We start from the raw sequence: 230686 nt of genomic DNA on the forward strand, positions 1-230686 counted from the left end.
ATACTGTGAGGCTTTATTCATTGAGGGTTTTGTTCTTCACTATAACTACCAAGTCCCTTCCTAAATTAAAGTTTGAATAAAACGTTTGAACGCTGATATCCCTTCTTCATCCCGTTTAAAAACACCAGCATCTTCAAGCGCCTGAATAAATTTCCGTCCCAATTCTTCTCTCATAATCTCCTGTATATTTTGTTCATTCATCCTATTTTCATATTTGGTTTTTAATTGTTCTGCCCATTGTATATGAGGTGCTGGAATATTATTTGGAATATTAAGTAAGAATTTCCCCACTTCCTGAAGTTCTGTTTTTAAACGAGCAGGAAGTACAGCTAGCCCCATTACTTCAATCAGACCGATATTTTCCTTTTTAATATGTTGTATTTCCGCATGAGGGTGGAAAATACCCAATGGATGTTCCTCACTTGTATAATTGTTCCGTAAAACTAGATCTAATTCGTACATATTATTCCGGTAACGAGCAATAGGAGTAATCGTATTATGCGGAACATCATTCGTAAATGCAAATAAATTAACAGAAGGATCATTATATCCCTTCCAACTCTCTAATATGTACTCCCCTGCATTTACTATTTGTTCTATGTCGTTACTTCTTAAGCGAATAACTGACATAGGCCATTTAATAATCGAACATTGCATTTTTGGAAAGTTAGTTAGTTCAAAAATTATGTCGTTCGATGCATTTGCCATAGCAAATTCATAGTTTCCACCTTGATAGTGATCATGTGTTAGAATAGATCCTCCTACAATTGGCAAATCTGCATTGGAACCGAGGAAATAATGCGGGAATTTTTCTACAAATTTTAATAAACGTAAAAATGTTTGACGATCAATCTTCATTTCCCGGTGGTCTGAGGACAATACAATACAGTGTTCATTGAAGTAAATATACGGAGAATACTGTAGAAACCAGCTTTCATCTGTAATGTTCATTCGAATCATACGATGATTCGAGCGTGCAGGATGTCCAATTCTGCCCCTATATCCTTCATTCTCTATACAGAGTAAACATTTTGGATAATTTGTATTTTCCAATACTCTTTCTTTAGCAATTTGTTTAGGGTCTTTTTCTGGTTTTGATAAATTAATCGTTATATCAATGGCACCATATTCCGTATTTACTTTATAATTTATATTTTTGGCAATTTGCTTCATTTGGATATAGTTGCTGTTTTTACTTAATTCATAGAAGTAATCTGTCGCAGCCTTCGGATTTTGTTCGTATTTTTCATAAAATAGAGTATTGATAACGGACGGTTTGGACATAAAAACATCCATAATTGCACTTGCTAAAATCTCCTTCTCATCCAGTACTTCCTCAATGACTTTATGCATACAAGCATATTCTATTAACTCTTCCAACAACTCCGAAATTGCTTTCTTTGCAGGCCCAGGAGCTGGTGCTTCCACTACAAAGTCATCTAAACGAAGTAAGGAAAGGATTTTATTCCTTGTATATATTGCATCTTCTTGTTCAATCAATTGAATTTTGATAGCACGATCAATTAACTGCTGGATAGCTTGATATATCATCATCATTTACCTCCTCTAGTCTCATAGCGTTTTAGGTTGTTACGATGCAAGTTCTATGTACCTTTTATCATTTTATGAACGGACGTATGGGATAACCACCATTCGAATATACGTTTTGCTTTCTCCGAAGAAGCTATTAGCATACTAGAATCGCCCGTTTAGCAAGCTATTTTGTTACATTATACGTACGTAAAAGCACTTCTACAATCAACATCTTGTCGTATTTTTTAGACATGTTGCTTTTCACTTTTACTATCTCACTAAAAACATACAAAAGAACATTTTTCAAAAGCAGTTTCCGATGATTTAATGAATACAATGAGACCTATCTCCTTCGAGATAGGCCTCTAATTTACGATATTACACTAGCTATAAAAATACCTTTTCCTTAAAATTCAGATTCTTTATCTCTGTGACGCTCCACCTGAAGTCACTTTTTCAATACGTAAATTATCTAAAATAAACGTACCCGCTCCGGTATCTCCGTTTAAATTCGTTCCATCACTGAAAATTCCAACGTAAGTTTGAGCATTCTCAGAACCTGTCACAGTAAACTCTGCTCTTTTTGTGTCAGTAGATGCAGTAAGAGTGTTATTCACACTTAGTCCCTTTGCACTTGCTATGTCTCGAACATCAATTTCTTGATCCCCTGAAATAAAGCGGAATGCATTTGCTGTTGTTTGGTAGTCAAATGATACTTTATAAGTTACGCCTGGTTCGAAACGATAATTTTGAGGAATAGTACGGTACAGCAAACCTTTATTTCCGGTGTTCACTTTAACGGACCAATTCCCACCTAATACATCATCGACTAATTTTTTACCTGCCCATCCTTTTTGCGTATATGGAGCATGCAATTCAGACAAATGAATTCTGTTGTCTTCTACACCTTCTGTATTACCAATAACAAATGGGTAAATACCTTGTACTACCGATTCAAAATCTTGTTTAAATTCCGTCGGTGAGACATTATTTTTTAAAGACTTTTGAACGATTCGAATGTCATCAAATTTTGTGTTTCCTTTCCCAGAATCACGGCTTAGAGTTAATTTAGCCCTATTAGATACAGCTGTAAAGCTCACTTGCATGATTTGCATTTTGCTATTATATCCATCATTTGTGGCATGTGAATCTGCCTTAACATAGTTCTTTTGCAGGCTGCGAAGTGTGTAATTGCTAGCATCTTCTTTCCCACCTGTTACTGTAATTCCGGCCTTTACATCACTATTGTTTTCAACATATACCTCTGCTACGTAATCTTTACCTGATTCCAAACCAGTAAGGACACGGGAAACAGTTGTATCTTTTGATGGACTATCAATGTTTAAGTAGTAATCTCCACTACTTACATTACGGTTGTTTCCAGTTTGATTCGTTCTGATGACGCTTACTGCTTTATTATCACCCTCAATAGTTGTATATGCGCTTACTTTTCCTGTATTGAATCCCCCATCATATATATGAGCATCCTTGCCCCAATTGTAGTCAAAGATTTCCAAACCCTTATCTCTTTTTGGTACGACAACATAAGGAGTTGCGGCACTTGCTGTCAAAGTTATCTTATTATTTACGACCTTTACTTCTTTCACATCTGTTCTACCTTGATCTGTCAATTTGTATACATAAACAGTAGTGGCATTTTTATATTCATCTGGAAGTGTCCAAGTCGTTGTACCACCTTCCAAATTCCAGTGATATAATTTTTCTGAATCAGCAGTTGGATTTTTAAAGTCTTGTTTCACCCAAGGAATTAAATACGCATGGCCATCAAGTATAACATTTCCATTTAGCTTAATAACACGTTCTCTAGCATTGTCTTTTCTAGTTACATCGACAACATCCCCATTGCTTGGGTCCTTCAATTTTATTTCCTTTTCTAAGTTCGTCTTGCTCTTATCCCCTTCTACATTTGTCCAGTTCGTTATATAATATTTTTGTAGGAATTTAGTAGGTAAATTCGTATCAAATGTCATACGAATAAAGTTATCGAAATTCTTATCAGATTGCCATCCTTCGAAACCAGCTAATTCAAATCCACCAAGTAATGGATGGTCAGCAGTTCCACCTACTTCAGGCCAATTCAACACCCAAGAATCTCTTTGGTGATTACTAATAAAACGCAGTACTTCTGAGTTAATCCCTTTACTTTCCGGTCCACCGTAGTTTTTATCAGTAGCCCAATGTTGCCACGTTGAGTAATTGGCCATAGAACCACCAAATTCCGTTGTTAATCTCCAACCTCTATCTTTAAATTGATCTGCTATTCTATTTGATTCCCATTGATTTTGATACCATACATCTAAATAAATAAAGTCAAGATCAGGAACAGTCGTTTTCAATTCATCTAGTCTCTTCGCACGCGATCCAGAATACAAATCTTTTAATTTATTAATTGTATAAGATTGATCTAACCATCCCCATCCTAATGAACTTGGACGATCAATAAAATCATTATTGAAAGCTTTCGCTTCTGGATAAGTTTCTTGAGCATTTATATGGACACCGAATTGGGTATTATACTTATGTCCCTCTTTAATAAGCGTATTTAAATCTTTAACGCCTCCCATACGTTCGCCCACATCACCATAATCTGGATGACCACTATCATGCCCTTCGTTTGCATATCCTTTTAATATGACCGCTTGCCCCAATTCATCTGTAGCAAGAGCAACCTTTTTCACATTATCGGATGTTTTTAAGAATGGTTGTTGCGCTTGTGAGCCGAAATTCATTGCAATACGCATTCCAACATTATTGTTTACATCTTGGTATCCTTTAATGTCTTGCATAATATCACGGTATGCAATCGCCGCATCTTGCCAGTCTGCCTTATTATCATTATTCAAATCTTTAGCAATAGCTATTTTAATAGTTGGTTTATCTTTTTGTGGTTCTGGCATAAAATCTCTTTGATAATAAAGTGCACTAGAACCGATTCCCATTGCTTTAGCACCATTTTTATTTACATATCGATTTGCAACTAAATTTTTATAGCCGTCCACTTCTGAACTAGACCATACACCTGCGCTCAATTCGTCAGCTGACAAGAATGCTGTATAATTTTTAGTAGATGTACCTATTTCTCCCATAGAAGAATCTACGCTTACATCTACATCACCTGTTTTCCTAACATCTGTACTAATATTCGTTAATTTAGCTTTTGCGCCTTTTTGTTCCGAATTTACCGATATAAAGTTCATATCAGCAAACTCAACCGTCTCGATTTTGGCACTACCATTATTCTTAATTTCATCGAAGCTATAAACAACCTTATTATCATTCACCTTTACAGATACCTTAAATACCGCATCAAGGTTTTTCATTTCATCTACAACTTTTAATGTATATAGTGCTTCACTATCGTTTAACTTTTCAAAGTTTACTTTAGGATAGTATAGTCCACCATTTACTTTCAATCCGTAAACAGGAGCTTCCTGTCCGCTCATTACTTTATCGCCCACTTTGTATTTCACAATCCGCGGGAATACTTGGTCAATTGTGACGTCCATATACTTTGACTTTATTATATTTTCTACTGGTTGAGTATCTGGAGGCTTTGGTGCACTATATTCCTTTATTTTGACATTTGAAATCGTAATATCGGCAGCACCTCGGCTTTTTTCAAATCCTAGTAAGCCAGCTTGATCTACACCACCTGTTAAAGTCCAAGAATCTACCTTTTTACCATCAATGTATAACGTCGCAACATCGTCCATGAATACTAAACGTAAATGGTATGTTTGTTTTGCTTTTAACGGCACGTTTGAAGTCATCGACGTCCAATTGTTTATAGGGCCAAAAGTTTCTCCAAAATACTGATCGTTCGTATCCCCTGTTCCTACATATGTGTATGTAGATGAATTTTGAACACGATAGATAAATCCAAAACGATTCATCTTATCAGTATTAGTAGTAACATCCGCTTCAAAAACACCATTTTTAATCGCCTTCATTTGGTTGTAGACAATTCGATTCTTTTGGGTAGATGTAACACCGAAAGTGGCTGAACCATCTTCATTATAGGTAACTTTTCCGTCACCTGAGATAATTTTCAAATCACCTTCTTCCAATTTATTATCCGTAATGTCGACAAGTTTTTCATTTCCTGGATCTGTGCCTCCATCCCCAGGCGCCTTTCCTAATTCAATGAGTACTTGACTATTTTTATCTCCATAAGCCCCAAGTTTAATCGCTTCCTTACCTGTAAGAAGGTTATTTACATCATTAGATAAGGTAACCGGTCCAAATAAATCTTTTCCATCTAACGTAATATTCAAAGTGGTTTTATTATAATCAATTTTAATAGAGTGCGAAGTTCCAGCCTCTGGAAGTGGAACATTAGGTCTAGTTTTTAGCCATTCACCTTTCCCTTGATATTTGTATTCGTAGAACCATCCAAGTGAGTCGTAGCCTACAAAAACGAAATTATTATTGTCAATATAATGAGGATAGAAACCGAATCTAGTATCTTGTCCCTTTGTTTCTGGAATAAAACTATATTCCATCGTTCCTGATTCTTTAGCGACTTTATTCTGCTCTTGAAAAACTGCAGCTTTAGCCCCATTATCGTTGCCAGCACCTGCTCCAAGCCTTGCATATGACTTACCATTTTGTTCTATTAATGCATTGATTTCGTTTCCAACAGATGAAATTGTAACCCATGGATTAGACGTATTTGCCCCTACATGCCGCGGCACAATCATGTTTACTAAAAGTGTTGGCACAATCAACATACATGCAAGAAGGGTATTAAAAACTCTCTTAAAATGCTTATTTTAAATTCTTCTCCTCCTTTGAATTTAAAATTTTGGTTAAAGACGATACCTGCACATTAATTTTTAAATAAACAAAAACCTGAAAGGCACCGCTTTCACTTATGTTTAGAATAGTTTTTTTAAAGTGCCTACACAATAAAGATATTGTTTCTTTTTTTAGGTATATTGTCTTTTTAAAAACGCTTACAATACAAAGATATTGTTAGCTTTTTCAAGTGTATTTTTTGGCGAAACCCCACTAAAATTCAATTAGTTTGATTGTACATGGCTATTAGTACTTACCATTTTCTTTATATATAAAGGGTCCCCATATACCTTTACCTGAAGCTATAGTTACTACTGCCCTTGCTGTTCTCGATTTTCATTCTAGGGTTTTCACCATGTTGGACACACTAAAAAAAGAGCAGACGAATGTCTGCTCTTAATTTGTCATTCCGTTTAAAAATTGATTCTGATGCAATTATCACTTAAAGCTAGAAAGAAATAAAGGACATATAGAAGGAAAGATATCGTACTAACTTTGAAGATCCGCTGTTTGTTTTACTTTAGCAAACCATGAGTTGGCTGTCTCTTTCAACACGAGATTTAGTTCTTCAGCGTTCCTTTTACCAGTATCTTTTAACCAATCACGACCTGCTTGTTCGCCGCTTATAGCAAAAGGTGCCACACCGTCCTTCCAGGTTGCCCGACCACATAACACTCCGTTAAAGGTAGAACCGGATTCTTTAGCAAATTTCAATGTTTCTTGGAATAATTTAGCACTTACACCTGCACTTAAGAAGATAAACGGCAGCTCAGTTACTTCACTTTGTTCTTTGAAAAAAGAAGCAGCTTCTTCTTTTCTGTAAACGAATTCACCTGTCGTATACCCTTCCACAAAATTCATATCCACCGGAACCTCTACTTTTAAAACATCTACTTGGTATTGAGATTTCGAGAACTCCTTCATAGCCTCAATCACTTTATGTGGTTTTATTTTTGCGTACTCTTTACTTTTCGCATCATCATTTTCAGCATCATAAGTAACAATCTCCAAGAAAAATGGAATATCTTCAGCAGCACACTCAGATCCGATACGTTCCATATAGACATGTTTATAGTTATTAATTTTTTCATCTTCATCGAAATCATAGTAGAGTAAGAATTTAATAGCATCGGCACCTGCTGCCTTTAATCGTTTCACTGACCATTCCGATAATAAATCTGGTAACCGTCCTACTTCTGACGCATCGTATCCGGTTTTTTCATACGCTACTATTAAGCCTGATTCTTTATGTCGGACCTTTGCCGCTGGCAGTCCGTATTCCGGGTCCAAAAGAATTGCTGTTGCAAATGGTGTTAATTCCTCAGAAACCAATTCTTTGAAACGGATAATGCCCTCATCTCCAACATGACTTGCACCGCCAGACGCAATCATTTTTTTCAATGAACCGCGTTGATCAATAGCCAATGCTCCAATTATGCCATTTTCAGCAGATAAACGTTTTAGAGCTTCCAATTTATTCTTGGTTAGTTCTAACATCAACATTCTCCTCTACTAATCTATTTTTTCAATTTTAATGAGATCAAAGTATTGTTTAAACTTATTTATATTAATATAACCAGTACCAACTTCCATCGTATTTAATATTCCTGTAGTCATCGCCGTTTTAAGAACAGTCTCAACTGTTTGATTTTGATATAATGCCACAGCTAGCCCTGCAACTGTCGCATCACCAGATCCAACCGGATTGACCACTTCTATTTTTGGAACCGTAACTTGGTAATAGTCCTCACCATTCCTGACAAAGGCACCTTCACTACCCAATGACACGATAATCCACTCAATTCCAGTAAATAGTTCATGGTTTAATGCTTGCTTCAAATCTATGATTCCCATTTCCATGTTAATACCCAACAACTGAGATAATTCTGCTTTATTTGGTTTGATGGCAAATGGTTTTTCTTTATGCATCAAGGCGTTTTTCAAAGATTTCCCTGATGAATCTATAATCACTGGAATTCCATTGTTATTACAGATTTCTAACATTTGATAATAAAAGTTAGTCGGTAACCCTTTCGGCAAACTACCTGAAATTGTCACAAGTGAAGCTGTTGTAAGTAAACATTCAAATTTTTCTAAAAAAGTTACCCCTTCTTCATTGGATAATGTCGGCCCTGATTCTAAAATCTCTGTTTGCATCCCTTCATGAAGAATGGCAATACAATTTCTTGATTCTTTTTTAATTTTTAAAAAGTCATTTGGAATATTGTTTTTATTTAATTCTTGAATAATGTATTCGCCAATCGTACCACCAATCACACCTGTCGCTAGAACAGCTTCTTCCATTTGAGCGATCACTCGCGCCACATTCAATCCTTTTCCACCAGCAGTTTTATGAACTGTTTCCACACGGTTAACAACATCTAACTTTAATTCATGAGTCGAATAGGAAATATCGACAGATGGATTCATGGTGACAGATAAAATCATTTAAAATCCCTCTTTCAGAAAAATATTTAAGCTTGAAAATGGCACACACCATCAAGATAGGTAGCTGCTAAATCCATCGCTGGCGTCAGTACTATAAAGTCAGCAGCATATCCTTCAGCGATTTTCCCACATTCGCCATCTAGTTGAATACTTTTAGCTGGTGCAGTACTCGCCATGTAAATTGCTTGCTCGGGCGCGGCAATTCCCCAATCGACGACATTTTTGACAGCATCTTTTAATTGCAAAATGCTACCTGCTAAACTTCCGCTTTCCAAACGAGCCATCCCACCTTTTACTTTCACAGGAAATTCTCCTAATTGATACGTTCCTTCAGGCATACCTCCGGCCATCATACAATCGGATACCATTACAACATCTTCTCTGCCACGGACATTCATTAAAATATTTAAAGCAACAGGATGAACATGATGTCCATCACATATGATTTCGGTAAAAACATCTTTTAAATTCATGGCTGCTCCAACCATCCCTGGCTCACGATGGTGCAGCGGACTCATACCATTGAAAGTATGAACAAAAACGGATGCGCCTTTTTCACTAGCTTGCTTGGCTTCTTCATAAGTTGCATCACTATGGGCCAATGCTACTATAATCTCTTCTCCTACAGCATATTCAATGAATTCCGCTGCTCCTTTTCTTTCAGGTGCAATCGCAATTTTTTTAATAGAATCATTTGATAATTTCTGCCAACCTTTCAACATATCAACTGATGGGTCACAAAAATATTTCGTGTTTTGTGCTCCTTTATGCTTTTCAGTAAAAAACGGCCCTTCTAAAAAGATACCTTTAATTTTTGCGCCCTGTACTTTTTTGTAATTGGCACCAATCATTTCAACGACATTATTCAACGATTCTATTGAGGATGTTAAAGTTGTCGGTAAAAAGGATGTAACGCCGCAAGAAAGGAGTCCTACCGATATTTGATTTAGTCCTTCAAAATTATTGTCCATAACGTCGTGATTTCTAAAACCATGAATATGTGTATCCACTAGACCAGGAGCAATCCAATATCCTGCATAATCGATGATTTCTTCCGCTTCTTCTGGCCTGTTCTCTAAAAAGATACCGAATTTTCCATCTTTTATCTCCAAAAAACCAGGACCTACGACCTTCCCCTCAAGAAAAAACTTATCTGCAAAGATAAAAATAGACATGTATGTTTCCCCTAACCTAGTTACTCATATTCGTAGATAGTAACACCTTTAACGACACGGTTCACCGTTCCTGTCGGTGAAGGTGTATCTGGTGTATTACCTACTTTCACGGAGGCTAACAGTGATATTGTTTGCCCAATCATAACAAAAGGTAATGCTAAGTAAGCATCTGGTACAGACTGTGCCTCGCTACCAAATACAAACCTATTCCCAGCGTAATTCGTTTCTCCATTAACCTCGATGGCACATATATAGCTGGCAATGTTGTCTTGTTGCATTTCGTTTAACATATCTAAATCATATTGACGTGTATATGGATTGTTAGAAACAAACACAAAAACTAATGATTTTTCGTTTACAAATGATTTTGGACCGTGCCGGAATCCTAGTGGTGAATCAAAAGCGGTGACAATTTTTCCAGCTGTCAGTTCTAATATTTTTAATTGTGATTCTTTCGCTAAACCTTCTAAACTACCAGAACCTAAGTAAATAATTCGGTCAAAATGCAAATCTACTATCTTTTGGATAGCGTCTTCTCTTTGAATGACACTTTCACCCATTTGATAAATTTCTTTCACTATCTTTGATTTTTCTTCAGTCGATATAGAATCAAAAACAAGTAATGCCGTTAACGCCATGCAAGTATAACTTCCTGTCATTGCAAAACCATGATCATTTGATTTTTCAGGCATCAATAGCAATAGGTTTTTGTCATTATTCACGGCCTGTTTAGCTAATTTTCCATCTTTCGCACAAGTAATCGTGATTTGATACAAATCGCTTACTATTTGCTCAGCTAATTGTACGGCAGCGACACTTTCTGGGCTGTTCCCGCTTCTAGCAAATGAAACGAGTAAGGTTGGAAAATCCTTTTTGAAAAATTGGTAAGGGTTTGAAACTAACGTAGTTGTCGGGATACTTAGTACTTCCCACTGTTGTTCATCTACTTTTTCTATTACATAAGGGGTGACTGTATCACCGACATAAGCAGACGTTCCAGCGCCTGTAAAAATAACTCGAACCCGATTATGTTTCGTTACTATTTTTTGCAAAAACTCATCAATTCTCTCGCTCTTCTCCATATACAAAGCAAAGGTTTCAATCCATAAATCAGGCTGCCGTCTTATTTCCGCCGTTGTTATCGATGCGCCTAACGAAACTAATTTTTCTTGACTTAATGTAAACATATTCGTTCACTCCTCTACCTATTTGCCATCATTCTCTCCATAAAAGAAAAGAAGACCAGCACCGCATCATTACATACCTTCAAATACTCGTAATCCCGCACCAACAACTCCATTATTTTGTGCCAATGTACTGATGCTCATCTGCTCCAAAAGATGTTGTTGCTCAGGAAGCTGAAAATTCTTTAGCTTCACTTTGATCAACTCCAGTAGAAATGGATTTTTCACAATGACACTGCCACCAAAAACCATTCTATGTGGATCTAATAAACAGGAAATCTTATAAAGACCTTGAGCTAAATAATCAGTTACCTCATTGATAATGGACTGATATTCTGGTACCCCATTTATATAACTAGCAAAAACATCTTTTGTTGAAATCGTACCTACCTGTAAGTCTCTTTCGGCTATTCTCTGGATCCCTGGCCCAGCAGCGATTTTTTCTAATCGTTCATTGATCCCCTTCGATAGAACAGGGATCAAACCTAGTTCTCCAGCAAATCCTGCTCCCCTAAAAAATGAGCCTTTATGAATGATAGAACAAGATATTCCCGTACTTATAGTCACGTAGACAAAGGTTTCATTTCCTTTTACATGTGCTGCTTTCCATTCGGCAAAGGCCGCCATATAGACATCATTGTCAATCGTAATCCGCTGGATTCCAAATTGCTCCTGCAAACGGACTGAAATAGGAAACTGGCTCCACGGTAAATTGTTTTGAAAAACGGCAATTCCATTCTCACAATCCACTTTTCCCGGTACTCCAACGCCAATACCCTCAATATCAGAGATGGAAACTGATAATTTTCTGAGAACTTGTTCCACAGCTTCTACAACTCTACCAAACATTTTTTCCCGGTCTAAAGGATCACTTTTTACTTCCGTACGTTCGAGCAGTTCGCCTGTATCTGAAACAACTCCCGCTGCAATCTTCGTTCCTCCAATATCAATACCGACTGCCTTTTTCATTTGTCTGCACCCCTAAGTTTGTATTTGATGCACTGAGTAGTTTTCTATGTTCATTATCGTTGAACATAGACCTGCGATTTCGTAATCAATCCACTTGCCCTAATTGATTTATACGTATTTCCGATTGTAATTATAAAGCAGCCCTAAGAGACCAGCTAATCCAATTAACATCATACCCAGTTCAAATTTACCAGCTGTCTTTTGGTAGACGATAATGAAAGATAGGCATACGAGAAACACAACAATTTTAATAACGAATACGATATTAGCCTTCATTTGAAAAATCCTCCCACCTGATTTCACTAGGTGCCAACGTCACTTCTATTCTGTTTCCTTGTCCATCGTAGACAAACGTCATTTGTTCGACCATCGAATTGTTAACAATCGCCATTTTTCGGATGGATGGATATGCATGAACTTCACAATAAATGTTGCTCGCATGATACTTTTGAAATTCTTCTTCTTTATGGGCAGCATAGTATAACGCACGCATCAGCAGACGTGTATTTTCTTCGCTGTATGGAAGCCCTGCTATATAGACAGCTCTGCCTTCTCCAAACGGATGAGCAGAAAGATGAACTTCTCCATTTGAATATTCTATTATTTCGGTTTCTTCTGATAACGCATAAATATTTTTCATTCCTTCACCAAAATTAAATTGGGTGCTGTCAGCAGAAATAAAATGATTTTCAACAGGATTAATAAAATATTTATCTGTTGATAAGCTGAATCCGAGTTCCTTGTCAACGCCTAAGACATTTGCCAATTGAAAATAATGTCCTTCATGCTGATAAGCTGTAGGTTCCCCAATACCTATGAATCCTCCGCCATTATACATCCAAGCTCTGATTGTAGTGACTAACTTTTCATTAATCCAATTAGCCCCCCCTGAAAAAGCTGTGCCCACATCTCCGGCATTAATGATTACATCAATATCCTCTGGTATCCCATCATTCATGACATCATCAAAACTAATGAACGAAACCTCCACGGCAGCCCCACTCAAGGACTCTAAAACGCCTAAATAAGAATAAATTTGTTTATACCATAGTGCATGAGCAACCATATGTGTTTGCCAAGTTCTCAACTTGCCCCAAGAATTCAAAATCGCAACTTTAAGACCGCTATATGGTTTCACACCTTTGATTGTGTCATGAATTTCACGAAATTCCTCAGTAACTTTTTCAATATAGGAGATGAATTCTGGAAATTGATACGCTAGACTTAAATACCCCCCATATCCGATACGATCAACAGGATTACGCAGTATAGCTCTACGCGCCGTTAGCCAATTTTCATTCGCTTCAATCGTCGGGTTGTTACCTTCGTAAAAAGTATCTGGAAAGAAATAAGGTAAGAACCGCCCTTCCGTATATCGAACATGTGGTATATCTGCAATCATACGCAATGTGGCTCCACCGCCCACACTGCCTACAACTGCATCCAATCCGATATTTTCAAAGTATTTTCCATATGGTTCTGTACCAATCCAGTTATCACCAAGGAACATCATTGCTTCTTTTCCACTTTCATGGACAATATCCACAAGTTTCTTTGCTTCTTCAGCAACGAACTTATGAACAAAATCTATATAATCTAAAAAAGCTGGGGTTGGAATTCGAAACGAAGTATTATAATAACCTTGATCAACAATGTCCTCTGGTCTTAAGCGATAGCCTTTTTCTTTTTGAAAAGCATCCAAAGCAGCAACTGAAACACTAGCACCATATCCGAACCAATCGACAAACTTCTCTTTGCCAAGATTATTGAATACAAGGGTAAAATGATAGAAAAACGTTGTAAACCTGACCACATCTGTATCCGGATTTTCTGTCAGCCATTGTTTTAAATAGGTTTTCATAAATTCATTAGAATGTGGCTGCCTGACATCAAAAGGAATATCATGTGGCTTATCTCCCCAATTATTAGTAATATGATTGTACATTTGGGTTGGATCCCAAATCGCATAGACTAGGAATGAAACCGTATATTCATGCCAAGGAATCGCCTTCGTAATCAAAACACGATTTTGATCTTCGTTTACTTCCCAATCATTAACGTCAACAACTTCTCCTGTTGTCCGATCAATAACCTCCCAGTATTTTTTTGGACTGTGAACGTAATCCGGTTTTAATTGTTCCTCAAAGTAGCCTTTCATAAAATCAATTTCGAGGGTGTCAGTAATCGCAGTATTGAACAAGCTCATTAAATAAAGTTGCTGGCATTCATCCATATGCTTCTCTGCGAACTCATTGTGAGCTCGAGCAACAAAATAGGTCGTATAAATTTTCGCATCCAATTGTTTAATATCATTATCTAGTTTTGTTCCATCACTATCGCGAATCGCATCTGCACCCCATCGTTCCATTAATTCTTTCGTTTCCTTAAGAAAATTTTCTTCACTCGGTAAAGTAACTCGGCCTGTTTTCCTTTTCATGTAAATCCTCCTCTAATCCTTTAAACCACCAAGGGTCATTCCTTGTGTTAATTTTTTTTGAACAATGATATATAAAATCAAAGTTGGCAGCATGACAAGAACCATTCCTGCATACATTTGACCATAGTTTGCAGCAGATTTTTGAGCTGCCATCAAGTTCATTAACCCAACAGGTAACGTCTTATTCGGCCCTGGAATTAATGTTAAAGCTATAATGTATTCGTTCCAAAAGGCAAGAAAATTAAATAAAATGACGGCAATAATACTTGGACGAGCTATCGGAATCATAACTGAAATCATTGTTTTGAAATATCCGGCACCATCGACCAACGCCGCTTCCTCATACGTAGATGGAAGCGATTGAAAAAAACTAGACAGCAAGTAAATCGTGAATGGTAACGCCGTCGCCGCATATACCACAGCTAAAATAAATAAATTGTCTAATAGCAATCCATCACCTAGTTGGCCTCGTAAAAAGTTATCTCCGTCCAATAACATCAAGAAAATTGGCACAACAATGTAGTTCACATTGATGAATAATCCAGCTTTAAAAAAAGTATTTATTAATTTACTTCCTCTAAAGGTATATCTTGCCAACACATAAGCTGCTGGTAAAGCCACAATCAATAAAATAAGAAGGGCCAACGCAGTTACCATGACTGAATTCAACATATAGGTACCCATGTTTGCCTTTTGGAAAGCATCGATAAAGTTTTGAAAATAGAAACTTTTCGGCATGGCCCAAGGGCTTCCATAAAACTCCGAATTTTGCTTCACTGAGGCTAAGAAAACCCATGCAACAGGAATAACAATTGAAATTGCTAACGTAATAAGTGCTACGTAGATAAAGCAGCGATACATTGCTTCTGTAGTCATTCCTTTTTGTGTTTTCATTGTTTTCGGGGCTGGATAAGCTGATTCTACAGTCACTTCTTTTTGTGTTTCTATCGTTTTTGGATCTCGATAAGCTGTTTCTGTAGTCATTCTTTTTTGTGTTTCCATCGTTTTTGGACCTCCTTAATACTCCAACACTTCCCTTTTAGTAACACCACTGATAATTGCAGATAATGCGAATGAGAATAAGAAAATGACCACCCCAATAGCCATACCGTAACCGTAAGAAGAATTCGTGTAAGCCTGCTTATACATGTAGCTTAAAAACACTTCCGTCGATCCATCAGGTCCGCCGCCAGTCATTGCTTGAACGAGAAGAAAACTTAAATTAATCGTACTAATAACGAAGAAAGTTAACGTCGTCCGAATGTTGTTCCAAATTAACGGTAAAGTAATACTAAAAAATTGTCTGAACCGTCCAGCACCTTCCAAAGCAGATGCTTCATAAAAACTTTCCGGGATACTTGCCATTGCCGCCATATACATGACCATATAGTAGCCAATCGCTTGCCAAATGAGCGCCCCGCCAATGCTGTAAATGGCAATTTTCTGATTTCCGAGCCACATCTTTTGTAGGTGTTCCAGGTTAAATAAAGCAAGTAAATTATTTAACAACCCTGTAGTTGGGTCATAAACTGCAGAGAATATTCCCGCGATAACTACAACCGATAAAATATTAGGGATATAAAAAATAATTCGAAAGAAGCTTTTTCCTTTTATTTTTTCTCTTGTTAACAAAGTGGCAAACAAGATCGCCATCACCATCGTGATGAGTGTGACGATAACAATCAAAACTATACTGTTTTGGAGAGACCGAAAGAAGTTCATATCATTCCATAAAATCTTGAAGTTTTCGAGCCCAACAAATACCTTATTATTAGAAAATCCTCCCCACTTATATAAGGACATCCTGAATACCTCAATTGTAGGAACAATCATAAAAATGGCTAACAGGATTAGTGCTGGTGCAGTACAAACAAAAATAAAAATTCTTTTTTCTGTCGTCTTATTCATGCCATCACCTCAATTAATAAGTACAACGGTGAGACTAGGTGACTCACCATTGTACATAGTGAAAACGAATTTATTTTAATGCAGACCGTAATTGGTCACTCACTTTTTCAACAGAGCTTTGCCAATCTTTCACCTTTTTATCACCAGAAACAACACTGTCAATCGTTCTAAATAATGTATCTGGCATACTTACACCTTCAACAGCTTTCGTTGCAGCAAATCCACCTATTCCCACTTTCACTCCATTATCATAGATACTATAGAATGATTTATTTTCACCTGTCAGTTTATTAGAAAGGCCTTTAATAGGCTGGATCGCACTCGACTCAGCAAAAATTTCAGCTGCCTTATCCGAATAAACAAACGTCATGAAGTCTTTAGCAAGTTGTTTATTTTTAGCTGCCGATGGAATCCACATTTGTTCAAAGAAAGTAAATACATAACGGTCGCTATTAACATCAAGTGTTGGTAAAGCCATCATGCCCCATTCAAACCCTTTAGATCGAGGAGCTTCTTTCATTTCACCAACTACCCACGTACCATTTGGCATAAACAAAGCTTTGTTATCGAGAATCAACTGTTGATTTTTCTTGTAGTCTTTATCATTTGCATTCGCAACAGTAGTTGGCTCTGTATACTTTCCTAATTTTCCGATAATTTCAAAAGATTTTGTTGCTTCAGAAGTTTCCCAAACACCATCTGTATATTTCATAGCTTTATTAAATAACTCAGGCCCGCCCACCCCTAGTAGTAAAGAATAGAAGAATGTATCAAAGTAGCCTGTAGTAGGATAAGTAAATAATGAAATCCCTTCTGCTTTCGCTTTATCTCCTAAAGCCCACATTTCGTCCCAAGTCTTCGGCACTTCCCAACCTTTTTCTTTTAATAAACTAGCATTATAAAATAATCCAGTTGGACTATAGAACATCGGTGCCATATAAATTTTACCGTCATTATAAGGATTAGTTGCAGGTGTACCAGTAAGCCCTGGCACTAACTTATCTTTGACTTTAACATCTTCACCATAAACATTTTTATCAAAAACATCAGTAATGTCTTCTAATGCTTTATCTTTAATCAAAGTTTCTGTTAGCGCCTGTTTTCTCCCAGTTGCCAACAACACAACATCCGGATACTTTCCTGCTTTCATATTTGAGCCTATGACATCCTCAAGATTTTTGTCCACTGTCAATTTAACATCAACTTTAGGATTAGCAGCTTCATATGCGTCAATCACTTTGTTCCACATCTCTTTACCATAAGCCGATTCAAGTGTTGCCACATGAAGGGTTTGTTTTTCACTGGAGCCTTTACCATCCTTAGCGTTATCAACTTTTGTAGTATTACTTTGGCAAGCTATTAAACTAAAAGATAACAAAGCTGTCATTCCAGACAACAATAACTTTTTTTTCATCTTTATCTTACCCCCATCTCCTAATCTTCCTTTCATAATTAAAGAATACAAAATAGATAACGCTTTCACAATAAACATCTTGTTCTGTTTTTTAGATATCTTGCTTTTTACTGAATATCCCACTAAAATCTTTATAAAATAGATAAAAATTCTAAGAAGGAGGGATTCATTTGTCCAATGAAGTATATGAGATTCCACAATTTCAACGAAACCATCTTCCAGTAAAACTTCTTTATATAACAAAATCAAAATACGATAAAGATTGGCATAGTACCATTCATGCTCATCACTTTACAGAGCTATTGTATATTACTAAGGGCAAAGGCACTTTTATCTTTTACAAAGAAGAAATCCCTGTTCAAGAACACAATTTGATTATCGTCAATCCAAATATCGAGCACACGGAAAAGTCTGATACAAATCATCCACTCGAATATATTGCACTTGGTATTCAAGGCCTGTCCTTTTCATCCATAGAAAATCCTAGTCCTGTCACTATTCATAACTATAAACAGGATCAAAAAAACTTCCTCTTCTACCTTCAGCAATTGGTCGAAGAAGTGGAAAACCATCAAGAAGATTATGATTTGATTATACAAAATATTCTGGAAATTTTATTACTTAAGATGATGCGAAAAAAATCTTTTAATGTAGAGAAAACATCTACTCAAAAAATTAATAAAGATATTGAATTTATTAAAAACTATATTAAGCAGCATTTTCACGAAAATATCAGCCTAGATACATTAGCAAGCATTAGTCATATTAATAAATATTATCTATCCCATTCCTTTAGAAAATTCGTCGGTGTGTCGCCTATTGAATATTTAATTCAAACTCGTATTAGAGAAAGTAAAATTTTGTTAGAAACTACTAACTATTCGATTTCTAATATTTCAACCATTACCGGTTTTTCTTCACAATCATTCTTTGCACAATCATTTAAACGAGAAACGAATCTATCTCCTTCACAATACAGAAACGCTATAAATTCTAGCAAAAACAAACTAGATTCTAGTGCGAAAATTTAAAGATAAATGCAATGAATCTATACTTCTTTAATATATTGTTACTACTATTTTGGAAAGAGAGTGTTCCTATGATTCAACAATTAAAAACATATTATGGTGAGGATATAAAAATCAATGAAGCTGTGTTGTCAGAAGATTATAGCTGGTTTTTAGTTGAAGGAAATAAAGTCGGGATTCGAAAAATTCGATTACATCAAAAGGAACATCAATTGCTTTCATCCATCTTAACACCCATTCATGCTGATACATTTTATAAAACGGAAAAAGAAAAATCATGGTACGAAGCATTATACAGAAATAACAATATCCCTATACAATCAGTTCGTTTTTTACACTTCTTCACAACACAATCTATTGTAGAAAGAGAAGAATTTCAAGATGCTTTACAGTCTATGTTTTCTTTTACTACTACAATGTTATGGGAAACTTCGCAAGCCGGTGTCCTCATCTTAGAAGAAAACATAACGGAATCTGTATTGCAAACAGCCTTAGATACACTAGAAACAGATTTTTTTATATCCCTATCCTTCTTTGTTGGAAGACGTTATTCGCAAACAACTGAATTTACTTACCTGTATCAATGGGAACGAACATTATTTTTTGTTCTTTCTCCCTATTTATCAAAAAAAATTACATACATTGAACAACTTCTCCCTTATCAATTAATGATTTCATTACCAAAAGAAGAAAGAAAAAAATACACGAATCAATTATTAGAAAATATTTCAAACGATAAAGAACTAATAGATAGCGTTAAAGTATTCTTCCAGTGTAACTTAAATGTCTCTCTTGCAGCTAAACAATTATATTTACATCGTAATACTTTGCAGTATCGAATTGATAAATTCATTGAAAAAACAGGGATTAATATAAAAACCTTTGAAGGTGCAGTAGCAGTTTATATGGCGTTTCTTTCTTTAGATATCTCGTGAAAGACGATACAATATTCATTTCTCTTATATCATCATCGTTTTATAGTCTCTTGTGTGACTGGGAAACTCTATAAACTTATTTTTCTACGAGAAAAGAATACTTTCTTCCCATATCTATAGATGAACTTAAGTTCTACAGGAGCTTTCTCGTATCTTAAATCTGTAAACTTGCTTAAAAGCTCCTCATTCTTTTGTGCACAATGCCAATTTACTTACGCCTTTAATAATCTTATAATTCTATCAATTACCAAAAAAGGAGTGGATATTTATGGCCGAACTTGTATTAGATCATATTTTTAAAGTTTATGATAATAAAATCACTGCCGTTTCTGACTTTAATTTACATATTAAAGATAAAGAGTTTATTGTATTTGTCGGTCCTTCTGGGTGCGGAAAATCAACAACTCTACGTATGATTGCAGGGCTAGAAGACATTTCTGATGGTTCGTTTTATATTGATGGGGATCGTATGAATGATGTCGCTCCAAAAGATCGCAACATTGCGATGGTATTTCAAAATTACGCACTCTATCCGCACATGACTGTGTATGATAATATGGCGTTTGGCTTAAAGTTACGCAAACTTCCAAAAGATGAAATTAATCGCCGGGTAACGGAGGCAGCAAAAATCTTAGGGCTAGAAGATTACTTACAACGAAAACCAAAGGCATTATCAGGTGGACAACGCCAACGGGTTGCACTAGGAAGAGCTATAGTCCGGGATGCAAAAGTATTTTTAATGGACGAGCCTCTATCGAATTTAGACGCAAAATTACGCGTAAGTATGCGTTCAGAAATTTCTAAACTTCACCGCCGTTTAAATACGACCACTATATATGTGACACATGATCAAACAGAGGCAATGACAATGGCATCACGCCTTGTTGTTATGAAGGATGGGCTCATCCAGCAAGTTGGAACTCCAAAAGAAGTATATGATACTCCTGAGAACATATTTGTTGGCGGATTCATTGGTTCTCCAGCTATGAATTTCTTTACTGGGACATTACAAGATAGCTATTTTCACATGGAAAATATACGCTTCAAAGTACCAGATGGTCAACTAAAGACATTAAAGCAAAAAGGGTATAATGGAAAAAAAATCATACTCGGTATTCGTCCTGAAGACATTCATGATGAACCTATCGTTCTTCAATCTTCTCCTGAATCCACAGTCGAAATTACAGTAGAAGTTGCTGAATTATTAGGTGCTGAAACGATGATTCATGGAAAACTTTCAAACCAAAACTTTATTGCGCGAATTAACGCTCGTTCCGAGATTAAAACTAATGATACACTTCCATTAGCTTTTAGTTTAGCGAAAGCACACTTTTTTGATATCACTACCGAGCAAAGAATACGAAATAATTAACGAATGTCTAAAAAAATCCCGATAGAATTGTCCCGTAAGTAACTCAATCTTTCCATTTTATTGTATGCATAACTTCTACTTGGAAAAAATAGATGTAGCTACGACAAACATTTCTTGAAAAAGAATTCAAGACTAGATTCCACTATATATGCGACAGAACCATACTAAAAAACATCTCATATGAATATGAAATGTTTTTTAGTATTTTCTATTCTTTTAATAAATCTAATAAACCATTCCCTTCAGATGTACGTTCATATCCTAAAGGTACAGTTCTTTTAATAAGTTGTGCATATATTTCTGGTTCTGATAACTTTCTACCATATTCCCTTTCACACTGCTTTATGAGCAATGCCAGTGCTCCAGCGACATGCGGTGTGGCCATAGAAGTACCACTTAATACCGCATATTTCCCTTCAGGATACGTAGATAATATTTCATCGCCTGGCGCAACTAAATCAATTTCTTGATTTGAATTACTAAAACATGCGATTTTCCGCTCTAAATTGACGGCACCCACTTCAATTACTTCTGAGTATGCACCTGGGAAATCTAGTTCCTCCGTATTATCATTACAATCTCCATTATTCCCAGCAGCACATACGACGAGAACATCTTGCTTTACCGCATTTTGAATTGCTTCATGTAATTCTGGAACATCTTGCGGGCCACCAAGTGACATGGAAATGACTCTAACTCTTTCTTTATTAGGCCCTCTCCAATTTACAGCATAATGTATCGCCTCAATAATTTGCTCATAACTTCCAGAACCATCTCCTGCTAAAACCTTTAACACTAACATTTTAGCAAGTGGTGCCACTCCTAAAACACCAACTCCATTTTCAGTCGCTGCAATTGTCCCAGTTACATGAGTACCATGTCCGTTATTATCAAGATAAATATTTGGATCTCCTTCGTAATCTTTCGTGAAATTTCTTCCGCCGATAATACGATCCTTTAAATCTATATGATTCATATCACACCCTGTATCTAATACGGCAACAACAATATCTTTACCTTTTGCACTCTTCTCCCATACTTGTGGAGCATGAATGAGTTGTACACCTGGTGGAATTTCATTTACTTGTTCAACTACCTTATCTACTGTAAAAGGAATCAATTGTATACCTTTTTGTTTATTCGCTGTACTACTGTTCATCGTAATCCCTCCTGAAAATATATTATTTTCATTTCAGACCACTTTTGAAAATGCTTACATGTAACATTCGTTTTATGTGTTTCGTTTTCCTTCCTTAAAAATATTTCTCAATAAGGCTTACGAAATTTATACTACTCTTTTATTTATCTCGTAATTTGTAGACATCAAAAATCCGATTGGTACAACCAATAACAAAAATAAAAGGACCACTAAATTGGTCCTTTTATTGTCTTTCAAGAATGATATGAAATTTTTAAAATAATATAAATTAAGACTAAGCCTCACTCTTGTTTAAAAACTTCTCTATTTCTTTTATTAAATATTTCGCTCCATCTATACTAACAGTAATGTTTCCATTTGCTAATGATATGTTTTGATTTGAAACATCACCTGTTATTTGACAAGCATTGTAAGGTTGATATTTTTGTAAAATGACTTTGTCTTCTTCTACGAAAATTTCAAGCGGTGATTTAATTTGTATTCCCAATACATCACGTAATTCTTTAGGAATTACAATTCGTCCTAATTCGTCTACTTTTCGAATAACTCCTGTTGCTTTCATATTACTTCCTCCCTTACTTTTTATTAATTTTTTCACCTCGCTTTTTCCATTTTATCACTTTTTGGTAATACCTGCCTCTTTTTAGAAAATTTTGTACTCAAGTTAAAAAAACACATTTAACGAATATATAATCTCTCTTTCAATTGTTTTAAATAACGAGATCGAATCAGTAAGAAATATACAACTTGAATTCCTACGAAAATACTTAATACAATCGTATTTTCTTTAAATAGTGGGTACTCAAACATCTGCCCGAGTGCAGTTAACGCTACTGCCCCGTGTAATGTTGCAACACCTATTGGAACAAAGAATAAAAGCGCCAATCGAATTGTAACTACTTTCGATAATTCTCTACTCGTTAAACCTACTTTTCGAATCATTTCAAACAAACGAGTATCATCCTCCAAATCAGAAAACAAACGGAAATAAAGGAAGCTTCCTGCACATACGAAAAATACAATACCGATAAAGAAACCTACAAATAGAATTGGTCCTGCAATTTGTAAACTTTGGTTTTGTGCGTACTCTTCTGCACTAAACGTTGCATGTTCTTCATAAGGTTTCATCTGATGCGTTAGTTCTTTCCCAACCTCAATTTCATCTTTCGTTCCCTCTGTTTTGTATACATAATTTTTTTCCTCTTTAAATCCATCTTGTAATGCATCATACTGCTTGTTAGAGATTACATAAACGTTACCTCTTATTATTTTACTTAATGAAGACGTATTAATTTTTTTCACTTTTAAAGGTTCATTCAAATGTGGCAACGTAATTTCTTTTCTTTCTTTCATCGGTGGTCCTGGTATATCAACTGCCAAAAATAAAACTTCTTTTTTGGATCCCTCATGAAAGGGTTCTCCTGTTAACTTCGCATATTCCTTATAGTCTGATTCCTTTATAAACGTGGCGCTTCTTAACGACTGCTCCTCCGTTTTCTTCGTTGAAATATTAGTTTTTGAAGCTGCTATACTATGTTTCTTTAACCCTTCGTCAATCATCTTCAAATGCTGTGATTCATTACTATTTCCTTGCTTAGAATGATAGTGAAACGCAATTGGTCTCTCCATAATCGCCTTTGTCATTGATGTAAAGCCAACTAATGTACCTATTGCTGAAAATGCTACAGTTGAAATTATCGTTACAATAAAGAACATTCTTGCGTTATCTCTCATACGGTAAGCTAAATCTGACAACGTAATAATATTTGTCTGTGTCCAATAAAAACGTTTACTTTTTTTACATAGTCTAATAATAAAAACACTCAACTGCTTGTACAGCAAATACGTACCAATAATGACTACCGTTGTAACAGGAATCATCATGATAAATACCATTGCACCGTGTGACATAAGCGCTCCTGCATATCCGGCACTAAGCAATATAACTGCTAATATAGAAGAAATAATGGATGCTTTCGGTTCCGGCTTCGCTTCTGCCGATCCTCTAAACAATTTCATAATTTTATTTTTTCGAATCATTCCTGCACTAAACAATGAAATGATCATAAATAATACGAAAAACATAATACTCGTTACAACAATGGCTTTCATTGGAATGTAATAAGGTAAGGAAATATCTAACTTTAATATCATTGGAGCTATAAATATTAATATTCCGGAAAATAGCATTCCAGCAAGTATCCCAAAAATAATTGCCCCTATTCCAATCATAATATTTTCAAAAAAGATAAGACGCTTTAATTGATATTTCGTCATACCTAACATCATTAAAATTCCTAGTTCACGCTTTCTCGTTTTTAAAAACATTCCCATCGAATATAAAATAAAGAAAAATGTAAATAAGTAAATAATGGACTGTGCAAAAGACATACTTACGAACACATATCGTCCCAATTCTCCAGCACTTAATGCCGGATGAAACGCAAAAAACGAATAAACAAAAAAGGCCATAATAGCAAATGCACTACTTAAAAAATATGCTGAATATGTTCGTCTATTTCGCGTCACATTCCGATATGCGAGTTCTCTAATATTCATATTACTTCTCCGCCCTTCTACTAACTATGTTCTTATATTAGTAAAGTACGGAAATCCCTTCCATCGATTCAAATGACAAAAACCTTACATTATTGAAAGGTTTCAAAAAAATTGCTTAAACGATGCAGTTTCATTATAATGACTACATTCATATTCATACACACATCCTATTGTATATTCGTTAATTTTGCGAAATAATAAAGGATAGAAGTATGTACCAATATACATATAAACTTATTTACCGCTTTAATATGAATAGGAGGAAAACATAATGACATTGCAAGAACAGATTATGAAAGCATTACACGTTCAACCTGTAATTGATCCGAAAGCAGAAATCCGTAAACGTGTTGATTTCTTAAAAGATTATGTAAAAAAAACAGGTGCGAAAGGATTTGTACTTGGAATTAGTGGCGGACAAGACTCTACATTAGCTGGACGTTTAGCTCAGCTTGCAGTGGAGGAAATTCGTAATGAAGGTGGTAATGCAACGTTTATCGCCGTGCGCCTTCCTTATAAAGTGCAAAAAGATGAAGATGATGCGCAATTAGCATTACAATTTATTCAAGCTGATCAATCTGTTGCATTTGATATCGCTTCAACTGTTGATGCTTTCTCAAATCAATACGAAAACTTATTAGATGAATCGTTAACAGATTTCAATAAAGGTAACGTAAAAGCACGTATCCGCATGGTTACACAATATGCAATCGGTGGACAAAAAGGCCTCCTTGTTATCGGAACAGATCACGCTGCAGAAGCTGTAACAGGATTCTTTACAAAATTCGGAGATGGTGGTGCAGACCTATTACCATTAACGGGATTAACGAAACGCCAAGGACGCGCTCTATTACAAGAATTAGGTGCGGACGAGCGACTTTACTTAAAAATGCCAACAGCTGATTTATTAGATGAAAAGCCAGGTCAAGCTGATGAAACAGAGTTAGGTATTACGTATGATCAACTTGATGACTATTTAGAAGGTAAAACAGTTCCAGCTGACGTTGCAGAAAAGATTGAAAAACGTTACACAGTGAGTGAGCATAAAAGACAAGTACCAGCATCAATGTTTGATGATTGGTGGAAATAAATAAAACATAAAAAAGAAGCTAATCTCATTTAGCTTCTTTTTTATATGTTAACGATATACCCCTACCCTTTTCTCCAATAAATCTTGCAGGCAATCTTCATGCTGTTTACAAAATAACGGTGGCATGTCGTCTAACGGGAAAAACTTCAAATCCAACGTTTCATCACCATCTACTTTTTTGTCGCCTCCAACTATTGAGCATGAAAAACACATCACAATTGACTGCGCCTTGTCTCCATTTGGATATGATTGAAAATATTTTGTATACACTCCAATAAGTTCATTTATTTCTACATCATACCCGGTTTCTTCTTTTATTTCTCGAATTGCAGTTTCCGCAGCCGATTCTCCTATCTCCATTGCCCCCCCTGGAAAGCCCCAAGCGTTAAAGTCACCTCTTTTTTGCAGTAATACTTCTCCTTCTTTATTAAATACAAAACCACCGGCAAAGTTTAAGAAAACATAATCATGCCCTACTTTTTCGCGTAATTCTTTTATATAATTGGCCATTCTCTTTCCCCTTTTCATACTTCTTTTATCGCTATTCCTTATCTTTTTCAAGCAATTCAATAATTCGATCTAGCTTCTGATTCATATGCATCACTTGTTGTTTTTTTGCACAATACTCTTTTAATGAACAAAGTAAATGATAGGAAAAACAAAACGATAAGTCCGATTACTAAACAAGTATATATCAATGTAAAAATATCACTCTCGAACAAATTCATTTAGATTCCACATCCTTCCTCCTTTCATTTTATCATATAATTCTGATTTTTGTAGTAATACATAAGGAAAAGAGCATCCTTTACAGATGCTCTCTTTCACCGATTAATACGTAAATGTAATTGTCGCTAATGAATAATCTGCCATCGCACTATAAGGTGCTACTTGATAAGACACACGCTTTGCACCTTTTGGCCAATTTATTTCATTTAATACTTTCTTTATATCTTGCATCGTCCCATCCATAGACTGCTTATATCGTACTTCTACCTTTTCTGGCTTAGAAGCAAATTGTTGCTGTAATTTCTTCTTAAAATCACTATAATTCTCTGCTCCGTATTGTGTAGACATATATTTTAAATTTGTTTCTTTTAACATTTGTTCATACGCCGCAGTCTTTGAACTACCCGCTTTTATTTTGTTTGTTAATTCATTAAAGTAACTTGTAGTTGCTGCTGGATATTTGCTACGATCCCATTCGTGATCTTTACTTAACTGCTCGTCAGACATATTAAAATATGAATATGTTACACGTCCAGCTTTATCTGGCACTGGGTCATCGAATGTAGTATCAAGGTGGTACCATTTGTTTTCAATGTTCACTAAATTCCATGCGTGAGCTTGTCCATTCCCTGTACCTGTTACAATATGGTTTTGGATACCCGCTTCTTTTAGCAATTCATATGTTAATAACGTATATCCTTGGCAAACAGCAGAGCGATTCGCTAACGCTTCATATGCTGTATATGCTTGATACGACGTGTCATACGATACATGTTGTACAACGTAATCATGAATAGCTTTTACTTTCTCATGATCATCCATCCCTGGTTTTACAATCGAGCCAATAATCGCTTTTGCCTGAGATTTTACATATTGTGTTTGCTCTTTTGATTCACGGTACTTCACTTGCAGTGTAAACGTATAGTTTCCTGGTAACCCTTTAATGGAATATCTAGTAGACGCTACATTATATTTTACATACTCATCTGCATCTACAATCTTATTAAACTCGCCATACAATTCATCCATAATATTTCTAGCATTTCTATCTTTTGTTTTATATGTGATTGTAATATTTTCTTCTCGATTATCAATCTGTTTTTTTAATTCTTTTTTGAAATCATTTAACAACTTTGTATCTGATTGCGATGTCGCTACAGTTTGATTTGTAGCTGCATAAGATACAGATGACGCGTGTAAGCCCCCCATTACTATAGTTGAACAAAGTGCGGCAGCTGTCACATACTTACTTGTCTTTCCCATCTCGTCACTCCTTACATTCTATAACTATACGAAAAAGTATCGTATAGTTTCAGAGTATACAATACTTTTTCGTATAGGTCATATGAGATTATGCATATTTAACATTGTAAAAGGGTTGTTCTTTTTACAAGAACAACCCTTTTCATTAACAAGTTTGTAATACACAACATGTATTTTCAAAACGTCGATTTTTCAAGTCTTCATTTCCTATACAGAAATAAAGCATCCCTAAATCTCCCCACATCATATTACAATTTTTAGTATCTGAATCAATTTGGAATAAAAGCGTCATTTGCTGCGGGTCTATGTCCATATATTGTCCAGTTTCGTATAATACCTCATCTTGTACAGAAAATGGCTCACCAAATATTTGATGGTTATCATAGTTGTCTGGGATTAGCTCTTCAAGTAATTGCAAGAAACGGTCCGAATCAACCTCATCTTCAATGAAAAGCTCTGGCAATTTATACGTTAATTCAAAAGTAATTGCACACTGGTTATAATTCGTTTGCAATTCATCTCCTCTTCGTAATTGCTCTACAGGAACATCATAATAAAGTACACGCCCCGCTTCAGTTGGATTCACGTCTTCTTCAAAATAATTTTCAATAGTAAAGAAATATAACATCCCCGTCTTAGGAAGATCGTGATCCATACCAATACTTTGTAAATCCTTTAAATTAAATTGTGCAATAAACTGTAACGGATTTCCTTTATGCATTGGGTATTCAAATGCACATGGCAAATCAGGAATTCCTCCCATTTTCGAACTACCTATCGCAACAGTTTCCTCCTGCTTTGACACAACTTTCACACAAGGAAATACAGTGTTAATAAGTTCCTCTTTTAAATGCGTCAGCCCATATTTATCAATTAAAACTTCAATTTGTTTATTCATACATTCTCCTTATATTTACATACTTATTTGTATCATCGCACAAAAATTATACTCCATTCTTTGCAAAAACAACAAGCCTTCAAAAAAACGGGCTCATCCTCCATACGCGAACAAGTTAAAAAAAGCATAGTATACATTGTTCCTACAAACACGATAGTTCATTATTTCTTCCAGTACATTTTCCCCTCATTCATTTTTATTTTTAATTTAAGGAGGAATTCCACATGGGTTACGGATATAGTTGCGGCGGTTACGGTTACGGCGGTTACGGCGGTTACGGCGGTAGTTGTGGTGGATGTGGTTATGGAGGCTTCGCTTTATTAATCGTTTTATTTATCCTTCTAATCATCATCGGAGCTAGCTGTTGGGGCGGCTTTGTAGGCTGCTAGTAAATTTAAAAACTATTGTAAAAAAGCACGTACAATACGTGCTTTTTTGCCATTTTCAAATATTTCATGCGAAAGGAAGTATGATGGATGAAGATTGATGGTGTTTTTGAAGGAGGCGGTGTACGCGGAATTGCGCATGTAGGGGCAATTTGCGCGTTAGCTGAAAAAGGCTATGAATGGGAACGTGTAGCTGGAACATCAGCTGGTTCGATTATCGCTGCGCTCCTAGCAGCAGGATACTCTTGCTCAGAGCTAAAAACGATTATAACAAATATTGATTATAATAAATTTACGAAGAAAACCTTTATTGACAGAATCCCGTTTATTGGGAAAGGATTAAGCGCATGGACTACTCTTGGTATTTACTCTAATATTTTTATAGAAGAATGGATTGAAGAATTACTTCGAAAAAAAGGAGTTCATTTATTTACAGATTTACCTGATTTAAATAAGCTTAAAATCATCGCCTCTGATATAAGTAATGGTAAAATGGTTATCTTTCCTGATGACTTACCGAACTACGGATTTTTAAATTATCGCTTCTCTATTGCTAAAGCTGTACGAATGAGTAGTACAATCCCCTTCTTTTTTGAACCGGTAAAATGGAGAACCCCAAAATGGAAGCAGCCTTGTTATATGGTTGATGGAGGAATTTTAAGCAATTATCCAATTTGGATTTTCGACTCCCCTACCTCTCCCCGCTGGCCGACTTTTGGGTTTCATTTCGTAAAAGATGAGATTCAAGCTGACCCAGCCCACTACAACGAGCCTATCTCCATGTTCAAAGGACTTTTTAAAACAATGATGCAAGCCCATGATTTACGTCATTTAGACAAGGAATCAAAAGCAAGAACAATTACAATCCCAACAGGATCCATTACTAGTACAAACTTTGAGTTAACAATGGAAGAAAAAGAGTGGCTATATAATTCTGGTTATAACGCCGCAAATAAGTTTTTACAATCGTGGAATTTCAGACAATATATTGATAACTATAGAAACGGAAATCAGGATCGAAAATCAAATCGTTATTTCCGTCAACTTGACTCATAATATTATTATCTTTTATACGAGAACACGTAACGCTTTCAAAAAATAAGCCTAGTAATATAATATATTACTAGGCTTATTTACTTTCTGCATCATTATTATACGTTGTTTAAGGATAAGTTAACCCTTCTGCTTCCTCTGCAGTAATAACGGTGTATCGATTTCCCGTTCGTAATCCTAACAATTCTGCTTTTTCAATTGCTTCCTGCTTCGTCTCCGCATAAGCAGCTAAATATTTTTCTCCATTGATAATTTGGCAAATTACATATTGTTTCATTACTTTCTCCTCTTACTTTTTCATTAGTTGTGCAAGTTTTTTTATACCTATTTCAATTTCTTCTAACGTTGCTTATGAATATGGATACAAATTTTCATTTCTTCTATACAATATACACTATCATAATAAATTTAAATAGGAGGAAATATGATGAGTGAAGCAATTATTCATGGGATCATTCTTGCATTTGGTCTTATCATTCCATTAGGTGTTCAAAATGTTTTCGTCTTTAACCAAGGTGCGAGCCAACCAAATATTTGGAGGGCAGCCCCTGTCGTATTAACTGCCTCTATATGTGATACGTTACTCATATTGATAGCGGTACAAGGTGTCTCCCTTGTACTCCTTACTTTTTCCTGGCTAACTAACTCGTTATATATAATTGGATTTTTCTTTCTCCTATACATGGGCTTTGTTATTTGGAGAAGTAACCCTTCCAACGATGTAAAACAAGAAAAAAGTATGCCAGTAAAAAAACAAATACTTTTCGCTGCATCGGTTTCATTATTAAATCCACATGCAATTTTAGATACGATCGGTGTAATTGGAACAAATTCGATTCAATACATAGGAAGTGAAAAATGGGCTTTCACACTTGCAACTATTATCGTTTCTTGGATTTGGTTTATAAGCTTAGCTTTAGCGGGAAAATTTCTAAAAAGGCTAGACTCAACCGGAAAGACAATCGTATTATTAAATAAATTTTCTGGTCTCATCATATGGAGTGTCGCACTTTATATGTTAAAACAAGTTATTTATTCCTAATGAACGAAAGAGAATTGCATGTTACTGAAAACATCATGCAATTCTCTTACAAATTATGAAGTAGGTTCTGGTTTCTTTTTTACGTTCTTTGCATCTTTTGCTGGTTTAATCCAAATGATTGCTATAGCAGCACCAATCCCAGCGAGAATACTTGTTACATAAAACACTTCATGGTCAGCACCTTTCATGAAAAAAGAGTATAGAGGTGGTCCAGCTGCTACACCGATAAATCGCATAGAACTATAAAATGACGTAACCGTCCCCCTTTGCTCCTTTTCAATTCCTTGTGTAATGAGAGCATCTAAACATGGGAGTGCCATACCAATTCCTACCCCCATAATAACGAGACAAAGGATTAGTAAATAAATTCCTTTTATAAATAAAGGAATGATGACTGATGCAGCAGCCATTAAAAAACCAATGTAAATACACTTCTTCATCACATTTTGGTTATCTCCAATTTTTTTGCCAGCCATATATGAACTAAGTGACAGTACAAGTAACGGGATTGCAAGTACACACCCTTTCCAAATACCATGAATGTCATACTTTGATTCCAGTATAGTTGACAAATAAAAGAGAATTCCGAATAAAACAAGCATAATAATTGCACCTAATGCAAAAATGGCAATTAACCATCTTCCTTTTTCTCGAAACGTAGCAAGAATTGATTTTATAAACTCTTTAAGCGGTGGTACTTCTCCTTCTTGTTTCTTTGCCTTTACTAGAACAAGTAATAAAACAATTGATACTACGCATAAAACTGGAATCGCCCAAAACGGCAAGAACCATACAATGGCAGCCAGAGCAGACCCTAAAATAGGGCTCAACACTTTCCCAAATGTATTGGATGTTTCGATGATTCCTAAACCTGTACTAACTTGTTTTTCATCTTTGTATAAATCACCAACACACGGTATAACAACTGGCATTGCACCAGCAGCACCAATACCTTGAATCGCTCTACCGATCAATATCCAAGTGTAGGGATTATCAACTTTCCAAGATACCCAACCAGTTATCGCTCCTCCTATAGCCGCAATCAGCAAACTCGGAACCATTACCATCTTTCGTCCCCATCTATCTGATAAATAACCAGCAATCGGTATAAGTAGAATGGCTACGATAGAATAAATGGTAATAATCATGGATACTTGAAACGATGAAATATGTAATTTCTTTTCAATAGTCGGCAGAATTGGAATGAGCATTGAATTCCCTAATGTCATAACAAGTGGAACTGATGCGAGCGCAATCAAACAACAGTTTTCTTTTTTTAACATGTTGGCTTCGAAACCTTTCATCATATATTTCTTACCATATAATAGCCCTGCTGGAACGTAACTTTCATTCCACCAGGGCTATTACATTTTTACTACTTCCCATTCACAACAAAAGAAATTGGGGAAAATATAGTATTATTCCTATTCTTTGAATCCAGTTCACAATATATCCATACCAATTAATTGAAAAAAAAAGAAAGGAAGAATCCTTCCTTTCTCCTATAACCTTCTACAATTAGCGAGTATATCCGCCACCAAGTTGTTGTTCTGCCATCGCTACAAGGCGTTTTGTAATTTCACCGCCTACAGAACCGTTTGCACGTGAAGAAGTATCAGCGCCAAGTTGTACACCAAACTCTTGTGCAATTTCATATTTCATTTGATCTAAAGCCGCTTGTGCTCCATGTGATGCTAATTGATTAGAATTACGATTTCTAGCCATTACCAATCACCTCCTTATTTATATATAAATTGTGTTAAATTTCACTTTAAATACATGGTAATTTTTGGTTATTATTGTTTTTTAAAAAAGAGTCTCTACAATGAGAGACTCTTACATCATTTTATATTAAGAAGTTACTACTTCTAATTTTCTATTTGTTAATACTTTCATTTCTTCTTTTAATATATCTTTCGCATGATGCCCAAACCATTCGAGTGAAGCGAAATGGTCAGTATCTCTCACTTCCTGAATAATCTCTTCATAATTTACGATCCCTTCAAATAGTGGGACCATACCAATACGACTTCCCGCTGCTGCATATACATTATTAGGCTCAAACACATGTAAATAATCTGCTGACGATATATTCTTAAAATGGTAATGTTGTACCCAAGGCTTTAGTTGATGGAAACTGTCTATTGGATTTGCCCCTGACTCCCATATATGAAGAAAATCCAGGTTTATTTTCAAATTCGGATGATCTACTTCTCCTAATAATTCCAAAGTAGAAGGCAACGTATCCGTTAACGTATTTGGATGTGTTTCTAAAAGTACATACATATTATGCTGAGCAAATACTTCACAAATGATGCGAATACGGTTCACATACTCTTTTCTCTCCTGTTCCGAGAAATCTTCGCTACCTTTTTGTCCAGCAAACGTACGAATTTTGTTCGTTTTAAACCAATTAGCTAGTATTGCAAGTTGTTCACATTTCTCTATCGTTTTTTGAAAATCTGACGATAATGATATGTCTAAGTAATCACTTATCATCGTAACTTCCAAGTTTTTATTCTTTAAACAATTCAATTCTCGTTCTGTCGTTTCATACTCTTGCATATACAAATTTTGTGCATGTGTCCCCCACAATTCAATTCCTTCAAAACCGTTCTCATATGCAAATTGAACAATATCAGTAAATGAAATTAATTGATGACGAAAAGAAATAGTACATAATGAATATTTCATAGGTTCGAACTCCCTTATCTTAAATTCAGTTAGGTTTTTTTAGTGCTAGGACAGACTCGTTTGTTTTCATTTCTTTCCATAATAAAAACTGTTTCTCTAATTCAGCCTTTATTTGCAGTTCAATTGCATTCATTTCATCCAGCTTTTCAACAATTGATAATAACATACCTTTATTATTCGTCATTGCCATTTTAATTGCACGATACTGTACATTTGTAAATCCTTGTACAATATCTTCTACCCGATCACACCAATAATCAAATTCTTGCTCCGAATATTGCAACGTTTCACGGAAGTATGCAAAGGCATGTTCATAACTATATTTACGAATTGCAAGTACTGGTATTTGTTTTACTGCCGCTACAAGCCCAGAAAGCAAATACCCATCTTCTTCATTTGCCATTTTTATAATTAAATTTTTCAGCTCCATAGTCAGTTCATTGTCATTTCTTTTGAAAGTTTCTATGAAATAACTCTCTACCATTTCTGCTGTTGGCTCCTGAATTTCTTCTACATCAATGAAATACCCTCCGCCAAATGGGTTATCTTGAACAGAGTGAAGCACTTTTTCTCTTTCCATATTCCCTTCCCAGCGAAAATCAGGATCTAGCATGAACCATTCTTCTTCTTTCTCTGTCTCTGATATCATTAAATAATGCGGAAACGGTTTTTGATGGAATTTATTTTCCCTCTCAGGTAATAGAGACATATCAACCATTACAATGACATAACGATTTTCTGGCTTGTTTTCTACTAATTGTAAAAACGTTTCTACATTGCTATTTTTATCTTTTGCATGATCATACCATTCGTTCACTTTTATGCCATACAATTTTTCATACCATAATAAATAATTATCATGGTTAATATTTTCGGAGTGATACGAAATAATGCCACCTTCAGTTATATCAAAATCTCCGTCCCATAGTCCAAAATAAAAAGGACGAAAATCTATATCGCTACGCCTTTTTATAATTTCACAAAAACAACTCACTAAACAGTGAACTTTAATTGAAGTCATGTTCTCATCCACTTTCCTAAAGGTTAGTTATTTACATTCACTTCCTGTAACGGTTGTAATTCCTCCATAAAATCAAGCAAAGATCCTACAGTTAGAAATGCTTTTGGATCTACTTCATCCTCTGGAACACATAGCTTTACATCCATTTCTATGTAAACTATGAGCTGTAACATCATTACTGAATCTATATATAAATCTTGGTTTAAACGCATCGTTTCTTCTAAATGTGTTACGTTTTTTAATTCCATTTTTTCTTTCATAATTTTCAAAACTTCATTCTTTAATATTTCACGTCTCATGTTGTAACCTCTCCCATCTCTAGTAACTTTCTACTTACTTTTCCAGTTTTATTTTTCGGAATTTCAGTTACACTTTCAATCTCATGTGGAACTTTGTAGGCTGGTAAATGCTGTATACACCATTCTCTTATTCGAACTGGATCAATATGAGAGATTACTTTCGCTTTAACTATTTCACCCATCACAGGATGTTTCCCTCGATATACAATTGCCTCTTGAACGCCTTCTAGTCGAAGCATCGTTTCTTCTACTTCTATAGGAAAGACTTTTAATCCTGAAACGTTAATCACATCATCCATGCGCCCCATAAAATGAAGGCCTCGCTCAGACTTATACCCTAAATCTTTCGTGAAAATTTCTTTCCCGCTCATTTTCACTACAATTTCTTCAGGCATATTTTCATCGGAACCTATATCTATACTCGCATGAGGTAGTGGATTTCCTAAATCTAAATGGCTCTCCATATCATGACATATACTAATACAACCTGCTTCAGAACAACCGTATTGTTGCATCATATATGTTGTCGTTTCTTTTAGTTTATAAAACAATGCTTCTGGCAAAGGAGCACCTGATGTCATAATTTTATGAAACTGAAACGTTCCTTGCGGGAAACTTCCCATAATATGTAGCATAAGTGGTACTGCATATATAATATGTTTTTCTGTATTGCGAACTATATTTAAGGCGAATTTTGGGTTTTTATTCGTAATGATAATCGGTTTACTTCCCCTCGTAATTGCAGATAATGTTCCACATATTAATCCGTATGAATGTGAAACAGGAGCCATAACTATCGGGACTTCATCTACTTCACAGTTTAAAGCTACATTATATGCAGTAATTTCTGTATCCACTTCCGTCCATGCTCTACGAATCAATTTCGGTTCTCCAGTAGTTCCAGAACTATATTGCAATAAAGAAGGCTCTTCTGCTAAAAAATTCACTACTTCTAATTTCGTAAAATCGCTATTTTCTCCATATAAAATTCCGGTACAATTTGCACGCTTTGCCATTTCAATAGCCGTTTCTTTTGGCGTATCTTCATGTATAAGTAATACGGATGATTTCTTTTCTTTTAAGAAAAACACAAGCGTAATAATATCGAATGGATCTTTCAGACAAAGCGCAAATCTATTTCCTTCTGCTTCTTGAAATTGTTCCATTTCATCATAAGCTTGTAATCTCAAATCAAAATCACTTTTGCTATACTCTTCTTTATTAACGATTAGCATAATTTCCCCCTGTAACAACTGATTTTTGTTTGTTAAGTTGTCTTGCTCTATACAGTGGATTTGGAACTTCATGAACTAGCGATTCCACATCCATATATAATCGACGCTTCGTTAATTGCTCAGCATAAAATGTAGGAGTGTATAGCTGAATACTTTCAAATCTATCTTTCAAATGTGGATATTTGCTAAAATGGTTTTCAATTTCTTCAAACACTATCATCCAAAAACTTTCTTCTTTCCATTCATATTCATCCGCAAGTACGAAAGCTAATTCTCCTACATTAAATAAGAACAGTGCATCTAATACCATCTCTTGTAAACATTCGATACGATCCATTTCAAAGAAATCATTCATTTTTCCATTCATATACGCTTTATGCATTTTAGTAAATTCGGGACAATTATTGATTTCTTTTAAGAATGGACGATAAAACTCAAGTCCTTCATGGAAATCCTTTAATGCAATACGGACAGGTAGCCCTTCTTTATGAACTAAAATCATATTTTGTCCGTGTGATTCTAACGCGATCCCATGTTCTACAACAAGATGTATAACTGGAATAATTGCTTTTTGAATAAGTAATCGCAGCCAACTTTCTATCCCATATTTGTTTAACCATGTATCAATAACCGGTGTCCCATTCTTCTCTTTTGCATATAATCCGTTAAAAGGTACCGCATCTTCTTGCTCATCTAAATAATTATGAATACTTTCACGCCAAATGCACCCTAATGAACCATATGTGGCTTTCTTATTCGCATCATACGTTACACTCGAAAATTCCTTTAACAAAATTACACGCGATTCATCCCTTAAATAAGAATCCCGATTTACGATATCACTTAGCCAATTCGATATAGCTGGTGCACTCGCAACTGAATATGGTTTCAGTGTACGGAGTGTCGAAGTATTAAGTATGTTCAGCGATAACTTTACATATGGTCTCTTTGGATTCGTAATATTTCTTAACGTCCTCATAGATTGTTGTGCACAATAATCGTCCGCTGATTTTCCTACATAAATAATATTTTTATCTTGTATATGATCGGCGTAATTGGGAATGATAAAATTTTCCCACTGCCAAGGATGAACAGGTATAAACACGTACTGCTTTGGATCACATCCCGCACTGTGAATTCGTTCTATATACACTTCTAATGTACGCTCGCCTACCTCACCTTTTAAAATATTGTCATAAATCACTTCATTTTCATAACCTACAGTCGCATATTTCTTATGGGCTGCAATCCATATAAGTTTTATTGGCCGCATAAACTCATATCCATATTGAAAATTGTCACGATATTGAAATCCAATGCGTGCTTTATAGCTAGGATGATATGGGTGACCATCTACTAAATGACTTTCAAAGTCATCGTATGATTTTTGAGTATATTTTAACTCATTACATCTATCATATTGCGCAATCGTATCTTTAAATATCGTTTGTTCTAATTCATGAATAAACGAATGTAATTTCGTTTGTTCTAATTCATGAATAAACGAATGTAATTTCGTTTGTTCTAATTCATGAATAAACGAATGTAATTTCGTTTGTTCTAATTCATGAATAAACGAATGTAATTTTGTTTGTTCTACGTTAACAACTCGAAAAACTTCTTCCAAAAATTGCGAAACTGATTGTATTTCTTGTTTTTCCTCTTGCACTCTTACTATTAATGAATCTATAGAAATACGTCCAAATGTCATTCGTTCTCTTCCGTAACATTCGTACGTTACACTTTTGTTGTCTTCATTAAATCCTTGTATAAGAAAAAGAATTTGTTCTTTGCTTTCTATACGAACTGGCGTAATGATTCCCTCATAAATTAACGATTCTACTAATTGACGTAATACTCTTCTTCGCACTAAAATGTAATCTTCTGATTCGAGCGCTTTCAATGTTTTCATATGACACATGTCCACTCTCATAACCCCCTCCACCTTGTGAAAATACCATTATTTGTATTACGTGAAATTTTAACGTGCTTTATGAACGGACAGCCACTTCTCTAACAAGCGGATTCTGTACCTGTACGTAAATTGCTTGTTCTAAAGGATTACTTAACTCGTCGACATCGAAAAATCTCGTTAATAAATTTGCTTTACATGCCAACTTATCCTCTTCTAACAATTCTCTTAAAAAAGTCGAAGGTTCACGGTTATAAGGAAGGAATGATTCAAGTACAGATCTTAATTCCGAGAGAAGAATTTCCTCCTTAATTAATCCAGCTGTACCAAATCCGTTAATCAGTCCAAACATATGATTGAAAATTAAGTAGTAACGAAATCTTTCATCTACAATATAATCGTCATATAAATTTCCAGTACGTTCTCCAATACCAGCTAACTCATTATTAAGCATCTCTTTCATTGAATTACAGAAATAAAATCCTTGATTATCACGGAAATAATATTTTACTGGGTAACCGTCTTTTAGCTGAACAACACTATTTTGCTGATGAGCTTCTAACGCAACACCATGACGTAAGTACATCCATACCATCGGCTTTAAAGAAATATTCATATATCGTCTAAACCAATCTAAACTTACTTCTTCACAGCTTCTATTTTCTAAATCCGCTAGTCGATGAATAATATTCGATAAACGAGTACGTTCTCCAGGTATAGCATCTTGCACTAGTCCAGCAATTAAAGTAGCGTCATTTGCATGTTCACTATAAAAAGGGTTCTCTCGTATAATTACTTCAAATCCAGATTCTTTTGCCCCGTAATTTAATGTAATAAATGCTGGGTCACAAATAAAATCAAAACCTGGAAACTGTTCTAACACTTCACCAATTGCTGTATTTAGCATTTCTTTTCCTTCAAGACCACTCTCTAATTCCTTCAATTTATTAATACGCATTGAATTTGTTACTTTTACTGGAAATGAAAACTTAAGCATATATTTTGATTGAGGATGATATAACGTCCTAAGTGATGATGTTGCCATATAATACTTACCGACAGGACCGATATATTCAAGTACTCCTTGATCTATCCAATCCTGTACGTAAGATTGGTGTAGTAGCCATTCTGCCTGAAGCGGATGAATTGGAAGTAACGAATATTCATCTTCATTACAATACTTTGATATAAATTCTTTACTAACCATCTCATCATTACGTAACTCTTCTTTTAGAATTACTGTTGTAGAATCAATTAATAATGATTTTTCATTTACTATACTTTTATGTGCCCTAAAATAATGAAGCTGACATTCTCCTTTTAATTCTGGAGAATACATTACGCTTTTCCAATCCAGAATACCTTGTCTACTCTTTGGCGTTGGATGCGTTAAATGTCCAAATAATAAAGATTGCTCCGCTTCTATAAAGGACGTATGGAAACCATATAATGCAGATGTATCTTCTATTCTCGCTTTTGTAAATTCCTCAATATTTTGACAACTACGTATAACTCGAAGCATAAGTTCGGCAGGGTTCGTCCCTTCTCCGTAGTTGATAGACATCTCTTTTATTAAAAATGTAATAACTGTAACGTAATCAGCTTTCATAACAGGACTATTTTCTCCCATTTGATAATAAAATTGTTCTCCAAACAAATGGCGATCTGTTGCTGATTTATATGTAACTTCTCCATACAAAGTAATATTTTGTGCCGATAACCGACAGCATAAATAAGTAGAGCAAGTATCTCTTTGAAATGAATGGTAGAAAATATCCTCTATCCTTTTATCCTCTGTAATCCATTCTCCACTTCCTGTTTCTCTTAAATAACAATTTAAAAAACTTTGTATTGTTGCATGTTCCGCGATTTGTTTCGCATGCTTCATACTTGCCCTCCTCTTTCTATAAACACTATCGGAATTTCATATTACAATCGATAATTGAATATCGTTATCAATTATGATTCTAATTGATAACGATATTCAATTCAATAGTATATTTCAGAATTTTTTTATCTGATTTAATTTTTCTTGTTTTCCCTCTTTTCTTTAATCTAGTTAAAAGTACACGAAAAAAATACTCAGTTTCAAACTACATACTTACTATTTTTCATTAGTAATCTATCCAAAATAGTTAAACAAAAGAGGTATACCTTAATTGGTATACCTCTTTCAAACATGTAGTTTACATAATAATATTATTTATATTCTTCCAACAATACGCTGTCTCTTCCACCTGTACTCGCTCTAAAAATTTCGTATCCATTTTTTCTGGATTAAATTTTTCATAAAACTTTTTAGAAGGATTATTCGTAACAACCCAAACTAATAGCGATTGTATATCATTGTTTTTACAATCCGATAAGAAAGCTTGAAATAACTTTTGTCCTATTTTCATTCCTTGATACTCTTGTAAAAGGTAAATCGCATATAATTCTCCCTCACAATTGTATGTACCAGTTCTTTCTACTCCTCCATCGATGAATCCAACTATTTCTCCATTTAACGTCTCTGCTACAAATCTAAATTGATGGTTACTTTCTCTTTGAAAAATGTTTTCCCACTGTTTTTCTCGTTGCTCATATGTTATATTTTCTAAAATCTCGTTAGGGAATATGTCTTTATATGTCGTTTTCCAACTATCAGCGTGGACCTTTGCTATACATGGTATATCATCTTTTATCGCTCTTCTAATACGTACCTCCATCATTCTCTCCCCCCTTGTTTACTCATCATATCAATTTTCCCCTTAAAAAACCAAATAAAAAAGAGTGAATTTACTTCACCCTTTTTTATTACAATTATCTACTTTCCACTTCAACTGAAACAACACGATCTATCTCTTTTAGTGAGCTATATAACTCAGTTGTATATAAATCTTCTGGAGCTAAAATAACCATTTCCAATTGCTGAAATGCTCCACTATCTATATCTTTAATCTTCACTCGTTTCACATGCATTCCTAAATTTTTAATCTGCTTAAATATACCATCTAACTCATGATGCTCTTTTACAGTAATTTTAATAGACAAGTCCTTTTGTCTTAATGAATACGGTCCTGCAATTTTCACAAGTTGCGGAAGTACATTAATTGCTAAAATAATTAAAATCATAGCAACCGTCGCTTGTAAATAAAATCCTGCTCCAATCGCAATACCTAAAGCTGAAGCAGCCCACACCATAGAGGCGGTCGTTAATCCAGAAATAACGTCATTACTTCTTCGTAAAATAACACCTGCTCCAAGAAAACCAATTCCACTCACAATTTGAGCAGCTAAACGCATGGGATCCATATTTGTATGCCCTGGAACAGAATATACATGTACAGATTCAATTGAAACCATCGTAATTAAACAACTTGCTACAGAAATAACCATACTTGTTTTCACACCAAGTGGTTTATTCTTTAGCTGCCTATCTATCCCGATGAATAATCCTAAAAAGAGTGCTAAACCTAATTTGAGTAAAAATTCATATGACATATTTCCAGTCTCCTTACTTTACAATGTTTCCCTTGGAATAATTCACTATAACTCTTTTATGATATCAATTCCAGTCTTTTCTATTCATTTAACGTAAAAAACCGAAAAAACATTTGTGACGATGTTTCTCCGGCTTTTTATTACTCTTAAAACTCTTCTTTATTTCTTATCTTTAATCTTAATCTCTGCATCTTTGTAGAATGCTAATTTACTGTCATTATACTCTTTTGTAAAATTGTTAAATTGCTCTTTTGATTTTTGTGCTTCCATAGTTAATTCATTAACAGCCTTAACTTTTTCACCAATCTCTTTTAATTTCGTTTCTTTTACTTTTAATTTTTCATACAATTCTTTTTCGGTCGCTAACGCCTTCGTATAATTTTCATTCATCTTTTGGAATGCATCATAACGATTTTTATACGACTCTTCTACTGCTTTCGCTTGTTTTTGTAACTTTTTATCTTCAAGCTTCTCTATATTTCCTTGAACAGATTTCGTTTCTTTCTGAGCTTTTTCTAGCATTTCTTTCTCATTTTTCAAAGCTTTTTCACGATTATCTACATTGGCAGTAGCCTGCTCTATTTTCTTCATAACAGCGTCATTATGATCTTTACCTTCTTGTAAAATTTGAGAATATAGTTCTTGGCCTTCCTTCTCTAACTTCTCTAATTTTTTCGCTTCATCAACTAATGATTTCTCTTGTGTCGCCGCTGTTTCAAAAGCTGTATATAGGTTTTCTTCTGGTTTTTCACCGAAACAACCTGTTAATAGTCCTACTGATAGTGCTCCAACTACTGCTACTTTTCCATACTTCAACGTTCATTCCTCCATTACATACGGTTATCATGCCAGAAATTCACTGGGAAGTGACTCTCTTCATGATAAGCTTCAAACTCATAACCCTTTTCTTTTAACCCTTTTAAAATTGCTGGCACAGCAGCAACTGATTGCGGATGAATATCATGCATTAAAATGACTTCTTGTGGTTTTGTTGCATTTGTTAATACATTTTGAGCAATTTGTGCTGCAGCTGCATCAACTTGCATTTTATTATATTTCCAATCTAATGAATCAATTGTCCAATCCCACACTTTAAAGCCGCCCTCTACCACTTTATTTCGAAGACTTTCATTTAATCCAGGCATTGAACCGTATGGTGGACGTGTTAATTTAGGTGATTTCCCAATAATATTGGCGATTAAGCTTTGATCTTCTTTCATCTCATTTACATACTCGCCATTTTTATATAACTTTGCAAAATTATGCGTCATACTATGCATTCCTACATAATGACCTTCTGCATTTTCTCGTTTCACTAAATCTGGAAACTCTTTTACATTCGCTCCAATTAAAAAGAATGTCGCCTTCGCATCATGTTGTTTTAACGTATTTAATAATTCAGCCGTATATTTCCCCGGGCCATCATCAAATGTAAGATAAGCAACTTTTCTTTCCTTGCCATTAAAACGACTTGGTGCCGTTTTATTCATTTCTACTTTCGGTTGTTCACTTGCAAGCTGTACTACGTTTTCTTGTTTTGCAACAGCCTTTGCTGGTGAAGTAATGGATTGAAACATGAAATACCCAATAGCTACTGCTGCAATCGCTATTAAAACGACTACTACTCGTTTAATGTTAAAAGCTTTTTCCATTCTATCGAATTCCTCTCCCTATTAATCTTATATATAAATCACCCAATATAATTATACATCTATTTATTTTATTACACTATATAAACAGACCTATATATGTATTATAATGGGAGTTTTATCAAAATAGTTGTTCCTATTCCTTCTTTACTTATAAAACTAAGTGTACCTCCATGAAGCTCTACCATTTTTTAACGATAGCTAAACCAAGACCCGCACCTGTAGCATGGTTATTAATCTGGTAAAATGACTGTTCTATATACGGTAAATGCTCTTTAGCAATTCCAATCCCTTCGTCTTTCACCTTTATCACTGCTTGTCCTTTATTTTTAGTCGCTTCAATATATACTTTACCATTTTTATGTGAATATTTAATGGCATTTTGAACAATATTCAAGAAAATTTGCTTTAGTCTATTTCGATCTCCTACCAATTCGATTCGTTCTATAGTTTTGATGAATTGCATTTGCTTCTCTTCAGCATTAGGAGTTAATTGCCAAATCTTCTCCTCTAGTATATCGTATAATTGCACCTTTTGTTTATATAAATTGAAATGATTTAAGTATAAAAAATCGTTACAGAAAAGTTACAAATCCATCTCGATAAAAAAAGATTGGCAAAGGCCAATCTTTTTTTATTATTCATTTCGAACTGGCTTTGGTGTTACACCTAAATGTTCATTTAATTTTTTCGAAATATCTTTCACATTTTTTTCATTTGGAATGTAATAATAAATGCCTCCGATACGTTTATCCGTACCTTCCACTTGCATTTTTTCCATTTCCAAATTAGATCCTGCCATATTTTTCGTAATAGCAAGCATATCATCGAAAGTTAAGTTCGTTTTCATATTTTTATCAACCGCATCAAGTAAAGAGCCCATTTTGCTAATAGATTGAACAGACATCGCTTTTTTAGCAATTGCTTCAATTACAAGTTGTTGTCTTTGACCACGCATTGCATCACTGTCAATTTTACGCGTTCTTGCAAGCGCAAGTGCTTGTTCTCCATTTAAATGTTGGTAGCCTTTCTCTAAATGAATCATACCTGCTTGGTCTTTACTATCTTGTTCAGTGAAAGTAACTGGTACATCAATATCAATACCACCAAGTGAATCGACAATTTGTACGAATGATTCAAAGTTAAACTTCACATAATAATCAACAGGAACATTTAAAAATCTTTCCACTGTATCGCGTGTACTTTCAACACCACCAAATACGTGTGCATGTGTAATTTTATCTAATTTCTTTCTAGATGGAATATATACACGTGAATCACGCGGAATACTTACTAATTTAACTGATTTATCATCTTTATTAATTGTTGCTAATAAAAGTGCATCTGTTCGAACAGCTTCTCCGTATTGACTTTTTCTCATTTCACTACCATCAACACCCATGATTAGAATTGAAATGTTATCCTTTAAAGGTTCAACTTCTTTATCACGCTTCGATGATTTATCAATTTGTGCATATGCATCACTTACTACTGCTTTTGCTTTATTATATATTAACGATCCATATCCTACTCCACCAAAAATAAGTAAGAATAATGGAATTATAATGAACCATTTTATTGATTTTCTTTTAGAACGTTTTTTACTGCTTCTCGTATTCTGTTCTAATTCAGAGCTCATATCCATTCGCCTCTCTTTCTCTTTCCCAATTATAATGCAAGTCTATTAACCTTCATATTGAATTTCCTTTCAATTACCTTACAATTTTGTAAGGTTACTGCGCAAATCCAATATGTACTCCATTTCACATTATACTCTCGTGCTTATTTTTGGCAAGTCACTATTTATATAAAATTCTTTTTAAATTCATATATTATAATTTTATTAGTTTGGTGTATACATAGTTTGCTTTCCATTATTAATAATGAAAGCTGATTTTGCTTTTATTTTCGTCTTTTGTATTTCTATCTCTTCATTTGAGAAATTCACAATAATTTCAATATTTTTTCCATACGAAGCTGATTGTACTAACTTATCTTCTGACAAATATGCAAAGTTCGTCATTTCTTCTTTTACTGCCTTTTCATGAACTTCATTCCAAACTTTCAGGTGCTGCGTAATTTCTTGTTTATGCTTATTCCACTCTACTTCATCTAAATGGTACAACGGAGGAACGTTATTCAATAATTCGTATAGCATACGGTTTCCGACCTCATCTTTTACTTTCAAGCTTCCCCATTCCCAGTGATGCGTTGTAATTATAGAATCATTGTATACTAATTTATATAACGGTACTGAATATACAGGATTTAAATACACTTGTTTATACTCTTCTTTTAACGGTACTTGTTTTGCATATTTTTCTGGAACATTTTGATTCGGTGACCAATATCCACCTACATAATACGGACTTGTTTTGTTTTTCCTCATATCTTCATCGTCCCATTTAATTACAGGCGTTTCAATACCATGAGCAAATGCAATCGTACTACTAGCAAAATCATTTCCGCCTTCAGAACCAACGACCATACCCTTTTCTTGCGCAATGTAGTCCATTCGTTTTAAACGTGCTTTTAAATCTTGCTCTTGTGTCGTTATATGTTTCGCTGAATAGTCATCGTAAATTTCACCTGTCGCATCACAATCAATAAACCATGAATTATATTTAGGTCCATTTTGTAATATATCGTTCATTCGTTCTTTTACACTAGGAAGAGATAAAGTTGGATTTAATTTTCGCCCTCTACCTAAAAACCCTTGCACCTTTTCTCCATCTTTCTTCGTTACAGTAGCCTCTTCGTATAATGATGGGTCATTAAAGGATGCTGTGTTCCAATTTTTATCACTTTTTTCGTGAATGGAATGATATGAGTCATACGGACCAACTAAATACCCCATTTCCTTAGCTTCTGTCACGAAATTAGGTTGCATAAATCCTTGTTCCCAGTTTGGCAGACCAATCCACGCTTTTTCTATTCCTGCCTCTTTCATTTCCTTTAGTATGTCCGTTCCATCTGCATTACCCCATTTACTTACCTCTTCAACCGCATCACCAAGTAGCGACTTTAATAAATGCTTATTTAAGCTATACAATTCTGTATTCGTTAAGTGACCTACACCTTTCTTTAATAGCACACTAGCTTCCTGATTAACGTTTTGAAAAATATCATCTTTATAAAATTCTTTCATTGATAACACTTCGTTTATATAACGTAAAATAACATTTTTTTGATACTTATCAATGAAATCTTGTTTACTTACTTGATCTAATACATTCAATTCCCCAGGCTCTGAACTATATTTTTGAATAAGCTCTTTTATATGGCTAAACAAAGGGCTATTTATTTTCTCTCTTAGCTTTGGCCAATTTACATTACTTTCTGATAAGCCATTTTGATTCCAAAAATAAAAATGAGCTGCACCGTAAAGCTTTTCTATCTCTTTATTTTTTCTAGCCTTTTCTTTTAATGTTTTAAATTCACCTTTTCGAGCGATATTGTCTTTATACAGTTTAGCAATACTTACTACATCATTATTTGTCACATATACTTGAAATCCATATGTTTTATTTTTATTTATACGCGGAAATTCATGTGTAAAATCAAACCCGATTTTCGGATCCGAATGAAATTTCACCTCATTATTAAACATATTGTTCGCGATATATACAATTGAATATTTCAAACCATTTAATGCGAAAAACTTCATAGAAAATGATTCAGCAAATGAATATGCATCATCCTTTAAAAACTTCTTCCAATTTTCATCATTACTCGAAATTTGCTTCCCTTCCCATAACGGAAGTGTATAATTTTCAGCTTGTACTTTCGGCCAAGTAAAGCTTTCTGCACCAGTCGATTCTACTTCAATATTTAAGTGATCTTTTTTCTTCTCTAGACTCACTTTTACTTTTTGATCTGGATATTCCCAAGATGTACGATCCTTTTCTTTTTTTACATTCAACACCTTCATTTTCGGCAAGGGCTGTGATGCTAGTTCCTTTACGCCATCATGTTCTACAATTAACGTGAAAGTCTCTGGATTGACATCATAAGTAAATTCTTTATACGTTGCTTTCTTTATTTTAGACTCTTGAACAGTATTGCTACCTTTTACATCACACCCGACTAAAGTCGAAAATGACATCGTTGTAAGAAGACATATTGCTATCATTTTTTTCATCTTCTGCACCTCCACCACTGAATATACAGAGGCTTTGTTACAGGAATGTGGCAAAAAAATAGAACCAGCATAATGCTAGCTCTATTTTTGGGATTAAAAATAAATATATATGGGCAACTATAATCTGCTTAATATATATAGTACAATAACCGTGTTTTTTCATCCTCACTAATTATAAAAGCAAATCATTCAAAGCTTTAACATGCATTTCTTAACTAAAAAAATAAGTGTATATAATATACGCTAAAACTAGCACTAAAATTACTAGCGCTGTACCTTTCCAATTCATACCACCCGCCATATCAACTGGACTACCCGTTTCAGCTCTGTTGAGCCCATCATGTAAAGAACCGGTAGAATTGTTTTTCAATTCACTTTGCCTTATACGTTCTCTTTTTTCTTCCGGTAACTCTTTCTTCATATGATCCGTTCACCTCCAAGTTAATATACTCTTTACTAAATTATACATTCATATTTTTCTTTTATATGCAAACATATTTACAACATAAAGAAAGCTAGCGATACTAGCTTTCTTTATAATCCAATATGTTCTTCTTTATTTACAGTAATTCCTCTATGATCAATTTCTAGCTCACACACTTTCATAGACGTAAATACTCTCGCTAATTGCTCAGCAATTTCTTGACGTTTCTCATAAGGCGTTAATATAAAAATAGATGGTCCTGCACCACTAAGCGCTGTACCGTATGCACCGAATTCTTTTGCACATTTACGAATAGATGGTAATAACGGTACAAGTTCTAAACGATACGGCTCGTGAAAATGATCTCTTTCCATCATTTCCCCTACAACTTCCCACTTCTTTTGACATAAAGCAGCTACTAATACATTACTTATTGCACTAGCTTTAACAGCTTCATGAAACGGAAATACATCTGGTAATACAGATCGGCTTTCATCTGTATTTAGCTCTTCATTTGGAATAAGTGAAATTACGCCTAATTCCTTACTTTCAATTCTTACAACCGAAACATTCTTCCCATCAAGTGCTCCGATTACAGTTCCTCCTAATATAGAAGCAGCAACATTATCAGGATGACCTTCAAAATTTGTAGCAATTTGAACTTTTTGATCAGTCGTTAAGTTCAATTTGCCTAGTTGATTCGCAAGCTCTATCCCAGCTACAATTGCTGATGCACTACTTCCTAGACCTCTTGTTAGCGGGATGTTACTAGTAACTTTTATTATATGGGGTGATATAGAAGGACATACTTTACATGCCGTGCTAACAATTAAATTTTTATCGTCTGTCGGAATTGAATCTTCAAAGGAATGGATTACTTGCCATTTATCAGCTTTTTCTTTAACTACTACATGTAAATATAATGACAAAGCTATTCCTACTGAATCGAATCCAGGTCCAACATTCGCTGTACTAGCAGGAACACGAATACTTAATGGTATCACGACATAATCACCCCTTTAATATGCTCTTTAATTTGTTCTATATTATTTGAAACACTTGCAATGTCTAATGTATTAGAAGAAATTGCGATATCAGGATCTTTCAAGCCGTTTCCAGTTAAAACTGCAACAACTGTTTCTCCTTTTTTGATTTTTCCAGATTGAACATGTTTCATTACGCCCGCTAATGAAGCATTTGATCCTGGCTCAGCGAAAACCCCTTCCGATTTTGCTAATAATCTATACGCATGTAAAATTTCTTCATCTGATACCATATCTATTTCACCGTGAGACTGCTCAGCAGCCTCTACCGCATATGACCAACTTGCTGGGTTACCGATGCGAATCGCTGTTGCAATTGTTTCTGGCTCATCAATTACATGCCCTTTTACAATAGCAGCTGCTCCTTCCGCTTCAAATCCATGAATTCTTGGCTTCTTATATCCTTTTTCTTTCTCATATTCACAGAAACCCTTCCAGTACGCTGTAATATTCCCAGCATTCCCAACAGGAATCGCTAAAACATCTGGTGCACTTTGCAATTGGTCACAAATTTCAAATGCTGCTGTTTTTTGCCCTTCAATTCGATAAGGATTTACCGAATTAACTAATGTGATTGGCTCTTCTGCAGCAATATTTCTTACAGCCTTTAGTGCATCATCAAAATTTCCTTCTATTGAAATAATTTCAGCACCATAGGCAACTGCTTGCGCTAATTTTCCATGTGCAATTTTCCCTTCTGGGATTACGATAATACATTTCATTCCAAGACGTGCCGCGTATGCTGCGGCCGATGCTGATGTATTGCCTGTCGATGCGCAAATAATGGCCTCCGAACCTTCTTCTTTTGCCTTTGCGACTGCCATTACCATACCACGATCTTTAAAGGAACCTGTCGGATTCGCTCCTTCGTACTTACCATATAACTGAATCCCTAATTGTTTTGATATATTTAATAACGGAATAAGGGGTGTATTTCCTTCCATTAAGCTCACATCAGGTGTGTTTTCATTTACCGGTAAATAAGAAGCATATTGGTTTAATAGTCCTTTATACATATTGTTTTTCCTCCTCAATAATGTAGTAACTGTTTATTTCACTTGCGACATCTTCTATCGCTCCTAAAACTCGTTCGAATTGATACTTTGAAGTTTGATGTGTCACAACAACGACTTCTGCAAGTTCACGATTTAAAGGTAATTGAATCACTTCTTTTAAACTTACAGAATAATTAACGAAACATTCTGTTATTTTTTGTAACATCCCAGGTTCATCTCGTAATGAGATACGTAAGAAATATTTCGAAACGACTTCTTCATCCCCTTGTAATTCATACGGTTCCGGTTCTTTTAACGCACTTTTATTTTTCTGAACTTGATTCATATTTTTAACGATTGAAATAATATCACTTACTACAGCAGAACCAGTCGGTAACTTCCCAGCTCCAGGTCCGTAAAACATTACTTCTCCTACCGCTTGCCCGTGAACATATACTGCATTAAATTCATTATTTACATTCGATAATGGATGATGACTAGGTAAAAGAGTCGGTTCTACACTTAAATGAATGGCTGATCCTTGTTTCTCTGCTTTACCAATTAATTTCATTGTAAACCCTAACTTTTCAGCCATTTGTAAATCTTCTTTTTCGACCTTTCGAATCCCTCTTACTTGCACATCATCTAAAGAAACATTCATCGAAAAACCTAAGTTTGCAAGAATCGCTACCTTTCTCGCCGCATCTAGCCCATCTACATCCGCTGTCGGATCTGATTCTGCGAAACCTAATTTTTGTGCTTCCTGTAAAGCCTCTTCATACGACCATCCATTTTGACTCATCTTTGTTAACATGTAATTTGTTGTACCATTTACAATCCCCATTATTTTTTCAATTTGATCTGATGCTAATCCGTCTGTTAACCCTCTTAACACCGGAATACCGCCCGCTACACTTGCCTCATAACATAAATCACAATCATTATCGTTCGCCAGTTGGAGAAGTTCTGCACCGTATACAGCCATTAAATCTTTATTTGCTGTTACGACATGTTTCTTATTTCGTAAAGCCTTAACAATATGCTGCTTCGCTTCTTCAATTCCGCCCATTACCTCTACTACAATATCAATATTTGAATCATTTAGAACTTCATCAACATGACTTGTTACTACGATTCCATCAATACAAACATCACGTTCTTTTTCTAAATCACGTACAGCGACTGTCTTCACTTTCACTTCATAGCCTGTATCAAGTGCAATTTTTTTATAATGTTCTTTCAAAATATGGACAACACCACTTCCGACCGTACCTAATCCTAACACCCCTACATTAACAACATTATTCATCTTCTAATCTCCTCCTACAATTTTATTTTTTATCTTTATCAATCACCTTACTCTGCTTTTCAATCATGCAGGTGGTGGTTATTTCCGTACGTACAAATCGTTTCATGTTACAGCACCTCCTTTCAAAGTAATAAAAAAACACACTCATCCCTAGGAAAGGGACGAATGTGTTTTCGTGGTTCCACCCTTGTTCCAACCTAGACGTATTTCTCTCTAGATTGCTCAAGTTCAGATAACGGCTGATTCCGTCAATAATTACTAGATTACTCGTTCACTATTGAAGTTCAAAGGTGGTAAAATCATTTCTCGTGTTAGGAAGCTCACACCCTTGACTTCCCTCTCTGTAAACCGTAAAAATGATTTCATGTCCTTATCGTTACTTTTCGTTCATGTTTATTTGTTAACTCATTATACTCGCATAAAAAACAAAATCAATACTATTTTTTAATTATTTTAAATTTTCAATCTGTAATCCATAAAAAAAACACACTCATCCCTAGGAAAGGGACGAATGTGTTTTCGTGGTTCCACCCTTGTTCCAACCTAGACGTATTTCTCTCTAGATTGCTCAAGTTCAGATAACGGCTGATTCCGTCAATAATTACTAGATTACTCGTTCACTATTGAAGTTCAAAGGTGGTAAAATCATTTCTCGTGTTAGGAAGCTCACACCCTTGACTTCCCTCTCTGTAAACCGTAAAAATGATTTCGTGTCCTTATCGTTACTTTTTCGTTCATGTCTATTTGTTAATTTATTATAGTTATCAACTTTTTAAAAAGCAAGCCTATTTTTACTAACTATTTCCAAAAACTCCCTTTATTATATTTTACAATAGCGTTATTCATCTACAGATTGATTTACCTATTTGTAATTTTCTCTACTTATAAATTAACAGTTTATATATAAATATCCCATTTCAAAACACATATATACTCACTAAAAAATATATTAATATAATTTTGTTAATACAATCTTTTTGTATAACTTTCTTCTAAAGAACGTGCAACATCTTCTTCTGAAGCATTCACTTTCGCATGCTCCAGCAACATTTTTGCTGCTGAAGGTAACTCTTTTTTATGTAACCAAGATTCTGGATCCCACATTTTTGAACGAATAAAAGCTTTTGCACAATGGATATAGCATTCCTCTACCTCAACCACAATTCCAAGTAACGGATTGCGTCCATTTGCCTGCATTTCTTGCAAAATTTCTTCGTCGTTTGTTATATACGCTCGGCCATTTATTCTGAGTGTCTCCCCAAGGCCTGGGATAAAAAAGATTAATCCTACACGTGGATTTGAAATAATATTCAAAATGGAGTCTATACGGCGGTTGCCTGGTCTTTCTGGAATGATAATTTTATTATTATTAAATACGAATACAAATCCAGGTGCATCTCCTCTCGGTGAAGCATCACACTCTCCTAATTTATTTGCAGTAGATAATACTAAAAAAGGAGATTTAGACAGAAAATCTACGCAATGGTGATCTAATGATGAAATAACTTTTTTTAAAGCTCGTTCACTTGGTTGCCCCAATATTCCCCGTAATTCTTCCTCTGTTGAAATAATCAATTTTATTTCCGTCCTCTCTATACCCACTTATACCCTCTCCTTTTTTCTTTATTTTCCCAAAATTCATTACGAATATTGTATAATAAAATTTGCAGAAAGGGGAATTAAAATGACAGAGTGGTTAACGATATTTGATTCTGAAAGAAATACACTTGGGAAGAAATTACGTGATGAAGTGCATCGTGACGGTGATTGGCACGAAACATTTCATTGTTGGTTTGTAGAGAAAGATGATGAAGATATGTTTTTATATTTCCAATTACGCTCTAAAAATAAAAAAGAAGCTCCGAACATTTGGGATATTACTTCAGCTGGACATATTATGCATGATGAAGATGTACAAAGTGGTGGTCTTCGTGAAATTGAAGAAGAATTGGGGCTTTCTTTTCAAACGACTGATTTAGCATATAAGGGCATCTTTAAAATAGATTATGAAATTTCAAATCTTACAGATCGCGAGTTTTGTCATATGTATTTCCACAATGTCATCAATCCACTTCCATTCGCACCAGGTGAAGAAGTAGACGATGTGATGAAAATACATGCAACTTCTTTTCTACAGCTATTAAAAAGAGAGATTCCATCTTTTACAGCTACTTCTGTTTTGAGCAATAAACCGCTAACGATAACTTTTGATGATATCTATCCATATGATCTTGCATACTATGAATTTGTTGTTGAACAAGGAAAAGACTTACTAGAAAATAATAGTTTATAAATAAAATAGGACTCCTAGCATTATATTGCATGAAGTCCTATTTTTTCATTATTGTTCAAGCATTTTTAATCTACTCTCTACTCGTATAAATAAACGAATGATTAATAACAGCATAATCACCATAATCGCTATCATTGTATGTGGATATCTAAACAGTATACTAACAACACTTCCAATTAACATCATAATGAATCCGTTTTGCTTCATCACTTCTGCACTATACCTATTACCTACATCCCATAATTCTTTATTTTTCATAGATCGTTTCGTACGATAACCATATGCCGCATTAATATCGGTCGGTGGATTTTTTTGAAGGACAATCGCCGCAAGTATAAATATAATACCTATTAAAATACTCATTCCTATGTTTATTAGTGCATACATCAATTATATTCCCTCCTAACACCCTACAGCTTCATTATACGACAAAATCCTGTTTTTCCCAATTTAACAACACATTCACTTCCGCTCTTTCGATGTTTGGAACATACTTGGCAGCGTTACAAAGCGCGCCCCTTTCGTTTTTAACTGCGGAATCATTTTGTCTAGCGCCTCTACAGATCCTTGCAAATGTCCACCTGGAGTTGAATGTTGAAGTATGATACTACCAGGGAATGAGTTCCCTAACACATTATTTGTAATCGTATCAGCACTTACACCTTTCCAATCAACTGTATCCACACTCCACTGTACAATCATAAAGTTTTGCTCAGTTGCCCAATGCAATTGATTTTCAAGTATTTCACCATACGGCGGGCGTATAAATTTAGGAGCATAGCCGGCTATACGTTTTAATATTTCTTCCGTTTTTATAATTTGATTACGGTACTCATCCTCATTTACTTTCGCTAAATTAGGATGACTATACGTATGATTACCAATTACATGCCCTTCATTCGCAATACGCTTTACTACATTTGGAAACTTTTCTGCATTTTCACCAAGCAGGAAAAAAGTCGCTTTTACATTATGTTGTTTTAACTTATCTAATATTTTTGGCGTGAATTCTAAATCCGGTCCATCATCAAATGTAAGTGCGACTTCCGCTTTATTGTACGGTCCTGAAAATGCGTACGCATATTTTTCGACCCAAGAAAATGGTGTCCACGATCCACGTTCATCTGCTTTCATTTGTACTTCATAGCTTTGAGGGATATATGTGTATGGCAATGTTCTTATATAATCTCCGTAATAAAATAAGTTATATGGCATATAGGCATACGAAACATCTCGTTCTAGCCCCCATTGATATGGAGCAAACCCTTCTGGTGAATAAAAATAATACATAATAAAAACCTCCCTAAAGTTTCATATGTGATTCCTCTGCACTTTGTTAGAGAAATTGTTATTCATAAACAAAAATAAGACTGTCCGTCATTTGGACAGTCTTACTGCTGACTATTATTAATAAATTGATGTACTACCTTTCGGCAAAGCTTTCACGTGTTTTAAATAGTTCGTCACTTTATCATCATCATCTTGCGGATATCGATACCCATATGTGTTAGCAATTTCATTCGCCACTTCCCTAAATAAATTACCCATGACAAAGAATGACTCCCATATGTTTTCATATTCCACATTAGAAAATGTCCTTTTAAATTGCTCCCACATATCTTTTTCAATATATTTCTCGAAATGCTTTCCAAACTTCCCTGCATTAACTATAAAGTCTGTTTTCATATCAATATGCCATTCTAGCATTACAATTAACATATCTCGCACTGGGCCATCAAGCATCCCTTTCACATAAGAAAGTTCCTCTCGCCATAACCCTTTTGCCACATTCGTACTACACCACCAAAATTCATTACAGCAATCTAAAAACTCTTTTTCTGTAGGCTTTTTTATTAAGTAATCTTTATCGCTTGCTGGCGGGAATTCTTCTATACAATTATCTTTATCGAGAAGTAATTTACTTAAACTATCTTGTCCAACGAAATTATTCATTAATTCAACTGGCACTAGTGTTAAATCAATCCGATTCCCATCCATGAACTGCATTAAATACGGAAACTTTCCGTCTCCATCTGGTGGAACTAATGACATTTCTTCCGGCATTTGTACAATCATTATTTCTCCAAATCTATGAATCCAATTATGATTAGATGTAAAAGATTGTATATCTTTTACAACATACATAATATCATAGTCTTGAAAACAATCTCTTTTCACATGTGGATTTACACGCGATCCATTCATAATGACAGCTCGAATTCTTTCATCCTCTTTTGCTGTATTAATAATTAAGTCTAACATTTCTTTTTCAGTTCTCATCTATTCCTAACCTCCAATTTTTATATAAACTTATATTTTTAAGTATGTTGGAGGTCCACGGGCTAACTGTGTTGTATACGATACATGTTATAATTTTTCAAACATCTTTTTCATTCTATTTATCTCCTTTCGTTATTCTTTTACGAAAATGTAGAATCTTTCGGTATTCATACATCACTCATATATTGATCAACAGCCTTCCACTTCTTAATCATACTCATGGAAATACCATCCCCTTCAATTTCTCAATGCTTTTCTACCATTCACTTTTGATTATACCGAAAATTCCGTTTTATACACAAATATAAAGAAGGGATATCTACTCCTTACAGAATAGATATCCCTTCTTTTAAATATAAATTTAATTCCTATGGATTAGTAGACCAAAGTCCAGCTGATTTAATAAATGTACGTTTATTTAATTTCAGCTGCGCTACGATAAACTCTGCAATATCTTCCGCTTGCATAACTTTATCAGGATTTCCATCAGTTAATCCTAAATCTACAGCCATATCAGTTGCTACTGTACTTGGTGTTAAAGCTGTTACACGAATATTATGCTTACGAACTTCCATCGCTAACGATTCTGTTAAGCCAAGAACACCAAATTTAGAAGCACTATATGCACTTGTTACAGGTGCACCTTTTTGTCCTGCTGTAGATGAAATATTAATAATATCACCAGATTGTTGTTCAATCATGCTCGGTAAAGCTGCACGAGTTGCATAGTATACACCCATTAAGTTTACTTGAATGATTTTTTCCCAATCAGCAACGTCTAATTCTAAAAACTTACCGAACTTAGAAATACCAGCGTTATTAATTAAAATATCGATAGATCCTAAACCGTTTTTTAATGTCTCAATCGCAGTAGTCACTTCTTCATATGAAGAAACATCAGCAGTCGCAATAACAGCTTTTACGCCTTCTGCTTCTACTTCTTTCGCTACAGCTTTTAAGTTTTCTTCTGAGCGAGCTAAAAGACCTACATTTACGCCCTCTTTCGCTAATGCGATCGCTACAGCGCGACCAATCCCTCTACCTGCTCCTGTAATTAAAGCATTTTTGCCTTGTAATAATTCTGCCAAGTATAACACTCCTTAATCATCTCTGTTATGTATTATATTAAAATTGTATCTATGTTTATGTAAAAAGGCAATGATGCACTTTCATGTGCGTAGGTTACTTATAGGTAACTATAAAAAGTTTTTATTTATAATCCTCATGCTTTTTCCATAATTAATTTAAAATAGAAATAAATCCCACACAGGAGAGTATTTATGTATGAAAAGAAAAAAAATGATACTTGCTACTAACTGCAGTCGGACTATGTATCATATTTTTGGCTATGTACTTTATATTTGGTAATCCACTAAACTATAAATTTATAGAAAAAGATACCAGTGATTACCTTCATACTATAAAAGGTTATAAACAAGAAGATATACAAAGTATCACCGGAAAATATACTCCCCTTTATAATATCGGCTATTATGCAACAGTAGTATATAAAGACGAACCTTATTTTACATACTCTTATACATACGATAATAATAAAAAAATAATACAAGACAATGGCATTTTAGGAAGACATACTGAATCATTTTCTTAATTTAAATTGGTCACTGTTCGATCAACTAATACAAGGGATTCATACGAACTTACAAGAAAGAGGTTTAAGTGAAAAAAAGATTATTCTATACGACACGTTCATTTCATTGATATAGATGATGATAAAAACGGTGCAGAAGCATACGTTGACTTTAAGAAAGATAAAGAATCTGTTTACTCTTACCGTATGAACAGTGAAGGAAAAGCTTATCAATATAGCTGCAGCAATGGTAAATGTATGTATAAAGAAAAATAGTGTTAGAAGATAGTCTCCTAACACTATTTCTCTTCATACTTAGGAATACACACAGTAAATTCCGTCCCATTCCCTTCCTCACTCTCAACTTTTATTTCCCCCTGATGAAGATCGAGTACTTTTTTCACAATCGCTAAACCTAAGCCACTTCCTCCATAAGCACGATTTCGTGAAGAGTCCGCTTTATAAAAACGCTCAAAAATATGTTGCTTCTGTTCTTCGGATATACCAATTCCCGAATCGCGAATACGCACTTCCACTAATGTCCCATATTCTTTTAACTGGATTGTAATTGTGCCACCACTTGGAGTAAATTTAATACTATTATGAATTAAATTAATCCAAACTTGACTCATACTTTCTTGGTCAGCAGTTATATGCACTTTTTCTAAATCAAGGTCTAATTCAATTTCTTTTTCAGCCCAAAGCGGTTCACTATTTAACACAATTTGCTTTAACTGTTGATCTAATCGATAAGTAACTCTTTCTGGTGTATATTCTTCCGACTCTAATAGGGTGAGTTTCAGTAAGTTTTGACTTAGTTTAGATAATCTCGTCGTTTCTGTTTCAATAATGGTAAGATAATGCTCTCTTTTTTCCTCAGGAAGATTATTATCTTGTAGTGCTCTAGCAAACCCTTTTATAGAAGTTAATGGTGACTGTATTTCATGAGAAACATTCGAAACAAATTCCTGGCGCATTTTCTCCATCGCATTCAGTTCATCTGTCATATCGTTTATACTTTTTACGAGCACACCAATTTCTCCATCATATTTCTCTTCATTTCGTATTTTTACCGAGAAGTCCCCTTTTGCAATTTTTTGTATCGGTTCAATAATAGTCCAAATCATCGCCTCTCGCTTCGGTCTCATTAATACTGCAATTAATATCCAAAGAAGAATCATAAATATAAAACTGAGTATGTCACTAATGAGGTAGGTAAAAAAAGGAGATAAATGTATTGCAAGGGCATCCAATATACTAGATGATACATAAAATGCTGTAGACCAAATAATAGTAAGAAAAGAAAAGAGGGCTATTATCGCTCCTGTTACTTTCAGCATCTTGAATTTACTCATTCGTTTTCTTTTTCTCATTTACTTACCTCTAAGCGATATCCTAAACCCCTTATTGTTTTAATACTAAAATTCGACTTCTCTTCTTGAAACTTCTCACGTAACCGATTTATATGAACATCTAATGTACGTTCATTTCCTTCAAAATCATATCCCCATACATCTTCAATTAATTGCTCTCTCGAACACGTTCTTCCTACTTTAGAACTTAAAGTAAAGAGCAATTCGAATTCTTTTAGCGGTAACGTAACCGTTTGTTCTCCAATTATAACTTCAAATGTTTTGCGATTTAACAGTACATTTCCAACTTGAATCGATTGCGACACTGTAATTTGGTAACGTTTCAATAAAGCCTTAACTCTCACTACTAATTCCATTGGATCAAACGGTTTTACAAGATAATCATCCGTGCCAAGGTGGAATCCTTTTACTTTTTGAGACGTTTCTCCTTTAGCCGTTAACATCAAAATCGGAATATCATAGTACTTCCTTAATTCAAAGCATAAATCGAATCCATCCATATTTGGCATCATAATATCAAGAATAACCATATCGACTTTCACTTCATCTATTTTCCGAAGTGCATCTAGTCCATCAATTGCCTCATATGTTTGAAAACCTTCTCGCTCTAAAAATACAGACACAAGTTCTCTAATATGTGGATCATCGTCTACTATTAAAATGTTAGGTATCAAAGAAACCAGTTCCTTTCTAATTAGCATTCTTAATAAAACTTGTAAAAATGAATCATCAGCGGAGTATAAACCCCACTGATGATTCATTTTATAATACGCCCTCTTTAATTTTCAATTGTTGCGTTGCAAATTCACGATACATGTCATGTGTACGTAATAATTCATCGTGCGTACCACTTCCTGTAAGATTCCCTTTTTCTATAAAGATAATTTTATCTGCATCTACAACTGTAGAAAGTCTATGTGCAATAACTAACGTTGTTCTGCCCTTCATTAAGTTATTTAATGCCTTTTGAACGACAGACTCTGATTTACTATCTAAACTTGAAGTTGCCTCATCTAACATAAGAATTTGTGGATTTCGAAGTAATGCTCGGGCAATGGCAATTCGCTGTCTTTGTCCTCCAGAAAGCTTCACACCACGTTCTCCAACTTCTGTTGCATATCCGTTCGGTAAATCATGAATAAATGCATCAACATATGCCATCGCCGCTACTTTTTCAATTTCTTCATCTGTCACTTCGCCCTCAACACCGTAACAAATGTTATCACGAATTGTTCCATCAATTAACGGACTATCTTGTGAAACGTAACCAATTTGACGTCGCCATGACTGTAATGAATAATTCGTAATTGAGTCTTTTCCTAATTTAATAGCACCACTAGTTGGCTCATAAAAACGTTCTAATAATGAGAATAACGTCGTTTTCCCGCTACCACTTGGTCCTACGATTGCTGTTACTTTTCCTGATTCAATTGTGAAATCAATATTCTTTAACACTTGCTCTTCTTCGTTATACTCGAAATGTACATTTTCAAGAACAATTGGTTGCTTAGCATTTGTGACTTTCACACCAGTTTCATGGTCTTCTACTTCATATTCTAAAATAGTATTAATTCTTTCCGTTGCACCAATTGCCTTTTGGAATTGTGTAAAGAACATAGATAATTGACTCATCGGCATTATAATTTGAACTAAATATAAAATAAACGCTACAAGTTCACCTGTAGTTAATGCACCGCTAGAAACACGCATTCCCCCATACCCTACGATAATAACAAGCAATGCCATTAAAACAAACGACATAACTGGTGAAATTAACGCTTGCACTTTTCCTTCTTTCAAACCAAATTGCAATAACTTTTCGATACCTTTATTTCCAGTTTCATATTCTCTTTTTTCTGTGTTCGAAGATTTCACTAAACGAATTTCTGATAACACTTGTGTTAATACACTAGTAAAAGAAGCCGTTTCATCTTGAAGTGCTTTTGAAATCTTATACATTTTTCGTCCAAGTGGAACTAAAATAAGTACTGATAATGGAATAACCGTTAAAAGTAAAAGTGTCATTTTCCAATCTAAAACAAATAGTACAATTAAAGATCCGACAATTGAAATACCACCTGTTAATAAGTTTGATAAATGCTCAGAAATTAACGTTTTCACAACTCCTGTATCATTTGTCATACGACTAATTGTATCGCCTGTTCTATTTTGATCATAATAAGTTACCGGTAAAATAAGTACCTTTTTCCACAAACGTTCTCTCAGTCCAGCTACAATCTTCTGTCCTATATAATTTAATAAATATATAGATAATCCTGCAGCTATAGTTTGCATAATAAAGAAGGCAACTAGCCCAACAATTTGTCCTGTACTAATTGACGAAAGTGAAAAATTATCTACTAATCCTTTTGTTAACATCGGAATAAATAAACTCGCTCCTGTAGAAAGTAAACTCATGAATAACGCAAAAATTAATATCCCTTTCGGAGGATTTGTATCTTGAATAAGGCGTAAAAACTGCCTCCAGCTCCCTTTTTTCTTCATTTCATTTTTAACTTCCATTCCTGTTCATCTCCTCGTGTTAAACCAAACTGTTCTTTCTAAAAGTAGAATACAATACGAATGTAAACTGAATGTAAACACACTTTTTCTATTTTTACAAAATATACATAAAAACTCATCTTTACAACAGATATAAACATCTGATATTATTACCTAGTACTAAATATTATTCTATGCGAATGATAAATAATCAATTTACAATACTATATAAATCTCCCGTTATTGAAAGGAGTATCCTTTTTGCAAACAAATATACATTCCGAAAAGGAAACAATTATTTTTATTCATGGATTAGTCGGCAATCGTCGTGCCTTCAAAAAAGAGCATAAACGATTTTCCGCCTCTTACAACGTTATTACTTATGACTTATTAGGTCACGGCGATGATAAAGGAGAAGCTATCGAATTTTCATTACAGCGTCTCGTAGATCAATTATTGAATTTATACGAAAAAGAAGGCATTCAAAAAGCTCATATTTGTGCTTTAAGCTACGGCTGTTATATTTCTACTATTTTTGCACAAATGCATCCAGAAAAAGTTTTGAGCATTTGTCATATTGGCGGACATTATAATAACCCTTCCATTTTATATAACGTATTTCAAAAGTTTTGGGAGAAGCGAGGAGACGATTACTCTAAATGGCTCTCTCAATACGCAAATACCATTTTTCCAAGTGGCATACTAAAAGCAAATCCGTTCGCAGTCATTTCAAGAAATATTTATTACCGTTTCGGATTGCAATTACATTCATCAATTATTGCCCAATCATTACGACACCGATTAGAATTCGATTTGAAATCTAAATTAAAATCACTTCCCCACCCTATTCTATGGGTAATGGGTGAACATGATCATCTCTATAAATCTTGCCTTTTTGATTTAAAGTCTATTCTTCCAAACGTTTTATATAAAGAAATACCGTTAGCAGGACATGCAGCAAACTTATTCCGCCCCAACTACTTTCATGATCTATACGCTCGATTTTTAAACGGGAAGTTACAGTAAAAACTACTACACTCCCAATTTATTCAACTATAAAAAGGCTTCCCAAGTTTCCCTGGAAAGCCTTTTCTCTATACAAAAAGTATATAAACTACTTTTTCTTAGTATGCTTTTGTGTAACCTAATAGGTGCTTGCTCCAGTAAGAGTTACTTACAGAACTAATACGTACACCAGTTGCATCAGTTTCTGCACTAATGAACTGACCGTTTCCTAAGTAAACGCCCATGTGAGAAGGACCTGATTTATAAGTATTTTGGAAGTATACTAAATCACCTGGTTGTGGATTGCTAGTTTTTGTTTTAGAGCTCCAGTATCCAGCAACTGTTTGACGAGCGCCTTTATGACCAGTTTGATTTAATACGTAGTGAATGAATCCACTGCAATCAAAACCAGCAGGTGTTGTACCAGCTGTTCTGTATGGTGAACCATTTAATGATCTAGCGAATCCAGCGATTGAAGATGTATCTCCACCTGTTGTTGGTTTTTGTACGTCTTTACCTGGTTGTTGAACGTTATTTGTAACGTTATTGTTATTTGTAACGTTGTTTACTCCGCCTTTTACAAACTTAACGAAGTCTGCACTTACGTAACCTGTACGGCCGTTATGGTTAATTTTGTACCAACCATTTTCAGCGCCAGTAACGTTTAATACTGTACCGTTTGTTACACCACCGATTACAGCGTTGTATGTAGCTGGGCCTGTACGTACTTTTAAAGCACCAGTGTTAACAACATAAGAACCACCAGTTTGAACTGTAGTAGTATTGTTGTTTGTAGTTGGTTGTTGTGTTTGGTTAGATACAGCAGAACCACCTTTTGTTACGAAGTCTTTGCTTACGTATCCAGTTCCACCATTGAAGTTGATTTTAAACCAATCTTGTACTTCACCAACAACTTGTACTGTTTTACCTTTATTTACAGAGCCTAATACTGTATGAGATGTACTTGGGCCTGTACGTACGTTAAGTGAAGAAACGTTTACTGTGTAAGTACCAGTTCCTTGTTGAACAGTAGTTCCTGTTTTACCACCAGTCGTTACGAAGTCACCACTTACATAACCAGTTTGACCGTTTACAGTTACTTTGAACCAACCGTTTTCTTGTCCAATTACTTGTAGTACTTGACCTTGTTTTACTTTAGAAATAACGCTATGTCCTGTACCAGCACCTGAACGAACATTTAATACATCAGCAGTTACTGTGTATTTTAAGTCGGATTTTGTTTCTACAGTTTTTGTTTCAGTTACAGTCGTTTGTGTTTGAGTTTGTCCATTAATTTCTTTTAGCGCTTCGTTTGAAACTTGTGCATGAGCAGAATCCATACCTGGAACTGCAACACCTGCTACTGAAGCTACTGCTAAACCTGCAATTACTTTTTTCATAAGTTGTCTTTACTTCCTTTCCCTACTATCCTCTTAAAAAAAACTTATAAACTTAATACTTTACAATATTATCAAAGTAAAATATTCATTAAGTTCCATTTTTTAACAAGAGTTTTATTTTTCACACAGAGTTCATTTTAAACGAGCGAAGTGAAATCCGTGTGAACTTCATGTGAACTTTACCATTAAACTTACTCTTTTTGCAATGCTTTTTTTATATTTTTTATGTACTTTATTGAAAATTCGACATACCATTCATTATCTTAGTATATATTTTCTATCCACTTAAAAAAATTCTATTCATCTAACACAATGCAAAGAATGTATTTCCTAGTATAGTTCCTCCTATGAAGTATACTCTTATCATGACAAAAAACACTTTTTTTATCAATAGTATAATATTTTTAGAAAACTATTTTTGATACTATCTATCACTTTTAAAAGATTTGACGATTTGTAAGATTTAACTTCAAAAATTCTGTTCTAATTTGACGAAAGTACACATTCCGCTACCCATTTTTAACTGTCTATGGAATTTATAGGGTATTTATATTATCATATATATAGTAGCGTCTTAATCTATACACATTTTATTTACCCTACACGGAAAGCAATTGAATTTTAAGATGAGCGTTTTATTGCTTGCAAATAGTGGAATCAAAAGGGAGGTATATTTATGAATAACATAATAGATGATCCTATAAATAAAAATATAGAACTGTACTATGCTTTTTTTCAATTCGTTTCAATTATTACCTTACAAAAAATATCAACTATTGAAACACGTAAAAACGAATTAAAAAATCAGATGAAAAATTCCTATCAAAAAAATCCTTACTACTTATAAAAAGGTGAACAGGTTGTATCCCTGTTCACCTTTTTATAAGTAGCAAAACCCCGATTGGTTCAAATAATAATTAGTGGGGGATAAACAATTCCCCCACTCGTTCCTACATTATTTATAAATTTTTACACGGTTTTCTAAAGGCTGGTATTCTTTTTCACCTGCAGGTACAACCGGTTTACCAAACGGCATTTGCGCAATAAGCTTCCAATTTTCTGGAACTCCCCATTCTTTTCTCACTTCTTCATCAATTAATGGATTGTAATGTTGCAATGTAGCACCAAACCCTTCAATTTCCAAAGCTGTCCAAATTGCAAATTGTAACATTCCAGAGGATTGCTGAGACCAAATTGGAAAGTTCTCTTTGTATAATGCAAATTTTTCTTGCAGTTCTTCCACCACTTCACTATCTTCGAAGTATAGAACTGTTCCATAACCACTTTTAAATGCATTCATTTTTTCTTCCGTAGAAGCGAAGTTATTTTCAGGTACAATTTTTCGTAACGTTTCTTTCGTAATATCCCATAACTTATCGTGTTGTTCTCCAAGCAAGACGACAACGCGAGCACTCTGAGAGTTAAAAGCTGAAGGTGTATGTTTTACAGCATGATAAATCACTTCTTGAATTTTTTCATCAGAAACTACTTGTTCTTTACTAATTGCGTAAATAGATCTTCTGTCTTCAATTGCTGAGTAAAAATCTTTTGCCATCATAATTCCCTCCAATTTTCATTTGAGGCTTTTTCCTATGTACACATCATATGCCCCTCAAAACTTATCATTAATAAGTTTCTAACTTTATAATATAAACAAACAATAATAAACTCAAATAATAACACTCACATTTTTTACCTTTTTACTTTATTAGTGCTAAAAAATAAAAGGCAATTTGTTGTTACCGATAGTACGTAACAACAAATTGCCTTTCTTATATGATGATCCAACTCAGTATTTCACTTAATTAACTAAGCCAAATGCATAAGACATTAGCTTATTCGTCTCTGTAAAACGCTTTGTTTTACTTTTTGTTCCCATAACAACTGTAATAATACGAGTATCACCTTGTTTTGCTGTACCCGTAAAACAATACCCTGCGCTATCTGTAAATCCTGTTTTTAATCCGTCTATTCCTTCTATATATAAAGCTTTATTATTTTTGTTTAACATATCATTTGTACTTATAACATTAATATTATTAAATGCTAACTGACTTTGACGTAAGTGAGTCACTTCTAATATTTCTGGGTAATCTTTTATAAGATGATACGCCAAGTTTGCTACATCACCAGCCGTCATTTTTGTTTCACTTCCATCGGGCTCTTGTAATCCAGAAGCATTTGCAAATTTAGCATGTTCCGACATTTTGAACTGTTTCGCTTTTGCATCCATAAGCTGAACGAAATCTTTCTCCGATTTTGCCATATGTTCTGCTAAAGCCACAGCTGAATTATTAGCTGACTCAATCATTAATGCATGATATAAATCTTTAACAGTTAATGTGTCATTAACTTGTACTGGGATTCTCGCTCCCTCTGTTTGTGCCGCTTTCGCACTCATTTTCACCGGATCTTCCCAGCGAACTTTCCCATTATGTACATTTTCTAATAGAAGATATGCTGTCATCATCTTAGACATACTTGCTGGCGCAAAAGCCTCATTTTCATTATGTTGATAAATAACATCTCCATTACTCGCATCAATAATCATAGCTGCTTTTGCATCAATTTCCGGTGGTATGTACTTTGGTGGGACTACTTTTTCAACTAATCCTGTTTTAGGTAGTTCTGCCACTTGTAAAGGTTGTCCCTCTATACTTGTTGCACTCTTTTGAGTTCCTTGGAATAAGAACCAACATATCCCTAAAACAATGACTAATAGGACTGTCAGCCTTCCCCATTTTAACCGCTTCATTTCAAAACTCCTTTAACAAACCTTTTATACACTCACATTTAACCATAACAACTTTCCCTTTATATCGTCAAGGTGAAAAGCATATTTATTCATCTACAGCAATTATTATTTCAATACATGTATGTTACAATAACAATACCGAAATATAAGAATATTCAATGATAAATCCTTATGAATAAAACTATTAATAGAAGGGATTCATACAAATGCCACTTTCAAAATCATTAAAATACGGAGACACAATTGGGATTTACTCACCTTCTTCTCCAGTAACCTACACTTCTCCTAAAAGATTTGAACGAGCGAAATCTTACTTACAACAGAAAGGATTTCATATATTAGAAGGTTCACTAACAGGTCGATATGATTTCTATCGTTCGGGTAGTATACAAGAGCGTGCTGAGGAACTGAATGCTTTAATAAGAAATCCTAATGTTTCTTGTATCATATCAACAATTGGTGGCATGAATTCAAATTCCTTATTGCCTTACATTGATTATGATGCTTTTCTAAATAACCCTAAAATAATGATTGGGTATTCAGATGCAACAGCTTTATTACTAGGGATTTATGCAAAAACAGGACTCCCTACATTTTACGGCCCGGCACTCGTTCCCTCCTTTGGAGAATTTGAGCCTTTTGTAGATGATACATACAAATATTTTGTAGAAACATTACTGCATAATCAAGCGCTTCCATACAACATAAAACAACCTTTATTTTGGTCAGACGAATTTATTAATTGGGAAGAGAAAACGAAAGAAAAAGAACTTAGACCAAATAATTGGATTTCTGTAACAAATGGACAAGCTACCGGACGGATAATTGGCGGCAACTTAAATACAATACAAGGAATTTGGGGCAGCTCTTTTATGCCATGTATTCAAGAAGGCGATATTCTCTTTATTGAGGACAGTTCAAAAGATGCAGCTACTATTGAAAGAAGCTTTTCATTCCTTAAAATTAACGGTGTATTCGATAAAATTTCAGGTATCATTCTTGGAAAGCATGAGCAATTTGATGATTGTGGTACAAATCGAAAACCTTTTGAAATACTATTAGAAGTACTTCAAAATCAAAGAATTCCTTTTCTAGCCGACTTCGATTGTTGTCATACACATCCAATGATTACCATGCCTATCGGTGTTCAAGTAGAATTGGATGCAACAAATAAAACGATACATATTGTAGAACCTTGGAAAAAATGAATACATGGCTTTTATTGTTTTACAATAAAAGCCATGATACTATATAATTTGGAATGTGAAAGATTAAACTAAATACGTTCCAATATCTATCATTAGAAAAATTAGGTATAAATATATATTTATATGCAAAAGAGAGTGAATAAATGAAACCAACTATTAAAAATTACTTATTTTTACATGTAGCTTTTTTGATATATTCTATCATTATGGTTTACATGAAATGGGCGGCTAAATTCCCCATTGCTTCCATCTCATTTTTTATTGCTTATTTCGGACTAGTTATACTTTTATTTGGATATGCAATTTTATGGCAACAAGTAATTAAACATTTCGAAATATCAAAAGCATATTCACATCGCGGGATTATTATACTATGGTCAATGCTTTGGTCAGTATTTCTATTTGGAGATACGATTCAGTGGAATCATTTACTTGGTGCAGCTATTATTATCGTCGGAATTGTGGTGGTGACAAAAGATGAATAGTTATATGTTATTATTTATTTTCGGGATAATTTTAGCTAATTACTCACAAATATTATTAAAAAAAGCTACTTTGCAACAATACGATTCTAGAATAAAAGAATATGTGAATCCTTATGTTATTATCGGCTACTCTTTATTTGTAATTAACGCTGGATTAAATGTTATCGCCATGAAGGGCATGGCATTAAAACAAGCATCAGCATTAGAATCCTTAAGTTATATCATCATATTAATTTTCGGTTGGTATTTCCTAGGAGAAAAAATAACGAAACGTAAACTCATCGGCAACATGATTATTATCGTTGGTGTAATCGTTTATTGTATCCAATAGTAAAAGGCTCCGTTTATCACAAACGGAGCCTTTTACTATTGACCTAAATTTTGCACCTTCTCTTTCAAATCTCGAACTTGATCTACCGTCTGCATAAGCTCCGAGTTTTTAAACTCTTCTACATTCACTTTCCCTTCTTCTATCTTTGTCATCGCCGTATCAATTAACGTATTTAACTTTTCGTTATATCCGACGATTTGCTGATGAAGATCCTTTGCTACATCAGGCGGTGTTAATTCATTAAAAGCGGGTATATCTTGTTTAATTTCACTAAGCTTCGCTTCCAATTCTTTTCGAGCTTCACTATCATTAACAGCCTTTTCAGCTAATGCTGGTGCATCATTTGCAAACGCACTTATTTCATTTACATAGTCTGTCGCTTTTTGAGCATAATCTATGGAGTTCTTTCCTTGTTCTACTAGTGAACATCCCATTAAGCCAATTGTAACTATAAATACTACTAAAGTTGATTTTATTTTCATTTTAGGCTCCCTTCGTCTTTATAATTGTCTGTAAGTTTCTCTATCCTAACTTCTAGCTACATTACTTATAACCTGTTTTCAAATAGCTATTTACCCTCTTACATGCCCGATTACTGTTACAACATCTACTTCTATATGTACGCTAATAATATCTTCAATTATATCCGTATACCCTTGTCCTATAGCTGTTCCATAGTGTAATGTAAGCTCCTTCTTTTCATACACTGACTTTGGTACTGAAAAAATAAATCTCCTCAAATTTCTTTCATCAGCCGGTTCCATAATTAAAACAATCCCATCCTCATCAAACATATACGCTCGCCCTCCAACTTTACATTCACTATGGCTCAGTATTGCCTTGGTCAGCAAAATTTAAAACATAATACGTTTATATACACACTCTGCTGCACCATAAAAATAAAAAACATTCCTTCTTTTTGTTAAGAATGAATGTTTTTTAAAAAATCAATTTCTAACTCTAGCATCTTTCTTTGACGAGGTTTTACTTTTCTTACGGGAACTCCCGCATAAATATACCAATCATCTAAACTCTCTTTTACCATACTCATCGCACCGACTGCCGTACCTTCTCCTATAGTTACATTTGGAAAAAGAATAGAATTAGCACCAATAATCGCATGTTTTTTTAAAATAACTTTTTCTGTTTTCACATTCCTATATTGACTCGGAACAGTTGGTCCCATTAATGTATTCCCACTGAAATCATCTAGTACTGCATATACGATTGTTTTAGCTGAGATATTTGCAAAGTCATGCATTTCAATTCCAACTTCTCCTCCATATAACGCTGTATACGCTGATATATGCGAATAACTTCCAATTGTGATTTTGCCACTTAAAATGCAAAAATCATCAATCCTTACATGATTACCTACTGATATAACACCTGGATTATATATACTTGCTTTTTTACTAATCAATACATTCTTCCCAATTGATAAAAATCCAATTTTCTTTAGCTCTTCTTGACTATAAAAACTATTCATCTGCCAACACCGCCCTCTGACCTAAACATCTTACAATTTGTTCTACTATTTCTTTCGTCATGCCTTCCCATAAAGGCAAACTTACTATTCGTTTTGCTATTTTATTCGTTCTTGTTAAATCTGTAGACTTATAGTTTCTAAAAAGAACTTGTTGGTGGCAAGAGGGCGAAAAGTATAATCTAGCTTCTATTTTCTGTTTTTTCAGGTCTTCTATTACTTGTTTGTTGCGAACTTCTTCCGGACAAAGAATAGGCATAAATTGCTGAATAACTGCTTCTGTCTTTTGGAGTTGCCACCCTTTTTTTATGAATCCATTACTTTGTAACAATTGTTTATACCATTCAGAAATACGGGTGCGTTCTTTTAATTTGTCATCCCATTTTTTCATAGTTGCAATCCCAATAGCGGCTGCATATTCAGACATTTTACAATTAAACCCCATCATCGTACATTCACGATTTGTATCAAATCCGAAATTCCCCATTCTTTTAATACGTTGTATATCTTCTTCATTTTTACTATATATAAGCCCTCCTTCACCAATCCCGAAAGGCTTTGTTGCATGAAAACTATATACGATCATTCCACTAAAATCCTGTCCATAATGCACACTTCCATTCATCAATCCGAATCCCGGTGCCGCATCTACGACAACCGGAACACCCCTCTTCTCTAATTCTTCATATTCTTCTAAGTTCATCCATGATCCAAAAGTTGCGTACGGGACAACAATCGCAACCTCTTCTTTTAATTCTTCAATCTTATCCAAAAGTACTGTTTTATCCATATACCAATCATCTATTGAAATATCAATAAAATAAGGTTCCAATCCACACCAAATAGCTGCTAATGGAGTCGCTGGGAATGTAAAACTAGGCATGAGAGCATATTTTCCTTTTTTTCTTTTCTTAAGTTGAATGGCTGCCATTAACCCTAACGTTGCGTTTGCTACTGTTGTAACAGCTCCCCTGTTCTGAAAAAATCCCGACATAATTGTTTGTTCAAAACGTTGATTTATAGGTCCGTAATTCGTATATATGTGAGATGTATCAATTTCCTTCAATTCATCCAAATACTCAATTACAGGTACAGTTGAAGCACGTAAAAAAGGAATATTCTCCATATCTATCTATTCCTTCCTATCATTTTCGGACAATATAGAGCATATCTGTTTCAGATAATCCAAGTTTCCTCGTACTTTTCATCCCTTGTCTTTCAGCTATGTTATATAATTCCACCTTAAATCCTGCATTCCTTAATCGTTGAATGAATCCCGATTGATTATAAATTCTCACATGATCTTCTTGACCAAAAGCTAATTTTCTCAATTGTGGTGTTACAATTAATTTATTCTCTATAATAGAATCTACATTCATTACGATTGGTACCTGAATAATTCCCCATCCATTTGGTTTTAAAACCCTATATAACTCTCGCATTGCTTTATCATCGTCAAGAACATGTTCTAATACATGGCTACATAAAATTACATCAAACGTATTACTATCATATGTAATACTTGTAACATCAATTTCCTTCATTAATGGATCCTTTGGTTCTATATCCCCACATACATACGTAATATTTTTATACTCGTTAAACCAATCCCTTACATTCGCTTCAGGTGCAATATGAAGCATAGTATATTTTCTACTTAACAAGTCCGTTTCCATTTCAATGTACGCACGATACAATCTTTCACGATCCATTGAACTACAAACTGGACATATCCCTGTATCTTTATTCCACATCTCAAATTTATATTTCGGAAAATCATAATGTGCTGGCCAAGGTAAAAATTTTTCAAATTGTTGATTGCAATATTGACAATAACAAGATTCTTTCTCAAACATATGAGCAACTAGCTTGTTTAATCCTTTTTTAATCTTTTCATTATAAATTTGATCTAGTTCTCCATTTCTTACTGCATCTTTAACTATAAATCCTGCATTTTCTAGACAATAAGATAGGCTCTCTTTATAATCCCTCTCAGAACTTAAAAAACCACTATTATATGCATCTATAATTAATTCAATCCACTCGTCAATTGTCATTAAAATAAAATGCATTTGTTTTTGATTTTGTCCACTATGTTGTCTAAAATAACTAAGAGGCTCTTTTATATAAACTACTTTCCCTTTCCTCATCATATCTAACCAAGTTGCAATGTCATTAATAGCAGAATAAGCCTTCCCTTTAAAATACCCAAACTTCCCTTCAAACATATCTCGATTAAATAGAACAGTTGTCGGCTCACCCACTATATTTTTTAAATTTTTCAATATGTAATTCCCTAACTCTTTTCCTTCAAAAAGTGTAGTTTCTTTCGCAATTTTCATATTCAATGTTGAGGCTGGTAATATCTCTCCGTTCTCATCAATCAGTTCACGATAAGACGTCACAAATGAAATATTTTCTAACGTCAAAAAGTATTTCATCATTCTCTCGATCTTTTCATGATGAAATAAGTCATCATCTAATAAAAAGTTTATATAATCCCCGTTCGCAAGTTCTATACACTTATTAAAGTTTTCAGCAACTAACGGCGTTTCATTTTCAACATATGTAATACACTCATATTCACGTAAATACGGTTGAATCATCGCATTGACTTCATTATTTGTACTGTCGTCAGAAATAATAATTTCAATATTTTCATATGTTTGATTCAGAGCGCTGTTAAGCGCCAATTCCAAGTAATACGGCCTATTGTACGCAGGAATCAGTATACTTACTTTCGGTAAAGGCGAATTATTATTTATATGTTGTTTTTTCTTTTCTATGTTTATTTTCTTTTCTTTAATTTTTTGATAATAGTCTAATGTATATAATATTGATGATGGAACTATCCTTCTTGCATAATCTAGAAAATTAGTTATCGCTTCATCTAACTCTTTTTCGTTAGATAAGAAACCATATTTTTCTCCTGCTAAAATACTATGTGAAAAATCTTCTAATCCATCCATCATTTTATTAGATTCATTTAACTGTTGATCTGGATGTAATCGAAAGTAACTCAGTGTCTCTGCTATATATACCGCTTTTCCTTTACTTAATAAAGATAACCATGAAGCTATATCTACGTTACAAAGATACCTCCTCTTATCAAAAATCCCATACGGTTCTTGTAAATCATTTTTACGAAATAAAACTGTTGTCGGTTCTCCAATATAATTTTTTTGATCGACAATTACCCTATTTGCTAATTCTGTTCCCTCTATAATCGTATCCTCTTTAAATAAACGGACAGTTGAATAAATATGTCGTAGTTCTTTCCCTTTTTCATCAATTACTTGACGATGGGATGTTACAAGCTTAATTTCATTATCTAAATCATTGAAAAAATACTTCATCATTTTTTCAATTTTATCCACATGAAAGATATCATCGTCCATTAAAAAATTTATATATTCACCGCTCGCTTTATTAAATAACATTAGAGCATTTTCAAACTGTCCGAGAGTTGACCTGTTTTTTATATAAGTAATATTTGAATGATCACATAAGTATTTTTGTAACACCTTTTCTGTTTCATCATTCGTACTATCATCTCCAACTATAATTTCTATATTAGAGTACGTTTGTTCCAGCACACTACGTAACGCCTCTTCAAAGTAGCGAGGACGATTATATGTAGGAATTAATACACTTACCAACGGAAGTTGATCTACCACCTCTTCATTTCTTTCAATACGAGTTCTCATTTTACTCTCTCACCTCTTCGCATATTATTTATATACGCGACACAAAAATCACATTACTGTAACCGAATGGAGCCTATATACTTTTATGCAGAAATGAAACGAAATATCATACTTTTCGTTCCTGAATAAACATATTTAATAACACGGACATTTTATTTGCACCTTTTTTATTCATATGATCACTATCATAAAAATCTTCATCACAAAATAATGGCGAATCAAATAAATCTATAATTTGAAAAGAATATTGAGCTTGAAAATCGTTTATAACTTTATAAAAATCTTCTTTTAATTTCTTACTACTACAATTGAAATAATGTGAAGTAACAGGGAATACAACAATTAGTGGTTTTATATCATGTTTTAACAGTAGTTCTAAATATTTTTCGAAAATCTTTTTATATTCAACTAAAGTATGAGGATATGATAATTTAGCATGTGAAGCTGCTCTTATTTTTCCGTGTTCTTCAAAAGGAATGTGAAGAGGAGTGATATTCCATTCAGCATTTATCCAGGGCAATATCAATGATTCATCTTTTAGTTCGTCTAATAAAATATATTCAAAGTGCAAATTAAAAATAGAAGAAAGTGGTTTCGGGGTATCTAGATGTGAGAACCCATCAGTGGGTAGATGAGAATGAACTACAGTATGATGACCGTCTTGAAACAATGGATAATATACTTTGTGAATTCTATATGATTCAGATGATAACGACATGTCAAAATAAAACGAGAAATAAGCTATTCCTATCAAACAATATTGAAAGGAATGATTGTTTGATAGTAGTTGTGATGCTATTAAATAATCATAGTATAAATCTTGCGATGGAAGTGTTAGTTTTATTGACTTTTTTGAGAGGAGCTCTGTACTTATGCCACAATGCGGATAAGACAAGCCCGTCGCAAACAATTCATACGTCGGATCACCCTTTGCTTTTTTCATAGAAATATATAAAGACATAAGATCCGGATTTATTTGATAGATAGAAATTAATTTATTCCTCCATTCATACATGTATTTTATTAAATTAATAATTTTTGAACTTTGCACGCCCCTGTTTATTAATTCATTTACAAGTTTTTCTGCGTCCACTCTCCAAATAACTATATATTGAAAAGAACTCTCTATACGAACAATAGCTGAAACGTCTACAACATGAACGATTGTTTTACATTTATTTTTGTCTAATGCATTTTGAATCCTTCCCCCTGATAATTCATCACAGAAAACAATAATTTTATACTGCTCCTTCATATATATCCCCTCCATTATATGTATAATATGAAATCCATTTTTCATTCGTAACAATCATATACATCTGCAATCCAACATGAAAGAAGAATAGAATATTCATTTCAAAACAAAAATAGCTGCACCATTAGGCGTAGCTATTTTCACTATTATTACTTATTCAAACTATATTCCTTTATCTAACTCATAAAGCTTTCGATACTTCTCATTTTCTTTCAGAAGTTGTTCATGACTTCCTTGCATCACAATTTTACCACGATCAAGGAAGATAACTTCATCAACATGCTCAATTCCTACAAGATGGTGCGTAATCCAAATTACTGTCTTTTCTTCCGTTGCAGAAAACATTGTTTCTATTAAAGATAATTCTGTCTTTGGATCTAAGCCGATTGTAGGTTCATCTAGTACAATGATTGGTGCTTCTTGCATTAGCGTTCTAGCAAAAGCAACCCGTTGTCTTTCCCCGCCAGAAAATCTTTTCCCCATCTCATGCATTTTTGTTTGTAATCTATCTGGAAGAGAAGCAACATGCGAAGCTAATTGTGCTTTCTCTAAAGCATTCCATATCTCTTCATCTGTTGCCTCTGGTTTGCCGATTCGCACATTATTCCCAATTGTCGTATCGAATAAATGCGGCTTTTGATTCAATACAGAAATATATTTTGATAAAAGATTCGTGTGAGCATGTTCACTATTCAATAAAACTTCACCATGCAATGGGCTTAGTGCACCTGTTAACAATTTTAACAAAGTAGATTTTCCAGTTCCGCTTCTTCCTAAAATCGCGATTTTTTTTCCTGCTTTTATTTGTAATGATACGTCTTTCAATACAACTTCATTACTATCTGGGTAACTATACGATACATGATTTAATTCAATGTCTATATGTTTTGGTGCAACATAATCTTTATCTCTAGGTAATTCCTTTTCATCCTGTAAAACACCATTACCTTCTACTTGATTGAGACGATGAGCAGATTCTACATATGATGGAATTCGATCGATAGCATCTGAAAGAGGAATTAGCGCGTTTGTGACAGATAACGTCATTAAGACGAAAGCTGCAATAATGGTAGGAGCAATCTGTTCACTCGCAGCCTCATTTCCAGTCCATATAATCATTGAAATAACTACAATCCCTACTACTAATTGAATGATACTGTCCCGAATATGATTCCAGCGCTTCATTCTTTTTTCCGTTTTTAGCAATTGAGCATTTTGCTCTACATACTTATCAATAAATTCATCTTTTCTACCACTTGCTTGCCAGTCAGATAATCCAAAAACAGCGTCTGTTAGTTGTTGATACAAACGGTTTCTTCCTTGCTTTAAAGTAACATGATGTTGCTTCATTAAAAGTAGTGATACAAATGGAAGAAGAAAAACGATAATAGCTAACATACATGCTGCAATAAGTGCAAACACTACGTCAAATGCACCAATAACAACTACGAATACGCTGTATACAACTAACGCTAATATGCTAGGAAATATTGTACGTAAATATAGGTTTTGCAAATGCTCTATATCTTCGGATAATACTCCTAACATATCGCCCGTTTGAAATCGTGAACGGAAAAATAACGCCTGTGGTTCTACTATTCTATATAGTTTCGTTCTCATCTTTTCTAATATGCGTAGTACAACATCGTGTCCAACTAAACGCTCTACATAATGAAATACCGCTTGCCCTATACTAAACGCACGTGTTGCAACGATAGGAACATAAACTGCCATTACATTTTCTGGTCTAAGAGCAGATTTAGAGATTAAATAACCTGAAATGAAAAGTAACATCGCACCTGAACTAACTCCAAGAAGACCAAGGAAAATAGTTACAGTCATTCTACCTTTATTTTGCTGTATATACGGTTTAATCCAGCCACTCATCTCTATCCCCTCTCTTTCCTGTGAAAATGTAATGCTTCATTCTTTACAAGTTCTTCATACGTTCCGCTTTCTATCATTTTCCCTTTATTTAAAATAAGAATATGATCCATCTGTTTCATCCAGTGAAGACGATGTGTTGCAAGAAATACTAACTTACCTTCAAACAGACGTAACATCGCTTGCTTTATTTCAAATTCAGTTTCAATATCAAGATGTGCTGTAGGTTCGTCTAATAAAATAATTGGCTTTTTACTTAAAAGTGCACGCGCCATTGCGACACGTTGTTCTTGTCCGCCACTAAGCATACGCCCGCCTTCTCCAATTCGTTCGAACATCCCATTCGGAAGCGATGTAACGAGTGAACGAAGGCCAACTTCATTCATAACTCTTTCCACTTCTTCATCCGTTGTATTTGTTTCATAGAAACAAACGTTATCTTTTAATGAAAGCGGGAAAATATAAGGTTGCTGCGGAATATAAGCAATATTCTTTTGCCACTCTTCACGAGTAGCCCCGTCAATTTCCACACCATTTACAATCATCTTTCCAACTGAAGGAGTTAAAAAACCTGCTAATACGTCGATTAACGTTGATTTCCCTGCTCCACTTTCACCAATTACACCTATAGCCCCAGTGCCTTTCCAAGTAAAATTAATTTCCTCTAATATAGCTTTTTCAGATTCATCATTCTTTACTTTTACATCTTGTAATTTCAAGTTACTAGTTGAATTCCATATTAAGTCTACATTAGATTCTTTCTTCCCTATTTCTTTTTGTCGCTGTAAAATCTCTTCTATTTGCTCCATTGCAAGTTGTCCATCTAACGTAGCATGATAATTTGCTCCAACTTGTTTAATCGGCAAGAAGTATTCCGGAGCTAAAATTAAAATCGTAAGGGCTGGCAATAGTACAATTGTTCCATCTATTAAACGTATCCCTAATCCGACCGCTACAAATGCAATTGATAAACTCGTAAAGAAATCTAATGCAAATGAAGAAAGAAAAGCAACTCGCAAAGTACGCATCGTTGCTTTTCTATATCTTTTACTTACTTTTTCAATCTTTCCTTCGTGTTGTTTACTTTGACCTAAATACTTTAATGTTTCTAATCCTTTTAACGTATCTACAAAATGATTAGAAAGAACACGATATGTTTCATATTGGCTATCCGCCATTTTCTGCGCTGCTAATCCTAGTAGGATCATAAAAATAATTACGATAGGAATCGTTACAACTAAAATGATTCCTGACTCAATATCTAGTGTAAAAACATATAGTACAATTAGTCCTGGTACGATACTACTTCTAATCATTTTAGGAATTGTTAATTCAATATATGTTTTAAATTTCTCAATACCCTCTATCGATAAGGTAACCAGATAACCTGTTCCAGCGGTTTGAACATACCGTGGACCTAATGTGAAATACGCCTCTATTAATTGTTTTCTCAGTAGCGATCCTGTTTTTTCAGCGAAACGTTCCACTAATATTTGTGACATTCGAACTAGCAAATGACGTACTGCAAACGTGATTCCGAAATAAACTGTTTCATTTAACATAGATTGCACTGCTTCTCCCTGAAATAAAAACGTAATAGCTCGCGCTAAAAACACCGTTTGTGCAATAATACTAAAAGCTTCTAACATGCTAATGATTGTTAGCACTACATATAAAACTCGGCTACCAGGATACGACGGAAGTCCTCTTTTTCTTTTCATTAGTACTCCAAATCTTTATCTGACTTAACAGGTTGTCTAAACACATAGAAACTCCATATTTGACTTCCCAAAACAAATGGCAATATAGCAATTGAAAAATACGTCATCAGTTTTAGTGCATAATCTCCTGATGCTGCATTATAAATTGTCAAATCGTATATTGACCCTAACGAGCTAATTAAAACACGTGGGAACATGCCAGCAAACACACTTGCACTTAGTAAAATGATTGTTAAACTTGTCATAAAGAAAGCCCAACCATCTCTTCTTCTTTTGTTTAATAATGTTGACGCACATAACGCTACAAAAGCTCCAATCGGAACCATAATCCACTCTGTACCATGACCAGTGAAAATATCTGTTTTCCATAACCCTACACCGGCAAAAATAAGAAGTGCTATAATTGCGAGTGGTGCAATTTTCAACGCGGCAATACGTGCACGTTCTCTTAACTTACCTGTTGTACGTATAGTAAGGAATTGCAATCCGTGAACAATACATAACAGAAGGAACATAACTCCTCCAAGTAATGCAAAGGGATGAAGTAATTGTAAGAATCCACCTACAGCATTTTTCGTCTCATCAATTGGAATACCTACCATAAAGTTAGCAATGGCAACTCCCCAAAGGATAGGCGGTAGTAAACTTCCTAAAAACATACCCCAATCCCAAAAACCTTTCCATTTATGATTGTCTATTTTCGCACGGAATTTAAAAGAAACACCTCTTATAATTAAAGCAAGAAGCATAAATACAAACGGAATGTAAAACCCACTAAATAAAGTTGCATACCAATGCGGGAATGCCGCAAACATAGCGCCACCAGCACAAACAAGCCATACTTCATTCGCGTGCCAAAATGGACCAATTGTATTTAAATATATTCTTTTCTCTAAATCGTTTTCTCCTAAAAACCTTGAAACTATACCTACACCGAAATCGAAACCTTCAAGTACAAAGAAGCCTACGAATAAAATTGCAATAATGATAAACCACAACTCATTAAGAGATAACATACTCATCCTCCTTATCAAATGGATCATGGCTTTGAGAATCCTGTTTCGCTTTCTTATTCTCATGTCCTTTAATGATACGAACGAATAAGTAAACAGTAATTCCTCCTATAATTAAATATAATGATGTGAACGAAACTAAAGAGAATAGCACTTCTCCGAACGTAACATTTGGAGATACAGCATCTTCCGTTTTCATAACACCGAAAACTACCCAAGGTTGACGTCCCATTTCAGTCATAATCCATCCTACTGTATTACCGATAAACGGTAGTGAAATTGCATACACCATTAATTTTAAATACCAAGTTTTTTCAGCTAAACGATCTTTTCTTGATAAGAACCATCCGTACGCTCCTAAAAGAAGCATAAATGTTCCACTCATTACCATCGCTCTAAAGCTCCAGAACATCGTGTGTACTGGTGGAATATAATCTCCAGGCCCATATTTTTCTTCATATTGCTTTTGAATTTGATTCATCCCTTCTACTTGACCGCTAAATTTATCATATGATAATAGACTTAGCATATACGGGATTTGAATTTCAAACGAATTTTCTTTCTTCTCCGCATCAATTTTCGCAAATACTGTAAATGGCGCTGGATCTTCACTCGTATTCCATAACGCTTCAGCTGCTGCCATTTTCATTGGGTGTGTCTTAATTAATTGTTGTGCTTGTGCATGACCGAAGAATAATACTAGCGCTGTTGTAAGTGTTCCAACAATGATAGAAATGCGGAATGATTTTTTAAACACTTCAGTTTCTTGTGCTTTCGTTATTTTCCATGCACTCACACCGGCAATAAAGAATGCACCGGTTGCAATTGCCGCTGTAATGGTATGCGGGAATTGTACCCATAATTGTGGATTTTGAATAATTGCTAAGAAATCATTCATTTGTGCACGTCCATCTGCTGCCATTTCATATCCTACTGGCGATTGCATAAATGCACTTGCAGTTAAAATCCAAAATGCTGATAACATTGTTCCAATTGAAAGGAGCCAAATACATAAAAGGTGAATGCGCTTCGGTAATTTATCCTCACCGAATACCCATAAACCTAAAAATGTAGACTCAATGAAAAATGCTAATAAACCTTCAATCGCAAGTGATGGACCAAACACATCACCTACGAAACGTGAATAGGTTGACCAGTTCATACCAAACTGGAATTCTTGTAAAATACCAGTTACTACACCTACCGCAAAGTTAACAAGGAATATTTGTGTCCAAAACTTCGTCATCTTCTTATAAATTTCTTGTCCCTTTACCACATATAACGTTTGCATTAACGCAATGATAAAAGCTAAACCAATAGACAGCGGAACAAAAAAGTAATGGAAAATCGTTGTTGATGCGAATTGTATTCGTGCCAATTCGAGCGTTTCCATACTACAATCACTTCCTTCATAGTTTTTATAATAAAAGTTAATTGAGCAATCTTATCAAGCTCAATTATTAAGAAATACGAAAAGACAAAAACATTTTGTATGTATTGTCGAAAAATACGAAGTTTCAGTTTTTCAAACTATTGTAATGCTATTTTTTACCTTTTCACTATTTCTGTAGTGTTTTATTCGTTAATCGAATTGTATAATATACCTGCATAGTAAATTCAGCTGATTTTTGACGTATTATTGACATCATTTTGTCTGAAATATGTCTTTTGGTATTTTTTTGAATTAGATTTTTCTCATCGATAAAATGTGTTTTTTTAATATGAGACTTATCTTTGCATCAATAAAATAATCGTTTCTCTCTTTATACACTTGACTTTTCTACGAAAAAATGTCCTATTAACCAATGGATAATTTCGTTTTTTTTTGTCAAGAGAAAAATGTATTTCTAAAATTCAAACATGAAATATTGTTATTCAAAAATAGGAAATAATCCCCTCTTTTCAGATTAAAAATTCACTTTTTTGTCATTTTTTCAAACTAAAATAAATTAAAAAATACCGAGAATCCATTAGACTCTCGGTATTTTTTAATTTATTTTGCTGTATGTTTTCTAATAGCCGGTAAAATTTCAGTAGCAATTAGCTCGATATTTTTCTCAATTTTATCATATGGTACGCCACCAAAATCAATTTCTGCCATAAAGCGTTGTTGCCCAAACAATTCATATTGGTAAAGCATTTTTTCAATAATTTGTTGTGGGCTACCAACCATTAACGCGTCACGGTAATCTATTGCATTTGTAAATTGTTGTTTCGGATACTCACCACCGCGTAGCGTAAGCATACCAGCATTAATGTGAGGGTAGTATTCACTAAGTGCATCTTGTGAATTTTTCGCTGTATAAAATAAACTCGTTGTTGCAACTGGCAAACTCGCTGGATTAAATCCACTTTGCGCAGCCGCCTCACGGTAAGCATCTACTGATCCTTTAAAGTTAATAGCTGGACCACCTAGTGTTGTTATCATCATTGGTACACCTGCACGTCCTGCTTTAATCGCACTAGCTGGTGGGCCACCAACTGCACGCCAAATTGGTAAGTTATTATTTTTAGCTCTTGGAATAACCGATGCATGCGCAAGCGGTGCTCTGAACTGTCCATTCCATGTTACATGTTCCTCTTTATTAATTTTTAATAAAAGATCCATCTTCTCTTCAAATAACTCTTCATAATCATTTACGTCATAACCAAGTAAACTATATCCCCCAATACGTGATCCACGACCAGCCACAATTTCTGCACGTCCATTAGAAATCAAATCAAGTGTAGCAAAGTCCTCGTATACTCGTACCGGATCAGATGTACTTATTATCGTTGCTGAACTTGCAATTTTTATATTTTTCGTTGCTTGCGCAATCGCTCCTAAAATAACTGTATGAGCTTGCGTTGTAAAGTGTGTTTGATGACTTTCACCGACAGCAAATACATCAAGTCCAGCTTCATCCGCTAACTGTGCTGTTTTAATTAATTCATGAATTCTTTGTTCAGCACTAATTTTCTCTCCGTTATGTGGATTTAAAACATGATCCCCAATTGAATATAATCCAAACTCCATTCCTTTACTTGTATTCATACGGTATTTTTCCATCATTACTCTCTCCTTTAATGAAGTGTTATTAGTTTCTCTTTTAAAAACATTTGTAAGTCAAATATTTTTCCCTATTGCTTACAACATCACTTGATTAGTCAATTGATAGTGTAAAAAAATTACTCTTGCGGTAATTCTTTTTTTTCACTATGCTTATGAACCTTCGTCATTAGCTCGTATAACATTTTCTGCTCTTCTTCATTTAATACATCATCAAAAAACGATGATTGAAATGCAAGCTGCTCTGGCAGTGCTCTCTCTAAAGCCGCTTCCCCTTGCTCTGTCAGACTAATTGTTTTCGTTTTCCAATCTTGTTTTCGTACAATATATCCTTCTTTTTCAAGACGTGTTAACATTCGAGAAATACCGCCTTGTGTAACAGTTACCTTTTCAGCTAACTCCATTTGTGTTAGTGGTTGATACGTACGTATTTGTAAAAGCACATCAAATTGAGCAGTCGTTAAATCAAAACGTTTTAAAAACTCATTTGACATCTGATTACTTTGGTTCGTAAATCGTATTAAACGTAACCATATTAATGATCCTATCGTATTATCACGCATGTTTGATCACTTCCTATCGTGAATCTTACTATCACTTTACTACGCAAGTGATAAAAAAGCAAGAGAAAACGTGAAAAATATCTCATTAGAGTATTGCATAAATAACGATAAGAAAGAATTCATGTTTAAATGAATTCTTTCTTATCGTTATTCTTAACTTTCCATTTCATTCATTGCTATATGTAAAGCGCCTACTGCTTTGGGCCAACCAACATAAAAAGCCATATGTGTTATTAATGCAATCATTTCATTTTCTTTAATTCCATTTTGTTTGGCCAGTCGCAAATGAAATGGTAATTGTTCTGTATTACCAAGACTGATTAATACCGACACTGTACATAAACTCCTTTCTCTTAATGTTAAAGTGTCATCTCGCCACACTTCCTCGAACAATATTTTTTCACTATAATGAGCAAATGCAGGTGCCTTTTCTCTCATTTTCTCTTGAATACAATATTCAATGGATTCATTCATCATTTCACTCCCCCTTCACTTTTACCAATTGCGCCAATCCTTGACCAAACGACCAATTTTCAGCGGCTGTCTCGTTAAGTGTAATAAAAATGTCTGCACTTTTTATACTAGAACATTCAGAAACCCTCAAAGATATTGACTGATACAGATCTCGTTTCTGTTTTATCGTTCTTCCCGGTCCACATGTAATAGAAACATAAATCATATTCTCTGTTCTCTTTTCTCCTCTTTCTAATAAATAATATGGATCATATAAAAAATGATTTTGTTGATAAGGTAAAAACATTTCAAAAAAATCATTTTCAGGGATGTTAAAATGTTTAATTAATGAAAGATGAATACATTCACCTATCTTTTTCAATTCTTCTTCATTTAATATATTTTCATGATAATAAACGTTCACAAAAGGCATATATTTTCATTCCTTTTTCTTAATTTAACTTCAACATATTTTCATCGTGAAATGTACAAAACCTCATATACTGTAGTACCTTTATTCGTTATCATATCAGGCTTTTCTTCATAAAAATTAAACTTACTATATCCCCATTTATCTGGATTATATACTATTACATTGCCTAAACAATTCTCTACCTTTTGATCCACAATGGTAGATTGAGTCCCAATCAATGATTCACTTTGAGAAATACTTCCTTCATATTCAACAACATATCTACATTTCTTAAAATCATTTTTTAAATTAACAACTAATGGAACACCTATATTTATTTGTTGCCACCCAAACGATTGTAAAATATTATCGTAATACCCTTCAAAAATAAATTTATTCATCCCTTCATGACCATTCCAAATATATATAGGTGCATAACAGTTATAGAAATTTCCGTCCTTATCTGCCTCAGTAATTAAATAAGCTTTAAAATTCAGGTCTTGAAAACCATCCGTTTTATACCCATTATCCTTTACCCTTTTCTTAATAATCTCCATATCATAATCTTTCGGCAAAATGACCTTATATTGCATTCCAATCATGTTTATCACTCACTTTCCCTCTTATATACACAATGATAAACCGATGATTGACTAACGTAAAATAGGTATAAATTATGTTTGGTATCATTTATAATGATATCGTATAAGGGGCTGTGATAAATGGAAATAAATGATCTTATTATATTCAAAACTGTGGCTAGCGAAGGTTCTATTAGTAAAGCTGCGAAAGAGTTAGGATATGTTCAGCCAAACGTAACTGAGCGTATTAAAAAATTAGAACAAGAATTAGAAACTCCTTTACTACATAGAGATAACAAAGGCGTTTCCTTGTTACCTTCTGGGGACATTTTATTAGACTACACGAATCAAATATTAACTTTAGTAGAAGAAGCAAAAGATAAAATTAAAACGAGTGGTTCTTCTTATATAATAGCGACGTCACAATCTATTTTGACCAATTATGTAAGTAAGCGTATTAAAGAAAATTTCAGGAATTATCAAATATATGTAGAAAATAGTAGTCATTTGCATAAATTACTGCAACAACAAAAAGTTGATATGGTCATTACTTATGAAGATGATCCCAATGCTGCTTTTAAAAAAGTATTTACTGCTTCCATTTCCGTAGGCTTATTACAAGCGAAAGGAGCGCCTATCATTGACTATTCAAAGGAACTCTTCTTCGTTAGTAATGACAAAAAGTGCCCTTTTAGAAATAAGACGATACAATTTCTAACAGATAATAATTTATCTCAACTTCAACTCCAACAATTAGATTCTTATTCGCTTATGGAAGAGTATATTCAGGACGGTAAAGGAATAGCCTTTTTACCGATTAAAAATGATAACTTAGTGCCCATTGAAGATGTTCCAATTGAGAAATTAGCTGTTCACTTTTTTACAAATCAAAACTCTTTAAAACAAATACCTAATGAATTATTTGATTAGGATAATATCTTTAAACTAACTAATTACACCCACCCATAAAAATCCCTCCTTTACGAATCTAAAAGAGGGATTTTCATATTCTATACAATTGATTTTTCACACATTTTGCTCCACTTCTGCACTTTTCTCCTTCTTATTCCGTTTCATATTCTTCAAACTCTTTACCGTTCCAACTAATCCTTTCGGGAAAACTAGCAATACGATAATGTACAATAACCCAAGAATAATCGTCCATCGTTCAAAAATCGGATACGCTGTAGCTAGTTCTGATAAATAATATTTCAGTGATTCAATAATTCCAGCTCCAGCAATTGCTCCAATTAACGTTCCAACGCCTCCAATCATCGTCATCAATAATGCATTTAATGTCATTTCAATTGAAAATACAGTTGTATTAACAAAGCGCAGTGTAATAACAAATAAACCACCACTAATCGCAGCTACTACTCCTGCCACAATACTAGCAATAATTTTATAATGAAGAACTTTATATCCTAGTGCTTCCACACGTTGCTCATTTTGTGAAATTGCCTTTAATACTTTTCCAATAGAAGATTTGGTGAAAAGACGTAACAGAACAAAAATGATAAGTAAACATATAAGTGTTACATAATAAAACGTAAAACGATCACGGAATACGTCTGGTACACCAAATGTAAAACCATCCCCTCCGTGAGTGAGCCCACGCCATTTTTCAGCAAGTACGAAAAACAACTGTGAAATAGCAAGTGTTAACATCGCATAAAAATGACTTTTCAGCCGCAAAGAAAGCAAACCGATTATATAACTAACGATTGCTGAAATGATAATTGCAGCTACTATCCCTATGAAAAAGTTTGTTATGGATACTCCTTGCCGATCAAATAAAAGCGCTACGCCATATGCTCCTATTCCAAAGAACATACAATGTCCAAATGATACAATTCCTGTATATCCAAGCAATACATCAAAACTCATTGCAAAAATAGCAAAGATGAAGATTTGAGTGAACAAAATTAACAAACTACGTGAATCATTTACGAATGGAAATACACTTAAACAAATGAGCATACATACTCCGAAGTATACTTTAATTCGATTTGATGTGCTGTTCACCATTTCACCCCTTTTCACCAACAAGTCCATTTGGCTTCACGATTAAGAAAAATAGTAACATTAACATATTGATTGCAAGTGATAAATCTGGTATAAAATACGCTGTAAAAGCACCAGCTAATCCGACAATTAAAGAAGCGATTGCCGAACCTTGTACGCTTCCTAATCCTCCAATGATTACTACTATGAAAGCTAAAATCGCATACTGCATACCCATCTCAGCGAAAATAACGCCTGAATACGGTGCTAATAAGAATCCTCCCAACGCTGCCATCCCTGCTCCTAATAAAAAGACGAAAGAAAATATCGCTTTTACGTTAATACCGAGCGCTTGAACCATCTCTTTATCCATTACGCCTGCACGTATCATAAGACCTATCTTTGTTTTTTTGAGCAATAATAGTAAGGCAATGTAAATGATGATCCCAATTAAAATAACGAATAAACGATATTTAATTAATATAACGCCTCCAAATGTAAAACTTCCTTGTAGCCATAATGGTAATTTTGCAGCAATTGGATTAGGTCCCCAAAATACTTTAATACATTCACTAAGTACAAGCATTCCTCCAAGCGTCACAAGAAGCTGGCGAACATGATTTCCATATACCGCTCTAATAAGAAATCTTTCTAAAATGAATCCAAGGAACATTCCCATAGCTATTGCCCCAATTAAAGCTAATACATAACTACCTGTCATATTAAATAGCCAAACACCTGTAAACGCTCCCCACGCAAATAAACCACCATGTGCGAAGTTTAGAACGCTCATTAAACCGAAAATCAGTGAAAGACCTGATGCTAATAAAAAAATGAGCATCCCTGTTGAAATCCCATTTACAAATAAATTAATTAACACATCCATCCTTCTCACCTCGGATTCATGTTAAGAGATTCCTAAATATTTATGACACATTTCCTTATCCTCTTTTAATTCATGCATAAAACCGTTATGAACAATTTTTCCGTTATCCATAATATAAAAGTAATCACCAATTTGACTAGCCATCATAAAATTTTGTTCAACGAGTAAAACTGTTGTTTTCTCCTTCATTTTCAAAATGGCTATCATTAACTTTTCTATCATAATAGGGGACAAGCCTTTACTCGGTTCATCAATAAGTAATAAACCATCACTATTAATAAATGCTCTTGAAATTGCTAACATTTGCTTTTGTCCTCCGCTTAATAGTCCGCTTTTTTTGTACCAAAACTGCTTTAAATCTGGAAATAGTTCAAGCATCCACTCAATTTTTTCTTCCGCTTCTTCTCCCTTTCCCCTAGCAAGAGCGAATGTTTCTTCTACTGTCAGATCGTGAAAAATACCTTGATTTTCTGGTACATACCCTATTCCTTTCCTTGAAATTACATGTGTAGATAATCCATTTACTTGTGTGCTATCATAATAAATTTCACCATGTGCAATATGATGAAATCCCATAACCGAACGTAATGTCGTAGTCTTCCCTGCACCATTTCTTCCAAACAGTACAGTAATCGTTCCTTTCTCAACAGCAAGAGATACCCCTTGTAAAATATGAAACTGATCTAAATACGTCTCTATATTATTCACTTGTAATAGTGCCACTATATAATCCCCCTAAATAAGCACTTTGTACTCGCTCATCTTTCATAATTTCTTCAGGCAAACCTTCAGCCAATAACTCTCCATGGAATAAAACGATAAGATGATCTGACAAACCTAGTACCATATCCATTTTGTGTTCAATAAGTACAATTGTACTCTCTGGATGTTTCTTAATATTTTCAATCACTTGTAAAATAGCCGGTACCTCTTCAACTGATATACCTGCGGTCGGCTCATCAAGCAGTAACACATCCGTTTTTAAAGCTAATAACATCGCAAGCTCTAACTTTCGCTTTTCTCCATGCGCTAAATCTTTCGCTAATACATGTTCTTTCTCCTGAAGTAATACTGTTTTTAAGAAACGTCTCGCCTCTCCAACTTGTTGCTTAAATTTTGCCGAACTTGGAAAAAAACTATAGTAATCTTGCACGAATGATTGAACACTTAAACGAACATTTTCAAGTACTGTTAACTCCGGGAATATATTTGTAAGTTGAAAAGAACGACCAATTCCTAATCGCGTTCGATCCGAAATTGATAATTTTGTAATCTCTTGTCCTTTAAAATATACTTCACCCTTCGTTGGAGAAATTTGTCCACTTAGTAAATTAAATAACGTTGTCTTTCCTGCACCATTCGGTCCAATAATGGAAATGAGCTTTCCTTTTTGTACTGTTAAATTCACATCTTTAATAACATGATGCTCGCCAAAAGATACGCTAAGATTTTTCGTTTCTAGCAAATGTGTCACAAAATCCCTCCCTTTAAAGCTTTAAGTATGAAGGAAATACGTATAAAGAGGGTGTGCCCCTCTTTATACAAAAACAACAGAAAATTCAGTCTATTTATTTTGAACTGGTGGTTCTGTCTCTTTCATCGTTAATTCTCGCTCTAATACTGGCACCGGATAATCAACACCATCTTGCTTTTTCAATGTGATAGAATACAGCGTCTGCATCGCTTGGTGATCCTTTTCTCTAAACTTCATCTTTCCTTTCGGTGTATCAAATTCCATTCCTTCCATTTTCTTAATTAATGTATCTACATCTGTATCACCTTTTGTTTTCTTTAACGCTTCTACAATAGAAATTGCTGCTGACATTCCCCCTGCTGTAAATAAATCTGGTACCGCACCATTAAATCGTTTTTTATGTTCTTCCACTAACCAATCATTCACCTTATTTTTCGGGAGTGTATGATAATACACGGAAAAACCTTGCATTCCTACTAATGCATCCATCGTTTTTAATGCTGGTATATCTGGCGCACCTGTGGAGATTTTAATACCTTGCGCTTCCACATTCATATCTTTCAACTGTTTCCAAGGTGAATTCGCCCCTGCCCAAACGATAAATAAATAATCTGGTTTTGAGCTAATAATATTTTGAATATTAGCTGTGAAGTCAGTCGAATTTGTATCTGCATATTGCTCGTTTACAATGTTCGCACCTAATTTTTTCGCACCCGCTTTAAATGCAGCAATCCCTTCACGACCAAAAGCGTTATCTGGGGCAAATGTCGCAATCTTTACATCTTTTTTCGCAATTGCTGCTGCTCCTGCAATCGCATCTTGTGAGGAACTTCTTCCAGTTCTAAAAATATATTTATTCCAGTTCTTCCCCGTAATACTATCCGCAACTGCCGGTTCTACAACCATAATCTTTTCATATTCTTCAGCTAATGGTAAAACCGCTAACGTATCACTTGAACTAGACGATCCAACTAAAAAATCAACTTTCTCTTCTTCTAATAACTTCGTAGCTTTTTTAACTGCTACATCCGCTTTCGTTTCTGTATCTTCTACAACAAACTTAATCTTTTTCCCATCTACTTTCCCAGTTCCACCAGTTGCATAGTCTAACCCTAATTCAAATCCGTTCACTGTTTGTTTTCCATACGATTCTAGCGGTCCTGTTATAGAAGCAAGGACTCCTACCTTAATCGTCTTGTCATCCTCTGTACTTGTTTTCTTTCCTGAACAAGCTGCGGTTATTAATAATGAACCTAAAACACAACCAGTAAACATCGTCTTTAGCCACTTACGTTTTTTCATCGACATTGTGATCCTCCCTATACTTTACTTTCTGATAGAATCAAACACGCCAAAATCCCCTGTCCGTAATCATGACTAACTAATTCAATAGATAATGGAAAACTCTTGTAGTACCCTCTACATTCGGCACAAATATATAATCACCTTCCTATGTAATGGAAACGGACATACAATCAATATATATTCTGCAATCCAATTGAAAATACTGTTTCATTTCAGTAATGACCATACAAAAAGACTAACTTATTTTTAAGTTAGTCTTTTCACCTTAATTAGAGTTAAGTTCTACTTTCTCTAACCCTTCAGCCAATTGTTTCTTATCTAGCCCTTCCCCTATTACTACTAAGTTCGTCGGGAAACCGAAGTCTTGTTCCAGTAAAGTTGGTACCCCAAATGAATATTGGAATAGATGCGGGTATTTATCTCCATGGAATTTCACAAATCCTTTTACACGATAAATACTATCTGGTAAATTTGAAAGCCATTCATATAAATTGTCTTGATCAATCGATTTCGTAAATTGATATGTCATCGTTTGTATATGTAAATGCTGTTTGACATGTAGTGTCTCATGTTCCCCATCATTCATAAATTCAGCTTCTTCTATATCTTCTAAAGATATATTACAATATTTTGTTTCAAACAATTTTGCATGATTATTTATTGCTTTCACGTCTTCAATTACTTTCTTCTTATCCGCATCTGTTAGTAAATCTGATTTATTAATTAAAATATGGCTACCAAATTTCATTTGCTCATGCAGTAGCTGTTGCACATTTGCACTTAATATACTTCGATTTAACCACCTTACTGCATCTAAAACGACTACTATTGATTTCACTTCTAAGAACGGTGCTAAAATTGGTGATACACATGCATCTAGTACTTCAATTGGATGTGCAACACCTGTCGTTTCTATATAAATGACATCTGGTCTTTCTTGCTGATATAACGAATGCAACTGTATTTCAAGCTCTTCTTTTAACGTACAACAAATACATCCTTTCAGAAGTTCCCTTAAAACATTCTCTTTTCCAATAATATCGGTATCTACCGAGTATTCACCAATTTCATTCATTAGTACTGCAACTTTTCTATTCTTCTTTTTCTCCGCTAACAACAAATTTTGTAATAACGTTGATTTTCCGCTACCTAAAAAGCCACCTAATATATGAATTTCTACTTTATTCATGTAATCGACCATCCATTTCTTTATTTCAAACGTATTCAAAGCGTAACAATTACGATTTATATTTATTATTTTATTAAAAGAGTAGTGATTTGTAAATATATCTTCACTGTTCGTTTACTTCATAAGCAACTCGAATTCCAGACTCTATTGCTCCTTGCATCCATCCATGTTTTAATGTCGTATGCTCTCCAGCAAAGTGTACCTTTCCAGATGGTGGTGTAATATACGGAAATAACTCGAGTTCTTGACCCGGTTCGAAAGCTGTAAATGCTCCGCAAGAATAAGGATTTTTACTCCAACTAAAAGATGTTCCAGTAACAAACTCACTATAGACGATGTCACCGTATATTTCTGCTAAATTTTTTAATGCGTAACGAATGCGTTCTCTATCCGGTAAACTATCCCATGTTAACGCCTCATCTGCCCACGTATAACTTGCTATAACGATAGCTGGTCCTGGAGTATGAATACTATAACTCGGATAATATGTAAACCGTATCGGTAAATCAGTAATAGATTTACCACCACACTGTCCCGCTTTCTCCCAAAATCTACTTTTAAACTCTATCGCAATTTTAGTCGCAGCAATATAATTTAATTCACGAATTGCTCGTCTTTTATAATAAGAGAATAGATTGTAAGGCTGAATTTCAACAAAACGTAAAGCTGAAAACGGGATCGTAACAATTGCAACATCACCTGTAACTATAAATCTCTCTATAGTTTGTTCATAGTTTACTTGCATCATCACTTTGCTATTTTCTTGTATAATTTTTTCAACCTTATACCGCATAAATATATTCTCATTTAACTGCGATAAAAATGCTTTTGGTAATGCATCCATCCCGCCCGTTATCTCATAATATTTCGTCGTTGAAGTAAAGAAGACCATTTCTCGTAATACTTCAATTAAAGACATTCCCATATACGCTTCCATATCAAGAAGTACACCGATCATATCTATTGCACCGTCTGAATAATATTCAGTTAAAAATGTGCCGAGCGAATATGCTTTATACTTTTTCTCAACAATACTCCAATTCTTATTAGGATTTTTCTTAATATACTTTAGAATCGGTTCTAATACCTCTAACATTAACTCTTCTGCCGTTTTACCTTTTTCCCTCTCTAAAATAGGATATCCAAGTATACTTGGATTTTTTTCGAATATGCTTAATCTCGTTTTAATATTATTCGTATAAATAATATCTGAAGCGGTTTTATTTATAAAAAGATGTAACGGTAATTTAAATTTACGAATGTAAGCTAAAGTTAACTTGTGTGTATCAGGAATTCGCATTGGTCCTGCATTAAAATATAAACCTCTGCTAAACGGTTCACGGATCGTATATATTCTTCCGCCTATTCGATTATTCGCTTCTAAAACTGTTATGTTATGACCTGCTTCTTTCAATAACGATGCTGCAACTAATCCTGAAATTCCTGCACCAACAATAATAATCTGTTTTGGCTCCTTCGTTTTAACGAGCCCCACATGAATAATATGGAGCATTCTTTCCATCGTTAATGGCTGCATCATGGCCTTTTCCCCTTCAATAAAGGATTTTATTGCATTATATTCGGTTCACTTACTTCCTATGTTTCATGCAAAGAATTGCACGGATACATTTTCAATTACTTGAATATCTTTTATAAAATGTAATAAACTAGATATGAATCTATAGAAGTAAGACGTATTATCTTACATAATAAAATCAATGAAATTGCGAGGAATTTTGAAATGAAAAAAGGTATTAACCGTGTTGTATTAGTCGGAACAGGAGCAGTTGGATGTAGTTATGCTTACTGCATGATTAACCAAGCTGTAGCTGAAGAATTTGTTTTAGTTGATGTAAACGAAGCAAAAGCTGAAGGAGAAGCGATGGATTTAAGTCATGCCGTTCCATTTGCTCCAGCTCCAACTAGAGTATGGAAAGGTAGCTACGAAGATTGTAAAGATGCTGACCTTGTAGTCATTACGGCTGGATTACCACAAAAGCCAGGCGAAACACGTTTAGATTTAGTTGAGAAAAATGCAAAAATCTTTAAACAAATCGTGCGCAGTATTATGGATAGCGGATTTGATGGTATCTTCTTAATCGCAACTAACCCTGTCGATATTTTAACTTACGTAACTTGGAAAGAATCTGGTTTACCGAAAGAACGCGTAATTGGTTCTGGCACAACACTTGATTCTGCTCGTTTCCGCTATATGTTAGGTGAGTACTTCAATATTGGTCCACACAACATTCATGCTTATATTATCGGAGAACATGGTGATACGGAACTTCCTGTTTGGAGTCACGTATCAGTTGGTATTCAAAAACTACAAACACTGCTTGAAAAAGACAATACGTATAATCAAGAAGATTTAGACAAAATCTTCATAAACGTTCGTGATGCAGCTTACCATATTATTGAACGAAAAGGCGCAACATACTATGGTATCGGTATGTCACTTCTACGCGTTACTAAGGCAATTTTAAACGACGAAAATAGTGTATTAACTGTTTCGGCATATTTAGAAGGTCAATACGGTCAAAAAGATGTGTATATCGGTGTACCTGCTGTTTTAAATCGCGGCGGTGTTCGTGAAATTTTAGAAGTAGAATTAAGTGAAGACGAAGAATTAAAATTCGATCACTCAGTTCAAGTGTTGAAAGAAACAATGGCTCCTGTTCTTTAATCATATATGTGAAAAAGCAATCCAAATTTTTTGGATTGCTTTTTATTTTGACTATCCCTTCCTTACGATAAATGTTAATATTATCCACAATAGAAAGGAGTGATTTCATGAATGACTCTTGGACAATTATAATCCTCTTATTGGCTGCTTCCTTCTTAATACTTTTCCTCTTCTTAATTATCAGGACTCTATTTCCGACTCAAAAATATGATAAAAACCTTGGATTCATACTACTTATTATATGCTTATTAACAATACCGATAAGTATCTTCCTTATCGGTGGATGGGCAGGTATGGGAATTGGCATAATCGCATTATTTCTTTTTATCGCTGTTATTATAGCTTTAATTGTAAATAAATTCCTTAAACTTCCACCCACTAAGAAAGAATAAAGTGAATCCTTTAATCAGTCGCTTTCCACCCTTACTATTGATTAACTACTGTCAATTAAGATTTTTCAGGATACAAACAACCGATCTATTCGTCCCTTGAAAACATCGGTTGTTTCCTATTATTTTTTAATCGATTCCTCATTATTTACATCAAGTACATCTAATAAAAAGATGAAGATTGGTATCCCAATAATAAGCCCCCATATTCCAAGGAAATGTTCTGAAAAAATGAGAATCATAAATGTATAAAAGATTGGTAAATTTGTTTTCGCAGACATAAACTTCGGGTTTAAAAAATAACTTTCAAGAGCATGGATGACTGTAATGAACACAAGTATGTACACAACGTATATAACTCCGCCTACGTTATAAGCAATAATACAAAGTGGAAATAAAGAAATAATCACACCTGCAACTGGAATCAACCCTAGTAGAAAAATCATAACAGCTAATACGAGAAGCTGCGGAAATCCTAAAACAATTAATGCAATAACAGTAAGAATACAATTTACAACCGCAATTAAAAACTGTGCTTCAATTACTTTACCGAACGATCTTGCAAACCTTTCGCCAAAATATGCAATCTCCTCATAAAAAATCTTTAGCTTACTCTCTTTAAATTTAGAAGTAAAGGTAATAATACGCTCTTTTTCTAATAAGAAAAATAAGCTTAATATGAGAGACAATAATATTTGTAAACTTACCTTCCCTATATTTGCTATCGATTGATAGATGACATCTACACCTTGTTCTATATACTTTGATACTTCCATTCCGTTAATTGTCGAAAGTGCATATTTAATGATTTCATTATCAGGCGGGTTTTGAAAAAACAATTTAAATTGATAAATCAATTGCGAAATTTGTATCGTTAACACAGGTAAATATTTATACAATGTCGTGCCAATAAAGGAAACTAATATGATATACAAACAGGCGATAACAATTTTCCGGTTCACTTTCAATTTCTTTGAAATAAAACGTTGAAATCGATCCATTAAAAATGTCAGTATAAACGTAATTAATATTAAGTTGATCATACTTTTTAATCCATATAATACAAGCGCTACTATTATTAAAACGAGAAACCGTTGAAACCCTCTACTTCGAAAAAAATTTTTCACTTCATTCATTAAGATTTAACCTCCCCCTTCAATGGATGGAATTTGAATATACTACATTTTATGAACTTCTATAGACAATCTTTCTTACTAATTAGGAAGAATCCTTTTTTTCTTTTTATATTGTTAGATTCTATTTATATTAGCTCACCTACTTACTTCAGTTGAGCTCTTTTTTTCGTTTAACCTTTTACAATTTAGGTGGTTTTCTATTTTTAGACTGCTGCTCATACGCATATCCAATATTGAGCAGTTCCTTCTCACCGAATTGCTTCCCGACAAACACTGCACCTACTGGCTCTCCATTGTTATCATATCCTGCTGGCACCGCTAATTCTGGATAGCCAGCTACAGCGGATAGAAGAACTTCCTCGTTGTTAATCATAACTAAAGCGTCTAAACCCTTTTCTACTAAATATCTATCTAGCTCTTTTTTTGCATTTGCTTTGCTAACATTTCTTTCACTTGATTATACGTTAATCCTGAATTTTTATTTAAACGCTTTACTTCCTCAACATCAGTACCTACCACTGTATATTTTTTCTCATCATTCATTTTCCTAATTCCCTTCTCAACGGATTATTTCTTATATTTCTTCCCTAAATGCGCATAAATTAACACCACTACAAAAAAGGAAGCTGTTCTTAAGCACAGCTTCCTTCTCGTTACATATTGTATTTCTTAATAAAATTTCACTACATCTTCAGTAGGCAAGAACGTTCTTTCTGCTGGTTGTTCGTTTGGTTCACCAAATGGCATTTGACCTACTAAGCTCCACTCTGCTGGAATGTTCCAAGTTTCTTTCACTTCAGCATCTACGATTGGGTTGTAATGCTGTAATGACGCCCCAATTCCTTCAGCAGATAATAACATCCACACAGTATGTTGTAACATCGCATTTCCTTGATGAGACCAGAACGGGAACTGCTCTTTATATAATGGTGCGTTTTCTTGCATTTTTTCTACAGTTGCTTGATCTTCAAAGAATAAAACTGTTCCTACACCTGCATGAAAACCTTTTAGTCTTTCTACAGTCGCTTCAAAGTTTTCTGCTGGTACGCGGGCTCTTAATGTTTCTTTCACAATATCCCAAAACTTTTCATGCTCCCCATCCATTAATACAACCATACGACCACTTTGCATATTGAAAGATGTTGGTGCGTGTAAAGCTGTTTTTAGCACTTCTTCAATTCTTTCTTTCGTAATTGCATCATTTTTTGTTACTTTACGAATGGAACGGCGGTTCACGATTGCTTCTTTTAAGTTTGTTGTAGTTGCTGACATTTTAATTCCTCCAAATGTTTGTTTTATAATTTATTTTGTTATTTCATAACAAGCGAATTAGCAATATCCATCGGTATTACATTGCATACCTTCAAATGAATTTGTTTTATCCCTTTCAATTTCTTTATCAATGACCCTTTCTAGTGTTTCTTTACTAGCAAGCCCTTGAATGATTTCATCTCCAATCATGACAGTTGGAACAGCCATAATATTCGCTTCATCATATGCGTGCTGAATTGCTTCTTGATGCTTTTCCTTATATTTACGAGTTACTAAAGCATCTTTAAATTCCGCCTCAGGAAGTCCTACTTCTACCGCTAATTTTGTTAACACATCAATATCTTCAATGTTTTGCTCTTCTTGGAAAAATGCTGTGAATACGCGGTGATGATACTCATTACCTAGTCCACGTTCTTTCGCAAATTGACACCCTTCGAAAGCTAAATGTGTATATGGATGCGGAGAAACACGTGGCAAACGCATATCAATTCCTAACTTCTTCGCTGTCGGAAGAATGAAAGCATCCCATGAACCTAATTTTTCTGGCTCATTCCATGGATCTATTTTTGAATATGGACTTGGACGTAATTCAAATGGCATCCATTCAATTTCTACATCTTTCTCTTTCGCTACTTCATCTAATGGACCTTTTGCTAAAAAACAAAATGGACATATAAAATCTGAGTATACTTTCATTTTTACAGTCATAACTTTTACACCTTACCTTTATGGTTGTAACTATATAAGTTACATTAATATTAAAAAAATATAAATATGATTTAAGCATTCATTTTTTCTTGCAAAGTTTCAAACAGCTGCCCCATCGTAATATTTCTCAAAACTTCTTCCATTGCGGATTGTGCTTGAATTAAAATAATTTCTAACACCGCTTGAATATTCGCCCCAATTGGACAATCTGGATTCGGTTGCTCATGAATGTGAAATAATTTATCCTCTTCCACTACATTCACTGCATGATACACATCTAACAATGTGATTTCATGTAAATCCTTTAGTAAACCTGCGCCACCCGGTCCACGATTTACGTAAACAAAGCCAGCTTGTTTCAAGTACGACATCATTTTACGAATGACTACTGGATTTGTATTGACACTCTCAGCCATATAGTCTGAAGTACAAAGTGAAGATGGATTGTTTTTCAAAATAGATAAAATATGAACAGCTATGGAAAAGCGGCTACTAATTTTCATCGTAATCACCACCTCGATGTAATCATTATAGTTACAACCAAAAAATAAGTCAATCCTTTTCACATATTTTTTATAAGTAAATTAAAAAGTGTCCCATTATAATATACGAGACACCTCTTTTTATTCTGCAAATAGCGCCTGAAATTCTTCAATAAATAGCTGCACAGCGATTGAAGAATCCTTTAATGAAGGAACAGCTAAAGCAATTTCTCTCCATACTTGCGGTTCCAATTCTCTCGTTTGCACATTCTGTGGTAAATTCGTTAAAGATAATTCAGCTAATATTGCAATGCCTAATCCTTCTTGAATCATATTTAAAGCTGTCGTAACTGTCGAAATTACATACTCAGCCCGAAGTAGTACGTTTGCTTGTTTAAACATATCGATAATGGGTGGTTCGTATCCGCCCTTACATAATATGATCGGTTCATTCTCCAAATCACGAATTGTAATAGCATCCTTCTTGCAAAGAGGATGATCCTCTCTTAAAATAACAACCATTTTCCCCTTCGTTAATGGAACAATCTCCATCTCTTTATTAGGTAAAATAACAATCCCTATATCAACAACCCTCGATACTAACCAATCTTCAACTTCTTTAATCGTTCCTTCACAAAGAACGACTTCTAAGTTCGGATACTTCTCCTTAAAGTGGTTTATCATTTTCGGTAAGAAATGTGCAGAAGCACTCGGAAAACTCCCAATTCGAATCGTCCCCACTTCGTGTCCTTTCTCCATCGCAACTTCTTGTTCAATCTTCTCTACACCGTTCAAAATCTCTCTAATATGTACAAGAATTCTGTTTCCTACATCCGTAACGAGTAATCCTTGTCGTTTATCACGTATAAGAATCGTAACTCCTAACTCTGACTCAATACTTGAAATCGCATGACTTACAGCTGGCTGCGTCATATTTAACACCCTGGCAGCCTTCGTAAAACTACCTAACTCAATAGTTTTTATTAATACTTGTAGTTGTGTAATGGTCATAACTAATCGCTTATACTCCTCATAAAAAAGATTCATTTTATTTATTACAGTCGATATCATATCATAGTGAAATGAATAACATCAAGGAGGTCTTACAGTGACACAGCTTTCTCGAACTAAGACGGCCATCATCCTTACCTTTCTCGTTTTCATGTGGGGAATCAATTGGCCTTTATCTAAGTTTGCCCTGCATTATACACCACCCGTTTTATTTGCAGGCGTTCGAACTTTAATTGGAGGATTCATTTTACTCCTGTTCGCATTACCGAAATACAAAGAGTTACACTTAAAAGAAACTTGGCATTTATACGTTATTTCTTCTTTACTTAACATCATTATATTTTACGGATTACAAACTGTCGGCCTTCAATATATGCCTGCTGGTCTATTTTCCGCCATCGTATTTCTACAACCCGTTTTACTTGGTATTTTCTCGTGGATATGGCTTGAAGAATCAATGTACGGTTTAAAAATTTTCGGGCTTATACTCGGATTTATTGGCGTAGGTGTTATTAGCTCTAGCAGTTTAACTGGACATATTTCTATTATCGGGATTCTTCTCGCGATAGGATGCGCTATTGGCTGGGCACTTGGAACCGTATTTATTAAGAAGACTGGGCACCGCGTTAATTCCATTTGGATGGTAACACTGCAACTTATTATTGGCGGACTTTGCTTAATTGGATGTGGATCAGAGTTTGAAAGGTGGTCTAGTATCGCTTGGAGTATGCCGTTTGTTAGTGTACTACTCTTTATTTCATTCTTTGTTATTGCAATGGGGTGGCTTGCATACTTCACACTCGTTGGAGCTGGTGAAGCAAGTAAAGTTGGAGCTTATACATTTCTCATTCCTCTAATCGCTATTATTGTAAGTTCAATTTTCTTACATGAAGCCATTACTATTAGCTTATTCATCGGACTATTATTTATTGTAGTGAGTATTTGTTTCGTAAATATAAAGCCGAAAACACTTGCTGTAGGGCAGCGGATTGAAGTGAAGTAAATTAACATAAGAAGGAGCCTACTGATTGTAGGCTCCTTCTTATCGTTATTACTTATTTTTTACGACGTACCATAAAAACACACGTACCTACCGAAGATACAATCGCCAAAATAGATAAAACAATTGCTATCAATTGCATATTACTAGTACCTTCATTCTTTTCTACATTAGATACTTCACCATGTTCTCCTGTTAATGACGTACCTTTTGCAATTGTAGTAAGTGAATGCGGTTTTTCAGCTTTCTCATCGCCTGTCCATTCAACAATTTCTCCGTCTTTATATTGTTGATATGCATCCCAAGCTATTTTTTGTTCTTTATCCGGATTTTTAGCGACGAAAGTAAACCGCTGGAACTGACCAGGTAAAATCCCTTCTCCTGTTGCTTCCCATACTACAGTTTTCACTTTTCCAGCATTATCTTTTTGCTCTTCCACTTTCCATCCTGGCACTGGTTCATACTGTTGGAACTCTACTCCAGATGGTATTTTCAGTGTAACTTTTGTTGTTGCTATATTCTTTTCAACTGGTACTTTTATCGTGTAAGTCTCCCAAGAACCGATGTCAGAAGTTGCTGGCTTCACAGTAACGTGCGCACTAACAGGTAACGAAAAAATTCCCATTGCAATTACTGTTGCGATCATTGTTGTTCCTAATTTTTTTATACGTTTCATTTTCAATTAGCTCCTTTTTATCTATACCTACTCTTTATCCCGCTATTTGCCGGGTAGCCCAATTGATGAGGGCTGCTTAAAGTTTCACTCTATCTGCCACCTACAATAAATTTATAATCCGTATCGAAGCTATCAAGCGATTTCGTTAATCCATGTACTTGTATATTCCAGTTGCCTGTCATGTTAATATACATACCTTCCGCTTCATATTCTCCTGGTGAAACGGCGGAAACTTTAAATGAACCTTTTCCCATGTTCATATCTAATGATTGCGTAGTTAAAATAATTTGCTCCATATCGGTAACAGGTTGTCCTTTCTCATCCTTTAAAGTAATATGGAATGTATTTTGTCCTACTTTATTAGGACTTACATGTAAAGTAAGTTCATATCCATTATCTAATTGTTTACTCTCTGTAAAAGGTCCAGTAGGAGGCATCGGTGGTGTTTGTACGTTTGTCATAAAAGCTACGATTACGAAAATGATAATTCCAATGATAAACTCTACCTTCACCGTAGCACCTAATCCTTGCTCCGCTCTCATTTTCCCTTTCACATAATGAATAATTCCCAATATCCCCATGAAAACGAATAAAATTATCTTTACTAATAAAGCTAATCCATACTTCGTATCAAATAACGATTGGATTGTTGGAATAAAAAATGTACTGTTAAAAAGACCTGTTATGAAAATTACAATGACAGCACATGTTGCCCATGGTGAAAAACGCTTAATCATATCCCAATACATATTCCACTTGTTATCCTCATTACGTAACAGAAGAATAATGGACGATAAACCACCAATCCATAATGAAGCTGCGAATAAATGTAAAAAATCCATAACAACAGCAATATCTTTAAACTTTAAACCATATGCGTGACTATTACATGCTTTCATAACAAGTATCCCGATAAACAATATTATTGGAATACTCCACACTTTAAACGACGAAAGCTTCTCACGCTTCATCGCAAAATACGTAACGATTATAAGCGAACTAATTAGAGCCATTTGAGTAATCCATACATAACTAAAAACAGAAAGCTGTAACGTTTCTTTTAATAGTAAAGGATTGAATGCTTCTAGCCATGAAACATCCGCATTTATTTTCGCTTGCAATGGTAGATTAAATAACAAGCTAATCAATATACCAAATAAGGAGATCCATATTATGTTCTTACTCCTTGATCGGACCGAAGTTGCATTCCCTTTATACATAATAAGATTAAAGAATAGCACTCCTATAAATAATGAGAAACTTGTATATAAAATTCCACGTTCCATAATCATATCGATTTGTGGGACGTAACCCATCTCTTCCACTTGTATACCGTCTGCTTCCACTTCTGCTAATCCAATACGGAATGGAATAACTCCTTGAATTGGATGGCCATCAGCTGAAATCACTTTCCACTGAATAGAGTACAGACCGTTTTTTAAATTTTCTTTTAACCCTGCTTCTAATAACTTTTTGTTTTTCTTATCAATATGAGCATCTTTTAAATCTACTCTTGTACCTGATGTATCTCTCACGTACAATGTATTAAAACTTGAAACTTGTATGTCCTCATCGAACTCGATTTTCACAACAGACGGTGCTTTCTTCAATGTTTCATTTTCAGTAGGGTTTGATTTCACAACGTATGCATGAGCAGATGCACTTTTCGGTATCAATATAATAAGCACACATGCAAGTAATAGCCATGTCCCTACCCTTCTCATTACTTTCACAATCATTTCACTTCTTTCTTACTCATCGCTCTATTTTCATGCCTTTAACTTCCTAAGTTTAATTCTCGGGCAAAATATTAACCTAATTAAATATAAATTTCTATACAGTATAACTCTTTATTTCTCTCTCACCTCTAAACTTCTAATAAAATAGTAACTACCTGTATAGATACAACTTACATTTTTAAAGTCGATTGTTATTATATCATAAAATATATTTATGTAAGTTCCTGAAGAAGAAAAGTTATCGTGAATCATTTGTGAAGAAATTGTGAAATACATAAATAAAAAGATGTTACTTTATTACGTAACATCTTTTTAAAAATATCTTTTTTCTATTTCTCTTCCGGATAATCACAATACTCTATGATTGTTCCCTCTGTATCCGCTGGGTTAAGATAGATTAATCTTCTGCCATGTTTATTCATTCGAAGTGTATGCTCTAAAGTTCGAATTCCTTGTTCTTTCAATTCCTCTAAAGCTACATCTAAATCATCTACTCGATATGCAACATGATGTACACCTTTACCTTTTTGTTTAATGAATCTGGCAATTGGTGACGTCGTATTATTCGTCGGTGCAAGTAATTCGATTCTATCTCCATCCACTTCAAGAATGGCTACTTCGCTTTCAACACCAGGTGCCTCACTTACGTAACGATCTATTAATGTTCCTAACAATACCTTTTCATAAAAGCTTATCGTACTATCTATATCGCGCACTGCGATGCCGATGTGATCAATTGTTTTTTTCATTTTATTTCCCCTACTACTTTATTTTCTCTCATTATTAATAGTAACAAAAAAAGTTATAGAAACAAGTTCTATAACTTTTTTATTTAACCTATTTTCTTATCCACACTAGCTGCTGGTTGAACCTGATTTTTTGCTTTCACAATGCTAATGACATACCCGATCAATCCGCCAATAAGTGCTGGTAAAATCCACCCTAACCCAACTTCATGCATTGGAAGTATTTTAGTAAGAAAATCATTTACTACTGCTAACTTCATACCAGCTGCATTCAATCCATCGAACACACTTACAATAAATGTAATTAATAAGCTACCTTGATACACTTCTGCTCGTCCTTTAAACAATGGATGAAGGAGCGTTAGGAAAATTAAGACGATTGCTAATGGATAAATCGCGATTAATACAGGAACAGAAATTGCAATTAATTGCGTTAAACCTACATTCGCAACAACTGCACTGAACACTGATAAGATGATTGCTATCTTTTTATACGAAACATTCGGGAATAGTTTATGGAAGAATGAAGAACACGCTGAAACAAGTCCTACACTAGTCGTTAAACATGCTGCTGTAACCATAATCCCTAATATAATTCCGCCGTATGACCCAAAATAATAGTTTGAAACTTTTGCTAATACTGCACCACCATTATCTAAATGACCAAGTTTTGCAACACTTGAAGCCCCCATAAATGAAAGTGCTGAATAGATCATTGCTAAAATAGATGCAGCAATCAATGTTGCTTTTGCACAAACAATCATAATGTCTTTTTTTGTTTTTGCGCCCTTTTCTTTAATCGCATTGATGATGATAATACCGAATACGAATGAAGCCAACGTATCCATTGTTAAGTAACCTTCTTGGAATCCTTTAAAGAACGCATGTGATGTATATGCCTCTGCAGGTGCTTGCATTTCTCCCATTGGATGAATAAAAGCAAATACTACTAAAATCCCAATAAACGTTAATTTAATTGGCGTTAAGATTTTTCCTACAATATCGACAATTTTCGCGGGATTTAGCGAAAAAAAACAAGTAATGCTAAAGAATATAATTGTAAAAAGAATGAGTGCTGAAGAACCCATAGCTTCTGGTACAAAAGGCTTCATACCAATTTCATAAGAAACGCTGCCTGTTCTCGGAATAGCGAATAGTGGACCAATCGCTAAATATAAAACTGTCGTAAATACAATGCCGAACACTGGATGTACACGACTTGCTAACGATTGTAAATCTTCTTTACCTGAAATTCCAAATGCTAATACCCCTAGCAACGGTAAACCTACACCTGTTACTAAAAATCCTGCATTAGCAATCCAAACATTCTCTCCTGCCGATTGACCAAGCATTGCTGGGAATATTAAATTTCCTGCCCCGAAAAATAGTGCAAATAACATTAAACCAATAACAACTATGAACGAAAACGGTACTTTATTCGTCATAATATAACCTCCATTCAAAATAACCTATGTCATTTCCAATTTTAACTAATTGAATTTTCTGAATATTTAACTTAAGTATCAACTATTCTTGAACTCATTATAGTTTGATATATAATATTTTGCAATACTATTTTCAAACTTTTCATTCATTTTATAAATATACATTTTTTAACATAGAAATAGACTAAAAAACCAACATGGTCATCCATGTTGGTTTTTCCATTTTTACTATCAATTAATTAAAATTTCGCCGCCACTTTCTTAACGTTCTCTAAACCTTCTTCAACAATTTGTTGTGAGCGATCCGGATATTGGTTGTGTCCTTCAATTACAACAGTTTCTGGATTTGTAATTCCCCAGAATCCAAGTACAGTTGTTACGTAATTAACTGCCATTTCCATAGGAGCCATTTGTTCTGAAGAGTAATCTGAACCACGAGCACCTAACACAACTACTTTTTTACCACCAGCTAAACCTTCTGGACCATTAGCTGTATATTTAAACGTTTTTCCAGCTTGAGATAAATATGAAATATATGTGATTAATGGTGCTGGTACAGTAAAGTTCCATAATGGGAATGCAAATACAACTTTATCAGCTTCTAAAAACTGATTTAAATATTGATCTACTGTAGCAACTGCCTTCTCTTCTTCTGCTGTTAATTCCATACCTTGACTACGTTTGTATCCACCTGAAATAGCAATATTTCCGTAATAAGGAAGATCTAATGCAAATAAATCTAACTCTGTAATTTCTGTATTCGGATTTGCTTCTTTATAAGTATTTACAAATGTTTCATACATTTTTGAACTAACTGCTTGCTCCGCTGGGCGATCGTTTGCTTTTACAAATAATACTTTTGACATTGTTTTATTCCCCTCTACTTTTGTATTTTCTTCTTTTTTACCAAATAACGAGCTAAATAATCCCATTTTCTTCACCTAAACTTTCTTTTCATATTCATTATTCATCATCACAAAAATTCTTATTCTAATAAAAAGTTCCAATTGATACCTTAAGGAAAGTTAATTAAAACTTTTTGTTATTTAATTACCTTATGTAAGTGATTGTAATATAGCCACTTACTTTAGTCAAGTAGCTTTTAATAAAAAAATAAATCTCAAATTAAAAACATTTACTAAAATACAATTGAACACCAAATACGACTTTATTACTTGTATAATAAAATTAGAGAGGAAATTTCATATTTAGAAAGGATTCATTCATGAGCACGATAGAAAAGATTCAAACTTTTATTATTCTTTTTGCTGTTACATGCGGCATCATACTTGGACAATTTAATGTTATACATATGTATTCAGACAAATTTATTGTTCCCTTTTTATTTTTCATGCTATATGGATTATTCCTCAGCATCCCATTGAAAGAAATAAAAAACGGATTTCGTAATTTAAAATTTGCTGGAACAAGTCTTACTATTAACTTTTTATGGACACCTTTACTCGCTTGGGGATTAGGAGCACTATTTCTTTCAGATCACCCTGCACTTTGGGTTGGATTTATTATGTTAATGGTTACTCCATGTACAGATTGGTACTTAATCTTTACTGAAATAGCAAAAGGTAACGTAGCACTTTCTACAGCGATTTTACCAGTAAATTTAATTTTGCAAGTACTACTACTTCCCATTTATTTATTTTTATTCGCTGGTGTTATGAAGACTGTTGCGGTTTCTGTTTTAGTAGAAAGTATTGTTATCGTAATCGTCTTACCATTTTTACTTGCACACGCTACAAAATTCATTATGAATAAACTGAAAAAAGCTGAAACGCTCGAGAATACACTCATTCCGTTTTTCAGCTCTGCCCAAATTGTATTTTTAAGTTTAGCAATCGTAGCGATGTTTGCATCACAAGGTAAATATTTACTACAAAATATGAATGTCGTTTTATTATTACTCATTCCTGTTCTATTGTTCTTCATCATTAATTTTGTACTAGGACAATTTATCGGGCGCGTTATGCGTTTATCTTATAAAGATACAGTAAGTCTAAATTTAACAACGTTAGCAAGAAACTCGCCTGTAGCACTCGCTATTGCTGTGACTGCTTTCCCAGACGAACCTCTTATCGCACTTGCACTTGTTATTGGGCCGTTAATTGAACTGCCAGTACTTGCTTGTGTTTCACAAGTGTTGTTACTTATTAAGAAAAGACGGCAATACACATAAAAAAACGTCCTACTTTAGGACGTTTTTTTATTGTCGAGAAATTATAGAAGTAACGATAATTATCGACTCTAAGGATTTTATACGTTTTAGACACGCTATATTAACAAATCCATTCTAATTAAACATTAAAGGAAAAGTAAATATAACGAACGCTGCCCAAAGTCCATAAATTGGTAAATACTTCGTAACGGCATCTTGGATAGCTGTCGGTCCTGATTTGCTTTGCAAGAACCGCATATAGGAAAACATAATCCAAATTAAATTTGCCCAGATCAGTATGTTTACCCCTAAAACAGCAAGTCTATTAGGTGTAATCCCGTAAGAAGAAAGTCTGAATACAATGGCTGATAAAGCGACAGTGTCAATAATAAGCGCCAGAACAATTAAGGCAAAATTTATATAATCTGAAATGTTCTTTTTCTCATCCGAATCACTCTCAACGATAGAAAATATGGTAACGGCCAACACGCCAAGGAGTATTCCGTTGAAGGCCATTAAGAAATTGCGGTCCAAGAAAGGATTTTTCCCGACCCATATAACCGTTATAAGATAGATTAGCAACGTAATCAAGACAAGTGGACTAAAAATTTTAGATATGTATGGTGTAATATTTTTAGCAAGTTTAAGATTCAATGATACTAAGTATGCAGCCACTACAGCGAGAGCGGCAGCTCCAAATAAAACAACATTACTAAAATAGAACTCTCCTATATCCAAGTCAACAAAACTAAATAATCGCATGGTGAATACTGCTAGTATCATTCCACTCACTGCCATGCTCGCGTAGAGAAGACCATATTCTAAATTAAATTTAATATAAGCTAATCTTGTATTACCTTTTGAATATTCATTTCCTGTAAATGCAAGTCCCAATAAGACCCATAACAATATAGGAAGATGTAAATAAGCAAGGATACTGCTGTCTTTATAATTTAATGGCAACATATTAAGATACAACCCAGCAATTAGGAACAACGCTGCAAGGAAATAAATAATACTTTTTTTCGGGGTATTATTGTAAACAAAATAAGCAGCGATAAAGGGAATTACACCAAAAGCTAGGTTAATTGGAGCAATTGCTTCCTGCTCGACAAAGTGGAAAATGATTCTAGTGCTTAGCCCAGCTAGAATAGCTAACATGCCCATGAATAAGAAACCTTTTTGAAACAGTGATATTTTTTCTGCATTTGTCTTTCCCTTGAAATGCAACCTTTCATACCAGGCAGCTAGCACCTGAGAATCAGAGTTTTCATCCCATGCTTGTGAGAATGACTTTTTAAAAGCTTTCGGGTCTTTTCTATACATTCTCTCCAACTCATGAGGGTTATCCATATTTTCGATAATCAAATTGTGAATGTTCATATTTATACCTCCTCTAATTTTAAAAATAACGTTGCTACATTTTCGATAAAAGCACCACACTTATTTATCCTGTTTTTGATTTTAATACACCTTTTATTGTTTTACAATAAAACTTTATTGTTTTGAGCGATATTTTTATTATATACTTTCAGTTACCTTCTTAATTTCTTTTTTCCCTTTATAAAAAAGAAATGATAAAGATAATATAAACGCCCTATTTAATACTGTTTTTTATTGTTAGCACACAAAATCCTGTAATTACAAAATAAAAAAGCATGATATACACTTGAAGTGCACTTCGAAAACGGGACACCTTTCAAACCCCTAAACTATCTGTTCTCTAAATTCTTTAGACGATAGGTGGTTTAATTTTTCTTGAATTCGCACACCAAAGAAACATTCCATGACGGCATTATCATGGTAATTTCCTCCCCAGGACACGCTGGTGATAATACCGTTTCCCTTGACATACGCTTGAAATTCCTTCGCAGTATAAATACTTCCTTGATCTGAACGAAAAGAATTACATTTTCCACCTTTTATCCTCTCGTTGCTTATTTTAATGTCTGTATCGCTAGTGACAGAGTTTGTGATTCACTGACGACATAACTTATAATTTCGCGATTAAAGGTATCCATCATCGTTGATAAATACAAAGTACGCTCTCCAAATAATAAATAAGTTACATCCGTAAACCACTTTTCATTTTGGGCTGACGCTTCAAATTAACATTCTAATTGATGAAGAGCTACGGCTGATTCAGTACTATTAATATATTTCTTTTTCTTACGACGTACCTTTGAGAGTATATGATATTATTTCATGATCCGTAATACTTTTTTGTGATTGACACACAGTCCCATTTTCCTAAGAATGGAAGCTACTCTTTTTGATACCTAAACCGCACTTCTATATCATTTCTAAGGCCCTCTGTTCGTTGTAACCAGCGATAAAATATGGAACGGGGTAATTCTAATACGTTACACATTTCTTTTACTACTATTTTTGTTTTTAAATCATTCCATAAAGTAACTACAGTTTCCGATTTCAATTCCTTTCGATTTCTAGATACTTTCTCCATATAAGTAATTTTGTTTTTAAATGTTTATTTTCTAATCGTAGTCGTTCCCATTCATTTAACTCTTTTGGACCTTTTCCATAAGAATATTGTTTTCCTACAAGTTGCTGAAAACAGTACGTTTAATCTGTACGATATCATTTCATCCCAGTTTTAATCTGTGCTTTATTTTTAATTCCTAATTGATCCATAATTTCTTTGTTTTTGTACCCTTGTTTTTTCAGCTCGATTGTTTTCCATTTAATTTCTTCTGAATAAGATTTTCTCGTTCCTATAAAAGAAACACCTCCGTATATTCGTATTCAAATTAAATACGAATATATGGAGGTGTTTTTTCATATACCACTATTCAGGTTCACTTCAACTTCATATTGAGACGTTTTTATTATTTAAAAATTAAATACAATACTTATTTCTTATTTATCAATACAAATGATATAACCGAAACTAAAAACGTACTAATACCAATTATAATAAATAAAATAGAAGTTGAAATTGACTCTAAGAAATACCCTGTGATTGCAACTCCAACGGGAGTTGATACTAATAATAACGAATTTAAAAAACCAAAAAATCTTCCTTGTACTTCATTTGGAATTAACTTTCTATACAGTACTCCAAAGTATACATTACTCACTCCAAATGCAATCCCTGACAGAAAATAATAAACCGTAAATAATACCGGATTCAATGTCGTACCCATTGCAGCGTTAAAAACCCCCATAATAGCTGTAAATATAAAGGCAGTCGTAATCGTTTTATATGTACGAATCTTTTTAGTAATTAATGCCCCAATTAAAATCCCTATCGGTGATGCTGCAAAAACAATGCTATACCACTGCGTAGATAGATCCATTTCTCTAACAACTATTACTTGCAGTGAAAGTATACATGCTGCTCCAAGTAAATTAATGACCGCAGCGCTCATTAGTAATGTCTTCAACGATTTGTTACTATTAATAACAGAAAATCCCTCTTTAAAATCTTCATAAAAAGGCTTCTTCTTCTCTACTTTTAATTCACGTGGAAATTTGATTCTCATTAAAATTAAAAATGATATAAAGAATGTAAGTGCATCTAACAAAAATACTCCGTGAAAACTAAAAATACTAATTAAAAAGCTTGCCAATAAAGGAATTGCCACAGATATAATTTGTGTTGATACTTGCCTTAATGAAATAGCTTGTTGAACATGCTGTTCTTCCACATATGTAACTAACGCTGCATTTGAAGCTGGTGTAAATAAGGCACTTCCAATTGAGCGTATAATAAGTAAAATTAGTAACGGCATGTACAGCATATTATTATAAAATGCTATTACTGCAATTAAAATCATGACGATGCATCTCATCACATCTGCAATCATCATAAGCTTTCTTCTCGACATTCGATCTGCTAATGTTCCTGTTACAGGTGCAAATAAAATCGCCGCCGTTGCAATGGCAATGTTTACTCCCGAGACAAGTAATGGTGAATTCGTTAATTTCATTACCCATAACGGTAAAATGAGCGTAACCATAGAATTACCTATTAAAGAAATACAACTTGCCAAGAAAAAATACGAAAAAATTTTATTGCTCCATATACTAGTGCTATTTTCTTTTATACTACTAATTTCACTATTCACTGTAGCCCCCTGTATTTGTTAGTTCATGTATATTCCATAAAAGTCCCCTTGGATCCGGTCGTATCCCTTGAATATGTTTATTTATTATTTGTATATCAAATGGACTATATAAAAATAAAAGTGGTACTTCCCTATTAATATATTGAGACCATTCTTGGTAAGCTTCTATCCTCTCTCTTCCTTTACTTCTTAATCCTTTTCTTATTAATTCAAAGTTATATTCATCATCCCACCCAACTATATTATTAAGAACACTTCTTTCTCCTATAAATAAATCTGGATCTGGATCTAAAAAAATATAAGATGAATATATAAATAAATCTAATTCGTTATTTCGGAAATCATCCATCCATTTATTGTCCTTGTACTCTATTAAGTCTACATCAATTCCTACTTTAGCCAAATTATCTATCACTATCTTGGAAGATTCAGCATGCTTTTTCGATTCTATCCCTATCCCTAACTTCAAATTCATTTGAGGAAACTGCTCAAATATTTTTCTTGCGAGATCAGGATTATATTCATATTCATTAAGCTCGTTCCCGATATACTCAGATAATAATTCGGGGTAATATTGATGGATATTCTCACCATAACCACCATATGACCTTTGTAGAATTTCTTTTCTATCTAATGCATACATTAAAGCCTGTCTAAACCTTTGATTACTAATATTTCGATTTCTATGATTTAGTATTATATACTCTATTTGTGGTTTAGGTAAAAAGTGTATTTTATAGAAATCATCATTCTCAATTGATTTTAAATTATCTGTTTGTTCAGGAGTAAGAATTGCAAAATCCACTTCCTTGTTTTTAATTTTTTCAAAGACATTCTTTTGACTTTCAAAAACCATCTCCATATAAGGTATTTTCGGTGCCCCTAAATGGAAGTATTCATTTCTCACAAATTTGAACCGAGTACCCTCAATATTAACTAGTTTATATGGCCCACATCCAATAGGCGATTTCACTGCCGGATGATTAATAATATCATCGATTGGATGTCCTTTAAAAATATGCCTAGGAATAACTGGCAATAATAACCTATTCTTAAAAGATGCATCCGGTTTTATTAATTTAACTTCTAAAGTTAAACTATCTAAGACTTTTAATCCATCAATTCCATTTTTCATTCCTTTATAATATTCCTCTGCACCTTCGATTAATAGAAAGTGCTTGCCACGGTTTCCTTTAAACCGTGGTTTTAAAAGTGTTTCAATAGTAAACTTTAAATCTTCCACTGTCATTGGCATTCTGTCTTGCCAAAACAAATTCTCTTTAAACTCAATAATATATTCTGTATTATCCTTATTCTGAACTACCTTATTTGTAATCCGATTTGAAATCTTTAAATTTTCATCAAACATCATAGTACCTTGAAAAACACAACCTAATATCCATAAATCTAATTCATTCTCCCACAATATTGGATTAATAATACCATCCGGTTTTCCCTCTAAAATCATAGTTATTTTATTTACATCTCTATACATAAACCACTCCACACCTCCGAATTATATACATCACTTCTATTATTTAAAGCATAATGATTTTCATTTGGTAAATTCTCTTCAACATATATAAAACTTTCGCATTCATTTATCTGCTTTTTCAATACACTCAATACGTTGATAGAATTAAACATTATGAACTGCGGCTTAAAATTTCTATCATTATAAACATAAGCTACATATGGAATCCCCCTACCTATTACGTATTCCCAAATTTCTTTAAATAGTGATTCCTGATTAGCATATTTCTTAAAAAGGTTTATTAATACGCTAGCAGTGATTCTATAACGAGCTCTACTTAGTACAAGATTGTTAAAAACTATTCTTGGTTGATATTCTAACTCCAATTCAATTCTTGTTTTCATATGACCATTTAAATTGAGCGTCCCCTGATTAGGTATATTATTTAAAATATTTGCTAATAAATCTTTCCCTGGGGAAATAGTCGATGCATTCCACACCATTATTTTCTTTTTTTTATTATGATATAGTTCAAATTCATTGTTTTTACTATTGAGCCTAATATAGATTTCATTTATATTTATATTATTATCGACTCCTTTGGGATACGGACCGTATAAAGTAATATTCTTATCAAACCTAGGAACATTAAACCCTATTCCATCTATATTATTATTCAAATAAATATTTGCCTGATAATAATCCTCCTTTCGTTCGCTAGGAATAGAATCATATACATCATTTAAAATAGATTCGCTTTTTACATCTTCTAGACTTCTAGTATGCCTACCAGCAAGCCTACCATATTGCATAGATGACATTTCTGGAATAATTAATACCCTGTTTTCGTTTTTACAATACTGGAATACAGTTTCAACTAATATTTTCTTTCGCCTTTCTATTGACTTCAAAAAGGGACTTAGTTCGTCTGAGCTTAACGTGACCTCTTGAGAATCTTTATGTATTTTACTCTTAATTAGAGCAATGAACTTCCTGTACTTATCTAAAGATTCTGTATCTTCAGGCTTGATCCAAGACCTATTATCTTTTTTTATATTTGAATATCTATTCTCCTCCAATTTTTGTTCAAAACTCAACTCCACTACACTGATAAATTTGTCATATCCATAACCTTCCCTGAATCTTTCCTTAAAATCACTAAGTGCATAACTTATCCCATAAAAATTCCGAAATAAGTATGCATAATCCTCAATAGATTTTTCAGCCTCCCTTTTAATCAGTTTATCAATTTGCATATCAATCCATGGTGCCCCTATGTTAACTCTTACATTCTGATTTACATCTTCATCTTTATAATATCTATCTATAAACGATGAAATTTTTTTGGTAAAATCCCTCAATTCAACGAAGGAAAAGTCACTTAATTCAGAATTAAGTTTTTTTAATTCAGATAACTCTTTCATATCTGTACCGATTTGGTAAATATTGTAGTTTTCCGATAAATCTTCGAAAACATTAATACTTCCAAATCTTGGTTCAATAGCTGGTCTTATAATATCTGCTTCCAATAATTTTTGTGCAAACATCCTAGCCTGTTCATGATTTACTTTAGCTTTTTGTTCAATAAACTGAATAACATCATATATTTTCCGAAGTGGTTTCTTATATAATTTAGATATTTCATAGAGTATCTTACTTTCTTTTATTGAACATTTTTTTAATTCATCATTTTTTTCAACTTTCCAATAAAAAAATTGATTATTTATTTTATAAAATGTCGGATTTAAATAGGTACTAATGTTTAATCCATCTTTTATTTTTTTACAACCAGTTATTCTTGATATATATATCACTTTCCTGATATTAGGCTCAACTCTTATTCTTAATGAATCAGAATATAAATTTCTATCTCCATATCCCCAACGAGCATAAGATACTCCAGACCACAATCCTGAAGGAGTACATTTAGTTGCAGCTTTAATGTAATACCTTGCCAATGTATCATAAATTTTATCACTTTTTTCATAATTTTCATTTTGATATATATGTGAAAAAAGGGGAGTACTAGAATAGAATAAAGCTGTTTTAAACCACTCATCTTCTAGTAAACTATCCAAAAAAAATTCAACACCCCTCTTTTCTAATAAAAACTCATTTTTATAACACTCTTTTAAATGTGAATATGTACTACGTAATTCTTGATGCTTATATATTTTTTTATACTCCTCTTCATTTAAATATTCTTTTACTACTTCTAGATACCTCTCTTTACATTCTTCTAGATTATTAAAAAGATATCTTTTTAAATTTAATACATCCCTTCTATGAATATTATTCGTTATTTTCGGAATAATCCCGAACAAGATATCCGTAATATCATTTAGTTGAAAACGTATCAGTTTCTTGATAGCAATCATTTCTTTGAGAATGTATATTGTTTTTTCAAACTCTAATTTTTTTAAATTATTAATCGGTACACTAGTTATTCTTTGGATAAGAAAATCTTTATTCACCTACAGTAACCTCCTTATCTGGATCCTTTGCAACAGTTACCATCTTTGCCAAACCTGCTTGTATCCCTGGACTAAACCCAATCATATTCCAGTTAAAAATCACTATACAACTAAGAATACCTCTTATTCCTCGCGTCAATTCTCCCTCTATGTTTAAAGTGAATAATTCTTCACCTAGATAAGAAAATAACTTCACGCTTTTCTCAAAAACCTCTCGGAATCGACTAGATTTAATTCTTGCAAATACTTCCTCCACACTCATCGATAGGATTGTTTCTATTTTCAATTTATTTGAATCTACAATCGATTTGATTTTTTCATACTCTACAAACCTTAGCTTGTCTATTCTTTTCCATACATCCCAAATCTCAAATTTGTCTAAATTTGTCTGTGTAACTATAAAATTACTAATCCATAAAAATAATTCTATCCCACCTATAGTATTAGATAATTCTTTTTGACATTGTAAATACTCAGTATATAATTTTGTATTCTCTATAAAATAAAGATGAGCTATATCCATTCCTTTATCTCCACCAAATAAAAAAACTTCTGGCTCGTATATGACACTTATACCCTCTCTCTCATTACATGTAATATTTAATATCGATTTAAGGTCGTCCATTACAAATTCCTCTGGAAGATAAAATCTCAATCTCAAATGCGTGACCTTGTCCTTTTTCCGCATAAACCAAAATTGTATATTATTCTCTAAACAATACAATCCTAACCATCTCAAAATTTCATTTTGATTTTCTTCACTAACATCCACCCTAAATGAAAACCATTTTTTCAAATCTTGTTTCACCACTTTACTATAACAATCCAAACTATTCACTCCCATTAATAAATAAGTACAGTTAATTAATAACTGTACTTATTTAAAATATTTAAATCATATTTAATAATAGGGGATTTTCTTTTAAAACATTCCACCACAACCAAAACTTGTACTACTTGATTCTTCTACTGATAACTTTACTGTTTCCAACTCTTCAATTTCTAGCATTAATTCGTTCATAAATTATTCACCTCCTCTCAAAATTAATATTTCATGTTTGAAATATTATCTATAAACCCTAATGCACTTCAAATTCAAATTAAACATATAGTTTTAGTTTGTTTTATACACAAAACAAACTCCTCAATTTGTATAGTGGACAAAAAGGTATAAAAAAACCTTCTTCAAATAAGAAGAAGGTTTTTTTATACCTTTTCTTATTTTTTAGGATATTTGCTATCCTACAGGATTTAGCACCTTCATTTATAATTAGGTTGCTGAGGTTTCACAGGGCCAGTCCCTCTACCTCTCTTAATAAGAAATAAATTATTAAATTATCATATCTTATAGATAATTATATATAATTCGAAAATAATTTCAATATATTTTTTTGAAAAATTCTTTCTTTATATTCATAATAAAAGATAAGTATAGAAAAATAAATTTTGTCACAAGAATTTAAAATCCTCATCAACCTCTTATCGTCTTCGCAAGCACTTCTTAATAATTTTTTACTTATTAGAAAACGACAGCTCTTTATTGGAAAATTTTCATATATCAAAAGATAACTTTAATAATAATTTATACAAAAATATCCTACTTGAAAAAGTAGGATATCCTTATTAATTCTCAAACACAAAATTAATCTTATTATCTTTCCACTCTAATTTCGCATCAAATGTTTTCTCGCCCTTTTTAAAGCCTTTAATTAAATCGGTTTTCTCACCTTTTAAGAGCTTTGTCATATTCTTTTGCGAAATTGTTTTACTTAATATCTTCTTCGAGATGGTAAAGTCACATTGTGTCGTGTTGTAATTAGAACAGCCGTAAAACGTTGACTTATCAATTACATCGCCATCACATTTTTTACAGCTACCAACCTTTTTACCTGTTGTAAATTTCGATCCTTTTCGCTCAATCGATTCAACATGTAATCCAGTGAAATCCCACTTCTCAGACATTTCAACCGCATCTTCAATAATTTTAGCTGATAATTTTTTCGTTTGTTCCATAAAAGTTGCTGGTGATGCTGTACCTTCCCCAATTTCCGCAAGACGTTGCTCCCATTTTGCGGTCATTTCTGGTGAAGCTAGTATTTTGTCACCGATTGCGGTAATTAATACTTTCCCTTTATCGGTCGCATACACTTGGTTCTTCTTCACATCTATATATTTACGGTCTTTTAGCATCGTAATAATACCTGCACGGGTCGCTTCTGTACCTAAACCTTCTGTTTTCTTTAATACTTTCTCCAGCTCTTCATTCTCTAAATACTTACCAGCTGTTTTCATTAACGTAATAAGTTGTCCTTCTGTATAACGCTTCGGTGGTTGTGTTTTTCCCTCTTTCACTTTCACCTTTACAACTTTTCCTTCTTCACCTTCAGCTACAATTGGAAGAATGGTTTCGTCATCTTTATCGTCTTGGAAAATAACTTTACGCCATCCTTCTTGAATTTGCTGTTTTCCTTTTGAAATGAATTCAGCACGTTCATCTACAAGCGTTACAATTGTTGTATAGTCAAAGATTGCAACTTCATAATGAGCTGCAATAAGCCTTCTTACGATCATATCGTAAATTTTCTTTTCATCACCTGATAATCTGCTTGGGTTTGTAACTTGCTCTGTCGGAATAATGGCGTAGTGATCTGTTACTTTCTTTTCATTCACATAACGCTTATTATTCATAATCGATTCAACCGGAGCTGGTAATAAACCTTTATATTCATCAAACTGACTTAACTTCTGTAAAATATCAGGGAATGTTGCCGCTTCACCTTGTGTAACATAGTTGGAATCCGAACGAGGATAAGAAACAATCCCTTTTTGATATAGTGCTTGCGTTATATCAAGCGTCTTTTTCGGTGAAAACTTAAAGGCTTTATTTGCCGTTGCTTGCAGTGATGATAAGTTAAATAAAAGCGGCGGCTGAAATTCTTTACGCTCCGTTTTCATTTCCTTCACTACTGCCGTTTTACCTTGGCAAAATGCCGCAATTTTATTCGCCATATCAGGGTCTTTTAAGCGGGATTCACTATCCTTCTCCCATTTCCCCTCATACTTCTTTCCTTCTATATTAAAGGTTGCGAACACTTCCCAGAACGGCTCTGACTTAAAGTTTTCTATTTCCTTTTCACGCTTTACGATTAACGCGAGTGTCGGTGTTTGTACACGACCAGCTGAAAATACATCATTCATTCCTTTTTTCTTTAGCAAAATACTAAACACACGCGATGCATTCATACCAACAACCCAGTCAGCACAAGATCTTGTGTATGCTTCGTAATACGTATTAATCGTGTCTGATTCATCAAGCAAGTTTTTAAATCCTTGGTAAATAGCTTGCTTCGTTAAAGAGGAAATCCAAAGACGCTTCATTGGCTTTTGCACGTTGCAAAGGTTAATAATATTTCGTACAATCAATTCCCCTTCACGCCCAGCATCGCCCGCGTGAATAATTTCTGTTACCTGTGGATTATGTAACAGCTGTTTCACAACGTTAAATTGCTTATACTTCGACTTTGTTACTTCAAATTGAAATCGTTCAGGAATCATCGGTAACGTATCAAGTGACCATTTTTTCCACTCTGCGTGATAATGTTCTGGATTACATAACTGCGTCAAATGACCAATTGCCCATGTACAGTACGCTCCATTTGGAAATAACTCATTCGCTTCTACTTCTAAATATCCATCTTTCCGGCGATATTTAAATTGTGAAACAAGAGCCAAACCTTGATCTGGTTTCTCGGCAATAATTAATTTCATTTTATAACTCCCTATCTGTATTCCACTGTTACTTTCATTGTCTATCTGTTTAGAAGCGATGATAAAACAACAATCTTATTTATCATTCGCGGGTTGTCCCAAGTAATGGGATAACTATAATATTATACGCTTATTCTTTATTGCTTCACAATAGAAACTCATTATATAATACTTTCTTTCACATGTTCACACGTAAAAAAATCAAACGCCACCTTGCTTTCATTTATGAAATTGTGCAGATAATATGCAGATATAAATAAGCATAAGTACTCTCTATATGAACATATGATGAAGTGAATGATAGGACAGGGAGGTATCATGATGTTTGCTTATACATTAACTGCCTTAATGCTTTGCTGTATCTCAATTATTATTACATCATATATTTCGAAACGTAGTGGTACCCTAATGGAGTATATGGTATTTATTATGTCTTTTAGTATGAGTATCGGTTTAAGTATAGGTTTTTATTTAGGTATTCTATTTAAAGGAGAATTGCTATATTCTACTTTGCTTGCGATTTTAATTAGTGGTTGTATCGGCTTTTTAGTTGGTCTACGTTTTCATCTATATACTGCTTTAGAAGGAATGTTCTCTGGGGTAATGGCAAGTATGATGGGAGCAATGATTACAGAAATGCTAAATGCGCAACAAGCTCATAGTATACTGTTTATCAGCCTTTTATTTACTATAACGATTACTATGTCATTTATAATTCAAATTTTATCAGAAAGGTTTTCTACTGTGATCCACCGATGCTTTTTGTTATTGCTTTCAATTAGTGTTGTAATTATTGTTTCGGTATTCATAACATTCCCCGATTTTACTCCTTCAACTTCACACGAGTATAAACAACATATGCACTAACACTTAAAACAAAATTATTAAATCAGAAACATTAGAAGAAGCGATGCTTTTAGGTATACAAAATGATTTCCCTGTGACAAATGTATAAGCAGTCCCCCTATTTATTAGGACATTATTTCTTAAGAAAAAGATAGCCAAAATACTCTTCACAAAAGAACGTAGATTTGTGTATAATGAGAACTAATGTTCCTCACAAGAAGACACAAGAACAAAATTACACAAATATATCAAATAGAAGAGGATTGATATACCATGAAAATTGATAGACCAAAAATTTCACCAGAGTTATCTTCAAAAAATTTTCAAGATATTTTTTATGAAGAAGATCCTACACTAGAAATGTGTGAAATTATCGATTCCACTTTCGAAAATGAATCTGTGGATAGAGTACGATTATATGATGCTGTGATAAAGAATTGTAAGTTCACGAATACAGACTTTAGCAATATTGATATTACAGATGTTTGTTTTGAAAACTGTGATTTATCAAATGTTAATTTAAGCAATTCTTCTGTTCACAGAGTTGAATTTAAAAACAGTAAATTAATCGGGGTTAATTTTACAGAATCTAGCTTAGGAAATGTTAAATTTGAGAATTCTATTTTGAACTTAGCTGCATTTGGAAATTCTAAACTAGAAAAGATTGTATTTAATGAAACTTCATTAAATAGTGCAGATTTTTTTGACTGTAAACTAAAAAAAGTTGAATTCCAATTATGTAGCCTTGACGAAGCTAATTTTGACCAGACATCACTGAAGGGGATCGATATTAGTTCTTCTAATTTTAATACTCTGACAGTTTCAGTGAGCGATTTAAGGGGATGTAAAGTATCTACATATCAAGCTGTTCAGTTTGCGACTTTATTAGGATTAATAATTAAAGATTAGTATTTCGAAGATAAAAAGAACCCTATCCCGAATCATGGATTTTTTAATTATCCACGATTCGAGATAAAGTTCAAATAAATTAGTGATGACTTTCTTATTATTTAACTACAGCTTGTTTTCCTTTGACATGTTCATTATTTACACTCATAAACGCTTCAATCTCTTCAACTTCTCTAATGATATCTTTTGACAAGTTTTCATGTCCGTCTTTCGTTACAAGAATATCATCTTCAATACGAATGCCAATTGATTCTTCTTCAATATAAAGACCTGGTTCAATTGTAATAACCATGCCTTCTTCTAATACTCTATCTTTGTATGTCCCTACATCATGCGTATCTAAACCAAGGAAATGGCTGACACCATGATAATAATATTTTGATAACTCTTCATCTTCTTGAATTAAACCAACCGCTTTACACCCTTCTGCAAGTACTTTTTTAGCATGCTCATTTAATGCAGCGAACTTTAAGCCTGGCTTAATAATCTCTGTTGTTTCTTTTAATGCTTTTAATACAATATTATAAATTTGTTTTTGGCGACTAGAGAATGTTCCATTTGCCGGGAATGTATAACTAATATCAGCGTTATAGTAGTCTTTTTGAGCGCCTAAATCTAGTAATACTAAATCACCATTTTGAATTTGCGCATCATTATCTTCATAATGAAGAACTGTAGCATTTTTCCCACTTGCCAAAATTGTATTGAACGCATGATGTTTAATGCCAGATGATTTCAGTGTAAAATCAAATTCAGCTTCTAATTCATACTCCATCATGTCTGCTTTTGCATGCTTAAGTACATTGTAAATACCGTCTTTCGTTACAGCAATCGCTTCTTTCATAATTTCAATTTCTTCTTCTGTTTTAAACACTCGCAATTCACAAATATTCGGATATACATTACCAATTGTTACGTGTGGATATTGTTCTCTTACATGTTTAGCAAATGCTAGCGTTTTTGTCTCTGTATCATTCCACTCACGACGCTCTAAATCTAAATATAGATGCTTCACATTTTCTGTGAAGAGTATATTTGACATTGTCTTCTCAAAACTATCTAAATATACAACTTTCTTTATACCAGAAATTTTCTCTGCTTCTTCTTTAGAAACTGTTTTACCGACCCATTTTTCCATTACTGGATCTGATTTTTCAATGAAAAGTGTCTCTTCTACACAATTCCCAAACTTTTTCAGCATAAAAATAACATTTGGTTCATCGATTCCTGTTACATAATAAAAATTCCGATTCGGCACAAACTTATAATGTGCATCCGCTGACATATGAGGTGCTTGACCAGCAAATAAAATTGTAATCGATTCATCTGGTAATGTGTTTACTAATCGTTCTCTATTTTGAGCAAAAAATGTTGATTTCATAATAATCCCCCTAGCGTTCTATGTATGATTAAAAAATAATTATCTAATCAATTCATTTTATTATTGTTACAATTTTTCGTCAATTTTTAACCTTTTTTGATGGTGTTGACATAATTAAAATTACACGTTATAATAACTATACATTAGTAAGCAACTAATGTAATTAAATTAAACTAGAGGTGAAACAAATGAAAAACATTTTATTCCGTATTAACGAATTATCAAAAAAAGAAAAAGCAACTGGATTAACAGTTGATGAAAAACAAGAACAACAAATGCTACGTCAAAACTATACACAAACATTTCGTGGAAGCTTAGATTCCATTTTATTAAACACAAAAATTGTTGATCAAAATGGTCTTAACGTGACACCAGCCGCATTACAAGATGCTCAAATACGTTTAAAATTAAGCAAATGAGTTCCGCGCAAAAGAATTTCAATAAAACATAAAAAGAGCTGGATTTCCTATTTAGAAATTCCAGCTCTTTTTATTGTTTTTTCTAATTTAGCATACGAACGATACATAGCAATTCTCCACGATACAATCATTGCAAAAGCGAGTAAGAAAAACATTCCGCTTAACTCTGCCAAATCAATTGATTGGCTTAAATATGACTTTAATGCCACGCGTACAGCTAATAGGCCTACTAAAATAAATATGAATGCTTTTGACGGTTTCATAAATATATGTTCGCCTTTTATTTCGAACTTAGTTGTTTTAATAAGAAAAATAGAGAAAATAAGCCCTATACTAATTGCCTCGACTATTTCTAACGATGTTAATCGAAACTCTGGTAAAAAGTACATCATTGCGCCTGTACTCATAAAAATTGGCGGCAATATAATTTTCTTTTTCGTTACCGGTTTTTTCGCTGCTTTAAAGCGAAGAAACATGACACCAACAGCCATACAGACTGCAACAATACTTGATAAAAGTGCTATCATACTTTCCACTCCTATCTATTTAAATGACTTTTTGAGCAAAATCATAAATTAATAAGTAACTACAAGCACCATTATAGAATTTCTTCATTATATCCCTCCTGCTGTAAACTTTCCATATTCGCTGCAATCATTTTACGCAAAGTTTATGAACGGAATATGAACAAAATATTACATTCAATTTTCAAACAAAAAAGCCATTTTGCAATTAATATTGCAAAATGGCTTTTAACTTATTTTAAATCGTCATTTGTAAAAGCACCTGGAAGTAATTGCTCAACAGTCACTTCTTTTTCATCGCCTTTTACATTCGTTAGTAATACAGGCATTTTCGGATCACAGAATTCAGCAATTACTTGTCTACAAGCACCACACGGTGAAATCGGTCCGTCCGTTTCTCCTGTAATAACTAAGTAACTAAAGTCGCGCTCACCTTCTGATACTGCTTTAAAGATTGCTGTTCTTTCTGCACAGTTACATAAACCATAAGAAGCATTTTCTATATTACAACCAGTATAGATTTTACCTTCTTTCGTAACTAATGCTGCCCCAACAGGAAATTTTGAATACGGAATATATGCTTTTTCTAACATCTTATTTGCTTCTTCAATATATTTTTTCTTATCCATATTATTTCCCCCTCAAAGTAAGTGTAATTATGATTAGTCAGTAATAACTGTATGAACTAATTTAGGAGCCACTGCTGTTTCAGCGATAGAAATGTTCTCATAAATTTTAGCTTTTACATCTTCTACATTTTCGCGATTTGCATAAATCGTTACGAATGGCTCGCCTTCTTTTACTGCATCGCCCACTTTTTTACGTAACATTAATCCTACTGCTAAATCGATTTCATCTTCTTTTGTTGCACGACCAGCACCAAGTAGCATAGCTGCGATACCAATTTCATCAGCAACAATGTTAGAAATAACACCTGAAGTTTTAGCAGGTACATCAATTACATATTTCGCTTGTGGCATTTTTTCTGGATTGTCTACAATCGAGCTATCTCCGCCTTGATTGCTTAAGAATTCTTTAAACTTCTCAGTTGCTTTTCCGTTCTTCATCACTTCAATTAACATTTCACGCGCTTCTTCTAATGTATTAGCTTTTTTCGCAAGTACAACCATCTGACTTCCTAATACGAGTACTAATTCTGTTAAATCTTCTGGACCTTCACCTTTTAATGTATCAATTGCTTCTTTCACTTCTAGTGCGTTACCAATCGCAAATCCAAGCGGTTGTGACATGTCTGAAATAACAGCCATAGTTTGACGTCCTACATTATTTCCGATACGTACCATTGCATGTGCTAATTCTTTTGCATCTTCTTCTGTTTTCATAAACGCGCCAGCACCTGTTTTTACATCAAGTACGATTGCGTCAGCTCCAGCTGCAATTTTTTTACTCATAATTGAACTTGCAATTAGAGGAATTGAGTTAACAGTTCCTGTTACATCGCGTAATGCATAAATCTTTTTATCTGCAGGTGTTAAGTTTCCTGTTTGTCCGATAACAGCTACTTTGTCACGGTTTACAATATCAATGAACTGCTCTTTCGTAATTTCAACGTGGAATCCTTCTACTGCTTCTAATTTATCAATTGTTCCGCCCGTATGTCCTAAACCACGACCAGACATTTTTGCTACTGGTACATCTAAAGCAGCTACTAATGGCCCTAATACTAATGTTGTTGTATCACCAACACCACCAGTTGAATGTTTGTCTACTTTAATTCCTTCAATTGCAGATAAGTCGATTGTTTCTCCAGACTCCACCATTGCCATCGTTAAATCTGCACGTTCGCGATCTGTCATATCTTTAAAGAAGATTGCCATTGCAAGTGCACTTACTTGATAATCAGGTATACTTCCGTCTGTATAACCATTAATAAAAAATTTGATTTCTTCAGTTGTTAATTCTTTGCCGTCACGTTTTTTCGCAATAATATCTACCATTCTCATTACAATCACCATTCCTTTTTATATGATATGAATCTATTAAAATAATAAGCCTACGATTGTTGCTGATAAGAAGCTTACTAATGTTGCACCGAAAAGTAATTTCAAACCAAATCTTGCGACTACATTCCCTTGCTTTTCATTTAAGCTCTTAACTGCCCCTGCAATAATTCCAATTGAAGAGAAGTTTGCAAATGAAACTAAGAATACAGATATAATCGCTGTCGTTCTATCTGAGAAATTAAAGTTTCCTTGTGCTAAATCTGTCATAGCGACAAATTCATTTGATACTAATTTTGTTGCCATAATATTTCCGGCATTAACTGCTTCATGCCAAGGTACACCCATAATAAATGCAAATGGTGCAAATGCATAACCGAGAATTTCTTGGAATGAAATACCGATTACACCTTTAAATACTGCATTAATGAATGCGATAAGAGCAACGAAACCAATTAACATAGCTGCTACTGTAATCGCAACTTTAAATCCATCAATAATGTATTCCCCTAATACTTCAAAGAAAGTCTTTTTTTCTTCTTCTTGTACTTCTAACATATCTTCTTCATCAGTAACTTCATAAGGATTAATAATAGAAGCAATAATAAAGCCCCCGAATAAGTTAAGCACTAAAGCGGTTACAACATATTGGGGTTTTAATAACACCATATACGATCCAACGATAGACATGGAAACGGTAGACATTGCAGATGCACATAATGTGTACATTCTTTTCTCTGGCAATAATCCTAATTGTTTCTTAACTGAAATAAACACTTCAGATTGTCCTAAAATCGCAGAAGCAACAGCGTTATATGATTCTAGTTTCCCCATTCCATTTACTTTACTTAATGCTAGACCGATAGATTTCACAATAATAGGTAACACTTTAATATGTTGCAAAATACCGATTAAAGCTGATATAAATACGATTGGCATTAATACACTTAAAAAGAATGAAAACTCTTTTTGATTTACTAATCCACCAAATACGAAATTTACACCGTCAGCGGCATATTTTAATAGCTCTCCAAAACCATCTGCTATTCCGCTAATTAATATATTCCCTACACTTGTATTTAATAATAGAAACCCCAAAATGAATTGTAATATAACCATCGTTATGATTGGACGATATTTGACTTTCTTTCTATCATTACTAGCAAGCCAAGCGATACCTAAAATCAATACGAGGCCAAAAACACCGATTAAGTATTTCATAAGCCGTCTCCTCCCGTGTTCGTATCCGCTTACATTTCTTTCAATTGTTAAAGCAATAGATACACTTTACTTTGTGTATCTATTGCCCTTGACTTCACTAATGATTAGTAGTTATCTGTAGCACCTTTTGCATCATTTAATACGATTGCAACACTAGCACTTGCTCCAATACGAGAAGCTCCAGCAGCTACCATTTTGTCTGCATCTTCACGTGTACGAACACCACCAGATGCTTTTACACCAACGTTTGGTCCTACTGTTTTACGCATTAATGCGATATCTTCAGCAGTTGCTCCGCCAGTTGAGAATCCAGTTGAAGTTTTTACGAAGTCAGCACCAGCTTTTACTGATAATTCACAAGCGCGTACTTTCTCTTCATCTGTTAATAGACAAGTTTCAATGATTACTTTTACAAGAGCTTTTCCTTTTGCTGCTTGTACTACTTCATAAATGTCTTTTTCAACAAGTTCGTCGTCGCCATCTTTTAAAGCGCCTACGTTGATTACCATGTCAACTTCAGTTGCACCTTTTGCGATAGCATCTTTTGTTTCAAATGCTTTTGTTTCAGTCGTGCTTGCTCCTAATGGGAAACCGATTACAGTACAAACATCTACATCATGTCCAGCTAGTTCTTCAGCAGCTAGCTTTACCCATGTTGGGTTAATACAAACAGAAGCGAATTTATATTCCTTTGCTTCTTCGATTACTTTCATAACATCTTCTTTTGTAGCATTAGCTTTTAAAATTGTATGGTCAATTAACTTTGCAATATTCATTATCTTCACTCCTCATATCTTTTAACAACTTCATTCTAACTCTTAGTTGAACAAATGTAAATATACTTTTGAAATTTTGTTCATTCTTTTTAAAAAGGAATTTCCTTCTAGTAAATAAAGCGCATTCTAACTAAGAAATACTTCATATATAAATTCAAATTTTTTATATTAACAATGGTAGTATGTATCTCAATATCCATAATTATTTTAAAAAAGGCAATTTGTATTCAAAAATAATCCCATAATTCATACATAACAAAATAAAAGGCTTTCTCAAAATGAATATCTTGAGAAAGCCTTTTATTTCTAATCTTCTTTTTGATAATGTAACAATTCTTTCGCCGTATGCTGATCGATAATTAATACATTTGCATATCCGCCACGTAACGCACCATCAATTGCTTTTATTTTTCTATTACCACCTGCAACTAAAATAGAGCGTTTCTTTAATTTTAGTTCTTCTAACTCAATTCCGATGGTTCGCTTATTAATTTCTTCACTACTAATATTTCCGTCTCCATTAAAGAAACGTGAACAAATGTCACCGACCGATTGTTTTTTGAGTAAACTCGTTTCATCCTTATCGAAATAACCTAATCGGAATAATAGCGCTTCGTCTCGCACTGTTCCTACAGTGAAAATTGCAATATTCGCTTGTTTCCCCATTTCGATAATGTGATGAATATGTCGATCCTGCTCTACTAATTCTTTTGTCACTGCATTATCAAATATAACTGGAAGAGGTAGATTTCTTGGCGTCGTTTGAAAAGCATCTGCAAATAATGCAATGGTTTCATTTGCATATGTATTTACACTCGAATGGCTAATACCACCTTTTAGCTGGACAACTTCTACACCTTTTACATGTTGTGGTACGATTTTTCTAGCGATTTCATACATCGTCATTCCCCAGCTTACACCAACGATATCACCGTTTTTAACCGTCTTTTCCATATACTCAGCTGCATATTTACTTATATACTCTGTAATCGTTGCATATTCTGGCACTGGGGAAAATACAACATGTGCTTCTAACAAGTTATATTTTTCTTTCAGTAAATTGCCGACATTATCTAAATCAGCAAATGGATCGGCTATACTAATTTGAACAAATCCTTTTTCTTTCGCGTACTTTAATAGTCTAGAAATTGTCGGTCTTGAAATATTTAATTTGTTAGCAATTTCTTGCTGACTATAATCTGATTGATAATATAATCTTGCAACTTCAACACTTAATTGTTGTTTATCTTTATCCATAGTAACTCAATACAAATCCTTTCCTGTATTTCCTTTTCGTTACAAGCATTATACAGCTTTATGCAAGAAATTTCGACTACTGAATTTTATATACCTGAACTTCTACTCCGCTTAGTATATACAATGAAATTTAATCAATGGGGAGTTTGTCCCTCCCCTACTGATTATCATCCCTCACAAATTAGGCGTTTACGGGCGACTTGTCTCCCATAATGTAGAATCTTTTTATTAAGCAAACAGGTCGGATTATTAAGAAACTCATTTTTAAAACTCAAATTAGTATGTAAGTGTGAAATAGTATTAGAATAAATAAGAGAAATAACCACTATTGATTATTTCTCTTTTCATATACATATTTATTTTTGGAAAAATAATCTAACCCCAAATACTAATAATACTGCGCCCGTAATACCCTCCATTATACGGTTCACTCGTTCTTTTCTTAAAAAAGTTCTTAATTGACGTATTAGCGAGATATAAAACAAATACCATATTGCGGTCAAAGTCGTAAATGTGACTCCTAATAAAAGAAATTGGAAGAAATGATTTTGATTACTTACAATAAATTGAGGTAAAAAACTAAGGAAGAACACAGCAGTTTTTGGATTTAAAATTGCCGTAGTAAATCCTTGTCTAAAGCTTTTAATTGCCCCAATATTCTTAGAGTCCATTTCTATTGGACCTGACACATCTTCTTTTTTATGTAAGGCACTTTTAATTGACTTTACAGCTAAGTAAATTAAATAAAAAGCCCCAGCACATTTTATAAATGTAAATAACATAGCAAATTTCATTAGAATAGCAGAGAGTCCTAACGTAGCCATTATTGTATGAATCATCATTCCAGATATCGTTCCTAAAACTGTCTTTATCCCACCACTTTTACCATGCGAGATAGTATTTTTTGTAACTAGTGCAAAACCAGGACCAGGCATCATTATGATTAACATTGCTGTAAGGATAAATAATAGATAATTTTCCATGTTCTAGTATTTCCTTTCCAATTTTTAGTTTTGCTTACAGTATAGCTTTTTTCATTAAAACATTAAATATAAAAGACTTGATCAGAAATTTATATATCAAATTACAAGTCCACCTCTCACAAAAACAGGATAAAAAAATAAACAGCAGAACTAGTCCACTGTTTACTTCGCTACGCCTTCATGTAATTTTTCTGTATAATCTTTTACGTCTTTCCAGCTATCTTTTGCTGTATGTAAATCTTCTTTTATAAACGTAAACTCTTCAGGAGTAATTCCTTTTACGTTTTGTAATAAGTTATTATATTTTGCCCCTACTGTATACCATTGATTTGATATGTTTTGCAGTGCTGTAATTGCTGCATCAATCGTTTCAGTCATATTTGTTGTTTTATTTTTTACATCTGTCAAAATTGCGACTTCTGCTTGCGCTCCAGAAATTCTATCTTTTAAATTAGCGATTTCTCGTTCTGCATTTGCGATATCTTTTTTCGCAACCGCAATCATCGGTCCGCCAGCAAGACATGTTATTAGAGCTACGCAAAGTACGCCACCAGCAATAACCATATCATTACTCTTTTTAATCGAATCGTTATATGTATTTATTTGTTGCTCTAGAGCTGGAATACCTGCATTCGTACTTGCCAATATCGCTGTTAACTGATTTGTATCCTCTTTGAAACTATTTGTATCTTTCGCCATTCTATCGCGAAAAGCTTTCAAATTTCCTAATAATCCATCTACCTCATTTTGATTCTTTACAATATCCGCATACAACTTTTCTAAATCCGCTTTTAATTTTCCGCTATCCTTTTGATCAATCGCTATTAACATGTCATTATAATACGATTGAAAAGTATTATTGTAATTAATAATATTTTGATCCGTTTTCATAATTTGAGGCTTCATATTATTTAACCAATATGCCGCATTAATTTTTGCATCTCTTTGATGCTGAATCATATTCCCTTTAAATTCACTATTAATCGAACTTATTTTACTTAAATCCGTCTCTTGTTGATTTTGAATTAATTTTGCATATGAATCCATTGCAAACATGCTTGATGTCGTTTGTGCCATTACATCTTGGAATCCAGCTGGTCCAAGAGAATAGTTTTTCACATTTTCTTGTAGCACCTTTACATTTTGTTCTGCTGCAAAAGGATGTAAAGGAAATGCATTACTCATTGCCACCCCAGCAATCATTAACGTTAAAAGACATTTTTTATAAAATCGTTTCTGCATATTTTCCACCTATTCTCTTTATAAGGATATCAAAAGCTCCTGCTCACAACTGAACAGGAGCTTCAAATCATTCATCAACACTTAACGCTCTAACGATTCGTATTCGATTATGCTTTTTTTGTGTCTACTACTTTAATGTCTTCAGCATAAATCTTTTCTGCATAGTCTTTAATGTTTTTCCAGCTATCTTTCGCAATGTTTAAATCTTCTTTAATAAAAACAAGGTCATTCGGACTAATTGAATCTACATTTTGAAGTAAAGAATTGTATTTTGACCCCATTGTGTACCATTGGTTTGAAATGTTTTGCAACGCTGTAATTGCAGTATCAATTGTATTTGTTAAATACTCCGTTTGTGTTTTAATGTTTGTTAATCCTGCTACCTCTAATTGAGCAGTTGTAACTTGTCCTGTTATTTTTTGAATTTCAGCTTGTGCATTATCAAGCTCCTTTTTTGCTAATACGATTCCAGCTGTACCACCGCCTACAGCTGCTGTACCACCTGCAATTAACGCCACTCCTAACGGCGTTCCTGCACCTGTAGCAATAACTACTGCACCACCGATAATTGCAATTGGCCCTAGAGCTGTCGCAACTGATGAACCGATAATAATTGCATTATATTTACTAATTGCTTCATTGTACGTTGTAATTTGATTTTGCAATAGCGGAATTCCAGCGTCTTGACTAGCTAAAATAGATGTAATTTGATTTGCATCACCCTTAAAGTTTTGCGTATCCGACGTCATTTTATTTCGGAATTTCTTTAAGTCTTCTACTAACTGATCTACTTGCGCTTTATTTTCATTAATACTACTTGATAATCTAGTTAACCCTTTCGTAAGCGTCGCTTTATCTTTTGCATCAACCGCAGCAACTAAAGTATCATAATAGTTTTGGAATTTCGTATTGTAATTAATGATATTTTGATTTGTTGAAATAAGCTGTGGCTTCAATACATCTAACCATTGCTTCGCATTTCCTCTAGCTGTATCCTGGTGCTGAATCACTTTTCCTTTTAAAGCAGCATCAACAGACGATACATTTCCAAAGTTAACATTACCTTGTTTAATAATTGTTAAAGCGTACAGATCCATTACTAAAGCGTTTGAACCTGTTCTTTCCATTGCATCTTTTAGGCCTTCTGGTCCTAATGAGTATTCCTCATAGTCATTATAAGCTTTTGCTACCGCATGAACTGGAGCTTGTTTCACTGTACTTTCAGCTGCATACGTATGAGCTGGCATCATGTTTCCTGCTGCAAATACTGCCATAAGTGCTGATAGAGCCATTACTTTATAAGGTTTTTTTGTCATTTTTCTTCTCTCCCTATATCGTTACTTATTTTTAATGTACTTCAACGTTTGTAACGTAATCTTCAAATTGATTCGTTTGTTTATTCATTTCATCACTTACTTTTTTAATTTGGTTGAAATGTTTTTGTAGTAAACTACTATCTGTATATGTGCCTTCTTCAACATTTTTTTGAATTTGGATCATATTATTGTTTAAAACTTTCCAATCCGTTAACAACGTTTCTAAAGTTGTAATTTGACGATCAATTAGTTCTGTAAAGCTACTTACTTGATCTTCAACGAATGTAATTTGTGTTGCCTCTGCTTCAGTTTGTGATAACTTTTGAATAAGTGGTAGTAGCTCTTTTTGCTTTTGCTGAATGCGAAGAGCTGCTTCCCTCGTTTGACTATCGGCAGCATTTACAATTTCATTACTTAAAGTACCGATAGAAACGAAATCAATTGTTTTCGTTTGTGCAGTTTGATTTGTAATTGTAAATACTTGTTTACCGATATTAATAGAACCTTTAATAATTTCTTGAGGTCTATTCAATATAGTCGTTAGTTCAGCTTGAATTTCCCCTTGAATTCTTTTAATATCTTCTCTTAACTTCACAATATCTCCACTTGATCCTTGTAGTGTTTTTATTGCTTCATCAGCCTTTATGGATAAGTTATTACTATCTTTGTCTAATACTGTTTTAAATCGATTTAGTTCTAATAAATCTTGCTCCATACTCTCTTGGATGCTTTGTACTTGCAATTGTAATTTTCCATATGCGCCTGTAAAATCGGCTTTTGCCTGTTCATTTTCATTTACGTTTTCTGCTAGTTCATAGAGCTTACTATAATAGCTATTAAATCTAGTACTATACCTCATCATCTCTTGATTTAAGTCGATTAACTTCGGATTATATTCATCAATCCACTCTCTTACATTTGCCTTTGCAAATTTTTGATGATTCGTCAAACTACTCATCGCGTTCACCTTAATGTCTGGCTGTTGTAAAATAACTAATCCATATGCTTGTATAAGTGGTGATTGTGATCCTAACATTCTAATTGAATTCGATAATGTATTTGGAGCAATTACATTTTGTGCATATACTGTTTTCACTTCTGTTTGCCCCTCCTTAGCGTAAGCGCTTACAGGAATAAAACAACTCGTAGATACTGCTGTAACCAATAACCCTGTAATTAAAGTCTTTTTCACTTTAACTCCTCCTATGTATTAGTAACTATTACTATCGCATTTTATTATTCTATTTTCTTGCACATAGTTTGAGATGGTTAAAATAGAGAACGTTCTCACCGCGATTCACACACGAACCATCTCTCCCAAATTTTATTGCTACAGTACTTACTTATCGTTATAAAACTTTTCATATGTGGTTAGTATGAATAACATTGCATAAATTTTCTATTTCATCTTATTTCCCACATTGATACAGTGAATATATTACATAAAAATATTATTCATTTTAAACTAATTCACATACACAAATATGAAATTCCGTTTTGCTTTCATATAAATTTTGTACTGTAAGGTCATTTAAACACAGCTATTTATATAACGTAAAGAAGTATTTTTATTCCCTTTATTTTCAAGCTTTCATGTCTTTATTTTAAAATATAATCCACTTTACTTTTTCAATTGAAATATCCATATATCACAACAAAAACCTCTACTTACTCACAGATGTAAAAATTATATCAATATATCTTTCAGATTCATATGCAATTATGCATAGCGTATACACAAAAAGGATAGCTTCACTTTCGTAAAGCTATCCTTAAAAAACCTTCTTATTTTTTCAAATGATATGGTACTGTTGTAATAACAACATTTCTTTTATAGAGTAAATACGCACGAATGAGTAAACTAGACTGATTATGAAGAATGTTATGCCAACCTTTTTTCGGAATGAATTGTGGTATAACGACCGTAACTCGGTAATTTGATTCACTCGCTTTATACTGTACTGTATCAATGAACTTTGTTAGCGGTTGAATAATACTTCTATAATGAGAATGTAAAGTAACAAGCCTTACTTCAGGTTGCCACTTCTTCCATTTCTCTTCAAATTTCTTTTCCTCTTCCCTGTCAAAAGCGACATATACAGCAATAACTTGATCTGCTGAAAGAGACTTTGCATAGTTCAATGAGTTTTCTACCACATGTGTCATACCAGCTACTGGAACGACAATTACATTTCCTTCAATCGGAACAATCCGTTCACAAGTTTTTAAACTTAGTTGGTCTCCTACTGCATCATAATGCTTCTTAATTCGGTGGAATAAGAAGATAATTACAGGTAAGAAAATAAGGATTGACCAAACTTGTGCAAATTTAGTTAAAAAGAACATACTCATTACGATAAAACTAATGACTGCACCAATTAAATTGACCGTTAATCGTAAAGCCCATCCTTCCGGTTTTTCACGAAGCCATTTTAATACCATACCACTTTGAGAAAGGGTAAATGGAATAAATACACCTACTGCATATAACGGAATTAAATGCTCTGTTTGCCCTTGGAAAGCTACAATTAAAATAATCGATGCGATTCCAAGTATAATAATTCCATTTGAGTAACCTAGGCGGTCTCCTCTAATCGTAAACATTCTTGGTATAAACTTATCTTTTGCAAGGTTTACTGCTAATAACGGAAACGCAGAATATCCTGTGTTAGCAGCAAGGATTAATATTAAAGCTGTTGTACCTTGTATGAAATAGTACATGAAATTACGTCCAAATGTTTGTTCAGCAATTTGTGAAACAACTGTTACTTCTTTACTTGGAGAAATTCCGTAATAATAAGCTAAGAACACAATTCCTGAAAATAAAACTGCAAGTAATGCACCCATTGCAAGCAATGTTTTCGCTGCATTGTTTGGCGCAGGATCTTTAAAGTTCGGAATTGCATTTGAAATTGCTTCAACACCTGTTAAAGCAGAACTACCTGATGCAAATGCTCTTAGTAATAAAAATAAACTAATCCCTGCAACTGGTGTTCCAATCGGCGTGTGTAAAGCCTGCGAAACGTGCCCCGTTAAAATATTGTATATCCCTACACCAATTAATATAAATAGTGCCAAAACGAATAAATAAACAGGATATGCTAAAACGGAAGCTGATTCCGTTACACCTCTTAAATTTAAGATGGTAATAAATATAACAAATATAATCGCAATGATTACATTATGTGCATGTAAACTAGGAAAAGCAGATGTGAGCGCATCTGTACCTGCAGACACACTTACTGCAACAGTTAAAATATAGTCAACTAATAAAGATCCTCCAGCAATTAAGCCTGGATTCATTCCTAAATTTTCTTTTGATACAACATACGCGCCCCCGCCATGCGGATAAGCAAAAATAATTTGACGATAAGATAAAATAAGGGCCGTCAATAATACTAATACCCCAACAGCGATCGGAATGGAATACCAATAAGCTATTGCTCCAACACCTGCTAACGCAATTAAAATTTGCTCTGGACCGTAAGCAACTGATGACAATGCGTCAGAAGATAAAATAGCTAAAGCTTTCGTTTTATTAAGCTTCTGTTCTCCAAGCTCTGTTGATTTTAACGGTCTTCCAATTAAAAATCTTTTAATAGATGAAACCACTGCTGTCCACTCTCCAATAATTTTGTACGAACTTTTCTGCTAGTTATAGCGGATAAACGATTTCTTCAGAAAACAAAAAATGTCTACAAGCCATAACGAAATAGACTTGTAGACATTATTTTTTTTGTCGCACAAGCTCCACCTTCCTTCTCAATATAACGCTTACGAGGTTAGCTGTCGGATTCGGGCCTATGAGTAGCCCTACCTTTTTCAAGGATTCACCCCATTGGATTAAGAACTAATCCATAAGAACGGGTCCCCCGTACCATGCGGTTTCAGCGATTTAGAAAATTGAAACTGTGGATTATAATACTCCTTTATTTTCAAAATGTAAACAAAAATTTTTAAAAAGAAAAAATTAAAATGATTGCGCATAATCCGCTGGTAAATATACATAATGAATACTAAAAAATCAATAAAGGAGATCTATATGTCTAAAGAAAAGAAGCCTATTTTTTCCGATTCCTATTTAGATGCATTAGCAAATGAAATTAATCAGTTATATGGGAAACGTGAACAGGAAATAAATTTGACAGATAGAACGAAAAGAAACAAATAATTTGTCATAAAAAAAGAAAGCAATATACTTATATATTGCTTTCTTTTTTATTTTTTCATACATCCAATTCTATTGCTGATCTGTTAAAGGTCATTTCTTCATACACTTTCAAATTTTGATATACTGCTCTTAACAATGGTGCTTCTATAGAAAATTGTTCCGCTACATTTAGTAAGTATCCTTGTAAGTGCTTCCCTTCAATAGACGAACCTTTTTCCATATCACGCTGCATCGATGACTTCATATCATACGAAATTTTATCAATCGTTTTCATATGTTCCTCGGTAATATCATCCTTAACTGGTGCCCCAATATATCTCATAATTTGCACACATTCTTCAAATAAGTTTCGGATAAAATCGTGTCCACCTTCACTTTCACGGATTGGTCCTATTGGGGCACGCATTAATGTTGTCACACCTGACATTACAGTAATAAATAAATATTTATGCCACATATCTTGTGTAATACTTTCACTTAAAACAAAACTAGATTTCGTACCTGCAAATGCTTTAGCAATATGCTTTATTCTCTCTGAATCTTGAGACTTCATTTCTCCAAACATAAGTCTATTTGCAGCGCTAGTTTGTACAATTTCTCCTTGATCGTTTAACGTCGTCTCGATAAAGCATAAACCACCAATTACTTTTTCCTCACCGAATTCCTTTTGTAATAGCGATACATGAGCAATACCATTTAGCAACGGAATGATTACAGTACTTTCACCTACAAACGGCTTCAAATCTTGAATTGCCTCGTTTAAGTGATACGCTTTTGTTGAAAATAGAATCACATCAAATGGAGCAGTTTGATCTTCTTTCGTTATTAATTTCGGTTGAAAGGAAAAATCCCCATTAACACTGCGGATTACAAGTCCTCTTTCCTCCAATTGTTTTTTCCTTTTACTGCGAACAAGAAACGTAACCTCTTCTCCCTTTTCTACTAAGCGACCTCCAAAAAAGCCTCCAACGCCACCAGCTCCTAATACTAAAATACGCATACAACATCCCCCTTTTCAAAATACAATTTTATAACATTCAGTATACATAACATTATACATATCCCCTACTAAATAAGCTGAATTTTCATTCTTAATCAAGTATAAAACAGTGGTTATTTTCAAATGAATTTGGGCATGTTGTTTTTATAGCATATTTGGAAAGGAAACAATGTAAATGGAGGCAATACATACAATCGAGGAAAAAGATGTAACAACAGCTATATTTCAATTTATATTCCCGTTTTCTTTTAAAACTGGATATGAACAAAATATGTTCCCTTTCTTACAGAAAAATGATTTTCACCCTTTTCGACTCGATCATCTTGAAAATGAAAATACATACTACGGAAAGTTTCAAGTTTCACATCAAAATATGGAAGCATACTACCTTTCATTTACCAATAAAATTCTCTTTCCTCACTCAGAGCATCAAAAAGGATTGCAACGCTATTCTAAAGATCTTAACTTAACTGGACATTTAACAACAAATCTTATTTCTGTTCCATTCAACATTCATTCTATTGACGTAACACTTTGTCCTTATGAGCTTGGCTTCTTAACAATTCGGACAGAAGTAGAAACCGCTCCAAACATGACATTATCAGAAGCAATTGAATTTGCGGCCCGTTTCCGTGTACTTGAAACTAAAAATGATACAAACGAGACTATTTGTATTGAATGCAATGGAAAGAAGTATTCCCAAGTGGAAAGATTCATTTTTGGTTATTTATTTCATGGCATAACAGATTTCTTTGAGAAGAAGAGATTAAGAAGTTCTTACTTTCAAACCTTTCCTTTCTTTGAAGATCAGCGAATGTACGTACAAACTTTATTATCTATAAAAGAAGATATGGAACTGAATGAAGTGGATGTTTATCGTACTTCTAGTCTTTCCGGGTTAACAAGTGATGGCAAGGCATATGTGAGTGCAAATAATCTGCCTTATATTCATGATTATTTAAAACAACACGCTTACCAAAGATGGGCTCCGAATCGCTATTTCATAATGGAAGAACATATATTCACATGTGTAACAAATGAAGGGGAACGCGAATTTACTAAACTTGCGAGTCAAATGTATGGGGAGTTTTATTACGCTTTATTATTAAATCTATTTCATAAAATTGTTTTATTGAAAATGGCAAACGCTTATGCTGAATTAAACATTGAACAAGATACAAATGAAATAGAGAAATTAATTTATTCAATCAATTCGTTTACAGCGAATTACTTTTCTTTAGAGCTAGTATCCCAATCACAGAGTGAAGATATTTTCTTCCGCTTAAGAAAGCTTTTTAACATCGAGATACTATACTCGAATGCAAAACAAAATCTTGATAGTTTGTTTAAATATCAAGAAAATGTTGCTTCAAAAAAAGATAGCCTTTTACTATTAATTTTAACGCTCTACTCTGTAGTAGGCCAAATGTTAGGGTTTACTATGATTGATCTGTTAAGAAACACCGATTCAAACAAAATATCATCACCACTTGAATTTTTCGCGCTGTTAATAGCAATTAGCGGCATAGTCATTTCACTTATTTTAGGTGCGCAAAGTTTATACCAATGGAGTCTACAACATAAACGAAGAAAAGCATGGGTAAAACAAACTGTACTTTCTGCTGTGAGAGAGAAAGATGATAAGAAGTAAAGAAGAGTATTTTTACATTGAAGTATGTGGTACGCTACAGTAATTGAAATTTTTATCAGCGATTTTCAAATTATATCGGCGCAACTCGAAATATATCAGCGATTTTCAAATTATATCGGCGCAACTCAAAATATATCAGCGATTATTTAAATATATCGACTTACCGACAAAAAACGCCAAAAAATCAAATATAAAAAAGGCTAATCCAAAAATTTAGATTAGCCTTTTCCCTCTTACTTCCCTGCTTCGATTTTCTCTAATGCAGCAGCTACTTGTTCTTCCGTTAATTCATGTTGTATTACGTAGCGGTTACGTGGGCTTACACGGCATTCGTGAGAACATGCACGTAAATATTTCACCTCGTTTTCTTCAGAACATAAAATTTTCTTGTTACATTCTGGATTTGCACAGTTTACATAGCGCTCACAAGGTTCACCTGTAAAGTGGTCTTTACCAACGATAACATGTTCTTTTTGGTTTACTGGTACAGCGATACGCTCATCGAACACGTAACATTGTCCATCCCAAAGCTCACCTTGTACTTCTGGGTCTTTTCCGTACGTTACAATACCGCCGTGAAGCTGACTTACATCTTCATAGCCTTCACGAACTAACCAACCAGAGAACTTCTCACAACGAATTCCGCCTGTACAGTACGTTAAAATCTTTTTACCTTCAAGTACTTCTTTATTTTCACGAATCCAATCTGGTAATTCACGGAATGATTCGATATCAGGTTTAATCGCACCTTTAAAGTGACCTAAATCAAATTCATAATCATTTCGCGCATCAATGATAACTGTATCTTCTTGTTTCATTGCTTCATAAAAATCTTTTGGCTCTAAATACTTCCCAGTTATTTCGTGTGGATTAATATCATCTTCTAGACGAAGTGTAACTAACTCTGGACGAGGACGCACGTGCATTTTCTTGAATGCATGACCATCAGCTTCATCTATTTTAAATACGATACCGTCAAAACGTGGATCATTGTTCATTGCTTCCATGTATTTCTCTGTTTGTTCTACAGTACCAGAACAAGTTCCGTTAATACCTTCTTTTGCTACAAGAATTCTTCCTTTTAATTCAAGTGAATTACAAAATGCTAAATGCTCTGCCGCGAATTCTTCTGGGTTTTCAATTGTTGTGTACATGTAATATAGTAATACTCTGTATGGTTTTGTAGTTGCCAATGTATTTCTACCACCTATCTAATTTTTAAAATCATGTATAAGTTAACGTTCATATCAAAACATATATAATAAGAAAATGAATCCCATTTCCTTCTCTTTATACTATTTTCTATCAGTTAACAAAAATAAAAAACAAGATTACACACCAAAACACTGTGGTTATGTTGTAATCCCAATATATTATATATCATACAAATGCAATTCCATCAATTAATATGCTGTATTATCGGCTTTATGTTCACATAAATTTCAAAAACAGCCCTTTAATTCATTATGTTTCCCCGCCTCATCACACCATAAACTCCCAATTTTTAATAACACCACACCATTCATTGTATAAAGGCATATAATTTGCACTAAGGAAACATTTGTGTTCAAATAAAAAATATAACCTAGTACATTTAAATGTATTGAAATAAAGAATAAGAATACTTACAATAATTTCATCAAGTTAACATTTCAAAGGGGAAAACTACTATGAATAAAGATATATCAAAAGATGAACATGTCCCTTCTCAAAGTACAACTGTTCAATCAGCGCATTTAGCATTAAGCGGACAAACGAAAGGCTTAAAAAGACTATTACCATTCTTAGGTCCTGCTTTCATCGCTTCAGTCGCTTATATTGATCCTGGCAATTTCGCGACAAATATTGCCGCTGGATCACAATATGGATATTTATTACTCTGGGTAATTCTCGCTTCTAATTTAATGGCTGTATTAATCCAAACTTTATCAGCTAAATTAGGAATCGCTACAGGTAGAAACCTTCCTGAAATTGCTCGAGAAAACTTCCCAAAACCTGTTTCCATCGGCTTATGGATACAAGGTGAACTCGTTATTATGGCGACTGATTTAGCTGAATTTATCGGGGCAGCACTCGGATTGTATTTATTATTTGGAATTCCAATGTTACCAGCTGCTTTAATTACAGCTGCTGGATCATTTATTATTCTTGAATTTCAACGTAGAGGCTTCCGTCCATTAGAAGCGATTATAACAGGAATGATTTTTATCGTTGTTATCGCTTTTGGTGTACAAGTCTTTTATGCAAAACCGGAATTAAGCCCTTTACTTTCAGGACTATTTATTCCAAAATTCCAAGGTGTAGACAGTATATTACTTGCAGCCGGAATTTTAGGTGCGACAGTTATGCCACATGCAATCTATTTACATTCCGCCTTAACGCAGCGCCGCGTAGTCGGAACAAATGATGAACAAAAGAAAAAGATTTTCCGATTCGAATTTATAGATATCATTATCGCAATGGTTATCGCAGGAGCAATTAATGCAAGTATGTTAATTGTTGCTGCTGCACTATTCTTTAAAAACGGCTTGCATGTCGAAGATCTTGATGTCGCTTTTAACCAGTTTAGCAACTTAGTCGGTCCTGTATCAGCTGCTTTATTTGGAATTGGTCTCTTATCAGCAGGACTATCTAGCTCTTCTGTCGGTACAATGTCAGGTGATATTATTATGCAAGGTTTCATTCGAATGCATATTCCGTTATACTTACGCCGATTTATTACAATGATTCCACCATTAGTTATTATCGCTTTAGGTGTAAATCCAACTTACGCTCTAGTCATGAGTCAAGTCGTCTTATCATTCGGTATTGCCTTTGCATTAGTACCACTTATTATGTTTACAAGTAGTAAAAAAATTATGGGTGCACTCGTTAACCACCGCATAACTACCTTTATCGCTTGGATCATTGCTGTACTTGTTATCATTTTAAATATTTTCTTACTGTATCAAACATTTGTAGGGTAATGAAAGAAGAAGGCTGTCTCAAATTTGTGTTGAAGACAGCCTTCTTCTTTTTAAATTATAGATTTTCATCATCCATTTACATGACAGACCGTGCTTTCAACAAATTTTATAAACTCTTCTTCCTCCTCAATAAATGGAAAATGATTACTGTATTCAAATGTCGACATTATCGCATTTGGCATAAGCTCCGCTACTTCCACTGCAAATTCATACGGACACTGTGCATCATAAATTCCAGCGTAAATATGGGCTGGTATATTTACATTCTCTAATTGTAAACGTAAATCAAATGTAGGTAACTCCTTATAAGAAAAATAATCAAGACGCTTTGATACTGTTTTACCGCTGTTCGGTCTAGCAATCATTTCATCATACGCTGATTCATTATATAAAGACATCATTGTCCACTCTTTATTTACGGCACGCCTCTCATCAATTGTAGAAGCTACGTCCCTGAGCACTGCAAATATTTCTCTTAAACGAGAATTTTGATCATTATCTCTACAATAAATACTATTTTTGTGATTCATATACTCAGCTGATGCACATAATCCGCCAGCTATAATTTTTACAAGCCTCTCTGGACACATTATCGCATATTGTAAAGCTAGCATTCCACCTGTTGAATGACCTGCATATGTCCAATCTTTAAAATCCAACGCCTCACGTATCGCTTCTAAATCACGTACTGCATCTACCATTCCCAAATTATATTTGGTGGTGTCATGTGTAGAATTTCCGCATCCTCTTAAGTTTATAAGATACACTGTGTAATGATTCGTAAATGCAGAAGCAAATAAATTACCATTACTATTAAACTCACTGTATAAATGTGTTATACAAAGTGGTTTTCCTTCTCCCTTTTGAAAATACTCAAATTTCCCTCTATCAGTTTCGATATAATATTTCTCCCACATCAGCGTTTCCCCCTAATGTCTTTTTATATATTCTCCTTTTTCCGGCATTATCACACCCTTCTCAGTTCGAAAGTAAAGTGGTAATCCCTCCGAAAGAAATATGCTTACCTTGGATGGATCCTGCCTTTGATGATGAATATGTAAATGTGGCTCACTTGAACTTCCTGAGTTACCGACCTGAGCAAGAAATTCTCCTTCATTTACATGTTGTCCTTCTTTAACTTTAATGGATCCTTGCTTTAAATGGGCAAGAATTAAATATGTCCCTGATTCATCTAGTCGTAAATAAATATGATTACCCGCCATTGATTGAAAATCATCCGATCCAGGATCTACATCTTTTTCATCATTATTGATGGATACAACTGTTCCAGTAGCTGGTGCCATTACTTTCGCTCCATATATTCCATAATCATCCAACTTACTACTTTTCACTTCAGCAGGAGGAATGAGAATATCATATGCCCAGCGCTCATTTGGTTTGATAACGTGATAGTTCGTTTCTAAACGATCACCACCCCAACCTATTAATGCTCGTTCATTTAAAGGAAAGCGCACGACTACTTTAGGGCTCGTAGAATGTACATCTGCCGGGTAAGCAAGTCCGCCTATGTTAGCGAACCATCCTAAGGGCCAAGCTCCAATTATAGAAAAAAGCACAATGAAGAGTAGCGTTCTATCTATTCGCTTTCTGAAAATGCCTTTCCACACAAATAGTAATACTGACCCTATCAAAATAAAGCTTGATATGAAGCTAAAGGCTTGTATACTCCACCAAAAAACGACTGATATAATACCATTAACTAAATAAATTACACTCCAACTTGTAAGTAAAAAAGCAACTAAAATTACCAACACATATTTCTTCCACATGTTATATCCCCACTCTCATATCTTTGTTCTACATGATACGAATTGAAAATTACAACATACGTAAGAAATACTTACGACTTTCTTACATTTCTTTATACTGCGGTAAAACGATAGTAAAAACTGTTTCTTTATCGTTACTGCGCACAGCGATATCCCCTTTATGAAGCTCTGCTATACTTCTCGCAATTGCAAGTCCCATTCCTTTTCCACCTGTATGAGAGCTGCGTGATTTTTCACCACGATAAAACTTCTCAAAAACATAAGGCAGGTTCTCATCCGGAATACATTGCCCAAAATTTTTAATTTTTATTTCAACATTCATGTCTCTTTTAGAAATTTGAATTACAATCTCCTTTCCGTCTTTCCCGTACATAATACTATTACTAATTACATTTTCGAATAACCTCACCATAAGTGCTACATCCATTTCCACATGTAACTCCTTACCACCTTTCATACAAAAGCTCATATCGGCATCATCTAGTTGTGGTACAAAATCAATCATAATTTGTTCCATTAACGCTTTCATATTTACTACACTTTTATGTAATTCAATCTCTCTATAATTTATTTGACAGTATTCTAATAATTCATCTACTTGATTTTTTAATTCATAACTTTTTCGCTTTAATATGCTTACATACTGTTCACATTCTTCTCCATTTGCATGCAGCTTATTTCCTAATAAGTCCGCATAACCGATTAAAGATGTTACTGGCGTTCGTAAATCATGAGAAATATTACTAATCATTTCATTTTTCATTTCCTGTGATTTTTTTTCATTCTCGATAGACTCTTTTAAGCTTTTCGCCATTCTATTAACATTTGCCGCTAGTTCACCAATCTCATCGCTTTTCGAAATAGGTATATGTATTTCAAAATTACCTTCACTTATTTCTTTCACGTTCTTGTTAATTTGAGACAACCTTTTCATCAGCGTTTTTGTCATGAATGCAAAGTATGTTGTAGTAAAAATCAAAAAAACTATAAAATATAAAAATGAATATTTTTCCTCTAAAACATTAACCTGACTATATATATTTCCAACCAAAATTTGAAACACTATTATACTTACAGTCGCTAACAAGATGCTACATATGAATGCGATAAAAAACTTAGCTCTAATGCCTTGTAATGATTTAATCTTCAATTTTATATCCGACTCCCCAAACATTTTGAATAAACTTCGGTTCTTTTGGATTCTCTTCAATTTTATTTCTTAATCTTGCGATATGAACCATTACTGTATTATTGCTTTCATAAGCCCTTTCTTTCCAAACGCTCTCATATATTTCTTCAATAGTAAATACACGATTCTTTGCAGCTGCCATTAAATACAAAATATCATATTCAGTTTTCGTAAGATTGATTGTTTCTCCATATAACATTACTGTTCTAGACACTTCATCTATTTCTAAACCTCTAATATTTATTTTCTTTTCTATTACTTGGACAGCATTTTGATTGAAATATGTATACCTTCTTAATTGAGCCTTCACTCTTGCAATTAATTCAATTGTACTGAACGGCTTCACAATATAATCATCTGCTCCCGTACTAAATCCAACGACTTTATCTACGTCCGATGATTTTGCACTTAAAAACATAATTGGCAAACTATGTTTCTCTCTAATTCTTCTACACAATTCTATCCCATCCATTTGTGGCATCATAATATCCAAAATAGCAAGTTGAATACTGTTATTATTTATTATTTCTAAAGCCTCTTCTCCGTTATGAGCACTAAAAACTTTAAAACCTTCTTGTATTAAATTCACGTTCATAAATCTAACAATATCTTGATCATCATCTACAATTAAAATTGAATTTTTCTCCATATATAAACCTCTTTTTGAAATATATTCCACAATCAATTTTATCACAAATCAAAACTATACTCCCCTCTTGAATAATCTTTATTTTCAGACTAGATTATATAATAACAATACATTCTAGTTTCAAAAGAAATGGAGTGAAAGTATGTTTCCTATATTGAAAACTGAACGACTCATTTTACGAGAACTTACCGAAGAAGATGCACCAGGTATACTACAATGCTTCTCTAATACTGACGTACTGCGCTATTATGGCCAAAAACCGTTACAAGATATTGATCAAGTGAAACAAATTATTCATAATTTTAAACTGAGTTACAATGCAAGAAGCGGTATAAAATGGGGAATCGAATTAAAAGACAAGAAAGAACTCATCGGTACCATTGGTTTTCACGATTGGTCTTCTGAGCATAAACGAGCCAATATAAGTTATGCCTTTTTGCCTGAACACTGGGGACAAGGATATGCGACTGAAGCTGTTTCTGAGGTTATATCATACGGTTTCCATACGATTCATTTAAAGCGGATCGGAGCAATTGTATTTCTTGAAAATGAAGCTTCCAATAAAGTACTATTAAAATTAGGCTTTGAAAAAGAAGGCGTTCTAAAAAATTATATGTATCAAGATGACATTCCCTATGATACGAATTTTTATTCTTTATTAAAATCGTTTTAATAGAATACATGTGTAAAAAAACCTTACTTCAAAAAAGTAAGGTTTTTTGTATTTATTCATTTGCAATATAAGCATTCTTATAAGTATAAATACCACCAAATTGATGCTTTTCAATTCCTCTTACATAATCCTTTTGTACGTAAGCTGAGCCCATTTGATAAAGCGGTGCGACCGCAGCATCCCCTAATAGAATACGCTCGGCCTCTTGCAATGCTTCCCATCTTTTCTTCTGATCTAATACTAGATCGCTTTTCGCTTTCTTTATTAATTCATCGTAGTGACGGTTAGAATAATTCATTTTATTATTTTGATTACCAGTCGTAAATAGTTCTAAATAACTAATTGGGTCTTTATAGTCGGGTCCCCAATTTGCCATAGTTATATCGTAATCACCTGTTTGTTCTAACTGTAATTTTTGCTTAAATGGCTGTTGTTTAATTTGTATCGTTAATCCTTGTAAATTCTTTTCTAAATCACCTTTTATATATTCTGCCATACGTTTTGCGTTATCTTGTTCAAACGTTAAAAACTCGAGGTTTACTTGTTCTACTCCAAGCTCTTTTTTCGCTTCTTCCCAAATTTTTTTCGCACTTTGTACATCATATAAAGAAAGGTTTCCGTTTTCTTCCCTAAAATCTTTTCCCGTTTCTTCATTGATATGCCCAACTGGTACTAGCCCAGTTGCAGGTTTTGCTCCGTTATTAATAAAATGAGCAACGAAATCCTCTTTATTTAACGCGAATGAAATAGCCTGTCGCACTTTCTTATTTGCTAACGCACTATTTTTTTCATTAAAACGTAGCATAGCAATTGCAGGTTCGCTCGACATATGTAACTCCTTATCCCCTTTATACTTGTCTACAAATTGAGAATTAATAGGCACCCGGTCCAAATTACCAGCTTCGTATAAATTAACAGCGGTCATTGTATCCTTTACAATTTGAAAGTTTATCTCGTCTAATTTCACTTTCTTTTCATCCCAATATGTAGCATTTTTCTTTAATTGAAACTCTTGTTCATGCTTCCATTTCTCTAATACAAATGGCCCATTATATATGAGATTACTAGGTTCCAATGCATAATTCTTGCCTTGTTCTTTCAAAAATGATTCATGCTGCGGTAAGTAAATAGGTAGCGCTAACAACTGTAAAAAATACGGGATTGGCTGTTCAAGTTCCACTTCCAATTTATAATCATTTATAACTTTAACCCCAAGTTCAGCAAGAGGCACTGTTCCCTTATTTATCTCTTTTGCATTTTTCACGTAAAAAAGCATATACGCATATTGAGACGCTGTTTCAGGATTAATTGCACGTTTCCATGCAAACATAAAATCATTTGCTGTCACACTGTCTCCATTTGACCATTTTGCATCTTTACGCAAATCAAATGTATATTTTTTACCATCTTCACTTCTTTTAAACGATTTTGCTACTGCTGGAATCGGCTGATCTTGATCATCTAATACATACAACCCTTCAAATATGTTCTGCATAACGTGCGCTGACGTACCATCCATCGTTTTCGCTGTATCAAGAGAAGGAATTTCTTCTGATACTGTTACATTTAATACTTGTTTTTTTGCCTCTTTATCACTTTTATTTTCCTTATTATTACAAGCTGTTAATAATAAAGATGTAACAAGTGCCATTACCATTAAATGGCTCTTTTTTCGCTTCATGAGTTGTTCTCCTTAAATATAAAATATTATAAAGCGTTATATATTATAGCAGAAATATGAACAGAAAGATGCGACATTCTTTTGAATAATTATTCGTTCAAGAAAAAAATTATCCTTTAAATGAAGTGACCCCTGAAAGCGGGACACCACTTAAAACACCTAAACCACTTGTTCCCTAAATTCTTTAGGGGATAGGTGTTGAATTCGCACACATTTGTAGTAATGAATGTATTCTAGCACAATCTTTCACACAGTTGTGTTAGATACTTTTGTTATCTTTTGTGAATAGAAAGTTTCACTTTTTAAATGACCAAAGACGCTTTCCATGATGGCATTATCATGGAAATTTCCTCTCCGGGACATGCTGGTGATAATGCCGTTTTCTTTGGCATACGCTTGAAATTCTTTTGCTGTATAAATATTTCCTTGATCCGAGTGAAGAAGGACATCTTTTACTTTTCGCCCTCTCATTGCTTGTTTCAATGTTTTCATCGCTAATGTCAGCGCTTGAGACTCACTGATGACATAACTAATAATTTCACCATTAAAGGCATCCATAATCGTTGATAAATACAAGGTACGCTCTCCTAATAATAGATACGTCACATCCGTAAACCTCTTTTGCTTTTGTGCGGATGCATCAAATTGGCGTTCCAATCGATGAGGGGCTACCACTGGTTCCGCACCATTGATATATTTCTTTTTCTTCCGACGAACTTTTGAGGGAATATGATTCTGTCTCATAATTCGTAATACTTTTTTATGATTCACACACAGCCCCATTTTTCGGAGAGTAGCGGTCACTCTTCGATATCCATATCGAAATTTATGCTGGTGACAAACATCCTTTATTTTCTCTTCTATTTCATCTCTCAGGTCCTCGGTTCGTTGTAACCAACGATAAAATGTAGAACGGGGTAATTCTAATATATTACACAATTCTTTTACCGTTAGTTTTGTTCTTAAATCGTTCCATAAAGTAACTACAGTTTCTGGGTTCAACTCCTTTCTATTTCCAGATACTTTCCCCATATAAGTAATTTAGTTTTTAACTGTTTATTTTCTAACCGTAGCTGTTCCAATTCATTTAACTCTTTTGGCCCTTTTCCATAAGAATATTGTTTTCCTACAGATTATTGAAAACGATACGTTTGACCGGTGCGATACCACTTCATCCATGTCTTAATTTGGGAAACATTTTTAATTCCGAGTTTCTCCATAATTGCACGATCTGAATAACTGTCTTTCTTCATTTCAATAACTTTCCACTTTGTTTCTTCTGGGTAATGAACTCTTGTCTTCAAACGAAAAACATCTCCAATGAATTTGCATACTTTGAAGTGCCCCAATGAAATAAGACAAGGAAAAAACACCCCTTATACCGTATTAAATTTAAATACGGTATAAGAGGTGTTTCTTTTACGGGAACGAGAAAATCTTATTCAGAAGAAATTAAATGGAAAGCAATCGAGCTGAAAAAACAAGAATACACAAATAAAGAAATTATGGAACAATTAGGAATTAAAAATAAAGCACAGATTAAAACTTGGATGAAGTGGCATCGTGAAGGTGAAACGTATCGTTTTAGTCGCCCTGTAGGAAAACAAAGTACGCTACAAAAGGCTAGTGAAGAAGGTATAACTAAAATCGAGAAGCTTCAGATAGAGAATCGGAGATTAAAAATGCAACTAGATATTTTAAAAAAGTACCAAGAAATCGAGAGGAGTTGGTTAAAGAAGTAGTTGTAGAAGTAGTGGAGTTAATGAAAGATGAGTACTCCATTAAAGAGATATGTATATTAATTGGTATACCTCGTTCTACTTATTATCGATGGAAAAATAAAGTGAAAGATGTAAAGAAAGCAAAATTAGAACAGGCTATTTTGACAATTTGTATGACAAATCACTTTCGATATGGACATCGAAAAGTTACTGCTTTATTGAAACGAAAATATAATTATCACCTAAATCGAAAAACTGTACAAAAAATAATGCAAAAGAAAAATTTACAATGTAGGGTTAAAAGAAAGAGAAGAACCTGGATCAATGGAGAAAGTAGAATTGTTGTAGAGAATCTCTTAAATAGAAACTTTCAAGCTAACAAGCCAAATGAAAAATGGGTTACAGACATTACATATTTGCTATTTGGTACAGAGATGTTGTATTTATCAAGTATTATGGATTTATATAACAATGAAATCATTGCATATGAAATAAGTAACAGACAAGACGTAACACTCGTCTTAAGAACAGTTGAGAAGGCGATAAAACTGTAACAAAAGACTCAAATTATACTACATAGTGATCAAGGGGCCGTGTATACCTCCTACGCTTTCCAAACGTTATCTAAAAAAAATGGCATTACCACAAATATGTCCCGTAAAGGAAATTGTCATGATAATGCCGTAATAGAATCTTTTCGTTCCTCATTGAAATCTGAATTGTTTTATTCCCAAGAAAAACAAATACATTCAACTTCTACTCTCAAACAACCCATTCACGATTACATTGAGTATTATAATACGGAACGTATTCAAGAAAAGTTAAACTACCTGTCTCCTATAGAATACAAGAAGCAGGTAGCATAGGTGTTTTTTTCATGTACCAAATTCGTGGGTCAGTTCACTTAGTATGCGAATTCAGGAGGTGTTTTTTTCATGTACCACTATTCAGGTTCACTTCAAAAAAAGGATAGCTTTTTCTAAAGTATTTAGAAACTTTTTTGATTTTATCAAAAGAAAAACATATAAAAGAATAGGATGGATTCACGGACTTCTATTACAACAAGCGCAGAGTAATATATCCTAGTTTAAACGATGCGCTTGGTTTCATCACTAACAATATCTATCTCTTTAAGTTTATAGAACTCAATAGCCATATTAATCTTTAGTTAACTTAAAAATATAAATCACATCAATTTCGTAGTTTAATTATGGGTAGCAGATATTAAATTTCATCATCTAGGTTCATATCCACTTCTAATACTGTTGTAGTTTCCTATTTAGCAACACAATATCCAAATTTTTTTAACAGATAAAGACTATTAAGAGATAATAGTCTTTATCTGTTAAATTAACTCTAAGATTTTATTAATTATTTGACTTATTTCTCTGTATCCACTGTATTGTTTTTTCTACGTCTATTTCTGAAGAAGGATTATTTCCATATCGGATGGATTCATAAATAGGGATAATATCATTGGTTCTAGAAATTCTATTTAACCATTGCTGTATGGACTCGTGAGAACGCCGTTTTTCATGTAATTGCAAGGTTTTTTCCCATTCAATCAATTTTATTCGCACCGGATCAGTAGGAAGTTGATATAATGGCTTATTAATAATCCCTCCCTTTTTTTCTGTATTAATTTTTTGGTTACTTATATTATATGTTTTGGGCTGGTTCTTTTTTGGGCGGATTTTTTGTCTAACATATTTATAAATAAAATAAACGATCATTAGAATACAAATGAGATAAAAAACTACAGTAATCCATGTATTGCTAAATAGTGAAATTATAGAATTCAAGAAGTTTTTTTCTTCTGCTATTTTTATTTTTCGATTGATGTGCTTCTTTTGCTCAGTATCAATATGTTTGACATCCTCCATAGGTGTTTCAGGAAGGCCAGTTTCTTCAAATTCCCTTATCGTCTCTTTATACTCTTTCTCGAGTAATTTCTTAAAATAATGTTCTTTAATCACTTTTTGCATGTGTACAACACTAGTGGACATAGTAATCGCACTCATCCAGAAAAAAATAATTATCAAAAATCTTGCACACCACAAGCCAATCTGTATATGCCTTTTACTATTGAACATGACATAAATCCCTTCTTATTCTTTTATCACAACCCATTTTTCACTTCGATTATTTGCTTTCGGAGACGTACCGATAATTAAGGGAATAGCATCTAATTGCTTACGACGAAAACCTGACGTAAAAAAATAAGAAGAAGATACAGGAGTATCCTGTTCTTTAATGGAGGCAAGTACTTTTAGCGTGTTTTGGAACTGCTTTCTGCTATTTCCTAATTTAATGTGTAGCAATCCATTGTGATTTACAGAATTTATCCATAATTCATAAGAACAATCTTGTAATAAAAGTTGCTTACACATACCAGCTGTTATTTCTATTAGTTCCTCTGCATCCTTTCTTATTGACACTCCGTTCTTATTTATTAAATTTAAATAGAGTGCATATTTATCAGATTGTGTTCGTTCGTATTTCTTTGCAGTTATTATTCCTGTTTTTGCCGTTGCACTCCAATGTATAGAGCGGAAATCTTCATTTTCATAATTTTTTATCCCTATTACATTCGTTTCATCGTACAATGGTGAAGATAGAGATTTTCGAAATCCACGCGACCACTCTTTTAATTCTGGTACTTGGATATTAGGTACAGCAGGAAAAATCAAATAAACAGGTGTATCAATTTGACTATACGTTAGATGGCTCATAATGAGACCAAATGGATCAGAAATTACTATTTCAACTTCTTCCCATTTCCCGATTCCTCTTTTCAAGGCTATGGCCTGAATGTCAAATGTTCTTATCTCCTCTCCCTTCATATTGAATTTCATATAGTAATTTGAACCTGTACTTTGATTTTTGTTTAGTGCGTCATGTTTCCAACTTAGTCTATTATCGCATTTAAATCGAAATACTATATTAAATATAGGTAGTATAGTATTATTTGAAATTTTAATTGAACAAATATTTTTTTCTCCTATAAAAGTATTTGGACTACCTTGAATATACTCCCAATGCACATGAGATATTTTACGTACATAAACATGGACAAAAAGTATTAAAAAAATATATAAGAATACAAATGATAAAATCAATAGATTGCTTGAAAATATACATAACACTAAGGCAGCTACTGATACAACTCCTATCATAAGTGGCTCAGCTAATGGAGTGTAAATAAATGTCCGTTTCATTACGAATTCTCCACCGGAACATGAAGACGATTGAGAATTTCATTTATTAGTTCCTCTTTTGTAGTTTTCATTTCACCTTCAATAGTTAAAGTTAATCGATGAGCACATACCGATTTTGCAAGTGCTTGCAAATCATCAGGAGTACAAAAATCTCTTTCTTTTAATAATGCACGAGCCTGAACAGCCCTCATAAATGCTAGAGTACCCCGTGGGCTGACACCAATTTCGATGAGTTCGTGTTTACGTGTCGCCTCAATAATTTCAAGAAGATACTCTTGAACGTCATTCCCCATTAAAACTTCTCTTGCTTGTTGCTGTAAAGCTAAAATTTCTTCGCTTGAAATGACAGAATGTAGGTTTTCTAAAGGATCATTTCTTTGGAATCGCTGCATCATCTCTTTCTCAGCCTCTCTAGTAGGATACCCTTGACGTATAGTTAATAAAAAACGATCTAATTGGGCATCTGGTAAAGGGAATGTCCCTGCTGATTCAAGTGGATTTTGCGTTGCAATAACTAAAAAAGGTTCAGGTAAAGTGTGTGTACTTTTTGCTATAGTAACTGTACGTTCTTCCATAACTTCCAATAACGAAGATTGAGTTCTAGGTACAGCACGATTTATTTCATCTACCAATACTATATTTGTAAATATAGGCCCTAATCTCGTTTTAAATTCTGATTCTTTGACATCAAAAAATTCTAACCCAATCACATCACCTGGTAAGGTATCAGCAGTAAATTGAATTCTTTGAAATTCGGCATCAATACTTTTAGCTAAACTTTTAGCTAAAGATGTTTTCCCCGTTCCAGGAACGTCTTCTAATAAAATATGTCCCTTTGCTATAAGGGCAATAGCCGCTAATTCAATCGACTCGTTTTTACCTACAATTACCCTTGAAATATTGTTGACTATTTTTTGTAATGTACTCATAAAATGCCCACCTATCTATCATCCTATTTTTTGTTTTGCTAAATCTTCCCAAGTCTGTAATTGTAGAGTATCGGTTATGTACCCACGACTGTTAACTATAATTGCTTGCGGAGCGGACCTTATGTTATATAACTGAAAAATTTCAGGAGATACCGAGAAAGATAAGTTATGTTTTTTGAATTTTGAAATGTAACTATCATCTAAGTCTTTATTACTAATAAAGAAAATTTTGACATATTCAAAGTTGTAGGTAGAACTAATTGAATCGACAAATCTTTTGCAAGTTGGACATCCTGATGAAATAAAAATTAGTATTGTATTACTATTGGAATTTGGCCCAACTCTTAATTCTTGCTTAAATTGGTCTTTTAACTTAAATGGTGGTGCAGCCTGTCCAATCTGTAGTTCCTTTCTAAATTTCACATAAGATGAAGTGGCAATTACCCCAGCGAAAAATTTGATTTGGTTGGTAAATTTAAATAATAACACCCCTTGAAATACTACTAAAATTGATAAAAGTATCAAAGCCATTAAGGTTATTGAATTATTCATCGTATCCCCCTTATTTATCATTAGTTGACTCAATTACCTCTATAAAGTCGTTTAAGCTTTTAATAATGTAAAGCATAAATCCAGCTTCAGCTATAACAACAATCCATAAAATAATAAAACCCACAATTAAAAATGTATCCATATATTATTCCCCCTTTGTTATTATGTTTCTAATATTGAGTTTGAAACTATATATGATTTTTATAGTTAAATATATAATGATTGTCAAAATTAAATAGGAATGAAGAAATAGAAATTGGTTATTAAAAGAAAAACTAAATACTTTATAATCAAAATTCAACCAAAGTATAAAAATACTAATTATCATTATTACATTTCGGAATACCAACTTCTTTGATATTTTCCCATTTCCAACAACTCCCCCACAACCACAATCGATATTTGTCCTACCCCTAAATAGATTAATTGTTATCGCTATTGTATACATTAGCAGCAACAACATTGCGAATATTAGGTTGATTTTAAGTAGCAATCCAATCAATAAACAGAGTCCAATTACCAATTCTACTACGCTATCAAACCATGCAAATAATCTATTTGTGGATTCAGGTACTATATTATAGGAATATACAATAGCGTAGTGTTGTTCGAATCTTAATAATTTATATAAACTAGATGTAATGAAAATATATCCAAAAATAAAGCAAGTTATATTAATAATTAGGTTCATAAATTTGCTCCTTTACTGTATCTTCTTTAGGGTCTATATACTTCTCTTTTTGTGAACTATATAAATTGAAATATTCACCATGTAGATTCAATAATTCATTGTGTGTACCCATTTCGACTATGTCCCCGTCCTTCATGACTATAATTCGGTCAGCTAAATGGCATGCATACATTCTATGAGAAATAAAGATTGTGATTTTTCCATTTGATATTTCTTTGAATTTTTCAAATAGATGTGCTTCGGTATTAGGATCTAGTGCAGATGTAGGTTCATCTAAAATAAGTATCGGTGCTGTTTTAATCAATGCTCTTGCAATAGCTATTCTTTGCCATTGCCCACCCGATAAATCTGTACTATTGCCAAATAGCCTTCCCAATTGAGTATTATAACTGTTTGGTAGTTCCGATATTAAACTATGTGATTCTGCAATTTTAGAAGAAGAAATTATGGTGTCTTCGGAAACCTCACAGGAACCTATTGAAATATTTTCTTTAGCAGTTAATTCATATTTAACAAAGTCCTGAAATATAACAGATATATTGCTATATAAACTTTTCTTTTCTATTCTATTTTTATCTATTTTTATCTATTTCATCAAAAAAAATCGTGTTATTTGGAACTTCAAAACTTCCAATTAAGCATTTAATAAGGGTAGATTTCCCAGATCCGTTTTCTCCTACAATCACTAACTTCTCGTTCGGAAGAATATCAAAATTTATATTTTTTATTACCTTTTTTTCTGTTCCAGGGTATGAAAAAGATAAATTTTTAACCTGTATTCCTTTCTGTAGTGCTTTTGGAAACAGTTGTAGTTCATTTGTAATACTAATTTCTTGTTCGTCCTCGTAGCCTAGTAGCTCGTACAAATCGGTTATAAACAAATTTTGTTTATATATATCCGCAAGCATGGTTGCTATGGTATTTATTGAGATTTGTGCAATTTGTACCGCACTATTTATTGAGACGAAATCTCCAATTTTTATTGATTTTCTAAAAATAAAAAATAGCAATAAAATTACTGTACCCATACTAATTATGTGATTAATAGAATTAAACAAGATTAATTTATTTTGCTGCCTATTAACTTGCATTAAAATATCGTTATTATTTGCTTTTAATGATTTAGACCATTTTTGAATTAAAAATTCATGTGTTTGATTTAAACGTAATTCACGATTCGCTTGGCGATTTACTAATAATGAAAAGATATAATTTTGTTCGCGTGCTTTTGGTGTTTGGAATTTCATCAAAAAGTAATTTTGTTCTCCAAATTTCTTTTGCATAATAAACAGCGGGATAGCTGAGATTATACTTAAAAAAAGAAACAGCCAATGAAATTGTATCAAAAATATAAGGGTGGACACTAAAGTAATACTATTTCTTGTGATTTCTATAATTTTCAATATAGGATCTAAAAATTTATTTCCTATATCCCCCTGAACTCTTTGGAGATGATCATAAAACTTATTATCTTCAAAATATTGATACTTTACCTTTAACACTTTATTTGCAACTATTTTTTTAATTTTATAGTCTATTTTTTGCTCTAATTTTATATTTATCGTTATCTTATACTTATCTAGAATAGTAGAGGTTAAATTAATTAAAAGCTGTAGAATCAAATAGATAATCACATTGGAGATTACTTTATCATTAGAAGTAAATAATTGTTGAATCGTATTTAGTAATTTTTGAGTAATAATTAACGTAAATAAAGGTAATATCCCTTGGAATATATTTATTAATAGAATACAGATTAGTTCTATTCTAGCTGCAGACCATACTAACTTACTAGACTTTAAAAGATATTCAATCCGCATAGTCCACCTCCTTTTTATGAAAATTTTAAAAATTACAAATTTTGTTTTATTCCAAATTATAACATGTTATAATTTGGAATAAAAAGAGGGGAGAATGATATGTTATTAGGTGCTATTTTATGTGATTGTAGTAGAACTTTTTGCAGTCCAGATACATATTGTGGGACAAGTGGTAACCCACATCCATATGTAGGGACAGGAAAAAGGTATGTTTGGGACTGTAAAACTGGAGCTGACTGCGGTTCGAATCAAACCGGTTCTAAATGTAATTGTAAACTTTAAAATCAAAACAATGGATTAGTTTATAAACTAATCCATTGTTTTATGTTGACTTATTGGGGGAATGTAAATGTTTTACTTTGTACTGTTTATTCTAACATTAGTGATATTTGTATTTACAAATCTATCCCTTAAAAATTTGCATTCTAAACTACATACAATAAAATCTGCAAAGCAAAATACTATGATTTCTAATAGTCTACCTATTAATTCAATTGCTCCAAACTTTAGTTTGGAAACCCTAACGGGAAATATAGTGACATTAGAAGAGTTACGAGATAAACCCGTTATACTCTTAATTGCTGCTGATACTTGTGATGCTTGTACACTAGACATTATTGAATTTAGAGAAGAAGTTAGAAAGTACGGAGATAATTATAACTTTGTCTTAATTGTTGCAACCTCTGATCCTACTACATTAAATGACATGCAATATGTAGAAGAAACCAACTTACAAGTATTATTAGCCACAATGAATTTTATGAAAGACTATAAAATCTCCATGATTCCTACATTTTTATTTCTTGATGAAAGGGGTACTGTTTTAGGATCTCCATACATAGTAAATCAATTTGATAGATATTATAAACTTCTCGGTAAACCTACAATAACTGCATAACTTCCCACCCATTGTTTTAAAAATATTAAATAAAAATTGATTAAAACTTAATTAATCAAAACAGGTTACAAGTAAAGATATATTACCTTACTTATAACCTGTTTTTGAAACTTCTGCTTATTACCCTCTTATTATACTTTGTTAATTACTATAATTTGACCTGCTATATGCTCATCACACTTTTGAATTTTGGGTTTTAAGATACTTTTCCCTGTATATTAAATGATTTGTTACCGAATTTTCAAATTGTTCACTTAAAATTTGTCGCTGCAATCACACGAAGGAAATGATTCTGCAGAATTAACTCTTCTACTTACACAGATACACGCTACTCACAATCATTTTTTAAGCCCCCCTCATAAAAAATCTATCCTTTCCCTCTTTTTATCAATGTTGGCACCAAAAAGGTTCACACACAAAAACAGGATGTGGAGAAGACTTTCTCTACATCCTGAAAATACCTATCTTTGCAAACCTCGTTTATATCGACTTGCTTCAAATATAATACGCTCTTCATCTAACGTTTTACATTCGCCATTCCAAGCGACATGTTTTCCGTTAATAATTACATCGCTTATATCTTTTCCACTAGCAGCATATACAAGATGCGATAATACTTCATCTGCTGGTTGTAAATGGGGCTTATTAGACGGATCAATTGTAATGAAATCAGCGCACTTTCCAACCTCAAGTGATCCTGTTTGTTTCATGCCGATTACTTCAGCCGCTCCTTTAGTTGCAAGTGTAAGAGCTGTTTCAACCGGTAACGCTGTTGCATCTTGGTGAATACCTTTTTGTAGTAAAGTCGCTATGCGCATTTCTTCAAACATATCTAAATTATTGTTAGATGCAACACTATCTGTTGCAATTCCTACTTTCATTCCTGCTTCTAACATCGCTTTTACATTCGCTATACCAGACCCTAGTTTTAAATTACTATTCGGATTATGAGCTACTCGAACGTCATGTTCCGCTAAAAATGCACGCTCATTGTCATCTAATACTACACCGTGTGCAATCACTGTTGGTCGTTTAAACAATCCGCAACTTGCCGCATATTCTACTGGACGTTTTCCGTACTGCGCTTCAATATCACGTACTTCACGCTCTGTTTCGGAAAGGTGAATATGAACCATCGTTTGATTTTCTACTGCAATACGTGCACACTCTTCTAACAGTTCTGTACTGCATGTATATGGACTATGCGGTGCAACCATCGTAGTTAACATACCACTTTCGTTATAGTAACGCTTCACATATTTCTCAGCTTCTTCAATTGCTTTCTTTTCATCCTCTTTCGTTCCGAAGCTAAATAAAGTTCTTGAAACAGCAGCTCGCATCCCGCTCCTTGATACCGTTTCCATAATTGCATCTTGATCTACTCCAATTGGATTAAACATATCAGAGAAAGATGTTGTACCACTTTTCACCATTTCAAGTAATCCTAATTCCGTACTAGCAACCGCAAGTTCTGGAGTAAATTGACTTTCAAGTGGCCAAATTCTTGTCTCAAGCCACGGCTGTAATAACATATCATCACCAATACCTCTTAAGAGACTCATTACAACGTGTGTATGTGTATTGACAAGCCCTGGTAAAACCCATTTTCCTTTCATGTCAATTACTTCATCTACTTCAAAATCATTAGCGAATTCTCCGCTCTTCACATCTATAATTTGATCATTTTCTACAATGATATATCCATTTTCTATCACTTCATTTTGTTCATTCATCGTTACGATTGTAGCGTTTACATAAGTTGTTTTCAAAAGTATTTCCCCTTTCAACTCTATGAAGTTCCCTTTAATAAGTTACCACCATTATAGTAACTTATTAAAGATTAAGAGTCAAAAGATAATTTCAATTCTTTCGTTATCTTTTTCTTCAACATGCAATATTGTTTTTCATTTGTATCTGCAAATGCTTCTTCTCGATTTGATTCTATATCCATATAATTCAGTTTTTCATTAAATTGAGCCTCTGTAAAATCAAACCTCTGTCCATCTATAAAGTTATAAAAGTGCCACGCCTCTCTTACTTTTGTCTTTTTAATCTCTCCTCCGTATATGTCTTGAACGACCAAAGCCGTTACACCACACTGTCCCTTTGCTGGATTCTCAGTCGTCCACTTTGAACTTGTTTCAATGGACCACGATCTTATTAATGCTTCATATATTCTTTTTCCCTTTACATCATCCACTCTAATCTTCCCCTACTATTAATAGTTTTACACATCATATTTCAAAAGAGGCAGTAAACGATCCTTAAAGACCGTTGATGGTGTCTCTCCGATTAACTGTGCGCCCATTTTCAAGTAATATCCTTTTGCATTCGGATCACTATCAATCGTAAAACTTTTTAAGCCTAGTTCATTTGCTTTTTCTATTACATACTTCCACATTATTTTCCCGTAGCCTTTCCCTTTGTAACGAGGATGAATGTACAGGAAATCGAGAGCTTTATCATTACGTAAAAATGAGAAAAATCCAATCTTCGTATTATCGTTTTCAAAAACATATACAAAATTATTATTTATATACTCTTCTGTAATAGTTAAATCTTCCTTACAGGCAATTATGAATTCTTCACTATAATCCCACGTCGCTTTTGATTGTAGTGCGAGTTCACTTAATTCATTTGCTTCACTTAATAACGCTTCTCTTATCTTCATGATTCTTTCTCCTCACCTTCGATATGTAAACTATTAAAATGATTCGAAAAGTAATTAAAAAACCCTCTTATTTTCATAAATCTTTATTATAATCAGTACGGCCTGTAACAATGTATTTAAAGAAAAAACGCCATCTTTGAAAGTTGGCGTTTTCTTCTTCTAAAATTTTTTTCAAACTCAATCTTTCGTTTTACTATTTCTAACGATACACACCTATACAGTTTCTACTACCGCCTCAAGCATTGTTCCATTTTTAGCATAATTCGTATGCCAAGAAAAAGCTTTTTCTAAAACATGAGGAGTTTGTCCACCTCTCGTTTTAGCTTCTTCGTAATAAGCTCTTAGCTGATCACGATACATTGGATGTGCGCAATTCTCGATAATTAATTCCACTCTTTCTCTTGGGGCCAGTCCTCTTAGATCAACATACCCTTGTTCAGTGACGATAACATCTACATCGTGTTCCGTATGGTCCACATGTGAAACAAAAGGAACGATACTTGAAATGTTGCCACCTTTCGCAATCGATTTCGTAACAAAGATAGCTAGGCGAGCATTTCTCGCAAAATCACCAGAACCACCGATACCATTCATCATTTTTGTGCCTAAAACGTGAGTAGAGTTCACATTTCCGTATATATCTAATTCTAAAGCAGTATTAATCGAGATTAATCCGAGGCGACGAATGATTTCAGGATGATTAGAAATCTCTTGCGGGCGCATCATTAATTTGTCACGATATTTTTCAAAGTTGGAAAATACTTTTTGCATTTTCTCCTCAGAGAGTGTGATTGAACAGCATGAAGCAAAATTGACTTTTCCAGCATCCATAAGATCAAAGACCGCATCTTGTAAAACTTCAGAATACACTTCTAAATCTTCAAACTCCGAATCTAACATTCCATGAAGAACAGCATTAGCCACTGAGCCAATTCCTGATTGTAACGGTGCTAAACGATTTGTTAATCGGCCTACTTCGACTTCTTTTCGAAGGAACTCTATTAAATGCTGTGCCATAATAACAGTTTCTTCATCCGGAGGAACAATTGTCGATGGTGAGTCTAATTGGTTCGTAAACACAATCCCTTTCACCTTTTCAACATCGATTGGAATGCCAATCGTTCCAATTCGATCATCCGTTTTCACAATTGGAATTGGAAGTCTTTCTCCTTGTTTACCTGGTTCATATAAATCATGCAGTCCTTCTAACTGCGTGGATTGAGCCATATTCATTTCAATAATAATGGACTTAGCATTTAAAGAAAACGCTAAAGAATTTCCTATTGAAGTTGTTGGAATAATCATACCATCTTCAGTAATCGCAACCGCTTCCAAAATAGCAAAATCTACATCCATAACGTCAGCGCGAAGTAACTCTGATGTATGAGATAAGTGCTGGTCCACAAATAAAAAATCTCCGTTATTAATTCCTTTTCGCATAGTCGCATCAGCTTGGAAAGGCAATCTTTTCCCTAAAATTCCTGCTTCCGCAAATAATTTATCTACATCAGAACCTAAAGAGGCACCAGTATAAACATTTACTTTAAAAGATGTATCATTCTTAACTCGGTTTACAAGCGCAAATGGGACTGCTTTTACATCACCTGCACGTGTAAACCCACTTAAGCCTAAAGTCATTCCACTTTCAATCCATGAAGCTGCTTCTTCAGGTGTAACTACGCGATCTTTCAGACGTTCATCCCTAATTCTATCCAAATTATTCTCCATATGTAATCCCTCTCCCTATGAATATTCATAATTATTTTACACTTTAACAGTATCTAAATAGGGATTTCAGTATACAATGGCAAAAATTCAGACAAAACAGCGAATCTAGTCTCTAAAGCAGAATAATTTAGAATCCTAGAAGTTTACGAAAATAACTAGCGTATGATTGACTAACTGGAACCCTCTCTCCATTATCCATAGAAAGTAAAAAAGTAGAATGCGTATCAGGATAAATCGCTTGAATATGATTCACATTTACAATAAAGGAACGGTGGCATCTAATAAATGAATCTTTCGGAAGTAAGTATTCGAATTCTTGTAACGAGTATTTATGTGTCCCTGTTAACTCTTCTGCATTTACATACGTCTTTTTATCTTTTGCCTCTAAATACATGACTTTTGAAAAAGAAACCGGAATCCAGCCGTCCGTTGTTTTTAAAGTAACGACTGATTTTCCGTCCGTTAAAGCTGGATAAATGGCTGTCACGCAACCTTCAAGCTTTCCATTGTTTGAGAATGGTACGGCCATACCATGATAAGGAATACCAAAAACATCCCGATTCATAAACTCAGAGGTTTTTTGGTTTGTCACCATTGCTTTATGAGCAATCGTTCCTTCCTTTATAGGATCACCGACACTAATCTTTAAATCAATTCGTTTACTTGGCCGATAGTATATATATTCTTTCGTATTCGATACAGCAATTGAAATTTCATCTGAAAATAATTCCCCAACAACATCTAATAGTAAACCTAATGTTTTATCTTCCATTCTATTAACACCTCATTCGCTATTATACTACTATTATGAATGGCCTCTGTTGCTTTATAAAAAGTTTGATTATTAATTTTATACATTTATCTCCTCATTTGCACAAGGCTTTCTATTTATTTAATTATATAGAATATAACCTACCTTCAAATATGTAAAAACGATATGAACACTACATCAGTAAATACTTGCAACACCTACAAACAAAAAGTCCAAACTATAAACAGTCTGGACTTAGCTTTCATTCTCATTTATTATGTTCTTCTAACCACGAAATCAAATCTTGAAATACTTCTTCTCTATTCACTTCATGGAACATTTCATGTCTTCCATTTTCATATAGACGCAGCGTTACATCTTTTACGCCACATTTTTTATAATTTTCATATACTTCTTTTACACCTTTTCCCATATCTCCAACAGGATCACGATCTCCTGAAAAAATATGTATTGGAAGGTTTTGCGGTGTTTTCTTAAACTCTTCTAGTTTATTTACTTCTAACACACCAGAAAATAATTCTCGATAAAAACTAGTCGTACAAATGAATCCACATAATGGATCCGCAATATATTTATCTACTTGACTGTTATCTGAAGATAACCAATCAAATTTTGTGCGATTTGGTTTAAAGTGCGAATTGAAATTTCCGAAAGATAAAAAGTTTAGCATGGGACTTTTCGTTTTTGCCCCGCGTAATTTCATCTCAATTGTCGCTACTTTATGACCAATGACTCCTAAGAACCCTGGGTTTCCACCAGTTCCTGAAATAAGGAATCCATCATATAGTTCGCCTCTAAGTTGCACAGCTCGTCTTGATAAAAAAGAACCCATGCTATGGCCAAGTAAAAATAACGGGCATGTCTGCTCTTTTCTTACCGTTTCTGATACAAAAATAATATCAGATACAGCCTTACTCCAACCTACATTTGGTTCAAAATGACCATAGTCTTCTTCTCTTTTTACTGTTTTCCCATGGCCTTTATGATCATGCGCATAAACACCATACCCTGCTTGTAATAACGCATCAATAAAGTCTGTATAAACACCTGCATGTTCTGTCATACCGTGCGCAATTTGAATAATCCCTTTTGGTTCACATTCTGGTAACCACTTGCGTAAATAAATTTCTGATTCATCCAATGCCGTAACGAAACTTTCCTGTACGTTCATTTCGTCAGCCCCCAACTCTATTATGTATCTCAAAAATGAATATCTATTCATTATTCTTATTATGTATTATATGCAATTGCTTTCATTATGACAAATGCCTACCTTTTCCGATTAGCTGTCAAACTATTTCTGTTGACGAAACGTCTATAAAACCATATAGTTACTTACATAAAGTAACTATATGGTTTTAGGAGGTTTTTACTATGATGCCATCACTATTTTTAGCACATGGTTCACCAATGCTCGCTATTCAAGATACAGATTATACAAGTTTTTTAAAAACACTTGGAGAAACATATAAACCGAAAGCAATTGTTATTTTCACTGCTCACTGGGAAAGTGAAGTATTAACGATTTCCTCATCAGATAACGAATATGAAACAATTTATGATTTTGGAGGTTTTCCTCCAGAGTTATATGAAATTAAGTATCGTGCAAAAGGTTCTTCTAGCATTGCATCCATGTTAGAAACAAAATTTAAAAACAAAGGTATTCCAGTCCATCATAATATGACGAGAGGTTTAGATCATGGCTCATGGACACTCTTGCATCGCATGTATCCAGAAGCAAATATTCCTGTCGTACAAATATCAGTCAATCCATTCCTTTCTGCAAAAGAACAATTTAAGATTGGAGAAGCATTAAAAGGACTTGGACAAGAAGATATTTTAGTAATCGGTAGCGGTGTTACCGTTCATAACTTACGAGCACTGAAATGGAATCAAACTACACCCGAACAATGGGCAATTGAATTTGATGATTGGATTATAAAACATATGCAGACTAACGATAAAGATGCGTTGTTTAATTGGGAAAACAATGCGCCTCATGCACAATTAGCAGTACCAAGAGCAGAGCATTTTGTTCCTTTATTTATTGCAATGGGAAGTGGCGAGAACAGCGGTGAAGTCATTCACCGTAGTTATGAGCTTGGTACATTAAGTTATCTATGTCTTAAATTTTAAAGAAAAGGATGAAGCATTCATTGCTTCATCCTTTTTTCATTCACTTAGTTAACTAACTTCCAAATGTCGTTTCTCTGATACCTCTTCGTTCTTATTATGAAAATAAACCCAAATACACGCAATAAACAATAGTGATGATGTAGAGAAGAAAACATATTGAAACCCTGCATGTGCTGCAATTTGTCCACCAAGTACTGGTCCAATCATATTTCCTAAAAATTGAAACGATTGATTATATCCAAATATTCGTCCCGTTACATGAGTTGGTGTATGTTGTTTTAGTAGAGTTTGTACGGAAGGTAATAATCCTGCTTGTGCAATACCTAATAAAAATCTAAGAATTAATAGTTGCCAAGCTGAGGTTACAAATGCTTGCGGGATAAAGATAATTCCTGCAGCAAACAACGCTACAACTAACGTTTTTTGAGGACCGATATGATCTGATAATCGTCCTAATCTTGGTGCTGCCAAAATAACAGCTAATCCTGTCGCTGACATAACGGCGCCTGCAATTGTTTCAATATGCGCTGTTTGAGGACCAACTAAATTTTTCACGTACAATGTAACAATTGGCTGAACAGACATATTAGCAAGTTGAATAATAAATGTTGTTACAAACAAACTAATAATTAAATGCTTAGCTGGAACCATCGTCCATACTTTTTTCGTTTGAACTTTTTTTGCTTGAGCAGAGTGATTTTCTTCATGTAGAAAGAAAAAAACGATGAGAAAGGAAAGGAATAAAAAAGCTCCTGTAACAAGAAAAACATGACGCATTCCAATTAACTCAGATAAATAACCTCCAAGTAATGGACCAAGTAAAGAACCGCTCACGCCACCAGTTGAAATTGTAGAAATTGCCCAACCTGAATGCTCTTGCGGAGTTTCTGCTGCAATAAATGTCATCGCTGTTGAAAGGAAACCAGATACTGCTCCCATCAAAAATCTTAGTGCGACTAGTTGATATACATCCGTTACAAACCCCATAAGCGTCATAATAATCGCCATACCAAGGCTAGCACGAATTAGCATCAATTTCCGTCCATGTATATCACCAAGCTTTCCCCATATTGGTGATACGATCGCACCCATTAAAAATGTTACACCAAATGCAAGTCCCGACCACTGTGCAATACTAGAAGTGCCAGTCACCCCTAATTCCTCAATATAAAAAGATAAAAAAGGAATTACTAAACTCATACCGGCTGCAGTGGTAAAACAACCTAGCCAACAAATCATTAAATTTCGTTTCCAGCTGGCCATTTTCACACCTTCTTTCTTTAGATACCCATTCTACACCCTTTCTTATAAAAAGTTTAGTAATTTGCTTTATTTGTAAGATTTACTACAAAACCCGCTATTTTCTAATAAAAATCACTACATTCCCACATTTTTTTCATAATAAAACCAACTCCACCTAAATGAAGTTGGTTAATAATCCATGATCGGTATTAAACGTGCATTACAACATCTCTCATAAAACTCAATTGGGCCCGCTTGCCCAATAATCGCATATTCATAACCCTCTTGCTTCATACTATGTAGACTACAATGTAACAATTGCTTCCCTACACCTTTCACACAATTTTGTTTCGCCGTGCCCATTGGACCAAACAATCCTTTCTTTCCTCTCACTACGTCATAACAAGCGAAACCTACTATCACTTCTTCTTGCTCTGCTATATAAATAGGTAAGTTTTCTTTATATGTACGAAATCCATACTCTATCGAATGTAACCACCGTTCACCAAATTCTGCTTCAACAAAAATTGCTAATTGTTCAAAATCAGAAGCGTTAGCCTTTCTAACAGTACAAGTTAAATCATTATAAATAGGAACAAAACTTTTTAAATCGACTGCTAAATCTCTTGGCTCAGCTATAATACGTAATATATCTCTTTGCATCTGTGCATTTTCAATAACTGGATTTACACGAAATAATGCATATATAACATGTCCTTCATTAATTATTACTTGCTGAAAACGTTCCATACGTTTTTTCGCTATTTGTAAAATTTCTAGCGTCTTATGGGATAATTTATATTGTCCTATTTTTTTATAATCTTGATCCGTTAAATCATATTGTTTTCGTAATGAAAATTTTTCTGAAAAATCCGTACCCATATTACGGAACAAATACATATACAACTCGCCACAAACGCCAGTACCTTCTTTACACATGCCAATAAACAAATGAACTGGTTGAATGATATTACATTCTGCCTCTTCTGCTGCAATCTCCAATATGTTATGCACACGTTTTGTAAATTGAAACTCCTCCATATGTATTTCCATCCTCTACTAATTTACTAACAAACCGTAACCATAAATAATTGAAACAATTACACCCACTACCAATATACCTGGAAGTAAATTTGCCACCTTGATTTTAATAATACTAAGCAAGTTCAATCCAATAGCGGCTATCATAATACCACCTGTAGCTGTCATTTCTACTATAAATTGATTCATTAATTCCTTCGGGACCAAACTATTAATTTGTGTTGCAAAAATTGCAATACCACCCTCATATAAAATAACGGGAATCGCTGAAAATACTACGCCAATTCCTAAAGTTGTCGTTAATATAATAGAAATGAATCCATCGATAATTGCCTTTGTAAATAAAATATCATGATTTCCGCGAATCCCACTGTCGAGTGCACCAAGTATCCCCATCGCGCCAATTGCAAATATTAAAGTAGCTGTTACAAAACCTTCTGATATGCTCCCTTTCCCTTTCGATCCAACTTTATTTTCTAGCCAATCTCCTAACTGTTTTAACTTTCCCTCTAATTGTAACCATTCCCCGATGACGGTACCAATTACTAAACTTAGTATGACAACAAGAAAATTTTCACTTTTCAATGCCATTTGAAGTCCAAGTACAGTAACCGCTAAACCGATTGCGTGCATGATCGTTCCCTTCATACTTTCTGGAATCTTACTAAATAATTTACCTAGTAAAGTACCAAATATAATACAAATCCCATTTACAACTGCTCCTAATATAACCATTTCTCATTCTTCACCCTTCGAATTCTTTATTTCTATATTTTGGTTTATTCATTGATTTACAGGTTATCTATATGTTAACTTAATATTGAGAATATTAACAAATGTTTTTTCAATACATAAACCGCATTTTTTATATCTGTACATAAACCAATTACTTTTTGTAGACTCATTGCTAATTTAATTGCGGGATAAACTCAAAAGGGAAGGTATTTATGAAAACTTTACTAAAACGATTTTTGTTAATAGCCTTTTGCATTACGCCAATTGTTGTATTAATTAACCACTCTTTTACTTCAAAAGCGAAAGACACACCCGATTTCCAAAACAAATCTAGCAAAACTGCTTCAACGAGTGAGAAGAAAATAGAAGACCCAGAAATTACACTCACCTTCTCTGGTGATACAATGTTCGATTGGCAATTACGTCCGGTAATCGAAAAAAACGGGGCTGATTATCCATTCCAGCATGTAAAAGAAGAAATAACAAAAGCTGATATTTCTTTCGTTAATTTAGAGTCAGCATTTACAACGAAAGAAAAGAAAGCTCCTGGACAACTGTTTTGGATTAAAAGTGATCCATCCACGCTTCAAGCGATAAAAAACACTGGATATGACATCGTAAATATTGGGAATAACCATACACTTGATTATGGACAAAATGGATTATTAGACACGATCTCTCACGTAGAAAAATTAAAGTTCCCTTACATTGGAGCCGGAAAAAATGCAAAAGATGCCTATACTGCACGAGAAATGACTGCAAAAGGAAAAAAATTCAAATTCCTTTCATTCGTCCGATTTATGCCTGATTTTACTTGGGTAGCTGATGACAATAAACCTGGCGTTGCGAACGGGTATGATTTAAATCTTGTAACAAAAACAATTAAAGAGCAAAAGAAAGATGCAGATTATTTAATTGTCTATATGCATTGGGGTGTCGAAAAATCAAATCGTCCGGTAGATTATCAAAAACAATATGTAAATAAAATGGTTACAGCAGGAGCCGACGCGATTGTCGGAAGTCATCCACATTGGTTACAAGGGTTTGAGTATTATAATAACGTTCCTGTCGCTTACTCATTAGGAAACTTTTTATTCCCAAGTTATGTGAACGGAAAAAGTGCTGAAACTGGTGTATTAACTTTAACTTTTAAAGGAAAGGATGTCCAAATGTCATTCAATCCTTATATCATCCGTAACAACCAAGTTTCCCCTGTAAATGAGGAAGAAAAGAGAAAAGCTCTCCAATACTTACAAACAATTTCAACTGATGTAGAAATTGATGATACAGGGAAAATAATAAATAAACGCAACTAAACAGTACAAGATCCATTTCTTTGTAACATACATTAGAGAATAGGTGATGAATATGCTAAAAGACTTATTAGAAAATATAAATCTCTTAGAAAATATCTATAAAATCTCTATAGCAATTCTGCTTTTATGTTCCTTTTATTCTGTGAGACTATTAAAAAAAATAAAGCGAGAGAGAAACCTTTCTCCCTTTGAATTTACTATGTATGTAATCATTCGTATTGCCATATTCTTTTGGTTAGCTAGCTTTATTCTTCTTGAATATGGCAATTATTTAGTTTAATTGTAAAAAAGATAGAACAAGCAGCATTTCCCTTGCTTGTATCTATCTTTTTTATTTGGATGCCAACCCTTTCCTTATATTAAATGAGTAAATCAAACAAAACAGGATTTTTATTAAGCTCCATAAATTGAATATTATTTTCTTTAAAACGAGTAATTAATTGCTCATAATCTTCTTTATGTTTTAACTCTACTCCGACTAATGCTGGACCATTTTCTTTATTATGTTTCTTAATATACTCAAAGCGAGTAATATCATCTTCTGGTCCTAATCCTTTATCAAGAAATTCTCTTAGCGCACCTGAACGCTGTGGGAATTCAATGATGAAATAATGCTTTAATCCTTCATAAATGAGAGATCGTTCTTTCATTTCTTGCATTCTATCAATATCATTATTTCCACCACTTAGCGTACAAACAACTGTTTTACCTTTTATTTCATCTCTATATAAATCAAGCGCTGCAATAGAGAGTGCACCAGCTGGTTCAGCTACAATCGCATTTTTCTTATACAGTTCTAAAATCGTGGTACAAACCTTTCCCTCTGGTACTAAAACAATGTCATCAATTACATCTTTACAAGTTTCAAATGTTAACTTTCCTACCTTTTTAACCGCTGCCCCATCAACAAAACTATCTATTTTCTCCAATGCGACATTATCATTTTGAAGAAAAGCCTCTTTCATAGATGCAGCTCCCATTGGCTCTACCCCAATGACCTGTGTAGCAGGACTAACACCTTTCACATATGTACCAACACCTGATGCTAATCCACCACCACCAATTGCTGTAAAGATATAATCAACCGGTTTCTCCATATCATGCATAATTTCAACTGCCACTGTCCCTTGACCAGCAACTACGTACGGATCATCAAATGGATGAACAAACGTCATTCTATTTTCTTCACAATAGCGCTGTGCTTCTTGGAAAGAGCTATCAAATGTATCACCAACTAATACAATTTCTGCATAATCACCACCGAAAAATTGTACTTGCGATACTTTTTGTTTCGGTGTCGTTGTTGGCATAAAGATTTTTGACGGAATCTTCAATAAATTGCACGTATAAGCAACTCCTTGCGCATGATTACCAGCACTTGCGCAAACAACACCGTTTTGTAATTGTTCTTTTGATAAACTTTGAATTAAATTGTACGCACCACGAATTTTGAAAGAGCGAATCAATTGTAAATCTTCTCGTTTTACATAAACGTCACAATCATATTTCTCAGATAAAACTGTATCACGTTGTAACGGTGTTTTAATAACGATATCTTTCATGCAATTATGGGCCATTAAGATATCTTCAATTTTCACTCTCTCCTTTACCTTTTGCACCATTTCATATCATCCTTATCTCTTTTTAATTGGCTCAATCAAAATTCGGGACTTTTAAGACTGCACCTGTATTCGCCGACGTTACCATTTGTGCATAACGCCCAAGCCAGCCCGTTTTCACTTTCGGTTCTGGTCGTTTCCATTCTTTTTTACGCTTATCTAATTCTTCGTCACTCACTCTTACTTCTAACACCCTTTCCTCAACATCGATACAAACGATATCCCCTTGTTCAAGAAGTGCAATCGTTCCGCCCGCAGCTGCTTCTGGTGAAATATGCCCTACTGAAATACCACGTGAAGCACCAGAGAAACGACCATCGGTTAACAACGCAACATCTGCACCTAATCCCATGCCAGCAATTGCTGACGTTGGTGCTAACATTTCCGGCATACCAGGACCGCCTCTTGGTCCTTCATAACGAATAACAACTACATCGCCTTTCTTCACTTTCCCAAGCATAATACCCGCAAGAGCCTCATCTTGTGAATTAAAAATAACGCATGGTCCTTCAAATCGTTTTACTTCAGTTGCCCCACTTTTAATAACTGCCCCATCCTTCGCAAGGTTTCCTTTTAATATACGTAATCCACCTTCTTCACTATGAGGGTTTTCAAGAGAATGAATAACTTCCTTATCTTTAATCTCTGCATGAGCAATGTTCTCTCTTAACGTCTGCCCCGTAGCAGTAATACGATCTAAATGAAGTACCCCTTCTTTTCGGCTCATCTCTTTCAAAATTGCACTAATCCCGCCCGCGCGATCAATATCTTCCATATGCCAATTAGAAGCAGGGCTTACTTTACATAAATGTGGTACACGCCTTGAAACAGCATCAATACGGCTCATATCATAATCTAGTCCTGCCTCATGTGCGAGTGCTAATGTATGTAACACTGTATTTGTTGAACCGCCCATCGCCATATCAAGCGCGAACGCATCATCAATTGCTTCTTCTGTTACGATGTCTCTCGGTTTAATATCTCTTTCAATTAAAATCTTTAATTTCTCTGCTGCTTCTTTAATTAACTCCTCACGCCTCGGATCAATAGCCAAAATACTTCCGTTACCAGGAAGAGCTAAGCCTAATACTTCACATAAACAGTTCATAGAGTTCGCTGTAAACATACCGGAACAAGAACCACAAGATGGACAACCATGATCTTCAATATCCTTTAATTCTTCTTCTGAAATTTTCCCAGATTGATACGCTCCTACTCCTTCGAAAACAGAACTTAAATCGACAACTTCTCCTTTAGATGTTTTTCCTGCTGCCATCGGGCCGCCCGAAACAAACACAGTCGGAATATTAATACGTAGTGCAGCCATCATCATACCAGGTGTGATTTTGTCACAGTTTGGAATACAAATCATGCCATCAAACCAGTGTGCATTTACAACCGTTTCTACTGAATCTGCAATGATTTCTCGACTCGGAAGCGAATAGCGCATACCGATATGCCCCATCGCAATACCGTCATCTACTCCAATTGTATTAAATTCAAATGGAACCATACCTGCTGCACGCACTGCTTCTTTAACAAGTTTCCCAAACTCATTTAAATGCTTATGACCTGGAATAATTTCAATAAAAGAATTACAAATAGCTATAAACGGTTTATCAAAATCTTCATCTTTCAAACCAGTTGCTTTTAATAAACTACGATGCGGCGCTTTATCAAAACCTTTTTTAATCATGTCACTTCTCATCTTGTCAAATCCCCTCTTACGTATTTTTCACTTACAATCTATTACTCTATTTCTTTACTAATTCTTTCGGTGCATGAATCCAGCTCATCATTTCACGAAGCTCTGCTCCTACTTTTTCTAACTGATGATTTTGCTCTGCTTTTTTCATCGCATTATACGTTGGACGCCCAGCTTGGTTTTCTAAAATCCATTTCTTCGCGAATTCACCTTGCTGAATTTCTTTAAGTACTCGTTTCATTTCTTTCTTCGTTTCATCTGTAACAATTCTCGATCCTGTTACATAATCTCCGAACTCTGCCGTATCGGAAATAGAATGGCGCATGTTCGTTAAACCACCTTCGTACATTAAATCAACAATTAACTTTAATTCATGTAAACATTCGAAGTATGCAATTTCAGGACGATATCCGCCTTCTGTTAACGTTTCAAAACCAGCTTTCACAAGTGCAGTTACCCCTCCGCAAAGTACTGCTTGCTCACCAAACAAATCCGTCTCTGTTTCTTCTTGGAATGTCGTTTCAATTACACCTGCACGTGTACAACCTACACCTTTTGCATACGCAAGTGCTACATGTAATGCGGTGCCCGTTGCATCTTGATGTACTGCGACTAATGCTGGAACACCATTTCCTTCTTGAAATACACGGCGAACGAGATGACCTGGACTTTTTGGCGCAACCATCGCTACATCTACGTAACTTGGCGGATTAATTTGGCCGAAGTGAATGTTAAATCCATGTGAAAAAAGTAACATTTGTCCTTCACGAAGATTCTCTTCTACCTCTGCTTTATACACATGAGCTTGCTGTTCATCTGGCAGTAACATTTGTACAACTTGCGCGGTTCGAACTGCTTCTGAAACAGACATTACTTCAAATCCATCTGCTTTTGCTACTTCAAAAGACTTACCAGGCCGAACACCAACTACAACTTCCACACCAGAATCGCGTAAATTTTGCGCCTGTGCATGACCTTGAGACCCATAGCCAATTACCGCAACTGTTTTCCCTTTTAATAACTCTACATTTGCATCTTGCTCATAATATGTTTTCATACTCCATACACTCCTTATAATTTGTTTACTTGCAGTACATTGATTAACTTTTTCAACTGACCGACGAGTAATGTTGCTTCTTGTTCTGTACAAACTGCCGTTAACTCCATTTCACTTTCATTTAAATTTAATGAAGAAATATAATAACCACGCCGAGCAAAAATTCCACTTATGCGTAATAAGACATTTGGATCGTTATCGATAACTAATGAAAAAGTATGACTCATTCTTCCCACCTCTTCATAATCATTTCGTTATTCCCTTTATTTGGTGGAACCATCGGAAATACGTTTTCACCTTCTTCTACACAAAAATCAACTACGACAGGTCCTTCATGAGCAAATGCTTCTAACATCACTTGTTTCGCCTCGGTTGAATTTATCGCTCTTAATCCTTTCACTCCATAAGCTTCTGCCACTTTCACAAAATCTGGAGATCCAATTTTCGACTCTGACAATCGGTTTTCATAAAACATTTCTTGCCATTGCCTTACCATCCCTAAAAATTTATTGTTTATAATAAATACTTTTACAGGGATGTTATTTTCAGCAATTGTTTGTAGTTCTTGAATATTCATTTGAAAAGAAGCATCACCTGCAATACAAATAACGAGTTCTTCTTCTTTTGCAAGCTGAGCACCAACTGCTGCCGGGAAGCCAAATCCCATCGTTCCTAATCCACCTGATGTTAGAAAAGTCCGCGGGTTTTTCGCTTTATAAAAATGCGCAGCCCACATTTGATGCTGTCCTACTTCTGTCGTAACAATCGCTTCACCATTCGTTAATTCACTTACTAAGCTAATAACATGCTGTGGTTTTAACTCACTTTCTTTTTGAATATAGGAAAGAGGGTATTCCGCTTTCCATTCCTCGGTTTTCGTAATCCATTCATCTGTCTGTGTACAAATCGGCATATGTAACAACATGTGTAACGCTTTTTTCACATCTCCAACAACTGGATATTCCACAGTTACATTTTTATGAAACTCCGAAGGATCTATATCAATATGTACCTTTTTCGAATGCGGAGAAAAGAGTTCTAATTTTCCTGTTACACGATCATCGAAGCGAACACCTAAAGCAAGTAATAAGTCACATTCTGTTACTGCCATGTTTGCAGCGTACGTTCCATGCATACCGAGCATTCCTAAAAATAATGGATCTCCCGGCGGATATGCACCTAGTCCCATTAAAGTTGACACGACTGGAATACGATTTTCTCTTGCAAATTTGATCAGTTCATCAGATCCATCTGAATGAATGACACCTCCTCCAATATAAAGAAGTGGACGTTTCGCTTTTGAAATTTCTTTCGCTACCTCTCTAAGTTTCATGCTGTCTGGTACGAGTTCTGGTTTGTACCCCGGAATATCAACTTCTTCATTAAAGAAACTGGTGACTTTTGCATTTTGAACATCTTTTGGAATATCAATTAATACCGGCCCCGGCCGCCCGCTTTCGGCGATGTAAAAAGCTTCTTGTACAATGCGCGATAAATGATTCACATCACGAACTTGGTAATTATGCTTTGTAACAGGTACTGTAATTCCAACAACATCTGCTTCTTGAAATCCATCTTTACCAATTAATGACTTTGCAACTTGCCCTGTAATGACAACTAAAGGAATCGAATCCATATAAGCATCTGCTAAGCCCGTAACTAAATTTGTCGCCCCTGGGCCAGAGGTAGCAAAGACTACCCCGACCTTTCCAGAAGCTCTCGCATATCCTTCTGCCGCATGAATAGCAGCTTGTTCATGACGAGTTAAAATGTGCTTTAAACCACTTCCGTATAACGCATCGTACACTGGCAAAATCGCTCCGCCCGGATAACCGAAAACAGTCGTTACGCCTAAATTCTTCAAGCATTGAATAACGTGTCCAGCTCCTGTCACATCTTCACACTGTAATTTCTCATATGTTGTATACTGTTGCTCCATTTTAATTAACTCCTCTCCCTACCTACAGTAAACTTTCCGCCAATCCTGGAACACGTACTCCTCTTTCCCTCGTTAACTTTTTAAATTCCTCTGTCAATTGTTTCGTTACACTTCCTGGTTTCCCATCTCCAATTTCTCTTGAATCAACTTTTACAACAGGAATTAATTCTGCTGCCGTTCCCGTTAAAAATACTTCATCTGCTACATATACGTCATGGCGAGTAAATGGCCTTTCCTCACATGGAATATGAAGTCGCTCACATAGCTCAATAACACTATTTCTTGTAATACCTTCTAATGCTCCTAAATAGGATGGCGGGGTTAATACTTTTCCATCTTTCACAACGAAAACATTATCTCCAGATCCTTCACAAACATATCCTTGTTGATTTAACATAAGAGCCTCTAGCACTCCTGCTTGTGCCGCTTCAATTTTTACAAGTACGTTATTTAAGTAGTTCATTGACTTAATACGTGGGTCTAAAGCATCTGGCGTATTACGTCTTGATGCAACAGATACAACGCTTAATCCATTATCGTAAAATTCTTGCGGGAATAACTTTAATTGTTCTGCAATGATAATAACGCTCGGTTTCACACAACTTCTCGGATCGAGCCCTAAGTCCCCTTTTCCTCTTGAAACAATTAACCGAATATAAGCATCTGCATACTCATTTTTTTGAAGTGTCTGTAAAACTGCTTCTTCCATTTCGTCAACCGTCAGCGGGATTGTAAGTAAAATAGATTTTGCCGATTCATATAATCGTTTTACATGTTCTTTTAAACAAAATACATTTCCACCGTAACTACGAATCCCTTCAAATACACCGTCTCCGTATAAAAAACCATGATCATATACTGAAACAACTGCCTTTTCTTTTTCTACAAATTCCCCATTCATATAAATGTACTGATTTCCCATCTCACATCGCTCCTCTTTTTTTCTCTCTATTTTTGCAATCTATTTCTATATCGATTGCTGAGATGAGTATTTTTAACAGAATATTCAGTATATAATTCTTAAAAATATACTCGTCTCAACAATCGATTACATACATACTTGTAGCAATCCATTGCTGAGACGAGGGAATCGTGGTACCACTCAGCTTCCTTACACTTCTCACGAAATGTAAGCTCTGCAAGTCCAATTAGACTTTTGTTTTTCTATCGGAAACAACTCCGCTACTTTTTACTAGCTTTCAAAAATAGTGCTCCGAGGTGATTTTCAAAGATTTGATTGTTACCACCCTCACAGCCTTTGGGCAGCTCTCTGAAACAATCTTTATCATTTACTCTCCTCTTCTACGCATTCTCTTATTTTTTAAAATAAAAACTCTCGCCTCAGCAATCAACTACTACAATTTAGTAGCTTTGATTGCTGAGGCGAGAGTTTCGCGTTACCACTCAGCTTCCTTATACTTCTCACGAAATATAAGCTCTGTAGGTCCAATTAGACCCCCGTCCTTTTACCGGAGACGATGCCGTCGCCCTCTACTCAGTTTCCCTTTCGCAAGCGATGCTCCGAGGTGATCTTCAATGACTCGATTGTTACTACTCTCACAGCCTTGGAGTAGCTCTCTGAAACGATCATAATCATCTACTTTCCTCTTCTTTGCATATACAACATATAAAGTTAGAAAATTCTTAATTAACTTTCATTTGTTAAACGTATTATAGGACGTTGTTCTTTTCATTGTCAACATATTTTTTCAAAAAAATCAAAATTGGAATACATTACTTACATACACTCATATATTACTTAAGTATGTTTGCATTACTACATAAAGAAAAACTTATAAAGTTTATGAGGAGATGAGGAAACTATGTTAAAAGGGAAAGTAGCGTTAGTTACAGGAGCAAGCCGAGGAATTGGACGAGCGATCGCTAAACGTTTAGCAAATGACGGTGCATTGGTTGCTGTTCATTACGGTAATCGAAAAGATGACGCTGAAGAAACTGTTCATGAAATTCAATCAAATAGCGGACAAGCTTTTTCTATCGGCGCAAATTTAGAATCCTTACACGGTGTAGAAAACCTTTATAACGCTTTAGATACTGAATTACAAAAGCGCACTGGTGAAACACAATTTGATATTTTAATAAACAACGCTGGCATTGGTCCTGGTGCTTTTATTGAAGAAACGACTGAACAATTTTTTGATAGAATGTTTTCAGTAAATGCAAAAGCACCATTCTTTATCATCCAACAAGCTCTATCTCGTTTACGTGACAATAGCCGAATTATTAATATTTCATCCGCTGCCACACGCATTTCTTTACCTGATTTTGTTGCATATAGTATGACGAAAGGTGCTATTAATACAATGACTTTCACGCTTGCAAAACAGCTCGGAGCACGAGGAATAACGGTGAATGCAATACTTCCAGGATTTATCAAAACAGATATGAATGCGGAACTCTTGAGCGATCCAATGATGAAACAGTATGCCACTACTATTTCTGCCTTCAATCGCTTAGGTGAAGTAGAAGACATTGCCGATACTGCTGCATTTCTTGCCTCTCCAGACAGCCGCTGGGTTACTGGACAATTAATTGATGTGAGCGGTGGATCTTGTTTGTAAAAAACATATATTTTCGAATCTTTTTTATTGCGCAATAAAACTTTTTATATAATACTATATAAAACATATATATTTAGGAGGATTACAACAATGTCCGAAATAACATACGAACTCGCAACCTTCGCAGGCGGTTGCTTTTGGTGCATGGTAAAGCCGTTTGATGAACTTCCTGGTATTCATAAAGTACTTTCTGGCTATGCAGGTGGTCATGTAGAAAACCCAACATATGAACAAGTAAAAGCGGGTACATCTGGTCATTTAGAAGTTGTACAAATTACATTTGATCCTTCTATTTTCCCATATGAAAAATTACTGGATTTATATTGGCCACAAATCGATCCAACTGATGATGGCGGACAATTCTTTGACCGCGGTCCATCTTATCGCACCGCTATTTTTTATCATACCGAAACGCAAAAAGAGCTTGCTGAAAAATCAAAACAAACTCTTGCGGAAAGCGGTATGTTTAAAGAGCCAATCGTAACTGAAATTCGCCCGGCTGCACCTTTTTATGAGGCTGAAGAATACCATCAACATTTCTATAAAAAAAATCCAGAGAAATATGCTACTGAGCAAAAAGAATCTGGCCGTGCAGATTTTATAAAAGAAAATTGGCAAAAAAAATAATAAAAATGCATCGTACTTTTTAAGTACGATGCATTTTTATCTTTGAAAAAAGTACCATACAATGATAAAAACAACAGCTGTTAATGTCCAAAGTATTATCTCATTTTTAGTTTTATTCTTTTTATTAGTCATTTTATTTTCTCCTTATAGCTATTTAACATATTCAAGATTTCCTTTGTTTCATTGTCCACCTTATATACGTGAATACATCCTTACAAATTCTTATAACAAGACCACCAACGATTCCGATTGTAATTGAAATTACTAACATCTGTACAAAACTAAGAGTAGTTGTGTATGTTATGTAGATAACAATACATATAAGTAAAACATCCGGTAAAGAAAGTAAAAACTTTTTAAACATTTCTTTAGCTCTCCTATGTTTTATTTATAAATTATATCTTTTAAAAAAGAAATCTATTACCGTTTCTTAAATAAAAAACCTCCAGTTTAAGCACTAGAGGTTTTCCATTTTATTTCTTCAATCTCTCAATAAAATCCTGCAATTTATCAAGTGATTTCATATTCTGATTACAGGCCACGGCATCTTTGCAAATATAGTTTCCCTTTTTCACGAAAGTTCCTGGTATATCACCTTTAATTTCAACTAAAAACATCCCTACCTCTTCATGTCCGTGACATAAAGAACAAATGCTCTTTTTATTTAAACTTTGAAACGTTCCTTGCAGACCAACAAACTTATTTTTATCATTTTTCGCTATAATAAATTTCCTGCTTGACCCTTTATCAATCCAGCTTAAATAAGATAATTCTTTCATGTCCATTTCTTCCATATCAGGAAGTTTTAATTTTTTCACCTTAGGAAATAATTTTTTTAATGTTTGTGCTGTAACTTCCTGAAACGGAATGACGTACGGATTTATTTTCATTAAAAACGATTCTGCGTCTTCTCTATTTTGAACTGTTAATACCGTATCGATTAACTCTTTCTGCTCATCCGTTAAATTCTCAAATACATGTATTATCTTTTCAATTGCTAATGATTTTAACGCTTGAATGACACCTCTATCATTTGCCGTTGCGTGCCCATTCGCTAAAATATAAGCTTGTGATTTTATAAAATTATATTGATCACTTCTAATAAAAGCTTCCATCTTTATCACTCCATACAAATTGTTGATCTAATCTTATTGTATACAATGATTTAGCTTTTTGGTATGTAAAAGATAACTTAGAAATGAATATTACATACATCGATTATATTTTACCGCTCCATTTCCTGACAAAAGAAGCCATCATCTGTTTTCCATTCCGCATATAACACGTCTTCAAATTTAGTAATTCCTTTTTGCTTTATTTGCTTATACAGCCATCCTTCATCAAAGCCCGCTTCTCTCAAATTATCTTTCACTACTTTCCCATCACTAATTAATGAAATTGGTAAGTATACAGGCTTATGCTTTAAACTTAAATCATTTATAGTGGGAGATTCGTATTTACTTTTTTTCAGAACACTTATATTTCCGTTAGGTTCTAATATCATATATTCAACTTCTCGGATTGAAAATATATCTTTTTGTTGCCTAAGCATTTGTTGTAATTGGTTAATGTCCAAATGATTTACACTTAATTGTTCACGATCAATCTTTCCATTACGAATAATAATGGAAGGATATCCTTCAAAAAACCTTCTTGTTCCTCTTATTTTTTGCGTTATCACTTCTATTGTATAAATTAAAATTACCCATACAAATACTGAATATAAAATAGACCACACTTTAATTTTAGGATCATATATTGAATTTCCAACGAGCTCACCAAGAACAATAGCAGAAATAAAATCAAATGGCGTCAGCTGAGATATTTGTGTTTTCCCTAATATTTTTGTAGCAATTAATAGAACAAAAAAACCAATTAAAAGCTCTATCGTTATTTGTCCAATATGATTCATATATGTTCACCTTTCTGCTTTTCACTCAAATGTTCTATTTAGTAAAAAAACGACATATTTTTCTATTATCTTTCCCATTCATAAGCTATATATCCAATAGATACAAAGCAAAAAAGAGTCTAGTTCAAAATAATATTTGAACTAGACTCTTTTTTTTCATTTAGAATACACAATCTTTTTAATCGTTTCTCCGGAAAGAAAATAATCTTCTGCAAGTTGATGAATAGCAATTCCACTTTTAAACGCTTCTTTAATGGCTTTGTTTCTTTCATCTAACTGTTTTCTTCCTCCAGATCGTGTTCCCCATTTATAATGTTTCGTTTCTTGTTTTGGAATGTAAATTGTTTCACCTTGTATATACTTTTGAATTTCAGTAATTAAACTCTCTGGTAAAACTGCCTTAGCTTTTACGTATTTCATTTCTGCTCGCCCCTTATTTTTTATGGTTCATTTCAATAAGGTGCAAAGCCAAATACAAAAAATGATACAAGCTCATTTTGGCGATGAATTGTATATTACTTGTCTACCTCACGCAAAGTATCGCCATTTCCATACTTGGCTTTGCATGAGACGCTGCAGTGTCTGGCAATTGAATTATAATCGCCATGTAAACACCTCCTAATATACCTTTTTCATTACATTATATGATAAATTCCTTCCCCTTGCATCCACATCCTTTTTAAAGCATGAAATTACTTAGTTTGATATAATACTTTTTAGTCCAATCAAAAACTATAGTGAGGTTGCTTTATGAAAAAGAAAATAATCATTACAATCATTACATTATTCATTATTAATATAGCATTATTCGGAACATACAAATTGATGAATGCAAGAAGCTTTCAATTATTTGGAGATTTAACAAATCGAGTAGAAACAAATGAAAAGGTGATTGCTTTAACTTTTGATGATGGCCCTACTAACAATGTAAAACAAATATTACCGCTACTAGATACATACAATGCAAAAGCTACTTTCTTTTTAATTGGAAATGAATTAGAGAAAAACCTATCGTTAGGAAAATCTATCGTACAATCTGGACACCAAATTGGAAACCATACATATTCTCATAACAGAATGGTTTTTAAAACACCTTCTTTTATTAAAGAAGAAATAGAAAAAACGAATGCATTAATCCGCCAAACAGGATTTACAGGCGCCATTGATTTTAGACCACCTAACGGGAAAAAGCTAATTGGTCTGCCCTATTATTTAAATAAAAACAATATCGAAACAATCACCTGGGACCTTGAACCTGATACTTTTTATAAATCTGCTGCTGATAAAATTGAATATGTTAATAAAAATGTAAAACCAGGTTCTATCATTTTACTGCACTCTATGTATGATGAGTCTAATGAAAGTTTACAGACCATTGAAGGTATTTTAGACTCTTTATCTAAGAAGGGCTATCAGTTCGTAACAGTAAACGAACTACAAAAAAGAACAAAGTAAAAAAGGTAGCGTATCATACAATGATACGCTACCTTTTTGTTTAAATAATGCCAAGTACATTTAAGAATACGATAATAATCGCAATTGGTGCGATGAAGCGAAGTAAGAATAACCATAATACAAACAATTTATAGCCTTTATTTTTACTTACACCAAGCTCTTTCATTAATACATCTTTCTTCATTTTTAAAGGAACAAAGATAGAAACTAATAAAACACCAAGTGGCATTAATACGTTACTAACTGCATAATCCGCTAAATCAAAGACTGTCTTTCCGAAAATCTTCAGATCGCTTAATATACCAAATGACAATGCCGATGGTACTCCTACAACGAAGATTAATAAACCTACGATTAAAGCCATTTTTTCACGTTTCCCTTTACCTTTTGCAGTTAAAGATGCCACGCTAATTTCTAACATCGAAATCGCTGATGTAATAGTAGCAAAGAAGAATAGTAGTAAGAAAACGATGAAGAAGAATTTTCCGAATGCCATTTTACTAAAAATAGCTGGCAGTACGATAAATAATAGTCCCGGTCCTTGAGATGGTTCCATTCCAAATGCGAACACTACTGGGAAAATTGCAAGTCCTGCAAGTAATGTAATTACAAGCGTTAAAGCTACGATAGAAAATGCTGAACGCGGTAAACTTTCCTCTTTCGGTAAGTATGAGCTATACGTTACCATTACTGCTACTCCGACTGATAGTGAGAAGAACGATTGTCCCATCGCATATAAAATAACTTCTGATGTTACATGTGAGAAATCAGGTTGTAAGAAGAAACGAACCCCTTCTCCTGCACCATCTAACGTAAGTGCACGAACGATTAATACAAAGAATAAAACGAATAGTGCTGGCATGAAATATTTATTTACTTTTTCAACACCATTTTGTACACCTTTACTTACGATAAAAATAGTAATAAGGATGAATAATAGCTGTGATCCTACTGCTAAATACGGATTGGAAATGATTTCACCAAACGTAGCTTCGTATGCGCCATTTCCTTCCCATAGTCTACCTGTAATTGCATTCCATAAATATAATAAAATCCAGCCTCCTACAACACTGTAGAAAGAAAGTAATATGAAACAAGTTACAATCCCTAATTTCCCTAACCATGGCCATAATGTTTTTGGTGCGATTTCTCTATACGCATCAACAGCCTCTTTTTGTGTACTTCTTCCAATTACGAATTCAGCTAATAATAGCGGTAAACCAATTAATAATGTGAAACCGATGAAAATAAGGAAGAACGCGCCGCCCCCTCCAATTCCGGCCATATACGGGAACTTCCAAATTGCCCCTAGACCAATCGCTGAACCTGCCGCAGCTAATACGAAACCTAATTTCGATGTCCATTGCTGTGAATTCATTTGTTAATCTCCTCTCTTTATCTTTTTCTGTTTTACAATTCGGTATTTATATTGTTCTATCCACACTCTTTTCTAATACGTTCACTTCCTCTCTACTAATAAAAAACGCCCCTACGTAAATACGTAGGGACGACAAAAATATCGCGGTACCACCCTAGTTATGAAGATACACCAAAGTTAGGACCTAAATAAAAAACGTCCCTACGCAAATACGTAGGGACGATAAATTATCGCGGTACCACCCTAGTTATGAAGCCACAACAAAGTAAGACCTAAATAAAAAACGTCCCTACGTAAATACGTAGGGACGATAAATATCGCGGTACCACCCTAGTTGTGAAACAATCTTCACCACTTTATTTGATAACGGTATAAACTACCGTCTTTCATTTCCTCATAATGTGAGATTTATGAAAGATGCTCCAGGACGAACTTCATGAATAATCTATATACTGATTCACACCAACCATCAGCTCTCTGTAATAGGGAGATATTCACTACTATACCCTTTCATTGCCCAAATATTATTTTCCGAATTGATTACTATCATTTTTATCACACATTAAAAATAGTGTCAACTTATATTTTGAATTTTTACGTATTACATTCTATTTGAAAATGTAAAATATGACTTTTAAGTGAATAATATTAGAATATTTATGTTCCATACTATATTAACTACTCTAACAGGTTTATAGTAATATACGATAAACGTAAGACAGCACGAGTAGGAGGAAAGAATTTTGTCTACTTCAAAAGTTTTAAAAGGAACTGCTTTATTAAGCGGCGCAACAATGATTTCACGTATATTAGGTTTTATATACTTCTTCCCTTTTCAACTATTAGTCGGAACACAAGGGGTCGCTTTATATGGATATGCATACTCTTGGTACGGAATTTTATTAAGCTTTTCAACTGCCGGCATCCCTATTGCCGTTTCCAAATTTGTTGCAAAGCATAATGCGCTTGGTGATTATAGTACAAGCAAAAAATTATACAACTCTAGCGTAAAATTAATGTTGTTTATGGGATTTTTAGGGTTTTTAGTTTTATTTATTGGAGCACCCTACATATCACAATTTATTATTCGCTCGAAAACGCCAGATCCACAATTTATCGCTGACGTAACACTTACGATGCGAGCATTAAGTTTTGCACTTATTATCGTACCAGCTATGAGTGTTACACGTGGTTATTTCCAAGGTTTTCAACATATGAAACCAAGTGCTGTTTCTCAAGTCGTGGAACAAATTGCACGTGTTGTTTTCATTTTAGTTGGTAGCTTTATCGTCTCAAAACTATTAGGAGGTTCCGTAGCCTCTTCTGTTGCAGTTGCTACGTTTGGAGCTGTTATCGGAGCACTTGCAAGTGTCTCTATTTTAATGATGTACTGGAAAAAATATAATGGGTTAAAACCTCCCGAAGGTGAATTAAAATCAAGAACATCCCATATCCCATTAAAAAATATTTATATAGAATTACTTCGCTATGCAATCCCAATTGTATTTGTCGGCATCGCAATTCCACTTTACACGTTAGTAGATCAATATACTGTAGCTGATGTCCTTAGGGCGATGGGAGAGCCGTTAGAAACAGCAAATGCAGTTTTCGCTTATATAACGAACTATGCCCAAAAGTTAATTATGATTCCAGCTTCACTTGCAACTGGATTCTCCTTAACGATCATTCCGGCTATAACGAAATCTTATACAAGCGGGAAATTAGAAGAATTACAAGAACAAATTTCAAAGATATTTCAAGTCTTGTTATTCTTCACAATCCCGGCTGCATTTGGTCTTGCTAGCATCGCTTACGATGCATTCCGCATGGTTTATGTAAATCCTGAAATCGCACTTGGTGGATCACAATATTTAATTTCATTCGCACCGTCTGCTATATTAAGTGCGATTTTCACAGTTTCAGCAGCTATTTTACAAGGAATCGATTATCAACGAAAAACAATGATTGCATTCTCAGCCGGAATTCTCGTTAAAGTTGTAGTAAATACACCGCTCTTACATTTATTTGGCGGACACGGTGCTGTACTTGGAACCATTCTTGGATACCTCGTTTCCAATAGTATTATGTTGTACTGCATCGTTAAGTTTGCGAAATTTAAAATTGGTGAGACAGCAAAAACAGTATTTCTTATTACAATTTACTCCGCAGCAATGTCTGCTGTTGTGATGGCATTAAAATCAATTTTAACATGGTTAATTCCTGGACAAACTTATATGGAATCACTTCTCATTGTCGTTATATGTGGCGCTGTAGGAGGGCTTGTTTACCTTTTATTCGTATTAACAAGTGGACTTGCTTCACATATTCTCGGTGATAGAATTCAACGCTTACCTATACTGGGGAAATTAGTAAAATAAAAAACAAAGAGATGTAACAAGGGTTACATCTCTTTGTTTTTTATTTCGCATATTGAATACGCTTTTGCTGTTCAGCAATATGTAATTCCGGAGCATGGTGTTCTACTAACTGTAATAGCTCCTCGATTAACACTTCTAACTCTTGTACACTATACTCCGGTTTCCCTATTAACGTATTCGTCATACGCTCATATAAGTTTTCAGGCTTAATAATCATTCGTTCCACATTATATGGCATCCATTTAAACGCCGGGTGATGTACATACATTTTATTCAAACCAAATAAGACCCCAAATATATTCCTTTGTGCTTCACAAATAACATCATATAGCATAAGCCAATCTTTTCGTTTTAAAAGCGCCTCTCGATTATGCCAGCGATTGCTTAACCAAAGATTTTCTGAAATCATCCGTTTCGCTAGATTTTCTGGATATGCTACCACTCTATCTTTTAATTCATTCACTTTCTCTTCCCCATACAAACTAACACCGTCATGCACGGATGATACAATACATTGTTTTTCATAACTTATATCATATTGATCCACCACATCCGAAATCACTTTCTTTACTGTTTCTGTTAAAAAGTTACTAATCTCTAATTTAATTCCTTCTTTCGTCAAATACGTTTCCGACCATTCTTCTTCTTCATAAGGATGATATGACAAAATTGTTCCACCAATATAGTTAATAGGCCCTTTACGATCCTCATTCTCTGGTGGCATTGACCATAAAATATGTAGTTCTATATCTGAATGTTCATCTTCTAGCTTTCTAGCTACTGAACCGGCTAAAATAATAGCCTCCACTTTTGGGTTCTTCCTATAAATCTCTGACATTTCTATTACTTTCTCTTTTAATCCCACTTCATTTCCCCCTATAATTGCATTACAGCCTTATTTCATTTATTTATTTCGATATTACACATTTTATTCCCTTTTCAAAGTTCCACTACATCATATTTCTACCCAATAACGTTGTACAATTTCCCCAGTATGAGAAGAAACTACTTCATTTTCTAACACACCGCCAACCTTTTGAATCGTTTTAGCCGAAGCGATATTAGCTTTATCACAAGTTATTAACACTTTCTGCAATCCTAATTTTTGTGCTTCATCCAATGCAAATTGTAGTTGTTTTGTAGCGTAACCTTGGCGACGTTTATTTGGATGGACACTATATCCAATATGACCACTTTCCCGCAATAATTCTGAGTTTAGTCGATGTCTAATATTTACAAAACCTATAAGTTCCCCTTTTTCAAAACTTAAAAATTGGCTAGACGGTACTCGATTACCTTGTAAGTTTTCTCCCGCTTCTTGTATACTCACTTTTTCAAACCATTCATCGAGAGAATCAAAATTTTGTAAAGAACTACTGCCGTGTGGTTGTTCATCAGCATGTAAAAACGCATCGCGATACTCCATAATTTGTTTGCTATATTCATATGTTGGTTTTAATAGTTTCATTGTGCTTCTCCTCTCTAAATAACCTACAACAAACCCCTTAATAGCTCTCTTTCACCATTAAGGGGTTTCTATCATTTTCATTCAAATAATCCCATACTCAAATAACGCTCACCTGTATCAGGTGCAATACATAAAACTTTTTTACCAGCACCTAATCGTTTCGCAATCATAATCGCTGCGTAAACAGAAGCACCAGAAGACGGCCCAACTAATAATCCCTCTTGTCTAGCTAAGTTTCTCATTGTCGTTAAAGCCTCTTCGTCTGCAATTTGAATAATTTCGTTATACACTTCTGTATTTAAGTTTTTTGGGATAAACCCTGGACTTGTTCCTACTAGTTTATGAGGACCTGGAACACCTCCGGATAAAACAGGAGATCCTTTCGGTTCTACTACTGCAACATATAAATTGGGTAGTTTCTCTTTTAACGTTTCACCAGTCCCAGTAATCGTTCCGCCTGTTCCTGCCGTTGCTACAAATGCATCAAGCTCTCCATCCATTTGTTCATAAATTTCAAGTGCAGTTGTATAACGATGAATATTCGGGTTTGCTGGATTTTCAAATTGCTGCGGAATAAAACTATTTGGAATTTTCTCTTGCAATTCTAACGCCTTCGCAATTGCCCCTGGCATTCTTTGTTCTGCTGGTGTTAAAACTACTTCTGCTCCGTATGCTTTCAATAAATTTATACGCTCTTTTGACATATTATCTGGCATAATTAAAATCGCTTTATATCCTTTAGCTGCTGCGTTCATTGCTAAACCAATTCCTGTATTCCCGCTTGTTGGTTCAATAATTGTATCCCCTGGTTTGATAAGACCATTCTCTTCTGCAACGTGCAATAAATTATAGGCAGCACGGTCTTTCACACTGCGTGATGGATTAAACATTTCTAGTTTTACATACACATCTGCTGCGTCTTCTGGAATAAATTTAGATAAACGGACGACAGGTGTATCTCCTATTAATTCTGTAACATTTTCACATAATTTCATAGTGCATCCCCTATTCTATCGTTTTCTTATCACTTGGTAATAACCAAGAAGTAAGTCCAATTAATGGTAGACAACTACATAGTAACATAATGAATTGTAGACTATATATGTCAGCCAATTTCCCAAGAACTACAGAGCCTAAAGCGCCGAGTCCAAACGCAAGCCCTACAATTAATCCAGATACCATTCCTACTTTTCCAGGAACAAGCTCTTGCGCATATACAACAATTACACTAAAACTACTTGAACTAATAAAACCGATACATAAAAATAGCGGTATGACCCATACGAGCGAAACGTGGGGTAATAAAAGTGCAAGTGGGGCTGAACCTAGCATTGAAAATACAATAATTGTTTTCTTTCCAAATCGATCTGCTAATGGACCACCAAAGAAGGTTCCTAACACACCAGCAATCATAAATGCGAATACGAAATACTGAGCATTTTTTATAGATAAACCGTAATGCTCAATTAAGTAAAATTGATAAAAATTCCCGATACCAGCACCGTACCAAGAGCGTACAAAAGTAAGGAAAACAAGAAGTAAAATAACAAATTTAATATGTGTACTTACAATCGCATTTTCCGCCTCAAGCGCAGCCCTCTTTTTTCTTCTCACAGCGCCAGTCGCTAATTCATTCCTATACCAATTTGATACGAAAATTAATAATACAATCCCTACTGCTGCAAAGGCCGTAAAACCTAAAGAACCAATTTGCCCAAGTGGAACGAAAATTAACGCTGTAAAAATAGGAGCTAGAGAATTCCCTGTATTTCCTCCCACTTGATAAATCGCTTGCGCTAAACCTCGTTTCGTCCCTGCTGCCATATAAGCAACTCGGGCGCCTTCTGGATGAAAGACTGCGGAACCTAATCCGATAAATAAAACAGAAATAATAACAATAATAAAGTTCGGTGCAAACGCGAGTCCAATCATCCCAAGCATACTCGAAAACATTCCGAGCGGTAATAAAAATGGTGACGGTTTCTTATCCGAATACATACCAAAAACCGGCTGCATAATCGATGATGTCATATTTAACGCAAACGCAATCCACCCTACTTGCATATAGGATAAATTCATCGTTTTTTCCAAAATAGGAAACAACGCGGGCACAACTGCTTGCATCGAATCATTTAGAAAATGACCGAAACTAATCGCAAATAATATTCGATATATTGTCGGTGTTTCTACTGTATTTTTTTGCGAAACTGCCTGCATATGTGAATCTCTCCTTTCTGTACAAAATATATATTTATTACAGTAGGTGTAATAAATTCTGACTTTTGAAACATTTCTATTCTATACTGGTTTCATTTCTTTTTCCAGAAATATCACTTTTTAAATAATATATTTTCTCTATATGTTTTATCGGATTTATTTATAGAAATTTTCTATATTTTCTTTTATACTAAGGCAGAGATGAAGGAAAGGATGACAACTATGAAGAAAAAAACAAAAGGAATCGTTGCACTCTCAATCACATTATCTATGTTTTTAACAGCATGTAGTCAAAAACAAGAGGCAACAACTACTGGAGAAAAGAAAAAAGAATCTTCAAAACAAGTATTAAACATTGTAGAAGCTGGGGAAATTTCTACACTTGATTCATCTATCGCAACCGATGGGTTTTCTTACGCTGCTTTAAACAACGTAATGGAAGGATTATATATGCCTGGGCCTGACAATAAACCTGTTCCTGCAGCAGCTGAATCATACAAACTGAGCGAAGACGGAAAAACATATACATTTACATTACACGATTCAAAATGGTCAAATGGCGATCCAGTAACTGCTCATGATTTTGAATATGCATGGAAACGTGCCGTAAATCCAGAAACTGCTTCTGAATACGCACATATTATGTTCGATATTAAAAACGCAGAAAAAATAAATAAAAAAGAATTGCCAATTGACTCATTTGGTGTAAAAGCAATTGACGATAAAACATTAGAAGTACAGTTAGAACACCCTGTTCCATACTTTTTAGGTTTAATGGGATTTGCAACATTTTATCCTCAAAACAAAAAGGTTGTAGAAGCACAAGGGAAAAATTACGGACTTGAAGCTGCAAATGTAGTTTATAACGGACCTTTCCAATTAAGTGAATGGAAACATGATACAAGTTATAAAATGACAAAAAACCCGAACTACTGGGATAATAAAAATGTGAAATTAAATGAAATTAATGTAAATATCGTAAAAGATACTTCAACAGCTGTTAATTTATTTGAAAGTAAACAAGTAGACCGAATTACGATCAATTCAGAGTTTGTTGATAAATATCAAAAAGATCCGAGCTTAAAGAAGATGGAACGTCCTTCTGTAACGTTTTTCCGATTTAGTCAAAAGAACCCTTTGTTAGCAAACAAAAATGCTCGTAAAGCTATTTCGCTTGCTTTTGATAAACAAGGAATCGCAACAACGATTTTAAACAATGGTTCTATACCTGCGAATGCATTCGTTCCAAAAGGATTCGTAAAAGGACCTGACAATAAAGATTTTCGCAGTACAAGTCATGTAAAAGTAGAAACAAATGTGAAAGAAGCTAAAACACTATGGGAAACTGCGAAAAAAGAAACAAATTTACAAAACGCTTCTCTTTCAATCATAACAACTGATGAATCTAACGATAAAAAAATTAGTGAGTTTTTAAAAGGTGAACTGGAGAAAAACTTACCTGGATTAAAAATCACATTACAACCACTTCCAGTAAAAGCATTTTTAGATCGTGAAGGAAATGGTGATTTTGAAATTTCACTTTCTACATGGGGACCAGATTATCCTGATCCTACAACATTTTTAAATATGTTCGTCACAGACGGACCGTTTAATAAGATGAGTTACTCAAACAAACAATACGACGAATTAATTGAGAAAACGAGCTCTACTTTAGTAACTGACTTACCAGCACGTTGGAAAGCGTTCCAAGATGCTGAGAAAATCTTACTTGAAGATGATGCAGCTATCGCTCCAATCTTCCAATCAGGACTTGTATATTTAGAACGTCCAACAGTAAAAGGTGTTGTTGTTCGTCCATTTGCAGGAATTTATTCTTATAAGTGGGCCTCTATTACGGAATAAGAAAAAGGCGATCCTAAAACATTTTAGGATCGCCTTCTTTATTAAATTGCAAAACGCTTATATTTTTCGTAATCGCTCGTCTTACACTCCACTTCTAGTTTCGTACCTTCGTTTTCATAACTCGTAGATAGAACGTGCGCATGAGTATTGAAATAAGAAACTACCTGTCCTTGATCATACGGAATTAACATTTCACACTTCGTATACTCTTTATAGATGTGTGAGCGAATCATTTCGACAAGCTCTTTTATTCCAACATGTTTCTTCGCCGATAAATAAACACGGTCTTCTTGTACTTTCGGAATTTCAACATCTACCATATCTGATTTGTTATAAGCATAGATTGTTGGAATATTTTCTACTCCAATTTTCTTTAACGTTTCATTTGTAATATCAATTAACTGTTCATAATTTGGATTTGCGTAATCTACAACGTGAATAAGTAGGTCCGCTTCCGCTACTTCTTCTAACGTTGAACGGAATGCTTTCACAAGGTGATGTGGTAATTTACTTACAAATCCAACTGTATCTGTTAATAAGAATGATTTATTATCTGGTAAATCAATATTTCGCACCGATGTTTCTAACGTCGCGAATAACATATCTTTTTCAAATACTTGTTTTTCTTCTGTCCCATTATAAATTTCAAGCATCGCATTCATCGTCGTTGATTTTCCCGCGTTTGTATAACCTACTAATGCTACAACAGGAATTTCATTTTTCTTACGTTGCTTTCGCTGCGTTTGACGCTGCGCAACAAGAGCTTCTAAATCTTTATTTAAAACTGAAATTTGTTCTTCAATTTTACGACGATCCAACTCTAATTTCTTCTCACCGACACCTTTATTTTTCGTACCAACACCGCCGCTCTGTCTTCCTAACGATTCGCGAAGACCGATTAAACGAGGCATCATATACTGAAGGTGGGCCACTTCTACTTGCAGCTGCGCTTCTTTCGTTTTCGCACGTTGCGCAAAAATATCTAAAATTAATATGGTACGGTCAATTACTTTACAATCTAAATCCGCTTCTAAATTTCGAATTTGCGAAGGAGATAATTCGTCATTAAAGATGACCATATTCGCATCTACTTCATTTACATAGGCTGCTACTTCTTCAATCTTTCCTTTTCCAATATAATGAGATGGATTTACACGTTGCAAATTTTGCGTCACTTGTCCAATTACCTCTACATCACAAGCTTCTGCAAGATTCGTTAGCTCTTCCATCGAATATGCAAAATCATCCTCATTACCTAAATTCACTCCAACTAAAACTGCTCTTTGTAATAATTCTTCCATATATTTATTCCTCCATTTCGATTACGTAAAATAAAAAACACAGGTCGCTGCCTGTGTTTTCGTAAACGGATAGGGGTTCACCAAAGAAATAGAAGAAAGTTGTGCTTTCATCCTATCTCATAGTTAAAAAGTCCCAAGATCGTATGCGTATCCACTATAAGTGTTCACCTATACAATCCCATTCTATTTATAAAGGCAAAACAAAAAGAGGGCGTATTCGTCCCTCCCTCTTTTTCACATATAAGCTTAATAAAGGGTTCCTTTAAAATAGGCAGACCAATCCCGTTCACTCTGCACACAGACAGAGCCTTTGAGCGCTATTCAATTATTGGCACAAAGTATTGAGACGTAATCTGATTAAGATCAAAGGAAGCCCCTCCGTTCATTTTAAGTTACATAAAGTGTAGCATAAGTAATTCGCTTTCACAAGATTAAACCACCTATAGAAACAGAAAGAAAATCTTTATATATTTACTTTAATCGTCATTTTTTGCGAGTTCTTCTCACAACAAAAACAATGATTAATAATAGACAAATGGAAATGATAGCAACTTGCCACCAACTGAAACCGCTCACCATCTCCCCTTTTAAATCCACTTTCTTCGTTGGAACAGACTCTTTTGCAATTTGACGTAAAGCCACTTTGTCCGCCCCTGCCTCATCTAATCTCTTCGTTCCACTACAACTATTTGTGTGTAATTGTTTTTCAGATCCTCTTTGAGAAGAATATATTAAGTACTCTCCTCCTTCCACAAAATGAAACACACAATCACCACCATTTGTATATACAATAATTTGCGAAGAATTTGTCCCTTTCCAAATTTTCTTCACTTCAAATAATACTTCAATTCCACCTCCTTCTCTCCTTCCAACCTCAATTACTTTTCCCTCAAACACTACATCATTTTTTTGAAGTGCCTCTTCTGCTGATACGTTAATACAATCACAAGCATAAGATTTCTCTGAAAAAATAATAAGAATAAAGCTACAAATAATGACAAAAGGCAACATGCGTAAAATTGTTTTCAAGGAGCTCAACTCACTTCATTATCAATTTTAGAAACTTCTCGTATATTATTTTTACAACACTCGCTAAATTCCTTCATAGTAAGCTAAGTCGTTCAATACACTAAAAATCTATATTGACATTTTTATAACCTGATATTAGTATCAGGTTATAAAATAAAGTTAGGAGCTGTTCCTATGAATTCTAAATCCCGTATTACTGCAATTGGCACTCATGTTCCAAATCAAATATTATCTAATAATGATTTAGAAAAAATGATCGATACGAATGATGAATGGATTGTACAAAGAACAGGAATGAAGGAAAGAAGAATCGCTAGCGAAGATGAATACTCCTCAAACTTAGCCATTAAAGCAGTTGAAAATTTATGTACAACATATAAGAAAAACTTAGAAGATATCGACTGTATCATTGTCGCTACTACTACTGCTGATTACGTTTTCCCTAGTGTTGCTTGCCAAATACAACAATACTTCAACATACCTCATACAATGGCATTTGATTTAAATGCCACTTGCGCTGGTTTCACATATGGCTTGCACGTCGGTAATAGCTTGATTACTTCTGGATCGCATAAAAAAGTACTTGTCGTAGCGACAGAAACATTATCAAAAGTTACTGATTACACCGATAGAACGACGTGTATTTTATTTGGCGATGGTGCTGGAGCTATTTTATTAGAAAGAGATGAAAACAAACCAAGCTTTATCGCGTATCATATGGGCACAAATGGGCACGGCGGTATTCATCTATATAGAACAAACTTATCTACTACTATGAATGACACTCCACTGCAAACAAATGAAAAAATCGTGCAAAATGGAAGAGAAGTATATAAATGGGCAACACGCACGGTGCCAACAGGGATAAAAGAACTATTACATACCGCAAATATGCAAAAGGATGATATAGACTGGTTCATTCCTCATAGCGCTAACTTACGCATGATTGAATCTATTTGTGAAAAATCTCAAATTCCAATACAAAAAACATTAACGAGCGTGGAATATATGGGGAATACATCTTCTGTCTCTATTCCACTCGCTCTAGATTTAGCTAGAAAAGAAGGAAAATTAAATAATGGAGACACACTTTTACTATACGGGTTCGGTGGTGGTCTTACGCATTTAGGGCTTATTGTGGAATGGGATTTAAGCTAAACATATAAAAAAGAGGTTCTAGTTAGTAACTAGAACCTCTTCTTTAATTTCTTTCTCCTTTTCGAGACCATATCACAACAGGAATAAGCATGAAAGCTAACACTCCTCCAGCTAATGACAATGCCGCATAACTTGAATTCGCTACTACCATTCCTGACATCGCTCCACCAGAAGCTCCAGCTAACGCAATAAACACATCTATTTTCCCTTGTGTTTTTGCACGTGTGGAAGGTATAGTTGCATCAACAATTTGAGCAGTACCACTGATTAAACCGAGGTTCCACCCTAATCCAAGTAAAGACAAAGCAACAATTAATAGTATTAAAGAATCGCTCGGTGCTAGCGCAGCTATGACACCTGCTGCTAGTAAAATTACTCCGCCAGCTATACTCATCGTAGTTCTACCAATTTTATCAATTAATATTCCTGTAACGAGAGATGGAAGGTACATTGCACCAACATGAAAACCAATTACAAGTCCTACAGCACTTAAACCGTGACCGTGGTGCCCCATATGAACTGGCGTCATCGTCATAATTGCAACCATCACGATTTGCGTAAGTATCATTACGATAGCTCCAACCGTAATGCCTCTTTTATTTTCTTTCGCTTCTTCTGTTACTGCTTGCCCTTTATATGTATGCTCTTGTTTATATGTTTCTATCATATTAGCAATAAGTAACGGATCTGGACGTAGCATAACAAAAAGGACAAGGCCCGCCAGTATAAACGCCACTGCTGATAATATGAACGGACCAGCAAGTTCAGGAATTCCAATTGAATGAGCAAACCGTCCCATTACACCTACTAAATTCGGACCTGCGACCGCACCAAAAGTCGTCATTACCATAGTGATACTAATAGCAGTTGCTCTTTGCTTCTTATTCGCTAAATCCGTTCCAGCATAACGCGCTTGTAAATTTGTAGCTGTGCCCGCGCCATATATGAGTAAAGAAACTAGTAAAAGAATAATACTATTTGTTAAAGCTGCCATCACAACTCCAATAGCCCCTAACCCACCTACTATAAAACCTCCTGCAAGCCCTACGCGGCGACCATACTTTTGCGATAACTTCCCAACAAAGAAAGCTGCTACCGCAGATCCCATCGTAAACATAGCTGCCGGTAATCCTGCATATGCATCTGTCCCAAGCATTTGCTGCGCAAGAAGTGCACCTACTGTAATCCCAGCAGCTAAACCTGCTCCGCCAAACATTTGTGAAATGCTTACGATTATTAATGTTCTTTTGTATAATTTTCGTTGTTCTTCTTCTGTATACATTCGATTACTTTTTAAAGCCCCCGCTCTATCTAACAATTCCTCATCCTCCCTTTAAAATTAAATCCTCTTGTTAATGTACTATGTTTAACGTTACATATTCAATGCCATTTTCCATTCTTCTCTTTCATTCTAAAAAACTTTCTAACCAAACTCGACTTCTCTCATGCTATATTAAAAATACTACCATTCACAATAATGTAATCAGAAAATAAAAAACAGGCTGCTATTAGCCCGTTTTCTTTACACTTCCTCTACTACTCTTCCACTTTTCTTTTTACTCAAAACCTTTCTTTCCGAAAATAACAAACTTACTAAAGCACAAATTAAAATAATTGGCACACTCGCTTTATATAAATCTGTAAAACTCATCGCCATCTGATTCTTAGCATAATGGTTTACATCATTCGAAAATGCGAGTACTTCTTTCTTTATACTTTCCTCTTGTTTTTCAACTTCATTTGTCACTTGATTCATAACTTCTTCTCTTTTTATATCTCTATATTCTACTGGAACAGCATTTAACACTTCATCTACTTTTTGGTGAATTAATTCGTCTTTTTTCTCTTTATGTAACCCTACAAATTTTTCATTTTGATGCTTTTCTACATTCGTTTCTATACTTTGATTCTCTATTTTTTCTTTTGTCATTTGTAATATCTCCGCTTGCTGAGTATTACCTACATGAATATTACGTACCTTTTCTTCTGCATAACGATATACATTCTCTTTATTTACAGTTAAGTTGTGAGTTAAGTTAGATACAAATATTGCGACCGCTAAAACAATACCTACTTGCCGCAACATTGATACAACACTTTGAGAAGCAGTTAATAATTCCCCTTCAAACGAAGAAGCACTTAAAACTGTAATTGGACCTACTACTAAACCATACCCAACACCCAATATCATACATGGAATAATAATTTCTATATTTGTTGAATTAACATCAATCATTTGCAACCAATAATAAGATAAGCCCATAACAAGAAAGCCTGATAAAATAATAGTTACTTTTCCGAGTTTTTTAATTAAAGTTGCTGCAGCTGGTGAGACAAAAAATATCATTGCTGAAATAGGTGTCACTAAAAAAGCTGCTTCAATTTCCGTTCGACCTTGTATTTTCGTCAAGAACGTCGGAAGCAATACAGTAACTCCAATTAAAAATACATTACTTAATATAACAACGATAGATGCTCCAACAAACATTCGATCTTGAAATAAATTTAAATTCACCATTGGATTATGAACCTTTCGTTCCACTAGAACAAATAGAATAAGAGAAATAGTGCTAATTGCATAACAAGACAAGGCTATGTTACTTTGCCATCCCCATGTATTTCCTTTTACTAATACGAGAGTAAAAGAAAAAATTGCTAAGCTACTTAATAGTAGTCCTACCCAATCTATTTTTGAGATAATACGTTCTTCATTTTTTATTTGTAACATAATGCAGCATAAAATGATTCCAAGAATACAAATTGGAACATTTACGAAGAACACCCATCTCCAACCGAAATTTTGTGTAATAATTCCACCTATTACTGGACCCATCGCAGCTGATAGCCCCTGTGTTACTCCCAAAATCGCAAGTGCAACATGCCTCTTTGCTAATGGCATAGCTGATACGCCAATTACCATACTAGTTGGAAATAAAATCGCTGCACCTACACTTTGTATAAAGCGAGAAAAGATAAGAAAATCGCCCGTATTAGCAAAAGCACAAAGTACTGATCCACCACCAAAAATTATCAAACCAACAATATACATCTTTGCTTTCCCAAAAATATCAGCTATCCGTCCTAGCGGAATAGCGAGTACAGCTATTGTCATTGTATAAACATTTAATACCCAAGACATCTTTTCTAATGAAGTATTTACACTCGTTTGTATCGCTGGTAAAGCTATATTCATAATTGTTGTATCAATCATACAAAGAAAAATACCTAAGCACATTAAAAAGACAATCTTAATACCCTTTGATTGCTCCATGTTCATCTACCCCTTTATTTATAATGAACGTGTTTTTCATTCTTCCATTTTATCGTGTTCTTTTGCTTCTAGTTGTTCTAGTTTTCTTTTCAATGTCTCTACTTGAGCACTATAAGATGCAATACCTACATCGAGTGAAATTTCCTCGACAAAAGTAATACCGTTTCTCCACTTTTCATATTTCAAACGAAGATCCGTAATATATGCTTCTTTCTTTTCAATTTCATCCTCAATCCATTTTTTAATTGCCTTATCATCAATATAATTACCGAAATACATCCTCATTAAAAAATCTGAACGCAAAACATCTTTCTCTACATCCGTTTGCATGTATTGATAAAACTCTTCACGCCCTGCATCTGTAATAAAGTACATTTTCTTATTCGGTTTCCCTTCTTGCATAACAACTTCTTTTTTTATTTTCCCCTCTTTTTCCAACTGACGTAACGTTGGATAGATCATCCCAAAACTTCCATCAAAGAAATGAGTAAATACATCTTCAAACACAATTTTAATATCATAACCAGACAATTCTTTTCCCATTAATAAGCCTAAAACAACATCTCTTCCTTTCAAAATAAGACCCCCACATAGTATATAATCAATAATCATATTAACAATGTTAATATGATTATTGATTATATACCTTATTCTGTTATTTGTAAAATGTTTCTAAATAAAAAACACCCTGTAATTTTATTGTTCAAAATTACAGGGTATCTCTACTTTATATTTCATATGTAAACCTTGTACTATTTTACAACTACATCTTGATTCGTTTCAAAGTCTTCCGTCTTACCTTCTTTCATTTCATAATAATAAGAAGGCAATTCTATACCATGCTCTACAAAATAATCCTCAATTAACGAAATAATCACTTTCAACGTTTTCAAACGTGCGTATAATTTATCGTTGCTCGCGATTATTTGCCATTTTGCATTAGGCTTATTTGTTTTTTCAAACATGTCTTCCATTGCCTCAACATACTCGTCCCATTTTTCACGGTTACGCCAATCTTCATCTGTAATTTTCCATCTTTTTAAAGGATTGTTCTCTCTATCCTTAAACCTCTTTAACTGTTCATCTTTACTAATATGATAGAAAAACTTCCCGATTATATAATGATCATCTGTTAATAGTTTTTCAAAATCATTAATCTCGTCATACGCTCTCGTCCACTCTTCCTTTGTAGCAAACCCTTCAACACGCTCAACTAACACGCGGCCGTACCACGAGCGATCGAAAATAGTAATTTGCCCGTACTGAGGTAGTTTCCGCCAGAAACGTTGCAAGTAATGGTACCGTTTCTCATGAGGTGCCGGTGCTCCAATTGGATTTACTTGAAACCCACGCGGATCAAGGTGCTCTGTCACTCGTTTAATCGCTCCGCCTTTTCCAGCCGCATCCCAGCCTTCCATAACGAGCATAACTGCAATTTTTTCTTCTTTTACAATTTGCTGCAACGCTAATAAGCGCCTTTGATATTTTTCAAGTTTCTTATTGTACTTAGATTTCGATTCAATTCTTTTCGTTACATCTACTTTAGCAAGAACTCCATTTTCCATAAAACAAATCCCCCTTGTTGTATGACAATGTTATTTTAACATATTATTGGAAATTTTTTCACATTAGAAAAAACTGTGTAGAAAAATCTCTACACAGCTTCCTTCTCTAATTGTACATCTACTTCAATATTCTCATTTTTATTTTTCACAGCTTTCATAAAGAATATAGCAGTTAATATAACGGTAATAACTGCACCTATAATATAAGATGTGTTTAACGGGATATTAAAACCAATTTTCGCATTTAAAATATAAATAACAGTCATAAGCGTCATAAATATCGCTGGAATTAAGGAAACAACATACGGCTTTCCTTTTATGAATAAATACATCGTTCCAATCCATAACGCAATTGCTGCAGTCGATTGATTAGCCCAAGAGAAATATCTCCATAATAGTGTGAAATCAATTTTCGTTAAACCATATGCAATTACAAACAACGGAATTGCAATAATTAAGCGGTTTTTCAATTTCGTTTGCTCAAAGTTAAAATAGTCCGCAATGATAGAACGTGCCGCACGGAATGCGGTATCACCAGATGTAATTGGTAATACAATTACTCCGATAACAGCGATCGTTCCGCCGACAGCACCTAACATTGTCTTCGAGATTTCGCTTACAACCGCAGCTGGTGTACCTGATTTAATTAACTCATTTAATTCACCGTATGAGAAAATACTCATCGCGGCCGCTGCCCAGATCATCGCAATAATCGCTTCCGCAATCATCATGCCAAAAAATACATATCTGCCGTGCTTTTCAGTTTGAAGTGTCCGTGAAATAATTGGTGATTGTGTTGCATGAAATCCTGATAAAGCACCACATGTAATTGTCAGCATTAATAATGGAAAAATCGGAGCATTATCTGGATGCATATTTTCAAACGTTAATTCTGGGATAGGAGAACCTTTTATTATCATCATTCCCCCTATGCCAATAGCACTTATTAGCAATAATGCACCTAATACCGGATAAATCTTTCCAATAATTTTATCAATCGGCAAGATTGTAGATAAAATGTAATATATGAAAATAACGGATAAAATAATAGTTATTGACACTTTCCCTTGCAATACAATATCAAGTAATGATGCTGGTGTTGTAATAAACACAGTTCCTACTAATACTAAAAGTAACAGTGAAAAAACATTTACAATGTGTCTCATTGCATTTCCTAAAAACTTCCCTGCTAATTCAGGAATATGCGCCCCTTTATTTCGAATAGAAATCATCCCTGTAAGATAATCATGAACAGCGCCTGCAAAAATAGCCCCTATTACGATCCAAACAAAGGCAACTGGTCCATATAAAGCACCTAATATTGGCCCAAATATAGGCCCAGTACCTGCAATATTTAATAATTGAATCATAGAATTCTTTCGCCTATCCATAGGTACATAATCTATGCCATCTTGGTTCACATAGGCCGGTGTCTTTCTTTTGTAATTGACTCCAAATATTTTTTCAATAAACTTTCCGTATGTAAAATAACCAATTATCAATACGACGATTGATACTAAAAATGTAATCATTACTATCCCCTCCCCTTTACAGAAAATGCTTTCCTATTTCCATATAAGAAAACGCTTTCAATTTATTCTAGCATATTTAACCAAATTAAATAAATGTTTTATATAGAATTTTTAGTATATTCTTTTTATATTAAAAACATTCCCCTCATAACAGTAAGAGTAACTTAATTATCCGTAACTAAATCCATTCCAACGATAAGGCTTAGTACCTCAATACTTATATACACAATTACTGCATTACATGGATTCAAATCTAATAACATTCCTGAAATAAATATATACAAAAATAATAATTGTAGAAAAATACTGCTTCCCATACTTACGAGTTCTTTCAATATATCCTCCCCCCTAAATAACATGGTATATTATCTCAAAAAGAGAAGAAAATAACAAACAAATTCATTAAAGAATGGGAGCTCTCAAAAAATGAAACGAAAAATATTAACTCTCTTTACGCTTATATGCTTAGCACTACCAATACAAGCTAGTGCATACACATTTCAATCACTACCAATTGCATCAAAGTCTAAACAATGGTATATCGAAATTGATAAATCTCATAACGTAAACAAGCAAGCAATCCAGCCAAAACAAGGTGTATTTGATACATATAGTTTACTCGTAAAAAACATCGGTCATGATGTATCAAACGTATCCGTGGAAATACTTGATAACAATCCTACTTCTAAAGCTACCTTTAAACCTACTACACCTAATGAAAATATTTCTAAAAGTCATACAAGCTTTGACTACATGGTATTCCCATTAGACTTTAATAGCCATAATTTTAAAGTTGTGATTACTTGGGAAGAAAAGAACTTTTCTTACAACGGCCATCCAGTAAATGAAAGTAAAAAAATGAAACAAACATTTGTATTTAATGAAGAGTAAGCCCTAATTAAATTAGGGCTTACTCTTCATTTACAAAACCAGTTTGAATGGCTTCTGTCACTTCTTTTGTGATGTCCAGTTTTGTTGCATCGGTGCTAATTTTCTTATGCCAAATATGCACGGAAGGCTTTTCGTTACAAAAATGTTTTATTAATACTAGTTGGTTATATGCTAGCTTATTTTCTCTATGGGTAGCGATATAGACTGTGAAATTTTTTGCTTCAAAGACCTTTTCCTGCAAAGTATATTGGTTGTCCAAGTCCTTTGCGACTATATCTTTCAAATCTTCTATAAGCATATAAATCGTTCCCCCTCCCCTTATATCATCAATCAAATCTTCGAATACTCGGCACACATAATGCTACTCCAATTGTTACAAGTACTAAAATAGCTAATGTTATAATCGTTATCTCGCCACCTATGACAGTAGCTAACCATCCTACAACTACATAACCTAGTGGCAATAAAGCAAATGAACCTAACATATCAAGGCTTGCCACTCTTCCAAATGCTTCTTCTGGCACGAGCTCTTGTAAACTCGTTTCCCAAATGAGTCCAAATATCATCATACCGAACCCTTCAATTGCCATTAATACAATTAAAACAGGTGCCCAAGTAATGAACGGCATTATTAAAAGCGCACAGCCACTTATTAAAACACCACCATAGGCAAGTAATCCCCGCTTATGCCACCGTTCTCTCCCGCCAAATATTAGCGCGGCAATTACAGCTCCAACACCAGAGGATGCCATTCCTAATCCATACACGTATGCTTCAAAATGATGATGAACATTAAATAACCATGGAATTAATACGACGATAATTCCTGCATAACAAATATTGATGAAAGAAAAGACTAAAATTGTAATCCATAGCCACGGATGACTTTTTAAAACGAAAACACCTTCCATAAACTCTTGTTTATAATCGACTTTTTTCTTTTCAATAGGTTTTACTTTTTTAAACTTTATTTCTCTTAAAAATAATAAACAAAAAAATGATAACAAATATGTTACTGCATCTAGTCCAAACCCTATTCCGGCAGATGCAACTGAAACGATCAATCCTCCAAGAGCCGGTCCAATTAGTCGTATACCTTGATTGCTCATTTGCGTTAATGCATTAGCTGCATTTCGAATGTCCGGTACAAATACTTTCGCTCTTACAGCCGCATACGCTGGTTGAAATATCCCTTCCATAAGTCCATATAATGCTATGAGGACATATAGAAGCGGAATTGTTAAAACATCCATAAATATAAGTGTTGCAAGTAATAGCATTAATACGCAGCGAATGATATCTGTAAATAACATTACTTTCACCCGATCCATTCGATCTACGACTAATCCAGCAAACGGTAACGCAAGAATATTAGGAAGCATGTACATTGCCATAGTCATTCCCATTACAACTGTTGAACCAGTTAATGAATACACAATGACTGGCAAAATAACCATCGTTATCGAACTACCTAAAGTCGAAAGCAATTGCCCGATCCATAAAAATTTAAAATGTGGTGACGCTTTAACCGGCAATAACAATTTACCGATATAACTTAAATTTTTCTCCGTTTCTATTTCTCCTTGCATACCTCTCTCCTCTTTTCGAAAGATTAAATCATCCCGATGAAATATTTTATTTTTAATAATATTCAATCTAATTATATATGAAATTATCAAATTTATGGTAATATTATCAAAAACATAAAGGGGATAATATATGAAAACAATTGAGACAGAAAGACTCATACTACGCTCATTACAATTATATGACGCTCTAGTAATCGAAAAATTAGCTGGCGATTATGATGTTGCTAAAACAACCCTATCTATTCCACACCCATATCCAAAAGGCTCTGCAAAAGATTTCATTACACATATGCTACAAGCAGAGATCGATAAAAAAGTTGTGATTTTTTCTATAATAGATAAGAATAATAAAGAATTTATAGGTGTAATTAATTTAAATTTAAATCATATACATAAACGTGGGGAACTGGCCTATTGGGTTGGAAAACCTTATTGGGGCAATGGATTTGGTACCGAAGCAGCGAAAGCACTACTACACTATGGATTCAATGAGCTACATTTAAATAAAATATTCGCTACAGCTTTTACAAATAATCCTGGTTCATGGCGAATTATGGAGAAAATCGGAATGAAACATGAAGGGACGTTTAAACAGCATGTTGTAAAATCTGGTGAACCTATGGATATTACATACTATGGAATATTACTTGATGAATATAAATAAAAAGGTGTTTTCATAAATGAAAACACCTTTTTATTTATAATTTTAAGTTCTTCTTCAATGTCCAATATTTTTCTTGCGCATTTTCAAATGAGAATTCTACCCAGCCATTTGGATCTTCACGATATACATTTACTTTCTTGCCACTTTCTAATTTTCCAACTTCATTTTGCGTAATATTTGGTACGCTCTTAATTGTATAGCCAAATGGATATGGTACTTGATAGTAAGAGCCTACTAATTGAACAGTAGCTGTTGCATCTTTTGCATAATCTTTATATGGAATCGCTTCGCCTAATGCATTTACATTTAATGTATTAGGGTTTTTTGGTAATCGTTTTACATTTTCATAGTCTTTCTTGTTAAACGGTTTAATACGTTCCATAATATTAGCGATTTTGCCAGCCCATCCTTTATCTGTTGCATACTTTTCATTCATAGCAGGTAATGTGTAGCCATGGAAATGATCAGCACCTTCTTCTAAATAATTCTTTCGTACATAATCAGCATTGTATGAAATACTTTGCGCGTAAGATGGTAAGTATTTCGCATTGGCAAATGGCTCCCAATCAAATGCCTTTAAGCCAAATAAATTATGTTTACGATATGCAATTTCTGATTTACCGTAACCAGATTCTAAGATTGCATGTGCAGCTAAGTATAATGCGCTCACTCCATACTCATTTTGTGCTTGAATAAAATCTTTACCCGTCCCAATAAGCGGACTGTCAGGGTGCCATTCTTTGATAAAATTATCAATCTCTTGCGCTGTTACGTTAGATGGTAATGTCACATCTAGATTAATATATGATGGTTGTTCAACAGGAACACCCTTTTTTATTTGCATCGCTTTATATAAAAGTTGTGCATAGCCTTCACGCGTTAATACACCTGATGGATCAAATCCTCCAAGTCCATTCCCTGCCGCTACACCATTAGATTGCAATGCACTAATTGCTTCCTTTGCCCACCAATATGTTGCATCTATATCATCAAATGTATGTGGTGCTTTTACTTCTAATTTAAATGCTTTTTGCAAAATAACAGACATCTCCGCACGTGTTAATGATTCTTTCGGTCTAAACGTTCCTTTATCATCACCTACGAAAATCCCCATATCTGTTAATGCTAAAATTTCCTTTGGGAACATTGTCGTTCCTGCACTAATATCAGAGTATGGATTTTTATAATCACTTTTTGCTTCTGGTTTTAATGCGCGATACATTAATGCTGCTACTTGCTCACGAGTTACAACATCCCCGAAGCCGAATTTACCATTATCGTAACCTGCAATAATCCCTTTTGACGTTAAATCATTAATTGCTTCAAGTGCCCAATGATTTTTTGGAACATCTGGAAATTCTTTTGTAGATGCAAACGAAGTTGCTGGAGCCATCACTACTTGAAGCGCGACTGTCACTGCTAACACATTAGAAATAACTTTTTTCATAAATTTTTTAACACGTTTTTTATATGCTTGTCCCGTGTTAACTTGCCTCCCTTTATCGTATAATTTTCCCTATTAAACTAACACACTCTTAAATAGTCAACAGTAAAAGTATACGTGATAAAAATCAACTAATCTACCATTATTTTATTTATAATCAACATAATACGATATATCTTTTTATTTCGATACAAAATTACATAAAATCACATAAAAAGCCCATCTCTATGTAGACGATGGACTTAGCAATCAATATTGTTATTTAGCTAAACGATATTTTTCAACATCGAAACCTTTCCACTCATAATAATCTAAAATCCCAGCATAAACTGCCTCAGCAGCAATTTGTCTTCCTGATTCAGTAGCTAATTTACCATTATCTATATCATTATCAATAAAGGCAAGCTCTGTTAAAACTGCTGGTACTGTATTATTATTTACTACATAAAGTGAGTGATTGTCTTTTATATTTCTATCTCTTGTATGTAGTGCTTCTACTACTCTATTTTGAATTTTCTTTGCTAACACTTCACTATCCTTTTCAATCTGTGTCTCTTCTCCACGCTTGGATTTTTTATAATAATACGTTTCCGTTCCATGACCATCATGATTTTCAGAAGAATTTGCATGAATGCTTACAAATATATCTGCATTGTTCTCTTGACCAAATTTCACTCGATTCGCAAGAGATTCATTTTTGTTACTTCCTGGATTTCCGTTCTCTTCACGTGTTAATAAAGCTTTTAAAGGTGTATTTTTTTCTAACAACTTCTGTAATCTTAAAGATGTATCAAATACGATTTTACTTTCCTCTACACCTTGCCCTGGATTCCCTGGATCAAATCCTCCATGACCAGGATCAATAATAACTACCTTTTCTACTAAAGGGTTACCTATTTTAAGAGAATCTGCCTTTTTTATAAATTGAGCTGCCTCTGCTTTAGTTAGAATTTTTTCGGGCTCCCATTTGTCACCAGTTCCAATAGAAATCCCTAATTCAACTAGAATGTTAGCTTTTGCTTTACCCCAACTTTTTTCTAGATCACTAAATTTAGTTGCTGGAGTACCATTTACTTTAGAATCTAATTTGTAAGCTTCTACAATAAGAGAGGCCATTGAAACTCGGTCAATTTTCCCAGTTGGATCGAATACGCCCGCTCCTTTCCCTTTTACAACGCCAGCTTTTTCTACAGCTGCGATGAATGGGGTATACCATTGGTTTTGAGAATCACCGAAAGATGGTTTAGCATTTTTATCGATTGGTAAGTTTAAGATTTGAGCCATCATTGTAGCTGCTTCTGCACGAGTGATTTCTTTTCCTGGCTCAAACATTCCTTTTTCGTTACCTGTAACTGCACCTTTCTCTACTAAATAGTAAATAGAGTCTTCTGCCCAATGTTTAGCTGGGACATCTGGAAATTTTTTCGTTTGCGCGAAACTACTAGATGAATAAGATAATATACTAGCTGCAATTACTCCTGCTGCGATTATTCTATTTTTCATAGAATATATTCCCCTCTCAAGTACGATATATTGATGTAACAGACTAATTATAGTTCTGAAAATTAGTAATAGTCAATTGAAAATTGTATAATTTTGTATTATTATTGTATTTTTTGTCATACATAACTATAGTTAAAAACTATAAGATTTTATTAAGAGGGGAGATTCATATGAGCAACAATTGGAAAGATATAGAGCACCGTATGTATACAATGTGTATGATTCAGCGGAATAACAAAGTATTGTTAATACAGCGCCCCAATCACCTTGGCTTCCCTGGTTACATCGCTCCCGGCGGAAAAGTAGATTTTCCAGAAAGTATCGTTCAAGCTACTAAACGGGAAGTAAAAGAAGAAACTGGATTACTTGTTTCAACTTTAACCTTTAAGGGATTAGATGAATACGTAAATCCGAAAGAAAATGTTCGATATATGGTATTTAACTATTGGACAGATTCATTTGAAGGTGAGCTTCTTGTGGACCCTCCTGAAGGTAAATTATTATGGGTACCAATCGCTACAGCATTAAATCTTCCTATGCAAGATTGGTTTAAAGAAAGATTTCCATTATTCTTTGAAAAAGGTACGTTTGAAATTCAACGTGTTTGGGACAAAGACTTAGATAAACAAGTTGCTATGACAATTACCCATACGTAAAAAAAGCTTGGAATCTCTCCAAGCTTTTTTTACTTCTCCTCTATTTTCTTAATCTCATAATCAATTTCTAAAAACTTAACTCCAAATATCCACATTTTATGGTTAGCTTCTAACATTTGATTGGTGCCTTCTTTAATAATAAACGTCTCAGCTAACGGTAAACGGATTGTAAAGAAACGAGTATGTATATAGATCCCCTCATCTCCCTTACCATTTCTTCTCAGCTTACTAGTAATAATTAAATTATTATTATCATTACGTAATTTTAAAACCCCCGTCATATTCGAATATGGTAGAGGCAATGCGATATTCATATATGTCTCATTCTTATACGTATGTTTTGAGTAAAGAGCTACAAAAATAGATGCTCCTGCTTCATTTTTCCTTAACCAAGCTCTTACATTCTCCCTTCCATCCTTCTCATCCATTATCCCTATGATAGAGCCGTGCATCGTTTCCCACTTACCGCCCATTCCTAAATGTATTTGTCCTACACGCTTACTCATTTTCTCATAGCAAAATGCAAACGGGCGGAACCAGCGAGTCCATTTAATATGCGATTGTAATTCATACTCTGTTGTATTTTCATAAAAACGAATAATACTTACAGGAATCTTGGCCCTATCAAATATCCCACTATGGAAATCATTCATTTTATCAACTAAACCGTTGTATTCCTTGCTATCTATTACATTTCTGTTATGCAAAAATGCTTCCCCAACTGTCGCCTTTCCTCTTAATCTGCTCATTGGTTTCCCGTAATATTTATAGTTCGGAACACTCTTTTCAATCATCCAGCCGACAAATGCCGGCAACGCTACTCCAATTCCATTAACAACGCCGTGAATCCAAACCATTTGGGCAATTGTAATCGTCATTACATGTTTCAAATTCCCATACGAATATATAAGTGAAAACATAATTGTTACCATGAGCGTACTAGACGATATGATTAGGAGGATTTTTGCACTGATAGCATTACATTTCGCCAGCCAAACATAAATTCCATACCCATAAATCGCACATAAATATAGGAACACTGCAAAAAATTCAAATACCCTTGAGTACGTAATTCCAATCGCAACTGTCATCGGTGAAATGACTATAATAAACATAATTACATCATATACTTTACTGCTCTTTTCTCTCTTCCGCCCTATTAAACCAGCTGATAATGGCAATAGAAATGCAGAGTAATGAAAATGTGCAGCGGTAAGCAAAATGATGTCAGAACTAAAGTGCATAATGGAGAGTTTTGCTACAGAAGCAAAAAACCAAAAACCACCTAAAAACAAATAAATAAACGCACTATCGATAGCTGTCTCTTCTAACGGTGTCCATCCTCTTTCTAGTAATCTATTTATACCAAATAACGCAACGATCCCCGTATATACAAACCAAATTATCGCAAAGATATATTGATTTGTTACGAAAGCTAACATTGCACAAATCGCTGCTATCGGATATAAAAACGATACGGATTTATAAAATAATACATACGATCCATTTCGTGCTCTTTTATCAATAATACAAAAAGACATCGGTATACATAACAAAATAGATAATAAAATAATTGCTTCAACTGGGTTTACATTTGACCACTCACATATTAGAAAAATAATATAACAAGCAAGCCCAACTATTATATTTTTCATATCATTTATTTCCTCTCTACAAATGTTCCCCTATATGAAAATAATGAACCAATTAACGGATTGCATACTTGTACATGAATTCGAAAGCACTGTTTTGTTTCATCATAACTTTCTACAATGTTTGCCTCTCCGTATAAGAATCTAGGTAACGGGATTTTTCTTCTAAACATGTAAAACCATTGTTTCTTTGAAGAAATATGCATCGCCCCCATCTCATCAATATGAAAATTCAGTGTAGAAACAAGTATGTGTGGTTCACCAAAATAATCTACAATTTCATTTTCATCGAATTTCATTACCGCATTAAAATATCTTTTCTTATTACGAAAGTAAAAAGTACGATTCCACCGCACAAGTTCATTTCCATGTTCATCTCGCTCAGCGGTATTATGTATTGTAAATGGCACTTTCTTCCCACGCTCAGGGAAAAACATTCGAAACTTCGATGCAATTTTTAATATCAATTTTACGAAAAAAGAACCTCCGTAAATTTCATCCATCTTTCCTTCTCCAGTAAAGCTATTTTCTTCTGTAATCTCATAGCGTTTCTGTAATTTTGGATGAAGTTTTTTATAAGAATCCCCTAATAGTCTTTCATACATATTAGCCATACATTATCCCTTTCTCTTCCTCTTGCAATTTTTTGCACTTGGTAAATCGAAGCTATTTATATAACCGACAATCGATAATCCAATTAGAAGAAGATTTAACGTAATTGGATTAAACGGCTTTGTAAAGCTTGCGATATTCGTAAATCCTACTGTTATCGTTAAGGCTATTAACACGAAAATATGTATTATAAATACATTTCGTTTTGGAAATGGAAGTAACCATATGACTCCAAAAATCACTTCTAACAGCCCAATTATTTTAAGAATAAAAATACTATTTTCAGTTGAACCAATTATGACCGAAAGCATTTTCACTTCTTCTAGATGGGTAAAGATTATTTTCGGTACAATCCCTTGATATAGCCATACAAAAGCGAATAAAAAACAAACGAGCCAATATGTCATTGTTCTTCTAATTAGCAACCTAGGATGAAGCCCCTTTTCTAACCATAATTTTAAAGCATCAAAACTCCAAGCAGTTGCCCAGCCTAATAACGGCCGAAACATATAGAAATCTATTACATTCCCTATACGACCAAACCTCGTATCATAATTATATTGCGTCTCAAAATGAATGTGTTCTTTACGGGGTGTATACTTCCAATAACCACGTCCTATTTGAATAAGTGATAATTGATTTTCTGTCCAAAATTTTAAAGAAGAAATCCGTTCACCTGTTTCTTTTCTTATTTCACCTATCGATTCCCCTTCCCCAGCTATTTCAAGTCCAAATCCGATTTTTGTTTTATATAAAAATTTCTGTGGTTCTCCTTCTTTTTTCTCTAAATATGAAATTTCAGTAAAGCGGGCATCCCATTCTGTATGTATATGTGGTTCTTGCGTGTATTCCCATAATTTCTCCATTGTTGTGTTCATTTCTGCTGAAACATAAATAGGCTTTTTCCCTTTCATTCTTCCACCTCCAATGAACTATAATTTTAATGTACATGTAATAAATTTATTTTGCTACATTTTTCACAAACTCCCTCATAAAAAGATAGAATTTTTAAAATATATATAAAACACTTGATTCCTCGAAAAATTTAAATTATTATAAAACAAATGTTACCAACAACTTCATAAATCAAACACTCTCGCCTAAAACGTGAGATAGAGGTTGCGATACTTATGAGTATTCTAATGGAGACACAGAGATGTCTATGAAATTAGATGAAAGGAAGTATTGCCGAAATCGATATATTTCTCTGTATGTATCGATTGGGGCTGTTTTCGAATAGAAACAGAACTGTCATATGTACAGACGTGTACGTATGAAGAGCTATCTACAAAAAAGAGATATCATTTTTATGGTATTCCTTTTTTGGCGGTTTTTTTATTAGCTCCGTTTTCTGTTTCCCTTTTCCTGTAACAGCACCATCCTCACTTATTTGAGATGGTGTTTTTTGTTTTTCTCTGGTAACTACAGGAATATTGGGATTTATATATGTCCTAATCTATTCTTAAAAATGGATGAAAGAAGGAATTCGTAATGGAAACGATTGTACAAAAATTTGGTGGCACTTCTGTCGGAAGCGTTGAACGCATTCAACATGTAGCAAATTTAATTATTGAAGAATATGAACGAGGACATAGTATCGTCTCTGTCGTTTCAGCAATGGGGAAAAGTACAGACGAACTTGTAGCACTTGCTAACGCGATTACAGAAAATCCGAGTAAACGCGAAATGGATATGCTTCTATCAACAGGAGAGCAAGTCACTATTTCATTATTAACGATGGCATTACAAGCAAAAGGTTATAACGCGATTTCATTAACAGGATGGCAAGCTGGTATTACGACAGAATCTGTACATAATAGTGCACGGATTACTGACATTCATACAGATCGAATTCAATCTTATCTTGCTGAAGGTACGATTGTTATCGTAGCTGGCTTCCAAGGCGTTAGTGAAAACCATGAAATTACAACGCTTGGACGCGGTGGTTCTGATACAACTGCTGTTGCATTAGCTGCTGCACTGAACGCAAAAAAATGTGATATTTACACAGATGTGACCGGCGTATATACGACGGATCCACGAGTTGTAAAAGATGCTTATAAATTAGATGAAATTTCTTATGACGAAATGTTAGAACTTGCAAATCTCGGTGCTGGTGTATTACACCCACGTGCTGTTGAGTTTGCTAAAAATCATAATGTCATTTTAGAAGTTCGCTCAAGTATGGAACAAGAAAACGGAACAATTGTAAAAGGAGAATGTAACATGGAACAACAATCAATCGTTAAAGGTATTGCATTTGAAGATAATATTACACGTATCACATTGAAAGGATTGGAACAAGGCTCGCTTTCAACAGTTTTCGCTACATTAGCAGCGGCACATATTAATGTAGATATCATCATTCAAAGTATTACAAATGAAGGAACTGTTCATCTCTCCTTCTCCATCCATTCTAATGATTTAAAAGAAACATTAGAGGTATTGGAACAAAATCAAGAGGCACTTCACTATGAATCAGTAGAATATGAAAATCATTTAGCAAAAGTATCAATTGTAGGATCTGGTATGGTATCTAATCCAGGTGTTGCTGCGAATATGTTCACTACTTTAAAAGAAGAAGATATTCATATTAAAATGGTAAGTACATCAGAAATTAAAGTGTCTGTCGTTATTGACCGCCTTCATTTAGTAACAGGTGTTGAGGCGCTGCATCAATCATTTATGGCGAAAATTGAGCCTTTAGTGCAAATGAGCTAATTTCTACTAGTAAAACTTAAAACAAATTATATGAATCTACTTCCTTCCTATATAAATAGAAAGCTATTTGCATATAGAGTAATAAGAAATGTATTTATCATTTAAATAATACACTTCATTCTATACAACGATCGGGCCCTTTAAGAGCATACAGCGTAGAAACATTTTTCGAGGAAATCGCGGTATTGTTTGTTAACAAGATACTATATGACATACTTAAAAACAGCTTGTCACATTTTCCTATACTGTGACAAGCTATTTTTTGTTTGAAAGGAATTTGTAACTTTTTAATAGTATAATTAAGAAGATGATTAGATAATACACTTTTACATATAAGGAGATAAAGACAATGTCAAAAAATAAATTACTCAGAATGGACAATGTCAGCATCGTTGTAGAATCCCTTGATCATGCAATCTCTTTCTTCGAGGAGATTGGGTTAAAACTCGAAGGGCGCGCCACTGTCGAAGGCGAATGGGCTGGTCGCGTAACTGGACTCGGTTCGCAGTGCGTAGAGATTGCTATGATGGTAACTCCAGATGGCCATAGCCGCATTGAACTTTCGCGATTTCTTACCCCGCCTGCTATAGCAGATCACCGGACAGCTCCTGTCAACGCCCTCGGTTATTTGCGCGTCATGTTCACCGTTGAAGACATTGACGAAATGGTATCTAGGCTTACTACTAAACATGGTGCTCAGCTCGTTGGCGAAGTAGTTCAATACGAGAACTCTTACCGTCTCTGCTACATTCGTGGAACTGAAGGCATTTTAATCGGTTTAGCGGAAGAACTCGGTAATAAATAATTAATGTTTTATTAGAAGCCTTTACTGAAGTAAAAATATTTGAAAGAACTTTACACTTAATAAAACTTAGATTTTGAACCCCGTCCTAGCTTTAGAGCGGGGTTATACTTGTTTGAGCTTTTTAACATACTATTAACATCCTAAAATTATTATAAAACAATTTATTTTCTTGTTATACTCTTTCCTAGGAAATATAACTTACTCTTCTCACTTCTTATCATATATATCTTTTCTTTTAAAAAACGATCTGAACTCATTCAAAATAACTTTCTTCACATCCGAATAAAAAACCATCATGAATAGTGCAATTACTAATACAACCACCTGTATTTTTTCATAATCAATGAACGCACTCATAATTAGTAAACCAAATCCAATATAAAAACCAAACTCGTTCTCTTTCTCAAAATCCTCATCTTCTTCATCAATATGTATTTTTTCTTTAATATTTTGATTCCCTTTTATTAACTCATCGAGCGTAACATTGTACATTTCGCTTAGTAAAATTAAATTATCAATATCAGGACAACTTTTATCATTCTCCCATTTATATACTGCTTGCCTCGTTACACCAATCTTTTTAGCAACATCCTCTTGTGAAAATCCCTTTGACTCTCGTAATTTTTTTAACTGCTCTCCTAAGCTCATAACATCCCCCTCCTTTAACAAATTATTACATAAAAAGAGATATAAAAGAAAGAAACCATTAGTAAAATTCACTGTAAACCATTCGTTTACAAAGTAAAAAAAGAGAAAATAGCTCTATATTTAAGCTATTCTCTCTCTTCTATTAAAATAGATGAATATTTTCTTTCTTGCAAGCTTCACGTAAATCGTCAGGCCATACAGAAGATTGAACTTCACCAATATGCGCTTTACGTAAGAAGTACATGCACATTCTTGATTGTCCGATACCACCACCAATTGTTAATGGTAGTACGTCTTCTAAAATCCCTTTATGGAAATCGTACTCACGTTTGAAGTCTTCACCTGTTTTCGTTAACTGCTCATCAAGTGATTTACTATCAACACGAATTCCCATTGATGATAATTCGAATGAAGATTGTAGTACTGGGTGCCAGAATAAAATATCACCGTTTAATTTCCAATCATCATAATCAGCTGCGCGTCCATCATGCTTTTCACCTGAACGAAGTGCATCACCAATTCCGATAATGAAGACTGCACCGTGTTCTTTTGCAATTGCATGTTCACGATCTTTCGGTGTTAATTCTGGATATTTATCTTCTAGTTCTTGAGAAGTAACGAATACAATTTCTTCTGGTAAATACTTCCCAAGGAACGGATACTTTTCAAATAAGTGGTCTTCTAAATCTTTGAATATTCCATAAATTGTTAGTACTGTTTTTTGTAAGTAATCTACAGTACGCCATTCTTTTTGAACGATTTTTTCCCAATCCCATTGGTCAACGTAAATAGAATGTGTTGCATCAAGTTCTTCATCACGACGGATCGCGTTCATGTTTGTATATAAACCTTCACCAGCTTCATATCCATATTCATGGAGTGCAAATCGTTTCCACTTCGCTAGTGAGTGCACAATTTCTAATTCTTCTCCTGAGTGTAACATATCAAATTCAATTGGACGTTCTACACCGTTTAAGTGATCGTTTAATCCTGATTTTTTCGTTACGAATAATGGTGCAGATACGCGGAATAGTTCAAGTCGTTTTGCTAATTGATCCTCGAAAAATGTTTTAACTTCCTTAATTGCGATTTGAGTCTCTCTTACTGTCATTAATGATTGATACATGGTGGTTTCCTCCTAAAATGTTTGGATGTTGTGAAAAGAAGCCAACAAAAAAAGCCCTTCTTTCCCAAAAAACTGGGACGAAAGGCTTTGGTTCCGCGGTACCACCCAAATTAGCAACAGAGGTTGCTCACTTATACAATACGGAGATGAAATATCTCGATACTGTTCTTCTTGTAACGGCGAAGTTCCCGGCTAAGTCTACTTTCCTATCAAGGATTTCGGTTAGCAACTCCAGGAGGTTCTTCATAATAGGCTTCGTATCAGGCTCACACCACCCCTGACTCGCTTAGACTACGTCCTACTACTACTCGTCCTTTCATAGTCGTTTTGTTGTCACATCTCTGAAACATTTTATTAATGATTATTCTATACAAAAAATAAAGAAAGTCAACAAAAAGTTTTAAAATATTTTTCAATTCTTTATTTTACGGCTTTATTGATTGTTTCCAATATACCTTCTTTACTTCTTTTGTCTGGGCATTCCAAAAAACGTTTCACTAACAGAAACTAACATATATACAACAATTAATGTAATCGTCCGAAATATAGAATCCGCAGTATTTCGTATTATTTTCATTTTCTTTGTAATTCCTTTCAGTTTACTTGCAAATTCATGATATACTATAGCATTCAAGCAGTTTGTTTTTACTTAAAACAAACATAGTCATTTATAAAGAGTATTTTCTAAATCATTGACTATTATCAAATAAGATTTTTATATAACGGAGTGATCATATGAGTAAAACGAAAGCAAAACCGAAAAAAGGTGTAGGACAAGGTACAGGAAGTAAAGGATGGAACCGTTGGCAATCAAGCGCAAAGAAAAAGAAAGCTGCAAAACCATACAAAAGTAAAGGTACAAAGAAATAACATTTAGTTTCTTTACTTTGTACAAAACAAAATATAATTATTACAACGAAAAAGCTATGCCCTCATATATTTGAAGGCATAGCTTTCTTTATTAGATCATTAAAATATCTCGAATTTCTTCCTCCGTGATGGATGATAATTTCTCTTCTCCCGGCTCAATCACTTCAGCAATTAAATTTTTCTTACTCTCTTGCAGTTCGTGCATTTTTTCCTCAATGGTTCCGTGTGCTACTAATTTAATAACTTGTACTGTATTTTTTTGCCCCATTCGATATGCCCGATCTGCTGCTTGTTGTTCAACAGCTGGATTCCACCATAAATCGTATAATATAACCGTATCGGCACCTGTTAAGTTAAGACCTGTACCACCAGCTTTTAAAGAAATGAGGAATAGGTCCCCTTCTCCTTCGTTAAATCGATTACATAGTTCTACACGTTCTTGCGAAGGTGTATTCCCGTCTAAATAAAAGTATGGAATTGCTTGACGATTTAATTCACGACCAATAATGGACAGCATCTTCGTAAATTGAGAAAAGATTAAAATTCTCTTACCAGTACTTCTACATTCCTCTAGTATGTCTAACAGTTGCTCAAATTTAGCTGAACTTCCCTTGTAATCATCAACGAATAAAGCGGGATGATTACATATTTGTCTTAATCTCGTTAAGCCGGCTAAAATTCTAATTTTATTTTTACGTAACGTATCTTTGTCTAAATGCTTTAATGTTTCTTCCCTTAATTTCGCTAAGTAAGCAGCATATAGTCTCTTTTGATCTGGTAATAACTCCGAGGACTGTAAGTGCTCTATTTTATCTGGAAGCTCCTGTAATACATCTTCTTTTAGTCGTCTTAATACGAACGGTTTTACGCGCTTCGCAATATCTTCACGCCTTAAATCACCGAATTCTTTTCTTCCTGGTAATAATTCTGGAAATACGACATGAAAGATAGACCATAGCTCTTCTAATGAATTTTCTACAGGCGTTCCCGTTAGTCCGAAACGATATTCAGCTTGAATTGTTTTCACTGCTCTTGCAGTTTGCGTTGTCGGATTTTTAAACGCCTGTGCTTCATCAAGAAATAGTGTATGAAACGGCCTCGCATACGATCTTACATCTCTTCTCAGTAATGGATATGACGTAATTACGACATCAAATTCTGCTACATCTTTTAAGATTTTTCGCCGTTCTGTCTGATTTCCATCTGCAATAACTGCTCTAATATGTGGAGCGAATTTTTTCAATTCACTAAACCAATTATAAACAAGCGAGGACGGTGAAACGACTAATATAGGCAGCTTCTTCTCTCGAATTTCAGACAGAACAGAATCTATATAAGCAATACTTTGCAGCGTTTTTCCAAGTCCCATATCGTCTGCTAAAATACCGCCAAAACGGTAATAGGCGAGTGTCTTCATCCACTCAAATCCGTATACTTGATACTCTCTCATTACAGCATTTAAAGTTTGTGGCACTGTAAACTTTAATTTTTTCGGGTTTTGAATGCTTTCAACTAAATCTTGAACAGACTCATCTAAACTTAAAACATTACCTTCATGAAGTCCGTTCATCCATTTTACACTCCGAATAAGCGGAACATTCACTTCTTCCCCATGTAAAAATTCTTTTCGAATACCTGATTCTTTTACAAACTGATTAATTTCATTAAACTCTTTACTCTCTAGTGATAATAAAGAACCATTCGCTAATCGGTAATATTTACGTTTCTCCTCAAGAGCGACTAATACTCCTTTAATTTCCGCTTCCGGTATTCCTTTTATATCAAAACGAAATGATAACCAATCAATTCTTTCTTTTCTTCTCACTCTAATAAGTGGCGCTGTATCCCCTTTATGAATACGTAATTTGATTGCTGTTGTCGCGTAAATATCAACTAAACCTTTTAACGTTGGAACAATGTGATATAAAAAGTTATACTCAGCTTCTTCATTATGCATAAAGTAGCCACCTTCTGTTTTCGCAAAAGCACTTTCACTCATAATGTCTAAAATCTCTTTTTCCTTTTTCTCATCACGATTAAAAACAGAAGGTTGCCCGTCTTCTTCTAGCGGATTAATCACGACGTTTCCATAATGGAATTCGAGCCCTGCTAGCAAACGATTTTTTACTCGATCTAAATACAGCTTTGCTTTTAGCAACGGCGTTTCAACACGATCGGATATTACTTCATCAATGCGCACTGTTCCAAGTTTCATTAATCCAGGCACAACTTTCGCTACGAAATGTTCCATCTTATTTTCAGGAATATAAAACTGATTGCTATTTGAGCGACTCATCATCTTTTGCAATTCAATAAGTCGCATACAATCTTCCATGGGTAAATGATATAATTTCCCATCGTAAAGAGCGTTGTTATACATCTCCATAACTCGAACACGATTTAGACCGTCTATATGAAGGGTAAACCCGCCATTATTCCCTTTCGTAAACTCAAAATGTAATGGCAATAACCCTTTTGAAATGTGTAATCCCTGAAACAGTTGCTCATTTTGTTTCAGCTGTACATACTCGGCTCTAGAAAGTGCAGAGAGCATATCATTCCACGAAGCTGGCGGTATAAATATCATACTTTCATCTTGTTTCGCATGTACTTCTAGTGCATCTTCATACATTTTTTCATTATGATATATTTTAATGAGTTGTTGTATAATCGCGTCTGTTTCTTGTTTAAAACTGTGTACATCTGGCGTATATGTAAATTCATTGGAACAATGAAAAGTCTCTCTCTTCTCCACTTTAGAAAGAAATTCTCTCATATGATTTATAAAATATGTTTTCGCAAGTTTTAACTGAATTCCAAGAAGAGCCCCACCGCTTTTCGTCGCTACTGGTGAACATATAAACGCAACATCTAATATTTCACGTGTATCAAACCGATGTTGTTTACTTTTTGGCCTCAGTGGTTTATCTGCAAACAACTGAAACATCCCGTTTGTTAATTGATCATTTCTGCTACTAACAGAGCCCATTCCACCCGTTTGCTGGTTATAATTTATTTGTATCAATACAGCTGCAACATGTTGACAGTACGTTTGGAAAGATGCTAACGAAGGACAACTACATCTCGCAACAACATCACCTTTCTTAGCTTTTTCTACTGTAACATGGAAATCCTCGTTCCCTTTTACCGTCGCCTCACAAATTTCTTTCGTTTCATCATAGTAATTCACGATTACTTTATTTGATTTATAATAAGCTTCGCCTCTTTTATATGAGGTTTCTCCACATACTTCTTTAATAATCGATTTATTTAATGTAAAACTCATTGTTTTGACACTTCCTTAATGTAAAACCATTTTCTCTTACTTAACATTTTACATGCTTCACGAGAAAATATAAAATGTTGATTTAACAAAAAAAGATGCTTATTTATAAGCACCTTTTCACTCTATCTCCATCAATCGTTTCGCCTCAAAATACAACACTTGAATAAATTTTTTCGTATTAATTCGTATATGGCCAGAAGTCGTTACCCCATCCTTTGTCATTTCTGTCATCCGTTTTCTAACTACAGTGAAATCAAAAAACTTCGGAGCATAACTTTCAAATTTCGGATTTGAAAAGTCTGTTAGTCCAAGGGAAGCTAAATGATTTAATGATTGATAAATTGCTCTTCTTACACGTTGTTCAGATGCTTTTCTCTCCTTTTCTATATCTGCCTCTGAAGCTAGTTCCCCTAATTTTTTCAGTGTAATTTGGTGAAAAATATCTTTCAACGCAGGAAATCCAAATTCAAATGTTTGCGTCTTTTCTTGTCCATTTAAATATTCCAGCATACTAAGTAAATCTTTACTTCCGTTCTCTCCCGCAATACCGAGTTCTGATAGTAAGAAGCGTCCTGAATCTGATATCTTTTTCCCTTCTTGCACTGTTTCACTACGCATTTGCGGCTTTTCCCACTGAAACACATTATTTAATGATTTTTGAATGTCATATATAGAACGTTCCAAACGAATACGTTCTATCACTTTTCGTACAACAGATACTACTTCTATTTTGTTTAGTGGTTTTGTAATATAATATTCCACACCAAGTGTATATGCCTCACTAATGAGCTGTTTCGATTCAACTTGGGAAATCATAATAATTTTCCCAGTAAATGAAGATGCTATATGGCGAACTGTTTCAATGCCATCTCTCATCGGCATTAGTAAATCAATAAATAAAATGTCCACTTTTTTATAATTTAACTGTTCTGCTTCAATAAACGCTCCATCTTCCGATTCTCCAATTACTTCCCCAAGATCGCCATCCTCAATAATTTGCGAAAGCATCGAACGAAAAACTTCATCATCATCTACAATATAATAAAACAAACCTATTCCCCTTCCCGCTTTAAACTGCACTCCGGTAAACAAACGATAAACTTACACCCTTTCCCATTTTCATTGTCTTCTAACCTTACTTCTCCGCCGAGCTCTGTTACCATTTCGTCTATGTAAGAAAGTCCAATACCTGTGGACGGTGTTCCTGTTTGATCATACTTTGAAGTAAACCCAGGCTTAAATACTAATTTCTTATACTTTTGTGCAATACCAGGACCATCGTCAATTACTTCCAAGATTACATTTGGTTCTCTTTTATATAACTTAATACGAATGAGACCTCTATCTTCAATTGCTTCAACTGCATTCGCAACTAAGTTATTAAAAATTGATAGCACTGTATACACGTGATATGCAGCATGCTCGCCTTCTATATGTTTAGAAAAACGTATATCTTTCTCTAGCATTTCAGCATACTTTTCATTTATTCTTACAATCATTTCTGTAAGCTCATGACCTTCTACGTATTCAGCCACATTTTTATCTAATAACAGTTTAGATAACCCTGCAAAAATCCTTTGATTATCTTTTTTTATTTCATGCACTTCTCCTGCTATTTTCAATGCTGTTTTACCATTCGAATGATTGCTTACTTGTAAATTTCGATATAATTGATACGCTTCTTGTGTAATTAATTCTGCATTTTGTAACGTTTTTTTCAAATGAACAGATTCTACATATAAATTGGATAAGTGCATTAACATTTTTTCATTTTCTTTTCGCACTTGTGATTCTTTTAATTTCGTTTCATATAAATTCATCATATTTAAAAAGCCAAGTGCAAAGAAACTACGAAAAATAGCAATAATGATGAGTTTATTTACTTCAGAAATTGTTATTGTTGTACCTAGTACTAACATGTGATAAAACGCAAGTTCCGACATACTTGCAACAATTTCAATTGAAATTCCAAGACATCCAATAATAATTGGTTTCTGATGGAACTTATTTACCCTGCAAAGTGAAAAAAGACTGCCATAAATAAAATAATAGAAGAACACAGGATAACGCAAATAAAATGATTCTGTCATATGAAATGAACCTTGCATGATCCAGTCAAGACATACGCGGAATAGGACTACACATATACCCACAACAATACCTGCAACTCCTGCTGGTATTCTTCTTAAAAATAGTAATAAAAAGAAGAATAACGGCGTCCCAAAGCTAACGCGAAACGTATCATTAAACGGATGAAAATTAAGCTCTCCAGCAATCGGAACAACAACCATTAATATAATTAAAAGGGATATGTCTTTCTTCCATAATTGATTCCAATTCAAAGGTGCCACTTCCTATATTCTTTTTTCAGTAATAAAAGTGAAAGCCCGCTTATATTTATAAACGGGCTTTATTTCTATATTCTAACCTTTTCTACCGCTTTTATTTGGCGATACTCAGGCTCCCAGATTGCTTCTTTCACTGCAATCTTGATATCGTTATCACTTAAGTTCTCTCTCGCAACACCTTCTGCAACAGCAACTTTCGCTACTTCAATTGCTACCATTTCCGAGATATTACGTAACTCTTCAACTTCTGGTAAAATAGGTGCTCCTGGCTGACTTGTATCAACCATACTTGCAACTGCTTCAGCTGCTGCTGCGAACATTCCATCCGTCATGACGCTTGCACGTACGACAATTGTTCCAAGACCAAGACCTGGGAAAATAAGTGCATTATTTGATTGTCCAATCACATACGTTACACCGTTATATGTAACTGGTTCAAATGGACTTCCTGTTGCAACTAACGCTCTTCCTTCTGTCCACTCGATTAAATCGGCTGGTTTTGCTTCAGCAAGTGGCGTCGGATTCGACATTGGTAAAATGATTGGTCTTTCTACGTGAGAAGCCATTTCTTTAATAATTTCTTCTTTAAATGCACCAGCAACAGTTGATGTACCGATTAAAATTGTCGGTTTCACATGTTTCACAACTTCAGCAAGTCCGATTACACCATTTTCTTTCCACTCACTTACTTCCGCTTCTTTTCTTGCATACGGAATTTGGAAATCAAGAAGATCTTCCATATTATCTGTAACTAATCCGTTACGATCAATACACCAGAAACGCTTATATGATTCTTCTTCTGATACGCCTACGCGGACCATCGCATCTCTAACTTGATCTGCGATACCGATTCCAGCCGTACCAGCACCAAACACAACAACGCGGTGTTCACTTAGCGGTACACCAGAAGCTTTTACTGCCGATAATACAGCCGCAAGCGAAACTGCACCTGTACCTTGAATATCATCATTAAACGTACAAATATCATGACGATATTTATCTAAAATTTTTCGTGCATTACGAGAACTGAAGTCTTCCCAATGTAAAAGTGCTTTCGGGAATTGCTTATTTACCGCTTGTACAAATGTATCAATAAATTCATCGTAAGCTTCACCTGTTATACGAGGGTGACGATTTCCAATATAAAATGGATTGTCTAATAATTCTTCACGATTTGTACCTACATCTAAAATTACCGGTAATACGCGGCTAGGATCGATTCCAACTGCGGCTGTATAAACAGCTAATTTTCCAATTGCGATGTTAATACCACCAACGCCCCAGTCACCAATTCCTAATATACCTTCTCCATCTGTTACAACGACTAAATCAATATTTTCTGCTGTTGCACCAATATTGGCAAACGCTTCTTCAATACCTGACGGATCGTTAATTGATAAATACACACCTCGTGGTTTACGATATTCATGACTATATCTTTGAATCGCTACACCAACAGTTGGTGTATATACGATTGGTAACATTTCGCGTAAATGATCTGTTAAAATACGATAAAATAATACTTCATTTCGATCATGTAACGCTGTTAAGTATACATTCTTTAATAAATCATCCGGCTGAGAACAAAATTGTTCATATGCTCGGCGTGCTTGTTCTTCCAATGTTAAAACCGCTGGCGGTAATAACCCTTTTAAACCTAATTCTTCTCTTTCTTCTTGCGTGAAAGCGACCCCTTTATTTAAAAGTGGTGTTGATAATACTTCTACTCCTCTTAATGTCGTTTCTAATGAACCATTAGAAGCTACTGTAAACTTGCTCATAACATCCCTACCTCTATTCATATATAGCATTTCTATATTGTAAACAAAAAAGAGGGGCTTGTCCCCCTCTTCTTTTAGTTTTTCTTTAAAAGAGTTGCTCCTGCAATCCCTGGGTGCGTCATTTCGAATGGATCTAGAATTAACTCTAAGTCTTCTTGTGACAGTACACCATTTTTCACACAAAGTTCTCGAACGGATTGCCCTGTCGCGATTGCTTCTTTCGCAACGCGAGCTGCTGCTTCATAACCGATATGAGGGTTCACGGCTGTAATAATTCCTACACTCTTCTCAACATACTCTTTTAAACGATCTTCATTCGCTTCAATTCCTTTTAAGCAATTATCTGTAAAGGCACGGAAACCGTTATTCATAATGCTAATTGATTGAAGTAAGTTGAAAACAAGTACTGGTTCCATAACGTTTAATTCTAATTGACCTGCTTCTGAAGCAAGGCAAATTGTATGATCGTTACCAATTACTTGGAACGCAATTTGATTAATTACCTCTGGCATAACAGGGTTTACTTTCCCTGGCATAATAGATGAACCTGGTTGACGAGCAGGTAGCATAATTTCCGCTAAGCCAACACGTGGACCTGATGCCATTAAGCGAAGGTCATTCGCAATTTTAGACATATTCATCATACATACTTTAAGTGCTGCAGATACTTCTGTATATGCATCCGTATTTTGCGTTGCATCTACTAAGTCTTCTGCACCAACTAGTGGTAGTTCACTAATTGCAGCTAAATGTTTTACAACTGCTTCAATATATTCTGGGTCTGCATTTAAGCCTGTACCAACTGCAGTTGCTCCCATGTTCACTTCATATAAGTGTTGACGTGATTGCTGAATTCGTTTCATATCACGTTCAAGTACACGAGAGTACGCTTTAAATTCTTGTCCAAGGCGAATTGGCACAGCGTCTTGTAAATGCGTACGACCCATTTTAATAACATGATCGAACTGTTCTGCTTTTAATTCAAATACATCGTGCATATAACCCATCGTTTGTAATAAACCTTCTAATGCGTTTAATGTAGCGATATGAATCGCCGTTGGGAATGCATCGTTTGTTGATTGCGCCATGTTTACATGACTATTTGGACTAATATAGTGATAGTCTCCCTTTTCCATTCCTAATAATTCAAGAGCACGATTGGCAATGACTTCATTTGCATTCATGTTCATTGAAGTACCTGCTCCGCCTTGGATTGGATCTACGATAAAATGATCATGCCATTTTCCATCGAGAATTTCTTGAGCAGCTTCTGCGATCGCACCGCCCTTGTTCAATTCCAATCTTCCTACATCTGTATTGGCAAGCGCTGCAGCTTTTTTTACAACTGCGAACGCTCTAATTAAACCTTCATGGATTTTGTATCCTGTAATTGGGAAGTTTTCAACTGCACGCATTGTTTGTACGCCGTAGTATGCATAGTTTGGTACTTCTTTTTCACCTAAAAAGTCTTTTTCAATTCGAACACCATTTTTAACTTCAGTTAATGTTGCCATGATTATTCACTCCTTAACGATTTCTTATGCTGCTTTTGTTTCTTTGACTGTTTCTACATATTGTTTTGCTTTCTCATTATCGAATTCGCCTTCCCACTTCGACATAACAATGGCCGCTAATGCATTTCCTAATACATTGACAGATGAGCGAATCATATCTAAAATGCGGTCAATTCCCGCAATTAACGCGATACCTTCTAGTGGTAACCCCATTGAACCTAACGTTGCTAATACAACAACGAACGATGCACCTGGAACTCCCGCCATACCTTTGGATGTTAACATGAGAACGAATAATAACGTTATTTGCTCTGTCAGTGACATGTGCACACCGTACATTTGTGCAACAAACAATGCCGCTAACGCTTGATAAATAGCCGATCCAGTCAAGTTAAATGTATAACCTGTCGGAATTACGAAAGAGGCAACTGCCTTTGGACAACCGAACTCTTCCATTTTTCTCATTATATTAGGTAAAACAGCTTCTGAACTTGCTGTCGTAAATGAAAGAATAAGTTCTTCTTTTAAAATTTTCATTAATGTAAAAATGTTTACGCCAACCATTCTTGCATTAATACCTAATACAATCACAACGAATAGTATAACAGTTACGTATACAGCTAGCACTAGTTTTCCTAAAGGAAGTAGTGTTGCTACACCAAATTTTGCAACCGTAACCGCAATTAATGCGAATACACCAAATGGTGCAAATTTCATAACTTGATTTGTAACCCAAAACATCGCTTCGAGTACACCTTCAAAGAAGTTAAAAACAGGCTTTCCTTTTTCCCCAATTGCCGCAACTCCTAAACCGAATAATACTGAGAAGAAAATAATCGGTAATAAGTCACCTTGTGCAATCGATTCAAATACGTTTTTCGGTACAATGTGAACAATTGTATCAGCAAAACCTTTCTTCTCTGTTGCATCTGCAGTTTGTTTATAAGAAGAAATATCACTTTGCTGTAAATTACTCATATCAACGCCAGTACCTGGTTGGAATATATTCGCTGCAAGTAATCCCATTAAAATAGCAATCGTTGTAATAATTTCGAAATAAAGAATTGTCTTACCGCCCAGTTTCCCAAGCTTTTTCATATCGCCTACACCAGCTACTGCAACAATTAATGCTGAAATAACAATTGGTACTACAATCATTTTAATTAAGTGAATAAATATATCCCCAATTGGTGTGATATAAGAAATCGCCGTTTTATTGCCATAAAAGACTGCCCCTACTACAATCCCTAAAACAAGCGCGACAAAAATTTGTGTTGCCAATCCGAATTTTTTCATTTATGTTCATCCCCTTCATGCGAACGCTTTCAATTTGAATTTATAAAAGCTACTCACACATCTTATAAGCGAACCTACAAAATCATACAAAAACCTACAAGTTCGTCACAAAAAATTCAAATATTTTTCTTCTTTTTTTCATTGACACCATTTTGTTAAAAAACGATAAAATATACTTGATAAGTAATCAGATTGTTTCGTATAATCAAAAATATATGTACTTACAACAAATCAAAATGAAAAGGAGTGGATGATATGAAAAATTATGTGCAAAAATTCGTTCTATCTTCTTCTTTTCTTTTTCATTTTCTTAAAAAGGAACAAAGGCATTCGCCTTTGTTCCTTTTTAATTGCGATCTATATAGGGGGAATTGTTATGAGACCATATAAACGTGTCTTAATTAAATTAAGCGGCGGTGCACTTGCCGATCAAACCGGAAATAGCTTTAACTCCAAACGATTAGAACATATCGCAAACGAAATTTTATCCATCGTTGATTTAGGTATTGAGGTATCTATCGTCATTGGAGGCGGGAACATTTTTAGAGGTCATCTAGCGGAAGAATGGGGAATCGATCGTGTAGAAGCTGACAATATCGGGACGTTAGGTACAATCATTAACAGCTTAATGCTACGCGGCGTTTTAACAAGTAAAACAAATAAAGAAGTGCGCGTTATGACTTCCATCTCGTTTAATGCTGTAGCTGAACCATACATTCGCCTACGTGCAGTCCACCATTTAGATAACGGGTATATCGTTATTTTTGGAGGTGGTAACGGTCAACCGTTCGTGACAACAGATTATCCAAGTGTACAAAGAGCCATCGAGATGAATAGTGATGCCATATTAGTCGCAAAACAAGGGGTCGATGGCGTCTTTACAAGTGATCCAAAACATAATAAATCAGCAAAAATGTACAGCAAACTAAACTATAATGATGTTGTTAGACAAAATATACAAGTTATGGATCAAGCGGCATTACTGCTTGCCAGGGACTACAATTTACCAGCACACGTCTTTAACTTTGATGAGCCTGGAGTAATGAAAAGAATTTGCTTAGGTGAACATGTGGGGACATTAATTAATGACGATGCTTCATTGCTTGTGCATGAAAAATAGTTATTTTTATAAACCATGACCTTTCGAGTATTACTTTATATCACCAATCTCTTACTAGAGAAAAATAAAATATTGTATACAAACTGAATTCCCTTTATTTGTATTACACTAGGACTTCAGTTTGTATTACTAAACCTTAGAACAACAAGTTTTTTATTTTATTTGTTGTTTGTACTTTATGTTAATTCCAAATGATAGTATCAATAACTTTTTCAGTTGAACGATCTTTTTTTACTGCCCAAATCTGTAATTTGTCTCCTTCTACAGGATGATTAATACCATAAGCGTTATATTCGAAAAAATTAACTTTTATTCTTCCGTCTTCACTTGGGCTATACCGTTCTGATGTTGCATTTCCAAAGTGATTACCATTAATTTTCACCTCATAAGATATAACTTCAGAAAGAACATCAACCTCCATTTTTTTGAAGTAAAATCCATGGTAATGTTCTTTACCATCTACTTTCTCATAAGATTTTAACCATGTGTCGATAATATGAGCTTCTTGTATTTCTGATACTATAAAGAATTTTTGGGCTTGCAAATACGGGTCGTTATCGTTTTTCAATAATTCAAGTTTTACATTTGTTCCATTTTGAGTATTTTTATTATCTAAATATAAAGTTAATGATGGATTTGCTTTGTTTTTTAATATGAATTGATAATCCGTATCTATCTGTAGTATCCAATACTGTTCAGGCTTATTTGTATCTTTAGTCACACATACATTTTGCTCATTATTACCTCTATCCCAAGCTAAAATAGCATTCAAATTTAATTTACTTCTAATTTTGTATGCTTGATGTTTAAAGTCAAATGAAAACTCCCACCATTGCCCTTTGGATTTATTCCAATTCCATATTTGAACATTAGTAGATATCTCATTAGAATTATACTGACCATCTTTAACATCTAAAACTTTATACATATCTAATACTGATATAATTTTATATACCCCATTTAAAAATGCATAATTTGAATCAGTAGCATCTAATTCTTTAACAAACTTGTCCAATTCATCACCTGATGGATCTTCGTTCGTCCAAGCATTATTATATTTATCTAGCCTTTTTAATTCTTCCAATACTTCCCTTCTTGTATGTCTTTTATTAGTTTCTACAACAATTTCAACGGCACTGTCTAATGCGTCTGCTAGTTCATCCGCTAATTTCACATTTGACCAGTTGTTTCTTTTTGATTTTTCTTTAATTCTATTTATTTCACTTAGAATGGCATTTAAAATTTGTTTGTTATATTCTAAAGTATTTTTTCTATACATTAACTCAATTCTTGGTTTGGATAATCCTCTAATAGCTTCTTGTAATTTGCTCCTTTTATCTGCGCCAAGGATTGCATCAATTATTGCTCCAAATGATAATAAATCTGGGATAATATCATATATTTTATATTTAAAATTATCTATTTTTATATCTTTGAGAAGATTTTTTATAGTTTCATTTGAATTCAGCAGATTTTCAATTTCTTCATTAAGTATATCTATATATTTAGAATAACCTTCACATTGAGTCAATAATTGTTCTGCACGACGTTTTCGATTCTTATTGTCTGGATAAAATAAATCATCAAATCCTGTCATAATTACCCTCCTGTATATCAATGTATATTTAATATTAAATGTACTACCTCTATTAATATGTTAATAGAGGTAGTACATAAAGGTAGTATTAGTATTTAATTGCTGTTAAATCAATATTATTTTCATGTTCATTAAGCTCTTTTACGACTTCTTCCAAGCTACTTTGAGATAGATCTTCGTCTGTCCAATTCCCCAGTATTTTATCTTTTCCTTTTAAATCTGTTAGTGCAGATTCTCTAGTTGGCTCCGGAGTTGTTTCTTTAAAGGTTTCCATAGTATCGGTAATCGCATCTCGTATCTCCTCTTTAAGATCTTCCTCAGTCCATTTTTTCTTAGCAGCTTTCCGTTTAATACGATTGATTTCGTTAGTTATAGCCATTAGCATGTCATAGTAATATTGTGTTTTTAATACACCGTAACGAAGTTCTATACGTGGTTTCGCTAAATCTTTAATACCATTTTGTAGTTTAGCTCTTTCATCATTTCCAGTAATTGCGTCGATAGTAACATCGATGCCAACAGCTACAATTGCACCACCAATCGCGGATCCAACGCTAGTTCCTAATTTAAACCATTTTGGCAAACCAACTAATTTGACTAATGCAGCTGGTCCAATTCTCCCTTGTTTTAATAAATATGAAACCGCAACTTTCTTTAGGAGAAAATTGAAACCTTTATTAGCTAAAGAAAAAACAGTGGTAATTCCAATTGGTTGTAACACTTTCACATACCATTCATGGTCTAATTTAATCTCTTCGAATGAAATAGAGTCGATACCAATAAGACTATAAGCCTCTTTAGTATATTTGTTCATAAGTTCTAATATGTTTTCAATTTGCAATTTTTTATCCGCTAATACATTTGTATAATCAGCACATTCGCTCATTAATTGTTCTACTCGTTTGCGTCTTTTCGGATTATCAGGAAATAAATGATCTTGCCACGTATGTTGCGTTTCTACCGTTTCTGTTACCTCTTTTGAATTAGTCATTATAAACATTCCCTTCAAAATGGATTTTTGAGTTAAGCATAAAATATTTTGCGTTTAACTCTATCTTCATTTTTTCATAAAATTCATTATATTTCACCGAAATTTCATATTCGTTTATACGAACTCAGAAAGTCATGATTAACCCAGTTTATCTATGTATATTTTTAGTTCTCCAAAATACCGAAATGTGAGTTGCGGTATCAACAATATTGTTTCCTTTATATGAATCAATTATAAAATATTGAAAATACCACAAAAAAGAGAGTGCCTTGTAAACACTCTCTTTATAAAATATATAATTTAAAATGTATGTGGCGACATATTCACAAGTCAAATTTTGAAATTATCCCAATCTTTTTTGCAGCTT

208 protein-coding genes, 6 pseudogenes, 3 riboswitches and 6 other annotated features (1 of these 223 only partly in view) are annotated in these 230686 nt (G+C 34.2%); of the genes and pseudogenes, 45 read left to right on the plus strand and 169 right to left on the minus strand.

The genetic code is table 11. The annotated features are described in order from the left end of the window. Positions 1–60 precede the first annotated feature (60 nt). From galT to ACTFNE_RS13280, 12 genes are all read right to left on the minus strand, one after another. Entirely contained in the window at positions 61–1551 is a 1491-nt protein-coding gene (gene galT / locus ACTFNE_RS13225) for a UDP-glucose--hexose-1-phosphate uridylyltransferase (RefSeq protein WP_046197772.1), read from the minus strand. 404 nt (positions 1552–1955) lie between these two features. Next, positions 1956–6284, minus strand: coding sequence for an endo-alpha-N-acetylgalactosaminidase family protein (locus ACTFNE_RS13230; RefSeq protein WP_270705277.1), 4329 nt, complete (start codon positions 6282–6284; stop codon positions 1956–1958). A 556-nt stretch (positions 6285–6840) separates the two neighbouring features. Next, positions 6841–7848, minus strand: coding sequence for a tagatose-bisphosphate aldolase (gene lacD / locus ACTFNE_RS13235; protein WP_000891851.1), 1008 nt, complete (start codon positions 7846–7848; stop codon positions 6841–6843). 15 nt (positions 7849–7863) lie between these two features. Then, positions 7864–8799: a hexose kinase gene (locus ACTFNE_RS13240; RefSeq protein ID WP_270705278.1), complete on the minus strand. Its 936-nt coding sequence runs from the start codon at positions 8797–8799 to the stop codon at positions 7864–7866. A gap of 26 nt (positions 8800–8825) precedes the next feature. Next, the gene (nagA, locus tag ACTFNE_RS13245) at positions 8826–9974 is read right to left on the minus strand and encodes an N-acetylglucosamine-6-phosphate deacetylase (protein WP_270705279.1); all 1149 of its coding nucleotides are present in this window, start codon (positions 9972–9974) and stop codon (positions 8826–8828) included. Positions 9975–9994: 20 nt separating this feature from the next. Beyond that, entirely contained in the window at positions 9995–11161 is a 1167-nt protein-coding gene (locus ACTFNE_RS13250; RefSeq protein ID WP_270705280.1) for an SIS domain-containing protein, read from the minus strand. 69 nt (positions 11162–11230) lie between these two features. Further along, a complete protein-coding gene (locus ACTFNE_RS13255) occupies positions 11231–12127 on the minus strand; it encodes an ROK family protein (protein WP_270705281.1) in 897 nt (298 codons plus the stop codon). 108 nt (positions 12128–12235) lie between these two features. After that, positions 12236–12403: a DUF6903 family protein gene (locus ACTFNE_RS13260; protein WP_000646587.1), complete on the minus strand. Its 168-nt coding sequence runs from the start codon at positions 12401–12403 to the stop codon at positions 12236–12238. After that, positions 12393–14564 carry a 1,3-beta-galactosyl-N-acetylhexosamine phosphorylase gene (gnpA, locus tag ACTFNE_RS13265; RefSeq protein ID WP_000824198.1) on the minus strand — a complete coding sequence of 724 codons (2172 nt, stop codon included), beginning with the start codon at positions 14562–14564 and terminating at the stop codon, positions 12393–12395. The genes ACTFNE_RS13260 and gnpA overlap by 11 nt, the downstream gene beginning before the upstream one ends. 12 nt (positions 14565–14576) lie before the next feature. Further along, a complete protein-coding gene (locus ACTFNE_RS13270) occupies positions 14577–15566 on the minus strand; it encodes a carbohydrate ABC transporter permease (protein ID WP_000449885.1) in 990 nt (329 codons plus the stop codon). Between the two features lie 15 nt (positions 15567–15581). After that, a complete protein-coding gene (locus ACTFNE_RS13275; protein ID WP_001044589.1) occupies positions 15582–16472 on the minus strand; it encodes a carbohydrate ABC transporter permease in 891 nt (296 codons plus the stop codon). Positions 16473–16542: 70 nt separating this feature from the next. Continuing rightward, a complete protein-coding gene (locus tag ACTFNE_RS13280) occupies positions 16543–17886 on the minus strand; it encodes a carbohydrate ABC transporter substrate-binding protein (protein WP_270705293.1) in 1344 nt (447 codons plus the stop codon). Between the two features lie 170 nt (positions 17887–18056). Here ACTFNE_RS13280 and ACTFNE_RS13285 point away from each other — a divergent pair, with 170 nt between their 5' ends. From ACTFNE_RS13285 to ACTFNE_RS13295, 3 genes are all read left to right on the plus strand, one after another. After that, positions 18057–18917: an AraC family transcriptional regulator gene (locus tag ACTFNE_RS13285; protein WP_000064378.1), complete on the plus strand. Its 861-nt coding sequence runs from the start codon at positions 18057–18059 to the stop codon at positions 18915–18917. A 68-nt stretch (positions 18918–18985) separates the two neighbouring features. Next, positions 18986–19849 (plus strand): PucR family transcriptional regulator, encoded by an 864-nt coding sequence (locus tag ACTFNE_RS13290; protein WP_270705282.1) that lies wholly within the window; start codon positions 18986–18988, stop codon positions 19847–19849. Positions 19850–20117: 268 nt separating this feature from the next. Next, positions 20118–21221 (plus strand): ABC transporter ATP-binding protein, encoded by a 1104-nt coding sequence (locus tag ACTFNE_RS13295; RefSeq protein ID WP_000829433.1) that lies wholly within the window; start codon positions 20118–20120, stop codon positions 21219–21221. Between the two features lie 208 nt (positions 21222–21429). Here ACTFNE_RS13295 and ACTFNE_RS13300 read toward each other — a convergent pair whose 3' ends face one another. The 3 genes from ACTFNE_RS13300 to ACTFNE_RS13310 all read right to left on the minus strand — a co-directional run bounded on the left by ACTFNE_RS13300 (position 21430) and on the right by ACTFNE_RS13310 (position 24939). Further along, positions 21430–22380, minus strand: a complete 951-nt coding sequence (locus ACTFNE_RS13300) for a serine protease (protein ID WP_270705283.1) — start codon at positions 22378–22380, stop codon at positions 21430–21432. Positions 22381–22654: 274 nt separating this feature from the next. Next, complete coding sequence (locus tag ACTFNE_RS13305) at positions 22655–22942, minus strand: AbrB/MazE/SpoVT family DNA-binding domain-containing protein (RefSeq protein ID WP_000648330.1); 288 nt, start codon at positions 22940–22942, stop codon at positions 22655–22657. 116 nt (positions 22943–23058) lie between these two features. Next, entirely contained in the window at positions 23059–24939 is a 1881-nt protein-coding gene (locus tag ACTFNE_RS13310; protein ID WP_270705284.1) for an ABC transporter permease, read from the minus strand. A gap of 271 nt (positions 24940–25210) precedes the next feature. Between ACTFNE_RS13310 and nadE the strand changes: the two genes are divergently transcribed. Continuing rightward, on the plus strand, positions 25211–26029 hold the full coding sequence (gene nadE, locus ACTFNE_RS13315) for an ammonia-dependent NAD(+) synthetase (RefSeq protein ID WP_000174879.1): 819 nt from the start codon (positions 25211–25213) through the stop codon (positions 26027–26029). A gap of 48 nt (positions 26030–26077) precedes the next feature. Here the strand turns inward: nadE and ACTFNE_RS13320 are convergent, their stop codons facing one another. The 4 genes from ACTFNE_RS13320 to ACTFNE_RS13335 form a co-directional block, all read right to left on the minus strand. Beyond that, complete coding sequence (locus tag ACTFNE_RS13320) at positions 26078–26539, minus strand: NUDIX hydrolase (RefSeq protein ID WP_000035005.1); 462 nt, start codon at positions 26537–26539, stop codon at positions 26078–26080. Between the two features lie 56 nt (positions 26540–26595). Then, positions 26596–26757: a DUF4083 family protein gene (locus ACTFNE_RS13325; RefSeq protein ID WP_368087281.1), complete on the minus strand. Its 162-nt coding sequence runs from the start codon at positions 26755–26757 to the stop codon at positions 26596–26598. Between the two features lie 103 nt (positions 26758–26860). After that, the gene (locus tag ACTFNE_RS13330; RefSeq protein ID WP_270705285.1) at positions 26861–28021 is read right to left on the minus strand and encodes a transglutaminase domain-containing protein; all 1161 of its coding nucleotides are present in this window, start codon (positions 28019–28021) and stop codon (positions 26861–26863) included. Positions 28022–28166: 145 nt separating this feature from the next. Then, positions 28167–28919, minus strand: coding sequence for a YwqG family protein (locus ACTFNE_RS13335; RefSeq protein ID WP_270705286.1), 753 nt, complete (start codon positions 28917–28919; stop codon positions 28167–28169). Between the two features lie 224 nt (positions 28920–29143). Here ACTFNE_RS13335 and ACTFNE_RS13340 point away from each other — a divergent pair, with 224 nt between their 5' ends. Together ACTFNE_RS13340 and ACTFNE_RS13345 are read left to right on the plus strand one after the other, a co-directional pair. Further along, complete coding sequence (locus ACTFNE_RS13340) at positions 29144–29308, plus strand: YjcZ family sporulation protein (RefSeq protein WP_073540752.1); 165 nt, start codon at positions 29144–29146, stop codon at positions 29306–29308. Positions 29309–29395: 87 nt separating this feature from the next. Then, the gene (locus tag ACTFNE_RS13345) at positions 29396–30361 is read left to right on the plus strand and encodes a patatin-like phospholipase family protein (RefSeq protein WP_000686819.1); all 966 of its coding nucleotides are present in this window, start codon (positions 29396–29398) and stop codon (positions 30359–30361) included. 106 nt (positions 30362–30467) lie between these two features. On the opposite strand, the gene ACTFNE_RS13350 is transcribed toward ACTFNE_RS13345, so the two are convergent. After that, on the minus strand, positions 30468–30635 hold the full coding sequence (locus tag ACTFNE_RS13350; protein WP_000816383.1) for a DUF3933 family protein: 168 nt from the start codon (positions 30633–30635) through the stop codon (positions 30468–30470). A gap of 150 nt (positions 30636–30785) precedes the next feature. Between ACTFNE_RS13350 and ACTFNE_RS13355 the strand changes: the two genes are divergently transcribed. Then, on the plus strand, positions 30786–31400 hold the full coding sequence (locus ACTFNE_RS13355) for a LysE/ArgO family amino acid transporter (RefSeq protein WP_001287304.1): 615 nt from the start codon (positions 30786–30788) through the stop codon (positions 31398–31400). A gap of 53 nt (positions 31401–31453) precedes the next feature. Here the strand turns inward: ACTFNE_RS13355 and ACTFNE_RS13360 are convergent, their stop codons facing one another. From ACTFNE_RS13360 to ACTFNE_RS13455, 20 genes and pseudogenes are all read right to left on the minus strand, one after another. After that, entirely contained in the window at positions 31454–32683 is a 1230-nt protein-coding gene (locus tag ACTFNE_RS13360; protein WP_270705288.1) for an MFS transporter, read from the minus strand. Positions 32684–32918: 235 nt separating this feature from the next. Next, positions 32919–33125, minus strand: a complete 207-nt coding sequence (locus ACTFNE_RS13365; protein WP_000113545.1) for an alpha/beta-type small acid-soluble spore protein — start codon at positions 33123–33125, stop codon at positions 32919–32921. Between the two features lie 126 nt (positions 33126–33251). Then, positions 33252–34094, minus strand: coding sequence for a sugar phosphate isomerase/epimerase family protein (locus tag ACTFNE_RS13370; RefSeq protein ID WP_046197628.1), 843 nt, complete (start codon positions 34092–34094; stop codon positions 33252–33254). Positions 34095–34119: 25 nt separating this feature from the next. Next, a complete protein-coding gene (gene asbE / locus ACTFNE_RS13375; RefSeq protein ID WP_270705289.1) occupies positions 34120–35115 on the minus strand; it encodes a petrobactin biosynthesis protein AsbE in 996 nt (331 codons plus the stop codon). A gap of 23 nt (positions 35116–35138) precedes the next feature. Beyond that, a complete protein-coding gene (gene asbD / locus ACTFNE_RS13380) occupies positions 35139–35414 on the minus strand; it encodes a petrobactin biosynthesis protein AsbD (protein ID WP_270705290.1) in 276 nt (91 codons plus the stop codon). After that, positions 35411–36649 carry a 3,4-dihydroxybenzoic acid-AMP ligase AsbC gene (asbC, locus tag ACTFNE_RS13385; protein ID WP_046197631.1) on the minus strand — a complete coding sequence of 413 codons (1239 nt, stop codon included), beginning with the start codon at positions 36647–36649 and terminating at the stop codon, positions 35411–35413. The genes asbD and asbC overlap by 4 nt, the downstream gene beginning before the upstream one ends. Beyond that, positions 36636–38582 carry an IucA/IucC family protein gene (locus ACTFNE_RS13390; RefSeq protein ID WP_439998095.1) on the minus strand — a complete coding sequence of 649 codons (1947 nt, stop codon included), beginning with the start codon at positions 38580–38582 and terminating at the stop codon, positions 36636–36638. Before ACTFNE_RS13390 ends, asbC begins: the two co-directional genes overlap by 14 nt. Positions 38583–38640: 58 nt before the next feature. Continuing rightward, on the minus strand, positions 38641–40449 hold the full coding sequence (gene asbA / locus ACTFNE_RS13395; RefSeq protein WP_046197633.1) for a petrobactin biosynthesis protein AsbA: 1809 nt from the start codon (positions 40447–40449) through the stop codon (positions 38641–38643). 298 nt (positions 40450–40747) lie between these two features. After that, on the minus strand, positions 40748–41269 hold the full coding sequence (locus tag ACTFNE_RS13400; RefSeq protein WP_046197776.1) for a GNAT family N-acetyltransferase: 522 nt from the start codon (positions 41267–41269) through the stop codon (positions 40748–40750). 94 nt (positions 41270–41363) lie between these two features. Beyond that, positions 41364–42044, minus strand: coding sequence for an MgtC/SapB family protein (locus tag ACTFNE_RS13405; protein WP_000119508.1), 681 nt, complete (start codon positions 42042–42044; stop codon positions 41364–41366). A 159-nt stretch (positions 42045–42203) separates the two neighbouring features. Next, positions 42204–42860 carry a YkyA family protein gene (locus ACTFNE_RS13410; protein WP_000873557.1) on the minus strand — a complete coding sequence of 219 codons (657 nt, stop codon included), beginning with the start codon at positions 42858–42860 and terminating at the stop codon, positions 42204–42206. Between the two features lie 14 nt (positions 42861–42874). After that, positions 42875–43696, minus strand: coding sequence for a peptidoglycan-N-acetylglucosamine deacetylase (locus ACTFNE_RS13415; RefSeq protein ID WP_046197634.1), 822 nt, complete (start codon positions 43694–43696; stop codon positions 42875–42877). Between the two features lie 101 nt (positions 43697–43797). Beyond that, positions 43798–44261 (minus strand): annotated as a pseudogene (locus ACTFNE_RS13420) (sensor histidine kinase); the annotation flags it as partial. 69 nt (positions 44262–44330) lie between these two features. Continuing rightward, entirely contained in the window at positions 44331–45332 is a 1002-nt protein-coding gene (locus tag ACTFNE_RS13425) for an LCP family protein (protein WP_002163688.1), read from the minus strand. Positions 45333–45536: 204 nt separating this feature from the next. Beyond that, positions 45537–47834, minus strand: a complete 2298-nt coding sequence (locus ACTFNE_RS13430) for a glycoside hydrolase (RefSeq protein ID WP_046197635.1) — start codon at positions 47832–47834, stop codon at positions 45537–45539. Positions 47835–48045: 211 nt separating this feature from the next. Further along, a complete protein-coding gene (locus ACTFNE_RS13435) occupies positions 48046–48255 on the minus strand; it encodes a DUF6366 family protein (protein WP_000711909.1) in 210 nt (69 codons plus the stop codon). A gap of 113 nt (positions 48256–48368) precedes the next feature. After that, positions 48369–49262, minus strand: a complete 894-nt coding sequence (thrB, locus tag ACTFNE_RS13440; protein ID WP_046197636.1) for a homoserine kinase — start codon at positions 49260–49262, stop codon at positions 48369–48371. After that, positions 49259–50317 (minus strand): threonine synthase, encoded by a 1059-nt coding sequence (gene thrC / locus ACTFNE_RS13445; protein WP_000276454.1) that lies wholly within the window; start codon positions 50315–50317, stop codon positions 49259–49261. Before thrC ends, thrB begins: the two co-directional genes overlap by 4 nt. Further along, positions 50310–51605 (minus strand): homoserine dehydrogenase, encoded by a 1296-nt coding sequence (locus ACTFNE_RS13450; RefSeq protein ID WP_001067138.1) that lies wholly within the window; start codon positions 51603–51605, stop codon positions 50310–50312. Before ACTFNE_RS13450 ends, thrC begins: the two co-directional genes overlap by 8 nt. 154 nt (positions 51606–51759) lie before the next feature. After that, positions 51760–51991, minus strand: a binding site (T-box leader). 114 nt (positions 51992–52105) lie between these two features. Continuing rightward, positions 52106–52337: a binding site (T-box leader), on the minus strand. Positions 52338–52568: 231 nt separating this feature from the next. Then, complete coding sequence (locus ACTFNE_RS13455) at positions 52569–53207, minus strand: pyridoxamine 5'-phosphate oxidase family protein (protein ID WP_046197637.1); 639 nt, start codon at positions 53205–53207, stop codon at positions 52569–52571. A gap of 82 nt (positions 53208–53289) precedes the next feature. On the opposite strand from ACTFNE_RS13455, the gene ACTFNE_RS13460 reads away from it, so the two are divergent. Beyond that, positions 53290–53898 carry an NUDIX hydrolase gene (locus ACTFNE_RS13460; protein WP_000141389.1) on the plus strand — a complete coding sequence of 203 codons (609 nt, stop codon included), beginning with the start codon at positions 53290–53292 and terminating at the stop codon, positions 53896–53898. A 48-nt stretch (positions 53899–53946) separates the two neighbouring features. Here ACTFNE_RS13460 and ACTFNE_RS13465 read toward each other — a convergent pair whose 3' ends face one another. From ACTFNE_RS13465 to ACTFNE_RS13480, 4 genes are all read right to left on the minus strand, one after another. Continuing rightward, the gene (locus tag ACTFNE_RS13465) at positions 53947–54285 is read right to left on the minus strand and encodes an SdpI family protein (protein ID WP_000271090.1); all 339 of its coding nucleotides are present in this window, start codon (positions 54283–54285) and stop codon (positions 53947–53949) included. Positions 54286–54360: 75 nt separating this feature from the next. Then, positions 54361–55188: a peptidoglycan-N-acetylglucosamine deacetylase gene (locus ACTFNE_RS13470; RefSeq protein ID WP_046197638.1), complete on the minus strand. Its 828-nt coding sequence runs from the start codon at positions 55186–55188 to the stop codon at positions 54361–54363. A gap of 117 nt (positions 55189–55305) precedes the next feature. Next, positions 55306–56178 (minus strand): aminoglycoside 6-adenylyltransferase, encoded by an 873-nt coding sequence (locus ACTFNE_RS13475; protein WP_046197639.1) that lies wholly within the window; start codon positions 56176–56178, stop codon positions 55306–55308. Between the two features lie 368 nt (positions 56179–56546). Further along, positions 56547–57266: a 3-ketoacyl-ACP reductase gene (locus ACTFNE_RS13480; protein ID WP_000818985.1), complete on the minus strand. Its 720-nt coding sequence runs from the start codon at positions 57264–57266 to the stop codon at positions 56547–56549. A gap of 196 nt (positions 57267–57462) precedes the next feature. On the opposite strand from ACTFNE_RS13480, the pseudogene ACTFNE_RS13485 reads away from it, so the two are divergent. Then, positions 57463–58045: pseudogene (locus tag ACTFNE_RS13485) on the plus strand (DUF3139 domain-containing protein). Between the two features lie 23 nt (positions 58046–58068). Here the strand turns inward: ACTFNE_RS13485 and hitS are convergent. From hitS to ACTFNE_RS13500, 3 genes are all read right to left on the minus strand, one after another. Next, the gene (gene hitS, locus ACTFNE_RS13490; protein ID WP_046197640.1) at positions 58069–59142 is read right to left on the minus strand and encodes an envelope stress sensor histidine kinase HitS; all 1074 of its coding nucleotides are present in this window, start codon (positions 59140–59142) and stop codon (positions 58069–58071) included. Continuing rightward, complete coding sequence (gene hitR / locus ACTFNE_RS13495; protein ID WP_052737307.1) at positions 59139–59816, minus strand: envelope stress response regulator transcription factor HitR; 678 nt, start codon at positions 59814–59816, stop codon at positions 59139–59141. Before hitR ends, hitS begins: the two co-directional genes overlap by 4 nt. 88 nt (positions 59817–59904) lie before the next feature. Further along, positions 59905–61665, minus strand: a complete 1761-nt coding sequence (locus ACTFNE_RS13500) for an ABC transporter ATP-binding protein (RefSeq protein ID WP_046197641.1) — start codon at positions 61663–61665, stop codon at positions 59905–59907. Between the two features lie 240 nt (positions 61666–61905). Between ACTFNE_RS13500 and ACTFNE_RS13505 the strand changes: the two genes are divergently transcribed. Then, a complete protein-coding gene (locus ACTFNE_RS13505; protein WP_046197642.1) occupies positions 61906–62670 on the plus strand; it encodes an alpha/beta fold hydrolase in 765 nt (254 codons plus the stop codon). Between the two features lie 98 nt (positions 62671–62768). On the opposite strand, the gene entFM is transcribed toward ACTFNE_RS13505, so the two are convergent. Further along, positions 62769–64049: an enterotoxin EntFM gene (gene entFM, locus ACTFNE_RS13510; RefSeq protein ID WP_000755553.1), complete on the minus strand. Its 1281-nt coding sequence runs from the start codon at positions 64047–64049 to the stop codon at positions 62769–62771. Between the two features lie 676 nt (positions 64050–64725). Between entFM and ACTFNE_RS13515 the strand changes: the two genes are divergently transcribed. Further along, positions 64726–64896: a hypothetical protein gene (locus ACTFNE_RS13515; RefSeq protein ID WP_001059583.1), complete on the plus strand. Its 171-nt coding sequence runs from the start codon at positions 64726–64728 to the stop codon at positions 64894–64896. Positions 64897–65004: 108 nt separating this feature from the next. Here the strand turns inward: ACTFNE_RS13515 and ACTFNE_RS13520 are convergent, their stop codons facing one another. Both ACTFNE_RS13520 and ACTFNE_RS13525 read right to left on the minus strand, forming a co-directional pair. Beyond that, a complete protein-coding gene (locus ACTFNE_RS13520; protein WP_001993708.1) occupies positions 65005–65607 on the minus strand; it encodes a nitroreductase family protein in 603 nt (200 codons plus the stop codon). A 243-nt stretch (positions 65608–65850) separates the two neighbouring features. Continuing rightward, a complete protein-coding gene (locus ACTFNE_RS13525; RefSeq protein WP_046197643.1) occupies positions 65851–66804 on the minus strand; it encodes a D-alanyl-D-alanine carboxypeptidase family protein in 954 nt (317 codons plus the stop codon). A 206-nt stretch (positions 66805–67010) separates the two neighbouring features. Between ACTFNE_RS13525 and ACTFNE_RS13530 the strand changes: the two genes are divergently transcribed. From ACTFNE_RS13530 to ACTFNE_RS13540, 3 genes are all read left to right on the plus strand, one after another. Beyond that, a complete protein-coding gene (locus ACTFNE_RS13530; RefSeq protein ID WP_046197644.1) occupies positions 67011–68012 on the plus strand; it encodes a S66 family peptidase in 1002 nt (333 codons plus the stop codon). 143 nt (positions 68013–68155) lie between these two features. Continuing rightward, positions 68156–68497 (plus strand): EamA family transporter, encoded by a 342-nt coding sequence (locus tag ACTFNE_RS13535; protein ID WP_000805122.1) that lies wholly within the window; start codon positions 68156–68158, stop codon positions 68495–68497. Further along, positions 68490–68828 carry an EamA family transporter gene (locus ACTFNE_RS13540; RefSeq protein ID WP_001089868.1) on the plus strand — a complete coding sequence of 113 codons (339 nt, stop codon included), beginning with the start codon at positions 68490–68492 and terminating at the stop codon, positions 68826–68828. Before ACTFNE_RS13535 ends, ACTFNE_RS13540 begins: the two co-directional genes overlap by 8 nt. A 35-nt stretch (positions 68829–68863) precedes the next feature. Here ACTFNE_RS13540 and ACTFNE_RS13545 read toward each other — a convergent pair whose 3' ends face one another. The 15 genes from ACTFNE_RS13545 to ACTFNE_RS13615 all read right to left on the minus strand — a co-directional run bounded on the left by ACTFNE_RS13545 (position 68864) and on the right by ACTFNE_RS13615 (position 84973). Beyond that, the gene (locus tag ACTFNE_RS13545) at positions 68864–69310 is read right to left on the minus strand and encodes a DUF6376 family protein (RefSeq protein WP_046197645.1); all 447 of its coding nucleotides are present in this window, start codon (positions 69308–69310) and stop codon (positions 68864–68866) included. Positions 69311–69400: 90 nt separating this feature from the next. Continuing rightward, the gene (locus ACTFNE_RS13550; protein ID WP_046197646.1) at positions 69401–69622 is read right to left on the minus strand and encodes a hypothetical protein; all 222 of its coding nucleotides are present in this window, start codon (positions 69620–69622) and stop codon (positions 69401–69403) included. A gap of 128 nt (positions 69623–69750) precedes the next feature. Next, the gene (locus ACTFNE_RS13555; protein WP_046197647.1) at positions 69751–70317 is read right to left on the minus strand and encodes an acyltransferase; all 567 of its coding nucleotides are present in this window, start codon (positions 70315–70317) and stop codon (positions 69751–69753) included. After that, the gene (locus ACTFNE_RS13560) at positions 70310–71440 is read right to left on the minus strand and encodes a DegT/DnrJ/EryC1/StrS aminotransferase family protein (RefSeq protein ID WP_046197648.1); all 1131 of its coding nucleotides are present in this window, start codon (positions 71438–71440) and stop codon (positions 70310–70312) included. Before ACTFNE_RS13560 ends, ACTFNE_RS13555 begins: the two co-directional genes overlap by 8 nt. A gap of 19 nt (positions 71441–71459) precedes the next feature. Next, positions 71460–74021, minus strand: coding sequence for a glycosyltransferase (locus tag ACTFNE_RS13565; RefSeq protein WP_046197649.1), 2562 nt, complete (start codon positions 74019–74021; stop codon positions 71460–71462). 106 nt (positions 74022–74127) lie between these two features. Next, complete coding sequence (locus ACTFNE_RS13570; protein WP_046197650.1) at positions 74128–75276, minus strand: hypothetical protein; 1149 nt, start codon at positions 75274–75276, stop codon at positions 74128–74130. 162 nt (positions 75277–75438) lie between these two features. Beyond that, a complete protein-coding gene (gene cydC, locus ACTFNE_RS13575; protein WP_046197651.1) occupies positions 75439–77163 on the minus strand; it encodes a thiol reductant ABC exporter subunit CydC in 1725 nt (574 codons plus the stop codon). A gap of 2 nt (positions 77164–77165) precedes the next feature. After that, positions 77166–78881, minus strand: coding sequence for a thiol reductant ABC exporter subunit CydD (gene cydD, locus ACTFNE_RS13580; protein ID WP_046197652.1), 1716 nt, complete (start codon positions 78879–78881; stop codon positions 77166–77168). Further along, the gene (gene cydB, locus ACTFNE_RS13585) at positions 78881–79897 is read right to left on the minus strand and encodes a cytochrome d ubiquinol oxidase subunit II (RefSeq protein WP_000950061.1); all 1017 of its coding nucleotides are present in this window, start codon (positions 79895–79897) and stop codon (positions 78881–78883) included. Before cydB ends, cydD begins: the two co-directional genes overlap by 1 nt. Continuing rightward, complete coding sequence (gene cydA / locus ACTFNE_RS13590) at positions 79884–81287, minus strand: cytochrome ubiquinol oxidase subunit I (RefSeq protein ID WP_000448882.1); 1404 nt, start codon at positions 81285–81287, stop codon at positions 79884–79886. Before cydA ends, cydB begins: the two co-directional genes overlap by 14 nt. Before the next feature lie 600 nt (positions 81288–81887). Further along, a complete protein-coding gene (locus tag ACTFNE_RS13595; RefSeq protein WP_046197653.1) occupies positions 81888–82943 on the minus strand; it encodes an LLM class flavin-dependent oxidoreductase in 1056 nt (351 codons plus the stop codon). 119 nt (positions 82944–83062) lie between these two features. Then, a complete protein-coding gene (locus ACTFNE_RS13600; protein WP_001205526.1) occupies positions 83063–83506 on the minus strand; it encodes a MarR family winged helix-turn-helix transcriptional regulator in 444 nt (147 codons plus the stop codon). A gap of 153 nt (positions 83507–83659) precedes the next feature. Beyond that, entirely contained in the window at positions 83660–83983 is a 324-nt protein-coding gene (locus ACTFNE_RS13605) for a carboxymuconolactone decarboxylase family protein (RefSeq protein ID WP_046197654.1), read from the minus strand. Position 83984: 1 nt separating this feature from the next. After that, a complete protein-coding gene (locus tag ACTFNE_RS13610; RefSeq protein ID WP_001117244.1) occupies positions 83985–84392 on the minus strand; it encodes a tautomerase family protein in 408 nt (135 codons plus the stop codon). A gap of 41 nt (positions 84393–84433) precedes the next feature. Next, entirely contained in the window at positions 84434–84973 is a 540-nt protein-coding gene (locus ACTFNE_RS13615) for a DUF4865 family protein (protein WP_046197778.1), read from the minus strand. A gap of 120 nt (positions 84974–85093) precedes the next feature. Between ACTFNE_RS13615 and ACTFNE_RS13620 the strand changes: the two genes are divergently transcribed. Then, positions 85094–85882: a LysR family transcriptional regulator gene (locus tag ACTFNE_RS13620; protein WP_046197655.1), complete on the plus strand. Its 789-nt coding sequence runs from the start codon at positions 85094–85096 to the stop codon at positions 85880–85882. A gap of 96 nt (positions 85883–85978) precedes the next feature. On the opposite strand, the gene ACTFNE_RS13625 is transcribed toward ACTFNE_RS13620, so the two are convergent. The 7 genes from ACTFNE_RS13625 to ACTFNE_RS13655 all read right to left on the minus strand — a co-directional run bounded on the left by ACTFNE_RS13625 (position 85979) and on the right by ACTFNE_RS13655 (position 93350). Beyond that, entirely contained in the window at positions 85979–86932 is a 954-nt protein-coding gene (locus ACTFNE_RS13625; protein ID WP_046197779.1) for a branched-chain amino acid ABC transporter permease, read from the minus strand. Between the two features lie 49 nt (positions 86933–86981). After that, on the minus strand, positions 86982–87842 hold the full coding sequence (locus tag ACTFNE_RS13630) for a branched-chain amino acid ABC transporter permease (protein WP_046197656.1): 861 nt from the start codon (positions 87840–87842) through the stop codon (positions 86982–86984). A gap of 21 nt (positions 87843–87863) precedes the next feature. After that, positions 87864–88565: a branched-chain amino acid ABC transporter ATP-binding protein gene (locus ACTFNE_RS13635; RefSeq protein ID WP_046197657.1), complete on the minus strand. Its 702-nt coding sequence runs from the start codon at positions 88563–88565 to the stop codon at positions 87864–87866. Then, positions 88543–89316 carry an ABC transporter ATP-binding protein gene (locus tag ACTFNE_RS13640; RefSeq protein WP_046197658.1) on the minus strand — a complete coding sequence of 258 codons (774 nt, stop codon included), beginning with the start codon at positions 89314–89316 and terminating at the stop codon, positions 88543–88545. The genes ACTFNE_RS13635 and ACTFNE_RS13640 overlap by 23 nt, the downstream gene beginning before the upstream one ends. A 90-nt stretch (positions 89317–89406) precedes the next feature. Next, positions 89407–90624, minus strand: a complete 1218-nt coding sequence (locus ACTFNE_RS13645) for a substrate-binding domain-containing protein (RefSeq protein ID WP_000061991.1) — start codon at positions 90622–90624, stop codon at positions 89407–89409. Positions 90625–90886: 262 nt separating this feature from the next. After that, positions 90887–91810, minus strand: a complete 924-nt coding sequence (locus ACTFNE_RS13650; protein WP_052737303.1) for a CobW family GTP-binding protein — start codon at positions 91808–91810, stop codon at positions 90887–90889. A 103-nt stretch (positions 91811–91913) separates the two neighbouring features. After that, positions 91914–93350: a flavin monoamine oxidase family protein gene (locus ACTFNE_RS13655; protein ID WP_046197660.1), complete on the minus strand. Its 1437-nt coding sequence runs from the start codon at positions 93348–93350 to the stop codon at positions 91914–91916. A gap of 201 nt (positions 93351–93551) precedes the next feature. Here ACTFNE_RS13655 and ACTFNE_RS13660 point away from each other — a divergent pair, with 201 nt between their 5' ends. Continuing rightward, a complete protein-coding gene (locus ACTFNE_RS13660; RefSeq protein WP_000715326.1) occupies positions 93552–94496 on the plus strand; it encodes an L-lactate dehydrogenase in 945 nt (314 codons plus the stop codon). Between the two features lie 107 nt (positions 94497–94603). Further along, a complete protein-coding gene (locus ACTFNE_RS13665) occupies positions 94604–94888 on the plus strand; it encodes a YesK family protein (RefSeq protein WP_046197661.1) in 285 nt (94 codons plus the stop codon). Positions 94889–95007: 119 nt separating this feature from the next. Here the strand turns inward: ACTFNE_RS13665 and ACTFNE_RS13670 are convergent, their stop codons facing one another. The 7 genes and pseudogenes from ACTFNE_RS13670 to ACTFNE_RS13700 form a co-directional block, all read right to left on the minus strand. Then, a complete protein-coding gene (locus ACTFNE_RS13670; protein WP_001006583.1) occupies positions 95008–96021 on the minus strand; it encodes an AI-2E family transporter in 1014 nt (337 codons plus the stop codon). Positions 96022–96199: 178 nt separating this feature from the next. Continuing rightward, positions 96200–96460 (minus strand): annotated as a pseudogene (locus tag ACTFNE_RS13675) (amidase family protein); the annotation flags it as partial. After that, positions 96433–96564, minus strand: coding sequence for a hypothetical protein (locus tag ACTFNE_RS13680; RefSeq protein WP_046197663.1), 132 nt, complete (start codon positions 96562–96564; stop codon positions 96433–96435). The pseudogene ACTFNE_RS13675 and the gene ACTFNE_RS13680, both read right to left, overlap by 28 nt. Before the next feature lie 126 nt (positions 96565–96690). Next, positions 96691–97293: a nitroreductase family protein gene (locus tag ACTFNE_RS13685; RefSeq protein WP_001277028.1), complete on the minus strand. Its 603-nt coding sequence runs from the start codon at positions 97291–97293 to the stop codon at positions 96691–96693. A 57-nt stretch (positions 97294–97350) separates the two neighbouring features. Beyond that, positions 97351–98001: a DsbA family oxidoreductase gene (locus tag ACTFNE_RS13690; RefSeq protein WP_046197664.1), complete on the minus strand. Its 651-nt coding sequence runs from the start codon at positions 97999–98001 to the stop codon at positions 97351–97353. Positions 98002–98072: 71 nt separating this feature from the next. Next, positions 98073–98504, minus strand: coding sequence for an Rrf2 family transcriptional regulator (locus ACTFNE_RS13695; RefSeq protein WP_000704088.1), 432 nt, complete (start codon positions 98502–98504; stop codon positions 98073–98075). 120 nt (positions 98505–98624) lie between these two features. Continuing rightward, positions 98625–99494 carry a LysR family transcriptional regulator gene (locus tag ACTFNE_RS13700; protein ID WP_046197665.1) on the minus strand — a complete coding sequence of 290 codons (870 nt, stop codon included), beginning with the start codon at positions 99492–99494 and terminating at the stop codon, positions 98625–98627. Between the two features lie 97 nt (positions 99495–99591). Here ACTFNE_RS13700 and ACTFNE_RS13705 point away from each other — a divergent pair, with 97 nt between their 5' ends. Continuing rightward, complete coding sequence (locus ACTFNE_RS13705; RefSeq protein WP_046197666.1) at positions 99592–100497, plus strand: DMT family transporter; 906 nt, start codon at positions 99592–99594, stop codon at positions 100495–100497. A 52-nt stretch (positions 100498–100549) separates the two neighbouring features. On the opposite strand, the gene ACTFNE_RS13710 is transcribed toward ACTFNE_RS13705, so the two are convergent. From ACTFNE_RS13710 to ACTFNE_RS13730, 5 genes are all read right to left on the minus strand, one after another. Next, complete coding sequence (locus ACTFNE_RS13710) at positions 100550–101170, minus strand: YcnI family copper-binding membrane protein (RefSeq protein WP_046197667.1); 621 nt, start codon at positions 101168–101170, stop codon at positions 100550–100552. 89 nt (positions 101171–101259) lie between these two features. Continuing rightward, complete coding sequence (locus ACTFNE_RS13715) at positions 101260–102909, minus strand: copper resistance CopC/CopD family protein (protein ID WP_046197668.1); 1650 nt, start codon at positions 102907–102909, stop codon at positions 101260–101262. Positions 102910–103238: 329 nt separating this feature from the next. Next, a complete protein-coding gene (locus ACTFNE_RS13720; protein ID WP_000750862.1) occupies positions 103239–103658 on the minus strand; it encodes a VOC family protein in 420 nt (139 codons plus the stop codon). A gap of 83 nt (positions 103659–103741) precedes the next feature. Beyond that, positions 103742–105100: a branched-chain amino acid transport system II carrier protein gene (gene brnQ / locus ACTFNE_RS13725; protein ID WP_000182722.1), complete on the minus strand. Its 1359-nt coding sequence runs from the start codon at positions 105098–105100 to the stop codon at positions 103742–103744. 239 nt (positions 105101–105339) lie between these two features. Next, entirely contained in the window at positions 105340–106032 is a 693-nt protein-coding gene (locus ACTFNE_RS13730; protein WP_046197669.1) for an FMN-dependent NADH-azoreductase, read from the minus strand. Between the two features lie 293 nt (positions 106033–106325). Between ACTFNE_RS13730 and ACTFNE_RS13735 the strand changes: the two genes are divergently transcribed. Next, entirely contained in the window at positions 106326–107291 is a 966-nt protein-coding gene (locus tag ACTFNE_RS13735) for an arsenic resistance protein (protein ID WP_046197670.1), read from the plus strand. 114 nt (positions 107292–107405) lie between these two features. Here ACTFNE_RS13735 and ACTFNE_RS13740 read toward each other — a convergent pair whose 3' ends face one another. The 7 genes and pseudogenes from ACTFNE_RS13740 to topB all read right to left on the minus strand — a co-directional run bounded on the left by ACTFNE_RS13740 (position 107406) and on the right by topB (position 119074). Further along, on the minus strand, positions 107406–108653 hold the full coding sequence (locus ACTFNE_RS13740; protein WP_046197671.1) for a DUF4153 domain-containing protein: 1248 nt from the start codon (positions 108651–108653) through the stop codon (positions 107406–107408). Positions 108654–108977: 324 nt separating this feature from the next. Beyond that, positions 108978–110006 (minus strand): annotated as a pseudogene (locus ACTFNE_RS13745) (IS3 family transposase). A 134-nt stretch (positions 110007–110140) separates the two neighbouring features. Beyond that, positions 110141–111358, minus strand: coding sequence for an MFS transporter (locus ACTFNE_RS13750; RefSeq protein ID WP_046197672.1), 1218 nt, complete (start codon positions 111356–111358; stop codon positions 110141–110143). Then, a complete protein-coding gene (locus ACTFNE_RS13755) occupies positions 111351–112865 on the minus strand; it encodes an ABC transporter substrate-binding protein (protein ID WP_270704745.1) in 1515 nt (504 codons plus the stop codon). Before ACTFNE_RS13755 ends, ACTFNE_RS13750 begins: the two co-directional genes overlap by 8 nt. Next, positions 112838–115306, minus strand: coding sequence for a lantibiotic dehydratase (locus tag ACTFNE_RS13760; protein WP_046197674.1), 2469 nt, complete (start codon positions 115304–115306; stop codon positions 112838–112840). The genes ACTFNE_RS13755 and ACTFNE_RS13760 overlap by 28 nt, the downstream gene beginning before the upstream one ends. Beyond that, positions 115299–116114 (minus strand): thiopeptide-type bacteriocin biosynthesis protein, encoded by an 816-nt coding sequence (locus tag ACTFNE_RS13765; RefSeq protein ID WP_316149142.1) that lies wholly within the window; start codon positions 116112–116114, stop codon positions 115299–115301. Before ACTFNE_RS13765 ends, ACTFNE_RS13760 begins: the two co-directional genes overlap by 8 nt. Positions 116115–116521: 407 nt before the next feature. Next, positions 116522–116628: riboswitch (SAM riboswitch) on the minus strand. Positions 116629–116929: 301 nt separating this feature from the next. After that, positions 116930–119074 (minus strand): DNA topoisomerase III, encoded by a 2145-nt coding sequence (topB, locus tag ACTFNE_RS13770; protein WP_000766745.1) that lies wholly within the window; start codon positions 119072–119074, stop codon positions 116930–116932. A 321-nt stretch (positions 119075–119395) separates the two neighbouring features. Here topB and ACTFNE_RS13775 point away from each other — a divergent pair, with 321 nt between their 5' ends. Together ACTFNE_RS13775 and ACTFNE_RS13780 are read left to right on the plus strand one after the other, a co-directional pair. After that, entirely contained in the window at positions 119396–119941 is a 546-nt protein-coding gene (locus tag ACTFNE_RS13775; RefSeq protein WP_000458505.1) for a hypothetical protein, read from the plus strand. 252 nt (positions 119942–120193) lie between these two features. Further along, positions 120194–120829 (plus strand): pentapeptide repeat-containing protein, encoded by a 636-nt coding sequence (locus tag ACTFNE_RS13780; protein ID WP_000687264.1) that lies wholly within the window; start codon positions 120194–120196, stop codon positions 120827–120829. A gap of 97 nt (positions 120830–120926) precedes the next feature. On the opposite strand, the gene ACTFNE_RS13785 is transcribed toward ACTFNE_RS13780, so the two are convergent. Continuing rightward, positions 120927–122210: an aminopeptidase P family protein gene (locus ACTFNE_RS13785; protein WP_046197676.1), complete on the minus strand. Its 1284-nt coding sequence runs from the start codon at positions 122208–122210 to the stop codon at positions 120927–120929. A gap of 188 nt (positions 122211–122398) precedes the next feature. Between ACTFNE_RS13785 and ACTFNE_RS13790 the strand changes: the two genes are divergently transcribed. Continuing rightward, complete coding sequence (locus ACTFNE_RS13790; RefSeq protein ID WP_000789783.1) at positions 122399–122629, plus strand: DUF896 domain-containing protein; 231 nt, start codon at positions 122399–122401, stop codon at positions 122627–122629. 47 nt (positions 122630–122676) lie between these two features. Here the strand turns inward: ACTFNE_RS13790 and ACTFNE_RS13795 are convergent, their stop codons facing one another. The 11 genes from ACTFNE_RS13795 to ACTFNE_RS13845 all read right to left on the minus strand — a co-directional run bounded on the left by ACTFNE_RS13795 (position 122677) and on the right by ACTFNE_RS13845 (position 135521). Continuing rightward, positions 122677–123156 (minus strand): CcdC family protein, encoded by a 480-nt coding sequence (locus tag ACTFNE_RS13795; protein WP_000561056.1) that lies wholly within the window; start codon positions 123154–123156, stop codon positions 122677–122679. Positions 123157–123386: 230 nt separating this feature from the next. Continuing rightward, positions 123387–123782 carry a cytidine deaminase gene (locus tag ACTFNE_RS13800; protein ID WP_000358525.1) on the minus strand — a complete coding sequence of 132 codons (396 nt, stop codon included), beginning with the start codon at positions 123780–123782 and terminating at the stop codon, positions 123387–123389. A 33-nt stretch (positions 123783–123815) separates the two neighbouring features. Next, positions 123816–125117 carry a pyrimidine-nucleoside phosphorylase gene (locus tag ACTFNE_RS13805; RefSeq protein WP_001983022.1) on the minus strand — a complete coding sequence of 434 codons (1302 nt, stop codon included), beginning with the start codon at positions 125115–125117 and terminating at the stop codon, positions 123816–123818. 36 nt (positions 125118–125153) lie between these two features. Continuing rightward, a complete protein-coding gene (locus ACTFNE_RS13810) occupies positions 125154–126335 on the minus strand; it encodes a NupC/NupG family nucleoside CNT transporter (protein ID WP_000876184.1) in 1182 nt (393 codons plus the stop codon). A gap of 104 nt (positions 126336–126439) precedes the next feature. Then, on the minus strand, positions 126440–127111 hold the full coding sequence (gene deoC / locus ACTFNE_RS13815; protein WP_001017431.1) for a deoxyribose-phosphate aldolase: 672 nt from the start codon (positions 127109–127111) through the stop codon (positions 126440–126442). 306 nt (positions 127112–127417) lie between these two features. Beyond that, positions 127418–128368, minus strand: a complete 951-nt coding sequence (locus ACTFNE_RS13820) for a sugar-binding transcriptional regulator (RefSeq protein WP_270704746.1) — start codon at positions 128366–128368, stop codon at positions 127418–127420. A 356-nt stretch (positions 128369–128724) separates the two neighbouring features. Continuing rightward, positions 128725–129351 (minus strand): LysE family translocator, encoded by a 627-nt coding sequence (locus ACTFNE_RS13825; protein ID WP_270704747.1) that lies wholly within the window; start codon positions 129349–129351, stop codon positions 128725–128727. Positions 129352–129513: 162 nt separating this feature from the next. Next, positions 129514–130593 (minus strand): non-hemolytic enterotoxin NHE subunit C, encoded by a 1080-nt coding sequence (nheC, locus tag ACTFNE_RS13830; RefSeq protein ID WP_046197678.1) that lies wholly within the window; start codon positions 130591–130593, stop codon positions 129514–129516. Positions 130594–130700: 107 nt separating this feature from the next. Further along, positions 130701–131909, minus strand: a complete 1209-nt coding sequence (nheB, locus tag ACTFNE_RS13835) for a non-hemolytic enterotoxin NHE subunit B (RefSeq protein WP_000162993.1) — start codon at positions 131907–131909, stop codon at positions 130701–130703. Positions 131910–131940: 31 nt separating this feature from the next. Continuing rightward, positions 131941–133101 carry a non-hemolytic enterotoxin NHE subunit A gene (nheA, locus tag ACTFNE_RS13840; RefSeq protein WP_000751840.1) on the minus strand — a complete coding sequence of 387 codons (1161 nt, stop codon included), beginning with the start codon at positions 133099–133101 and terminating at the stop codon, positions 131941–131943. Positions 133102–133694: 593 nt separating this feature from the next. Next, on the minus strand, positions 133695–135521 hold the full coding sequence (locus ACTFNE_RS13845) for an APC family permease (protein WP_000254902.1): 1827 nt from the start codon (positions 135519–135521) through the stop codon (positions 133695–133697). A 144-nt stretch (positions 135522–135665) separates the two neighbouring features. Beyond that, positions 135666–135812: riboswitch (cyclic di-AMP (ydaO/yuaA leader) on the minus strand. Positions 135813–135951: 139 nt separating this feature from the next. On the opposite strand from ACTFNE_RS13845, the gene ACTFNE_RS13850 reads away from it, so the two are divergent. Then, on the plus strand, positions 135952–136080 hold the full coding sequence (locus ACTFNE_RS13850; protein WP_000031869.1) for a hypothetical protein: 129 nt from the start codon (positions 135952–135954) through the stop codon (positions 136078–136080). A gap of 55 nt (positions 136081–136135) precedes the next feature. Here ACTFNE_RS13850 and panE read toward each other — a convergent pair whose 3' ends face one another. Continuing rightward, positions 136136–137080, minus strand: coding sequence for a 2-dehydropantoate 2-reductase (gene panE, locus ACTFNE_RS13855; RefSeq protein WP_046197679.1), 945 nt, complete (start codon positions 137078–137080; stop codon positions 136136–136138). Between the two features lie 175 nt (positions 137081–137255). On the opposite strand from panE, the gene ACTFNE_RS13860 reads away from it, so the two are divergent. Continuing rightward, on the plus strand, positions 137256–138731 hold the full coding sequence (locus ACTFNE_RS13860; RefSeq protein WP_046197680.1) for a hypothetical protein: 1476 nt from the start codon (positions 137256–137258) through the stop codon (positions 138729–138731). A gap of 233 nt (positions 138732–138964) precedes the next feature. Here the strand turns inward: ACTFNE_RS13860 and trhO are convergent, their stop codons facing one another. Continuing rightward, positions 138965–139924, minus strand: coding sequence for an oxygen-dependent tRNA uridine(34) hydroxylase TrhO (gene trhO / locus ACTFNE_RS13865; RefSeq protein WP_046197681.1), 960 nt, complete (start codon positions 139922–139924; stop codon positions 138965–138967). Positions 139925–140401: 477 nt separating this feature from the next. On the opposite strand from trhO, the gene ACTFNE_RS13870 reads away from it, so the two are divergent. Then, positions 140402–141697 (plus strand): Nramp family divalent metal transporter, encoded by a 1296-nt coding sequence (locus ACTFNE_RS13870; RefSeq protein ID WP_074542865.1) that lies wholly within the window; start codon positions 140402–140404, stop codon positions 141695–141697. A gap of 68 nt (positions 141698–141765) precedes the next feature. On the opposite strand, the gene ACTFNE_RS13875 is transcribed toward ACTFNE_RS13870, so the two are convergent. The 4 genes from ACTFNE_RS13875 to ACTFNE_RS13890 all read right to left on the minus strand — a co-directional run bounded on the left by ACTFNE_RS13875 (position 141766) and on the right by ACTFNE_RS13890 (position 145325). Continuing rightward, the gene (locus ACTFNE_RS13875; protein ID WP_270704748.1) at positions 141766–142614 is read right to left on the minus strand and encodes an alpha/beta fold hydrolase; all 849 of its coding nucleotides are present in this window, start codon (positions 142612–142614) and stop codon (positions 141766–141768) included. A 12-nt stretch (positions 142615–142626) separates the two neighbouring features. Further along, complete coding sequence (locus tag ACTFNE_RS13880) at positions 142627–143487, minus strand: M23 family metallopeptidase (RefSeq protein WP_270704749.1); 861 nt, start codon at positions 143485–143487, stop codon at positions 142627–142629. 82 nt (positions 143488–143569) lie between these two features. Further along, complete coding sequence (locus tag ACTFNE_RS13885; RefSeq protein WP_270704750.1) at positions 143570–144637, minus strand: sensor histidine kinase; 1068 nt, start codon at positions 144635–144637, stop codon at positions 143570–143572. Next, positions 144627–145325: a response regulator transcription factor gene (locus ACTFNE_RS13890; RefSeq protein ID WP_000414532.1), complete on the minus strand. Its 699-nt coding sequence runs from the start codon at positions 145323–145325 to the stop codon at positions 144627–144629. The genes ACTFNE_RS13885 and ACTFNE_RS13890 overlap by 11 nt, the downstream gene beginning before the upstream one ends. Positions 145326–145467: 142 nt before the next feature. Here ACTFNE_RS13890 and ACTFNE_RS13895 point away from each other — a divergent pair, with 142 nt between their 5' ends. Continuing rightward, positions 145468–145998 (plus strand): GNAT family N-acetyltransferase, encoded by a 531-nt coding sequence (locus tag ACTFNE_RS13895; RefSeq protein WP_046197686.1) that lies wholly within the window; start codon positions 145468–145470, stop codon positions 145996–145998. A 52-nt stretch (positions 145999–146050) separates the two neighbouring features. Here the strand turns inward: ACTFNE_RS13895 and ACTFNE_RS13900 are convergent, their stop codons facing one another. Both ACTFNE_RS13900 and ACTFNE_RS13905 read right to left on the minus strand, forming a co-directional pair. Continuing rightward, complete coding sequence (locus tag ACTFNE_RS13900) at positions 146051–147679, minus strand: peptide ABC transporter substrate-binding protein (protein WP_270704752.1); 1629 nt, start codon at positions 147677–147679, stop codon at positions 146051–146053. A 159-nt stretch (positions 147680–147838) separates the two neighbouring features. Further along, positions 147839–148983, minus strand: a pseudogene (locus ACTFNE_RS13905) (IS3 family transposase). Positions 148984–149082: 99 nt separating this feature from the next. Here ACTFNE_RS13905 and ACTFNE_RS13910 point away from each other — a divergent pair. Then, positions 149083–150266: pseudogene (locus tag ACTFNE_RS13910) on the plus strand (IS3 family transposase). A 501-nt stretch (positions 150267–150767) separates the two neighbouring features. On the opposite strand, the gene ACTFNE_RS13915 reads toward ACTFNE_RS13910, so the two are convergent. From ACTFNE_RS13915 to ACTFNE_RS13950, 8 genes are all read right to left on the minus strand, one after another. Next, positions 150768–151385: a hypothetical protein gene (locus ACTFNE_RS13915; protein WP_439998108.1), complete on the minus strand. Its 618-nt coding sequence runs from the start codon at positions 151383–151385 to the stop codon at positions 150768–150770. Positions 151386–151508: 123 nt separating this feature from the next. After that, positions 151509–152618, minus strand: coding sequence for a DUF58 domain-containing protein (locus tag ACTFNE_RS13920; RefSeq protein ID WP_046197691.1), 1110 nt, complete (start codon positions 152616–152618; stop codon positions 151509–151511). Beyond that, positions 152618–153547: an AAA family ATPase gene (locus ACTFNE_RS13925; RefSeq protein WP_046197692.1), complete on the minus strand. Its 930-nt coding sequence runs from the start codon at positions 153545–153547 to the stop codon at positions 152618–152620. Before ACTFNE_RS13925 ends, ACTFNE_RS13920 begins: the two co-directional genes overlap by 1 nt. 18 nt (positions 153548–153565) lie before the next feature. After that, positions 153566–154099 carry a TlpA family protein disulfide reductase gene (locus ACTFNE_RS13930; protein ID WP_046197693.1) on the minus strand — a complete coding sequence of 178 codons (534 nt, stop codon included), beginning with the start codon at positions 154097–154099 and terminating at the stop codon, positions 153566–153568. A gap of 10 nt (positions 154100–154109) precedes the next feature. After that, positions 154110–154241, minus strand: a complete 132-nt coding sequence (locus ACTFNE_RS13935) for a hypothetical protein (RefSeq protein WP_002052178.1) — start codon at positions 154239–154241, stop codon at positions 154110–154112. A 3-nt stretch (positions 154242–154244) separates the two neighbouring features. Next, positions 154245–154790 (minus strand): MauE/DoxX family redox-associated membrane protein, encoded by a 546-nt coding sequence (locus tag ACTFNE_RS13940; RefSeq protein WP_046197694.1) that lies wholly within the window; start codon positions 154788–154790, stop codon positions 154245–154247. Beyond that, positions 154774–155376, minus strand: a complete 603-nt coding sequence (locus tag ACTFNE_RS13945; RefSeq protein WP_333563681.1) for an ATP-binding cassette domain-containing protein — start codon at positions 155374–155376, stop codon at positions 154774–154776. Before ACTFNE_RS13945 ends, ACTFNE_RS13940 begins: the two co-directional genes overlap by 17 nt. Continuing rightward, positions 155363–156610: an ABC transporter ATP-binding protein gene (locus ACTFNE_RS13950; protein WP_270704754.1), complete on the minus strand. Its 1248-nt coding sequence runs from the start codon at positions 156608–156610 to the stop codon at positions 155363–155365. Before ACTFNE_RS13950 ends, ACTFNE_RS13945 begins: the two co-directional genes overlap by 14 nt. A gap of 99 nt (positions 156611–156709) precedes the next feature. On the opposite strand from ACTFNE_RS13950, the gene ACTFNE_RS13955 reads away from it, so the two are divergent. Together ACTFNE_RS13955 and ACTFNE_RS13960 are read left to right on the plus strand one after the other, a co-directional pair. Continuing rightward, entirely contained in the window at positions 156710–156892 is a 183-nt protein-coding gene (locus tag ACTFNE_RS13955; RefSeq protein WP_046197696.1) for a hypothetical protein, read from the plus strand. 67 nt (positions 156893–156959) lie between these two features. Beyond that, complete coding sequence (locus ACTFNE_RS13960) at positions 156960–157508, plus strand: peroxiredoxin family protein (RefSeq protein ID WP_046197697.1); 549 nt, start codon at positions 156960–156962, stop codon at positions 157506–157508. A gap of 461 nt (positions 157509–157969) precedes the next feature. On the opposite strand, the gene ACTFNE_RS13965 is transcribed toward ACTFNE_RS13960, so the two are convergent. From ACTFNE_RS13965 to ACTFNE_RS13990, 6 genes are all read right to left on the minus strand, one after another. After that, a complete protein-coding gene (locus ACTFNE_RS13965; protein WP_270704756.1) occupies positions 157970–159295 on the minus strand; it encodes a bifunctional S-methyl-5'-thioadenosine deaminase/S-adenosylhomocysteine deaminase in 1326 nt (441 codons plus the stop codon). A gap of 53 nt (positions 159296–159348) precedes the next feature. Then, on the minus strand, positions 159349–159708 hold the full coding sequence (locus ACTFNE_RS13970; RefSeq protein ID WP_101219010.1) for a YunG family protein: 360 nt from the start codon (positions 159706–159708) through the stop codon (positions 159349–159351). 27 nt (positions 159709–159735) lie between these two features. After that, positions 159736–160179, minus strand: a complete 444-nt coding sequence (locus ACTFNE_RS13975; RefSeq protein WP_000701904.1) for a GNAT family N-acetyltransferase — start codon at positions 160177–160179, stop codon at positions 159736–159738. A 213-nt stretch (positions 160180–160392) separates the two neighbouring features. After that, a complete protein-coding gene (locus tag ACTFNE_RS13980) occupies positions 160393–161907 on the minus strand; it encodes an acetyl-CoA hydrolase/transferase family protein (RefSeq protein WP_000429782.1) in 1515 nt (504 codons plus the stop codon). 127 nt (positions 161908–162034) lie between these two features. Next, positions 162035–162679 carry a LytTR family DNA-binding domain-containing protein gene (locus ACTFNE_RS13985; RefSeq protein ID WP_270704757.1) on the minus strand — a complete coding sequence of 215 codons (645 nt, stop codon included), beginning with the start codon at positions 162677–162679 and terminating at the stop codon, positions 162035–162037. Between the two features lie 247 nt (positions 162680–162926). Beyond that, positions 162927–163850, minus strand: coding sequence for an alpha/beta hydrolase (locus ACTFNE_RS13990; protein WP_270704759.1), 924 nt, complete (start codon positions 163848–163850; stop codon positions 162927–162929). Between the two features lie 203 nt (positions 163851–164053). Here ACTFNE_RS13990 and ACTFNE_RS13995 point away from each other — a divergent pair, with 203 nt between their 5' ends. Then, positions 164054–164815: a DODA-type extradiol aromatic ring-opening family dioxygenase gene (locus ACTFNE_RS13995; RefSeq protein WP_270704760.1), complete on the plus strand. Its 762-nt coding sequence runs from the start codon at positions 164054–164056 to the stop codon at positions 164813–164815. 48 nt (positions 164816–164863) lie between these two features. Here ACTFNE_RS13995 and ACTFNE_RS14000 read toward each other — a convergent pair whose 3' ends face one another. The 3 genes from ACTFNE_RS14000 to ACTFNE_RS14010 all read right to left on the minus strand — a co-directional run bounded on the left by ACTFNE_RS14000 (position 164864) and on the right by ACTFNE_RS14010 (position 167833). After that, the gene (locus tag ACTFNE_RS14000; protein ID WP_000179317.1) at positions 164864–166078 is read right to left on the minus strand and encodes a multidrug efflux MFS transporter; all 1215 of its coding nucleotides are present in this window, start codon (positions 166076–166078) and stop codon (positions 164864–164866) included. 168 nt (positions 166079–166246) lie between these two features. Beyond that, positions 166247–167098: a GNAT family N-acetyltransferase gene (locus ACTFNE_RS14005; protein ID WP_270704761.1), complete on the minus strand. Its 852-nt coding sequence runs from the start codon at positions 167096–167098 to the stop codon at positions 166247–166249. Between the two features lie 18 nt (positions 167099–167116). Then, positions 167117–167833, minus strand: coding sequence for a DUF554 domain-containing protein (locus ACTFNE_RS14010; protein WP_270704762.1), 717 nt, complete (start codon positions 167831–167833; stop codon positions 167117–167119). 212 nt (positions 167834–168045) lie between these two features. Between ACTFNE_RS14010 and ACTFNE_RS14015 the strand changes: the two genes are divergently transcribed. Together ACTFNE_RS14015 and ACTFNE_RS14020 are read left to right on the plus strand one after the other, a co-directional pair. Beyond that, on the plus strand, positions 168046–169149 hold the full coding sequence (locus tag ACTFNE_RS14015) for a CapA family protein (RefSeq protein WP_270704763.1): 1104 nt from the start codon (positions 168046–168048) through the stop codon (positions 169147–169149). Between the two features lie 52 nt (positions 169150–169201). Then, the gene (locus ACTFNE_RS14020) at positions 169202–169429 is read left to right on the plus strand and encodes a hypothetical protein (protein WP_046197704.1); all 228 of its coding nucleotides are present in this window, start codon (positions 169202–169204) and stop codon (positions 169427–169429) included. 79 nt (positions 169430–169508) lie between these two features. Here the strand turns inward: ACTFNE_RS14020 and ilvA are convergent, their stop codons facing one another. Genes ilvA through ilvE form a run of 6 tightly spaced genes read right to left on the minus strand, consistent with a single transcriptional unit; the run spans position 169509 to position 176391 of the window. Then, on the minus strand, positions 169509–170771 hold the full coding sequence (gene ilvA / locus ACTFNE_RS14025; RefSeq protein WP_046197705.1) for a threonine ammonia-lyase IlvA: 1263 nt from the start codon (positions 170769–170771) through the stop codon (positions 169509–169511). A 31-nt stretch (positions 170772–170802) separates the two neighbouring features. Next, positions 170803–172476 carry a dihydroxy-acid dehydratase gene (gene ilvD, locus ACTFNE_RS14030; protein WP_046197706.1) on the minus strand — a complete coding sequence of 558 codons (1674 nt, stop codon included), beginning with the start codon at positions 172474–172476 and terminating at the stop codon, positions 170803–170805. A 46-nt stretch (positions 172477–172522) separates the two neighbouring features. Further along, complete coding sequence (gene ilvC, locus ACTFNE_RS14035; RefSeq protein ID WP_270704764.1) at positions 172523–173530, minus strand: ketol-acid reductoisomerase; 1008 nt, start codon at positions 173528–173530, stop codon at positions 172523–172525. Between the two features lie 14 nt (positions 173531–173544). Then, on the minus strand, positions 173545–173757 hold the full coding sequence (locus tag ACTFNE_RS14040; protein WP_000019906.1) for an ACT domain-containing protein: 213 nt from the start codon (positions 173755–173757) through the stop codon (positions 173545–173547). Then, positions 173754–175469: an acetolactate synthase large subunit gene (ilvB, locus tag ACTFNE_RS14045; RefSeq protein ID WP_270704765.1), complete on the minus strand. Its 1716-nt coding sequence runs from the start codon at positions 175467–175469 to the stop codon at positions 173754–173756. The genes ACTFNE_RS14040 and ilvB overlap by 4 nt, the downstream gene beginning before the upstream one ends. Before the next feature lie 22 nt (positions 175470–175491). After that, a complete protein-coding gene (gene ilvE / locus ACTFNE_RS14050) occupies positions 175492–176391 on the minus strand; it encodes a branched-chain-amino-acid transaminase (RefSeq protein ID WP_000528129.1) in 900 nt (299 codons plus the stop codon). A gap of 152 nt (positions 176392–176543) precedes the next feature. Next, positions 176544–176783, minus strand: a binding site (T-box leader). 62 nt (positions 176784–176845) lie between these two features. Further along, positions 176846–177091, minus strand: a binding site (T-box leader). A gap of 201 nt (positions 177092–177292) precedes the next feature. On the opposite strand from ilvE, the gene ACTFNE_RS14055 reads away from it, so the two are divergent. After that, positions 177293–178051, plus strand: coding sequence for an SDR family oxidoreductase (locus ACTFNE_RS14055; RefSeq protein ID WP_270704766.1), 759 nt, complete (start codon positions 177293–177295; stop codon positions 178049–178051). Positions 178052–178141: 90 nt separating this feature from the next. Continuing rightward, a complete protein-coding gene (msrA, locus tag ACTFNE_RS14060) occupies positions 178142–178678 on the plus strand; it encodes a peptide-methionine (S)-S-oxide reductase MsrA (RefSeq protein ID WP_046197711.1) in 537 nt (178 codons plus the stop codon). 163 nt (positions 178679–178841) lie between these two features. Here msrA and ACTFNE_RS14065 read toward each other — a convergent pair whose 3' ends face one another. From ACTFNE_RS14065 to ACTFNE_RS14080, 4 genes are all read right to left on the minus strand, one after another. After that, positions 178842–179042 (minus strand): hypothetical protein, encoded by a 201-nt coding sequence (locus ACTFNE_RS14065; protein ID WP_000473064.1) that lies wholly within the window; start codon positions 179040–179042, stop codon positions 178842–178844. Positions 179043–179151: 109 nt separating this feature from the next. Then, positions 179152–179793 carry a FusB/FusC family EF-G-binding protein gene (locus tag ACTFNE_RS14070; protein WP_000387076.1) on the minus strand — a complete coding sequence of 214 codons (642 nt, stop codon included), beginning with the start codon at positions 179791–179793 and terminating at the stop codon, positions 179152–179154. Between the two features lie 110 nt (positions 179794–179903). Next, positions 179904–180590 (minus strand): DUF421 domain-containing protein, encoded by a 687-nt coding sequence (locus ACTFNE_RS14075; protein ID WP_001015532.1) that lies wholly within the window; start codon positions 180588–180590, stop codon positions 179904–179906. Between the two features lie 156 nt (positions 180591–180746). Beyond that, complete coding sequence (locus ACTFNE_RS14080) at positions 180747–181010, minus strand: CD3324 family protein (RefSeq protein WP_046197712.1); 264 nt, start codon at positions 181008–181010, stop codon at positions 180747–180749. Positions 181011–181340: 330 nt separating this feature from the next. On the opposite strand from ACTFNE_RS14080, the gene ACTFNE_RS14085 reads away from it, so the two are divergent. Further along, on the plus strand, positions 181341–182045 hold the full coding sequence (locus tag ACTFNE_RS14085) for a polysaccharide deacetylase family protein (protein WP_270704769.1): 705 nt from the start codon (positions 181341–181343) through the stop codon (positions 182043–182045). Between the two features lie 40 nt (positions 182046–182085). On the opposite strand, the gene ACTFNE_RS14090 is transcribed toward ACTFNE_RS14085, so the two are convergent. Continuing rightward, on the minus strand, positions 182086–183423 hold the full coding sequence (locus ACTFNE_RS14090) for a sodium-dependent transporter (RefSeq protein WP_001088182.1): 1338 nt from the start codon (positions 183421–183423) through the stop codon (positions 182086–182088). Between the two features lie 300 nt (positions 183424–183723). Beyond that, positions 183724–183946, minus strand: a binding site (T-box leader). Positions 183947–184166: 220 nt separating this feature from the next. On the opposite strand from ACTFNE_RS14090, the gene ACTFNE_RS14095 reads away from it, so the two are divergent. Beyond that, on the plus strand, positions 184167–185801 hold the full coding sequence (locus tag ACTFNE_RS14095; RefSeq protein WP_270704771.1) for a putative polysaccharide biosynthesis protein: 1635 nt from the start codon (positions 184167–184169) through the stop codon (positions 185799–185801). A 40-nt stretch (positions 185802–185841) separates the two neighbouring features. On the opposite strand, the gene ACTFNE_RS14100 is transcribed toward ACTFNE_RS14095, so the two are convergent. From ACTFNE_RS14100 to ACTFNE_RS14115, 4 genes are all read right to left on the minus strand, one after another. Beyond that, positions 185842–186666 (minus strand): DUF4037 domain-containing protein, encoded by an 825-nt coding sequence (locus ACTFNE_RS14100; RefSeq protein ID WP_439998117.1) that lies wholly within the window; start codon positions 186664–186666, stop codon positions 185842–185844. 90 nt (positions 186667–186756) lie between these two features. Then, positions 186757–187269, minus strand: coding sequence for a GNAT family N-acetyltransferase (locus tag ACTFNE_RS14105; RefSeq protein WP_000771318.1), 513 nt, complete (start codon positions 187267–187269; stop codon positions 186757–186759). A gap of 77 nt (positions 187270–187346) precedes the next feature. Further along, the gene (gene cysK, locus ACTFNE_RS14110; protein WP_000762261.1) at positions 187347–188264 is read right to left on the minus strand and encodes a cysteine synthase A; all 918 of its coding nucleotides are present in this window, start codon (positions 188262–188264) and stop codon (positions 187347–187349) included. Positions 188265–188274: 10 nt separating this feature from the next. Further along, positions 188275–189486: an MFS transporter gene (locus ACTFNE_RS14115; RefSeq protein ID WP_270704773.1), complete on the minus strand. Its 1212-nt coding sequence runs from the start codon at positions 189484–189486 to the stop codon at positions 188275–188277. A 222-nt stretch (positions 189487–189708) separates the two neighbouring features. Between ACTFNE_RS14115 and ACTFNE_RS14120 the strand changes: the two genes are divergently transcribed. Further along, positions 189709–191349 carry a peptide ABC transporter substrate-binding protein gene (locus tag ACTFNE_RS14120; RefSeq protein ID WP_270704774.1) on the plus strand — a complete coding sequence of 547 codons (1641 nt, stop codon included), beginning with the start codon at positions 189709–189711 and terminating at the stop codon, positions 191347–191349. Positions 191350–191390: 41 nt separating this feature from the next. Here ACTFNE_RS14120 and hflX read toward each other — a convergent pair whose 3' ends face one another. Together hflX and ACTFNE_RS14130 are read right to left on the minus strand one after the other, a co-directional pair. Then, positions 191391–192650, minus strand: coding sequence for a GTPase HflX (hflX, locus tag ACTFNE_RS14125; RefSeq protein ID WP_000391879.1), 1260 nt, complete (start codon positions 192648–192650; stop codon positions 191391–191393). Positions 192651–193133: 483 nt separating this feature from the next. Further along, positions 193134–193679, minus strand: coding sequence for a cobalamin biosynthesis protein CbiN (locus ACTFNE_RS14130; protein WP_270704775.1), 546 nt, complete (start codon positions 193677–193679; stop codon positions 193134–193136). A 174-nt stretch (positions 193680–193853) separates the two neighbouring features. Between ACTFNE_RS14130 and ACTFNE_RS14135 the strand changes: the two genes are divergently transcribed. Beyond that, positions 193854–194837 carry a ketoacyl-ACP synthase III gene (locus ACTFNE_RS14135; protein ID WP_270704776.1) on the plus strand — a complete coding sequence of 328 codons (984 nt, stop codon included), beginning with the start codon at positions 193854–193856 and terminating at the stop codon, positions 194835–194837. Positions 194838–194880: 43 nt separating this feature from the next. On the opposite strand, the gene ACTFNE_RS14140 is transcribed toward ACTFNE_RS14135, so the two are convergent. From ACTFNE_RS14140 to ACTFNE_RS14165, 6 genes are all read right to left on the minus strand, one after another. Then, on the minus strand, positions 194881–196155 hold the full coding sequence (locus ACTFNE_RS14140) for an MFS transporter (RefSeq protein WP_270704778.1): 1275 nt from the start codon (positions 196153–196155) through the stop codon (positions 194881–194883). Between the two features lie 204 nt (positions 196156–196359). Next, positions 196360–198108: an MFS transporter gene (locus ACTFNE_RS14145; RefSeq protein ID WP_270704779.1), complete on the minus strand. Its 1749-nt coding sequence runs from the start codon at positions 198106–198108 to the stop codon at positions 196360–196362. A 36-nt stretch (positions 198109–198144) separates the two neighbouring features. Then, positions 198145–198684 (minus strand): PadR family transcriptional regulator, encoded by a 540-nt coding sequence (locus ACTFNE_RS14150; protein ID WP_270704780.1) that lies wholly within the window; start codon positions 198682–198684, stop codon positions 198145–198147. A gap of 176 nt (positions 198685–198860) precedes the next feature. Then, positions 198861–199673: a polyphosphate kinase 2 family protein gene (locus ACTFNE_RS14155; RefSeq protein ID WP_049114130.1), complete on the minus strand. Its 813-nt coding sequence runs from the start codon at positions 199671–199673 to the stop codon at positions 198861–198863. Positions 199674–199762: 89 nt separating this feature from the next. Next, positions 199763–201205: a carbon starvation CstA family protein gene (locus tag ACTFNE_RS14160; RefSeq protein WP_046197725.1), complete on the minus strand. Its 1443-nt coding sequence runs from the start codon at positions 201203–201205 to the stop codon at positions 199763–199765. A gap of 164 nt (positions 201206–201369) precedes the next feature. After that, positions 201370–201540 (minus strand): hypothetical protein, encoded by a 171-nt coding sequence (locus ACTFNE_RS14165; RefSeq protein ID WP_175543852.1) that lies wholly within the window; start codon positions 201538–201540, stop codon positions 201370–201372. 91 nt (positions 201541–201631) lie between these two features. Here ACTFNE_RS14165 and ACTFNE_RS14170 point away from each other — a divergent pair, with 91 nt between their 5' ends. Continuing rightward, the gene (locus tag ACTFNE_RS14170) at positions 201632–202096 is read left to right on the plus strand and encodes a hypothetical protein (RefSeq protein ID WP_000823326.1); all 465 of its coding nucleotides are present in this window, start codon (positions 201632–201634) and stop codon (positions 202094–202096) included. A 19-nt stretch (positions 202097–202115) separates the two neighbouring features. On the opposite strand, the gene ACTFNE_RS14175 is transcribed toward ACTFNE_RS14170, so the two are convergent. Both ACTFNE_RS14175 and ACTFNE_RS14180 read right to left on the minus strand, forming a co-directional pair. Then, positions 202116–202394 (minus strand): hypothetical protein, encoded by a 279-nt coding sequence (locus ACTFNE_RS14175; protein WP_046197726.1) that lies wholly within the window; start codon positions 202392–202394, stop codon positions 202116–202118. A 28-nt stretch (positions 202395–202422) separates the two neighbouring features. Continuing rightward, a complete protein-coding gene (locus ACTFNE_RS14180; protein WP_046197727.1) occupies positions 202423–203685 on the minus strand; it encodes an MFS transporter in 1263 nt (420 codons plus the stop codon). Between the two features lie 130 nt (positions 203686–203815). On the opposite strand from ACTFNE_RS14180, the gene ACTFNE_RS14185 reads away from it, so the two are divergent. Then, entirely contained in the window at positions 203816–204349 is a 534-nt protein-coding gene (locus ACTFNE_RS14185; RefSeq protein ID WP_046197728.1) for a GNAT family N-acetyltransferase, read from the plus strand. A 34-nt stretch (positions 204350–204383) separates the two neighbouring features. Here ACTFNE_RS14185 and ACTFNE_RS14190 read toward each other — a convergent pair whose 3' ends face one another. Beyond that, entirely contained in the window at positions 204384–205796 is a 1413-nt protein-coding gene (locus ACTFNE_RS14190) for an S-layer homology domain-containing protein (RefSeq protein ID WP_270704783.1), read from the minus strand. 255 nt (positions 205797–206051) lie between these two features. Then, positions 206052–207296 carry an N-acetylmuramoyl-L-alanine amidase gene (locus tag ACTFNE_RS14195; RefSeq protein ID WP_000797228.1) on the minus strand — a complete coding sequence of 415 codons (1245 nt, stop codon included), beginning with the start codon at positions 207294–207296 and terminating at the stop codon, positions 206052–206054. Positions 207297–207466: 170 nt separating this feature from the next. Between ACTFNE_RS14195 and ACTFNE_RS14200 the strand changes: the two genes are divergently transcribed. Beyond that, complete coding sequence (locus ACTFNE_RS14200) at positions 207467–207952, plus strand: 8-oxo-dGTP diphosphatase (RefSeq protein WP_000070008.1); 486 nt, start codon at positions 207467–207469, stop codon at positions 207950–207952. A 29-nt stretch (positions 207953–207981) separates the two neighbouring features. Here the strand turns inward: ACTFNE_RS14200 and ACTFNE_RS14205 are convergent, their stop codons facing one another. Genes ACTFNE_RS14205 through ACTFNE_RS14215 form a run of 3 tightly spaced genes read right to left on the minus strand, consistent with a single transcriptional unit; the run spans position 207982 to position 211130 of the window. Then, complete coding sequence (locus tag ACTFNE_RS14205) at positions 207982–209607, minus strand: YndJ family protein (RefSeq protein ID WP_046197730.1); 1626 nt, start codon at positions 209605–209607, stop codon at positions 207982–207984. A gap of 5 nt (positions 209608–209612) precedes the next feature. Further along, positions 209613–210218 (minus strand): DUF4166 domain-containing protein, encoded by a 606-nt coding sequence (locus tag ACTFNE_RS14210; RefSeq protein ID WP_046197731.1) that lies wholly within the window; start codon positions 210216–210218, stop codon positions 209613–209615. A 3-nt stretch (positions 210219–210221) separates the two neighbouring features. Continuing rightward, entirely contained in the window at positions 210222–211130 is a 909-nt protein-coding gene (locus ACTFNE_RS14215; RefSeq protein WP_270704784.1) for a DoxX-like family protein, read from the minus strand. Between the two features lie 191 nt (positions 211131–211321). Beyond that, positions 211322–211508: riboswitch (Lysine riboswitch) on the plus strand. 199 nt (positions 211509–211707) lie between these two features. Here ACTFNE_RS14215 and ACTFNE_RS14220 point away from each other — a divergent pair. Both ACTFNE_RS14220 and ACTFNE_RS14225 read left to right on the plus strand, forming a co-directional pair. Then, complete coding sequence (locus tag ACTFNE_RS14220) at positions 211708–212937, plus strand: aspartate kinase (RefSeq protein WP_046197733.1); 1230 nt, start codon at positions 211708–211710, stop codon at positions 212935–212937. Between the two features lie 349 nt (positions 212938–213286). Beyond that, the gene (locus tag ACTFNE_RS14225) at positions 213287–213742 is read left to right on the plus strand and encodes a VOC family protein (protein ID WP_000041940.1); all 456 of its coding nucleotides are present in this window, start codon (positions 213287–213289) and stop codon (positions 213740–213742) included. Between the two features lie 207 nt (positions 213743–213949). Here ACTFNE_RS14225 and ACTFNE_RS14230 read toward each other — a convergent pair whose 3' ends face one another. Then, positions 213950–214390 carry a helix-turn-helix domain-containing protein gene (locus ACTFNE_RS14230; RefSeq protein WP_046197734.1) on the minus strand — a complete coding sequence of 147 codons (441 nt, stop codon included), beginning with the start codon at positions 214388–214390 and terminating at the stop codon, positions 213950–213952. Positions 214391–214532: 142 nt separating this feature from the next. After that, on the minus strand, positions 214533–215516 hold the full coding sequence (asnA, locus tag ACTFNE_RS14235) for an aspartate--ammonia ligase (protein WP_000284908.1): 984 nt from the start codon (positions 215514–215516) through the stop codon (positions 214533–214535). 70 nt (positions 215517–215586) lie between these two features. Next, positions 215587–215845, minus strand: a binding site (T-box leader). A 406-nt stretch (positions 215846–216251) separates the two neighbouring features. Here asnA and ACTFNE_RS14240 point away from each other — a divergent pair. After that, complete coding sequence (locus tag ACTFNE_RS14240) at positions 216252–216386, plus strand: DUF3934 domain-containing protein (RefSeq protein WP_000047591.1); 135 nt, start codon at positions 216252–216254, stop codon at positions 216384–216386. A gap of 91 nt (positions 216387–216477) precedes the next feature. On the opposite strand, the gene ACTFNE_RS14245 is transcribed toward ACTFNE_RS14240, so the two are convergent. From ACTFNE_RS14245 to ACTFNE_RS14270, 6 genes are all read right to left on the minus strand, one after another. After that, the gene (locus ACTFNE_RS14245) at positions 216478–219672 is read right to left on the minus strand and encodes a DEAD/DEAH box helicase (RefSeq protein WP_046197735.1); all 3195 of its coding nucleotides are present in this window, start codon (positions 219670–219672) and stop codon (positions 216478–216480) included. 117 nt (positions 219673–219789) lie between these two features. Next, complete coding sequence (locus tag ACTFNE_RS14250) at positions 219790–220722, minus strand: response regulator (protein ID WP_046197736.1); 933 nt, start codon at positions 220720–220722, stop codon at positions 219790–219792. Positions 220723–220724: 2 nt separating this feature from the next. Further along, positions 220725–222023, minus strand: coding sequence for an ATP-binding protein (locus ACTFNE_RS14255; RefSeq protein WP_082112607.1), 1299 nt, complete (start codon positions 222021–222023; stop codon positions 220725–220727). 65 nt (positions 222024–222088) lie between these two features. Beyond that, the gene (gene malS, locus ACTFNE_RS14260; protein WP_046197781.1) at positions 222089–223801 is read right to left on the minus strand and encodes an oxaloacetate-decarboxylating malate dehydrogenase; all 1713 of its coding nucleotides are present in this window, start codon (positions 223799–223801) and stop codon (positions 222089–222091) included. Between the two features lie 74 nt (positions 223802–223875). Beyond that, positions 223876–225315, minus strand: coding sequence for an aspartate ammonia-lyase (gene aspA / locus ACTFNE_RS14265; protein WP_000224205.1), 1440 nt, complete (start codon positions 225313–225315; stop codon positions 223876–223878). A gap of 24 nt (positions 225316–225339) precedes the next feature. Continuing rightward, on the minus strand, positions 225340–226611 hold the full coding sequence (locus tag ACTFNE_RS14270; RefSeq protein WP_000713290.1) for a cation:dicarboxylate symporter family transporter: 1272 nt from the start codon (positions 226609–226611) through the stop codon (positions 225340–225342). A gap of 376 nt (positions 226612–226987) precedes the next feature. Here ACTFNE_RS14270 and pyrH point away from each other — a divergent pair, with 376 nt between their 5' ends. Further along, entirely contained in the window at positions 226988–227731 is a 744-nt protein-coding gene (gene pyrH, locus ACTFNE_RS14275) for a UMP kinase (protein ID WP_046197738.1), read from the plus strand. A 181-nt stretch (positions 227732–227912) separates the two neighbouring features. Here the strand turns inward: pyrH and ACTFNE_RS14280 are convergent, their stop codons facing one another. From ACTFNE_RS14280 to ACTFNE_RS14290, 3 genes are all read right to left on the minus strand, one after another. Continuing rightward, a complete protein-coding gene (locus ACTFNE_RS14280; protein WP_046197739.1) occupies positions 227913–229328 on the minus strand; it encodes an RICIN domain-containing protein in 1416 nt (471 codons plus the stop codon). 88 nt (positions 229329–229416) lie between these two features. Then, the gene (locus ACTFNE_RS14285; RefSeq protein WP_046197740.1) at positions 229417–230319 is read right to left on the minus strand and encodes a hypothetical protein; all 903 of its coding nucleotides are present in this window, start codon (positions 230317–230319) and stop codon (positions 229417–229419) included. 323 nt (positions 230320–230642) lie between these two features. Then, positions 230643–230686, minus strand: partial view of a response regulator transcription factor gene (locus ACTFNE_RS14290; RefSeq protein ID WP_000616900.1) — the end only. The gene runs 610 nt beyond the window's last position; the window shows 44 of its 654 coding nt (coding positions 611–654); its start codon lies beyond the right edge, outside the window; the stop codon is at positions 230643–230645.

Source organism: Bacillus cereus group sp. MYBKT111-2 (genome assembly GCF_051915205.1).
Taxonomy (GTDB): Bacteria; Bacillota; Bacilli; order Bacillales; family Bacillaceae_G; genus Bacillus_A; species Bacillus_A paranthracis.

Bases quoted from the DNA above. Each gene is read 5' to 3' on its own strand.
- galT (WP_046197772.1), bottom strand. From the start codon at position 1,551: ATGATATATCAAGCTATCCAGCAGTTAATTGATCGTGCTATCAAAATT.
- ACTFNE_RS13230 (WP_270705277.1), bottom strand. From the start codon at position 6,284: ATGTTGATTGTGCCAACACTTTTAGTAAACATGATTGTGCCGCGGCAT.
- lacD (WP_000891851.1), bottom strand. From the start codon at position 7,848: ATGTTAGAACTAACCAAGAATAAATTGGAAGCTCTAAAACGTTTATCT.
- ACTFNE_RS13240 (WP_270705278.1), bottom strand. From the start codon at position 8,799: ATGATTTTATCTGTCACCATGAATCCATCTGTCGATATTTCCTATTCG.
- nagA (WP_270705279.1), bottom strand. From the start codon at position 9,974: ATGTCTATTTTTATCTTTGCAGATAAGTTTTTTCTTGAGGGGAAGGTC.
- ACTFNE_RS13250 (WP_270705280.1), bottom strand. From the start codon at position 11,161: ATGTTTACATTAAGTCAAGAAAAATTAGTTTCGTTAGGCGCATCGATA.
- ACTFNE_RS13255 (WP_270705281.1), bottom strand. From the start codon at position 12,127: ATGAAAAAGGCAGTCGGTATTGATATTGGAGGAACGAAGATTGCAGCG.
- ACTFNE_RS13260 (WP_000646587.1), bottom strand. From the start codon at position 12,403: ATGAAGGCTAATATCGTATTCGTTATTAAAATTGTTGTGTTTCTCGTA.
- gnpA (WP_000824198.1), bottom strand. From the start codon at position 14,564: ATGAAAAGGAAAACAGGCCGAGTTACTTTACCGAGTGAAGAAAATTTT.
- ACTFNE_RS13270 (WP_000449885.1), bottom strand. From the start codon at position 15,566: ATGGAAACACAAAAAAGAATGACTACAGAAACAGCTTATCGAGATCCA.
- ACTFNE_RS13275 (WP_001044589.1), bottom strand. From the start codon at position 16,472: ATGAATAAGACGACAGAAAAAAGAATTTTTATTTTTGTTTGTACTGCA.
- ACTFNE_RS13280 (WP_270705293.1), bottom strand. From the start codon at position 17,886: ATGAAAAAAAAGTTATTGTTGTCTGGAATGACAGCTTTGTTATCTTTT.
- ACTFNE_RS13290 (WP_270705282.1), top strand. From the start codon at position 18,986: ATGATTCAACAATTAAAAACATATTATGGTGAGGATATAAAAATCAAT.
- ACTFNE_RS13295 (WP_000829433.1), top strand. From the start codon at position 20,118: ATGGCCGAACTTGTATTAGATCATATTTTTAAAGTTTATGATAATAAA.
- ACTFNE_RS13300 (WP_270705283.1), bottom strand. From the start codon at position 22,380: ATGAACAGTAGTACAGCGAATAAACAAAAAGGTATACAATTGATTCCT.
- ACTFNE_RS13305 (WP_000648330.1), bottom strand. From the start codon at position 22,942: ATGAAAGCAACAGGAGTTATTCGAAAAGTAGACGAATTAGGACGAATT.
- ACTFNE_RS13310 (WP_270705284.1), bottom strand. From the start codon at position 24,939: ATGAATATTAGAGAACTCGCATATCGGAATGTGACGCGAAATAGACGA.
- nadE (WP_000174879.1), top strand. From the start codon at position 25,211: ATGACATTGCAAGAACAGATTATGAAAGCATTACACGTTCAACCTGTA.
- ACTFNE_RS13320 (WP_000035005.1), bottom strand. From the start codon at position 26,539: ATGGCCAATTATATAAAAGAATTACGCGAAAAAGTAGGGCATGATTAT.
- ACTFNE_RS13325 (WP_368087281.1), bottom strand. From the start codon at position 26,757: ATGAATTTGTTCGAGAGTGATATTTTTACATTGATATATACTTGTTTA.
- ACTFNE_RS13330 (WP_270705285.1), bottom strand. From the start codon at position 28,021: ATGGGAAAGACAAGTAAGTATGTGACAGCTGCCGCACTTTGTTCAACT.
- ACTFNE_RS13335 (WP_270705286.1), bottom strand. From the start codon at position 28,919: ATGAATAAACAAATTGAAGTTTTAATTGATAAATATGGGCTGACGCAT.
- ACTFNE_RS13340 (WP_073540752.1), top strand. From the start codon at position 29,144: ATGGGTTACGGATATAGTTGCGGCGGTTACGGTTACGGCGGTTACGGC.
- ACTFNE_RS13345 (WP_000686819.1), top strand. From the start codon at position 29,396: ATGAAGATTGATGGTGTTTTTGAAGGAGGCGGTGTACGCGGAATTGCG.
- ACTFNE_RS13350 (WP_000816383.1), bottom strand. From the start codon at position 30,635: ATGAAACAATATGTAATTTGCCAAATTATCAATGGAGAAAAATATTTA.
- ACTFNE_RS13355 (WP_001287304.1), top strand. From the start codon at position 30,786: ATGAGTGAAGCAATTATTCATGGGATCATTCTTGCATTTGGTCTTATC.
- ACTFNE_RS13360 (WP_270705288.1), bottom strand. From the start codon at position 32,683: ATGTTAAAAAAAGAAAACTGTTGTTTGATTGCGCTCGCATCAGTTCCA.
- ACTFNE_RS13365 (WP_000113545.1), bottom strand. From the start codon at position 33,125: ATGGCTAGAAATCGTAATTCTAATCAATTAGCATCACATGGAGCACAA.
- ACTFNE_RS13370 (WP_046197628.1), bottom strand. From the start codon at position 34,094: ATGAAATATTCATTATGTACTATTTCTTTTCGTCATCAATTAATTTCA.
- asbE (WP_270705289.1), bottom strand. From the start codon at position 35,115: ATGACTTCAATTAAAGTTCACTGTTTAGTGAGTTGTTTTTGTGAAATT.
- asbD (WP_270705290.1), bottom strand. From the start codon at position 35,414: ATGAGACGTGAAATATTAAAGAATGAAGTTTTGAAAATTATGAAAGAA.
- asbC (WP_046197631.1), bottom strand. From the start codon at position 36,649: ATGCTAATCGTTAATAAAGAAGAGTATAGCAAAAGTGATTTTGATTTG.
- ACTFNE_RS13390 (WP_439998095.1), bottom strand. From the start codon at position 38,582: ATGAGAGTGGACATGTGTCATATGAAAACATTGAAAGCGCTCGAATCA.
- asbA (WP_046197633.1), bottom strand. From the start codon at position 40,449: ATGAAGCATGCGAAACAAATCGCGGAACATGCAACAATACAAAGTTTT.
- ACTFNE_RS13400 (WP_046197776.1), bottom strand. From the start codon at position 41,269: ATGGAGGTACGTATTAGAAGAGCGATAAAAGATGATATACCATGTATA.
- ACTFNE_RS13405 (WP_000119508.1), bottom strand. From the start codon at position 42,044: ATGTCATATGAATTTTTACTCAAATTAGGTTTAGCACTCTTTTTAGGA.
- ACTFNE_RS13415 (WP_046197634.1), bottom strand. From the start codon at position 43,696: ATGGAAAAAGCTTTTAACATTAAACGAGTAGTAGTCGTTTTAATAGCG.
- ACTFNE_RS13425 (WP_002163688.1), bottom strand. From the start codon at position 45,332: ATGAGCTCTGAATTAGAACAGAATACGAGAAGCAGTAAAAAACGTTCT.
- ACTFNE_RS13430 (WP_046197635.1), bottom strand. From the start codon at position 47,834: ATGAAAAAAATGATAGCAATATGTCTTCTTACAACGATGTCATTTTCG.
- ACTFNE_RS13435 (WP_000711909.1), bottom strand. From the start codon at position 48,255: ATGAAGAAAGAGTTACCGGAAGAAAAAAGAGAACGTATAAGGCAAAGT.
- thrC (WP_000276454.1), bottom strand. From the start codon at position 50,317: ATGTATAAAGGACTATTAAACCAATATGCTTCTTATTTACCGGTAAAT.
- ACTFNE_RS13450 (WP_001067138.1), bottom strand. From the start codon at position 51,605: ATGAATAATGTTGTTAATGTAGGGGTGTTAGGATTAGGTACGGTCGGA.
- ACTFNE_RS13460 (WP_000141389.1), top strand. From the start codon at position 53,290: ATGACAGAGTGGTTAACGATATTTGATTCTGAAAGAAATACACTTGGG.
- ACTFNE_RS13465 (WP_000271090.1), bottom strand. From the start codon at position 54,285: ATGTATGCACTAATAAACATAGGAATGAGTATTTTAATAGGTATTATA.
- ACTFNE_RS13470 (WP_046197638.1), bottom strand. From the start codon at position 55,188: ATGTATTATTTTTATTCACCAGAAGGGTTTGCTCCATATCAATGGGGG.
- ACTFNE_RS13475 (WP_046197639.1), bottom strand. From the start codon at position 56,178: ATGAGAACTGAAAAAGAAATGTTAGACTTAATTATTAATACAGCAAAA.
- hitS (WP_046197640.1), bottom strand. From the start codon at position 59,142: ATGAGAAAAAGAAAACGAATGAGTAAATTCAAGATGCTGAAAGTAACA.
- ACTFNE_RS13500 (WP_046197641.1), bottom strand. From the start codon at position 61,665: ATGGAAGTTAAAAATGAAATGAAGAAAAAAGGGAGCTGGAGGCAGTTT.
- entFM (WP_000755553.1), bottom strand. From the start codon at position 64,049: ATGAAAAAAGTAATTGCAGGTTTAGCAGTAGCTTCAGTAGCAGGTGTT.
- ACTFNE_RS13515 (WP_001059583.1), top strand. From the start codon at position 64,726: ATGAATAACATAATAGATGATCCTATAAATAAAAATATAGAACTGTAC.
- ACTFNE_RS13520 (WP_001993708.1), bottom strand. From the start codon at position 65,607: ATGATGGCAAAAGATTTTTACTCAGCAATTGAAGACAGAAGATCTATT.
- ACTFNE_RS13525 (WP_046197643.1), bottom strand. From the start codon at position 66,804: ATGAAGCGGTTAAAATGGGGAAGGCTGACAGTCCTATTAGTCATTGTT.
- ACTFNE_RS13530 (WP_046197644.1), top strand. From the start codon at position 67,011: ATGCCACTTTCAAAATCATTAAAATACGGAGACACAATTGGGATTTAC.
- ACTFNE_RS13535 (WP_000805122.1), top strand. From the start codon at position 68,156: ATGAAACCAACTATTAAAAATTACTTATTTTTACATGTAGCTTTTTTG.
- ACTFNE_RS13540 (WP_001089868.1), top strand. From the start codon at position 68,490: ATGAATAGTTATATGTTATTATTTATTTTCGGGATAATTTTAGCTAAT.
- ACTFNE_RS13545 (WP_046197645.1), bottom strand. From the start codon at position 69,310: ATGAAAATAAAATCAACTTTAGTAGTATTTATAGTTACAATTGGCTTA.
- ACTFNE_RS13550 (WP_046197646.1), bottom strand. From the start codon at position 69,622: ATGTTTGATGAGGATGGGATTGTTTTAATTATGGAACCGGCTGATGAA.
- ACTFNE_RS13555 (WP_046197647.1), bottom strand. From the start codon at position 70,317: ATGAATAGTTTTTATAGTCAAGAAGAGCTAAAGAAAATTGGATTTTTA.
- ACTFNE_RS13560 (WP_046197648.1), bottom strand. From the start codon at position 71,440: ATGGAGAATATTCCTTTTTTACGTGCTTCAACTGTACCTGTAATTGAG.
- ACTFNE_RS13565 (WP_046197649.1), bottom strand. From the start codon at position 74,021: ATGAGAACTCGTATTGAAAGAAATGAAGAGGTGGTAGATCAACTTCCG.
- ACTFNE_RS13570 (WP_046197650.1), bottom strand. From the start codon at position 75,276: ATGAAGGAGCAGTATAAAATTATTGTTTTCTGTGATGAATTATCAGGG.
- cydC (WP_046197651.1), bottom strand. From the start codon at position 77,163: ATGAGTGGCTGGATTAAACCGTATATACAGCAAAATAAAGGTAGAATG.
- cydD (WP_046197652.1), bottom strand. From the start codon at position 78,881: ATGAAAAGAAAAAGAGGACTTCCGTCGTATCCTGGTAGCCGAGTTTTA.
- cydB (WP_000950061.1), bottom strand. From the start codon at position 79,897: ATGTTATCTCTTAATGAGTTGTGGTTTATCATTATTGCAATTTTATTC.
- cydA (WP_000448882.1), bottom strand. From the start codon at position 81,287: ATGGAAACGCTCGAATTGGCACGAATACAATTCGCATCAACAACGATT.
- ACTFNE_RS13595 (WP_046197653.1), bottom strand. From the start codon at position 82,943: ATGGAAAAATACCGTATGAATACAAGTAAAGGAATGGAGTTTGGATTA.
- ACTFNE_RS13600 (WP_001205526.1), bottom strand. From the start codon at position 83,506: ATGCGTGATAATACGATAGGATCATTAATATGGTTACGTTTAATACGA.
- ACTFNE_RS13605 (WP_046197654.1), bottom strand. From the start codon at position 83,983: ATGATGAATGAATCCATTGAATATTGTATTCAAGAGAAAATGAGAGAA.
- ACTFNE_RS13610 (WP_001117244.1), bottom strand. From the start codon at position 84,392: ATGCCTTTTGTGAACGTTTATTATCATGAAAATATATTAAATGAAGAA.
- ACTFNE_RS13615 (WP_046197778.1), bottom strand. From the start codon at position 84,973: ATGATTGGAATGCAATATAAGGTCATTTTGCCGAAAGATTATGATATG.
- ACTFNE_RS13620 (WP_046197655.1), top strand. From the start codon at position 85,094: ATGGAAATAAATGATCTTATTATATTCAAAACTGTGGCTAGCGAAGGT.
- ACTFNE_RS13625 (WP_046197779.1), bottom strand. From the start codon at position 86,932: ATGCTCATTTGTTTAAGTGTATTTCCATTCGTAAATGATTCACGTAGT.
- ACTFNE_RS13630 (WP_046197656.1), bottom strand. From the start codon at position 87,842: ATGGATGTGTTAATTAATTTATTTGTAAATGGGATTTCAACAGGGATG.
- ACTFNE_RS13645 (WP_000061991.1), bottom strand. From the start codon at position 90,624: ATGTCGATGAAAAAACGTAAGTGGCTAAAGACGATGTTTACTGGTTGT.
- ACTFNE_RS13650 (WP_052737303.1), bottom strand. From the start codon at position 91,810: ATGAATAAAGTAGAAATTCATATATTAGGTGGCTTTTTAGGTAGCGGA.
- ACTFNE_RS13655 (WP_046197660.1), bottom strand. From the start codon at position 93,350: ATGATGCAGCCATTAACGATGGAAAGAATGCTCCATATTATTCATGTG.
- ACTFNE_RS13660 (WP_000715326.1), top strand. From the start codon at position 93,552: ATGAAAAAAGGTATTAACCGTGTTGTATTAGTCGGAACAGGAGCAGTT.
- ACTFNE_RS13665 (WP_046197661.1), top strand. From the start codon at position 94,604: ATGAATGACTCTTGGACAATTATAATCCTCTTATTGGCTGCTTCCTTC.
- ACTFNE_RS13670 (WP_001006583.1), bottom strand. From the start codon at position 96,021: ATGAATGAAGTGAAAAATTTTTTTCGAAGTAGAGGGTTTCAACGGTTT.
- ACTFNE_RS13680 (WP_046197663.1), bottom strand. From the start codon at position 96,564: ATGAATGATGAGAAAAAATATACAGTGGTAGGTACTGATGTTGAGGAA.
- ACTFNE_RS13685 (WP_001277028.1), bottom strand. From the start codon at position 97,293: ATGTCAGCAACTACAACAAACTTAAAAGAAGCAATCGTGAACCGCCGT.
- ACTFNE_RS13690 (WP_046197664.1), bottom strand. From the start codon at position 98,001: ATGACTGTAAAAATGAAAGTATACTCAGATTTTATATGTCCATTTTGT.
- ACTFNE_RS13695 (WP_000704088.1), bottom strand. From the start codon at position 98,504: ATGAAAATTAGTAGCCGCTTTTCCATAGCTGTTCATATTTTATCTATT.
- ACTFNE_RS13700 (WP_046197665.1), bottom strand. From the start codon at position 99,494: ATGACCATTACACAACTACAAGTATTAATAAAAACTATTGAGTTAGGT.
- ACTFNE_RS13710 (WP_046197667.1), bottom strand. From the start codon at position 101,170: ATGAAACGTATAAAAAAATTAGGAACAACAATGATCGCAACAGTAATT.
- ACTFNE_RS13715 (WP_046197668.1), bottom strand. From the start codon at position 102,909: ATGATTGTGAAAGTAATGAGAAGGGTAGGGACATGGCTATTACTTGCA.
- ACTFNE_RS13720 (WP_000750862.1), bottom strand. From the start codon at position 103,658: ATGAAAAAAACAATTGATCACATCGGCATCGCAGTGCGCGATATAGAT.
- brnQ (WP_000182722.1), bottom strand. From the start codon at position 105,100: ATGACGAATAAAGTACCGTTTTCGTTCATAGTTGTTATTGGTTTAATG.
- ACTFNE_RS13730 (WP_046197669.1), bottom strand. From the start codon at position 106,032: ATGGGATTATTTAGCTCGTTATTTGGTAAAAAAGAAGAAAATACAAAA.
- ACTFNE_RS13735 (WP_046197670.1), top strand. From the start codon at position 106,326: ATGAGCACGATAGAAAAGATTCAAACTTTTATTATTCTTTTTGCTGTT.
- ACTFNE_RS13740 (WP_046197671.1), bottom strand. From the start codon at position 108,653: ATGAACATTCACAATTTGATTATCGAAAATATGGATAACCCTCATGAG.
- topB (WP_000766745.1), bottom strand. From the start codon at position 119,074: ATGAAATTAATTATTGCCGAGAAACCAGATCAAGGTTTGGCTCTTGTT.
- ACTFNE_RS13775 (WP_000458505.1), top strand. From the start codon at position 119,396: ATGTTTGCTTATACATTAACTGCCTTAATGCTTTGCTGTATCTCAATT.
- ACTFNE_RS13780 (WP_000687264.1), top strand. From the start codon at position 120,194: ATGAAAATTGATAGACCAAAAATTTCACCAGAGTTATCTTCAAAAAAT.
- ACTFNE_RS13785 (WP_046197676.1), bottom strand. From the start codon at position 122,210: ATGAAATCAACATTTTTTGCTCAAAATAGAGAACGATTAGTAAACACA.
- ACTFNE_RS13790 (WP_000789783.1), top strand. From the start codon at position 122,399: ATGAAAAACATTTTATTCCGTATTAACGAATTATCAAAAAAAGAAAAA.
- ACTFNE_RS13795 (WP_000561056.1), bottom strand. From the start codon at position 123,156: ATGATAGCACTTTTATCAAGTATTGTTGCAGTCTGTATGGCTGTTGGT.
- ACTFNE_RS13800 (WP_000358525.1), bottom strand. From the start codon at position 123,782: ATGGATAAGAAAAAATATATTGAAGAAGCAAATAAGATGTTAGAAAAA.
- ACTFNE_RS13805 (WP_001983022.1), bottom strand. From the start codon at position 125,117: ATGAGAATGGTAGATATTATTGCGAAAAAACGTGACGGCAAAGAATTA.
- ACTFNE_RS13810 (WP_000876184.1), bottom strand. From the start codon at position 126,335: ATGAAATACTTAATCGGTGTTTTTGGCCTCGTATTGATTTTAGGTATC.
- deoC (WP_001017431.1), bottom strand. From the start codon at position 127,111: ATGAATATTGCAAAGTTAATTGACCATACAATTTTAAAAGCTAATGCT.
- ACTFNE_RS13820 (WP_270704746.1), bottom strand. From the start codon at position 128,368: ATGGATAAAGATAAACAACAATTAAGTGTTGAAGTTGCAAGATTATAT.
- ACTFNE_RS13825 (WP_270704747.1), bottom strand. From the start codon at position 129,351: ATGGAAAATTATCTATTATTTATCCTTACAGCAATGTTAATCATAATG.
- nheC (WP_046197678.1), bottom strand. From the start codon at position 130,593: ATGCAGAAACGATTTTATAAAAAATGTCTTTTAACGTTAATGATTGCT.
- nheB (WP_000162993.1), bottom strand. From the start codon at position 131,909: ATGACAAAAAAACCTTATAAAGTAATGGCTCTATCAGCACTTATGGCA.
- ACTFNE_RS13850 (WP_000031869.1), top strand. From the start codon at position 135,952: ATGTCTAAAGAAAAGAAGCCTATTTTTTCCGATTCCTATTTAGATGCA.
- panE (WP_046197679.1), bottom strand. From the start codon at position 137,080: ATGCGTATTTTAGTATTAGGAGCTGGTGGCGTTGGAGGCTTTTTTGGA.
- ACTFNE_RS13860 (WP_046197680.1), top strand. From the start codon at position 137,256: ATGGAGGCAATACATACAATCGAGGAAAAAGATGTAACAACAGCTATA.
- ACTFNE_RS13870 (WP_074542865.1), top strand. From the start codon at position 140,402: ATGAATAAAGATATATCAAAAGATGAACATGTCCCTTCTCAAAGTACA.
- ACTFNE_RS13875 (WP_270704748.1), bottom strand. From the start codon at position 142,614: ATGTGGGAGAAATATTATATCGAAACTGATAGAGGGAAATTTGAGTAT.
- ACTFNE_RS13880 (WP_270704749.1), bottom strand. From the start codon at position 143,487: ATGTGGAAGAAATATGTGTTGGTAATTTTAGTTGCTTTTTTACTTACA.
- ACTFNE_RS13890 (WP_000414532.1), bottom strand. From the start codon at position 145,325: ATGGAGAAAAATTCAATTTTAATTGTAGATGATGATCAAGATATTGTT.
- ACTFNE_RS13895 (WP_046197686.1), top strand. From the start codon at position 145,468: ATGTTTCCTATATTGAAAACTGAACGACTCATTTTACGAGAACTTACC.
- ACTFNE_RS13900 (WP_270704752.1), bottom strand. From the start codon at position 147,679: ATGAAGCGAAAAAAGAGCCATTTAATGGTAATGGCACTTGTTACATCT.
- ACTFNE_RS13915 (WP_439998108.1), bottom strand. From the start codon at position 151,385: ATGCAAAAAGTGATTAAAGAACATTATTTTAAGAAATTACTCGAGAAA.
- ACTFNE_RS13920 (WP_046197691.1), bottom strand. From the start codon at position 152,618: ATGAAACGGACATTTATTTACACTCCATTAGCTGAGCCACTTATGATA.
- ACTFNE_RS13925 (WP_046197692.1), bottom strand. From the start codon at position 153,547: ATGAGTACATTACAAAAAATAGTCAACAATATTTCAAGGGTAATTGTA.
- ACTFNE_RS13930 (WP_046197693.1), bottom strand. From the start codon at position 154,099: ATGAATAATTCAATAACCTTAATGGCTTTGATACTTTTATCAATTTTA.
- ACTFNE_RS13935 (WP_002052178.1), bottom strand. From the start codon at position 154,241: ATGGATACATTTTTAATTGTGGGTTTTATTATTTTATGGATTGTTGTT.
- ACTFNE_RS13940 (WP_046197694.1), bottom strand. From the start codon at position 154,790: ATGAACCTAATTATTAATATAACTTGCTTTATTTTTGGATATATTTTC.
- ACTFNE_RS13950 (WP_270704754.1), bottom strand. From the start codon at position 156,610: ATGCGGATTGAATATCTTTTAAAGTCTAGTAAGTTAGTATGGTCTGCA.
- ACTFNE_RS13955 (WP_046197696.1), top strand. From the start codon at position 156,710: ATGTTATTAGGTGCTATTTTATGTGATTGTAGTAGAACTTTTTGCAGT.
- ACTFNE_RS13960 (WP_046197697.1), top strand. From the start codon at position 156,960: ATGTTTTACTTTGTACTGTTTATTCTAACATTAGTGATATTTGTATTT.
- ACTFNE_RS13975 (WP_000701904.1), bottom strand. From the start codon at position 160,179: ATGAAGATAAGAGAAGCGTTATTAAGTGAAGCAAATGAATTAAGTGAA.
- ACTFNE_RS13980 (WP_000429782.1), bottom strand. From the start codon at position 161,907: ATGGAGAATAATTTGGATAGAATTAGGGATGAACGTCTGAAAGATCGC.
- ACTFNE_RS13985 (WP_270704757.1), bottom strand. From the start codon at position 162,679: ATGGAAGATAAAACATTAGGTTTACTATTAGATGTTGTTGGGGAATTA.
- ACTFNE_RS13990 (WP_270704759.1), bottom strand. From the start codon at position 163,850: ATGAACGTACAGGAAAGTTTCGTTACGGCATTGGATGAATCAGAAATT.
- ACTFNE_RS13995 (WP_270704760.1), top strand. From the start codon at position 164,054: ATGATGCCATCACTATTTTTAGCACATGGTTCACCAATGCTCGCTATT.
- ACTFNE_RS14000 (WP_000179317.1), bottom strand. From the start codon at position 166,078: ATGGCCAGCTGGAAACGAAATTTAATGATTTGTTGGCTAGGTTGTTTT.
- ACTFNE_RS14005 (WP_270704761.1), bottom strand. From the start codon at position 167,098: ATGGAGGAGTTTCAATTTACAAAACGTGTGCATAACATATTGGAGATT.
- ACTFNE_RS14010 (WP_270704762.1), bottom strand. From the start codon at position 167,833: ATGGTTATATTAGGAGCAGTTGTAAATGGGATTTGTATTATATTTGGT.
- ACTFNE_RS14015 (WP_270704763.1), top strand. From the start codon at position 168,046: ATGAAAACTTTACTAAAACGATTTTTGTTAATAGCCTTTTGCATTACG.
- ACTFNE_RS14020 (WP_046197704.1), top strand. From the start codon at position 169,202: ATGCTAAAAGACTTATTAGAAAATATAAATCTCTTAGAAAATATCTAT.
- ilvA (WP_046197705.1), bottom strand. From the start codon at position 170,771: ATGGTGCAAAAGGTAAAGGAGAGAGTGAAAATTGAAGATATCTTAATG.
- ilvD (WP_046197706.1), bottom strand. From the start codon at position 172,476: ATGAGAAGTGACATGATTAAAAAAGGTTTTGATAAAGCGCCGCATCGT.
- ilvC (WP_270704764.1), bottom strand. From the start codon at position 173,530: ATGAAAACATATTATGAGCAAGATGCAAATGTAGAGTTATTAAAAGGG.
- ACTFNE_RS14040 (WP_000019906.1), bottom strand. From the start codon at position 173,757: ATGAGTCATACTTTTTCATTAGTTATCGATAACGATCCAAATGTCTTA.
- ilvB (WP_270704765.1), bottom strand. From the start codon at position 175,469: ATGGAGCAACAGTATACAACATATGAGAAATTACAGTGTGAAGATGTG.
- ilvE (WP_000528129.1), bottom strand. From the start codon at position 176,391: ATGGGAAATCAGTACATTTATATGAATGGGGAATTTGTAGAAAAAGAA.
- ACTFNE_RS14055 (WP_270704766.1), top strand. From the start codon at position 177,293: ATGTTAAAAGGGAAAGTAGCGTTAGTTACAGGAGCAAGCCGAGGAATT.
- msrA (WP_046197711.1), top strand. From the start codon at position 178,142: ATGTCCGAAATAACATACGAACTCGCAACCTTCGCAGGCGGTTGCTTT.
- ACTFNE_RS14065 (WP_000473064.1), bottom strand. From the start codon at position 179,042: ATGTTTAAAAAGTTTTTACTTTCTTTACCGGATGTTTTACTTATATGT.
- ACTFNE_RS14070 (WP_000387076.1), bottom strand. From the start codon at position 179,793: ATGGAAGCTTTTATTAGAAGTGATCAATATAATTTTATAAAATCACAA.
- ACTFNE_RS14075 (WP_001015532.1), bottom strand. From the start codon at position 180,590: ATGAATCATATTGGACAAATAACGATAGAGCTTTTAATTGGTTTTTTT.
- ACTFNE_RS14080 (WP_046197712.1), bottom strand. From the start codon at position 181,010: ATGAAATACGTAAAAGCTAAGGCAGTTTTACCAGAGAGTTTAATTACT.
- ACTFNE_RS14085 (WP_270704769.1), top strand. From the start codon at position 181,341: ATGAAAAAGAAAATAATCATTACAATCATTACATTATTCATTATTAAT.
- ACTFNE_RS14090 (WP_001088182.1), bottom strand. From the start codon at position 183,423: ATGAATTCACAGCAATGGACATCGAAATTAGGTTTCGTATTAGCTGCG.
- ACTFNE_RS14105 (WP_000771318.1), bottom strand. From the start codon at position 187,269: ATGAAACTATTAAAACCAACATATGAATATAGCAAACAAATTATGGAG.
- cysK (WP_000762261.1), bottom strand. From the start codon at position 188,264: ATGAAATTATGTGAAAATGTTACAGAATTAATAGGAGATACACCTGTC.
- ACTFNE_RS14115 (WP_270704773.1), bottom strand. From the start codon at position 189,486: ATGCAGGCAGTTTCGCAAAAAAATACAGTAGAAACACCGACAATATAT.
- ACTFNE_RS14120 (WP_270704774.1), top strand. From the start codon at position 189,709: ATGAAGAAAAAAACAAAAGGAATCGTTGCACTCTCAATCACATTATCT.
- hflX (WP_000391879.1), bottom strand. From the start codon at position 192,650: ATGGAAGAATTATTACAAAGAGCAGTTTTAGTTGGAGTGAATTTAGGT.
- ACTFNE_RS14135 (WP_270704776.1), top strand. From the start codon at position 193,854: ATGAATTCTAAATCCCGTATTACTGCAATTGGCACTCATGTTCCAAAT.
- ACTFNE_RS14145 (WP_270704779.1), bottom strand. From the start codon at position 198,108: ATGGAGCAATCAAAGGGTATTAAGATTGTCTTTTTAATGTGCTTAGGT.
- ACTFNE_RS14155 (WP_049114130.1), bottom strand. From the start codon at position 199,673: ATGGAAAATGGAGTTCTTGCTAAAGTAGATGTAACGAAAAGAATTGAA.
- ACTFNE_RS14160 (WP_046197725.1), bottom strand. From the start codon at position 201,205: ATGATTACATTTTTAGTATCAATCGTCGTATTGATAATTGGTTATTTT.
- ACTFNE_RS14170 (WP_000823326.1), top strand. From the start codon at position 201,632: ATGAAACGAAAAATATTAACTCTCTTTACGCTTATATGCTTAGCACTA.
- ACTFNE_RS14175 (WP_046197726.1), bottom strand. From the start codon at position 202,394: ATGCTTATAGAAGATTTGAAAGATATAGTCGCAAAGGACTTGGACAAC.
- ACTFNE_RS14180 (WP_046197727.1), bottom strand. From the start codon at position 203,685: ATGCAAGGAGAAATAGAAACGGAGAAAAATTTAAGTTATATCGGTAAA.
- ACTFNE_RS14185 (WP_046197728.1), top strand. From the start codon at position 203,816: ATGAAAACAATTGAGACAGAAAGACTCATACTACGCTCATTACAATTA.
- ACTFNE_RS14190 (WP_270704783.1), bottom strand. From the start codon at position 205,796: ATGAAAAAAGTTATTTCTAATGTGTTAGCAGTGACAGTCGCGCTTCAA.
- ACTFNE_RS14195 (WP_000797228.1), bottom strand. From the start codon at position 207,296: ATGAAAAATAGAATAATCGCAGCAGGAGTAATTGCAGCTAGTATATTA.
- ACTFNE_RS14200 (WP_000070008.1), top strand. From the start codon at position 207,467: ATGAGCAACAATTGGAAAGATATAGAGCACCGTATGTATACAATGTGT.
- ACTFNE_RS14205 (WP_046197730.1), bottom strand. From the start codon at position 209,607: ATGAAAAATATAATAGTTGGGCTTGCTTGTTATATTATTTTTCTAATA.
- ACTFNE_RS14210 (WP_046197731.1), bottom strand. From the start codon at position 210,218: ATGGCTAATATGTATGAAAGACTATTAGGGGATTCTTATAAAAAACTT.
- ACTFNE_RS14215 (WP_270704784.1), bottom strand. From the start codon at position 211,130: ATGAAAGGGAAAAAGCCTATTTATGTTTCAGCAGAAATGAACACAACA.
- ACTFNE_RS14220 (WP_046197733.1), top strand. From the start codon at position 211,708: ATGGAAACGATTGTACAAAAATTTGGTGGCACTTCTGTCGGAAGCGTT.
- ACTFNE_RS14225 (WP_000041940.1), top strand. From the start codon at position 213,287: ATGTCAAAAAATAAATTACTCAGAATGGACAATGTCAGCATCGTTGTA.
- ACTFNE_RS14230 (WP_046197734.1), bottom strand. From the start codon at position 214,390: ATGAGCTTAGGAGAGCAGTTAAAAAAATTACGAGAGTCAAAGGGATTT.
- asnA (WP_000284908.1), bottom strand. From the start codon at position 215,516: ATGTATCAATCATTAATGACAGTAAGAGAGACTCAAATCGCAATTAAG.
- ACTFNE_RS14240 (WP_000047591.1), top strand. From the start codon at position 216,252: ATGAGTAAAACGAAAGCAAAACCGAAAAAAGGTGTAGGACAAGGTACA.
- ACTFNE_RS14245 (WP_046197735.1), bottom strand. From the start codon at position 219,672: ATGAGTTTTACATTAAATAAATCGATTATTAAAGAAGTATGTGGAGAA.
- malS (WP_046197781.1), bottom strand. From the start codon at position 223,801: ATGAGCAAGTTTACAGTAGCTTCTAATGGTTCATTAGAAACGACATTA.
- aspA (WP_000224205.1), bottom strand. From the start codon at position 225,315: ATGGCAACATTAACTGAAGTTAAAAATGGTGTTCGAATTGAAAAAGAC.
- ACTFNE_RS14270 (WP_000713290.1), bottom strand. From the start codon at position 226,611: ATGAAAAAATTCGGATTGGCAACACAAATTTTTGTCGCGCTTGTTTTA.
- pyrH (WP_046197738.1), top strand. From the start codon at position 226,988: ATGAGACCATATAAACGTGTCTTAATTAAATTAAGCGGCGGTGCACTT.
- ACTFNE_RS14280 (WP_046197739.1), bottom strand. From the start codon at position 229,328: ATGACAGGATTTGATGATTTATTTTATCCAGACAATAAGAATCGAAAA.
- ACTFNE_RS14285 (WP_046197740.1), bottom strand. From the start codon at position 230,319: ATGACTAATTCAAAAGAGGTAACAGAAACGGTAGAAACGCAACATACG.